Source organism: Sapientia aquatica (genome assembly GCF_004358105.1).
In the GTDB taxonomy this organism is placed as follows: domain Bacteria; phylum Pseudomonadota; class Gammaproteobacteria; order Burkholderiales; family Burkholderiaceae_D; genus Solimicrobium; species Solimicrobium aquaticum.
Window position 1 is genome coordinate 287,883 of the sequence record NZ_SMYL01000001.1, and the last position, 230,686, is coordinate 518,568.

Genomic DNA, 230,686 nt, shown 5'->3' on the forward strand with positions numbered 1-230,686 from the left:
AATCGAGCGGTTGATTAATAAACGCTGACCAGCGGTCCAGTTAATACCGTTATTGGCGTCGATTTGGCGTTGATCCAAGAAAATACCGGAACTGCAAGCCAGACCAACGTGTTTGCCGCTGACTTGAATCAAGTGGGCAATCAGTCGTGAAATTAAAGTCGAACCGCTGGCACCTGCAACGCCGATGATAGGCACGCGGCCATTGGCGTCGCTGGGGAATAAATGTTCAATAATTGCGGTGCCGATAGGACGAGGCTTGCCGCTAGCGGGTTTTAGATGCGATAGCAAGCCCGGGCCAGCATTGACTTCAATGATCGCGCCGCGTTGGCTGTGCAGCGGCTTGGAAATATCTTCCACGACTAAATCAACACCAGCCACATCCAAGCCAACCACGCGCGCCGCTAAAGTGGCGACAGCCGCGATACTTGGATGAATATTGTCAGTCACATCAAAGGCGACATTGCCGTTACGTTGAATTAATACGCGATGATCTTTAGGCGGAATATCGTAGGCAGTAAAACCTTGGCGCTCTAATTCCAGAATAATTTCCGCGCCGTTTTGTGGGCCTAAGGCGTTCAATGGGAATTCTTCGGTCGTGCCGCGACGTGGATCGGAATTGATTTGATCGTCCACTAATTCGATGATGTTGGCTTTACCGTCGCCGGTCACCCAAGCCGCTTCGCCTGCTGCAACGGCAACGACTTTCTTGCCCACGACTAATACGCGGTGCTCATTGCCGGGAATAAATTGCTCAACGATGACAGCGCTGCCGTCGCCTTTGCGGTCGGCCAATTTAAATGCGGCAATGACATCGGCTTCGGTTTTTAAATCCAGCGAAACGCCACGCCCATGATTGCCATCGTAAGGTTTCAGCACAACTGGCAAACCTACGTCTTGCGCGGCCTCCCACGCTTCTTCAGCGGAATGCACCAACGTGCCGTCTGGTACCGGAACACCACAGGATTTGAGTAAAGACTTGGTTAAATCTTTGTCGGACGAGATGCTCTCCGCGATGGCGCTGGTTTGGTCGGTTTCGGCAGTCCAAATACGACGTTGCGTGTTGCCGTAACCAAGTTGCACCAAGTTACCGTCATTTAAACGCATCCAAGGAATAGAGCGGCTGGTTGCTGCATCAACGATGTGGGCCGTAGATGGGCCTAAGCAAAGTGAATCGGCTAAATCCCGTAATTCTTCAACTTTGGTGGCGAGATCGAACGGCGTGTCATCGATGGCGGCAAGTAATAATTCGCGCCCAATTTCCAACGCGGCCCGACCAACTTCTTCTTGGCGAGTACGGAACGCCATTTTGTACAAGCTTGGTTCAGCGGCTTTGCGGGTTTTACCAAAACCGGTGCGCATGCCAGCTAAGTTTTGTAGCTCAAGAACGATATGTTCCAAAATATGGGCGGCCCAAGTGCCTTCGCGCAGACGTTCAATAAATCCGCCGCGCTCGCCGACGCCGCAGCGATGTTCGATCAAGCTAGGTAGCCAAGTGGTTAATCTGTCGGTTAATCCAGGAAGCAAGTTGGAGGGGAATTGCTCTAATTCACCAATATCGACCCACGCTTCAATTACTGGGCGGTAAGTCCAAATATTCGGGCCACGTAAATACGTTACGCGGACAAATTTAATATCTTTCTTGTTTGTCATTTATTTTATTTTCACCAACATGTGGGACAGAATTACTGCTTGATTCCAATTAATCAGGACTTAGGCAAAACTGCTCAAGGACGCTGTTCCCGGTTTTGGAACAATTTTGCATAAACTCGATGTGTGCGTTCGTGTATTTATTTACAAGAAGAAACAAGAACAGACTTCATGAATCGCTTATTGTATACTGCCGAAAGCAAATTTTGCCCTTAGAACAGCTTTCCAACGGCCAATTCAATTCGATAGAATACCGTAAGTTATCGCTCTTGCGCTACGGTTTACGCTTCTAAAACATGCTCATTATCATCAACTAGACTATAAAACAGCGATGATATTGTGCTTTCCCACCGCTCGATTTCGAGCGTTTTTGCACTTTGGAGTACCGATTACAATGACAATGAAACAAGTTCCTGCCGATCTAACGTTAACCAATCTTCCCGAAATCTGGCGTAGTGACGTGGCGACTATTCTCGCCGCAGGTGAGAACGCACTGACCACCTTAGAGGTTGACTTGGATGCGCGATTAAATTTCCGCAAGGGAATTTTGATTGCAACGGAATCGCGTTTATTGTCGCGTTCAGCCGAACAAAGCGAATGGCAAAGTTGGGATTACCGTCCTGATTTGGCGCTCAATCATTACGATCACGCGGGTATCGGGCATTTGGAATTAGTCGATTCCAATGGCTTGCTGGCGTCGTGGCGCTTTACGCTAGATCAAAATTTGTTGGCAACACGGTTTGCCGAACAATTTAAGTTGTACCAAAACAGTCAAATTAGTGGCGAGCCTATCGTCGAAGCCGATCAATTGGTTTGCCCAAGCTGTAAAGCTCCGCTGGAACCGGATCAGGATGAATGCCCGATTTGCGCCAAAGTCATTCACACACCGCCATCCACGCTCACTTTATTCCGTTTGTGGCGCTTTGCTGAGCCCTACAAATTGCAATTGTTTATCGGCTTCGCGCTGACTTTATTGGGAACCGCGGCTGGATTGGTGCCGCCGTATTTAACCGGTCCGATTTTGGACGATATTCTGATTCCCTACGCGACCACCAAGCATATTGATCCTTGGATGGTATCGATGTACTTGGGCGGTTTATTGGGTTCGGCTGTGTTGGCATGGCTGTTGAACTGGCTCAAAACTTATATTTTGGCTTTAGTCTCCGAGCGCATCGGCTCTGATTTACGTACCGCAACTTACGAACATTTAATGCGGCTATCGTTGGAATATTTCGGCGGCAAGCGCACCGGTGATTTGATGTCACGTATTGGTAGCGGGACGGATCGGATTTGCGTGTTTTTGTCCTTGCATCTGCTCGACTTTGCTACCGACGTCATCATGCTGGTCATGATCGCGGTATTTTTGGTGCGTCAAAATGCGATGTTGGCCTTGGTGACCTTGGCGCCGCTGCCCTTTATCGCGTGGATGATACACATCGTGCGCGATCGTCTGCGTAACGGCTTCGAAAAAATTGACCGTGTTTGGGGCGAAGTCACCAACGTGTTAGCCGATACGATTCCTGGTATTCGCGTGGTTAAAGCGTTCGCGCAAGAGCAACGCGAAGCGAACCGCTTTTACGAAGCTAACCGTCACAATTTATTGGTGAATGATCGTTTAAATAAAGTGTGGGCATTGTTTTCTCCCACCGTTTCTTTGTTGACTGACATCGGAATGTTGGTGGTGTGGGCGTTTGGTATTTGGCAGATTTCTCGCGGCGAAATCACTACCGGTGTGCTGATTTCGTTTGTCGCGTTAATGGGCCGCTTTTATGGTCGTTTAGATTCGATGAGTCGGATTGTCTCGGTAACCCAAAAGTCTGCGTCGGCGGCTAAACGAGTCTTTGATATTTTGGATCATGTCTCCAGCGTTCCAGAGCCAGCTAATCCGGTTAAAGTGACCAACGTACAAGGGCATATTGAATTGCGCGAAGTAGGCTTCCGTTACGGCAATCGTGCAGTCAACCGCGGCGTGTCGCTCAATATTAAACCGGGCGAAATGATCGGTTTGGTGGGACATAGCGGCTCAGGTAAAAGTACTTTGGTCAACTTGATTTGCCGTTTTTACGATGTGGCCGAAGGAGCGATTTTGTTGGATGGCGTTGATATTCGTTCGTTTGCCGTGTCGGACTACCGCCGTAATATCGGCTTAGTATTGCAAGAGCCGTTTTTATTCTTTGGCACCATTGCCGACAATATCGCCTACGGTAAGCCGGATGCGACCCGCGATGAAATTATGGACGCTGCGCGTGCTGCACATGCGCATGAATTTATTCTGCGTTTGCCGCAAGGTTACGATTCAATGGTCGGTGAACGTGGTCAAGGTTTGTCGGGCGGCGAGCGCCAGCGGATCTCGATTGCGCGCGCCTTGTTGATCGATCCTAAGATTTTGATTTTGGATGAAGCCACGTCGTCGGTTGATTCCGAAACCGAAAAAGAAATTCAAAAAGCCTTAGATAATTTAGTTAAAGGTCGCACCACGATTGCGATCGCGCATCGCTTATCCACGTTAAATAAAGCCGACCGACTCGTCGTGATGGATCGCGGCGTCGTGGTGGAAGAAGGTAAACACGAAGTATTGATGGCGCAGCAAGGCGCGTATTACCGCCTCTACCAAGCGCAAGCGCGCAATGCGGCGGTATTATTAGAATCAAGCGAAGGTTAAACGACTTATGCAAACAACTCAATTTGACTTAACCCGAAATTCGTTCGGAAAATTAATGTTAACCGCCAACGGCGAAACTCACGAAGGCGTCACTCCCGTGCGCGCTTTCCCGATTCAAACGCCCGAAGAAGGCATTGCCTTGGTCAGTACCGATGGGCGCGAAGTGGCTTGGGTAGAGCGTTTGGTTGATTTACCGCAGCAAGTGCGCGATTTGATTACCAATGAATTGGCTGGACGGGAATTTGTTCCGGTTGTTGATCGCATCATCGGTGTATCCAGCTTTTCCACTCCTTGCACTTGGACCGTGGCAACGGATCGTGGCGAGACTAATTTTGTCTTGCGGGTAGAAGAAGACATTCGCCGTGTGGGTGAAAGTTTGTTAGTGACCGATAATCACGGCATTAATTTTTTAATTCGCAATCCGCGTAAATTAGATAAACATAGCCGCAAAATTCTCGACCGTTTTCTGTAAGTGACCGCAACCGGATGACTTCACCATCTCACTATCTCCATGCCTTAAAACAGCGGTTAAAAACAGTCAGTGTGTTTGGGTGGCGATTAACCCAAATCCGCAGTTTGCTGCGCTTTGCCATTAAGCGCATCGTGCAAGGGCAATTGGCGCAAGTCGCGGGCAGTTTGACCTTTACCACCGTGTTGGCGCTGGTGCCTTTGTTGACCATTGCGCTGGCAATTTTTACGGTGTTCCCTTTGTTCACCACGTTTCGTGCCTCGCTAGAAGCCTACTTTATTCAAAGTTTGATGCCGAAGGCGATTGCCACCAATATCCTCAATTACCTTAATCAATTCGCCTCGAAAGCCACGCGCTTATCGGCCTACGGTGCGGTGGCTTTGATGGTGACTTCGGTTGCGATGCTTGGCACTATCGAGCGGGTGTTTAATCAGATTTGGCGGGTAAAGCAAAAGCGCCCAATATTAAAAAGTATGTTGGTGTATTGGGCTTTAATCACCCTGGCTCCGCTGCTCATTGGTGTGTCGTTGACGGTGACATCGTATTTATTTGAGGCGACTTCGGATGTGGTTGGCACCATTCCGGGCAGTAAAATTTTGTATACGATTGCTTCGATTATTTTTACCACGAGCGCTTTTGCGTTGCTGTACGTGTCCGTGCCAAACCGCCGGATCGAATGGCGTGATGCCGCGTGGGGCGGGTTAGTGGCGGGTATTTTGTTTGAAATTGCTAAGCGCATTTTCGCGTCATTCGTGATTCATATCCCAACTTACACGGTGGTGTATGGCGCGGTCGCGGTGGTACCTATTTTTCTGATTTGGATATACACCTCGTGGCTGATCACTTTATTTGGTGCGGTGATTACGGCCTCCTTGCCGATTGTGAAGTATGAGCGTTGGTGGTACGTGCCCCGTCCCGGTGGTCGCTTTGTCGATGCGATGGCGGTGCTGGAGACTTTATTCTTGACCCGTCAACATTCCAATAACGCTGGAATTTCTAGCTGGGATATACGCCAGCAAACCCGCTTGGGCTTTGATGAGATCGAAGAGTTGTTGACCCAAATGAGCAAAGCCGGTTGGGTGGGGCGCTTGCATGCGGAAGAAATCGTCGTCAAGAAAAAGACGCCGTTGGTCGGTTCGGAATGGTGGGTGATGCTGGTCAATCCAAGCGTTATTCCGATGTCACAGGTGTATCGCTTATTTTTGTTTGAATCGCAGTCCGATACGCGCTTAAGCAAAAAGGTAGAAGCCGCGATTGAACAGGGTTTGCAGGAATCGCTGGAAAGCTATTTCCTATCGCAACGATAAGCGGGAATGGCTCGTTGCTTTGCTTGGTGATCAATGTGCGGCTGAAAAAAATGCTGAGTGTAATTCCTCAGCATTTTTATTTTGCGCTCGCTAAATCAGTCGATTAAATTTCAGCCCGCAGTCGAGCGATTGCGGCGCGCACTTGATTCGGCGCCGTGCCGCCTAAATGGTCACGCGCAGCTACGGAGCCTTCAAGGGTTAATACTTCAAAAATATCTGCCTCAATCAAGGTCGAAAAAGCCTGTAATTCTTCCAAACTTAAATCGCTTAAATCACAGCCTTTGTTGACACAAGTTTTTACCGCATGCGCCACTGCTTCGTGCGCATCGCGGAACGGCAAACCTTTTTTTACCAAATAATCAGCCAAGTCCGTCGCGGTCGCATAACCCTGTAACGCAGCAGCACGCATGGCTTCTGGCTTGACGCTTATGCCGCTAGCCATATCAGCAAAAATACGCAGGGTGTCGGTAATGGTGTCCACGGTGTCGAATAAAGGTTCTTTGTCTTCCTGATTGTCTTTGTTGTAGGCCAATGGCTGACCTTTCATCAGCGTGAGCAGGGCGATTAAATGACCATTGACGCGACCTGTTTTGCCGCGCGCTAGTTCAGGCACGTCGGGATTTTTCTTTTGCGGCATGATGGATGAACCGGTGCAGAAACGGTCAGCAATATCAATGAAACCGATACGCGGGCTCATCCAAATGACTAATTCCTCTGACATGCGCGAAATATGGGTCATGATCAAAGCCGATGCCGCGCAAAATTCAATCGCGAAATCACGATCTGAAACAGCATCCAAGGAGTTTTGACATACGCCGTCAAAACCCAAGGTTTGGGCCACACGCAAACGATCAATCGGGAAAGTTGTGCCCGCTAAAGCGGCAGCGCCCAAAGGCAAGCGATTTACCCGTTTGCGGCAATCGGCCATGCGCTCTGCGTCGCGACTAAACATTTCAACATAGGCCAAAATGTGATGGCCGAACGTGATCGGTTGCGCGACTTGCATGTGGGTGAAACCCGGCATGATGGTGTCGGCATTTTTTTCGGCTAAATCCAATAAGGCCAAACGGAATTGCGCCAATAAACCCAAAATATCGTCAATCGCGCCGCGCAAATACAAGCGAATATCGGTCGCCACTTGATCATTGCGCGAGCGCCCAGTGTGCAGACGTTTGCCCGCATCGCCGACGATTTCTGTTAAACGTTTTTCAATATTTAAATGAACATCTTCCAAATCGAGTTGCCAAGTGAACTCGTTGGCGCCGATCTCTGTTGAAATTTGTGCCATGCCGCGCACAATTTCGGCATAATCTGATTTGCTAATAATTTCTTTAAAGCAAAGCATTTCCGCGTGCGCGAGCGAACCTTGGATGTCAACATGCGCTAAGCGTTTGTCAAAAAAGACCGAAGCCGTGTAGCGTTTGACCAAATCAGAAACCGGTTCAGAAAAGCGAGCAGACCACGCCTCATTTTTTTTAGAAAATTGTGATGTCATGTTGTTTTGCCTAGGGTTTTACATGGAATTGATATGATTATAAAGCACCTGAAGACAGCAACTCCTTCGGCTGTGTCGTCGGTTATTCCAGATTGCTGCAATATCGGGGTGATTTATCGCGTCTTGTTGGCGACCAATTCGGCGGTGTTTTGCGCCATTTGGATACAAAGTAGTGATACGCCATCGGCTGTGGTTAAGTTTTTTAATTCGGCCATGCTGCTGGAAACGATCAGTATTCTATCGTTATTAATGTTGTGTGGCATTAGAAAAGTCGCCTTGGTGCAATTATTCCCTCTATGGGTTCAACGCGGGCTGTGCGGATTAATCCCTGGCTCGATTGCTAGCGCCTTGGCCATTTTTATCGACGCTCAGCAATGGTTTGAGAATGATTTTGCTCACATTTCCGCTTGGCAGTTGTTCGTTTTGTCTGGATTTTTTGGCCTAATTTATCAGCAGCATTTTGAATTGCGAGCGCGCGCTTTTTCGCCCGCCTTGGGCGAAGCGAAGCTGCAAGCCTTGCAAGCGCGGATTCGGCCGCATTTTTTGTTTAACAGTATCAATGCCGTGCTGTCACTGATCAGAACCGAACCGCTGCGGGCCGAGACAGCATTAGAAGATTTGGCCGATTTGTTTCGTGTGCTCATGCGCGATACACGCGATATGTCCACCTTGTACGACGAAGTGCGCTTATGTCGCCAATATTTGTCGATAGAAAAAATCCGCTTGGGCGAGCGTTTAAAAGTCGAATGGGAAATTACCAATTTCAGCGAAAAAAATGTGAAAGAAGCCCAAATCGCCAGCTTGTTATTGCAGCCATTAATCGAAAATGCGGTGCATCACGGCGTTGAGCCATCCGAGAAGCTGGCCTTGATTACCATCAAATTAAATCGCAGCTCCGAGCGCATTTATATCGTGATTGAGAATCCGTATCACGGCAAGCACGAGACCAAAGGTAATCAAATGGCGCTCGATAATATTCGTGAACGTTTGTCGCTGCTGTACGACGTGGAAGCCGATTTTGATGCCGCTGTGGTCGGCGATCAGTTCCAAGTTAAACTTAGTTTTCCCTACCAAAAAAATTCAGGCGGCGAACACCAGCGTAATCCTAATGTTGAGCGCCGCAGCATCAAACGTCACGACGATGCCACTATTTGATTAACTTGACATGATCCCTAAAATTTTTATTCTCGACGACGAAGCTCCCGCGCGCCAACGCATCCGCATGCTGCTCTCGGATATCGCCGCTGAGTGTCCAACCGATGTGGTAGGTGAAGCAGAACACGCGCAGCCCGCGCTCGATGCAATTGCATTGTGTCGACCCGATATTGTTTTGTTGGACGTGCAAATGCCGGGCATGAGCGGAATCGAATTCGCGCATCATTTATTGCAGAACACGCAAGCACAAGTGGCGCCGAGCGTGATTTTTTTATCGGCGCACGATGCCTACGCCTTGCAAGCGTTCGAAGTACATGCATTTGATTATTTGTTGAAACCGGTGCGCGCCCAGCGTTTGCAAGAGGCGCTATTGCGCGCAGTGAAGATACGCGAAAAAATGCACGGTGTAAGTTCGTTAAGTTCGACTGAATCAAGCAATGCTATGCCGAATTCGGGCGCAAATTCTAGCGCATCTTCGGCAACGAACATCGTTGCGCTACCGCGTAAATATTTTTCTGTCATGGAACGAGGCCGTATTGTGTTAGTCGCGGTACACGATGTCTTGTACATCAAAGCCGAGCAAAAATATCTGACGCTGCACACGCTTGAGCGGCAATATTTAATCGAAGATTCGCTGCAAGCAATTGAGCAAGAAATGGCAACCGTGTTTGTACGAATTCATCGTAACGCACTGATCGCTAGATCGGCATTGATCGGCGTAGAACGCGGCATGGAATTGGATGAGCAAACAGGGAAAATGACCGAGGCGTGGCAAGTGATTTTACGCGATTGCAAAGAGCGCTTGCCGATTTCGCGCCGTTTGTGGCCAACAATTAAAGCGCTAGTTAAATAAACTTATCGAGGGAAATCGGATGATGTCAGCTTATTTCGCATTCTTCCATCACATCGCTGCGTTTGCTTTAATGACCGCTTTAGCGCTAGAACTTGTGCTGCTAAACGGCGAGTTGAGTGTCCTCAGAGCCAAGCAATTAATGCGGGTTGATTTGATTTATGGAACGGCGGCGGGATTGGTGTTGTTAATCGGTTTGCTGCGTGTTTTCTATTTTGAAAAAGGCTCGTTCTACTATTTCCATAACTTTTATTTTCACCTCAAGCTCGGCGTATTTCTGCTGGTCGGTTTGCCGTCGATTATTCCAACGATGGAGTTTTTGTCGTGGCGAAAAATAGCGGCTAAAGGGGAGTTGCCTGTGATTGCGCCAAAGAAGTTGAAGTTAATAAAGCTGATCATTCATCTGGAGTTGCTAGGCATTGTGGTGATTTTATTTTGCGCCGCGCAGATGGCCAAGGGTGCGGGGGTAATTGGTTGACGGGTAAATTAGAGCCGCTAATTTACCCGTTGATTGGTCAACGATGTATTTTGCCTATAGTTAGCTGCTGCGGCTAACAACAGAAGCCGTGGCAATTAATTCATCCAACAACGCCATCGTGGCATGCCCGGAGCAAGCAAACGGATTGAGTTCCTGCTTCTCGGAGTATTTCAACAACACCGACGGATTCACTTTGGTCATATTGACTTGACCCATGGTCCACGCGCCAAAGCGGCGTTCGGAAATTTCTTCAAAACTCAAAATCCGCACATTGACGTGTCGATCATCGCGCACGATGGTGTTGAACAATTGGCACACTGGGTCGCGGCCACCTTCTAATACTTGGATAAACAAATCATCGCTGTAGCACAAAATTCCAGTGATACCGTTGGTGCGATTATTGTTGCGCGATTTGTCTAGGATGGCGTCGGTGGTGGTGATCGCCAAAGGAGCTTTGGCGCGGCTGGCATAAAGCAGTCGAACTAGCATGGTATTCCTCAGTTCTTTAAATTGATTAGGGAAAGAAATTCGCGCCGTAAATTAGCGTTTTTTAAAAACGAACCGCGCATTACGCTGTTCACCATTTTTGTTTCAGAATCTTTCACTCCGCGCCAGTGCATGCAAAAGTGATCTGCTTCCATAACGACCGCTAAACCGTCAGGGTTGACTTTGTTCATCAATAATTCCGCCATCTGAATAATGGCTTCTTCTTGAATTTGTGGTCGCGACATAACCCATTCAGCCAAGCGGGAATACTTGGATAAACCGATTAAGTTGGAATTTTCATTCGGCATCAAACCTATCCACAAACGTCCCATAATCGGGCAAAAGTGATGGCTGCATGCGCTGCGCACGGTGATCGGGCCGACAATCATTAATTCATTCAAATGCTCGGCATTGGGGAATTCGGTCACTGGAGGAGCGGTGACATAGCGGCCACGAAATACTTCGTTCAAATACATTTTAGCGACGCGGCGCGCGGTGTCTTGGGTGTTGTGATCGCTCTCGGTATCGATGACTAAGCTCTCTAACACGCCTTTCATCTTGCCAGCGACTTCGTCTAACAAAGCGCTGAGTTCGCCCTCGTGGATGAAGTCAGCAATATTGTCGTTGGCATGAAAACGCTTTTTCGCTTGTTGCAGTCGATTGCGGATTTTGGTGGATACCGGAAGGTATTTCGCTTCTTCCGTTGGATCAGAAACGCTTTTGGTTGTCATTGGGAATCCGCTCTTAATAGTTGATAAGGTGGTAATTGTTGTGTTCGGTTTTTGGGGAATGCGTATGCGGCGTTTGGGTTGGTTTCAAGCAGCGCCGAAGGAGTGCTCAAAAAAGTGAATAGCGCGATTTTAACTGGATTTAGTTGGCTGTGCATTTCAGCTACCATTCGACGGTTTTGCCGTTATGGTCGAAAAATCCGCCGTTGTCAGCCGAACTTAAATTTTCGATTACTTGCAGCAGTCGCTGGGCGGCGATTTCCGGAGATACCACATTGGGCGCTGATTTAACAAATTGGTGGGACAGCGCTGTCTGGACCGTACCTGGGTGCAGCGCTACGCAGATCGCATGCGGTTTAGTGCGGCGCAATTCAATCGAAGCGGTTTTCATTAATTGGTTAAGCGCCGCTTTGGAAGCGCGGTAGCTGTACCAGCCGCCTAGTTGGTTGTCTCCAATGCTGCCTACGCGCGCAGACAACGTGGTAAAGACACTGCGTTCTTGCGTCGCTAACAAGGGCAAAAAATGCTTCATGATCAGCGCTGGGCCGATGGCGTTAATGGCGAACGACTTTGCCATCGCCAATGGTTCAAGCTGCTTCCAGCTTTTCTCTACCTCGCAGCCTTCGCCGTGCAGAGTTCCTGTGGCATCGATGATGAGCCGTAAATCGTTGGTGTGCGCCGCGACTTCTTGTGCGGCGTGCGCAATCGTAGATTCATCAAGTAGATCGAGCCTGATGTAGTCAGAGCGGGCGCAGCCCAGCACCGTGGCGAAGCGCTGACTGCTTTGTAATTGCGTCAGCAGCGCATTGCCGATGCCGCCAGTCGCGCCAATAATGAGCGCAGCGGGCGATGCTGCGAGAGCGCTGTGTTCCGCGGTGTGCAACTGTTCTATCACGCTTTCTTAGCCCAAGCTGAGCACCAACCTTTGGCATTGACTTGTTTGCCGCCCATGATGGCGCATGCACCCCAAGGATCGCTCGCTGCGCCTTGGTACAGTTGGCAATTGCTGCACACATGACCCGCTGCATAGCCAGCGAATTTTTTACCATCGACTTTGGTGGCATCGTGTTTGTAACCCAGCGCATTTGCAGTTGCGTCGGTTTCTTCAATGTGTGCTGGTGCGGCGCTAGCTTTGCCGATTGCGCTCAAGGCGATTAGGGTAGGGACTGAATAAGAGATAAATTGGCGGCGAGTGGTCATGATGTACCTTTCGAGTAACCCAGTAATAATAAATGAGTAAGTCAGGCGTTAATAAGGTACTCACGTCTGGCTTACTTGAAGCGCGTTATTACTGGGCACCGCGCTCAAAATTTTGTTCTGTAGCAACAAGATAGGGCAAATAATTCTATTTGTCCAGAGATTGAACCTATGTTTTTCTAAAACTCCAGTACAATACCTGTTCACATTAACCAAATGGCGAACATTATGAACTCAATTACGTCGACAATTTCCGATTCCACCGATAGTAAAGCCGCTCCGACTTACCGCAGCGGTTCGGCCGCTAGGCTATCTGGCGTCCCTGTAGAAACGTTGCGTGTTTGGGAGCGTCGCTACAGTGTAGTGAACCCAAAACGCTCCGAACATGGCCAGCGTGAGTATTCCTTGGACCAAATTAAGCAACTCAGTTTGATTAAGCAACTGGTCGATTTGGGCAATCAAATCGGCGTTGTCGCACGTTTGTCCCGGGAAGAGTTACTCGAAATGTTGTCCATCACCAAAGCCAGTGCAGCCGATTCTTCATCGGCCAATGGCGCGTCAAAAGCCGAAGCAAATCACATTCGCGTGGCAGTCGTGGCTGAGCGCATGGGAACGAGTTTAGTTGGTATGTGTAATTGCTCGGCCGTGTTGGAAGTAATCGGCAACGGAACGACGATGAAAAACGCTTTAGCAGGCTGGGCGGAGGTAACTGCCGAAGTGTTGTTGGTTGAAATTAACGAAATGGCTGATGTTGATCTGGATTCGATAGACCAAATTCGGCGCAAAATCAAAGCCTACGGCGGCGTGATTTTGTACCGTTTTGCGCGTCATTCGGTCATCCGCAAACTGCGTTCAGCCGGCTTTGTCGTGGCGCGGATTCCATCTGACCCGAAAGAAATCGAAGCGCTATGCCAACGCGCCTTAGTAATGCATGTGTTGACCCAAGCGCCGACTAAGTCGCACGAAGCGACTCAACCCGAGGTTGCCGCCGCCCGCTTCAACGACAAAGCCCTATCCGCTATCGAATTAGCGTCCAATTCGGTGTACTGCGAATGCCCGCGTCATTTAGTCGATATCGTGCGCACTTTGTCGAGTTTCGAGCGCTACAGTGCCGAATGCCAAAACCGAAATTTAGACGACGTCGCGCTGCACCATGCGATGGGAAAGGCTACTGCGCAAGCCCGCGTGATTATGGAGAAAATGTTGGAGCAAGTGGCCAAGGCAGAAGGATTGCCGCTGCCGGATTAATCGTGCCACAAACACCCACGTAAAAAAGGCTGCTTCGACGCAGCCTTTTTTACCTAATCTTCACTGATCTTGCTCAGCGAGAAATCTTTCCATTCGCGCCGATGATGGTGGTCTCGACCCATTGTGATGCGTTATTTGATCGGGTGAAATCCACCACAAATCCGCCTAAGTCCAAACGCATGCCATGCAAAGCTGCATTGATCGAATCGGCGTTGACTTTGCCGTTGATGCGCTTGATCGCTTCGACAGTTACTTTAGCGGCGACGTAGCCTTCGATGCTGGCATAACTAAAACTTGGATTACTGTTATTGGCTGCCATCGCACGTCGATATTCGGCGGATAGAGTGGTGGGCTCGGTGTGCGGACTTGGCATCACAGCCGGAACAACCACGCCACGGGCGGCAACACCTGCCAATTGCGCCAGCGGTTCAGTTCCCACGAACGACAAGGTGGTGAAGATTCCCACGAAGCCGGCTTTGCGCGCTTTGATTAACAATTCACTTTCGGTTTTGTAGGCGCTCACGACAAACACTGTATCGACGTGATTGGTCGCGATTTTAGCCAGCGCCGCATCGACGTTGGTTGAGTTACGTTCAACAGTTTCTGTCCAAATCACCTTGATGCCGGGATGCTTAGCGAGTGCTGCTTGCATGGCGCGCAAACCGGCTTCGCCGAAGGCATCCTTTTGATACACAATGCCCATCGTGCGCAATCCCATGCCGTCAACTTCTTTGGCGATGGTCAATGCTTCATCGTTATAGCTGGCGCGAATGTTGAAGGCATTTTCGTATTTGCCGTCGCGCAGACTGTCGGCGCCGGTGTAGGGGCCAATAAAGGGCAAACCAGCAGTCTTAATGGTTGGGAGCGCTGCCACGCTAGTTGGCGTGCCGACATAGCCCACCAATGCGACGACTTTATTCTCAGTGATTAATTTTTGGGTGTTTTGAATTGTGCGCTCAGGCTCGTATCCGTCATCCAAGGTGATTAATTTAATTGGGCGACCATTGACCCCGCCACGCTCGTTGACTTGATTGAAATAGGCATTCATGCCGCGTGCCATTTCGGTACCCAACATACTCGCCGGTCCGGTTAGCGCGGCGGACTGACCTAGGACGATGGGTTCTGCTGCAAGCGAGGCCAGTGGCGCGGCCAGCGCGAGCAGGGCGGCGGCTAGTTTTAATGGGGACGAAGTGAGTAGTCCTGCTAACCGAAGCGACCATTTGTTCATGATAATTTTTCCTGGATTCTAGAGGTACTTGTGCGACAAAGTGAATGTCGTGGTGCCGTCGCTGCATGCAGCGTTAGGCTAAGTTAAACGATGTCGAAGATAGGTTGAAATGCCCGTAAATTCTCCGAGTCAGCTCGGAGAAACTTAACGGTTGACGATAACGTAGTATAACAGTTTCCGCGGTGCAATAAAATTGCTGGAGATCAATGGACGTACATCAAATGCTAGGAAATTTATTTAGTTTTGGTGGCTTTTGGAGTACAAACAACATGGCTTTTATTTTATTTTCTTTAAATTGTGCAGATGCAGCAAAATTTAACAATTATTCGAAAATTTATATGATATATATGGGCTTCCATAAATTGTGCGTTCGCACAAAAAGGAGGTTTTATGTACCATTATTTTTATTCTGAAGACGACGATGATGTCCAAGAAGATTGGCTAGACGAGCAAATTCCGCCGCCACCAATCGAAGATTTGCCGATTGGATTAATTGCCGATGAAATGTAAGTTGCCTTAGAAATTGTTACTTAGTTTTAGTTAATGCAAGTTATCGCCAATATTGGCGCTCTTTTGCAAGAACTCAGCAGCGTTTTATAGTTGGATGATCGAGCTGAAAAGAATGAGTTTTGATCATGCAAAGCACGAACTGTTGACTATTTTTTGGGAGGTAAATTTAACTATGCTTCATTACGTTAAGCGAAAAAAATGCCCAGTCGTTACTGGGCATTTTGCTTTGTAGCGGAAATGTATTTTTCTCAGAAGTGTTTTAAGCCGAGTGCAGTTTTCACTTCTGACGTGGTTCGCGCTGCCACTTCACGCGCTTTTTCCGTACCTTCTTTCAGTATTTGAATGATGTAGCCACGGTCTTGTGCCAATGCAGCGCGACGCTCGCGGATTGGGCGGATTAATTCTTGCAGACATTCCTCCAAACGTTTTTTGACCGTGCCATCGCCCAGGCCACCACGCACATAATGCGCTTTCATTTCAGCGAGCGATTCTTTGTCTTGGTCGAATGCATCCAAATAGGTGAAGGCGACGTTGCCCTCTAAATGACCTGGATCTTCAATGCGTAAATGCAGTGGATCGGTGTAGGTTTTTTTAACGGCGGCGCGGATTTCTGATTCGGTGGCACCGAGGTTGATGACGTTACCCAGCGATTTGCTCATTTTGGCTTTGCCATCAATGCCCGGCAAGCGACCAATTTCAGGCACCAGCGCTTGGCATTCCACCAGAATTTCTTGATTTGCTAAACGATTAAAGCGACGCACGATTTCATTGGTTTGCTCAATCATCGGAATTTGATCTTCGCCGACCGGAACCAAGGTTGCTTTAAACGCGCTAATGTCGGCTGCTTGGCTTACTGGGTAAGTCAAAAATCCTGCCGGAATATCGCGTTCAAAGTTTCGCAGGCGGATTTCTTCTTTAATGGTTGGATTGCGTTCTAGACGCGCTACAGTCACCAAATTTAAGTAATAAAAAGTCAGTTCGGTTAATTCGGGAATCTGCGATTGAATAAAAATCGTACTTAACTTCGGGTCTATCCCAACCGCCAAATAATCCAACGCCACTTCCACCACGTTACGATGCACTTTGCCCGGATCGTCCATATTGTCGGTTAAGGCTTGCGCGTCGGCCAGCATGATGAATTGCTTGTATTGGTGCTGGAATTTAACGCGGTTGGACAAGCTGCCAACGTAATGACCTAAGTGCAATGGGCCAGTGGGGCGGTCGCCGGTCAGGATTAGGTGAGTTTTATTTTCTTGAGTTGACATAGTTTTCCAGTTTGTCAGCACGGCGCCCGGATTTTTTTAGCTTAACGTTGGTTGGGCTGGTGAAATGGCGGGCAGAGTGACGACGATAAAGCGGATCGAGCAATTTTAATGGTGTTCGGGATTGCGCCATGCTATCCGTTTTGGTTCGCGCGGCAAATAAAGAGCGCCATCATGCCGCGCAGAAAGTTGAGTGTCAAGGCGCAACATCGCAGCAAAATCACTCGACTTAGTTACTTAATCGGGGTAATTGGCTTGCTCGGAAGCAGGGCGCGGCTTTCAAGTCGCCAGCTCATCGCGGTCAGGCTAATCGTGCCAATGGCAAAATAAATAAATCCAAACCACCACAGCGCCAAGGCCAGCGAGAAGAAAAAATAGCGATTGCCGAACGAAAACATATGACCTGCCGTGTTCAGTAGCGCTGTCGCTTGCTCTGGGACTGGTACATAACTTGACTCAATGTTACTGGCATCAATTGATTTGCCTTGCTTGGGCATTCCCAGTAAATACCCAACGTGGCCATATATCCGAATCGATTGCGCAAAATGCCAAAACGCCAAAAAAATCACGAGCAACAAGCTGCCGACTTTAATGCGCCACACTCCGTGGGTTACGGCGTCCCCCAGCCAATGGGCGGCAAACTTATCTGGGTCGCTCACCAACGTCATGGTGGCAATGACCAGCAGCACACAAGTCGACGCCATGACAGTGGCGCTCATAATTGAGTTGCGCAACACCTGAGCAGCCAGAATTTCATTGCCCGAATGAGTTAGAATCGCGGCCACCCAATGTTGGCGTGACTGCTGATTAAAGCTGCGCAAGGCCTGTGAGCCCAGAAATCCATGATCAAACAGCCAGTAATAAAGTACCAATAATGTACTGACCGCTAGCACCATTCCCAACTCGGTTAGGGCTGGGTTGTCGAGTAAATCCATGATTTTTCCGTAGGTAGGGTGCAAATAAGGGGCAAATAGTTGCTAAATGGGCGAATTCTACGTAGTGGATTAACTTAACGCAATATTACTCCAAAGCCATATGATAAAATCCGCTACCAAAATTACGATTAATCGGCGGTTTTTTGTAGTAAAGTGCGCCCCCCGTTGCGCCCCAATTTGCTCAATTCGCCAGCCAAGAGAGAACCTGTCTTGACCACCTCATTACCCAAAAAACTAATAATAGCGACCCGTGAAAGCCGTTTGGCGATGTGGCAAGCCCAGCACGTGCAAGCCCGGCTCCAGAGCTTGTATCCCGATTGCGTCATCGAATTGCTCGGCATGACTACGCGCGGTGATCAAATTTTGGACCGTACCTTATCCAAAGTCGGTGGCAAAGGCTTGTTTGTCAAAGAGTTAGAAACGGCGATGCTCGATGGTCGTGCCGATATGGCGGTGCATTCCCTAAAAGATATGCCCATGGATGTGCCGGAAGGCTTGCAATTAACCGCGGTGTTGGAGCGCGAAGACCCGCGTGACGCTTTTGTGTCGAATGACTTTGCTGCCTTAAATCAGTTGCCGGCAGGTGCCGTGGTGGGAACCAGCAGTTTGCGCCGACAAGCAGCCTTGATGGCGCAGTTTCCGCACCTCAACATTAAACCGCTGCGCGGCAATTTGGATACCCGTTTGCGTAAGCTCGATCAAGGCGAATATGCCGCCATTATTTTGGCAGCCGCTGGTTTAAAGCGGCTTGGTTTGCCGCAACGTATCCGTTCTTACATCGAGCCAGAAGAAAGTTTGCCATCCGCCGGACAGGGAGCGATGGCGATTGAAATTGCCGACAATAATCCAGAATTGGCTGCTTGGTTAGCTCCCTTGAATGATCTTACGACGGCGCAAGCGGTGCATGCCGAACGCGCCGTGTCAAAAGCGTTTGGTGGTAGTTGTCAGATTCCGTTGGCAGCGCATGCGGTGATTGATGGCGCGCAAATGCGTTTGCGCGCATTTATTGCCTTGCCAGACGGCACAAAAATTGTGCGTGCCGAAGCCAGTGGGCCGAGTTCCCAGGGCGCTGAGTTAAGCGCGCAAGTCGTTAAGCAATTACAACAGCAAGACGCCGCCGCGATTTTGGCGCAATGTTTAGCTGAAACGGCGCAAGCGTAACCCTTTTCTTGATGAGCGTTACGCTGAGCACTTTGCGCTGTGTTGTCAGCAAGCAGTCATAGTCTTTGAGTAGATTCGATACTACCCTAGCTAGTGGCAACCGAATTGAAGCAGCTAATGACCCTTCCATGAGCAATCCAAAACCCATCGTAATCACCCGACCAATTGGCCAAGCGCGCCCGTTAGCGCAGCGCTTGACGGGTTTGGGTTATGAGGTTGCCATGTTCCCCTTGTTAGAAATCGAAGGTTTGCAAGTCGATTCGGCGCTTTACGCTCAATTACAACAAACCTTAGGCCAATTGCCGCGCTTCGCTTTAGCGGTGTTCGTCAGCCCCAACGCGGTGCATTCGGTGTTTGCTGCGCTGGATCAACTCGGCCTGACTTGGCCCAATGCCCTGGCTTTGGCGGTGGTGGGTGAGGGCAGTCGTGTTGCGTTGGCTGAGCACGGGATTAACGATGCTACGCACCGGATTTATTGCCCGACCGATCCATTTCGCAGCGATTCAGAGACCTTGTTATTAGAGCTGGATTTACCTACATTGAAAGGCCGTGATGCCTTAATTTTTAGAGCGGAAAGCGGACGGGAGTTGTTGTCGGATGCATTGTTGGAGCATGGCATTAATGTCACCAAGGTCGTCGCTTATCGACGGTTGTCCCCAACTTCGGATGGCGATGACGCGACTCGGTTAGCTCAGCAATTGCAGGGTTTGGTTTTCAATTCATCCGCTTGGGTGGTAAGTAGTTCGGAAGCACTGCGTACCCTTGTTGAACTGACAAAAAAACTGCTTGGTGATGCGACCGTTGTTCATTTACAACAAGTAAATTTGTTAGTATCTCATCATCGTATTGTAGAGACCGCCGAAAAATGTGAATTTAAGTGTATTCGCCTCATCGGTTCAGGCGACGAAAACCTCTTGCTCGCGTTACAATCTAGCCCATGAACGAATCCCCGAATACTTCCCCAACTCCAGAGCAGCAACCTGCTGATTCAGCTTATCCAGTCAAAACGACCATGGAAAATACTCCTGTTAATTCAGCTCAAGATATCAAATCGTCTCCTTCGCCAGCTTTGTCTTCGACCAATTTAACTTACGGCGCCATTATCGGCTTGGCCGTTTTATTGGTCGCGCAATGGTGGAGCTCCACCAATCAAATTAGTCAGTTACGCGAAGAATTAGCGCGCCGCTTGCAAGCCGTTGATGCGAGCAATGCGGAAACTAAAACGATAGCCAAATCATTCCAAGAAGCAGGCAAGGAATTGCAAGTCAAAGTCGGTGTGCTAGAAAGTAAGCAGTCCGAGACAGAAAGCCACGCCTTGGCGTTGCAGCAGTTGTATCAAGATTTATCCAAAAATCGCGACGATTGGGCTTTGTCCGAAATCGAACAAGTCTTGTCCACCGCAAGCCAGCAATTGCAGTTATCGGGCAATGTGCAAGGTGCATTAATCGCCTTGCAAAATGCCGACGCGCGTTTGGCGCGCTCCGATAAGCCGCAATTCATTACCATTCGCCGTTCCATTGCACGCGACATTGACCGCCTAAAAGCGTTGCCTAATTTGGATTTGCCGGGCATCGCGTTGCGCTTAGATAGCGCGATCGCACAAGTTGAATCAATGCCGTTGTGGGTGGATGAAAACCAGGTTGTGATTGCTAGTCCGGTGAAAGTGCGTGAACCCGCTAAGCCAGCAGCAAGCGCGGCGAAGAGCGCAAGTAACACTAAAAACAGCAAAGACGCTCGCACCGCCGAGCCAAGCACCGCGTCCAGCTGGTCTGTTTGGTTGGACGACCGGTGGCAAAGTTGGTCGACCGAAATGTGGGGTCAATTACGCCAGTTAGTCCGCATCCGTAACGTCGAAAACCCCGATGCCTTGTTGCTCACGCCAAGCCAAGGTTACTTCGCCAAAGAAAACGTCAAGCTGCGTTTATTGAATGCGCGTTTGGCTTTGTTGTCGCGCAGCGAAACACCTTTTAGAAGCGACATGATTGCGGCGCAAGACGAAATCGCCCGCTACTTCGACACCCGCGCCAAACAAACCCAAACTGTGCAAGCCTTGTTGCGCCAAATTCAAAACAGTAACGTCTCGATCGAAATGCCGAGTTTGGCCGAAAGCTTAAACGCCGTGCGTAATTTTACGGTGAAGCAATAATGGGCTTTTTTATCCGCTTAGTCTTGCTATTTACGACGGCCGTTTTGGTCGCGTTATCCGCTCGCTTTAATCCCGGCAATGTCGTCTTGTTCTATCCGCCGTATCGGATAGACATGTCATTGAATTTATTTATTCTTGCGGTGCTCGTTGTGTTCGCCTTGTTGGGTGTGCTGTTTTACACCATCAGCATGACCAAACAAATGCCTGAGCGGGTTGCGGCTTATCGCCGTAGCAAAGGCGAACGCGAAGGCAATAAAGCGCTGCGCGATTCCCTCAAAGCATTTTTTGAAGGTCGCTTCGGCCATGCTGAAAAAGCCGCCATGCGGGCTGCTGAGTTGCCAGAAAATGAAGCATTGGCCTCGTTAATTGGCGCACGTGCCGCGCACAACATGGGGCAAATGGATAGACGCGATGCGTGGTTGGCCGGTATTGAAGACAATCAGCAATACAAAGTCGCACGCTTGGTGAGCGCCACCGAATTATTGGTCGATGGACACCAATCTGGCTTGGCTTTGCAAGCAGTGAAAGAATTAAACGCCAACGGTACGCGCCACATTCATGTCTTGCGTTGGGCCTTAAAAGCCAATCAGCAAGCCAAGCAATGGACCGAGGTATTACGCTTGGTAAAAGCGCTCGATAAACATCGTTCACTGCATCCAGCCTTATCGCTACGACTGCGTGAATTGGCATACCAAGATTTGCTGTCCGATCATGGACATGACGCCGAATCGATACGCCGTTTGTGGTACAGCATTCCAGCCGAGGATCGCTTGAAACCATTTGTCGCCGCCTTAGCTGCGCGCACGATGGTCGCGCAAGGTTTGTACGATGATGCACGTAATTTGCTCGAAAAAGCGTTGGATGAATCGTGGGATGATCGCTTGATTGTCGCTTACCGCGAAACCGCAGCCAAAGAAGGTTCCGCAGCGTTATTGAATCAAATCGAACGCTGTGAATTTTGGATGGGTAAATATCCGATTGATCCCGAGTTAGCCTTAACCATGGGCGTTTTGTGCTTACACCAAAAGCTGTGGGGCAAAGCCGAATTAAGCCTGCAACAAGCTTTGTTGTATGGCTCTGACCCGACCTGTTTGCGCGAAGCGAATCTGCGTTTGGCGCAATTAAATGAACAATTAGGTGAGCAAGAAAAGGCGGCCGAGTATTACCGCGCTTGCGCTTTGATTGCCGAACGTTCGTAACGATTTCTGTATGTGTTATCCGTTGATTTTTAATAGAGAGAAGCAAAATGAGTTTGAATAAAATCCCAGCAGGCCGCGACCTTCCACATGACTTTAACGTCATCATCGAAATTCCAATGAATGCCGATCCGATTAAATACGAAGTGGACAAAGAAAGCGGCGCGATTTTTGTTGATCGTTTTATGGGTACAGCGATGCATTATCCGTGCAACTACGGTTATGTTCCGCAAACCATTGCTGGCGATGGCGACCCGGTGGATGTGTTGGTAATTACGCCTTTCCCGCTGATTCCTGGTGTGGTCGTTCGTTGCCGCGCAATTGGCGTATTGAAAATGACTGACGAAGCGGGTCAAGATGCGAAAGTGTTGGCGGTTCCGGTAGATAAGATTTTGCCGATTTATTCGCACTGGCAAAAACCGGCAGACATGAACGAATTGCGTTTGCGCCAAATTCAACACTTCTTTGAGCATTACAAAGATTTGGAAAAAGGTAAGTGGGTTAAGGTCGAAGGTTGGGGCGGCCCAGAAGATGCGCACACAGAAATTTTGGATGGCGTAGCGACTTACCAAAAATCTATCGCTTAATTAGTTGGCTGCGCCGCTTATTTGGCGCATCAGCTTGTAGATGGCATTATTTTTGTCCCAAGTTGGGATGGAAATGATGCCATTAGTTTTTGTGTGGGATGAACAGCAGTTTAAATTTGCGCCAAGCCGCGCTGTGTGGTCGACGTTTGCGCTTTATTCGTGACTATTTGCCCAGCCAAGAATGCAAGGAAACAAATAACGCCACCGCGATCGCGATGCAGCTTAACCAAAATAACCGACCACGTTCCCCTTCAGCCTTATCATTTTTTCGGCTGCTTTTTTCAGCGGCTTGTTTTTGATCGCGCTTTTCTGCCAGCACATAACGTCGTAATTCCAATGCCATTTCCGCAGCAGATTGATAGCGCTTATCCGGAGTTTTGGACATCGCTTTAACCGCAATTTTGGACAACGCTAACGGAATGTCGGGATTGATTTCGTGTGGAGCTTTGATCGGTTTGTTGATAATCATGTGAATCAGACTATCCATGTCGCGCGATTGAAACGGCTTTTGGCGGGTCAGCATTTCATACATCACAGCACCGAGCGAATAGATGTCGGTGAGTTTATCCACCGGTCGGGCTTGCGCTTGTTCCGGCGACATATAGTTGGGTGTGCCCAAAATATTGTTATTGAATAAGGTTGCTGGCTGTTCGGCGTTGGCGGTGGTTTCACGTTTGACGGCGCGGGCGATGCCAAAATCGACCAACTTGGTCTGCATATTTTCTTGGATGAAAATATTGGCAGGCTTAATGTCGCGATGAATCACTCCTTCGTTGTGCGCGTATTCCAAACCTTCGGCAATTTTTTGAAGCATTTGCGCGGCAACCAAATACGGCAACGGTTTGTTGTCCGCCAAATATTGACGTAAATCCTGTCCCTGCAAATATTCCATGGCGATGAAACTTGCCGTTCCCTCGCTGGATGCGTCAAAAATTGTGATGATGTTGGGATGCGACAAGCGACCAGCCGCGCGCGCTTCGTTCATGAAGATTTGATCGCGCTGCTTTTTCTCTTGCGAGGAAGGTAAATTGTGGAAAATTTTGATGGCAACCGCTCGGTCAATGACCGGATCGTGACCAAAATAAACGGTGCCAATTGCACCGCGCCCCAATTCCCGGTAAAGCAAAAAACGCCCTACTTTTTTAATAGGGGTCATGCTGGAGTGAATTTGAGGTGGGTTTGAATTCATATCGGGCTAGTTTTATCGCTTATTATTTTCCATATGGCAAGTATTATTGGGTAATTCACAATTTAGGTCAAATTGCTTATCGTGACATTGTAATTTGTATTGCAGAAAATCTTAAATACATACGGGAGTATCTGGCTTGATTAATTTCGATTTAATCGCCTGATTTTATTCAAAGATAATATATACCCCATTTTTTCACATATATTTTTAGCTCTCTACGGATATGTAATCGTTCAAATTTCTACTTTGGGGTGGGGAGTATTTTTGTCGCTTAGTTTTAACAGAATCAAATTCACTGGTCGGAGCTTTTATCTTGATCTATTTGATTCATTGACGATTTCCCATGTTTGGCAAATGGACTGTGTTCTTCGAGTTCATTGATGTAGTTATTGATTCCAACTTGCTCCCGTTCGAGGAAGCGCTCAATCGCTTCAGCAAACGCAGGATGATTGACATAATGTGCAGAATAGGTGGTTTTTGGCAAAAATCCACGTGCCATTTTATGTTCGCCCTGAGCGCCGCCTTCAAAATAGCGCAAACGATTCGCGATACAGAATTCTAATGGCTGGTAGTAGGCGGTTTCAAAATGCAGGCAAGGGTGATACTCAACACAGCCCCAGTAACGTCCATACACGGTTTCTTGGTCGAGAAACAGCAGCGAGGCAGCAATCGGTTTTCCTTCGCGGTAGGCCGTGATCATTAAAATGTTGTCGGGCATCGTTTCGGCAATTTGCAAAAAGAATGCTAAGTTGAGATAACCGATTCCACCGTGTTCGTAATAGGTGTGGTTGTAACATTCGACGAAAAATTCCCAATCAGCGCGGCTGATTTGATCGCCGACTTTATGCCGAAAACTGATATTGGCCTCGTTGACCTTGCGGCGTTCGGCCAAGATGTTTTTGCGTTTCTTTTGCGCCAAGCTAGCCAGAAAGCTTGCAAAATCAGTGTAATTTTGATTAGTCCAATGAAACTGCACACCGTAACGCAGCATGTAACCGGCAGCTTGCAATTGGTTTGCCTGAGCCTCGGGAAGAAATAACAGATGGGTCGTTGAAGTGTTGCCGGCCTCGCTGTGCTGGATGAGCGCGCCCAGTAATGCGTCGAAAGCGGCCTGATCAACTGCTAACAGCCTCGGCCCTGTAACTGGCGTAAATGGAATGGCCGATAGCAATTTAGGGTAATACGGCAGATTGTTTTGTTCAAATGCATTAGCCCAAGACCAATCGAAGACATATTCGCCATAGGAATGAGTTTTTAAATACATGGGCAGCGCAGCGTGTAACTCATCGCCCTTCCAAAGCGTCACAAAGTGAGTACCCCAGCCCGTTTTGGTGCAGGCGCTGCCCGATTGTTCTAGCGCGCTTAAATAGGCGTAGGACAGAAATGGGGTGGTCTGTTGATTAAATGGCGCGCCGCGGCATTGCTCCCATTGGTCGGGAGTAATTTCGGATAAATTTTTTATGATAGCCGTGCGATAATTCGCTACTTGCATATATCGATAGTCTTCCATCATGGTCAAGCTTGGATTGGTTCAAATGAATAGCACTGTTGGCGCGTTGGCCGACAATGCTGATCGTATTTTTAATTTCGCCCGCAGCGCCTATCAACAAGGCGCGCAGATTGTTCTCACGCCAGAATTATCGTTGGTCGGTTATCCGCCCGAAGATTTATTGTTGCGCGATTCGTTTTACCGCGCTTCCGATGTCGCTTTGGACGAGTTGGCCAAGAGATTAGCAGAATTCGTGGATTTGCATGTGATCGTTGGTCATCCGCTGATGGAGCAGGGGCGTCGCTTTAATGCAGCGTCGTTGTTAGTCAATGGCCGCGTTGTGGGAAGCTACCGCAAACAGGATTTGCCCAATGGTGACGTGTTCGATGAAAAGCGTTATTTCGATTCGGGTAAAGATTCCTTGGTATTTAGTTTGGCTGGTGTGAAATTTGGATTGGCGATTTGCGAAGATTCGTGGAATACATCGGTTCCCGCACAAGCTAAATCGGATGGCGCGCAAGTTTTGCTGATTTTGAACGGATCGCCATATCACATGAACAAGCAGCACTTGCGCCAGCAGGTCATGCGCGACAACGTCAGCGCGCAAGGCATGTCCTTGGCCTTTGCCAATCTGGTGGGCGGGCAAGATGAATTAATTTTTGATGGCAATTCGTTCGTCTTGAATCAGCAGGGCAAGTTAGTCGCGCAACTCAAGCATGCCCAAGAAGATATGCAGCTCATTACGTTTGATAACGGACAGCCCGTCGCTGGCGTGCTTGAGCCGGAACTGTCAGTCGAGGCGCAGGTATATCAAGCCTTGGTGCTGGGTGTGCGGGATTACATTTCCAAGAACGGTTTCCCCAGCGTTTTGCTCGGATTGTCGGGTGGCGTGGATTCCGCGTTAACCTTGGCAATTGCGGTCGATGCATTGGGTGCAGAGAAAGTGCGGGCCGTGATGATGCCGTCGCCCTATACCGCCGAAATATCGTGGATCGATTCGCGCGAAATGGTGGCTAAATTAGGCGTGCGCTACGATGAGATTTCAATTAACTCTTGTTTTGACGCTTTCACCTCAACGCTAGCAACAGAATTTGCAGGTTTGCCGTTAGATACGACCGAAGAAAATATCCAAGCCCGGATCCGCGGTACGATACTCATGGCGCTGTCCAATAAATACGGCTCGATCGTGCTCACGACAGGCAATAAGAGTGAAATGGCAGTCGGGTATTGCACTTTATATGGCGACATGGCGGGTGGCTTTGCGGTGCTCAAAGATATCGCTAAAACATTGGTCTATCGTCTCTGTGCGTACCGCAATAGTTTGTCGGCAGTCATTCCTGAGCGCATTATTACTCGTCCACCTTCCGCAGAATTGCGCCCTGATCAAACCGATCAAGATTCGTTGCCGCCATATGAAATTCTGGATGGCATCATGCAATTGCACATGGAAGAAAATTACTCGACTGAACAAATTTTGGCGGCAGGTTACGCCAAGCAGGATGTCGATCGGATTACGCGTTTAATAAAAATCAACGAATACAAGCGCCGCCAATCGCCTGTTGGTATTCGCGTTACACATCGCGCCTTTGGTCGCGATTGGCGTTACCCAATTACTTCGAAGTTCAGAGATTAGCGGTATCAATTTTGAGCAAACTGGTCTGTCATCATTCAACATAACGTAAAACACGGAGCACATCATGAAACAAATTACTGCCGTTATTAAACCTTTTAAGCTCGATGAAGTGCGCGAGTCCTTGGCTGAAGTGGGCGTTACTGGCTTAACGGTCACCGAAGTAAAAGGTTTTGGTCGTCAAAAAGGCCACACCGAGTTGTATCGTGGCGCTGAGTACGTAGTCGATTTTTTGCCGAAAATTAAGGTGGAAGTGGTGGTGGATGATCAGGTGGTGGACAATGCCGTGGACGCCATCATCAAAGCGGCGCGCACTGGCAAAATCGGCGACGGTAAGATTTTTGTTCAAAACATTGAACAAGTCATTCGTATCCGCACCGGTGAAACAGGTTCCGAGGCAGTTTAATTCGATAAAAGCTCAGAAAATTGCCTGAAAACAACTGATAACGAAGTTGCTTGAGAGCCATAGGTTAGAATAGAACAATGAAAATACTAATAAGTAACGACGATGGCTATCAAGCACCCGGTATTTTGGCTTTGGCTGATGCCATGTCCAAAATCGCCGAAGTAGTGGTGGTTGCGCCAGAACGCAATCGCTCTGGCGCATCCAACGCGCTGACCTTAGATAAGCCGTTATCGGTGTCCAAGGCGGGCAATAACCTGTATTTTGTCGATGGAACGCCGTCGGATTGCGTTCACATTGCGCTCACGGGTTTGCTCGATTACCGGCCTGATTTGATTGTTTCTGGCATTAATCAAGGCCAAAACATGGGTGACGACACGCTGTACTCTGGCACCGTTGCTGCGGCTACGGAAGGTTTTTTATTTGGTATTCCGGCCATTGCATTTTCGCAAGTCGATAAAGGATGGAGTCATCTCGATGACGCGGCGCGCTTTGCGTTGGATTTTGTAAAGCATCGTTTGGACAAATTAGCGTCCCCTTATTTATTGAACGTCAATATTCCCAATCGTCATCTTGCCGAAATAAAAGGCGTGCACCTTACGCGCTTGGGAAAACGTCATCCGTCCGAGCCAGTGATTAAATCCGCCGATCCACGCGGCAATCCAATTTATTGGATTGGGCCGTCCGGTGCGGCCAAGGAAGCGGGCGAGGGGACTGACTTTTATGCGACGGAGCAAGGGTATGTTTCGGTGACACCGTTGCAGATTGATTTAACAAATACGGACTTACTGGCGAAATTAAGCAAGGATTGGTAATAATGACTGCAAAAAGCCATAAATTTCCTTTGCCGCTTTCTTCGCTAGACAATAAGTCCACGCATCGCACTACCAAAAGTCATCACTCTGCCACCGTAGCCACCCCCCAAACTGCCACGCAAAACGTGCGTCAGCATGTGGCACGGCAGCAAGCTGTAAAAAATAATGCGGGGTTATCGGAAGATAAATCAGCAAAAAATACTGTTGTCGTGGCATCACCGCGAAAATCTACTTCCGCTCAGGCTGTACAAACTACCCAAGCAGGTTCGTCGCAGCCATCGAAACCGATGTCTTCTGCAAATCTGGCCGCGCCACGCCGCGCGATGGTGCAGAGACTAAGTCAGGCGGGCGTACAAGATAGCGTTGTTTTAGATGCAATGGACACGGTTCCGCGCCATGTTTTTATTGAATCGGGTTTGGTCGGGCAGGCGTACGTCGATGCGTCCTTGCCGATTGGTCATCATCAAACTATTTCGCAGCCCTATATTGTGGCGCGCATGATTGAAATAATGCGTAATGGCAGAAAATTGCGCAATGTATTGGAAATTGGCACTGGCTGCGGCTATCAAGCGGCCGTTCTTGCACAATTGTGCGAAAACGTCTATTCGATAGAGCGGATTAAGCTATTGCATGAATTGGCTAAGAAAAATTTGCGTTCTCTTCGGATTGCAAATTTACGTTTGCATTATGGTGATGGTATGCACGGTTTACCGCAAGTTGCACCGTTCGATGGTGTGATATTGGCGGCTGCCGGAATGCAGATTCCAGACGCTTTATTGCAGCAATTAGCTATTGGTGGTCGTTTGATTGCTCCTGTTGGGGAGCGGCAACAAGTGTTGCAGCTAATCGAACGTACTGGAAACGCAAACTGGACGAAAACGGTACTTGAGCAATGTCATTTTGTACCGTTGCGCCCAGGCATTATTTAAAGAAGAAGTGTAATCGCATGAACAGTTTAAAAAAGATAACCGGCTATGTGGTGATCAGTAGCATGTTGGCAGCTTGCAGTACACCAACAACCAAAGCACCAATTGAAGATAGAACTCCGGTGGTAATTAAGGAGCAACCGAAGCCGGTGGTGGTTGTTTCAGCGCCAAAGCCTGACGATACACAAACGCAGTACGTGGTAAAAAAAGGCGACACCTTATATCGAATTGCCTTAGATAAGGGGCAAAGCTATAGCGATATTGTTAGTTGGAATAATTTAGCCAATCCGAACGATATTAAAGTTGGTCAAGTATTAAGGATTGCTCCGCCTGATTCGGCGGGAGGACAAACGAGTGGCGTTGCGTCGAGTGGAGTGGAAGTTCGTCCGTTAAATGCAACGAATGCAGTGCCATCCGGCAATAATAAGAATTCGCCACGCGCCGACAAGCGTCCATACACGGAAGCGACGTTAGCGGAAATGCAAAAAAATGATGTGATAGATGCAACAACGAGCAAAAATCTTCCAAAAACTCCGGAAAAAACAGCAGAAAAAATAGCTGACCCAGTAATAGTTGATGAAATTGTGTGGAATTGGCCTGCGGAAGGTAAAGTTGTTGCAAATTTTGACGATAACAAAAGTAAGGGGATAGATATCACTGGAAAATTAGGTCAGGATATTTATGCCGCAGCTGCCGGAACGGTGATGTATGCCGGTAGCGGTATACGTGGATACGGTAATTTGGTGATCATCAAACATTCCAATAACTTGTTATCTGCCTATGCACATAATAGAAGCATTGTAGTAAAAGAAAAGCAGATTATTAGTAAAGGGCAGAAAATTGCCGAGATGGGGAATTCAGATAGCGATGTAGTGAAGTTGCATTTTGAAATACGTCAGCAAGGAAAGCCCGTCGACCCGACTAAATTTTTACCGGGTCGATGAAATCGAGAAGTATTCCATCAACCTAAAGTCGAGTTAATGCTATGACAGCCAAACACAGTCTCCTAATAGAAGATGAGTTATCTGAGGATGCATCGGAAGATTTACGCGAAGTTGAATTATCAGATGGTTCTAATGAAGATGGTGATGCTGGTGATGCAAAAGAATCTATTGTTGAGCCAGTCGATGAATTAAAAACAGTGTTGGCAGCAGAGTTATCTACAGATACAACGCAGTACTATTTAAATCAAATCGGTACGCGTCCGTTACTTACGGCACCAGAAGAATTGGCTTGGGCAACCCGAGCTAAAAAAGGTGACTTTATCGCGCGCCAAAAAATGATCGAACACAATTTGCGTTTAGTTGTGTCTATTGCAAAACATTACATCAATCGCGGTGTGGCTTTGTTAGACATGATCGAAGAAGGCAATTTGGGTTTGATGCACGCAATTGATAAGTTTGAACCAGAACGCGGCTTCCGCTTTTCTACTTATGCCACTTGGTGGATTCGCCAAAGTATTGAACGTGCAATCATGAACCAAGCGCGCACAATTCGTTTGCCAGTCCATGTTGTGCGTGAATTGAATCAAATTTTGCGCGCCAAATACCATATCGAAGCGCAACATCACGATGGCCGTGATGCAGCGATTGAAGATATTGCCAGTTTAGTCGGTCGTCCAATGGGTGAAGTGCAAGATATTTTGGCTTTGTCAGAACACGCAACTTCCTTGGATATGCCACTCGACAACGATCCACAATCTAGCTTGATGGATATGTTGCCAGGTGACAGCGACGATGGACCAGACTCTCGTGCTGAACGCCGTGAATTAAGTGTTTTAGTGCGGGAATGGTTGTCCAAGCTTCCGGACAAACAACGTGTGGTCATCATGCGTCGCTTTGGTTTGGATAATGATGATCCTGCAACATTAGAAACATTGGCCGAAGAAATGGGCGTTACCCGTGAACGCATTCGCCAGATTCAACAAGAAGCATTAATTAAACTGAAACGTTCGTTCTCATCAAGAGGCGTTGGGCGGGATGCGTTGTTATGATCCTAACCGGATCGGTAGCAATGACACGATGAAGGGGCGCTAATAAGTGCCCCTTAGTTTTTCTGGACACCTAAAGCGCAAAGCCTATTTCATTAGTTTTTCGCCATTTTAGGCAATGGCGTTCCCTGCTATACTCCCCGACCTTGGATTGTCTGCACTGCGGTATTTTAATCAAACCAACCGCCATTCCATCAATTTTTCCGAAACCTAACATGACTGCACATTGATGCCAGCGGGGCGCAATGCGCAGTCGTATTCAATGTTTGCTAAGCACATGGCTGAAAATAAAATGAAAATCACGGCACTTGATATGGATGCGCGCGGCATCGGTCATTTGCAAAACGAAGATGGAACGCAGGGTAAAGTCGTGTTTGTCGACGGCGCTTTGCCCGGCGAGTTAGTAAGCATCCAAACCTATCGCAAGAAACCGCATTGGGAAAATGCGCTAATGACTGAGCTACACGTAGAATCTTCGCAGCGTGTAAAGCCAAAATGCAGTTATTTCGGCGTGTGTGGAGGCTGTTCCATGCAACATTTGACCGCCGATGCGCAGGTTGCGATCAAGCAGCGGGTGTTGGAGGACAATCTCTGGCATATCAGTAAGGTGAAGCCGAAGACCTTATTGCGCCCAATTTACGGGCCAACTTGGGGATACCGTTACCGCGCCCGTTTGTCGGTGCGTAATGTGGTCAAAAAGGGTGTTGTTTTAGTTGGTTTTCACGAGAAAAAATCACGTTTTGTTGCCAACACAGAAACCTGCGAGATTTTGCCGCCGCATGTTTCTCGCATGATGTTGCCTTTGCGTGACTTAATTAGTCGTCTATCGATTATTGATGATTTACCGCAAATCGAATTAGCGGTCGGTGAAGATGTGACGGCGATGGTGTTGCGCATTATGAAGCCGATGAGCGCTGCGGACGAACTGCTGCTAAAAGCGTTTGCTGATGAGCATAAAGTCCAATGGTGGCTGCAAACCGCTGGCCCGGATTCGGCTGAAATCTATTACCCAACCGAACCTCAATTGCACTATTTGTTGCCGGAGTTTGGCGTAAAAATGCCATTCAAGCCAACCGATTTCACTCAGGTAAATCACCATATAAATCGCGTGATGGTGGCGCGCGCATTGCGCTTGCTAGACGTTCAGCCTGATGAACGCGTTGCCGATCTATTTTGTGGATTGGGTAACTTTACCCTGCCATTAGCAACCCAAGCGAAAGAAGTTGTCGGCATTGAGGGAAGTAAAGCATTGACTGAGCGCGCGTTTGAAAATGCAGCGGCCAATGGCTTATCCGATAAAACCAGTTTTAGTACGCGCAACTTGTTCGAGATAACGGCAGACGATTTTATTGCACTGGGGAAATTCGATCGCTACCTTGTCGATCCACCGCGTGATGGCGCAATGGCATTGTGTGAAGCCTTAGTGCAATTGTCCGCGAGCAATCCTGACTTGTTGCCGCGCCGCATTGTTTATGTGTCATGTAGTCCTAGTACACTGGCGCGCGATGCTGGTCTGCTGGTGAAGGCTGGTTATGTGACCAATTATGCTGGTGTGGTGAATATGTTCCCCCATACGTCGCACGTTGAGTCGATGGCGGTGTTCGATTTGATCTAATTCAATTTGCAGAGTTACAAATAAAAATGCCGACGTAACGTCGGCATTTTTATTGCTATTAATTTACTTCCTAGAGCTTAGTTCCGGTTACCACCAAAAATACCCAGTAATGACAGTAAATTAACGAAGATGTTGTATACATCTAAGTAGATTTTTAATGTTGCAGAAATATAGTTCGTTTCACCGCCATTGATGATTTGTTGCACATCATAAAGGATGTAAGCGGAAAAAATCCCAATCGCGATGACGGAAATAGTTAAATAGAGCGCAGGTAATTGCAAGAAAATATTGGCAATGCCTGCCACGATAATTACCATCAAGCCAACAAATAACCATTTTCCCAAGCCGGAAAAATCACGTTTTGACGTGGTGGCAATGCTTGCCATTACCGCCAGAATCGTCGCAGTGCCGCCGAAGGCAGTCATGATTAAAGTGCCGCCGTTAGAAAATCCCAGCGTGTAGCCGATCAAGCGCGACAGCATCAGGCCCATGAAGAAGGTAAATCCTAGCAAAACAGCAACGCCGACGGCGGATTCTTTGGTTTTTTCAATCGCAAACATGAAACCGAAGGCAACTGCCATGAACACCAAGAAAGACATGCCCGGCCGGCCAGGGAAAAACGAAAAGTTCATTTCAACGCCTATCCACGCGCCCAAGACGGTCGGAATCATTGAAAGCGCTAGCAGCCAATAAGTATTGCGTAGAACGCGATGACGAATTAGCGAACCCTCGTTGCCATACGAATACGTTTGTTCTAGGTTTTGACTCATAATATCTTCCTCAGTTAAGTTGCTCTTTGTTACTAATTCGCAGATGAACATTGGTCACGAATCGAGATAGCATAACATAGTAGCATTTGCATTGAATTCAAGGGTGGATGAAATATTATAAAAAAATATAGAGGGCTATTCGTGTTTGATAGGCAATTTCATCGAATGGAAGTACTTTTATGTTAAAATCTCGGGTTGATTGAATTTTATTTACACCCTTCATCCTTTCCTTTTATTGGAGTTTTACATGGCTATCGAACGCACTTTATCTATTATTAAACCTGATGCAGTAGCAAAAAACGTTATTGGTCAAATTTACAGCCGTTTTGAAGCTGCCGATTTGAAAATTATCGCTGCTCGCATGGTTCAATTATCCCGCGCTGAAGCTGAAGGTTTCTACGCTGTTCACGCAGCACGTCCATTCTTCAATGATTTGGTCAATTTCATGATCTCTGGTCCAGTTATGGTAACTGTATTAGAAGGCGAAAACGCGATTTTGAAACACCGCGATTTGATGGGCGCAACCGATCCTAAGAAAGCTGAAAAAGGTACAATTCGTGCTGATTTCGCTGATTCAATCGATGCGAACGCCGTACACGGTTCAGATGCAGCTGAAACAGCAGCAGTAGAAATCGCTTACTACTTCCCAGCATTGAGCATCTACTCACGTTAATTCGTAGGTAGGGCATTCGCGCTGCATAGATGTGCTTTGTATTTGTTTTGAGAGTTGAAAGAAGTAAATGACGGCTATTACCAATTTGTTGGATTTGGATCCAGCTCAATTAATCGCATATTGCGGTGAATTGGGTGAGAAGCCGTTTCGTGCAAAGCAATTGCAGCGCTGGATACATCAGTTTGGTATCAGTGATTTCGAGGCAATGACAGATTTAGCTAAGTCGTTGCGCGATAAATTAGCTGGGCGCGCTTGTGTGAGTGCGCCAGCTATTATTAGTGACCACACGTCGACCGATGGCACGCGTAAGTGGCTGTTGGATGTGGGGCAAGGTAATGCGATCGAAACTGTGTTTATTCCAGAAGAGACTCGCGGCACGTTATGTATTTCGACCCAAGCTGGATGTGCGGTAAATTGCCGTTTTTGTTCAACTGGCAAACAAGGTTTTAATCGCAATTTAACCGTTGCTGAAATTATCGGCCAATTATGGATGGCTGAATTTGAATTACGCAAGACCAAAGGAATTCCGTTGGGGCACAAGGGCGAGCGCCAAATTACCAATGTGGTGATGATGGGAATGGGTGAGCCGTTGTTGAACTTTGAGCCGACCGTCACGGCGCTCAAGCTAATGTTGGACGACAATGCCTATGGTTTGTCGCGTCGGCGCGTCACTTTATCAACTAGCGGCGTCGTGCCCATGATTGATAAGCTGTCGCAAGAATGCCCAGTGGCTTTAGCCGTTTCATTGCATGCTTCCAACGATACTTTGCGCGATAGTCTAATTCCGCTAAACAAAAAACATCCTTTGTCGGAAGTAATGGCGGCGTGCAAGCGCTATTTAGAATTTGCTCCACGTGACTTTGTGACGTTTGAATATTGCATGCTCGATGGCGTTAATGATAGCGATCAACATGCGCGTGAATTAATTGATTTGGTGCGCAATGTGCCGTGCAAGTTTAATTTGATTCCCTTTAATCCCTTCCCAGAATCGGGATTAAAACGCTCCCACAATCCACGCATAAAAGCGTTCGCACAAATTTTGTCCGACGCTGGTTTGGTGACAACAATTCGTAAAACACGTGGCGACGATATTGACGCGGCGTGCGGGCAGTTAGCAGGTGAAGTACAAGATCGAACTCGAGTGCAAGAACGTATGCAAAAACAAGCCGAATATCAGCAAAAATTCGGTGCCAACTTTGGTCGAATAGTGGAGATAACTTAGTGAATAATTTTTGGCGTAAGATATTTTTTAGTGTGATTTTGTCTGGAATTTTGTCCGCATGCACGACTACATACGATGCGCCAAAATTCACAGCTTCCTCGGCCAGCGACGCGCCTGCACAAAGTGCGGATGCTAAGAAACGCGCGACGCTGCGACTGCAATTGGGCGTGAGTTATTTCCAGCAAGCGCAGTTCGCGACGGCGTTAAAAGAACTCACCAATGCAATCAATATCGACCCAACCTTAAGCGATGCTTACGGTGTTCGCGCGCTGGTGTATATGCAGATGCAAGAGACAAATTTGGCTGAGCAAGATTTTGTGCGGGCAACTCAATTGGCCCCCAATAACCCTGACCACGCTAATAATTACGCTTGGTTTTTGTGCGAAAACGGCAAAGTAAAGCAGGGCTTGGAAATTCTAGATCGCGTGATGAAAGATCGCACCTACGCCCAGCCGGCTAAGGCGTTAAATAATGCGGGAATGTGTAGCTTGAAGTTAAAAGACGATGTAACTGCTGAAAAGTATTTCATGCAAGCGGTGCGACTCGACGCAAGCAACCCTGTATCGAATTTGAATCTTTCGCGCTTGGCATATAAGCGACAGGATTGGGAACGTTCGCAGTTCTACATTAATCGTCTGATCAAAGCTGAAAACTACACTCCCGAGGTTTTGTGGTTGGCCATTAAATCTAGCCATAAAATGAATGACACGTTAAGTGAGTCGAGCTTGGGCGCGCAACTTCGCCGTCGCTTCCCGGATTCGGACGAATACGCCTTATTCCAACGTGGAGCGTTTGATGAGTGAAGCAGTTAAGTTGGAACTTGTTTCCAGCATCGATGAAAATCAGCAGCAACAAATTTTGCCGAAAACGGTAGGGCAGCAATTAGCCGCTGCGCGCACTCAGTTGGGATTGAGTGTGGAACAAATTGCGAGTCAATTGAAGTGGTCTTCGCGTCAAATCGCTGAAATTGAAGCGGGTAATTACGCAGTTTTGCCTGATTTCGCGACGTTACGCGGTTTTGTGCGAACCTACGCCAAAACGCTCAAAGTCGATGCTGAGCCGCTCGTTCAGCAATTGACTGTCGAGTTTTCCAAGCTCCCTGTCAAGGTCGTTGATCGTCAAGATTTGGATGCGCCATTTCCGACGGGTCGCATGCCTTGGTTGGGGCGTCAAAATAACCATTCGCAATGGATGTTAGGCGCCGCCTTTTTAGTGTTTTTGTGTTTGTTAGCACTATTTGTTTATCGGGCTGAGGTGATGCAGGTTGTTAATAAAATTCTGCCAGTCCAAGTTGAAAAAGCACCTATTCAAGCGGAGCCAATTGCCATTGTGGATTCTGCTGTGAAAGAAGCTTCTTCCAACCCAGTTGCTCAAGTTGACAGCAAGGTGAATTTGGAAGCCAAAGTAGAGCGTGCGGAGCCAGTTTCCACACAGCCGACCAATTTAGCGCCAGCCGCAGCGATTCCTGCGCCGCCAATCTCGAACAATACAATCGCGTCCGAAACTGCTGCTAGAGCTCAACGGGCAATCGAGTCAAACAAGATTTCTGCTACCACTTCGGAAGAGAAAGCGATCGAAGTTAAAGCGGGTACTTCTGGATTGGTAACTGAAGCGAATTCCGCAAAAGATGGAGCTCTGATTTTGAGCTTCAAGCAAGACTCCTGGTGCCAAATCAAGCGTGCCGATGGCTCGGTTGTGGTTTCGCGCTTGTATAGAGCGGGCACACAAGAAATCGTCAATGTTGGCGGTGCCTTAAGCATGGTCATTGGGAACGCCCCGGGAGTTGAGGCAACCTTGCGAGGGCGGCGCCTCGAATTGGTTACGCAGAACGGCAGCAACGTCGCGAATTTAAGTATTAAGTGAATAGTGTAATGAGTCAGACTAAAGAAAATTTACCGATAGATTCTGGTGCGTTTCCGCGCCGCAAGAGCCGTTCGGTCATTATCCAAAATGGCGCGCAAAAAGTAATCGTTGGTGGCGACGCGCCCATTGTCGTTCAATCGATGACCAACACAGATACCGTAGATGCTGTTGGCACCGCTATTCAAATTAAAGAATTGGCGCGCGCTGGATCTGAGCTGGTTCGGTTGACGGTAAATACACCCGATGCTGCTGCTGCCGTGCCTTATATTCGGGACCAGTTAGATCGAATGGGAATTGAAGTTCCTCTGGTCGGTGATTTTCACTATAACGGGCATACACTTTTAAAAGACTATCCCGAATGTGCTCAAGCGCTTTCAAAATACCGAATTAATCCCGGTAACGTAGGGCAGGGCGCTAAACGCGATACCCAATTTGCGCAGATGATTGAAATCGCGGCACGTTATAACAAGCCGGTTCGCATCGGTGTTAATTGGGGCAGTCTCGATCAGGGTTTGTTGGCACGTATCATGGATGAAAACGCCCAGCGCGCAACTCCTTGGTCGGCCCAGTCAGTCATGTACGAAGCATTAATTGTGTCTGCCTTAGAGAATGCACAACGTGCCGAAGAACTAGGTTTGCCGGGCGATAAAATTATCCTCTCTTGCAAAGTATCCGGAGTCCAAGATCTGATTGCGGTGTATCGAGAATTAGCGAAACGATGCAACTACCCATTGCATTTGGGCTTAACCGAGGCGGGAATGGGTAGCAAGGGGATCGTAGCGTCGACCGCGGCATTATCGGTGTTGCTACAGGAAGGAATTGGCGACACGATTCGCATTTCATTGACCCCCGAACCGGGTGGTGACCGTTGTAAAGAAGTGATTGTCGGGCAGGAAATTCTGCAGACAATGGGTCTGCGCAAATTTACTCCTATGGTGATCGCGTGTCCTGGTTGCGGTAGAACGACTTCAACCGTGTTTCAGGAATTAGCTGACGATATCCAAACCTATTTGCGTGAGCAAATGCCTGTTTGGAAAACGCAATACCCTGGAGTTGAAGCGATGAATGTTGCGGTCATGGGGTGTATCGTCAATGGCCCGGGCGAATCCAAGCACGCCAACATTGGAATCAGTCTCCCTGGTACTGGTGAGACACCGTCCGCTCCGGTATTTGTCGATGGCGTTAAAACGGTGACGTTGCGTGGCGAAAAGATTGCTCAAGAATTTCAACAAATTGTTTTGGACTACGTTCAGTCCCACTATGGTTAGGTTTAAGTTGTATGTCTGAAAATAAAAAGATCGAAAAAATAATTGCTATCAAAGGAATGAATGACATTCTTCCGAGCGATGCTCCTTTGTGGGAATTATTTGAAAATACGGCGCAGTCGGTGTTTAAAAGCTATGGCTTTCAACAAATCAGAACGCCGATCGTCGAGCAAACAGCGTTGTTTGCGCGTGGTTTAGGTGCGGTCACCGATGTGGTTGAAAAAGAGATGTACTCTTTTGAAGACTCCATGAATGGCGATAAGCTCACTTTGCGCCCAGAAAATACGGCTGGTGTAGTTCGGGCAGCGATTGAGCACAATCTTACCTATGAAGGCCCGAAGCGCTTGTGGTACACGGGGCCAATGTTTCGGCACGAAAAACCACAACGCGGACGTTATCGTCAGTTTTATCAAATGGGTGCAGAGGCTTTGGGTTTCGCTGGTCCCGATATTGATGCCGAATTAATCATGATGTGCCAGCGTTTGTGGGATGATTTGGGACTCAATAATGTTCGTTTGGAGCTCAATTCGATCGGTGATGCGGTTGAGCGCAACAACCATCGAGCCGACTTAATTGCGTATTTTGAGCAGCACATCGATACGCTGGATGCCGAAGCTCAACGCCGCCTGCACAGCAATCCGCTGCGAATCTTGGATACCAAAAATCCTGCGATGCAAGCCTTAGTGGAGGGCGCGCCTAAGTTGCTTGATTATTTGGGTGAAGAATCTCTCAAGCATTTTGAAGGCGTGCAAGCGATTTTGCGCCATAACAGCATCCCTTTCACGATCAATACCCGCTTAGTTCGCGGTTTGGACTACTACAATCGTACTGTATTTGAATGGGTATCGGATGAGTTGGGCGCACAAGGAACCATTTGCGCCGGTGGCCGCTACGACACCCTAATTACGATGTTTGGTGGCAAACCAACCCCCTCGTGTGGTTTTGCGATGGGAATTGAGCGAATTTTAGATCTGATGAAATCGGCCGGCGATATTCAAGTGCCAAATCAATGCGATGTCTATTTGGTACACCAAGGCGAAGCCGCACAAATGCAATCTTTTGTCTTGGGGGAAAGAATGCGTGATGCAGGCTTGGATGTTGTGCTACATTGCGCATCTATTACTGGGGTAGGAAGTTTTAAATCCCAAATGAAGCGGGCAGATGCAAGCGGAGCTGCTTATGCTGTTATTGTCGGAGACGACGAAATAGCGCAAGGGAATGCAATTGTCAAAGCACTACGCTCAGACGATGCCGAAAATAATCAGGCGGCAGTGCCGTTTGAGTCGGTGGTTGATTATCTGGTCGATCAAATCACAGGCAATGACGATCACGACCACGAAAACTGTACCCATTTACACCACTAAACAAACGCAATTTTTACTACTAACTAGATAAATTAATTACATGGCATACGATCACGGAGAACAAGAGCAACTAGATGCTCTAAAAGCATGGTGGAAACAATACGGAAACTTAGTAACTTGGCTGCTAATTGCTGTGTTATCGGCATTTTCAGCTTGGAAAGCTTGGGGAATCTACCAATCAAAACAAGCAGCGCAAGCATCGTTATTATTTGAATCCGTCCAAAACGCCATTCAAGAAAAAGATCAGGCTAAGGTGTTGCGTGCGGTTACCGACATTCAAGAAAAATATAGTGGCACCGACTACGCTTCGATGGCCAGTTTGTTGGCGGCTAAAACTGATTTCGATGCAAACGATTTAAAGGCAGCTAAAGTTCAATTGATGTGGGTAGGCGAACATGGTAAATCCGATGAGTTTAAGGCATTAGCCAAGATTCGCTTGGCCGGCATTTTGTTGGATGAGAAATCGTATGATGATGCTTTAAAACTCGTATCTGGAGATTTTTCGCCGCAATTGGTGAGCGCTGCTGCAGATCGCAAAGGCGATATTTTGGTCGCGCAAAACAAGATCGATGATGCTCGCGCTGCGTTTCAGTTAGCTATTGATAAAAGCACAGATAAAAGCCCAATCCGTCAATTGATCCAATTGAAGTTAGATGCAATCGGTGGCGCACCCACTCCAGCGCCCGCAGCCAATAAATAGGTCGATGAGAATACTATGAGTAGAGCGTTAAAATTAGCTGGGCTTGTCGCGTTGTTGGGGTTGTCAGCATGTTCAATGTTTAAAGAACCTAAAAATCCTCCAGCAGCTTTAGTTGACTTCAAACAAACGATGTCAATTAAAAAGGTTTGGTCGGCGAATATCGGCTCGGCTGATGATTATGTGTTTGCTCCAGTTGCAGTCGCTGACAGTGTTTTTGCCGCAGCAGCGAACGGTAAAATCGTTCGTGTTAACGCCACCACAGGACGTGAAATCTGGAAAATCGACGCAGGCATCAATTTGACCGCAGGTGTTGGCGCTGACAATTCGACGCTGGCTGTCGTTGGCGAAAAGGGTGTGTTACTTGCCTATGATCTAGCTGGAAAACAGCTTTGGAAAACTCCATTATCTAGTGAGGTTTTATCTACCCCAGTCGTGGGTGGTGGTTTGATCGTGGTGCGCAGCATTGATAATCATATCGCCGCATATGATATAGCGACAGGCAAGCGCCGCTGGGTGGTTGAGCGCAGTTTGCCACCGTTGATTTTGCGAACTGCTGCTGGGTTGGTTATTTCGGACAATAGTGTTTTTGTCGGCTTGCCGGGTGGTAAGCTGATTTCTTTGACTCTCAATAGTGGCAGTGTGCGCTGGGAAGCCTCAGTGGGTGAGCCTAAAGGCGCAACTGAGTTGGAACGCGTGGCGGATGTCTCTGGCGTGCCTGTAGTGTCCGGCAACGATGTCTGCGCTTCCGCTTATCAAGGCAAGGTATCTTGTTTTGACATCAGAACAGGCGTAATGCGCTGGGGTAAAGCGTTGTCAACAAATATGGGTGTTAGCGTCGATGAGCGTTTCGTATTTGCTGTTGATGACAAAGGTACAGTGAACGCCTTTAGTCGTGGTGCAGGATTAAGTGAGTGGAAAAACGATAAATTGGCATATCGTAAGCTTTCCACGCCGGTTTCATTTGGTCAGTCGGTGGCTGTGGCCGATTTCAGTGGCTACGTGCATTTTTTATCGCGTGAAGATGGTTCTTTTTTAGCTAGAACAACTACCGATGGTAGTGCAGTTGTAGCGACTCCAATTGTTGTTGGAGCAAATGTAGTATTTCAAACAAAGGTAGGAGAAATCGTCGCATTTGCGATTGATTGATTTAATGAAGCCGGTAATTGCCCTTATAGGCCGACCAAATGTCGGCAAATCCACGCTGTTTAATCGGCTAACACGTTCCCGTGACGCGTTAGTAGCCGATTTACCTGGATTAACCCGCGATCGACACTACGGCGAAGGCCGGGTTGGCGATCGTCCTTTTTTAGTCATTGATACGGGAGGATTTGAGCCCGTCGCTAAAGAAGGGATTATGTATGAAATGGCAAAACAAACTAAGCAGGCTGTGGCTGAAGCTGACGTTGTCGTGTTCATTGTCGATGGACGTCAAGGTTTAACCCCGCACGACAAAACGATTACCGATTTTTTACGTAAATCTGGTCGTTCAGTGATGTTGGTTGTCAATAAAGCAGAAGGGATGAAATATACCTCGGTAACGGCAGATTTCTACGAACTGGGTCTCGGTGATCCATATGTGATTTCTGCAGCACACGGTGATGGCGTATCCGATTTAGTTGTCGAAGCGTTAGATATCGCGTTCTCGCAACGCCCAGCAGAAGACGAACCTGATAGCCAAGACCACGGTATTAAATTGGCTATCGTTGGGCGACCAAACGTGGGTAAGTCAACCCTGGTCAATTCGTTACTGGGTGAAGAACGGGTCATTGCATTCGATATGCCCGGAACGACCCGTGATTCGATTGAAATCGCGTTTGAGCGTGACGGCCAAAATTACACATTAATTGACACTGCCGGTATCCGCCGTCGTGGTAAAGTGTTCGAGGCTATTGAGAAGTTTTCGGTTGTGAAAACGCTGCAATCTATTTCGGAAGCGAATGTTGTTCTCTTGCTGCTCGACGCACAACAAGATATTTCTGAGCAAGATGCGCATATCGCTGGTTTTATTTTGGAGTCAGGGCGAGCATTAGTAGTCGGCGTAAATAAATGGGATGGCTTGCAAAGCGATCGTCGTGACGAAATTAAAAACGACATAGAGCGCAAACTTGGCTTCTTATCGTTCGCTAAATTTCACTTTGTCTCGGCACTCAAATCCAGTGGGATTGCACCCATGATGAAGTCAGTGAATCAGGCTTACGCTGCCGCTACCGCTAATTTATCGACCCCGAAATTAACGCGCGCATTGATTGAGGCGGTCGAGCACCAGCAACCGAAGCGCAAAGGCTCGATTCGACCAAAGCTACGTTATGCGCATCAAGGCGGGCAAAATCCTCCGATTATTGTGATTCATGGCAATGCATTAGAAGCGGTTGGTGATGTATATAAACGTTACCTAGAGAAGCATTTTAGGGAAACGTTTTCATTGGTAGGGACTCCATTACGCATCGAAATGAAATCGAGTAAAAACCCGTTTTCGAAAACCGAAAAATAAACGTAAATTTTTGTTTTTTTTAGAATATGAGCATAATGCTCGTATATACTTAATAATGTAGTTTTTTGGACAGGTATTGAAAAATACCTAAATGTCCTCAACTCCTCACTACAACAACATTTTGGAGCTGCTATGAGCAACAAAGGGCAATTGTTACAAGACCCATTTTTAAATGCTTTACGCAAAGAACATATTCCCGTTTCAATCTACCTTGTCAATGGTATTAAGTTGCAAGGGCATATTGAATCTTTCGATCAATATGTCGTATTGCTGCGTAATACGGTCACTCAAATGGTATATAAACATGCCATATCTACAGTCGTTCCGGCGCGTGCGGTAAGTTTGCCTTCGGAGCCAGAGTCTGAGTAATAAGATAGAGTCGAATGTCCGTGCAATATTGGTCGGCGTAGATTTTGGTAAGTCAGACTTCAATTCGAGTTTGGAAGAGCTCTCGCTATTAGCTCTTTCAGCGGGTGCTGTTCCAATTTCGACAATCACCTGTAAAAGGTCAAGTCCCGATTCGGCGCTTTTCATTGGTAGTGGCAAAGCCGAGGAAGTAGCCAATGCAATCTTGGATCACGCTATTGAAATCGTGATTTTCAATCACGCGCTTAGTCCAGCGCAGCAACGGAATCTTGAAAAAAATCTGAAAGTGCGTGTCGTTGATCGCACTAGCTTAATTCTTGATATTTTTGCTCAGCGAGCAAAAAGCCACGAGGGAAAAGTCCAAGTCGAGCTTGCCCAGTTGCAGCATTTGGCAACGCGCTTAATCCGCGGATGGACGCATTTGGAGCGCCAAAAAGGTGGTATTGGTTTGCGCGGTCCAGGCGAAACTCAGTTGGAAACTGACCGCCGCTTGCTAGGCGATCGAGTTAAAGCGTTAAAGGACAAGCTGAGTAAGTTGCAACGGCAGCGCGAAACACAGCGTCGTGCGCGTAATCGCAGTCGGACATTTTCCGTTTCACTTGTTGGTTACACCAATGCTGGTAAATCGACCTTGTTTAATGTCCTAACCAAGGCGGGTACGTATACTGCCGATCAGTTATTTGCAACCTTGGATACCACCTCGCGTCGGGTGTATTTGGGCGATGTTGGTCAGATTGTTATATCGGATACGGTTGGGTTTATTCGGGAATTACCTCATCAATTGGTCGCAGCATTTCGCGCAACTCTTGAGGAAACTATCCATGCAGATTTGTTATTGCATGTGGTCGATGCGGCGAGCCCAACTCGTTTGGATCAGATAGCCCAAGTAAATCAAGTTTTGCACGAGATAGGTGCGGATCAAATTCCTCAATTATTGGTTTGGAACAAGATCGATGTGGCTGGTCTTGACCCGGGAATCGAGCGAGACGAGTATGATAAAATACAACGTGTTTTTTTGAGCGCAAAAACTGGCAGTGGGCTCAACGATTTACGTGATGCATTGGGCGAATTTGCGGCGGATCTTGGGTTTCACTCACTGACCACGGATCATGATGTAGTGGATGATCAATCTGATAACGTTTGATTGGTTTAATTTATTGGGTAGTTCTGGTATTTCTGTTAAAAAATCGTTTCCCACGTAACCCTTATCGGAAGAACGCAGAATGTTTGTTTCAATTTTAAGAAAAATGGGCGCAATGTTTTCCCTAAAAGGCACAAAACCTATCCGCAATTCAGGTAACGACAATGGCGGCAATAATTCAAATAAGCCATCAGGCCCGCCTGACTTGGAAGATATGTGGCGTGATTTTAATCAAAAATTGACCAGTCTTTTGGGTGGCAAGGGTAGTGGAAATGGAAGCCCGAACGGCTTTTCTCCTGAATCTAATAAAAATGCAAAAATCGGTGCAGGCTTCATCGTAGTTGTCTTAGTGTTTCTCTGGCTGATCAGCGGCTTTTTCGTTGTACAAGAAGGTCAAACTGGCGTTGTTTTGACATTCGGTAAATATAGTCACGATACACCGTCGGGCTTCAATTGGCGCGCCCCTTACCCGATCCAAAGCGATGAAATCGTGAATGTTTCGCAAGTGCGTACTGTCGAAGTTGGCTATCAGTCCAATGTCAAAAATAAGCAGCCGAAAGAGGCGTTGATGTTGACGGATGACGAAAACATTATCGATATTCAATTCGCAGTGCAATACAAATTAAAAAGTGCTTCCGATTGGATTTTTAATAATCGCGAGCAAGAGAGCACCGTAAAACAAGTGGCTGAAACGGCCATTCGCGAAGTGGTTGGTCGCAACAAGATGGACTTTGTGTTGTACGAAGGCCGCGAAAAAGTAGCGTTTGATGTGAGTCAGTTAATGCAACAGATTCTTGATCGCTACAGCACTGGCGTTCAGGTAACCAATGTGACTATGCAGGGCGTTCAGCCTCCCGAGCAGGTACAGGCAGCGTTTGACGATGCGGTAAAAGCTGGGCAGGACCGTGAACGTCAAAAAAATGAAGGCCAAGCTTACGCCAACGATGTAATTCCAAAGGCTCGCGGCGCAGCAGCGCGACTTCAGGAAGAATCCCAAGCGTATCAAGCCCGTGTTGTAGCCAACGCGGAAGGTAATGCGTCACGCTTTAAACAAGTGTTGGCTGAATATCAAAAAGCTCCAGCGGTTACACGTGATCGTATGTATTTTGAAACTATGCAGCAGATATTTACCAGCACAACCAAGTTGATGATTGATACCAAAAACGGTAACAACATGATTTATTTGCCATTGGATAAACTAATTAACCAGACGTTGTCGAGTGAGCCTGCTCCGGCTGCCAAACCAGCAGGTGCGCCAGTTGTTCAAGAGGTAACGAATGCGACTGATTTGTTGCGAGCTCGAGATAATCATGCCCGTGAACGGGAGGGGAGATAATGAGTAAGTTAGTTTCTACCGGGATTGCTATTCTTATTGCACTGATTATTTTTGCGTCGACAGTTTTTGTGGTGGATCAGCGCCAATTCGCCATCGTGTTTGCACTCGGCGAGATGAAAACCATCATCAGCGAACCGGGCTTGCATTTTAAATTGCCTCCACCTTTCCAAAATGTTGTGTTTTTAGATAAGCGGATTTTGACGATTGATTCGCCTGAAGCAGACCGTTTTATTACCGCTGAAAAGAAAAATATTTTGGTGGATTCGTTCGTGAAGTGGCACATCACTGACCCTAAGCTTTATTACATCAGCTTTGGCGGTGACGAGCAAAAAGCCAAAGATCGTATGAATCAAATCGTCAAGGCAGCCCTAAACGATGAAATTACAAAACGTACAGTAAGAGATGTGATTTCTGGCGAGCGTAGCAAGGTAATGGACGCGTTGCGTACTAAAGTCTCTTCGGAAGCTAAACAAATCGGTGTCGAAATTATCGATGTGCGATTGAAACGGGTTGATTATGTTGAGCAAATTAACAACTCTGTTTATGACCGAATGAAGGCTGAACGGACCCGCGTTGCTAATGAATTGCGCTCGACCGGTTACGCAGAATCAGAAAAAATTCGGGCCGATGCGGATAAACAAAGCACGGTGATTTTGGCCGAAGCATATCGTGACGCGGAGAACTTGCGCGGTGAGGGTGATGCCCGAGCTAGTCGGATTTATGCTCAAGCGTTTGGTCAAAATCCAGAATTTTATAAGTTTTATCGTAGCTTAGAAGCGTACCGTTCTAGCTTCAAAAACAAGAGTGACGTGTTGGTTGTTGATCCAAACTCCGAATTCTTCAAATATTTTAAAGCGCCGGGACAGGGCAAATAATTTAGCTTTGTTGGTGTACTCAGCACAAGCCCAAAAGTGAATAACTTCGGGCTTGTGCCACGTTTATCGTATTACTTTTGTTGAGTCTTTATGCCGAATTGGCTTCTACCTGAAAACATCGCCGATGTCTTGCCGTCTGAAGCGCGCAAGATTGAAGAGCTGCGTCGGCGCTTGCTGGATAATTTCCGCTTATATGGCTATGAACTTGTCATGCCGCCGATGTTGGAATATTTGGAATCGTTGTTAAGCGGCGCTGGCAAGGATTTGGATCTCCGCACATTTAAGTTGGTCGATCAGTTGTCTGGTCGGACCCTTGGGATTCGGTCCGATATGACCACCCAAGTAGCGCGGATCGATGCCCACCTTTTGAATCGTACTTCCGTTACTCGGTTGTGTTACGCAGGCAGTGTCTTGCATACGAAACCGTCAGGGTTGCACGCGACGCGCGAACCCTTGCAAATCGGCGCTGAGATTTATGGCCACGCAGGCATCGAAGCGGATGTTGAAATACAGAAATTATTGTTGGCGTCGATGTCCTTAGCTGGAATGACTAAAGTTCGTTTGGACTTGTGCCATGTCGGCGTGTTGGGCGCAATCCTGGCGCAAGATCCGGTTGCTAAACAAGTTGAGCTGGAACTTTACAGTTTATTGCAAGCGAAGGACGTACCGGGACTTAAAGAAATATCAACAGGCTTTTTAGAGGAAACGCGCAATGCGCTGCTCGAATTGCCAAATTTATACGGTGATGTAAAGGTTTTAGAGCAAGCCCGCGAAATTTTGCCTAAACTTCCGGCTATTAAAAATGCTTTGGATGAGCTAGCTTTCTTAGTATCATTCGTGTCTTTGCATGAAGGTGCCGAAGTCACGATTGATTTAGCCGATTTGCGTGGGCTGCATTACCACAGCGGCGTGACGTTCGCGGCTTATGTTCCGGGTTTACCGAACGCCGTGGCGCACGGTGGACGTTATGATCACGTTGGTGAATCGTTTGGGCGGGCTAGACCAGCAACAGGTTTTTCGTTTGATTTGCGTGAACTGGCGCGCTTGATGCCGGGCGCTGAGCGCAAAAATGCAATTTTGGCTCCGTGGGGCTTGGAAGTAGGTTTACGTGAAAAGATAGCAGAGTTACGTGAGCAGGGTGAAATTGTGATCCAGCATCTGCCGGGTCATAAAAATGAATTAGACGAATTCGATTGCAATCGCGCCATCGTATTTGAACATGGAAATTGGATACTTAAAAGTTAGGTTAAGCGATGTCACAAATTAATACCGCAAAAAATGTCGTTGTCATAGGAACTCAATGGGGCGATGAAGGCAAAGGAAAAATCGTCGATTGGTTGACTGACCACGCACAAGGCGTAGTTCGTTTCCAAGGTGGGCATAATGCAGGTCACACCTTAGTGATTGGCGGACAAAAAACGGCATTGCAATTGATTCCATCGGGCATTATGCGCGCTGGGGTTGCTTGTTATATCGGTAACGGTGTTGTGCTGTCCGTGCCTGATTTATTGCGTGAAATCGACAAGTTGCAAGCCAACGGCGTTGAAGTTGAATCGCGCCTGAAAGTTTCCGAAGCATGTCCAGTTATTTTGCCTTATCACACGGCCTTGGATTGCGCTCGTGAAGTAGCGCGTGGTGTAGCAAAAATCGGCACGACCGGTAAAGGTATCGGCCCAGCTTATGAAGATAAAGTGGCGCGCCGTGCTATCCGCGTTGCTGACTTACTAAACCCTGAGCGTTTTGCTGAGAAATTGCGTGAGAACTTGGATTATCACAATTTTGTGTTGACTCAATATTTAAAAGCGCCAGCGGTCGAATTCCAAAAAACGTTTGACGATACGATGGCGCAAGTACCTCGTATTACCCCGATGGTGTCCGACGTCTCCAGTGCTTTGTATGCAGCCTACAAAGGCGGTGCGCGTTTGCTGTTTGAAGGCGCTCAAGGAAGTTTGTTGGACGTCGATCACGGTACTTATCCGTTCGTTACTTCCAGTAACTGCGTGGCGGGCAATGCGGCCGCGGGTTCTGGCGTCGGTCCTAGCATGTTGCATTACATTTTGGGTATTACAAAAGCCTACACAACCCGCGTTGGCTCTGGCCCATTCCCATCGGAATTGACCTCCGAGCACGGCGTCGGTAAGCATTTATCGACCGTTGGTTGTGAGTTCGGAACAGTGACTGGTCGCGCTCGTCGTTGCGGTTGGTTTGATGCAGCATTATTGAAGCGTTCAGTACAAATCAACGGTGTCTCAGGTATGTGCTTGACGAAGCTAGACGTTCTCGACGGCATTGAAACGCTGCAAATTTGCACCGGTTACACAGTTGATGGCAAAGCGGTCGATATTTTCCCAAGCGGCGCAGAGCAAGCGGCACACTGCGTGCCTGTCTATGAAACTTTGCCGGGTTGGACCGAGAGCACGGTTGGCGCTAAGAGTTTGGACGCCTTGCCAGTGAATGCGCGCAACTATATCAAGCGTATTGAAGAGTTGGTCGGCGTTCCGATCGACATGGTTTCTACCGGCCCAGATCGCGAAGAAACGATCGTATTACGTCATCCATTTGCCTAAGTGCTGCGATGATATTACCTGCTTCAACCGATCAGCACCTTTGGGTTTCTTGGGATCAATATCATCAACTCACTGAGCAATTAGCCCTGCGCGTTCATCAATCTGGTTGGAAATTCGATCAGGTGTTATGTTTGGCGCGCGGCGGCCTCCGTCCCGGCGATGTCCTATCGCGCATTTTCAATGTTCCACTGGCTATTTTATCGACGAGTTCTTATCGAGCAGAAGCTGGCACGCAGCAAGGAACATTGGATATTGCTAAACACATTACGATGAGTAGCGGGAGTTTGGCGGGACGGATATTGATCGTAGATGATCTGGTTGATTCGGGCGTGACCATTGAGCGAGTGGTTGCTCATTTAACCGATTTTTTTCCGGCGGTAACTGAAGTTAAATCGGCGGTAATTTGGCAAAAAGCTTGTTCGGTTATTACGCCAGATTATTTTGTTGAGTATTTAGCGACTAATCCTTGGATACACCAACCGTTTGAGCAGTACGATACGCTCAGACCAGAACAATTAAGTTCAAACTGATATCAGCTTGAGCTGCAAAGCGTGACGGTAAACGAAAAAAATCCCATTAGAAAACTAATGGGATTTTTAAATTAAATCGTGGTGCCCACGGAGGGACTCGAACCCCCACATCCGAAGACACATGGACCTGAACCATGCGCGTCTACCAATTCCGCCACGTGGGCAACGGAGCGCAGATTATAGAGGAATTCGCTTCAATCTCCAAGCAATTCTCGTAGGGAAATTAAATTAGTCGCTTTGATTTCAAAAATACGCCAATGTTGATCTGGATTCAATGGCGGTCACGGGCGCATAGTTGAATAACGGCAATTAGTTCGTTTCAGTGTTCACAGTAGTGGTAAATTACGATGAATTTAAGAAATATGACGGACATTTTTGCGGGCTAAACTTCAAAACCAGATGTAAGAACTTATAATTGCGGTGCATTAACACTATGCTTGATGCTCTGCACCCCAACCATTTTTAGAGAATACACAACCACTTGAGCAAACATACCTATTCCATTCCTAGTCGTGAAGACATTCTTGGCGTTCTACGAAGTACGGCCGCTAAACACGACTCACAACAAATCGCAACGGCGCTGGGCGTTCCGACCGACGAACTTGATGGTTTGATGCGACGCATCAACGCGATGGAGCGTGATGGTCAGGTCAAACTCGATAAAGAGGGGTTTTATCACGTGCAAAGCAAAGATAACTTTATTGCGGGTAAAGTCAGCAGTCATCGTGACGGGTATGGATTCTTGATTCCTGAAGACGGCAGCGACGATATTTATTTATCCGATCGGGAAATGCAGCGTGTGCTCAACGGTGATCGCGTACTGGTGCGTGTGGTTGGCACAGATCGCCGTGGTCGCTTGGAAGGCAATATCGTCGAAGTAATCGAGCGGGCAAATACCCACATCATTGGGCGCTTGCTCAATGAAAATGGTATGTGGGTGATTGCGCCGGAAGACAAGCGGATAAGCCAAGACATTATTTTGGCTGGTTCTCCCGGTCAAGCCAAAGCTGGTCAAGTCGTGAGTGTTCAACTGACCGAACAGCCAACGCGCTATGCGCAGCCAGTGGGCAAGATTGTTGAAGTGCTGGGCGATGTTGATGACCCCGGAATGGAAATCGAAATTGCGGTTCGTAAGTTTGGTGTGCCGCATATATTTTCGGATGCCGCATTAAAAGCCGCCAGCAAATTGCCGAGTGAAGTGAAACCAGCCGATCTGCAAGATCGCGTTGATTTGCGCGATATTCCTATGGTCACTATCGACGGCGAAGACGCGCGCGATTTTGACGATGCGGTGTATTGCGAACCGACCAAGATTGGTCGCGTGGCGGGCTATCGGGTGATTGTGGCGATTGCCGACGTGAGTCATTACGTTAAGCCAAATGACGATATTGATGCCGATGCGATTTTGCGCAGCACCTCGGTATATTTCCCGCGCCGCGTGATTCCGATGTTGCCCGAGAAATTGTCTAACGGACTGTGCTCGCTCAATCCGCATGTCGATCGCTTGACCTTGGTATGTGATCTAGTCATTACCGCGCAGGGCGAAGTCAAAGCCTATCAATTTTATCCAGCCGTGATTCATTCCGCGGCCCGATTTACCTACACCGAAGTCGCTGCCATTCTAGGCAATACCAAAGGCCCAGAGGCGCATAAACGGGCTGCTTTGGTTCCACATTTGTTGCATCTGCAAGAAGCGTTTCATGCATTGCTGCACGCACGCCAACAACGTGGTGCGATTGATTTTGAAACGACAGAGACGTACATCGTGTGTAATGCCGCAGGCAAAATTGAGAAGATTCTGCCGCGCACTCGCAACGACGCGCACAAATTAATCGAAGAATGTATGTTGGCTGCCAACGTCTGTGCAGCGGATTTATTGATTCGTCACAAGCATCCCGGCACGTACCGAATTCACGCGAGTCCTTCCAAGGAAAAGCTCAATCAACTGCGTACCTATTTGAAGCAACTTGGTTTGAGTTTAAATGGCGGCGACAAGCCAAGCGCGTCAGATTATGCGGATTTGATGAAGAAAATCAAAGGCCGTTTGGATGCGCCGATTCTGCAAACCATGTTATTGCGTTCAATGCAGCAAGCGGTCTATAGCCCCGATAACATTGGTCACTTTGGCCTGTCTTATGAAGCTTATGCGCACTTCACTAGCCCGATTCGCCGCTATCCTGATTTGCTGACACATCGTGCAATTAAAGCGATCTTGCAGGGTAAGAAATACGAACCAAAAGGTATCGACGTTGGCTCGTTAAATAGCACCATTTCAAATGCCGCACGCAAGCAGCAAATGATTGATAAAGCCGAAGGCAAACAAAAGAAAGACCCAACAATTTGGGATGCCTTGGGCGTGCATTGCTCGGCCAATGAGCGCCGCGCTGACGAAGCCTCACGCGATGTGGAAGCGTGGTTGAAGTGCTATTACATTCGCAATAAGTTGGGCGAAGAATTTACCGGCACGATTTCTGGCGTCACGCAGTTCGGTATTTTTGTTCAGCTCGATGCGTTGTATATCGAAGGTTTGGTGCATGTCACTGATTTAGGTGCGGATTATTTCCAATACGACGACGCGCGTCACGAACTGCGCGGCGAGCGCACTGGCAAGCGCTACCAGCTCACAGATCGCGTCACAGTCCAAGTGACCCGTGTTGATTTAGATGCGCGCAAAATTGATCTGGGTTTAGTACAACCTGGTGGAAAAGGATTAATCGCAAGCAAAGGCGGTAAGGTCGTTGGTGGGGCAGCTGCTAAGGCGAAACCAAAAGCGCTAGCCGGTGCCACCGCTTACGATGAAATCGCGCCACCAAAACAAAAAACACGTCGCACCAGTAACGAAGGCAAACCAGCTCGTTCAACTTCCAGCAAAGCGGCTCCGGCTGCCAAGCGCGCTAAAACGACAGTTGGTCGCGGTAAGCCGGCAGCTAAAACCAGCGCTGGGGCTAAAAAGCGTAAGTAAACAATGAAGTTGGCTACTTCAAAAGTAGGGATAACAGCCGCATCAAAAAACAATAGAAACAAGTGAAAAGAAACAATGAAAAGTAAATTTATATTTGGCTTCCACGCTGTCACAGCTCGGTTGCGTCATGAAGCTTCCAGTGTGGAAGAAATCTATGTCGACACCGGTCGCCAAGATCGTCGAATGTTGGAATTAATTAGCGCTGCCAAAGGTGCGGGAGTGCGCGTCATTCCTGTCGATGAATTGCGTTTAGCGAACATGGTTGGAACACGTCGCCATCAAGGTGTTGTTGCCAAGGCGGGTGAAGTGTCCTTGGCCCGTAATTTGGATGAATTGCTCGATGGAATTGAAGGCGCTCCGCTGATTTTGATCTTGGATGGCATTACCGATCCGCATAATTTGGGCGCCTGTTTGCGGGTTGCCGATGGCGCTGGTGCGCACGCTGTCATCGCGCCCAAAGATCGCGCGGTTGGTTTAAATGCGACAGCCGCCAAGGTGGCCAGTGGCGCAGCGGAATCGGTGCCATACATTACCGTGACCAATTTGGCGCGCACGATGCGGGAGCTCAAAGAGCGCAATATTTTGGTGGTGGGTACTTCTGATGACGTAGAAAAAAATCTCTATCAAGCTGACTTTACCAATAGCGAAGGCGTTGCTTTGGTGATGGGTTCAGAAGGCGAGGGCATGCGCCGATTGACGCGCGAAACCTGTGATTTATTGGTCAGCGTGCCGATGTTTGGCTCGGTAGAAAGCTTAAACGTGTCGGTTGCTTCCGGCATTTGTCTCTATGAAGCGCGGCGTCAGCGCCTAGTTTAATTACGCTTGTGGCAGTCAAGAACGGCGTATTGATTACGCCGTTTTTATTTTGTGCCGGCTTAAAAAACGTTAAATTTTTGTTCGTTTTTCAAGCCGCTCAGTTCGTGCTGCCACTCAGCATAAAACCGTTGGACAAGGTAAGATGCACGCCTGAAACTATTCCTCTTTTTTGACCAAGCAATTTCCGACCTATGTTTAGCCGCCTTCGCGAAGATATACAAAATATTATGCAACGTGATCCCGCCGCCCGCAGCGCGTGGGAGGTCTTGACCTGTTATCCCGGTTTGCATGCGATTGTGATGCATCGTTGGGCGAATTTCTTTTGGCGCCACCATTGGTATTGGCTAGGCAGATTTACCTCGCATATTTCGCGTTTATTGACCGGAATTGAAATCCATCCCGGAGCAACCATTGGTCGGCGAGTTTTCATCGATCATGGTTTTGGCGTTGTCATTGGCGAGACTGCGGAAATCGGCGATGAATGCACTATCTACCAAGGCGTAACCTTGGGCGGTACATCGTTATCCAAAGGGGCCAAACGCCATCCAACCTTGGAGCGCGGTGTTATCGTTGGCGCAGGTGCGCAAGTGTTAGGTGGATTTACCATCGGAGCGGAAGCCAAAATTGGTTCCAGTTCTGTGGTGGTTAAGCCCGTTCCTGCTGGCGCGACGGCGGTTGGCAACCCGGCACATATCATCAGTAAGCAAGAAGGTGCAGAATCCGCAGCGCGCTTTGCGGCTTATGGGGTAACTGCCAATGGGGATGATCCGATTTCTAAAGCGTTGCACAAATTGATCGATCACACGGCCCTACAAGAGCAGCAAATTTTGAATCTGCAACTGGCTTTAAAGCAAGCCGGCATTCCTTGTGCTGAGCGCGATTGCAAAGAAGATTTTGATCCAGATCAGCTCAACAAATTGGTCGAATAGTTCGATCCAAAGTACCCATAAAAAATGCCACGCAGCTTAAAACTAGCGTGGCATTTTTTTGAGCGGCGCGAATGCGTTTTATTGGGTTGGCGGATTTTCTAAGCGCGAATGTTTAACGCTATAAGTAAAATAAAACACTAATGCAAAGGCCAACCAGCCAGCGAATAACAAAAATGTCTGCTTGGGCAATCCCACGATTAAGTAAGCACAAAATGCCACGCTCAATAATGGAATTAATGGGAACAACGGTACCTTAAAACCACGCGATAAATCTGGTCGCGTTTTACGCAAAATAATCACGCCAACCGACACAATACTAAAAGCGACCAAGGTTCCCATGCTGGTTAAATCCGCCAACACATCCAAGGGTACTAAGGCAGCAGCAATCGCCACTAGCGCGCCAACAATAATGGTGTTTTTGCGTGGCGTATGCGAATGTGCATCGACCTTGGCAAAAATACTCGGCAACATCCCATCGCGTGCCATTGAATATAAAATCCGCGTCTGTCCGTACAGCACAACCAGCGTGATACTAAAGATCGAAATAATCGCACCAATCGATAACACCACGGATGGCCAAGTCGCGCCAGTAATGCGGCGCAGAATATGCACCAAGCCCGCCTCGTTGCCGCTAAATTCGGTGTAAGGCTGTGTTCCGACGCCAATCAAGGCGACCAGCACATAGAGTGTGGTTACGATGGCTAGGGAAAATAAAATAGCCAGTGGCAAAGTACGCTTAGGATTTTTGACTTCCTCGGAGGCGGTCGAGATCGCATCGATCCCAATGTAAGAAAAGAAAATACTCGACGCCGCCGCGCCTACGCCGCTCATACCCATTGGCATAAATGGATGCATGTTGGCTGAATTGAAGGCGGTCATGCCGATCAGAATAAACATAATCAATACTGCGATTTTAATGACGACCATTACCGCATTGGCGCGCGCTGATTCCTTCGCTCCACGCAGCAGCAAGGTGCAACACATAAACACCAGCACCACAGCAGGTAAATTAAAGATGCCGCCATTAACGCCCGGCGGATTGGCAATCGCGTCGGGCATTTTCATGCCAATCAGATCGAACGAGAGTTCGTTTAAATATTGCCCCCAGCCGACTGCAATCGCCGAGGCAGAAATGCCGTATTCCAGCAACAAACACCAACCCACCAAATAGGCCACCATTTCACCCATCGTTGCGTAACTGTACGAATACGAAGAACCCGATGCGGGGATGGTCGAAGCTAGTTCGGCGTAGCACAGCGCGGTTAAGCCTGCGGTAATGCCCGCGATGATGAAGGACAGCACCACGCCCGGTCCAGCTTTGGGAACCGCGTCACCTAAAATCACAAAAATACCCGTTCCGATGGTGGCACCGACACCAAGCATGGTGAGTTGAAATAGGCTGATGTTACGTTGCAAGCCGCCGCCATTTAATTCGGCTGCGACCTCGGTAATATTTTCGATCGGTTTAGTGCGCAGCATGCGCGCAAGCAGCGATGGACTTGTGGTGGTGGAAGTGGGCATGCGTGGTTATCCGTTAAAACTTGCTCACTCGGAATGACTGAGCGGCTTGACTTGTTAGGGGAATGCTAAGGCGCCGAGTTGCGTTGAGAAGGCTGACGCCCCAGCAAAAAACGCTCGATTTTACAGCCGCTTTGGGATTGCTCAAAGCGTTGATTTTGACCTGTCTCCTGCGATTGTTGTGTTTTATCTAGGCAAGATTTTACTTGTCTTCACGTACCCGGACTTTTAAATCTGCGACATTGATTTATATAAAGTGGAACCCTGTAAATTTTTAGGGAACTCTTTTGATTGGCTGTTGTTAATACAGTGTCCATTTTTTGGCAGACTCAAGGGAGAAATCGCAGTTCCATGCCGAATTGAGTACGAATCCCCATAAAGCGCCATCAATGATTGGCAAAATACAAAAAAACTGGCCAATTTTAAGAAAAATTCTCAATATTGTTCAACGGAAACCTTAGTTGGCGCGTTAGAATCCTCTGTGCAATAAATCTGTTTCACAATTAGGTAATAAAGATGAAAAAACTTCAACAAATCGCAGCGACCCTTTTACTTTGCTCCGCCACTAGCGCCTTCGCCTTGCCGTTCGGTTCGCAATCCGCGTTGGTGATTGATGAGAGCAACGGGCAAATTTTGTTGGAAAAAAATGCCGACAACATCGTGCCAATCGCCTCATTGACTAAGCTCATGACCGCGATGGTAGTGCTGGACGCGAAACAAGATATGGAAGCCCCGATCAGCATCGACGAACAAGATGTGGACACAATCAAACACAGCACTTCGCGCGTGCCAGTTGGTGCCACGCTGCCGCGCAAAGATGTGCTGCAATTGGCGCTAATGTCGTCCGATAATCGCGCTGCCGCATCCTTAGCGCGCACATATCCGGGTGGGCGTGATGCGTTTGAAGCGGCGGTGCGTGCAAAACTGCAAGCCTTAGGCATGACGCACACCACGTTGCAAGAACCAACCGGCTTATCCCCGCAAAATACCTCGACCGCATCCGATTTAGTCAAAATGGCGTCAGCCGCATCCAATTATCCCGATATCACCCGCATCACTACCGATAGCAGTGATCGGATCAATATTAAAGGCCGCCCGGTCGAATACCACAACACCAACGGTTTTGTTGGCAAAAAAGGCTGGGACATTATGTTGTCGAAAACCGGTTACACCGTGGAAGCGGGACGCTGCATCATTATGAAAATCAAAGCAGCCGGTAAAAACGTAATTATGGTGCTATTAAATGCGGGGGCTAATTCAACTCGCAACAGAGACGCAATGGCTGTGCGCCGTTTCGTGTCGGATGAAAAAGTTGCGGTGGTAAAAACCCGTCGCACCCGAAAAAGTGCTTGATTCGGTTTTTAGTTTGAACTCGAACTGAAGCGAACGATGCAAAAGCAAATTTAATCCCCTAAAGCCGCTAGTTAGTCCTAGCGGCTTTGTCGTTTTGGTGGTCGCTAAAAGAGGGTGTTCTGGCACAAGTGGAACTGATTCTTTAACGACTGTTTTACAAAAATAAAATAACTCGAATTGTTTGTCTGGCCAACATACGGCTGCCCAATCTGTTCCCATTCCAATCATTAAATTGAGTGCTAACCCAATGAATAATCCAGTCACATTGAACGACGCATCCGATCGCGCTTTTTTGGGCCATCCAGTCGGCCTAGCCTACATTTCCTTTACCGAAGCTTGGGAACGGTTCTCTTACTACGGAATGCAAACCTTGTTGGTGCTGTACATGGTCAACCAACTCTTGTTGCCAGGTCATATTGAGAACATCGCGGGTTTTACTGCTTTTCGCTGGTTTGTTGAGCATTTATATGGCAAAGAGTTGTCGGTCGTCGCCTTGTCGTCGGCAATCTTTGGCTTGTATAGCGGCTTCGTTTATTTGACCCCGATCGCAGGCGGATTTATTGCCGACCGTTTGCTCGGCAAGACATCGACCATCGTTGTCGGCGCGTTATTAATGTCAGCTGGTCATTTTTTAATGGCGTTTGATTTTTCCTTCTTAATCGCCTTATTGTGCTTGCTCACTGGTGTTGGTTGCTTTAAAGGGAACTTGGCCAGCCAAGTAAGCGCTCTGTATGCCGCGACCGATAACCGCCGCGCCGATGCGTTCCAAATCTACTATTTGTTTATTAACGCCGCCGTCATAATTTCGCCACTCGTTTGCGGCACATTGGGTGAAAAAATGGGCTGGCATTATGGCTTTGGTGCTGCAGGCGTGGGCATGTTGATCTCTTTGGTGATCTACCTTTCCGGCAAAAAATGGTTGCCTAAAGAAGACGCTAAAGCGGTTAAATCCGCCGAATCTGCTGCTCCAGTGGTGAAAGCGCCTTTGAGTAAAAAAGAACGTAACGCCATCGTTGTGTTGCTGTTTTTACTTCCGGTTTTAGCGGTTGGTAGCATCGGTAATCAAGAAATTTTTAACGCGTATTTGTTGTGGGTGCCACAGCATATTGATTTGGTTTTCTTTGGCCAAGTCATGCCTACAACGTGGTTAATTACTTTGGATGCGACGGTGAGCGTGAGCGCCCTGGTATTGAGTTTATTGTTTTGGCGCTGGTGGGCTAAGCGCTTTCCCGAGCCTACTGAAATCTACAAAATGACCATAGGATTGGTTTTAGGAACCTTGGGTTTGGTCGCCTTGGGAATTGCTGGGCTGATTTCCGCCAACGGGCAAAAGGCGGGTATCGAATGGGTCTTGGCATTTGAATTTTTGAACGCCTTTGGATTTGCTAATTTATTCCCGGTCGGCTTAGCGCTATATGCTCGCTCCGCGCCGAAAGCGGTCGCTGGAACCATGATGGGTGTTTATTATTTAAACCTGTTTATGTGCAATAACTTGGTTGGCTGGTTGGGTGGTTTGGTTGAACGCATGAGCGGCGCGCAATTTTGGTTTTTGCATGTCGCCTTGGTTGGCGGTTCGGCGCTAGTCATGTTCGTGATTGCGCGTTTGTTTGGCAAATACTTACTACCGGATGAATTAGCCACTTCGCCCTAAATTGACGCTCGTTCTGCAAATCGCCGTTCTACCTGTTCCAAGCACGATGAAAATGCCCTAAATAGGGCATAGCAAAATTAACATCTCGCCTTTATGCTTGGTCGTGAAAAGTTGCACCACTTTTGCGTGGGTAGATTGGTATAGGAGAAGGATGATGAACGTGTTCCGTTGGGCCTTGGAAAGGTTGCTGTCGTTAGTTTTTGTGATGTTGTTGGTATTGGTTTTTATGCGGTGCGATGCTTTATTTAGTAGCAATTGGATCGATTTTTTATTGGCTTTTGTCGCACTAGGATTGATGCTGAAAAACCATCAATTAACTAATCGGCTGGAGCAACTGAATCAAGCTAAGAAAAAAGATATGCGCCACATGATGGATTTAATTATTGAAAATCGCCGCTTAAACCAAGGACGCGAATCCGATCAACGTTCGAATTAGCAAGCAGCTGGGATTTACGCACCGTGCGCCACGCTTTCCCATATATCAATCTGCGGCATAATCTCAAAGCACCGTTCCACCGCCAGATAACGCTCTTTACTAGTTAGGATAAAAGGCAGTGATTGACGCAAATACCATCGAATCACAATTTTCACGCAATGTGCTTAAGACAATTTTATTGATTGTGCTGGCGGCCATTACGTTTGCATTTTATGTTTATTGGGAGCGGCAAATTATCCGTACGAACGAATTGCGCATACGCTCAATTCAACTGGCCAATCAATTGCACCAATCGTCGGATGATTTAACGCGCATGGCGCGCTCGTATGTGGATACGGGTAATCCTATTTTTAAACAAGATTACCAACAAATTCTCGATATTAGAGAAGGCAAAATCCCGCGACCACTGGCCTACAATAATTATTATTGGGATTTGCAATTGTCCGATCGTCCAGGACAAAGCCAGCCGGGCAAGGCGGTAGCGCTGCTCGAATTAATGCAGCATGTCGGTTTTACCGAGGAAGAATTAGATAAGTTGGAACTGGCCAAAGCCAATTCAGACGCGTTAACCAAACTTGAATTTAGTGCCATGGCACTCGTTGAAAAGCAGCCAGTGACTGACGAAAATCGCGCTACTGCAGTGCGCTTATTAAACGACGCTAATTACCACCAAGCCAAAGCCAATATCATGCGTCCCATTAGTGAATTCAACACCTTGATGGAACAGCGTACCTACACGGCAGTAAAATTCGCCGAAAAAATCACCACCTTTTCTCGCTTAATTTTTATTTTTATTAGTGTCGTTTTGCTGCTGTTAATGTGGCGGGTTTATTACGCGCTGCAAGTCACCCTAGGTTGCTCAGTGGGTGAATTGCACAGCCGTATGAAACGCTTGGGTAAGGGCGATTTTGCCACGCCGATTATTCTGCCCGAAGGTAAAGAAAACACCGTGCTTGGCATGCTAGCGCAAGCGCAAAATAATCTGGCGATCATGGATCAAAAGCGCCTAGAGGCAGAAGAAAAAGTCCGTCAATTAGCGTTCTATGATTCCTTAACCGAGTTGCCCAATCGCCGCCTGTTTGAAGACCGCCTGCGCCAAGCGCGCTATAGCAGCAAGCGCAATAACGAATTTGATGCCTTGATGTTTATCGACTTGGATAACTTTAAACCCTTGAACGATCAGCATGGACATGGGATAGGCGATTTGCTACTCATCGAAGTGGCGCATCGCTTGCAAAACTGCGTGCGGGAAGTGGACACCGTTGCGCGTTTTGGTGGCGATGAGTTTGTCGTGATGTTGGTTGATCTAAAAGACGATATTAACGTTGCCAATGCGCACGCGAAAACAATCGCTGAACATATTTGTTCTACCCTCGCTCAACCTTATCAATTGACTTGGCGCGAGAACAATCAAGAGCAATCCATTACTCATAGCTGTTCGGCTAGCATCGGTGTAGTGATTTTTTCTAGCGATGGCGGTAACGATGAGGAGTTGCTCAAAATGGCCGATGACGCGATGTACGAAGCGAAGAATTCAGGGCGCAATTGCGTTTGCTTTTATCAATCGCAGGCTAACTAATAAGAGCGTTTTTTTCGGCAACTGGTGCGCCCAGCGCATCATAGCGTTGAAGACTACCGTCTTCGAGTAACGCTAACCAATCCCCACGCCATGCTTTAGCTTGATCGCTATCGCGGTCCCAATCCGATAACACGTAACGTAATTTTTGCCCGTACTGATGCAAGGCGGGACGATGGGTGTGGCCGTGTATTAGAACATCAGCTTGATGCTGGTTTAACTGTGCAATGACCGCATCTGGATTGACATCCATAATCATGGCCGATTGCTGCATTTGTTTTTGTTGATGCTGCTGACTTTGCTGGCGCATTCCGGCGATGATGGCTTTGCGTTCCACTAATGGTTTGCTTAAAAATGCTGCTTGCCATTCTGGCTTTCGTACTTGGGTCCGAAACTGCTGGTAGGCGAGATCGTCAGTGCAAAATTGATCGCCGTGTGAGATCAGATAACGTTTCCCTGCATGCTCGAATAAATACGGATCCGGCAGCAGCGTGATATTAGTTGCCCGTGCAAATACATCCCCAACTAAAAAATCACGATTGCCAGCGATCCAAAAGACGGCAACGTCCGCGTTACTCACTTCGCGCAAGGCGTGACATATTTTTTGCGCAAAGGGAGACTCCAGATCGTCATCCCCAGCCCAATATTCAAATATATCGCCGAGCAAATAAAGCTGTTTTGCGTGCCGCGCGGCGCTGCTTAAAAAGCGCAAAAATACTTCCGTCGTCGCCGGCATTTCGCTCTGCAAATGCAGGTCGGAAATAAAAAGCGCGACCACATCGGGTCGCGCTAATTGTGATGAATTGTTATCTACAACGGACGAAGCAAGCAATGTCATAGATAACAGTCGCTGTAATTAAACAACTTCAGCTTTGAGGATAACAACGTCTTCAGCAGGCACATCTTGGAACATGCCGCTGCGAGTCGTTTTAACGCCTTTGATTTTATCGACCACGTCAGTGCCTTCAACGACATTGCCGAAAACACAGTAGCCCCAACCGTCTTGACCTGGATAATCCAAGAAGCTGTTGTTGGACACATTGATAAAGAATTGTGCCGAGGCCGAATGTGGGTCGGAAGTACGCGCCATAGCGAGTGAATACTTAGCGTTCTTCAAGCCGTTTTTGGCTTCGTTTTCGATTTGGTCTTTGGTCGGTTTTTGCTTCATGCCTGGCTCAAAACCGCCGCCCTGGATCATGAAACCATCGATGACGCGATGGAAAATGGTGTTGGTGTAGAAACCGTCTTCGACGTATGCAATGAAGTTGGCAACTGTTTTTGGTGCTTTTTCGGCATCCAATTCAATTTTGATGTTGCCATGATTAGTGGTTAATAAAACGGCCATGATTAAGGTCTTTCATAGAGAAGGTTAAAACACGAAATAGTATGTGCGCCTAGGTTAATTGCTTGCTGCTGCTGGTGTTGGTTGGCTTGCTGGTTGCTCAGTTGCTGGTGTTTTTTGCTCGGTATTCTCGACTGCTGGTGCTGCGACTGGCGCTGGTTCGGCCGGTTTGATGCCGAGTTGTTCGTCGATAGTTTTTGGCGTGATATGAGTTTTCAGGATTTTAGCTGAAATTACTGTTACCGTTTTCTTCGGCACGTTCAAATTTTCACCGCGGGCTTCGGTTTCCAATACTTTGATTTGATTAACAACCGCCATCCCGTCGATGACACGTCCAAATGGCGCGTAGCCAGCGGAGATTAATAAGGCTTCAGCGCGCGGCATGGTGCGCATGGTGCCACGACGCATAAATTGTACTGGGTCCCCATCCGGGATTTTGGCTGGATTTAAAAAATCGTTATTGGCGACGTTGATGAAGAATTCAGATGTGGCGGTATTGGGTTGCATTTCACGCGCCATGGCGATCGTGCCAATGTCATTCTTTAATCCATGATCGACTGCATTTTGGGCTTCGAGCACAATTGGTGCTTTCGCTTTCTTTTCTTTCAGGTCTTTACCCATGCCACCGCCTTGAATCATAAATCCGTCAATAACGCGGTGGAAAATTGTGCCGTTATAAAAACCACTTTTTACATATTGCAGAAAGTTTTTGACGGTTTTAGGCGCCGCCTCTGGATCGAGTTCCAAAACGATAGTGCCCAAGTTAGTGTTAAGTTCAACTTGCGGAGCTGGTTCCGCCGCCAAACAGGTAGTCCCTAGGCTGGCTGTGATAACTAAGCTCGCCATTAAGGAGCGTAGCGGTAAGCATAAAGGTAAGTTTAGCGAAGAGCGTAATTGCATGATGGCGACTTTCAAAAAGGGTGAAAGGGTAACTTTACAACTAGGCCAGTTGGCCTAAATAACGACTTCATAAATAATTTTCCAACGATTGGCTTCTTTTGCCCAATATTGGCGCTTGCGCGTTACGTTGCGATTTTTCCCAAAGCGGGATTCTTGGGTGAACGTGCTCACTAGCAGATTTTCTTTGCCGGGATAATAAAACACGGTGACATCACTAAGTTTGATGCTCAGATCAGCAGTGCCGGCAAACAGCGCTTGCTGCTTATCAAACCAAACCGAGAGACTATCGCCTTGCGGACTTCTAAATTTGCTGGAGTAATTGTTAAGCCAGCGCGAATCGCTTTTACTTTCAACATCCAAGCGCCAATCGTTAATTAATTTGGTAGCAGAATCGCGTTCCTCATTCCATTTGGCGGGCGTAACAAATTCGACGTGTTCGCTGATGACTACGGGAGTTTTGCCAATTTCGACCGTTTCAGAAATTTTTTGCAAATCGGGATTGGTCAAAACGATGCAGCCGTCCGATGCCAAAGGAGGGCGGCTAAAACTGTCGGATGGCGTGCCATGCAACCAAATACCTTTGCCGCTGCGTCCATTTACCTTATCCCATTCATTCGGATAATTAATCGGCAATGCGCCAGCGCCATAAAAATCGGACAGTTTGGAACCCGGTAAGTGACTGGTGATGTAATACACGCCAAGCGGGGTTTTTTGGTCGCCTTCTTTAATTTTTTCTACGCCCAGTTTGCCTTGGGTCATGTAGTAGTCAGAGACGAATTTTAGTTTGCCAGCTTGGTTTTCGTAGACATACAAGCGGGAGCGATTTGCGTCCACGACCAAGACATGTTTTTGATCGTCGCGCAGCTGCAGAACGGCTCGTGGCACTAGATTAGGATTAGGGCGCTCACTCAAAGATTTAATCCGCGCACGTGCTTCGTCGCGTAAATCTTTTAATTTGTCGGGTGGAGCATTTTTTGCAGCGCCAAACGTGGTTACCGGAAAATTATGCATCATCAATAAATCGCCTTGCACTAAATACCCAAGGCGAAATGTTGGGTACGCGGCGACCAGCTTGTCGGCCAAAGCTTGTGCTGCGTTGAGCTTATTTTGGGCAAGTAATTTATAGACTTCGATCAACATGGCATCGGGATCGGGTGCGGATGTTGATGCGGCTGCGGTCGAGGAAATTGCTGTGGGCGGTGACATCGGCGCGTTTTTTGCGCGTGAGGCGGCGTTGGCTTGCGCCAAGATACAAAAAGTCAGCGCCAAAAAGATACTTTTGGCGCTTGGTAAATTCGATGAAGTCACTTGAGCTGCACTTTTAAAAACAGAACTAGGCATTAACCACCCGCCCGCTCCTGCGAGATTTGCCACTTGCCATCTTGTTTGGTTAAGACCAATGTTTTACGGCTGTCTGCTTTTAATTTGTCAGAATTATAGATTTGGCGGAATCGGACTGTGGCTGTATTGCCATCGAACGATACTTTAGGTGAATCGACTTTAACGCTAATACGTCCTTTGCCTTCAATCCGCACGCGCCGATCTTCCGACCACGATTTGCGGGTTGCGCCTTTGGGCAATTGAAAGTCTTTGCCATAGAACGCTAAATAAGCCGAAGTGTTTTTGTCGCTCCACGCACTTGCCCAGGCATCGACCACCGCGAGTACATCGTTTTGATCATTATTTTTGGGTTCGACCTTAGGTTCAGGCTTGGCGACTGGCTTGGTATCTAGTTTCGGTTCTACTTTGGCGGGAGCTGCGGCAGGTTTGGTTGCCGGAGCTGCTGGCGTTGGGGCAGCAGGAGTAGCGGCGGCGACTTGTTTTGCCGGCTCTGCTACTTTAGCTGGCGGAGTTACTGGCTTTGCTGCCGCGACTGGAGCGACTGGTTTGCTTGCTGCATTGTTGGCGACAATGCTGTTGCTGTTGGTGAATAAGTTACGAATTAATGTCAGCTTCAATTTGGCGCCGGAATTGCCCGAATCCAATTGCAATGCCTTGTCATACGCTTGGCTGGCCATTTTTGCATAAATGTCGCCTAAGTTTTCATGCGCCGTGCCATACGATGGATTGGTGCGGATCGCCATTTCTAATGCTGCACGCGCTTTATCTAACTGATTGGTGGAGGCAAACAACACAGCTAAGTTGTTATAAGGCTCGGGCAAATCAGGGAAATCTTCAGTCAACTTCGTAAAAACAGCGATTGCCTCAGTCGTCTTATTTTGCTCAGCTAAGATCAACCCTTTAGAGAAGCGCATTTGGGCATCTTTAGGATGCTGCGCTAAGTAGGCATCGGCCTTTTGCAACGCTTCGGGATATAAGCCGCTTTGAATTAATCTAGACACATCGGCAACATCATCGGCCAAGGCCGGAATCGAAATAGTGCTCGTTAAACTGGCAACGGCGATGCCAAGTGCGATAAACCAGCTGCGCGTATGTTTACTTGTCATTTTGTCGTAATGTGAGAGTTGGCTTAGATGGTATACTGAGCGTCCAATATTTTTAGTTTTTGGTACCGCTGCAAAGGCATCATATTAGCAAAGAAGTTGTGAAAATTTGTTAGTTTCTTGCGTTGTGCCAGGTTTTATATGCCTTTGCGATCATTTTTGCACTGAATTTATCAACAAATGTTGGCCTTATTCTCGCTAAACTGAAAATCTCACGAGATTAAATTAAAGCGCCAAATTCGACTGCTTTTAGTTGTTCTGACTCATTTATCAATCTTTTTACCATCCCATTCACTCCATGAGCGACCAAAAAATCTACAACACGTTGGCACGTGAGAAACAAAGCTTTACCCCGATTGATCCAGGCAAGGTGCGCATGTACGCCTGCGGAATGACAGTCTACGATTACTGCCACATTGGTCACGCTCGCCTAATGGTGGTGTTTGATATGGTGCAGCGCTGGTTGCGTGCGTCTGGTTACGCGGTAACTTACGTGCAAAACATCACCGATATTGACGATAAAATCATTGCCCGAGCAGGACAAAACGGCGAGTCAATCTCAACCCTAACTGCCCGCTATATTCAATATATGCAAGAAGATGCAGCCGCATTGGGCGTGCAGTTGCCGGACCATGTGCCACGCGCCACCGCCTACATTCCGCAAATGGTGGAATTGATTGAAAAATTACAAAAAAATGGCTTGGCTTATCAGGGCACCGATGGCGATGTGAATTTTTCAGTGCGTGATTTCCCCGGTTACGGCAAGTTATCCGGCAAGTCGCTAGATGATTTGCGCGCGGGTGAGCGGGTGGATGTTAATTCGGGTAAGCGCGACCCGCTAGATTTTGTGCTGTGGAAATCGGCCAAAGAGACGGAACCCGAGGAAGTAAAGTGGGATTCGCCATGGGGACGTGGTCGTCCAGGTTGGCATATCGAATGCTCGGCCATGGCGAGCGACTTGTTGGGCGAACATTTTGATATTCATGGCGGCGGACAAGATTTGCAATTCCCGCACCATGAAAACGAAATCGCCCAGTCCGAAGGCGCGCATCAACATACTTTTGCTAATTATTGGATGCACAACGGATTTGTGCGGGTCGATAATGAAAAAATGTCCAAATCGCTAGGCAATTTTTTCACCATCCGCGAAGTATTAAAGGAATACGACCCTGAAGTTGTGCGCTTCTTTATTTTGCGTGCCCATTATCGTAGCCAGATTAATTATTCCGATGCTAATTTAGATGATGCTAAATCTGCATTGAAGCGACTGTATTCGGCGCTCAAGGAAGTTCCGCCCGATGCGCAGCCGTTGGAGTTGAATGAGGCCTTTGCCAAGCAGTTTTACGCTGCGATGTACGACGATTTCAACACCTCGTTAGCGATTGCTGCCTTGTTTGAGTTGGCCACAGAAGTGAACAAAAACAAGTCGCCGGCGCAAGCGCGTCAGCTGAAATTATTGGCAGGAATTTTGGGCTTTTTAGAGCGTGAGCCGCAAGAGTTTTTGCAGTCGGGCAACGAAAATGGGATGGCAGAATCGGAAATCGCTGATAAAATTGCAGCCCGAACAGCGGCCAAGCTAGCCAAAAACTTTGCTGAATCAGACCGCATACGTGCCGAATTATTGGCCAATAACATCATATTGGAAGACAAGCCCGGCGGCATTACTGAATGGCGCCGAGCATAATTGCATGACAAATCCACCTTATCGCGAGCTCCCCGAGTACTGGGAGCAAGCCAAACAAGAGTTAATGAAGCGCGACCGAATTATGCGCAAACTTATTCCTCAGTTTGGTGATTTACGTCTTGCCGGTCGTGGCGAGCCATTTTTGACTCTGTGTCGTTCAATTGTCGGTCAGCAAGTGACGGTTGCGTCAGCGGATGTTGTCTGGGGTAAATTCTTGGCGACTTGTGTTAAGTGCACGCCTAGTAATGTGATCAATGCTGGCTCCGAGCAATTACTGGCTTGCGGCTTGTCCAAACGCAAAACTGAGTATATTCTCGACTTAGCAGGGCATTTTAAAGAAAAACGGGTGCACGTTGAAAAATGGGCGGAGATGGCCGACGAAGACGTCATTTCCGAGCTAATTCAAATTCGTGGCATCGGACGCTGGACAGCGGAGATGTTTTTGATATTTAATCTGCTCCGGCCAAATATTTTGCCGTTGGATGATCCGGGCTTATTAAAAGGCATCAGTATTAATTATTTTTCCGGTGAACCTGTTTCGCGCAGCGATGCCAGAGAAGTGGCGGCTAACTGGGAACCGTGGCGCACAGTCGCTACTTGGTATTTATGGCGCAGTTTGGATTCGGTTGCTACTGAAACCAAAGCCGCCAACTGATTGATTTACGTGATTTTGCTTTAACTGGGTTGGTCGCAGGACATAATTTATTCGATCGAATGTTGATTTAGGTAAATTTTTAAGCGCGACAAACCGATATAATTTTGCAGTGTTCTTAAATGCTGCGTTAAGGGAGTTAGGATGACTAAAACTACATTTCTGAGCTTTGAGCAATCCGTTGCCGAACTAGAGTCTAAGATTGAAGAACTACGTTTTGTGCAGGATGATTCAGCAGTCGATATTTCAGAAGAAATCGACCGACTTTCCAAGAAAAGCCAGTTATTAACCAAAGATATCTACGCCAAACTTACCCCATGGCAAGTGTCCCAAATCTCCCGTCATCCGCAACGCCCCTACACCCTCGATTACATCAACGAAATTTTTACCGATTTCCATGAATTGCATGGCGACCGCAGCTTTGCCGACGATCAAGCTATTGTCGGTGGCTTAGCGCGCTTTAACGGTCAAGCATGTATGGTCATGGGTCATCAAAAAGGCCGCGATACCAAAGAGCGCGCCATCCGCAATTTCGGTATGCCAAAACCAGAAGGCTATCGCAAAGCGATGCGTTTGATGAAGTTGGCCGAAAAATTCAATTTGCCGGTGTTTACCTTTATTGACACCACTGGCGCATGGCCTGGTATCGACGCTGAAGAGCGCGGTCAGTCCGAAGCGATTGGCCATAATTTGTACGTGATGGCCGAGCTGAAAGTGCCACTGATCGCCACCATTATTGGTGAAGGCGGTTCTGGTGGCGCGTTGGCCATGGCGGTCGGTGACGCTGTGTTGATGTTGCAATATGCAACATACTCCGTTATTTCACCAGAAGGCTGTGCATCGATTTTGTGGAAAACATCCGAACGCGCTGCCGATGCCGCTGAAGCATTAGGCTTGACAGCACATCGGTTGAAAGCAATTGGCTTAATCGACAAAATTATTACCGAGCCATTGGGCGGCGCACATCGCGATCCGAAGCAAATGGCGGTGTTGGTAAAACGCGCATTGGCCGATACATTGCGCCAATTCCAAGGAGTTAAAACCAAGGATTTGCTCGAAGCTCGCCATGAAAAACTGATGAGCTACGGTAAATTTAAAGAAACAAAAGCAGCTGAATAATTTGTTTTATTCGGCGAAATAGTTTCGCCAGTTCCGTGTTACGAGTGCCAAGGCAGGTGGACGCAGAGTAAATCTGAGTCACTTGCCTTTATTTATTTTAAGAGCCGTCCATGCAAGCACAATTTGATTTGGTCTTGAATCAAATCCTTACCAATCTGCCGCCGCAAACCGAACAACCGCGCATTGCCGTGGCGTATAGCGGAGGCCTTGATTCGGCGGTGTTGTTGAAACTGTGTGCGACCTTTGCTCAACATCATTCTTTGCCACTGATGGCGCTGCACGTGCATCACGGATTAAGCCCCAATGCCAACGCTTGGGTCGTGCACTGCGAGCAGCAGTGCAAGGCGATGGATATTCCTTTTGAAGTCGCCTATGTTCAACTCGGGCAAACGCAAGACGAAGGCATCGAGGCCACTGCGCGTAAAAAACGCTATAGCGCTTTAGGTCAACTGAGCCAGCAACATCAAATTGACGTCTTATTGACCGCACACCATCAGGACGATCAGGCAGAAACGTTGTTGCTGCAATTATTGCGTGGTGCTGGGATAGCTGGTTTATGCGGGATGCAGCAAAGTCATTACGCCAAAAGTTTGCTCGAAAACGAAACCTTATTGTTAGTGCGTCCATTATTAAATGCGACCCGTGAAGAGATTGAGCGTTACGCAACCGAACATCAAATTCAACACATTGAAGACGAATCCAACTTGGATGAACGCTTCGCCCGCAACGCGCTGCGGCATCAAATCATGCCGCTGTTGGCGCAGCATTTCCCCGGATTTCAATCACGCTTTGCTCGCACAGCGTTGCATGCGCAATCTGCGTTGGTGCTGTTAGAACAGTTAGCGCAACAAGATTATCGCCTATGTTTGTCCGAATCGAATTCGCGTGAATTAAACGTGGTGACGCTGCAAGACTTGCCTGACGAGCGCATCGACAACGTGCTGCGTTATTGGATCGCTGTGCATAATGTCCAAATGCCGAGTGCGGCGCGTTTGAGTGAAATTCGCAAACAACTTTTGCATGCGCGTGATGATGCCCAAGTTTGCGTAAAGCATGGTGAAGTAGAAGTGCATCGATATCGTCAGCAATTGAGCATCGCTAAATGCGCGCTTCCAACGCCGGATGTAATCAGTTTTGTTTGGCAGGGGCAAGCCAGTATTGCCTTCCCTTCGTTTGCAGGACAGTTGTGTTTCCATAAGGCGCAGCCCGATCAGTTCGGAATCCCAAGTAAATGGTTGGCCGAACAAAGGCTGCAAATTCGACCAAGGCAGGGCGGGGAAAGGCTTAAATTAGCGCCCAATCGTCCAACGCGCGATATGAAGAGTCATTACCAAACCGCTGGGATTGCGTATTGGCAGCGGGAGCGATTGCCGTTTGTTTTTGCCGATAAAGAATTGGTTTTTGCTGCAGGAATTGGGATGAACGGCGCGCTCAGCGCATTGCAACTCAATGGGGATCAAGCGGATTGCTACGTGTTGGAATGGCAGGCGGATTAACTATCTTGGTGCTGGTTCAACTAAATTTGTTTAACGATTAAGTCATCAAATGTTAATCAAACGGGGCTGATTCCTGCGCCCATCAAAGAAAAATAATCCTTTTTATAAAAAAGCTGCATTTTCTTCGGTGATTTGGCGAAGTTTCACTAAATTTCTTAATACTATTCAGTTATAAGCATATTTAAGTAACAAACTAGGCTTGTTATTTTGCGTTGCAGCATGTAAAGTTAGTGGCTTATTTTTTTGCGCAGTTTGCACCACTTTCTGTTCCTATTTGCTACTACATTCACTATGGCTTTAATTGTTCATAAATACGGCGGTACTTCGATGGGCTCAACCGAGCGCATCAAAAATGTCGCAAAGCGCGTGGCCAAATGGCATGACGCAGGTCACCAAATCGTTGTTGTTCCCTCCGCCATGTCAGGCGAAACTAACCGAATTCTGGGCTTGGCCAAAGAAATTTGCGACCAACCCGATCCGCGTGAACTCGACGTCATCGCAGCAACTGGCGAACAAGTTTCCGTAGGTTTATTGGCGATCGCATTGCAAGCCATTGGCAAGCAAGCCGTTTCCTACGCGGGCTGGCAGGTCGCCATCAAAACAGACGCCGCGCATACCAAAGCGCGTATTGCGAGTATCGATGACGTTAAGGTTAAACGTGATTTAGATGCCGGCAAAATTGTAATCATTACCGGCTTCCAAGGCGTGACCGAAGATGGTGACATTACTACGCTTGGTCGTGGTGGCTCGGACACTTCTGCCGTTGCAGTGGCAGCCGCATTGAAGGCGCAAGAATGCTTGATTTTCACTGACGTCGATGGCGTGTACACAACCGATCCGCGTGTGGTGACTGAAGCTCGCCGTTTAAATACCGTCACCTTTGAAGAGATGCTGGAAATGGCGTCTCTCGGTTCAAAAGTATTGCAAATCCGCTCGGTCGAATTTGCCGGTAACTATAAAATGCCAACCCGCGTTTTATCATCACTAACTGACCCATTAATACCGCTGGAAATCGAAGCAAAATCCGGCACTCTGATTTCGTTTGAGGAAGACACCAACATGGAACAAGCCACAATTACTGGTATCGCATTTAATCGCGACGAAGCAAAAATCACCGTATTCGGTGTGCCCGATCGCCCAGGAATTGCCTACCAAATTTTAGGCCCAGTGGCTGATGCCAATATCGAAGTGGATATGATCATCCAGAATCAATCCGTGGAGGGTAAAACCGATTTTACTTTCACCGTGCCGCGCAACGAATACACCAAAGCGATGCAAGTTTTAGCCAGCGACGTGCAAGCGCAAATCCACGCTACCGGCATTATTGGTGACGCCAAAGTTTCCAAAGTATCGGTTGTTGGCGTCGGCATGCGCAGCCACGTCGGTATCGCGTCCCACATGTTCCGCACTTTGTCGGAAGAGGGCATCAACATTCAAATGATTTCGACCTCGGAAATCAAAATTTCGGTATTGATCGACGAGAAATACATGGAGCTAGCAGTACGTGCGTTGCACAAAGCGTTTGGCATGGAAAATCAGTAATTTTTTCCGATTTTCGCTTGACCAAGCAACGGTGAGAAGCTATCATGCCTGTCTTCCAACGGTGAGCAACTAAAGCACTGTTAGAAAAGAGTGGAGACCTGGCCGAGCGGTCGAAGGCACTTCCCTGCTAAGGAAGCATGCGGGCTTAACCCTGCATCTAGGGTTCGAATCCCTAGGTCTCCGCCAGAAACACGTTTCGAGCAGTAGCGAGAGACCCCAAAACCCGCATAAAACCAAGTGTTTGTGCGGGTTTTTTGTTTCTAACAGTTTCATATGTCATGGTTACAGCGTGGTCGTTAGGAATATTGTGAATCGCCTACCTAGACGATTCGACATTCAATTATTCGAGTGCAGATATTTTTTGGCTCAACATATCAAGGCATTTACCCTCTTTGTGCGAACCATTCCAGATAAAATCATTTCGCTTACTTCGTTGGCGCGGTGATACGACACTTCCTCGTTTGTACATCGTTGTTACTCAAGCTTGAAGCATGCGATATTGGCGAATTTATTCACGAACGAAGTGGATTGTATGTTATGCGCAGATCATCGTTGCGATCAATTAGTTTGGCTATAACGTCAGACCGGTTTGATAGGCGAGGGGATATTGTGGAGCCAATTATGCTAGTAGGGTAAGCTGGCCTGTGCTTGCAGTCCGGCGCGCCTAAACGTCTGTTGGCGCGCTTGGTTGACAGTGGGAGGTGAGCACATGCTCTAACGATGCGGGTCAACGCTGGGTTGATGGCTGGCGTTTTAGGAGTACGTAGCACGGCTACGCAACCTTAACGACATATGACCCTGCCATGAACAAATTACTCACCACTTTACTCGCTGCCACCTTAGCTACTGGTGCGGCATTTGCTCAAACTCCAACGCCAACAAGCACAACCGCGGCAATTACGCCCACAACTGCACCAGCAACTGCACCGGCAACTGCACCGGCAACTGCACCGGCAACTGCACCGGCAACTGCACCGGCAACTGCACCGGCAACTGCAATGGCAACTGCACCAGCAACTGCACCAGCGACTGCACCAGCGACTGCACCAGCAACTGCACCAGCGACTGCACCAGCAACTGCACCAGCAACTGCACCAGCAACTGCACCAGCGACTGCACCAGCAACTGCACCAGCGACTGCGGCGCCAACAGTGAAAGCGGCCGTTAGCGCATCAACGAGTGCACTCAGCAGCAAAGTTGGTGCTGATGCCAAAGCGGCCGTGAGTGCTCCGACCGCGCCTGTTACTAAAGCGGCTGTTGGCACGCAGGCTAAAGTGAACCACACCGTGACCTCGGTGAAAACTGCTGCCCCAGCAGCGAGCGCGGCGACAACGAAAGTGGAAGCCAAAGCGCAAGCGAAAGTTGCCACGGTGAAATCGGACTCCAAAACCGCTGTGGTAAAAGAGACGTCAACCAACTAATTCGGTGTGGCGTGTAGGACAACAGCCAGTAAAAAACGGCGCTCCGTTGCGCCGTTTTTTTATTGTCGATCCTGCCAGCAGCCGCCCGCTAAGCCGCGCCAGATCAACGAATTGCCAGAATCGTACTTGTCTTTTGGTAAAACAGTTTCCCAAAAGTAAGACAGGCACTGACACGGAGGGTGTAAAAAAAAGTTGTAACCGTGTAAGACAAATGCTGACATTTTTGTGAAATATGGTCTATAAAGGAGTTCACGAGGTCACTATTTTAATTTTGTTGTCGAGGAGTCTACGTATGAAGAACACGTCGTTTGTCGTTAATGAAACAACTCTGCCGAGCGCTTCTCTTCAAACACAGCAGCATATCTTAGAGCAATTGGACGGCTTTTCGGACATCGAAAAAAGCAGTTTATTAGCCGTGTTTTGGTCGCTGCGCACAGAAGTCGCCCAGCAAACGCAACAGTGCCTCAGTAAAGCCCAAGCCAGCGCGGCGCGCGGCGTATTGAGCAGCTAATCCTGTTTGGCATGTGGGCTGGGGTTAATCCCAGCATCCACGAGCACGATGTTGAGATTGGCTCATCGCTTATCTACTCAACACAACCCACCTCAAGCTACCATCCATCCCGCGCAGGCGGATTTTGGGATTGACCTACGCGTCGCAGAAAAGCTGCTGCACGGCATGTTGGTGCGCTGTCTGGATTTACCCTAGTAGTGTGCGAAAAGCGAGGGAAATCCTACTAGCGACGATCAATCTGCTCGGTTTTGCCTAGCAGCCCACCACATTAAGGTCGCCAAGAGCGGCACGATCAGTGTCGATATTTTTGACACTTTTGATTTAAACGCAACGCAATTTTGGTTAAGTGATTGAATTAATTGATAATTCGATTTGTGGCACGCAAATTGCTGTTAGTTCATTAGGTCCACTTCACCTAGTTAGAGGAAAAAAAATGAACATGTTTAAATCATTGTCTATCGCGGTCATCGCCGCATTGTCGTTTGGAATGAGCCAAGCGCAAGCAACAGAATTGTTTGATTTTACCTTTAGCGGCCCTAGCGCTTCGGGTAGTGGCACATTGGTTGCCAATCCAAATGGTGACGGCACGTTTACCGTGATCAGCGGTAGCGGTACAGAAACTGTATTGGGCGCTTCCGACACCTTAACGTTGTTGCTCAATCCAAACGGCATTAGTTTTGCGAAGTCGCCAAACGGCATCTTCCTGTTTAATGACCAATTATTCCCGACCGCTAATCCGTTGATGGATCAATACGGCCTGCTGTTTGCTACGTCGAGCGGTACGGAAGTCAATATCTGGGGTACGGACGCGAATGCCTATATCTACGCCAATCAACGTACCATCAAAGAATCGACCACCTTCTCGTTAAACGATGAAGGTGTAATCCCTGAACCAGCATCGATTGCCTTGTTGGGACTTGGTTTGTTGGCTTTTACTGCTGTGCGTCGCAAATCCTAAACGCTGCGCGGTAAGCTTGTTGCAGAAAAAAAGCCCGCTTAGTGCGGGCTTTTTGCTTTGATGGTGGCTTATTCCTTCCTTCCTTCCTTCCTTCCTTCCTTCCTTCCTTCCTTCCTTCCTTCCTTCTTTCCTTTTCCTGCTTTATCGGCAAAGGCGTGCTGCGAGATCTTGGCGCAGTCAAGCACCGCATGGTGTTGCACGCGTAGCTTAACCATCAACCGATTACTCGTTGTTTCGCCATTTCCGCCTGCGCTGAGGGCGTTTTGGGATCGGCTGTGCCGTTTAATACAGTTAGGCTCGGACGCAATCCCAGCATCAAGAGTTGTCCCGCAGGAACTGGCTCTCAGCTTGCCTCCATTCAACCCAACCTGAACCTACTGTCACTCCCGTTCAGGCGGGAATCTAGCGATTTATCGACCAGTCAACGACCGTGCAGCACGCCATGTTAGGCATTTTCTGGATCCCCGCCTGCGCGGGGATGACGAGTTGGCGTTGGTGTGCCACCTTAGTTAGCGGCGCGCCAATTGACTAAGTCTTGCTCAAGGCCGTGATGCCATTCCAGCATCTGCAATGAATCGGCAGGCATTGCATCGCTGTCTGCCATTGTGCTTGCGCGGGGGGTGGGGCTTTTTTTTGATGGCTTAGTCGCTGTGGTTTGCCGTGCCGAGCGGCGCTAAGCAGACGAGTTTGCAGTCGGATTCTGAGGCCACAATTAATGTGGTTTGCATAAAGTGCAGCGCACCGACTATTGGGTGCTGAAAATGGCGCGCGCCGCTGTCTCGGGCGAGCACGTGTTGTGCTTTCCAGCATTGACCAAAATAGGGGCTTTGGGCCGACAATTGCTCGATTAATTCTTGCATGGCGCGGTCGTTGTGATGGCGGCTGAAATCGGCTCGAAATTGGGCCACCAAACGCGCGGCGCGGTCGGGCCAGTCGTCGATTAGGGTTTGTGCTGCGGGGTGCAAGAAGACGAATTTGAGCAAATTACGTTCGCTCGCTGCGCTGTCTAGCCAGCCAACAAATAATTGCGCGGCGGCGTCGTTCCATGCTCTGGCGGTCCAAGTATGGTCGAGCAAATACGCCGGCGCGGCAAACAAGGCGGGTAAGGCCAAGGTGCTTGGCAAAAGTGCTGCGCTGGGCTCGTCGGGTGCAATCGGGTCGCGCTTTTCGGCCAGATCAAACAAGGTGGCGCGCTCGGCGGCGCTGAGTTGCAGCGCTTGCGCTAAACGGTCTAGCGCATTGACCGACGCGGCTACATCGCGCCCTTGCTCTAGCCAAGTAATCCAGGTCGCGCTGACCGCGCAGGCTTGGGCCAATTCTTCGCGCCGTAATCCGGGTGTGCGGCGGCGTCCGATCGATTTGGCCGCAGGCGTTAAGCGTTCGCGGTGCGAGCGGATGAATTCGCCAAGTAGCGTGCGGCGGTGAGCATCGGTCATGGTGAACTATATACTAGGATAAATGAGATTATTGTACTAGGTTAAATTCGGCGTAACAATCGAGTTAGTTTTCTGTTCTCGATTCACTTTAGGAGTTTTTCATGATCAATAATGCTAACCACGACACGCTGGTGACCAATCAATTCGGCCCACGCGCTAACGCCTATTTAACCAGTGCGGTGCACGCTAGTGGCGCCGATTTGGACTGCATGGCCGAGCTGATTGGTGCGCGCCCGAACGCCAAAGCGCTCGATGTGGGCTGCGGCGGTGGACATGCCGCATACCGCTTGGCGGGCTTGGTTCAGGAAGTGGTGGCGTGCGATTTATCCGAGAAAATGCTCTCGGTCGTGCGTGCCGAAGCGGCGCAGCGCGGCCTAGGTAATATCGTCACCCAACTTGCTGCCGCTGAAGCCTTACCGCAGCAAGACGGGGCCTTTGATGTGGCGGTCACACGTTACAGCGCCCATCATTGGCGCGACGTGCCAGCAGGATTAGCGCAACTGCGCCGAGTGCTTGCGCCGAATGGAATTGGCGTGGTGATGGACGTGATCGCGCCGGAAATGCCCTTACTTAATACCTGGTTGCAAAGCATGGAGCTGCTGCGCGACCCGTCGCATGTGTGCAATGGATCGTTGAGTCAATGGACCAACTGGTTAGCACAAGCTGGTTTTGTGATCGACGCTGTGCATCAGTTCCGTTTGCGCTTGGAGTTTGGTGCGTGGGTGGAGCGCATCCAAACGCCGCCCGCCCATGTCCAAGCGATACGCTCGTTGCAGCAGATGGCGAGCGCCGAAGTGCGCGAGTATTTTGCGCTGGAGTCGGACGGCAGTTTTACCGTCGATAGTGTGGTGATTGCGCTGCGCTAGCGGTGATGGTTGGCAGGTAAAGATTTATCCGACAGGCGTTGTAATCTAAGGATGTGTACGATATTGGCTCAATATGTTGCCCGGCTGCAATGCATTTTCTGGATCCCCGCCTGCGCGGGGATGACGAGTTGGCGATTGTGTTCACTGCCTTAGTGTCGGCCCCAGGACAAATGGCTAAATTTTGCTGTTGGCTGGGACGGCATCCCTGCATACCGCACTGCGCGCAAGAGGACGTAATTACTTTTTACGAACGGACTTCATGGGTTCGTTCTAGCCTGCCACGCTTTTATCTATGCAGCATCAGCCCACGCTATTTGTGTTGCGCGGCATCGTAATGCTCAGTCGCATGCAAAAAAGCCGCCATGTGCTGGTTGAGAAACTCGCCATCTTCTGGACTGGCTGCGGCACCCGCCGGATGTCCCCACAGTGACGGGATGGGCGCGAAGGTCACGTTGGGAATAAAGGCGGCCTCGTACTTGGCGTCACTGACTGGAAAATACAAATCGGTTTCCGAAGGCATGTATAGCACGGGCACTTTGATCGATTTGAGTGCCGCTTCGACGTCGCCGTGGAAGGGTGCCGTACCGCCGACATCGTGGGTTTGCCAGGTCCGCATTTGCAGGATCAAATCGTTGGCATCCGCGCCCGGGATGAAATCGGTGCGAAAGTTTTGAATCACTTTGGCCAGGGTAATGTCGGCCGGCGCGTCGATGCGCCACATTTCACGGCGCCACCATTCCTGCGAAAACAGCCAACCGGTCCAGACCACGGCGAATGCTTCTAAGCCTTTCTCGGGCGGTGCGGTGTAGTCGCCGTTGTTAAAACTGCTGTCGGCCGTAATTGCGGCGATTTGACCTTCAAGTCGCACAATGCCGTGTCCATAGGTTTTGGCTGTGCCAGAAGTGGCGACGATGCCATCCATGAAATCGGGATAACTCACCGCCCACTGAAAAGCCTGCTGTGCACCCATCGAAAACCCGATCACGCTACGCAAATGCGGCACCTTGAGCGCGGCCAAGAGTTGGTATTCGGCGTTGATATTGTCGCGCACCGTCATCAACGGAAAGCGCGGCCCGTGAAACGGTTCGGGCGTATTGCTGGGCGAGGACGAGCGACCATTGCCAAATAATTCGGTGGTGATTAAGAATAATTTGCTTGGGTCCAATGCCTTGCCTGGGCCGATGAGAAAGTCATAACCGGTGAGCGTGGCCATGTAATGCGATGGCAGCAGCACCGCGTTGTCGCCCGCGGCATTGAGCGTGCCGTAGGTGCCATAGACGACCTTGGCCTCGGGCAGTGTCACGCCGCTCTCGGTCGTAAAATTGTGCAGGATAAATTCGTGCTGCACCGGCACGATAGGCTCGACTGCCGCTGCATTGAAGAACCAGCCGATGCTGGCTGCGGCAAGTAGGATGTTTTGCATGAGGTTTTTGACGGGCATGGCATTGCTCCTGATTTGGATTCGTTAGCTTGTGCGTGGATCGCGCTATTGGCTTGCTTGACTCGAAACAACGTGGCGCAGCGGATGCCGTATTAAATCAAGATTGACGTCATTGCGGTAAGGTTTTATCGGGACAGCCAATGATGTTGGCTCAGACGGGGGCGAATTGTTGCGCCACGGCAGGCGAGTTGAGGGCGTATGCGTTGGGCTAACGCTGGCTTTGCTCATCATGCTTTATGTGCCAAGCCCTGAGCAAATGGGCGGGTAAATGATGTCGGCAATGCCGAGGAGCCAACTTGATCGATCACTGATTTGTCGGCTCAGGTTGGCCTTGATCGATCGCAGCGCATTCGCCAGCCTTTATGCGAAGAATTTAACAATGGTGACTACTTGTGTGTACGATTTCGTCTGACACGTAGCGTTTTTCGTCTGACAAATATGCCTCACGGGCGGCTGTTTTCGCGTTATTTTTCACGCGCTTTTTTAGCGCTTTTTGGGTGATTTATTGATCTTGTTGAACCGCTGGATGTGTCAATTTTCATATTAAAAACAATGCGTTAGTATCGTATGTGTGACATAAATAAGACAAAAAATTAATAGTGCGCTAACGCAATGTGGAAATTACTGATAGTAATTTAGCTATTAATGGGTTTTGCCATCAGTTGAATTGTTAAAATTCGTTAAGATTTAACAATTGATCTCAACTTTGCGACTCTCCAGTAGTGTCAATGCGTGGTGCTAATTCTGTTTTAAATCCCAAAATCAAATTCAAAATCAAAATCAAATCCTATTTATCAGGGAGGGATAGATGTACAACTATTTTTCAAAACTAAAACAACTAAGCGGGCTTGTCGCCTGCTGCACGGTGTTAGCCGCCTGCGGAAGCTCAGGTTCTGGCTCGACCCCAGCGGCGGTGACAGTAGCGCCCAGCGTCCAAGCCAAATCAACTCCCAATTTTACTGAGCTGGTGTCTTTGCCAGGAACCAATTCGACGGCAGTTCCAATCACGAATTCGGTCGTTGTTCAGTTTTCCGACGTCATTAATAGCGCATCGTTATCGGGCAATATGACGCTGACCTCTGGCGGCACCAGCGTCGCCGGTCAAACCGTTGCGGTCGGCTCGGGACTGATTTTTACCCCAACGGCGCCCTTGGCCTATTCAACCACCTACACCGTCACCGTTAGCCCCGGTTTGCAAGGTGTCAGCGGTGGCACGCTCTCTAGCGCAGTGACCTTTCAATTTACGACCGCAGCGCCGGTAGTCGGTGCAACGGGCGCAACTGGGCCTCAAGGTGCCCAAGGCGCGACTGGTCCAGCGGGCCCACAAGGTGCCACTGGTGCCACTGGCGCAACCGGCGCGACTGGCCCAGCAGGCCTACAAGGTGCCACAGGTGCCGCAGGTGCAACCGGCGCGACTGGCCCAGCAGGGCCGCAGGGTGCCACAGGTGCAACGGGTGCCACAGGTGCAACCGGTGCGACTGGCCCAGCGGGCCCACAAGGTGCCACAGGTGCAACTGGCGCTGCGGGTGCAACCGGTGCTCAAGGCGCAACTGGCCCAGCAGGGCCGCAGGGTGCCACAGGTGCAACCGGCGCGACGGGCCCAGCAGGTCCACAAGGTGCAACCGGCGCAACCGGTGCGACGGGTGCACAAGGGGCGGCCGGGCCAGGATCTGCTTTTGAATTGATCTACACCATGCCGACACCGACATCCAAAAATTCGGGTCTAAATGCGCAAGTAATCCTAGCGTTTTCGCAAGCGGTGGATCCTGCGACAGTCACCGCGAGTTCGGTGCAAGTCGTCGGCCCATTTGGCCCGGTTTCATCGACTTCACAGGTTTTCGGTTCGATGGTCGTGTTGACGATGAATCAGTCGTTTTCGACGGGAACTAATTACAACATCGCGGTAGCTGGTTCGGTCACTAGCACGGCGGCCACCGGCGCCCAATCGTTGGGTCAGACCTATGCATTTCCATTTTCGACTGTAGGTTATCCAAGTCCTGGTGGCACGGTAGTATCGACGAGTAAAATTATTGCTGCTAACGACAACACGGGCAATTTCTTTCAAGCGTGGATTGAAATCGATGCAGGCAATTCCGATTTGTATGTGAATAAATTTGACGTTACTGCTGGCGCTTGGGAACCTACGCCAATCAAGATGAATACTGCCCCAGTGCTCAATAATGGCAACTCCGTTTATGCGTTGGGATTAGATTCCAGGGGTTATCTCAATCTGGTCTGGGTAGAAAATACGGCATTGAACCAATCAACCATGTATTGGAGCACCTTGGCCGATGGGGCAACGACTTGGTCAACTCCGGTGCAAATTGATAGTGCGATGAATATCACTCCACAATCTTGCGTCGGATCACCATCGGCACAACAATCCAATTGTTCAAGCCTGGGAATGGCGGCCGATGGTCTAGGCAATTCTGTGATTGCTTTTGGGGTCTACAACAATAGCGCATCCCAGTCCGGTATCAGAATGGTTAGCGTAAATGCTTCTGCCGCGACGGCCACGGTTGCGACCGATATTTTTAATCCAACGTTTTATAAAAACTCGAACACCGCTATAACACTCTCGGTCGGGCAGCAAGGTAATGCAATTATCGGTGTGACGCAATATTCATTCGTGTCGTTTGGAGGTAGCACTTACAGCTATTACTACGATGATGTGGCCTACTTGTACAAATCAGGAACGTGGGATAGCGGCACTATGCTGTACTCAACCACGTATGCCATCGTGAACGGTTCAAGTAATTATTCAGCCCCTTCTAGTCCGCTTATTGGCGTTGCTGACAATGCTGGTAATGCGTACGCTTTGTATGTTAATGGTCAACGTTCGGGTTCGAACTACAGTGAGCAATTGATGGTCGCTGGGGCGGTGGGTTCGGCAAGTTGGTCCTCTACGCCAATTGTAGCGGGCTCAATTACTGGGGCTAATTATTGGAATTTCGGTCCTTTATTGGCAATCGACGACGGCGGTAGCGGACAGATTGCCATTGCCTCTCGTCTGTACTCGGCAGCGGCCGGACCGATCCAATTGGTCGATGTCAAGGCGTCCGACTTTGTTGCTGGTTTATCTCAACCTAGCGCCGCGCCCACTTACTCAAACTTATCGTCGACGAGCATCTATCCCATCTTGATTTCGCGCGATAGTCTGGGCAATTTGTCGGTAACTGGCTCAAATTATGCGACAGGCCCCACGGTATTTACCTCGATTAGGAACGGGGCAACCGGAATTGTGACGGATACAGCGATCAATCTTGAGACCAATATGTATGTCCAGACCTGCGCAGCGTCAGCAACTGGTGCGATTTATTGCAATGAACAAGGCAATAATGGTTCCAACTATTTTGTTGGTGGGCTGAAGTTCAATCCTGCCACGATGGCATGGTCTGTTTCGCAGTCATCGATTATTACGGGTACCAATAATTACCTGTCGGCAGTCAATGCCAATGGCAATGGACAAGGTTTCCTCAGTTGGATTGCTGCCAGTTATCAAAATCCGTTAGTTAATACGATGTATGGCGAATTGCAATAACGGCGTTGATTTAGTAGCGCAGTAAGTAGCAAATAACGAAAGCCCACAGAATTTTGTGGGCTTTTTTCGTTGCCGAATCGCTGCTCGCTTCACCCGTATTAGGCGCGCGATTAGGTTTTAGGCAGCTCGCGCAGCTCGATTGTGCCGCCGGCTTCGTAGTTTGGATTTCCAATTAAAAATCGTTTGGCGTCATCCAAGTCGTTTGCCTGAACGCGAATAAATCCGCTCAACGCCATTGGCGCAGGTTGTGCAGTTTATCCCTTTTTTAGTCGCTCGCCTGCTCCGATAGCGCTGCCGCCGTCGAATTGGCCGCTCGCGCGAAGCATGCTCAAATACTGTTGCCACTGCACGCCGTCGTCGGCTTGTGCTGGATCTAATACATCGTTGAACATGAGTAGGATGTAGTCATTCATGGTCGCCTCCAAATAAAAAATACGGTGCATGAACCACTCGTGCAGTGGCTCCAGCGGCTATCGCAAGCGTTACGAGGCAAGTGCACCCGACACCACTTCGAGCAGCTCAAAACGCAGCGCGACGAATTCAACATCGTCGTGCAAATGGGCCAGGGGCAAACAGCGCCGATGGCAGTCTTGGAATTCTTGCGCGCTAGAAAAGGCCTCGCCGCGCCAGACTTCTTCGGCAATATTGCCAAATCTGATGACGTCCACTTTGGTCGCTCGGATGATGCAGCGCAGACGTTGGCGCAAACCAACCACCGCGATTTCATCGCCGACCGCATCACTGCCGTCGCCATACTCGCCATCAGGTTGGTCGTAGTTGTCGAGCGTATCGGCGGTGACCGTTTTCATTGTGTCGATGACAATTCCGGGCAGACGGTCATCGTCCTCGTTGGCACCCCAAAACGGCAACCGCTTTCGTCGATTCATGTTGATGTTGCGCTTGTTTGGTTGGCGGTAGCTCGTGCCCCTCGGCGCTGGCACATTGATGATCGTTGCAGCGCTGATCGGCAACACCAAAAAGTCTATCGCGTAGCGCTCGTCTTGGCTATGCCAAAACAAGGAAAATTAGCGCGCCTTCGTTGGGCCTTGACATGCCAGGCAGACAAAACTAGGCCGACACAAAGCGCCGCCGCGTAGTTGGTTGACCGCTGTGGGCCGAAGGCGCGCTCTAATCTGGCCCGTCAACGTTTGCGATTGAGCGCGCGTTGTAGCAGTACGTAGATTATCTACGCAACCTAAACTAAACAGGATACAACCATGAACAAATTACTCACCACTTTACTTGCTGCCACCTTAGCTACTGGTGCGGCATTTGCTCAAACACCTGCTGCTACGCCAAGCGCTGCTCCAGCTCCCGTGCCAGCCGTCACTGCTGCCGCTAGTGCGTCAACGACCAAAGCCACTAGTGAGGTCAAAGCAGCGACCAGCGCACCGCTTTCAGGAGCTGTCAAAACGACCAGCGCGGTGCAGACTAAAGCGCCTATCGCTGCTGCAACCGCGGCAAGCGCCACTAGCGCTAAAGCGAGCCAAGCCGCCACCTCGGCCAAAACGGCTGTGCCAGCGGCGGTGACAACGGCGACCGAAAAAGGCGCGGCGAAAATGACGACGGTTAAGACGGAAGTCAAGGCTGCTGCGGTGAAAGAGGCGTCAACGAAATAATCGCCGCTGAAATTAGTCAGTGCAATATTGAGAGGATAGAAACGGCGCTTAATGCGCCGTTTTTTATCGTGCCAGAATCGGCGTGGCGCTTGCGCGCAGGTCTCTTACAAACAGTTGCAATCGTTTCATTCATGCCGTCATCGCCGCATTACATCCTCGCGTTACTAGCCCAAGTCAGCATCTGACTGTCTGACTACCATCCCTTCAACGAATAACGCGAAAGATTGTATGAACTCCCTAATGACGAAGTCTTTGCCCCAAATAAGCCGTGCTAGCGCGGCAATACGTAGCAACAAAACATTGATCGCCATCGCCTGTGTCACGCTGCTGTTGTCGGCCTGTGGAGGCGGTGATTTGTCGGTCGGCGTGGATGTGCCCATTGGCCCGAGCGGCTCCAGTACGCCCAATGTCGCACCGTTATTGCAAGCCGGGATGCAGCGCCAGTTTGCCGGTTCCGTCGTGCGCGTGGTGACGTATGCCGTGCCAGACGCGACCCACATCAACAACACGTTGGCCTATACCTTTAATCAAACGCAAAACGTGCTGCAAGCACCCGCAAGTGCGCCCGCCAACTTTGATCTCAATTCGACCTACACCTACACCATCACCCAAGATCCCGGTACCGGTAGCGTGCCGATTGCGCAAACGGTGGACGATTATCGCGATCTGTATTTGGATAAATACGGACAGTACACCGTCGATGTAGCACAAACGTCGAGCGTCATTGCCCGCGACGAAACCGCCAACGCCTTAGGTGGTGGGCCGTATCAACAAACAACCCAAACGAGCACCAACTACACCACGCCGCGTGCGGGACTGTATTTCCCCTTGCAAAGCGGCGATAGCATTACGCTGCCTCAGTCCTACACCCAAACGTTGAGCTTCACCAACACCAATAGCGCCAATGTCGCGCCGCCCAATAATGTTAATCAGGCTTACACCCGCAGCCGTACCGAATACGACGACAGCGCGTTTTTTTACCAGCAGAATAATGCCAACGGCAGCAGCGTGGCCGTGACTCAACATTCGGATGGTACTGGCTCCATCACATCCGCTAACGCGACCAATTCCACGACCCATACGGTAGGCGTGCCAAGCTTACTCAATGGCGGCTACATCATTCCGATTACCAGCGCGGTGACTTCTTCGGCGTCGGCGATCACCAATTATGCAGCCTTCGATTGGTACCCCAGCGGCGCGCTCCCGAACCAGCCTTTGGTCGCTGAAACGCAAACGGTAGTCGGCCCCGTGTCGAGCCTGCCAGCCCAATGCAGCGGCGCGTTACTCTTGCCCAATGTGATGCAAATCAATACGGTCACGACGAGTTTGAACACGGTGCAATCGAGCTATTCGACCACCAATACCCAATCGTTTAATTCCAACGGAACCACGCTGTGCAGCTTGTCGACGCAAACGACCAACTCGTATAGTTTGGAGACTGGATTGCTGTTTTCCACCACGGTCACCACGACCAATTCGGTGCTCACAGCGAGTAATTAAAAGGAAGGCCTGGCATGGATGAATACCGGCAATTCATCCCGTGCAAGGGGCGCCCAGTGCGAGTGCTTTGGATCAATCAACGGACTTCGTTGATTGATCCAACCTGTCATGCTTCATGATCAGGAGTCTTTCATAAAGCAGTTAGATCGATCGTTGTAGAAAAAAATAGTCAAATTCAACAAATATTTTTGTTTTAATTCCGCATAATTGGTTGTTTTATTGTAGAGTCAATATTTTGAAAAATTGCTCAAGGACAATTCTAATGCGCGGCCTGCTATTTCTTGAAATCTCCTATTGCACCTCATCGCTGTACCTCATCGCTTCACCTCTGTTGACCTAGTGTTCTGCATGGTCTGTTGACCGCGCACCGGATCGACATTTATTTGCTGCACCTCCCTTCTAACTACCCCAATTGTTCATGAAACTACGCCCATTTGTTGGTTCTGCTTTATTTGTTGCCTTGTTGAGTCTAGGTTCAACATACACTTTTGCGACGCCATCCGATAACCCAAGCTCGTCGAGCAAAGCCGGGGTCAACAGCTTTGTGCGGGGCGCAGCGTTGCCCAAATGGATGCAGCCGCTAGGCGACTTGCCCGCCACCGAGCGAACCGATCCAGTAGTTTTTCGCCTATCGGAAGTGCAGGCTTGGGTCGATACGGCTCCAGCCATGTTGTTTAGTAGGGCAATCCAAGTAAATGATCAAAGTGCGCTCGGCACAATTGGGCAATATGGGATCAGTTATTTCCCCGCCTATCAAAAGCTCCTTTTACACAAGGTGGTTATTTTGCGCGGCGATAAATCGATTGATCACACTGCCACTGTCAACACCCGTTTATTGCAGCGTGAAACCAACATGGAAAGCGGCGTCTATGGCGGCGCGACAACGGTGCAATTATTATTGGACGATGTTCGTATTGGCGATACATTGTGGATTACCTACACCGTTGTGGGCGAGAATCCCGTCTTTGGCCAGCGCTGGGCCAGTGAATTTAGTTGGGATAATAGTTCGCCGATTGAATTACGGCGTGTGACGATTTTGCATCCGCGTAAGCGTAAGCTGCACTGGCGTCAACTTGGCGACTTCCGACGTGGTGATGTGACGCCGACAATCGACGAAATCGGTGATCTACAACGCCTGCGTTTTGAGGGGCGCGGCTTGGAAGCAATGGATAACGAGTCGGCCATTCCGAGCGACTACTTGCCAGCGCGCGTGTTTCAAGTGAGCGAATACTCCGATTGGCACGCGGTGGCGGGTTGGGCCGATAGCTTATTTCCCAAGGCGGCGGCCACTCCCACCTTAAAAGCACTGGCACAACAATTTTCCCAAGAAAGCACGCCCGCGCAGCAAGTCGCGGCGGCGCTGCGTTGGGTGCAAAATGAGGTACGTTATTTCAGTGTCTCGATCGGCGAAAACTCGCATCGCCCGCATGCGCCTGAGTCTGTCATCCACCAGCGCTTTGGAGATTGCAAAGATAAAAGTTATTTGCTCGTTAGTATTTTGGACCAGTTAGGTATCGCCGCGCGCCCGGTGCTAATCTTGGCCGACGCTCCCAAATTGCCCGCCAAAATCATTGCCACACCAACCTTGTTTAATCATATGATTGTGCAAGTCACCGTGGATGGGCATCAGTACTATCTAGACCCAACCCGCACCGGCCAAGTCTCGCCGCTCGAAAAACTACCAGCATCTTTCCCCGGTGCTTCAGGTTTGGTGGTCGATACTGCCACCGATGCCTTAGTCACGCTGCCAGAGTCTACCAACATCGAGCCGAAGTACGAACATGTCGAAAACATCTCGCTGGCCAGTTTTGACGGCCAAGCGAGCTTACAAACGCAAGAAATTTACCGTGGCAACTACGCCGAATGGGCTCGATTGCACTACCCGACCTTAGCTCCCAAAGAACTCAAGAAAGAAATGTTGGCGCTGTACGAAAAACAATACCCGGGAATCGTGTTGCTCGATACACCCAGCTTAAAAGACGATCCGGTGCAAAACAAATTTGAGATCGCAGCCCACTACACCATACCCAAGCCGCTCATTGACAAGGAATCGCGCTACGATTTTGAATTTGACAGCCAGATCATTGATGGTACTTTGGGGATTCCCAAGAAGGTGGTACGGAATTATCCGTTTGAGCTGCCGCGCGGTAAATACCATGGTCGCTATCGACTAACAATTCAATGGCCAGCAACCTTTCGGGTTAGCGAACCTCCTTTCCAGCAAACGTTCGACAACTCGTTTTTTACCGCGCACGAGGAACTTCAGTATCAGGGGCAAACCCTCAATTATCTGATGGATTATCACGTCAAACGCGACAAAATCGAGGCGGACGAACTCCCTGACTTGCAAGTAAAGGCAAAGAGCTTGAATGACCTCGTTGCTGGAACTTTTCATGTGCCAAAGTCCTATATCGCCGCTCCCGAATTTACCGATTATTCGTTTCGCGAATTAGAAGACATTCGATTGGGCGCGAGGGTCGCAGAGCATTTCGCCAGCTATAAAGACGTGAAACAACAGAAGTTTACCGACGATCTGTGCAACACACTTATTGATGTTATGCGGTTTTACCCCGTTACGGATACGGACGATCTGCAAGCACGTAACCGTTGGGCAAAACTGGACTCCGCTTTTCGCGCAGAAATTAATGATCCTCAAACGCGTAAATGTTTAGTCCGAATGCTGTTTGCCAAGGGGGAATTTCAACAGGGTCTGGACATATATCGGGCTGGCACAGCATGGGCCGACGATAGTCGCTTCCTGCTTGACCTAGCTTGGGCGCGCTTTTATTCCGGTGACGCCGAAGGTGCCATTGCCGATATGGAGCGTTATCGCCAAGCTAAGAGCAAACTAGCGAATGCGGGGCTCAGCAGTGTCGATGTCTCCAGCGAAATCGCCCTCTATCAACGCGTCAATCGCACTATCCCTGTTGATTTGTTGGATTACGCTGCTGCTATTCCCGATGGTCCTTGGCCACGTCCGCTAATTGCTATGCAAGTCGGCGCCATTGAGCCAGAACAATTGATGACCATCCTAAAAGCCTTACCAAACGATGCCGCCGAATTAGCGATGAACGACGCTAGGTTCTATATTGGGCAACGTGCACTAATTACCCATGACTTGGTCACTGCCAATAGCGCCTTTGGTTGGTTAAAAGCAAACGGAGTGCGCACCTCATCGATTTACCTACCTGCTATGGCCGAGTGGCGCCTGTTGCAGCCTCATGATCTGATGTTTGAGAGCGGCATTAAGGCCTGGAACAACAACGACTCAAGGGGCGCGATCGCCAAATGGCAAGAAGGCGCAAAGAATGGCTCACCCATGGCGCAATATAAACTGGGAACCCTTTTTTACAATGGTCGAAACGTTGATGTCGATTATGTGAAGGCATTGTATTGGTTCAAGTTAGCCGCCCAACAGGGTTATCCGAGAGCCTTGAATCACTTAGGCATTATGTATGGCACAGGCAATGGTGTGCCCAAAGACGATGCAATTGCCGATAAATGGTACTTGCTGGCCGCCGAAAAAGGCGATCCGTTTGGACAATTTAACTACGGTGAACATCTAGAAAAAGGCTTGGGCGTTGAGAAAAACTACGAGCAGGCCATCAAATGGTATCTACTCGCTGCCGAGCAAGGTGATGTATTAGCTCAGTTCCATCTTGGGTATATGTACGAACAAGGTCAGGGCGTGGCGCAGGACTACAATGAAGCCCGTAAATGGTATCGCCGCGCAGCCTTTGCAGACGACGCCGACGCACAGTTTAGTCTGGGGGTGATCTACGATTTTGGTCGCGGTGTAGCGCAAGACTATAAAGTTGCCGCTCGTTGGTATCTATTGGCGGCGAACCAAGGTAATGCCGTCGCAGCATACAATCTTGGTTGCTTCTACGATTACGGTCATGGCGTCACGCAGGATTACCAAGTTGCACTTAAGTGGTATCGCTTGGCTGCCGACAAAGGAAACAGCGACGCGCAGAACAATATTGGATTCGCCTACGAAACGGGGCAGGGCGTGTCGCGAGATCTCGATCAAGCACTGAAATGGTATCGAGTCGCCGCAGACCAAGGTAACCCCTATGGTCAACGTAATATTGGTAAATTTTATCGTTATGGTTGGGCTGTAACGCAAGAGTATCAAGTAGCAATTAAATGGTTCCAATTAGCCGCCAACCAAGGATTAGCGTTGGCACAAAATGATTTGGCTCATCTATATCAGTCTGGACAAGGAGTAACGCCTGATCTTGCAAAGGCGGCGCAGTGGTACAGAAAGTCCGCAGAGCAAGGCAACACTGACGCGCAAATGAGTTTGGCGTTGTTGTTAGAAAAAGGTACTGGCGTCGAGCAGGATAATAAAGAAGCTGCTAAGTGGTTGACACTAGCAGCGGATAAAAACATCGCCGCGGCGCAATATGAGATGGCTTTACTATACTTAGATGGCACTGGCGTCGAAAAAGACCTCAAAGTTGCCATTGACTTGATGCATAAGGCAGCGCAATTAGGCTATGTCAACGCCCAAAATACACTTGGAAAAATGTATCAATACGGCCTCGGTGGAGAACAAGATTACAAGGAGGCGCTGCGTTGGTATCAACTCGCCGCCGATAAAGGTAACGCTGATGCCCAGTATCAACTCGCTGGATTGTACTTGATGGGATGGGGAGTTCCCAAAAATTACTCTGAAGCGTTTCGATGGACTCGGCTATCAGCTCAACAAGGTTACACTCCAGCCCAAAATCAAATGGGTTATATGTACATAGAGGGCTATGGTGTTGCAATTGATTATGCCGAATCGGTAAAGTGGTACCAGAAAACAGCCTCCAAGGGCGATGCGATAGGTCAGAATAATCTCGGCTACTCCTATGAGATAGGCCAAGGTGTGCAGCAGGACTATCTTAAAGCGTTGGAGCTTTACCGCAAGGCCGTTGCCCAAAAAATGCCGGCTGCCCAATCCGCCTTAGCCGGTATGTACGAAACTGGACACGGCGTCCCAGTCGATATGGACAAAGCGCTTGAACTGTATTTAGCCGCAGTCAAACAAAACAACCCAGAAGCCCAACGCAAGTTGGCCCTGCTGTATGAAGAAGGCCGCGGTGTCGAGTCGAATCCTAACACCGCTTTTAGCTGGTTTGAAAAAGCCGCTAACGTTGGAGATCAACCGGCGATGGAGCGCTTAATCAAGGTCTACGAAAAAGGGGAACTAGGACAAGCCGCCGATAGCAATCTCGCCAAAAAATGGCGCGACAAACTCAATAGTGCGCGTTCGAAAAGCTAGGATGGTATTGGGATTGCCATGGCATATGCCGCTGGATTTGAGGGAGGCGCCGTTCGTGTCTTGCTAACTGAGTGATACTGCTGTTGATATCTGCCGAGGTGCACTTGCGTGTTAGTGGACCGGTAACTAATCACCAACCAGAGCATCTACAACTCCTGCAGCAACGTTGGCCGGGAATAATAAAATCCCTGAATAATCGCGCAGCCGGCGTTCTTCACGATGTTTAATTGATTCTCGGTTTCCACCCCTTCGACCACCATGCGGCTATCCAAGGCCAAGCCCAGATCGACGATGGCGGTGAGCAAGATATTGCTTTTCTCGTCCTGCTCAATTTGTTGAATAAACGAGCGATCAATTTTAATTTCATCAAAATGCACCGCCCGTAAAAAACTCAAGGACGAAAAGCCCGTCCCAAAATCATCTAACGACACTTCCACGCCCAACTGATGAATTTGATTGGTCACCGCCACGATGTCTTCCAAATTAGAGGTAAAAACTTCCTCGGTAATCTCGATCACAATATTCTGCGGCGGCGCGCCCGTTTCCTCCAAACAGGCCGAAAGCAGCGGCAAAAACTCCGCCGCCAAATACAAGGGCGGTGAAATATTGACCGACACTTTGGCGTTGGCCCCATACAGCGCCATCAACTGCGGCACATCGCGCACAATCTTGCGCAACATCAGCGCGCCAAATTCCATCATCCAACCTTCGTTATGAATCACCGGAATAAAATCCACCGGCCCCGGCGTGTTGCCTGACGCCAGCGCCGTCATGCGCGCTAAACCTTCCACCCCACACACCTGACCGGTAAAAGCATTGACCTTTTTTTGATACACCGGATAAAAGTCCAGCGCATCCAAGGCCGTACGCACGGTTAATTTGAGCCGATTCGCGTCCTCAATCGATTTCGCCATCGCCGGCGAAAAGCTCGACCAACTAAATTCCGCCCGCCCATGCGCATCCGACAAAGCGACCGCCGCATTTTGAATCAACTGACTAAACGAGTCAGTCTGCGCATCGGCCACCGCAATACCCGCATGCGCGCCCAAAATTCCCGCCGCATTGCTCGTCTCCTTAAACTGCACCACAAAGGCGTCGTAAAAACGCGCGCATTCTTGCACTGAACAGCCCGGCATCCACACCGCAAACTGCGCCCCCGCCAACGCCGCCACCAGCATATCTTCGCTCGCCAAGTGCGACAAGGTACCCGCCATGTTGACCAACAACTCGTCCCCGCGCGCATGGCCGTGCAAGGCCACAAATAGCCGAAAATGCGACAAATTAATATTGAGCAGGCAGCCGCCTTTACCCAGCGACACATCGTGATCAACCAACTCCTCCAAGCGCCTGCGATTGGCCAACCCCGTAATCGGCTCCGTATTGGCCAGCACAAACAAGGTGTTATTTGAATCGATTAACACCTTCATTTGCTTATTCAACCGCCGCTTTAAATCACCCACCGCGCCACCCAAGGCAATTGCCAGCAGCGCCACACTCATCGCGGTGAGAACCCAAATCGCCACGCTATCGGTGTCGGGCAGCGCACTCTTCTCAAAACCAATCGCCCCCATCGACACGCCCAGCCCAATAATGAGCACCGAAATCACCGAAATAGTCGGAATCAACCACGCCCGCCAACCCGACCAACTCACAAAAGACAGCGCCATCACCCCAGCAAGCACCAAAAAGCCGTCCGCATACAACGGCGTCGAATACACCGACGCCACCCCAATCATAATTCCCGCCAACGTAATCAACGACGTGCGCTGCTGCGCCGACAAGCGCCGCCGATAAAAAAACGCCACGCCCAGCACCAAACTCGCCATAAAATCGACCCGCATCGACACCGGATACAAGCCCTCATACCACAGCATCCCACTAGAGAGCATGGCCACCAAACACCCAATGAGCGCAATCCGATTAAGGACGTGTTCGTTCAACCCAAAAAACATGAACCAGCTCCCCCAAAGACGAACCCAAGTGTCAACCGACAAATTTCATATTAGTAAGCCAACGCCCCAACGCAAGCCTAATCTGCCCAACCAAGCCAACCTGAGCGAAGCCGAGCCAAAGCGAGCCAAGACGAGCTAACCCGAGCCAAGGCAAGCTAACCCGAGCCAATCCATGCCAACGCGAGCCAAAACCAGCAACAATCACCTCATCGATTCCATCCACGCCAAGAAACGCAAGCCGAATACCCCCAACCAAACCCCATCCCAAGAATTCTCCACCGAAGGTCCGACAGCGCAAAAACGATAATGGTGTTCGGCGTGGTATTTTTTTTGTAAGTGCTTGATTTACTTTGGGGTTTTGGTTCCTAGGTCTCCGCCAGCAGACAAAAAGGCATCCACGTTGTAAAACCAGTTCTGCACAAGCAATGACGATTTACGGGAAAACTATCTTTGCGCTGCTTACAAACTGAATTGGTGGCGGGAGCGGCGTGATATCAGTTTAATTACACAACGACGGTAGTTGATGCGAGTGGCATCGTGAACCAAAAGGTTGTTCCAACGCCGATCTCGGTGATGTAACCAATATCGCCTCCCATCTTGGCGATCATTTTCTTGGCGATATTGAGCCCTAAACCAGCACCGCCTTGTTGACGGGTATTGCTTGAATTGGCTTGGGCGAATTCGCCAAATAATTTACTGCGGAAGGCTAACGGGATGCCGTCGCCGTGGTCTTCGATCTCGATACGGGCAAATTCATTGGTGGGGATGATGCGGATGTTGACCGTGTCACCTGGTTTAGAAAATTTGGCCGCGTTGGTCAGCAGGTTAGTCACGACTTGACTTAATCGGTCTGCGTCACCGATTACCATGCATTTTTCTTGCTTTGGCGCCATGGCATAACGCACACCAAACGAGGTGGCGTAACTAATGTTATTGAACATGGTTTGGCGCACGATGGTGGTGATGTCAATTTCGTCTTTTTGGAAAATCATCATGTTAGACATGAGCTTTTCCATATCCAAAATTTCGTTGACCAAGTTGATCAGGCGCTGACTATTTTTAATCGCCACCTTCACCATGTCATGCGCCTTAAAGGGTAATTCGCCCATCACGCCGCCATCGAGCAAATGCAGCGAACCGTGAATGGAGGTCAGCGGCGTGCGTAGTTCATGACTGACGGTGGAGATGAATTCGTTTTTCATTCGCTCTACATATTTTTGCTCGCTAATGTCGGTTTGGATGCCAACTAAGCGCGTCGCTGTTTGGTTTTCATCGCGCATAATCATGCCGCGATCCAGTACCCAAATATATTGACCATTTTTTTGGCGGATACGGTATTCATGCTGAAAGCGATCGATTTTGTGCGTCAGGCAATGGTCAATTTTTTCCAGAATAGTGTCGATATCCTCAGGGTGAACCTGGCCTGCCCATGTGGCGTAAGTATTGGCCAGTTCATGGTCTTCGTAACCCAGCATCGACTTCCAACGGGGCGAGTAGTAGACCGTATTTTGGGCGAGGTTCCTGTCCCATAAACCGTCATTTGCACCGGTAATGGCGAGGTTAAAACGCTCCTCGCTCTCTTTGGTTGCCTGTTCGGCCAATTGACGCTGTGTATCAATGTAATGCAGCTTGGATTGCGTCTCAGCCAATAGGGCGATTACGCTGTTGCTCATGCCTTTTTTGGTCGTAATCGGAGTGGAGAAATCACCGCGTCCTAGGCGCGAAATATGGTCATGCACTTCGCTTACTGTGCCACCCAAAATCGTTCTCACGTTGCGCTGGATAGACCAAATTAACCAGCCCAAGGTCACGCCTAAAAGGATAAAAGTAGAGCGCATTAGGACGGTTTTTTGTTCGGCGTCATCAATGACTTTGATGGTGCGTTGATCGACCAAGGTCGTGAATTCGCTGATCGGTCGCATGATGCCCGCTTTGGCGTCGTGATAAGCCGCGTCGTGCACCATCAAAATAGCTTGTGATCGCTTTTGGTCGGACATCGGTTCAGATTCAACCAATGCCATTGCTGCAAATTCGGTATGGGTCAATGTGTCCGAGTTGGCTTTTGCCTCCGCCAACTTGTCGAATTCTTCTTTGGTAAACCCCGCAGCGCGCATCCGTCCCAACAGGCTAGTTGCCTCGCCCGCAGGATTGGGGCGGTGATCATCGCTCAACACCAAATCCCAATAAATACTGTCGTAATTAACGGGTCGGGGAATTTTGCCGTCGCGGATAGCGAGAATTTCTTGAAAATGCTGCTTATAAAGCGGATTGCCCGTGACGATGTAGGTTCGCACCATCCGAGTCAGGTCATCGGACGATTGACGCAATTCCTGCGCGAGCTTGAAGGATTGAAGTCGCGATTCATGCGCCAAGTCAACTTGGTTCTCAGTCCAAAGATAAATTAGGAAACTGGCAATGAACAAGCCAAGCACCGCCATCGCCCAGCGAAAGTGCGTCGTTAGTCGATATAAATGATCTTTAGGATTGATCATTTAGGCTGCTTTCCGGGGACGTTGAATTTTATTGCCATCTTTTACATGAACGACTCAACAATATTTGTTTGAATGTTCAGTTTAGGATGCGCTTGGCTTGAAAACTAGGTTTGTTTTCAATTTTGATGGGTGTATTTAATTCTTGGTGCGATTGGCTAGAAGATGTTGTCAGCTAGTAATTTAGATTTATCTCAAAGTAGGTAATTCAAAACAGCGACTGGTGTCTGGTGAAACATGATGGCGTAAAGTATTAGAAATCAAGTTGAGTTGGATCGATGCCCAAAGCCGCCGCAATTTTTGTGCGGGTCGATTTACGTGAGTGGGTTTTGGCTTCCAATTGCGCGTAGGCACTTTGCGTAATCTGCATACGTTGCGCGACTTGCGCTTGAGTTAGTTCTAAATATTCGCGCCAGGCCCGGGCGGCGGAAATCCCTTTATCCAAGGCTGCGTTGACGACGTGATTGGGGATGGTCGGTTCCGCTACCGGTTTGCCCAAGGTGAGCGCTTGGTATTGTGCGAACGGAATGACCGCGAAAGTCGGATTGCCGCTCGCGTCACGCAGAATTTGAACGTTGTCAGTAAGTGTTTTCATCGCGCTTTTTGACTTCTTCAATAGTGACGATATGAATGGCACCGTCAAAGTTAAAAAATACTCGGTAATTGCCCACTCGTAAGCGGAATTGGTAGTCATGATTGGTCAATGCTTTGACGTTGATGCAATCGGGCATGTTGACCAATTTATCGCATTCAGTACGGATTTTTTTGCTGTCTTGCGCGGGTAATTTACGTAGCTGCTTCGCTGCTTTGAGGGCGTAACTCACCGAATTAGCTGTTCGATTATATAAGTTATTCATTAGTATTTCAATTAAAAACTACTTTTAATGTGATCTTTTAGTTAACAGAATGAATGTAGCACAGCATTGAAAATTGTAAAAATTAAATGAGAAATTGAAGCTCGGGTTTGGTAGTCGCTGTAGGAGGTTTGCCAACGCATATCGGTCACATTGACACCCTCGTGGCAACAGGCTTTGTCGTTGGCACAGCAATTCGCGCGCCAAAGGGATGGGATGGGTATCGGAACGAGAAATTAATGCAAGAAGGAACTTATGCAAGAGGGCGAACAACTGGTGGAGAAGATAAAAACTGGACTTCGTTACCGAGGATAGTCGCCCAAGGGAGCGCTAACCTCGCGCAGCCAACAACTGATGCTCCACTGCGTATTGCACCAACTCAGTCAAATTCTTCATCCGCATTTTGACCAAGATCCGTGTCTTGTGGGTGCTGACGGTTTTGACGCTTAAAAATAAGCTGTCGGCGATTTCGGTGAGGGATTTGCCTTGTACGAGCAATTGAAAAATCTCAAATTCGCGGTCGGATAACGTTTTGTGGGGCAGGGCGACTTCTTCCGGCATGATGTTCATCGCGAGTTGTTCGGCAACGGCCACGCTGATATACGGTCGGCCTGACGCGATGCGGTGGATGGCGCTGACTAATTCTAGTCCAGCGCTTTCTTTGGTTAGGTAACCATGTGCACCGGCGCGCATGGCTCGCACGGCGTATTGCTCTTCTTCGTGCATGGTCAAAATTAAGATTGGCAGCTTGGGGGCTTCGTCTTTCATTTGACGGATTAAATCCACGCCGCTGCGACCCGGCATGGATAAATCGAGCAAGATTAAATCAATGCCGCCAGCGCGGACTTTTTGCAGTGCATCCAAACCATCGACCGCTTCGGCCACGATTTGAATATCGGGTTCGCCTTCCAAAATACGCTTTAAACCTTCGCGCATGATGGTGTGGTCGTCTGCAATTAAAATCCGGATCATGGCGGCACTTTTAAAAGGTCTTACTTCAACATCAATCGGAGTGACTTAGGAATTAATCTTCACGGCGTAAATGAGGGAACAGAATCACGTCGCGAATATTGGGTGAGTCGGTAATCAACATCATCAAGCGATCAATCCCGATACCGCAACCACCTGTTGGAGGCATGCCGTATTCCAAGGCGCGGATGTAGTCGGCGTCGTAGTACATCGCTTCTTCGTCGCCGGCTTCTTTGGCTTCGACTTGGGCTTTAAAGCGCGCGGCTTGGTCTTCTGGATCGTTCAATTCAGAAAAACCGTTGGCGATTTCACGACCCGTCATGAACAATTCAAAGCGTTCGGTAATATCGGGATGCGCATCCGATGCGCGCGCTAATGGCGAGACTTCGACTGGATAATCGATGATGTACGTTGGATTCCACAATTGCGCTTCGGCCGTTTCTTCGAACAAGGCTAATTGCAATGCGCCGAGGCCAGAAGTTGCAAAGGGTTTGACGCCAAACTTGAGCAATTCTTTGGTCAAGAAGTCGACATCGTGCAATTGCTCGTTGGTGTAATTCGGTGCGTATTTGTTGATCGCGCCAACAATAGTTAAGCGCTCAAACGGCTTGCTCAAATCGAGTTCGCGCCCTTGGTAAGTCAATACCGCTGTGCCGTGCGCGTCGATGGCGGCTTTGCGAATGACTTGTTCGGTGAAATCCATTAACCACTTGTAATCCACATAGGCTGCATAGAATTCCATCATCGTGAATTCTGGATTGTGGCGCGGGGAAACGCCTTCATTACGGAAGTTGCGGTTGACTTCAAACACACGTTCAAAGCCGCCCACGACTAAACGTTTTAAATACAATTCCGGCGCGATACGCAAAAACATTTGCATGTCGAGTGCGTTGTGATGTGTGATGAAAGGCTTTGCCGCTGCGCCGCCAGGAATCACGTGCAACATCGGTGTTTCAACTTCCATGAAGGCATTGTCTTCCATGAAGCGGCGGATAGAACTCATCGCCGCGGTGCGCGCTTTGAAAGTGCGGCGCGTGTCTTCGCTCATGATCAAATCAACGTAGCGCTGGCGGTATTTGGTTTCTTGATTGGCTAAACCGTGGAATTTGTCTGGCAATGGACGCAGTGATTTGGTCAGCAAACGCAGTTGCGTCACTTTGATCGTGAGCTCGTCTGTTTTGGTTTTAAACAGCACGCCTTCCACGCCTAGGATGTCGCCCAAATCGTAATGGCGGAACGCTTCCATCGCTGCTTCGCCAGTTTTGTCTAAAGTGATGTAGAGCTGAATGCGGCCATCGGCCTTTTTGCCGGAGGCGTCTTGAATCGTTGCGAAAGCGGCTTTCTTACCGGCTTCGCGCTTTAACATCATGCGTCCACCGACGCAGACATGCACATCCATCGTTTCTAATTCTTCGCGCGTAAATGCGTCGTATTTTTCTTGCAATGGAGCGCATTTATCGGTCGGATGAAAGTCGTTCGGGAAGGCGACGCCGTGAGTGCGTAACTCAGTCAATTTAGCACGACGTTCGGCAAAAACGGAATGATCGTCAACAGGTGTTTCGGTGCTGTGGTCGGCTGGATTGTGTTCAGTGCTCATCGTTCTCTTTCAAGTTCAGGCAGCCTGCATGGGCTGCGGTGAATCGTTCAATGTGGTTGTATATCTGTGGTTCGCGCTGCAAAATCAGTTGGTCAATTCGCTTGTAAAACCGAGCGCCAATTACACGCCTTGTTTTAATGATGCGGCAATGAATCCATCTAAATCGCCATCTAACACGGCCTTGGTATTGCCGGTTTCAAAACTGGTTCGTAAATCTTTGATACGCGATTGATCAAGCACATACGAGCGGATTTGATGACCCCAACCGACGTCGGTTTTGGAATCTTCTAGTTTTTGCTGTTCGCTCATGCGATTACGCAATTCTAATTCGTACAACTTGGCTTTCAACATATCCCACGCTTCAGCGCGGTTACGATGTTGGCTGCGGTCGTTTTGACATTGCACCACGATGCCGGTTGGGCCGTGGGTTAATCGCACGGCGGAATCGGTTTTGTTAATGTGCTGACCACCGGCACCAGAGGCGCGATAGGTATCGACGCGCACGTCGGCGGGATTGACTTCAATATCAATCGAATCATCGACTTCGGGATAGACAAACAAACTGCAGAACGACGTGTGCCGGCCGTTGGCAGAATCGAACGGGGATTTACGCACTAAGCGATGCACGCCCGTTTCGGTACGCAAGAAGCCATAGGCGTAGTCGCCTTCCACTTTTAAGGTGGCGGTTTTGATTCCAGCAACCTCACCGTCGGATTGCTCCAATACTTCGACTTTGAAGCCTTTGCGTTCGCAATAACGTAAATACTGACGCAAAATCATCGAAGCCCAATCTTGCGCTTCAGTGCCGCCTGCGCCGGATTGAATATCGATAAAGCAGTTATTCGGGTCCATCGGATTATTAAACATGCGACGGAATTCCATACCTTCCACCAGCAAGCGCAATGCATCGGCATCGGCTTCAATCGCTTCTAATGTGTCGTCGTCTTGCTCTTCTTTGGCCATGGCGAACAGATCGCTGGCGTCGCGTAGATCGGCGTCAATTTTGGTAAGGGTGTGGACGATGGCTTCGAGCGACTTTTTCTCGCGGCCTAAATCTTGTGCTTTTTTGGGGTCGTTCCAGATCGCTGGATCTTCCATTTCAGCGTTGACTTGCTCTAGTTTCTCTGACTTGATATCGAAGTCAAAGATACCTCCGAAGTTCAACTTCTCGGTTGGTGAGGTCCGACAATAAGCCGGCGATGCTATTGATGCGTTCTGCTTCCATGATTTTCGAGTGACTATTTGAGTAAATTAACTCGCGATTATAACCGAGAGCGGGCAGTTTCTCTTGAAAAACAATGCAGAATCAGCGACCTATAAACAAAAACAGCGTCTGATCAAGACGCTGCTATGCAGTGCTGGAAGATAGTCAATAAACCAATAAGTTAGCTTTTTTAAATCATCACATTAAACCGAGTCGCTAAAATCATTAAATTGGCTGTGTGCTGCGCTCTAACCATGCCAGTGCATCGCCAGAAACTAATGGCGATAAACGTGCTTTGACCGTCGCGTGATACTGGTTAATCCAATCAATTTCGGCTTGATTTAATACCGATTTATCCAGACAGCGCACGTCGATTGGGCACAAGGTTAGCGTCTCAAAACGGATGAATTCACCAAACTCCGAGCTGTCGCCCGGAACGTTTAAGACCAAATTCTCAATGCGAATTCCCCATTTGCCCGGACGATAAATGCCTGGCTCAATCGACGTAATCATCCCTAATTGCATAGCCGTTTGTGGTTCCGGCGGCGTTAACCAAGAAATGTTTTGTGGGCCTTCGTGCACGTTGAGGAAATAGCCAACACCGTGGCCGGTGCCGTGACCGTAATTCAAACCGGCGGCCCACAAAGGAGCGCGGGCGATCGCGTCGAGTAGCGGTGCGCGCGTGCCGACGGGAAATTGGGCGGTCGATAAAGCGATCACCGCTTTTAATTCCAAGGCGAAATCGCGTTTTTGTTCGGCGCTTGGTTGACCAATCGCCACCATGCGCGTGATATCGGTGGTGCCGCCCAAATATTGTCCACCGGAGTCGATCAACAGCAAACCATCGCCTTCAATGACTGCATTGCTCTCAGGCGTCGCATGATAATGCGGCATCGCGCCGTTGGCGTTAAAGCCAGCGATGGTGCCAAAGCTAGGCGAGACAAATCCGGGACGTTTAGCGCGCGCGGCACAAATCTGCGTATCGACGTCGATTTCGGTAATAGTTTGCTTACCAATGGTGTTGTCAAGCCACGCGAAAAATTCGCACAAGGCTGCGCCGTCTTGTTCCATGGTGTGGCGTATATGCGCGGCTTGGGCTTCGTTCTTAAGCGACTTAAAATAGGTCGAGGGATTAATCGCATCGATCTTTTTAACGCTGGTGTGGCACGATTCGATCACGCCAAACGTAACGCGGCGCGGATCGACGAGCAAGGTTGTGTTCGAAGCTAAGTTGGATAAGGCGGTCGAGATTTGTGAGTAATCGCGGCAGTAAATTTTCTGCGCTTCCAGTGTGGCTTGCAATTCAGGTGAAACCTTACCCGCGCCGACAAACAATTCAACTTGGTGTTTGCCGATTAGCACATGCGCTAAAAATACGGGGTTGTAGCTGACATCCGAGCCACGTAAATTGAGCAGCCAGGCAATATCATCCACCGTCGAAATCAAATGCCATTCGGCTCCGAGTTCATGCATCTTAGCCCGCACTTGCGCGATTTTTTCTATCCTTGTTTGCACTGCGTAAGGTGCTTGATGTTCGTATACCGGTTGGGTTGGCAAACTTGGTCGATCTGGCCATGCCGCGCTCAGCAAATCAATGTAGGTTGTGAGCTTAATTTGTTGCGCCGATAAAGTTTGGTTGAGTTGGCGCGCAGTCGCTAAGCCTAAAACCATGCCATCGACGCCAACACATTGACCGGATTTTAAATTGGCGGCGAGCCAATCGATATGATCGGTCGAACCCGCGGCGGCGATCTTCATCAACGCGATACCAGAACCAGCTAATTCGTGTTCGGCTTGCACCCAATAACGCGTATCAACCCACAAGCCGGCAAAGTTTGCGGTGACGATAAGCGTTCCGACCGATCCATCAAAACCCGAAAACCACGCACGACCTTGCCAACGTGCTGGAACATACTCGGATAGATGCGGATCGGCAGACGGAATGATGAAGGCGTCGATGCCGTTATTGGCCATATGTTGACGCAATCCGGCTAAGCGTTGGGGAATGGGGGATGGTGCGGTGGAATTTGGCATGGTGAAGTTGGTTTGTTTTAAGGGAAGTCGTTATGAAAAAATCGACTTAATAGCAAGATGCAAATAGTTTGTTGAGAGATGGTTTTTGAATGCAAAAACTAATTATCTTGCTTTTTGACGCGAATATTAATCGGTATTTTTAGTGAATACGAAAATTAAATTTAGGCAAAATTTTATTTGAATTTGCCATCGACAGCTTGGATTTGCGCTGTGTTTGCGGCATGGGAATCACCAGCGAATTTGTCCGCTAAGGACTTGCCACCACATCTTAAAATCACCCATCAAACTGTAAATCGGATGTTTGAAAGTCGCTGGGCGGTTTTTTTCAAAGATGAAATGACCGACCCACGCGAAGCTATAACCAACCAAGGGAAGCAGCCAGAGTAAATTGAATTGCTGCAAAATCACGCTGGTTGCAAAAAGGGCGATCACGCAGCTGGTGCCGATAACGTGCAGGCGACGCGACGTGCGGTCTTGATGTTCACCTAAATAGAACGGATAAAAGTCGGCAAAGGAATGAAATTGCTGAGATTGTTCCATCGTTTTTCCCTGTTGTGCTTGCACTAGCCAAGCTGCTAGCTGCGCGTTTTAATTTTATTTGTTATGCCGCATTAGCCGGCAAATACGGGCAAATGCAGAAGTTGAATTAATTCAATCGGATCAGTGGATTCGCGCAGAAGTTGTCGATGCGCGGGTTTTAAAAAACCTTGGGCAACGGTGTGATTTAAAAACGCTAATAAGCCATCATAAAAACCATCCACATTCAACAACCCAATCGGCTTTTGATGGAATCCAAGCTGCAACCAAGTCAGCATTTCAAATAGCTCTTCGAGCGTACCGATGCCGCCCGGTAGAGCAATAAAGCCATCCGATAAGTGCGCCATCATCGCTTTACGCTCGTGCATGTCCTTGACGATATGCAACTGGGTAAGCGCGACGTGACCAACTTCTTTTTCCATTAATGATTGCGGAATTACGCCGGTGACTTCGCCGCCCAGACGTAATACTTCATCGGCCAAAATTCCCATCAAACCGACATTGCCACCGCCGTACACGAGACTGAGATTATGACCAACCAGCGTGGAAGCCAAGCTGCGCGCGGCTTGCGCATACACGGGTGAATTTCCCGAGGCAGAACCGCAATAGACGCAGATGGATTTCATGGCGAGTTTGTGGTGGTCTTAACGTTTGAGTTTGAGTAAATATTCTTGCGTTTTTTGCTGGAACTGCAAGCGCGTCTCGCCGCGTAAATAGGGCGTGATCAACACCAACACTTGGTAACAGCCGCGCACGAGCGAATCCGACATCGCTTCTTGCTCAGTGTATTTGCGCGGATTACGGACATATTCATACGACAGCCAATAGGTCGCTAGCACCACCATATTGGTCGCCAAGGCATCGATCTCAGTGTCGCTACCTTCAAACGCGGCATCAGCTCGCAGGCCTAAACAGAGTTCTTGTGCGACCTGGATTTTGTGCGCCAAAATTTGTTTGAAATTGAGTTCTAACTTGCGATTGCGCGACAACAAGTCGTTGAGGTCGCGGTAGAAAAAACGGTAGCGCCAGATTAATTCGTAGGTCAAATGCAGGTACAGCCAAATGTCATCTACGTTGGCTTTGCGGCCAGTAGGGAAGGCCAGTTTCTTATTAATTTCTTCTTCAAACTGCGCGAAGATGGAATTGACGATGTCGTCTTTATTGCGGAAGTGATAGTACAAATTGCCGGGCGAAATATTCATTTCTTCAGCGATCACGGTGGTCGTGATATTGGGTTCGCCAAATTCATTGAATAACTTTAGGGATAATTCCAAAATGCGTTCGCGGGTGCGGCGTGGGGCTTTTTGTTGCATAGTTATCTCGTTTGTAAATTACACAATGGCTTGATTTACGTCATTTTAAGTGAGATAAGTGCAAGAAGACTAGGGCTGCTTAAATTTTGTTAAATTAAAGATCGCTGGATGTGTTAAATCTATTTCAAAAAATACACGAAAGCGTCGGTGAAGCGAACATCATCACTCAAATTCGATTTGCTGGCGCGTTTTAGGAATCGTGATCAATTCCGTTCCCGCCCATTTGTCATGCAAGAATTGTCCGTTTTTATCCAACTTAATCGTCAGCGCCCATGCAGCCATTCCCACTAACAGCACAATAATGCTGCCCCAATGTTGAATTCCGAATGCATAGTTGACCACCCAAGCAGGCACAAACCACATCCAGCAAGCGCAATAGCGCAGCCAAGTTTGTTTTAAGGTCAGTGGTTTTCGATTGGCGGAGACAAGCTGAATGCGCCAGGTTTGCATCGCCAAAGTTTGCCCTTTGCGGCCCCAGAAGTAAGTGAAATAAATACCGACCACGATAAACAAATAGGCTTGGCGCGCATTGTGCGCGATGGTTGGATCGAGCTTCTGCGTGCTAACGTCAAAAATTAAACCAGCACAAAAGAAAATTCCAAATAGCAGCACAGCCTCATACACCATGCACAGCAAACGGCGTTTTAATGTGGCGAATTGGGGCGGGGTGGCAGTGGAAGCTGTGCTATTCGTCAAAATACATGAACCGAAAAAATGGAAGAGGAGGTGGTGCTACTACTCGAGTTATTGCGTAACTCCGTTCGCAGGCGCACTTGGCGTTGGCGCGCCCGCTGGTGCCACATTGGGCGTAATTGCCGTGGCTGGAGCGGCGGGTGCGGAACTGCTTGCACCGGCCGTTACAGGCTTATGTGGAGTTTTCAGTGGCTGTAATTTCTTTTCTTTGCTCTCAGCTGGTGTAGGCAAGTTTGTTAGCAAGGTTTTCTTTTCAGGGTGGTTAGCTAACTGCGCTTTTTGTTCATCAGGCAGTTGCTGATACTCTTGCCATTTTTGCGTGCGCACATCTGGTTGTAATTTATTTGAGCGAATGTAGTTTTGACGCGCGGCTAAACGTTGCTCAGGAGTGAGCTTGGCCCAAGCTTGCATTTTTTCTTGCACGCGTTGCTGTTCTTCGGGTTTTAACTGTTGGTATTTGCCAGCGAACACCAGCCATTTTTGTTTTTGGTCGGGCGACAGTTGCGGCCAGTCGTTGGCCAGTGGCGCCAATGCTTGCTTTTGTTGTGCTGTTAGTGCAGCCCAAGTGCCGCTATTGGCAGCCGATGCTGTGCCAGTTGTTTTTTCAGCGGCAGCAAAGCTTTTTGCCGGGATCGACAAAAAGCAAATTGAGGCGACGACCAAAACTAAACCAACGGGCAGCAAAGCTCGGAGCGAAACTCGGAGCGAAGAAGTGGGGTTTTGCAGAGACGTTTTCCCCACACTCATTCTCCGTGTTTGTTTAAGTAGCTATCAAATCCATGATCAAGATAAGCGCTGATTGGCAATTCGTCGGTCAGCACCGCGGTATCAAGATCGGCTAAGTCGTTAATACGACGCTCTTGTTCCATGTTGTAGATACCGAAAGCGCCTAAAACGAGTACTAATAAAGGAATCGCAATTCCCATGCGTCCTAGCCAGCCCAAAGAATGATCGAATGGGTTGCTCGAACCACCAGACATTGCGCCCGCTAAACGGCGCGCTGGCGCTACGGCAAAAGCAAGCGATTCTGGTTTTTTGCGTGCGATAGCCATCTTGCGAGCTTGGGCCAAGCGCTGTGTGGTGCTTTCAGGTAGTTCAGTAATGCGTTCATCCAAGGCGCGCCGAACTTTGTAGGCGAACTCTAGTTCGGAACTAGGTGATGAATTATTCATTGTGGTTTTCATAAGCGTATCCCTAAAGCTTTGAGAGATTTAGCAAGTGCATGAGTTGCTCGGGAGCAATGCGTTTTGACGCTTCCCTCAGAGCAGCCCATGGTGCTCGCTGTTTCTGCGACATCCATGTCCTCCCAGTAACGCATGAGGAACGCTTCTCGTTGACGTGCTGGCAGTTTTTGTATTTCTTCGTCAAGAATAGCGAGAATTTGTTCGCGTTCGACCTTGTCAGCGCTGGATTCGGATGCTTCGGTGCCTTCTTCTGATTCAAAATTTTCAAGAATGTCAAAATCATCATTGCCATCTTTGCGTGTACTCATGTTAGAAAATAAACTAACCCAAGTCGTGCGGACTTTTTCACGCCTAAAAAAATCCAAAATGGTATTTTGCAAAATACGTTGAAATAACATCGGCAGTTCTTCCGCCGGTTTGTCGCCGTATTTTTCTGACAACTTAATCATGGCGTCTTGCACGATATCCAAAGCGGATTCTTCATTGCGTACTGCGTAAGCAGCTTGCTTAAAGGCGCGTCGATCAACGCTCTCTAGAAAATCGGACAGTTCTTTATCAGTAGCCATTCAATGCTGCAATCGTGATCATTTTTGTGCAAAATGAGTAAATATTTTATCGTCGCTTTGAGTCGTCCTCAAGAGCTCCTGGGTGCTTACAAGGTTTTTTTAATAACGGATTTTTGTAACGCCTTAGTAACACAGTATGTCGGTATGAAATTTAGGTGACATGCTAGCAAATAAGTAGGGTAAATGCTGAAATTTTTTGCGTTTTGGACCAAGGTAAAGATCTTTTTTAGGATAGTGGCAAAAAAGAAAATAATAAAAAACATCTAATTTGCTATTTTTTCGCGCAGCGATGAACTAGCAAGATTTAAATCCAAAGCGGCGCTTCATCCATCAACGCGCATTGCTCGCGCAATTCTAAAATCCGGTTCTGCCAATAATGCGGGGTATTAAACCAAGGGAAGGCGACTTTAAAAGCTGGATCGTCCCAACGCTGCGCCAACCAAGCGGAATAATGCAGCAGGCGCAAACTACGCAGTGCTTCTATTAAGTGCAGTTCACGCGGATTAAAGTCAAAAAAATCTTCGTAACCGGCAAGAATATCGCTCAACTGACTCACCATCTCCGCGCGCGAACCCGACAACAACATCCAACAATCTTGAATCGCTGGTCCCATGCGGCTATCGTCAAAATCAACAAAATGCGGTCCTGCGTCGGTCCACAGCACGTTACTTACATGGCAGTCGCCGTGTAATCGAATGTGCCGCACATCGCCCGCACGTTCCATGCAACGCTGCACGCCATCCAATACGTGATTCGCGGTTGTTTGATAGGCGATCAATAAGTCGGCGGGAATAAAGCCGCTACCGATTAAAAAGTCACGCGCCGCAAAGCCAAACGTGTCGATATTAATCGTCGGGCGATGCTGGTAGCTTGAAAGCGCCCCAACAGCATGGATGCGTCCTATGAAACGACCCAACCATTCGCGTGTATCGGCATGATCCAATTCCGGAGCGCGACCCGCGTGGCGGTTAAACAGCGCCAAGCGAAAATGTTTATAGTGGTGCAGCGATTGCCCGTTAATGATGAGAGCAGGTACGACGGGAATTTCTTGCTCAACCAATTGATGCACAAATTGATGCTCCTCCAAAATCGCAGCATCAGTCCAGCGATTGGGGCGATAAAATTTAACGATCACAGGTGCGCCGTCTTCAATACCGACTTGATAGACGCGATTTTCGTAGCTGTTTAAGGCCAATAAGCGACCGTTCGTTGTATAGCCTAACGCTTCAACCGCATCCAACACATAGTCTGGGCTAAGCTGTCCAAAGTTGGCTTCCTCCTTGGCTTGCTCAGTGTGGCCAGTGTGGTCAGTCTGATCGGTATGGTTCATGATGGCTTACCGTTAGCTAGAAACTGCTTTGCAAAATCTGCCGCATCCGCCACGCTCCAAAATAAATTCATCTGAAAAATAGTTGGTGCGGTTTTTTGTAATAACACTCTGACTGGATCTTTAACGCGGGCCAATAAGGTCACGATTTGGTATTTATTGCTGAGTATCTGCGTGAGTTCGATCAGGCTTTCTGCCGCGCTGCTGTCCAAGTCGCTGCTTTGTTCCAAACTTAAGATCAAAATTTTGCAATCCGAGCGGGCATGAATTTGAGCCTTAATTAAGTCAAAAATGCCATCCACGCTGGCAAAAAAAAGCGGCTCTTCAGGACGCAAGATTAAGATATTTTTATGCGGCAGCGCCTCGGGATGATTTGCATGATCAACATAGTTGCGGGTCGAATCTAACTCAGTTAATTCGCGCACAGACGGCTGGCTAAAAGTGCGAATAGCCGATGCCAAAGAGAGCGCCACCGCAATCAACATGCCGTGCAACACACCAAAATACAGCACAGAAATTAACGCTGCCAAGGTCAAATATTGATCGCGATTCATGCGCCACAACGCGATGATTGGTTTGGGATTGAGCGAATGCATTAACGCGCCAACCACGGCGGCGGCTAGCACTGGTTCGGGAATATGCTCGATTAATGATTTGCCGAAAGCGGCTAACAATAAAACGCACAAGGCCGCAACGACGCCAGCCCATTTGCTTTGCGCGCCCGACGATTCATTGGCTGAGCTAGCAGAAAAGCCGGCTCCGACTGGCATACCACGAATTAAACCTGAGACAAAATTTGCCGCGCCCAGCGCAAATAATTCGCGGTTTGGTTCCACCGCATCACCGTGCTGCAACGCAAAGCTGCGTATGCTGCCCCACGATTCGGCAAAAATAATGACTAATAAACCACCGGCCAATTCAGCTGCACTTAACCATTGTTGTTTGCTCAAATCGGGAATGCCGACACGCGGCATACCCAGATCGAATTGACCAACCATGGAGATATGCAATGCCGATAAATCGACCAAATATGCTGCGCCGATTCCAATAGCTAAGACGATAAACGCAGCTGGCAATTTGGTGTATTTCTTCAACCCCAAAAGTAAGACCAACGCTGCCACTCCAGCGGCTAAACTCCACCACGACCATTGCGGCGCAAGATCGATTAGATTGGCAATTAGGCTAAAGGGATTGCCGCCCTTGGCGCTGACGCCCAACATGATGGGCAATTGTTTAATGATGATGGTGGTCGCTAAGGCAAACGAAAAGCCATGCAAAACCGGCCGTGAAATAAAGGCCGACAAACGCCCAAGTCGGGCAAACGCCACCACCATTAAGCCGCAACCGGTGAGTATCACCAGCGCAAAACTTAGCGCAGCGCGTTGCTCCGGGCTGCCGGGCAGTAACGATAAGGAGGCGGCTGCCACCAAGGCGGCGGAAGACGAGGTTGGTGCAACGATGGCAAAGCGGCTTGCGCCAAATAAGGCATAGCAAATTAATCCCGCTAACACCGCGCTTAATGCCGCTTGAATACTGAGCGACCCAATTGCTGCGTAAGCCACCGCTTCGGGTAACAAGATGCTGGCGACCGACAACCCAGCAAAAATATCGAGCGGCTTAAATGTGTTGTTGGCTGAATTGGAATTAATTGAAAAAATACTCATTACGTCTCGTTGTCCCATTATTGTTAAATTTATCGGTCACGCGCCAAGTTAGGCATTGTGGATGACTGCTGGGATTCCATCAACCGATATTGATTGTTGTGCACCTTACACTTTTTAGGTGGGGCAAAAAACGGCTTGGTTAATTTCGCGTCTACATTTTTCAATCGTTTGCATTGTTAAATGCATTAAAAATAACAATAACTTAACTACTTGCGCCAATAAGCCAACGACGCAAAACAGAAAATCGAAATAAACGGGTATTCAAGGCTGTATTCCGTCGATGCCAATCACGCCATAACGCCAATAATCCTCCCTATAGAACAGCAAATGTCGCTCAATTTCCGTTGATTCGGTAATGCTGGCGATGCGCAACAAGGCTTTTGGGATTAAACATGGCAGACGAAAGTGGACTAGAAAGAACCGAACCGGCGACCTCGCGGCGACTTGAAAAAGCGCGCGAAGAGGGCGACGTTCCGCGTTCGCGCGAGCTAGGCACGTGTTTGCTCATGATGGCCGCTGGCGTTGGATTGTGGATGGTGGGCGGCAATTTAGTGCGCCAAATTATGCACATGCTCACGACGTCGTTTAGCTTTGAGCGCAGTGCTGCGTTTGATCTGGCGAGTTTAACTAGCGGTCAAATTGCGTCGCTCTTGGATGTGGCGTGGGCTTTGGCTCCCTTGGGCGGAATTTTGATTGTTGTCGCACTGATTTCACCAGCCCTGATCGGTGGCTGGCTTTTTTCTTTTCAAGCACTGATTCCTAATTTTGAACGTTTGGACCCTATCGGTGGCTTAGGGCGCATGGTTTCAGTGCGCTCATTAGTCGAATTGCTTAAGGCCGTTGGCAAGGCCACCATTATTGGTTTGATCGCATTCCAAGTGATGCGACGCAATTTCGATCCGATCGTCGGTTTGATTTCTGAACCTTCCAAAGAAGGCATCGCCCATGTCGGTCAATTGATTGTGATGTGCTTTATTTCGATTGCTAGCGGTTTGGTGGTGATTATGGCGATTGATGTGCCGTTTCAATTACGTAGCTACTCCAATAAATTAAAAATGACGCGCCAAGAAGTCATTCAAGAATCAAAAGAATCCAACGGTAATCCGCAAATCAAAGCTAAGATCCGCGCCCAGCAACGTGAGATGGCTAGACGCCGCATGATGAGCAAAGTGCCGACTGCTGACGTCGTTGTGACCAACCCAACTCACTACTCGGTCGCATTGAAATATGTCGAAGGACGCATGGGCGCGCCTATCGTCGTTGCTAAGGGCGCCGATCTGGTCGCCGCACGGATTCGTGAGATCGCGGCTGAAAACAATATCCCGCTGTTAGAAGCGCCACCGTTAGCGCGTGCCTTATACACCCACGCTGAATTAAATACCCAAATCCCCGAAGCCCTATATACCGCCGTGGCCGAAGTATTAGCCTATGTATTCCAACTGCGTGCCTATAAAGAGCACGGCGGGTTTGAACCACAATTGCCCGAAGAGATAGACGTGCCAGAAGAATTAGATCCAACCTCAGCCGTAGCATTAGCCGCCAAAGAAGCCAAGCTACAGAAAATGAATTCTGCATCAGGAGAATTAAATGGATAGCCTAAAACTGCCTGCATGGTTATCTGCAATGAATTTCGATGGCAGCCGCGCGCTGACTGCGCCGCTGTTGATTGTGATGATTTTGGCGATGATGGTGTTGCCGCTGCCTGCGTTTGTGTTGGATATTTTCTTTAGCTTCAATATTGCGCTGGCTGTCATCGTGCTGTTGACCAGTTTTTATACCGTCAAGCCGCTCGACTTCATGGTGTTCCCAACGGTGTTATTGGTCAGCACGATGTTGCGTTTGTCGCTCAACGTTGCCTCAACGCGCGTGGTGCTTACCGAAGGTCATACTGGGCCTGACGCTGCCGGTAAAGTGATTGAAGCGTTCGGTCACTTTTTGATCGGTGGGAATTATGCCGTGGGTATCGTGGTGTTTGTGATTTTGACGATCATTAACTTTACCGTGGTTACTAAAGGTGCTGGTCGTATCGCTGAAGTTGGCGCCCGTTTCGCCTTAGATGCGATGCCCGGTAAGCAGATGGCGATTGATGCCGATTTGAATGCTGGATTAATTCAAGAACAAGAAGCGCGTCGTCGCCGTACCGAAGTAGCGCAAGAAGCCGAATTCTACGGCGCGATGGATGGTGCCAGTAAATACGTGCGGGGTGATGCGATTGCCGGGATTATGGTTACTGTCATTAATATTGTTGGTGGCTTGGTTGTCGGGATGGCGCAGCATGATTTGGATTTTGCCGCGGCGCTAAAGAATTACACCTTGCTTGCAATTGGTGATGGCTTGGTCGCGCAAATTCCATCGCTCATTATTTCGACCGCTGCCGGTATCGTGGTATCCCGCGTGGCGAGTGACAAAAATATTGGCGATCAATTGGTCGGTCAATTGTTTGCTAAACCGCAGGTGCTTAATGTAACTGCCGTGATTATCGGCGGTATGGGCATTATTCCTGGAATGCCGCATTTTGCCTTTTTGTTCTTTGCCGCTTTGCTTGGCGGTGGCGCTTATTTGTTGAAAGAGCAGGCCAATAAAGTGGTGCCAGAAGTCGTGCCAGAACCGGTGGTCGCGCCTCCTGCTGAATCGGAAGAAGCGACTTGGCAAGACGTGTTGCCCGTTGATACCTTGGGCTTGGAAGTTGGCTATCGCTTGATTCCCTTAGTTGATAAAGCGCAGGGTGGCGAATTGCTCAAGCGGATTAAAGGCATCCGCAAAAAGTTTGCGCAAGATATTGGCTTCTTATCGCCACCAGTGCATATCCGCGACAATTTGGAACTCAAACCTTCGTCCTACACGATTAGTTTAAAAGGTGTAGAAATGGGCGCGGGCGAAGCGTTCCCCGGTCAATATTTAGCGATCAATCCCGGCATGGTCAGCGGAACCCTAGAAGGCCGCGCCACGATCGATCCTGCCTTTGGTTTGCCTGCGGTCTGGGTCGATGCCAACAACCGCGAAAACGCGCAATCAATGGGTTACACCGTGGTCGATGCAGGCACTGTCGTCGCGACCCATCTGAATCACCTAATTACCACCCACGCTGCCGAGCTTCTGGGACGCAATGAAGTCCAACAGTTACTCGATTTTGTGAGCAAAGACGCGCCGAAATTGGTGGAAGATTTAGTGCCGAAATTATTACCGTTTTCGTCCTTCCAAAAGATTCTGCAAAACCTATTAGTCGAAGGCATTCACATCCGCGATTTGCGCAGTATTTTGGAAACCTTGTCGGAAAATATTTTGCAAACCCAAGACATCAACGAGTTGACTAGTTTGGTGCGCGTTGCTCTGGGCCGCGCGATTGTGCAGCAATTATTCCCCGGCACGAACGAATTATCCGTGATGGCTTTGGATACACATCTGGAACGCTTATTGATGCAAGCCTTGCAAACCGGTGGTCCAGACGGCGTTGGATTTGAGCCGGGTTTGGCTGACACCATCGTCTCGCAAACCGAGCAAGCGAGTCGCCATCAAGAACAAATGGGCTTGACGCCAGTGTTAGTCGTCCCAGCCGCGTTACGTTTGTTGTTAGCGCGTTTCTTACGTCGTGCGTTGCCGCAGTTGCGGGTATTGGCGCATACCGAAATTCCCGAATCGAAAATTATTAAAGTAACTAGTTTGGTTGGAGGTCAATAATGAACGTAAAAAAATTTAGTGCGCCGACTTCACGCGAGGCATTAAACAAGCTGCGCGACGCGATGGGCCCCGACGCCGTGATTATCTCTAACCGCAATGTTAACGGTCAGGTAGAAATCATGGCTTTGGCCGAAGACGATATGGCCCACCTCAATGAGCACGACGATTTGCCCAAAGGTGATGGTGGCGCGGCGTACCACGAGCCCGAATTTGGCCAAGAAGAATTACCATCTTCGCGCCGCAAGTTTAAAGGCGAATCGGCTTACCAACCAATTTTGCAATCGCAAGCGCAATTCGCTAAGCGCAAAAAACAATCGCTGCACGACGACAGCGAATCCGAAACGACCGACGATTTTCACGCCAGAATTCAAGCTGCGGCGGCTCCGCGTGCCAAATTTAATTCAGAGCCAATTCAAGTTAATCCCGCGCTTCAACGTTCAGCAGCTCCACAAACAGTGTTGCCAGCCGCACCAATTGCTGCGCCTGAAATGTCGGGGGCATTGGAATTAATGTCCGAATTACGCTCAATGCGCGGCATGATGGAAGCGCAGTTGGCCGAAATTAGTTGGGGCAATACGCAGCGCAAGGAACCGCATAAAGCACAAATTTTGCGCGAAATGTTATCAACCGGATTTAGCGCGAGCTTATCGCGTTACTTAATCGAAAACATGCCAGCTGTGCCTGATTTGGCCCAAGGCATGGCTTGGATTAAAGCGATTCTGGCCAAAAACCTGAGTACTATTTCGTCGGATAGCGATTTGTTAGAAAAAGGCGGCGTGTTCGCTTTAGTCGGCCCAACTGGCGTCGGCAAAACAACCACCACGGCCAAACTTGCCGCTCGTTGCGTAATGCGTCATGGCGCAAATAAATTAGCCTTAATCACCACCGACGGTTACCGGATTGGCGGTTACGAACAATTGCGTATTTATGGAAAAATTTTGGGTGTGATGGTGCATGCGGTGAAAGACGAAACCGATTTAAAAATCGCTTTATCCGAATTAAAAAACAAACACACCGTGTTAATCGATACCGTCGGTATGAGCCAGCGTGATCGTTTGGTGTCGGAGCAAGTGGCGATGTTATCGGGCGCCAATGTTAAAAAACTGCTGTGCTTAAATGCTACATCGACTGGCGAAACGCTCAATGAGGTGATTCGTTCCTACCAAGGTAGCGGCCTAACGGGTTGCATCATCACCAAGATGGACGAAGCGGCCAGCATTGGCTCGGTCTTGGATGCCATCATCCGCCAAAAACTAACCACCTACTATTTAGCCAATGGTCAGCGCGTGCCGGAAGATTTGCATGTCGCGGCCAAAAAATATTTAGTCGAATACGCCTTCAAGCTCAAGCGCGAGCAATCGGCCTTCGAATACCAAGAAAGCGAGTTGCCCATGGTAATGGCCAACACGTCCGCCGCCATGCATGACCGTCATTTACGCGAGGTGTCCCTTGGTTAATTTTGATCAGGCCGAAGGCCTGCGCCGCATGTTGTTTAATGCCAAGCCACGTTTCGTCACGTTTTTATCCGCGTTAAGTAATGAGGAACGCAATGCAACTTTGGTGAATTTGTCGGCTGGCTTAGGAGCATTGGGTCACGATGTGGTACTAATGGATGCACGCGTCAACGGCACGTCGTGCGCCAAATGGTTGGAAGTGCCGATTAAAACCACCTTGCTCGATATCGCGCGCCAAAAACGCAGTATTAAAGAGGCAACGATTCCCACCTCGCAAGGATTCAAATTAGCCAGTTTTTGCCGTTCGCAGCAACTCACTGAATATTTTCCAGCAACTGAGCTAGTTTTGACTAAACTGGACAAGATCATTGTTAGTTTAGGCAACAGTGTGGATATCGTTTTAGTGGATGGTGAATTAAACGACAACAATAAGCTGGCTAGCGACGTGTTGGAAGACGGTCAAGTCGTCATTCAAGTCACAAATCATCCCGATTCGATCAAAGCCGCGTATGGATTAATCAAGCGCGCACACTCGCATTGCGGGCGGCGTGACTACGGCGTATTGGTGTGTGGCGTGACCGAATTGGAAGCGCACCGGGTATTTGAAGCTTTGGCGCATGTTGCTGGAAGCTTTTTATCGGTGTCGCTCAATCTGATGGGTTATATCCCAGACGATGATTATTTGCGCCGAGCCAGCCGCTCCGGACGTTCCGTTATTGATGTGTTCCCCAGAGCGGGCGCGTCGGTGGCTTTTTCCCGCTTAGCCCAACAAATGAGCGGATTTAATGAATTTGCAACTTCACACATGTAAGCATCGTTAATGTACAACGCGTTAGGCAAAACCGACAAAAACCACCTTCTGAGCACCCATGCTCCGTTGGTGAAGCGTCTGGCTTACCAATTAAAAGCTAAATTGCCACCCAGTGTCGAAGTGGATGACTTGATTCAAGCTGGCATGATTGGTCTGCTCGACGCCATCACGCGCTATGAAGACACGCACGGCGCCCAGTTTGAAACCTACGCAATCCAACGGATACGCGGCTCGATGCTGGACGAATTGCGTAACAGCGATTGGTTGCCGCGCGGTGTGCGTCAAAGCATGCGTAAGGTGGAAGAGGCGATTCAATCGCTGCAACAGCGCTTGGGCCGCCCACCGACTGAGACCGAAGTCGCCAAACAACTCAAATTACCTTTGGCTGAATACCAAGATTTGTTGGCCGAGAGCGGCGGCCACCAATTGGTGTATTACGAAGATTTTCATGACGCGGAAAGCAAAGAACATTTCCTTGATCGCTATACCTCCGATGTGTCGGGCGATCCATTGCAGAGTTTATTGCGCGGCGATTTTAGAGCGACGGTGATTAACGCCATTGATGCCTTACCTGATCGTGAAAAGTTGTTGATGGGTCTGTATTACGAACAAGAATTAAACCTCAAAGAAGTAGGTGCCGTGATGGGAGTTTCTGAATCACGGGTATCGCAATTACATACCCAAGCCGTTGCGCGCTTGCGGGCATTTTTAAGAGAGAAAGCGTGGACTGGGCAAGCATAGCGGGGATCTTAATCGCCTTTTTAGGAATCATCCTAGGGCAAATCGTGGAAGGCGGGCATCCAGCAGCGATGTTGCAGCCGGCCGCCTTTTTAATTGTGTTCTGTGGAACCTTGGGCGCGGTGTTATTGCAGAGCCAAATGAATACTTTTATTCGCGGTATTCGGATGTTGCGCAACATCTTTAATAAATCCACCAACGACAATAAAAAAATGGTGCGCGAAGCCTTGATGTGGAATTTGAGCGCCCGTCGCGAAGGTACGCTGAGTTTAGAGCGCTATCTGAAGATTACCAACGACCCCTACATCGCCAAAGGGCTGCGTATGGTGATCGACGGCATTGATGCGACGCGCCTAAAAGAAATTCTGGAAATCGACATCGCTTCGTTTGAAGTTTATCAGCGCCAAGCGGTGCGGATTTGGGATTCCGCTGGCGGCTATGCACCGACCATTGGTATTCTGGGTGCGGTCTTGGGGTTGATTCATGTGATGGAAAATCTTACCGATCCAAGTCGCTTGGGTAGCGGTATCGCAGTGGCGTTTGTCTCGACGATTTACGGCGTCGGCTTGGCGAATTTATTGTTCCTACCAATCGCTCATAAGCTGAAAGAAATCGTGGCGCACGACGTGGAAAAAAAAGAAATGTTAGCCAACGTGTTTTACTGCATCGCCGCTGGTGAAAATTCGCGCGTGATCGAAGAATTGATCAAAAAAGATGAGCAAGCGTAAACCCATCGAAGAGCCAACTAACCACGAACGTTGGTTGGTTTCGTATGCCGATTTCATCACCTTGTTGTTCGCCTTCTTTGTGGTGATGTATTCCTTATCTTCGCTCAATGAAGGCAAATACCGCATCATGTCCGACTCGGTCAACGTGGCCTTCGGTAAGTTTAAAGCGCTGAGCGAAAATCAAGAAGACAGCATCACCAAACTCACCAGCGGCAACGGCGGCGGCGTCGGTCCGGGGGCGAGCATTGTGCCGAAAAAAGCGCCGGATGAAGTCAAGCTAAAACAGGAGCGCGAGAAGATGACCAACCTCGCGCAAGGCGTATTGAAGTCGCTCGCACCGCTCATCCGTGAAGGCAAAGTGCGCGTAACGCAAAACAGTCGCGGCGTCTCGATCGATATCAACGCCAGCTTATTATTCCCGCCGGGCGAGGCCAAATTAACCGCGCAATCCAATGAAGCCTTGGTCGCCATTGCGTCTGTTTTGGCGGGTGATTCGCACGATATTCAGGTCGAAGGGCACACCGATAATCTTCCGATTAAAACCGGTAACTTCCCCTCCAACTGGGAATTGTCCGCCGTGCGCGCAGGCAGCGTAGTGCGGCTATTCATGGATAACGGCATCGCCGAGAGTCGTTTAACCGCCATCGGGCAGGGCGCTAAAATCCCGGTCGATAACAACGATACGCCAGAAGGCCGTGCTCGAAATCGGCGCGTCAATATTACGATTCTCTCGATGCTGCCCGATAAGCAAACCGAAGTGCCGCTCACCAACGGGGACGCAACCGCGCCTTGAACAAGAATTTTTTAGTCTTGGGGTGTAGACAAGAAATTAATTAACCGATACGCTTTCTGGATTGCAAATCGGCAATTATTTGATTGTTCAGCAAATCTGTTCATCCCAAGGCTCACCATGAGAACAAGCGCACAACCTACTTCGTTATTCGCATCCGCTAACACCACCAAATTAGTCGCAGCGCTGTTTTTTTGCGCTTGCAGTTTTCATGCTGTCTCTCAAACTGCCACACCAGAGCCTGCAACTGTTGCTGCATCGGCGTCGGCATCCGCAGTTGACGACGCCGAACAACAAATTCGCATCGACTTCAACCTGGAAAAATATCCGACGATTACCTACCTAGATTCCAACGGTAATCCCACCAGTGCGACTGAATTCCTCAAGCACATCAATGCCAAAGAACATTTCAGTATGGTTAAAACGATTCCCAGCGACGGCGGTCCGCGCAAGGCGATACTGTCGTTAAAAGTCGATGCGCCAGAGCCAGAAAATCGCAAGTCTAAACTCAATATCAAGCTGGGCGATACATTTCCTGAGTTCCAATTAAAACAGGTGGATGGCAGCGTTGTTACGAAGGCCGCAATGCAAGGTCGCTACACCCTAATCAACTTTTATTTCGCTGAATGCGCGCCGTGCAATCAAGAGATTCTCGAATTAAATGCGCTGGCACAACAACACAAAAACATGCACTTCATGGCCGTCACGTTTGATTCGGTTGAGGACACTAAGGCTTTCGTCGTGGATAAAAAATTTAGCTGGCCTGTGGTGCCGAATCAGCTTGATTTTATAAATAAAATTGGCATTGGCGCTTATCCATCGTTTGTGCTGCTCAATCCTAAGGGCGTTGTCATTGGGATAGAAGGCGCTTCAGGAGTAACTGCTAGCGACAAAAGTGTCAGCGCCTGGGTTAATCGCTTGGTTGCAGCGTCCAGTAAAACGAAACAGTAAGCCGCCATCACTCGCTTGGAATTGCCGATACCTTGCCTTGACCAGTGCAACTGTTCAAAAAGCGTTTTTTTGCCTCAAGCTTCGTGGGCTATCCGCTGACTGTCTATCAATAGTTAGGTCCTAATGCAACTCGTCGAAGTAGGGCGCATGACGCGATGATCGCGTAACCGCAAGGTCGCACATCCATCGGCCAAGGGGGAAATATCCGAACCCAGTTTGGGGCGTGAATTGCCGCAGTTTGATCGCCATATGACCGTGCATTTGATTCAAAGCAGATCAGTTGATCTTTAACGGATTTAGTCACTGATGGACTTGGTGAACTTCGCCGATCCATGCACACCAATTCCAATTTAAGACAGGCCGCTGTGTGGTTGAACTGCTTTGAATTCGAGCCAAGGTTGATTCTTGAATTTATGCAAATTCCGCCGCCTGATTTCCTTGAAATTCCCATTTTGTTTATATAAATTTAAGCTTGTATTGAGAAGTTTTAGACTTAAAGCTCTAAAGTGTTGCGAAACAATAGTTAAATTATCTTTCTGAATTGCAATATGTTTTCGAAGCTTAGATACTTCCTATGGGCACCAACAAATGAGTAGCTCATGCAGTTATAAAACATACAATATGGAGATCAAATGAAACAACACCGCCAGACCATCATCGCGAGTAGTCTCGCTTTCGCCTTTGCGGGTAGTGCCGCTTTCTATTCAATGCCAGTTCGTGCGCAAGACGGTATTCCCGTCGTGGAAGTAACCGCGCAATCACGTAACCAACTGATTAACGATGTGCCGATTTCGTTGCAAGTCGTCACGTCCAAAGACATTCAAACTTTAGGCGCAAAAGATTTGGCTGAGTTGAATGGATATATCCCTGGATTTACTGCTGACAATAGCGAGCCTACGCAACCGGGCTTTACGATTCGCGGCGTGCAAGGCGGTGGCGATTTTGGTATTGGTACTGATTCACCAGTAGGTATTTATGAAGACGGCGTATACACCGGTAAAACGGGCGGCGCGTTGATGAATTTTATTGATACCCAGCGGGTAGAGGTGATCAAAGGGCCGCAAGGTACTTTGTTTGGTCGTAACAGTGCGGCGGGCGCGATTTCTATCGTGACCAATGAGCCGACTCAAGACATGGATGCCTTAGCGCATTACACCATTGGTAACTTTGGCACGTATAAGGGCGATGTCATGCTCAACGCGGCGCTGAGTGATTCCACCGCAGTGCGTTTTGTGTATGCGCGCGTTGGTAGCAAGGGCTGGGTTACGGATGAAACTGTTAATCAAATTACTGGTGGCACTGATGATTGGGCTACCCGTTTGTCGCTCAAACAAAAGTTTGGCCGTGCTAAATTGGTGTTCTCGTGGGAACACGAAGAGTTAGGTCAAAATGGTCGCCCAGCGTTTGGCGTGATTCAAGACCCAACGTTACCGTTGAGCGGCTTTCAAGGTAAGTATGACGCGGCCTATGTGGCGCACTTTAGCAACCCGTTGAGTAGCCCATTAATTTCCTCGAATTTGGGTTCCGAGTCGCGTAAGTTCGACGGTTTGACAATGCGTTTTGAAGCACCAGTCGGTGATATGACGTTTAATTCCACCACCGGCTACCGGATTTTTAATACCTATAATTTGACCGACAATTCAGGCACCAATAATGCGACTACTGCCGTTAGCACGCTGGATTCGAAACGGGCGCACAGTATTCAACAGGAATTTAAACTCTCCGGCAAAAATGATTCTATGGACTGGATCAGCGGCGTGAGTTTTTACAACAATAACGAGAGCCAAAAATCGGGCGTCTACACCAACACGGCCACGATTGATACCTTGAATTTAATGGGTGGCGGTAGCCCAGCCAACACTTTTGGTGCGTTGTTTGGCGCCTTAGCTGCTGGCGGCGTGCCCGGTATTACGGCGACCACCGCATTCCCTTGGTCGGAATTTGAGCACAACACGGCTCAGTCGCGTTCTTGGTCGGTGTATGGCGATACGATTTGGCATTTGGATCCTAAGTCGAATTTGACTTTCGGTTTGCGCTTTACCGAAGACAGAAAAACCATGAGCTGGTTGACGCCTCCGCGTGATTCACTGGCTTTGGATCAGTTCCTCAATTCTTGGGGTTATGCCGCTGGTGGTTTAACCCCTGCGTCGTTCCCATCGAATATCGCGTTTGCGACCTCGGCGCAATTATCGGCGACTCAAGTTGAGCGCACAAAATCGTGGACCAACTTTAGCCCACGCTTGGTGTTAGACCATAAATACGACACTAATACGATGGTATTTGCTTCGCTGTCGCAGGGTTATCAAGCGGGTGGATTTAACGACTTTACGCCGCCTAATCCAACCTCAACCGTGGCATCGCAGCGTGATCCTAGCTATTCACCAGAGAAGATGACCAATCTTGAAATCGGTCTGAAAGAAACCTTCCCTGAATTGAAAGCGACGTTAAATACGTCCTTGTTCGCGTATCGCTTTAATAATCTGCAAAACATTACCTTGACAGGCTCCGGTCAGCCTGGCTCAGTGCCGACTTACAACGTCACGACCAGCGACCAAAAAGCGTTTGGTTTGGATTTGGATGCGCGTTACAAACCAGTTAATAACGTTACGTTGTTTGGTGGATTTGAATACATCGACACCACCTTCACTAAGTACGATGAAGTCGGTGCGACCGGCGGCAGCACTAACTTAGCTGGTCAGCCAGTTGGTACGCCATACTTCACCGGTATGGGCGGCACTAACATGTCGTGGGCTGCGCTCAATGGACATATTGATTGGACTTTCCAAGGCACATATACCAGCGCGCAGCGCCGTTGCAGCGATGCTCCAGGTTTGCCTTGCTTGAACTATCCAAATATTCAAACTGGCATTGCAACAACCAAGTTTGATACCAATTTGGGATGGCAAAATGCTAGCCGCCAGTTCGGCGTCGCCGTCATCATCAATAACGTATTTGATAAACGTTATGTGACCTCGTTGGGCGGTCAATTGAGTTCAATCGGTGTGCCATATGCAACGATTAATCAACCGCGTTATGTTGGCTTTCAGTTCAACGCCAGCTTGTAATATTTAGGTGTTTTAATTTAACTGGATTACCTTCTCCGGGGGTAATCCAGTTTTCGTTTTTGATGTCGTCAGGTTTGCTTTGACGTGTCAGCGACCTTATTCCAACTAATCTCACGTACACCATTTCCCTATGAACCTAAAGTTAAAAATCAGTGCCGCGCTGGTCATTCTGATCGCTGGCTCAGCGGCTTGGCTACATCACTCGCCACCCGAATTATTTCATGTTGGCTCGAACTACACGGCCAAAATCGTCTGCACCAATGTGTTCATGCTTAATCGTGATCCCGATGAGGTTTTGCGGGTCGATGTGCAAGCGCCCGGCAATCCGTTTTTGAAGATCATGAAAGTCGCTGTCGATCGTGAACATGGCATCGTGCGGGCAGGGTTGTTTGGATTTATCGGCAATGGACTAGCGGTCTATCGTTCCGGCACTGGATGCGCTGCTGTCCCCGATGGCAATATTGCCCAAGCCTTAAAATACCAATTCCACCCTGAACCAATTCCTGCTCCTGCTGCGGACGCCGATTGGCCGCAAGGCTCGAAAATGAGCTTGAACGAAAAAGTCGATAAAGTTATTCAACAAGATGCATTGACCGGTCCTGCGATGCGCGGCGTGGCGGTGATCTCGCACGGCAAACTAATCGCCCAACGCTATGCGCCGGGCTTTAATCAAGATACGCCATTGCTAGGCTGGTCGATGACCAAAACCGTGAATGCCGCTTTGGTCGGACTGCAAGTCGGCGCGGGTAAGTTGGCGCTAGACCAAGACCATTTTTGGGATACCAACGATGGACGCGAAAAAATCAAACTCGCTGATTTACTCGCTATGACTCCAGGCATTGAATTTAACGAAAACTACGGTGACGTTTCCGACGTAACGCGCATGTTGTTTTTGGAACCTGATATGGCAAGCTTCACGCACAACAAGCCACTACAACATCCACCCGGCACGTTTTGGAATTACTCCACTGGCACATCCGTGTTGTTGTCACGCATTTGGATGAACACGGTGGAGAAAGATGCCTTGAGCTTTCCACGCACACATTTATTCGCGCCCTTGGGCATGAGCAGCGCGTTTATCGAAGCCGACGAAAGTGGCGTAATTACGGGCGGCAGTTATATGTATGCCACGGTGCAGGACTGGGCGCGGTTCGGGCAATTCTTGCTGCAAGATGGCGTGTGGAACGGACAGCAAATTTTGCCAGCAGGTTATGTTGACATGATGCATACCGTGGTACCTGCATCCAAGGGCAAATATGGCCGCGGCCAATTGTGGTTAGAAGGGCCGGAAGCACGTAATACCGCCGAAGACGCCAACGCCGATACCCCGTTTAATTTGCCCAAGGATATTTACTGGATGCAGGGACATGATATGCAAATCATCGCAATCATTCCGTCACAACAGTTGGTCGTGGTGCGCATGGGCTTGACTCCGGACGAGCTGTATTACCAACCGCAAGCGCTAGTGGCTGAAATCATCAAAGCGCTACAACAGTGATTCCTATCCACCTGTTGCGATTTCATGGCGCGATCTTGCGAGCAACTGGCAGGATCTCGCTGCGCGGTGTTTTTGCACCCAAAGTGAAGTCAGAAATCTCTCCAGTTCACCAGATAATTGCTGCACCGCCAGCGGCGTTAATTGAGCATTACCTAGCATGGTGCGGCGCGGCGGATCGCTATCCGAATTCGCTTCCGGCGCATATGGTGTCGTATTGGGGTTTGCCGTTGATTGCACAGATTTTGCTCCAGACGCCTTACGCACTGACCAAGGTGCTTAATCAAGGAGTAACGCTCCGCATCAACGGCGAACTGCCACGCAATCAGCCGCTGCATTGCAAGGCGTTTGTAGCGTTGCAGCTCGAAGAACAGCACCGCACACGCTTGTCGGTCACGGTGCAAACCGGCACCGAAGATTCGCCCAACATCGTCGAAGCCACGCTGCATATGGCCTTCATCCATCGTCGCAGGCCCGGTAACAGCACCAGCACCAGCGCAAAAATGCCGCGCGTCGATGACCCACAACTGAACTGGAACACACTAGGAACTTGGTCTGCCACTGCACATGATGGCTTGCAGTTTGCGCTGATTACCGGCGACTTCAATCCGATACATTGGTCGAGCTTGATAGGGAAATTATCTGGACTGCCAAGCAAGATATTGCAAGGTTTCGGCAGTTTTGCTCGCACACTGGAGCAACTGAAGTTAGACCAGATTGCACAAGTCGATTTACGCTTTTTACGACCAGTGCGACTGCCGTCAGAACAATTACTGGTCGAGCAAACTTCATTCGATGAAGTCCTCAGTGCGCAACTACGTCTGCGTGATCGGCATGGCAATGTGTATTTGGCAGGAACGGTGCAGCAGCGCTCTAGCACAGCTTAGGCAAACGCTAATTTGGTTGGTTTGGATTATCCGTCTTGTGCGATCGATGCACCCAACTGTCGATCACCAGCAAAATTATGCGGTGAAACTTGCTTGGTGATCGCTGCGGACCAAGTGCCGCTGTTGTCCTGCTTGCTTGAGGGATTGGTAACTGAGAGTTGGTGTGGCAAGTCTTCGTTGAGGCAGTAATGGGCGTTTGCTGCTTCTGTAAAGCGCCTTGTGACACAAATCTGACGTGCAGGTTACGGTAGCACTGCCTTTGCAACTAAACGAACCCCAAGTGCAGCGCAAACGCGATTGACCGTATCAAAACGTGGCGCGCTGCCTGGGCGTAACGCTTTATAAAGCGCTTCACGTGTGATACCCGCTGATTTGGCGATTTCAGCCATTCCGCGAGCTCGTGCAATATCGCCCAATGCGGCAGCTAATAAGCCAGCATCATTTGCTTCAAGAATATCGGTTAGATAAGCGGCAATAGCGACTTCGTTGTCAAGATATGGAGCGGCATCGAACTCTGGTAGATCTTCAACTTTTATCCGTTTGTTCATGGTTTTTTCTTCCCTTTAATCTAACTGCGCGGCCAATTCTTTAGCTCGCTTAATGTCTCGTTTTTGGGTGCGCTTTGAGCCACCAACAAGTAATACAATAATTTGAGTATTTCGTTGAGTGAAATAAATACGCCATCCCGCTCCAACGTGAATTCGTAATTCAGAAACACCTTCGCCTATTGACTCAACGTCGCCCATCAATCCGCGCTCCAGTCGTTTCACTCTAGCCACTACCACACCGCGCACAGTATTATCGCTAAGGTCGTTAAGCCAAGTGGTGAATTCTGGAAGATATTTTATCGAGAACATTTTTGCATTGTAATCGTTCGATTACAAATTGCAAGTATCTTTGTCATTAAATAGTTGAATTACCATCGCTCATTTAAAGTGTTTAGAGCACTCAGTGGATGCAACTGACATTCACGAAACTCGCATTGTATAGAGGTCAAGCAGATCATCGATCATCGCTTCAGAGCAGAGTTAGGCCAAGTACCGCCAATGGGCATCCACTTTGCAGTCGATTCCTGCAAATCTTACAGAATCGTCTCAACGATAATTGACGACTATTTGGGGATGCTTTTAATGAGGAGCGTTTAGCAGCCGAACCCGCGTATCAAACTACGTTGCGGATTGGATTGACCGTTTGCGCCGTACAAGGTCGGCATGTTGGTATGTTGGTGGTGTTGGTACAGTACTTCTAACGTGCTTTGATTGCGCAGCAAGTGGCGCGTGATGAGCAAGCCGTTGACGCGGTTTAATTCTTTGGCTTTTTTTGTTTTCGCCATCAACTTTGACCAGCAGTCGCGTTGATCGTGATCTTGTAAATATAATTCCAAATTTTGTTCGACATGACCTAAACCCAAGCGGGTAAGGGCTTGTTTGCGCGCTTTGCCTAATTGATTTAGGTTGTTGATCCACTGGTTTTTGGTGACGGTGATCGCGTTAATTTCTTCCATCAATTCTAACGACGGCGCTTGGGTTAGCGCCGCTTGCTCCTGACCCAACACATCCACTAATGATGTCATGGCGGTGAGCTCGTTTTGCATGCAGATGAGAAGTGCGTTCATGTCGAGAAATCCAGTTATGCGTTGCGTTCAAAAATCAGTGCGGCGTTAGTGTCGTCGCGAGCCGAGTAAGTCATGCACGCTGTCGAGCAATCCATTGGCCACTTTTTCTGAATTGACTTGGAAGCGTCCTTCAGAGATGGCTTGTTTAATTTCATTGACCTTAGAGGTCGAAAACACGGCGTCGCTCGACGAGCTAGCTTGAGCTGCTTGTAACTGCGTTGATATGGTGGACAACGTTGTTACGGTGCTGCTGGCTGGCGCGCTATTGGTGCTAGCGGCAGTGGTTGAACTGGCGGTGTTGTTGGTAGACGTAGAAACGTCGCTCGTGGCAGCACCAGCATTCGGTTTGACAGCTTGCGAGTTGCCCGGTTGGACAGTGTTCGCAGGTTGCGCACCTTTGGTTGAAGTTACATTAGTAATAGTCACAGCATCACCTCTTGTTGCGGATTTATCGGTATCTCATGCCTGATTATCGACGCATTCAAAAAAAACTTTAACGTTTATTTTTTTATTGCATAAAAATCATTGTAAATCGTGAAGTCTGTCGTAACGAGTTGTTAGTTATTGACTTCAACAATCCCGCCCATTCTGGCGATTCCAGATAATACCTGACCAGAACCCGTTTTTACTTTGACTAGTTGCCCGTCACTTCCACCCGTTAATGCTTGCGCCTCTGTTGACACCCTAAATCCCGTACCGATAGAAATTAAGCGAATCGTTTGACCTTGTGCGACAACTTGTTGTAATCGCAAGCTATCTTGCCGTAATGGTATTCCTGCTGCAATCGACATGGTGGAAGCGTGACCAATCGCTTGGCTGGGTTGGGTAACTATTCCACTGGCTAAACTTGTTAATTCACCATTGATACTGGTGATATCGCTCTCGGTGATGATTTGACCTTGGGCGATTGATTTTGCAGACAAGTAGTAAGTGCCCCAAATCTTAATTGTGCTCGATACATATACCTGCCATTGCTGAGGAGCGTTGCAGCGCACACCGACCGATGTTTTTCCCCACAGATGCGAACCGGTTGGCATGAATGGCTCAAGAGCGGTGCAATGTTCTAGGCTCAGTAATGGATCTAATTTGCCTATCTCAATGGAAATTTGACCGGGAAGTCCGGCGGTTTCTTTGGTTAAAAACTGTTTTGCCGCATCGCGAATTTCTTGCAAATCTTGTTTGTGTTCAGCGGCAAACGCAGCGCTATTAAAGAGAACCATGAATAAGGTCAGCGCAAGCGAGCACAAAGCCTTGAGCGCTGGCGCCGGCTCAATTGCGTTTTGTTTTGCCCTTGGCATCTTGATAAAACCAGCTTTCATTGAAATTCCATTTAACCCGAGTTGGATCAAATTGTAGCTTTTGACTGAACGCTTTAAACGGCGAATAGAACGCTATTTAATGGTTTGCTTTCCCATTCGTTGTGATGACGCAGGAATAGAATGTTTAGGTGAGAAAGCCGTTAGTGGGCGCAGATTGCATCATCACTAACAACTTTGATGTTTTATTGATCGCAGCACTAATTCAAGTGCCGGCGGACTGCAGGAGGGTGTGATGGCGAGCGGATTAGATCAACTGTTGAACTTGCAACAATCAGCGCTGCGTGTGCGCGAAGCACGGCAGGAATTGTTGGCCTCCAATATTGCTAATGCCGATACGCCTAACTATAAAGCCCGCGATGTTGATTTCTCGGCGACGCTGAAAAAAGTCGCTAGCGGTAGTCAAGCGTCGAGTTCTAATTTGCCGCTGACCACAACATCACCTACTCATTTAACGGCCAAGAATTCCAGTTCTTTAGCCGGTTCGGTGCAATTTCGTAACGATCAACAAGGTCGCATCGATGGTAATGATGTCGATACCGATAAAGAGCGTATGCAATTTGCGGATAACGGTCTGCGCTATGAAGCCACGGTGACGCTAGTGACTGCACAGATTCATAACATGTTGGCGGTGATACAAAGCTGAGTAATTCAAGCTGAGTAATTCAAGCTAAGTAAGCCCAAGCTAGAGTTGAATTGGATTTAATCCAAGTAGAAAGAGGAGTTAATTATGTCGCTATTTGATGTTTTTAATGTGGCTGGTTCAGCGATGAGCGCTCAGTCGCAGCGCTTAAATGTGGTGGCGAGTAATTTAGCGAACGCCGATAGTGTGACCAGCTCAACCGGTCAGCCTTATCGCGCTAAGCAAGTGGTGTTTTCGGCGGTGCCAATTTCAGAAGACAGTGCGACCGGTGTACAAGTGCAGCAGGTGGTGGAAGACACGACCGCGCCCAAATTAATGTACAACCCGCAGCATCCCTTAGCCGATGAAAAAGGCTATGTAGCCATGCCGAACGTGAATGTGGTCGATGAAATGGTCAACATGATTTCGGCCTCGCGTTCGTATCAAACCAATGTGGATACGATGAACGCGGCAAAGACGATGTTGATGAAGGCGTTGACGATTGGGCAGTAAGGCGGTTGCCTGAGCTAACAGGCTCATTAATTTATTTAACTATTTGTAGGAGTTGCCATGGGTACCACGATTAGTACAGTTTCTCCCGCTTTGCTCAAGACCATGAACGGTAAAACTCCGAGTACTGGTTCTAGCTCAAGCACTTCATCGACGAGTTCAACTTCTGCAACCGACAGCGCGGCGCAATTGCAGAATCATTTTATGACGATGTTAGTCACCCAAATGCAGAACCAAGATCCATTGAATCCGATGGATAACTCGCAAGTTACCAGCCAAATGGCGCAGCTATCGACCGTGACCGGAATTAGCCAGATGAATGCAACCTTGAGTGGTTTGGTCAGTAACTACCAATCGTCTCAGTCCTTGCAGGCGGCCAATTTAATTAGTCATAGCGTTGTGGTTCCTGGTAATGCGATTACGTTGAGTAATGGCAATGGACAATTCGGCGTCAATATGTCGGCGGCAGCGACCAATGTGCAAGCAACGATTAGTGACGCTAACGGCAAGGTAGTCGATACCGTCAATTTTGGCAGCTTACCTTCGGGCGTGTCGGCCTTGCAGTGGGATGGCAAAACCAGCACTGGCGCGACAGTACCTGATGGGCAATATACCTTTTCTGTGACCGCCAGCAGTGGCAAAACCAATGTCCCTGCGACCCCGTTATCGGTAGGGCTGGTCAATTCTGTTTCTACCAGCGCGACTGGAGCGATGCTCAATATCGCCAATGTTGGCCCGACCAGCGTGGCGGACGTTTTACAAATTCTTTAACACAAGTTGATCAATAGTTTTGAAAATAAATTAGGGGAAATATCATGGGATTTGATCAAGGCTTAAGTGGTTTAAATGCTGCCTCCACCGATTTAAACGTTATCGGTAACAACATCGCTAATGCCAGCACCGTTGGTTTTAAAGGTGCCAGTGTTCAGTTTGCTGACGTGTATGCCAGTTCACTCAACGGTGGCGGCTCTCCCGTTGTTGGTATTGGTGTCTCGTCCAACAGCATTAGCCAGCAATTTAATCAGGGCACGATTTCAACCAATAGCAATCCCTTGGATATTGCCATTAATGGTAATGGTTTCTTCCAGATGAGTACCAATGGCTCGATCAGCTACACGCGCAACGGTCAATTTCAACTCAATCAAAACGGCCAAATCGTCAACTCTAGCGGCGCGAATTTGCAAGGCTATTTAGCCAACTCAAGCGGCATTTTAAATACCGGTGTGGCGACTAACTTAAACATCAACACCGCCAACTTGCCACCGATCCCAACCAGCACAATTACGACCGGACTTAACTTGAATTCCAGTGCGCCGGTGCTGACCACCGCTGGCTTTAATGCCGGCAATCCAAGTACCTACAGCTATTCAACTTCTGTGACGGTCTATGACAGTCAAGGTAACAGCCACGCCTTGCAGACTTACTATGTCAATACCGGACCAAGCGCCACTACCACCCCAGCTGGCCAAGATGTGTGGGCGGTGTACGCTACCGTTGATGGCACCGGCGTACCTGCTCCGGTTGCACCATCGACTACGCCAGTGCCGATTGGAAGTTTAGCGTTCAATAATGCTGGTGCGCTTGATGCTACCAATACGACACCAGTTACGTCGCCACCTTTTACGATGAACATCTCGGTCCCGCTAGCAAATGGTGCCGCCACGCCGCAATCGGTCAATATTAGCTATACCGGCACCACCCAATACAGCGGTGTATCGGGCGTCAACGCGCAAACGCAAAATGGTTATGCATCGGGACAATTAACTCAATTTAGCGCTGGGCCGAACGGTATTATTACTGGCACTTATTCCAACGGACAGACCCAAACTTTGGGACAAATTCTGTTGGTCAATTTCGTCAACCCCAACGGCTTGCATTCAGCGGGTAACAACCAATGGATTGCTACCTCAACTTCCGGCGTGCCTTTGGTTGGAACACCGGGTAATAGCAATTTGGGCGCGCTACAAAGTGATGCGGTGGAAAATTCCAATACCGATTTGACTTCCGAATTGGTCACGATGATTACTGCTCAGCAGGATTATCAAGCCAATGCTCAGACGATTAAAACCGAGAGTCAGATTACTCAAACTTTAGTCAATTTACGCTAACGTTGATTAATCACTTCATCACCAAGAATGACTCGCCATGGATAAATTAATCTACACCGCCATGACCAGCGGAAAACATACGCTGGCGCAAATGGATACGGTCACGCATAACTTAGCCAATATCAGCACGGACGGATTTAAGTCCCAACTGGATTCGTTCCGCGCTGTGCCAGTCGTTAGTAACGATTTGCCGACGCAGACATTTGTGGTCGATGCAACCGTTGGAACTAACTTTACCGCTGGTGCGATTCATCCAACCGATCGCGCGCTTGATATTGCGATTAAAGGGCAGGGCTGGATTGCGGTGGAAGACGCCAATGGCAAAGAAGCTTACACACGTGGCGGTAGCCTGCAAGTGAATCAAAATGGCTTATTACAGACTCAACGTGGTTTAAACGTGTTGGGTGAGAGCGGTACGATTACTTTGCCACCGGATGAAAACGTGACGTTTTCTAAAGACGGAACGGTCTCGACTATTCCGGTCGGGAATAAGGTGGCAAATGGCACGATAATCGGCCGATTGAAGTTGGTCAATCCGCCGGAAAATACCTTGGTGCGTGGTGACGATGGCTTATTTCGAACCAAAGACAATGTACCCGCTGAAATTGACGGCACGGTGCAAGTAGCGAGCGGCGCGATTGAAGACAGTAACGTCAATTCGGTCGAATCCTTGGTGAGTATGATTAATTTGGCGCGCAATTTTGATATGCACGTAAAGCTATTAACCAGCGCGCAAAATAACGATGAAAAAGCCAGCACAGTCTTGAACCTGGCTTAATGGTTGAAACGCTTTCAGACCTGAAATTGATTGCACAGTTGGCTCGCATGTTGTTGCTAAATAATCGGAGAATAAAATGATACGTTCCTTGTGGATTGCTAAAACTGGGTTGGATGCGCAACAAACTCAGATGGATATTATTTCCAATAATTTGGCCAACATCAGCACAACTGGATTTAAGCGCACTCGCGCTGTATTTGAAGATTTAATGTATCAAACGATACGTCAGCCTGGCGCTCAAAGCACCCAACAAACGCAATTGCCGAGCGGCTTGCAAGTTGGTTTGGGTGTGCGACCAGTCGCTACCGAGCGTATCTTTACCCAAGGTAATCCGAGCTTGACCAGCAACTCCAAAGACGTGGCGATTAACGGTAATGGCTTCTTCCAAGTATTGATGCCCGATGGCTCCACGGCTTACACCCGCGACGGATCATTTCAGCTCGACAATCAAGGGCAGTTGGTGACATCGAGCGGTTATCCAATTCAACCATCGCTCACCGTTCCAGCAACGGCAACCTCGCTCACTATTGGCAGCGATGGCGTGGTAACGATTACCCAACCCGGCTCAGCGCTGCCGGTGCAAATCGGTTCGCTGCAATTGGCTAACTTTGTCAATCCGGCCGGATTAGATTCGATTGGTGAAAATCTGTATTTAGAAACCGGTTCCTCCGGTAACGCCAATACGACTGTTCCGGGCTTAAATGGAACAGGTACTTTGATGCAAAACTATGTGGAATCGTCCAACGTGAACGTGGCTGAGGAATTAGTCAACATGATTCAAACTCAGCGTTCCTACGAGATGAATAGTAAAGCGATCACCACATCGAACGAAATGCTGCAACGTTTGGTACAGATGTAACGCAGCTTAGGTTTGGTAGCTAGTTTGAAATGAATGGTTTAAGAGGGAAGGTTGGGGCGGAAGATGGATAGACAAATCAATACACAATGGCTAGCGCCGTTTCAACCAGCTACAAAGCGTCTGTTGGGTTCCGTATGTTTGATCGCTTCGGTCTTATTGGCGGGTTGCTCGATCACGCCGAAACCAATTATCGATCAACCAATCACGATGCGGCCTTTGCCCGAAGCACCGAGGGAAAAAGGTAATCCCGGCGCGATTTTTCAGACTGCGGCCTACCATCCTTTGTTTGAAGATGTGCGCGCCAGAGCGGTGGGTGACAGCATCATCATCACGATTTCTGAAAACACTAACAGCTCCAATACGTCCGCCAATGCGACATCCAAATCGGCCTCGACGAGCTTCTCTGCGCCTAGCTTCTTAGGTGCAACAGCGTCAAAAATCGCTGGCGTAAATATCGCGACCAAAACGGCTAACAGCGTTTCTGAAAAAGGTGCTGATGCGTTTGGTAACACTTTTAACGGCACGATTGCGGTCACTATTATTGAGGTTCTGCCTAACGGTAATTTCCGCGTCAGTGGAGAGAAAAAACTCGCCTTTGACCGCGACACCGAATACGTTCGATTCTCCGGCGTTGTATCGCCCGCGACGATCGCCCAAGGCAATACCGTACCGTCAACTCAAGTGGCTGACGCTAAGTTTGAATACCGCACCAACGCGCATATTGATGCTTCCGAATTCATGTCGATCATGGATAGATTCTTCTTAAGCATTCTGCCCATGTAATGAGTCGAGAAAAAATAATGAATTTACCTAAAGCCTTCTTGATCCTGTGCCTGCTCATCTTCGTTGGGACCGAAACCCACGCCGAACGCTTAAAAGATTTAGCCGGCATTCGTGGCGTGCGTGAAAACCAATTGATCGGTTATGGCTTGGTAGTCGGCTTAGACGGCAGCGGTGACCAAACGACGCAAACACCCTTTACTGTGCAAAGTATTATCAGCATGATGCAGCAGCTAGGCATTACGCTGCCGCCAGCGACGAGCTTGCAACTAAAAAACGTGGCCGCCGTTATGGTCACGGCCAGTTTGCCGGCGTTCGCTCAACCCGGACAAGCGTTAGATGTGACGGTGTCTTCCATCGGTAACGCCAAGAGTTTGAGCGGCGGTACCTTAGTGATGACACCATTAAAAGGTGCGGATAATCAGGTCTATGCGATGGCGCAAGGTAACGTCGTGGTGGGCGGCGCGGGCGCGGCCATTGCTGGCAGCAAAGCGCAGATTAATCATTTGAGCGTCGGGTTAATTTCTGCCGGTGCGACCGTTGAGCGCGCCGTACCCAGCTCGATTGCCAATGGCGACACGATTCAGCTGGAATTAAAAACGTCGGATTTTTCGACCGCAACGCGGGTAGTGAGCGCCTTAAATCAGCGCTTTGGTGCTGATACCGCAAGTGCCTTGGATGGACGTGTCATTAAAGTCCGCGCTCCCAAAGACTCTGACACCCGCGTATCGTTTATTGGCGATTTAGAGAATCTCGATGTTACGCCAGCACAAACCGCGGCCAAAGTGATTATCAATGCGCGCACCGGTTCGATTGTGATGAATCAAGCGGTTACTTTGGACAGTTGCGCTGTCGCGCACGGTAATTTGCAAGTCATCATCAATACTGAAAATAAAGTTAGCCAGCCCAACGCGCTAGCGGGCGGTCAAACCGAAACCACCCAAAATGCCGATATCCAAATCAAAAAAGAACCAGGTTTAGTCACGCTCGTTAAGCCCGGTGCTAACTTGGCTGAAGTCGTCAAAGCCTTAAATTCAATTGGCGCAACTCCACAAGATTTGCTGGTTATTTTGCAAGCGATGAAAGCTTCCGGTGCCTTGCATGCTGATCTTGAAATTATTTAACTTCACGCGGATTTAATCGAGTACAAGCGCCCATGTCCAGTTCAAACTTCATCAGCACTTTGCCCCCGACCGATGGCACCGAAAAGCTAGCCGCTGATGCGAATAGTTTGAATGAGTTGCGTCGTAACGCAGCGCAAAATACACCCGAATCGATCAAATCCACTTCGAAGCAATTCGAAGCCTTATTCGTCAATATGATGCTCAAAAGTATGCGCGAAGCGAATCCGCAAAATGGGCCGTTTGATAGCGAACAAAGTAAGACCTTTACCGCCATGCTGGACCAACAGCTAAGCCAAAAAATCGCCTCGCGCGGAATTGGTTTGGCCGAAGTGCTGGAGAAGCAAATGCTGGGTTCCGCCGCGCTGCAATTTACCTCTAAGCAGTCTGCCAATGCGACGATTGATCCCACCACGATTTCCCAGCATGCGCAAGCGATTAAGGCCTCTTCTCCGGGCATTAGCGATTCCAAAGCGCAGGTAAAAGCGTTTCAAAGCAAGTTAGCCAGTTTTGCCGATCAGACCAGTCAAACCACTGGGATTCCTGCAAAATTTATGCTGGGTCAAGCGGCCTTGGAAAGTGGTTGGGGCAAGCACGAAATCATTGGCGCTAACGGCCAACCTAGCCATAATTTATTCGGTATCAAAGCCGGTAAAAATTGGACTGGCAAAACCGTCAGCGCAGTCACTACCGAATACGTCAACGGCGTCGCTACCAAAAAAGTAGAAAAGTTTCGCGCCTACGATAACTACGGCGAAGCCTTTAATGATTATGCCAAATTACTGCAAGGCAATGATCGCTACAAGAACGTCATCGCCAATGCCAAAGATGCTTATGGTTTTGCGCATGGGCTGCAAAAAGCCGGTTACGCTAGCGACCCCAATTATGCTAATAAATTAATGCATGTGATTACCAAAACCTTATCGGCCTGAGGTTGGCGGAAGTTCGCAACCCGAATTCAAGTTTTTTGGAAAGCGGTCGATAAGTATTCAGAGGTCCGTAATTGTTTAAATAAAGTAGGTGTGCGATGAGCGTTAATATCTTTGAAATTGGAACGACCGGACTGCAATCCGCCGAAGTCGGCATTGCTACCACGGGCCAAAACATCAGTAACGCCAACACCGCGGGCTACAGCTCTGAAGTCGCGCAACAAGCCACCGCGCCAGAAGCTGGTTACAGTTTTGGTTATGTCGGCATGGGAACGCAAGTCAATACCATTACGCGCAACTACGATAGTTTATTAGCCAAGCAAATTAATCAGACGCAATCAACAGCCAGCCAACTCACCAATTACTCTTCTCTCATCACGCCCATCGACAACATGATTGCCGACCCGAGCGCTGGATTGTCACCGGTGTTGCAATCGTTTTTTTCGTCGCTACAAAATTTATCGTCCAACCCATCCGGCGTCGCATCGTTACAAACCGCCTTGTCTGGCGCGCAAACCTTAGCTAATCAATTTCAGGCGATTCAGGGCAAACTAAATCAATCGGCTGAGACAGTTAATTCTGGTATCACCTCAGAAGTTAATTCGATTAATAACTATGCGCAGCAGTTGGCGTCGGTTAATCAAGCGATTCAAGTCGCCTACGCCAACGCTAACAACCAACCACCGAATGCCTTGCTCGATCAGCGCGATACCTTAGTCGCTAATTTGAGCAAAGAAACCCAAGTCACGGTTGTGCCGCAAGGCAATCAATACAATGTGTTTATCGGTACCGGCCAGCCGTTGGTGTTGGGCTTTAATTCCAATCCATTAACGACCACTCAATCAGCGGCTAATCCGAATAATTTGGAAGTGGCTTTTTCGGTTGCGGGTAAAGCCGTACCAATCGGAGAATCTAGTCTGCCGGGCGGCAACTTAGGCGGTCTGTTTGCTTTTCGAACCAATTCCTTGGTACCGATCCAAAACGCTATTGGTCAAGTTGGCATCGTGTTAGCGTCGAGTATCAACGCGCAAAACGAATTAGGCCAAACGATTAAAGGAGCCATGGGCGGCCCGATTTTTAATGTTGGCACGCCCCAGATTCTCGCGAATGCTGGTAACACCGGCGGGGCAGCGTTATCCGCAACAATCACCAACCCATCGGCATTGACGGCGGATAACTATAGTTTGACCTACGATGGGACTAACTACACCATTACCGACACCTCGACCAATACCGTTAAATCGACGTTCGCCGCGTTTCCAGCGACGCCAACCAACGGTGTGAATGTGATTGATGGCGTTACCTATACCTTGGCTTCTGGAACACCCAATGCGGGCGATACTTTTACGATTGCACCGACTGCCAATGGAGCGACTGCTTTCACAGTAGCCGCAACGGACGCAACCCAAATTGCTTGTGCAGCGCCGGTGGCGACCAATGTGCCAAGTACCAATACCGGCACAGGCAAGATTACGCCAGGCTCGGTGTCGACGGGATTTGTTCAATCTTCGTTAGCCACACCGATTACGCTCAATTACACGGCGGCGACGAATTCAGTCGGTGGCTTCCCGACCGGCTCCACTGTTGTGGTGACGAACGGCGGTGTGCCAACGACCTACACCAATTACACGCCCGGAACGACCGTGATTCCATACCAATCCGGCATGAGTATTTCGTTCAATAGTATCAATGTGGGCTTGTCTGGCAGCCCTGCTGATGGTGACACGTTTAACATCACGGCCAATACCAATGGCGTGGGCGACAATCGGAATATTTTATTGATGAATGCGCTTCAAACCGCGAACACGATGTCGAGCGGCACGGCTACATTCCAAGGTGCTTACGCGGCCTTAGTCGATACGGTAGGCAATACGACCAGCCAATTAACGACCACGGGCAACACGGAAACCAATCTGTTAAAACAAGCTACAACGCAGCAGCAATCCGGCTCAGGCGTGAACTTGGATCATGAAACAGTAAATTTATTGCAGTACCAACAGGTCTATCAAGCGTGCGGTAAATTAATTCAAATTGCCAATGCCAATTTCACGACTATCTTAGATTTAAATAGGTGACATCATGCAAATTAGTACCATGGGCATGTTTCAAAATGCCGTAACCAGTTTCAACGATCTGCAAAACAATATCGCTAAGACGATTAATCAAGTCGATACTGGCTTAGCCTTGACGTCGCCGGCCGATAATCCCGCCGCCGCCTCGCAAGTGTTGGTAATCACTCAGAATAAAAATCTCAATACCCAATATGCCTTAAACGGCCAAAATGCCACCAACGCGCTTAGCACCGCGGATGGCGTGTTGTCGGGCGTGTCTAATTTATTGCAAAGCTTAAAAAGCACAATCGTTCAAGCGGGTAACGGTTCGCTTAATGCGTCCGATCGCAATACAATCGTTCAGCAGTTTCAAAGTGGCATCAATCAATTATTGAATTTATCCAATTCCACCGATGGCAACGGGAATTACCTGTTCTCTGGCAGTGCCACGGGATCGGCGGGTTATGTTGCTACGGCCAACGGGGCGCAATATGTGGGCAATCAAGAAGTGCAATTATTGCAGGTCGATGCATCGCAGCAGATCGCGGTGACCGTGCCTGGTAATAATGTATTCGGCAATATTCCTGTGTCAGCGAATGCGTTTTTTGGAATTCCAAATGCGAATAACACTTCCACCGCGACAATCTCGGCTGGAACCGTGACGAATGCAGCCAGTGTTACGGGCGATAATTACTCGATTAATTTCACCTCTGCGACCCAGTACGATGTACTCGATACCACCACTGGTGCAACCGTAGCGAGTGCACAGCCCTATACCAGTGGCACGGCGATTACCTTTGGTGGTATGCAAATTACCATTACCGATGGCGCAAGTCCGACTACTGGCGTGCCAGCTGCGGGAGATAAGTTTGCAGTGCAACCCGGCAATCAAAATATTTTCCAAGCGCTTACCAATGTCATCACGGCCTTAAAAAGCTTTTCGACCGCGACTCAAGGTGATGGAACTAACTTCGCCAATGCCTTGGCCCAAGCCAATACCAGCATTGATGCGTCGCTCAGCAACGTGCTGACCGTGCGCGATCAATTGGGTAATTCGATGCAACAAGTAACGTCACTTAAATTAGTCAGTGATACGACCAATATTTCGTATGCCACGAGCCTGAGTTCGTTGCAAGACGTGAACTACGCCCAAGCGATTAGTCAACTCTCGCTAGAGCAATTTACGTATCAAGCAGCGCAAAAAGCCTTTGCCGGCACGTCGCAGTTGTCCTTGATTAGCATGTTGCCTGTGGCTTAATGCTTCGCTTATTGCCTCATGAGTGTTGGCTAATTCGATTTGGTCAGATGGGTAAAATCAATTAAATCGAGGGAAGTGAGCGGATGCAGTTAGGCATCCGCTGAAATGACTTACTTCAAGCCTGCAAAAACAATTCCAAGCTCAAGTAATTTCTTAATCGGTTCTGCCAAGTAAGGCAGGATGACCATCACCATGATGAAGCCCACGCTCATCGTGATCGGAAATCCAATGCCAAACAAGTTAAGCTGTGGTGCCGCTCTGGTTAAAATGCCCAGCGCAATATTGGTCACCAATAATGCGGCAATAATCGGCAGCGCGAGTTGTACTCCCGAGGTAAAAATAATCGACCCCGTTCCAGCAATCCGCATCCACATTGATGCGTGATTTGGAATACCCAATCCGATTGGTAGCGTAGTAAAACTCTCTACCAAGGTGCTCAATAGCGCCAAATGCAAATCCAGCGTGAGAAAAAGCATGGTTGTAATTAAGGTCAAGAACTGACTTAACGCCGGAGTGGTGGCTCTAGTTTGTGGATCATAAAACGAGGCAAAGCCTAAGCCCATCGACATGCCCATCAAATCTCCCGCCAAATCAACGCTGGCAAAAACCACTTGAATCGTAAAACCCATCGCCACGCCAATAATCAATTGTTCGATGGTGATCAACATTCCGTCCAGTGACACGGGATCAATCGTCGGAACATTATTCAACGTCGGCGCGATTAACACGGCCAACACGACTCCAAAACTAACTTTGATCATCACCGGCACCGACCGACTGCCAAACACCGGCGCAACCGCAATCATTCCAAGAATCCGAGTCAGCGGCCAGAGGAAAGAGTTAATCCAAGCCAGCATTTGCGCCGTGGATAAATGCACCATGATTGCTTTCTTTTATCGGTGAGGTTTAGAGAGCATCAATTGGTTAATTGATTAAGGTCGGAATACTGGTAAAGAGCTGCCGCATAAAGTCGGTCAAAATTGTCAGCATCCAAGGCCCCGCTAAATCCATGACGAGGAATACGCCGATCAATTTTGGAATGAACGACAAGGTCATCTCGTTAATCTGGGTGGCCGCCTGAAAGATACTGACCAGCAAACCGATGACCAATGCGACCAAGAGCATAGGAATGGCAATCATTAGCGTAACTTGCATGGCTTGGCGGCCTATGGTCATGACGTGTTCTGGATTCATGGTGGGGGCTTTCGGTTGGTTGGATTTGGTGAGGTGCTTTGTGTGTATGGTACTTAGTTTTTTTTATTTTTAAGCGTGTAATAGGAGGGGGTTTTTGGTGTGTTTTTTGACTTGGCGGGTTAGGGTGCTTTGGGGTGTTGGTTGGTTTTGAGATTGGTTGGTCGGGGGTGGCCCCTGTGTCCCTCCATGTAGCGATATAGGGACTGCTCCGGCTCCAAGTCTCAAATGAGATACAGCAGGTAATTTTGAAGGGAAACCAAATTCTGATGATTGCCTGGGGCAAGTCGCCAAATAAATCGTAGTAAAAAGCTGCAACTTACTCAGCCAATTAAGTCCACGCAGCGTTAATAAAAACTCTGCGCCAATGATCCGATGAGCAACTGCCAGCCATCCACCAATACAAACAACATCAACTTAAACGGCAACGAAATCGTTGCAGGTGACATCATCATCATCCCCATCGACATGAGCACCGTTGCGACTACCATATCGATAATCAAGAAAGGAATGAATATCGCGAAGCTGATTTGAAAAGCGGTTTTCAATTCACTGGTGATGAAGGCAGGAACCAAGACGGTTAAAGGTACATCCTCCGGCCCTTGAATCTTAGGCGCTCTGGATAGCTTGATGTACAGCGCCAAATCGGTCTGGCGGGTTTGCTTCATCATGAATTGTTTTAGCGGTGCGGCGCCTTTGTCTAAGGCTTCGGTGAATGCAATTTTATTTTCGTTGAACGGCTGATAAGCATCGGTATAAATCTTATCAATCACCGGACTCATGACGAATAAAGTTAAAAATAGCGATAGTCCAATCAAGACCTGATTTGGTGGTGAAGATTGAGTTCCTAGAGCTTGGCGCAATAAAGACAGCACAATGATGATGCGGGTGAAGCTGGTCATCATCAGTAACGCGGCGGGCAGGAACGACAGCGACGTTAAGATTAATAAGGTTTGAATGCTGAGCACGTAATTTTGCCCGCCGCCTGCAGCGGGTGTGCTGGTGACTACCGGTACTTGTGCGAATGCTGAGCTGCTCAATACACCTAGACATAGGAAGCCTAAGAATAGCGCGCTGAATTTGGCTAAGGATTTAAGCGTGACGAAATTACGATTTTTTAACATGGTATTTTTCAAGATTTTTTTGCATCCATGCTGAAAAATTAGGCTGATTTGGATTGCTTGAATTGGTTGTTGCATCACTCGATTGCTGGCGCGGCATGGTGGTCAGGGTTGACATATTTTGCGGTGTGACGCCAACTACCAGCCATTCGTCACCGGCTTCAATGACCATCACACGTTGATTGTTGCCCACGCTAATTGCGCCGATTACCTTGACTGGCAAGTGCGATTGCATGCGATTGAGGCCGAATTTTTTAAAGCCGATGCTGATTGCCACAATCACGCCCAGTACTAACACCAAACTCAAAATCACTTGCAGCAAACTGCCGGTGGCTACATCAACTGCGGCGTCAGCGGCATGGCTAGACGCGGCATAGGCGAGCAGGGTAAGCGCTAATGTTTTCTTCATTTATTGAGCTTACGAATACGTTCAGCAGGCGTGATGATGTCGGTTAAGCGAATACCAAATTTATCGTTCACAACCACGACTTCACCTTGTGCAATCAAGCAGCCGTTGACTAAAACATCCATTGGTTCACCCGCCAAACCGTCCAGTTCAACGACCGAACCTTGGGCTAATTGGAGTAGGTTTTTAATCGCGATTTTAGTGCGGCCTAATTCCACCGTCAGTTGTACCGGAATGTCCAAAATAAAATCGATGTCGTTATGCGTTTCGATCTTATTTTGCTTGGGGCTTAATTCCTGAAAAACCGTTGGCTGTGGTTCGGCGCTTTTGGCGGCAGCAGCCGCGTCGGCTTTTTCTTGTTCGGCAATGGCTGCGCCCCAATCGTCTTCGCTGATCGGCGCGGCTTCATCGGCGGCGGTGTTTTCATCCATGAGATGCTCCTTGTTTCAATTCTTTTTCCATTGCGATTTCTTGCGCGCTGGACGATAAAAGTTTTTCGACTTTTAACGCATATTGATCATTAAAAATTCCGTATTTGCATTCCATCACGGGCGTGCCATCGACTTTGGCGGAGAGTAAATCAGGCACATTGAGTGGAATAATATCGCCCACCCGTAAATTCAAAATATCGCCTAAATCCATGCGCGCTGTACCTAAGTCGGCCACGATTTCAACTTCGGCGACTTGAATCTGTTGGGTCATTAAACGTACCCAGCGCTTATCGACTTCCAGCGTTTCACCTTGCAAGCTACTGGTAAGCGTGTCGCGGATCGGCTCAATCATTGAGTAGGGCATGCAGAAGTGCATTTCACCACTTACCGGACCTAATTCAATCGTGAACGTGGTGCTGACGACGACTTCGTTGGGCGTGGCAATATTGGCGAACTGGGTGTTCATTTCTGAGCGTATATATTCCAGCTCGATGGCAAACACCGGGTTCCACGATTTGGCATAGGTCTCAAACAAAATATCGAGCACGCGCAAAATAATCCGTTGCTCGGTTTGGGTAAAGTCACGACCTTCAACCCGCGTATGAAAACGTCCGTCGCCGCCGAATAAATTATCGACTAACAAAAAAACCAAATTCGGGTCCATCACAATCAGGGCCGTGCCGCGCAGCGGTTTCATGTGCACGAGATTGAGATTGGTTGGCACGACGAGATTACGAATGAATTCGCTGTACTTCGACACGCGCACCGTGCCGACTGAGACCTCGGCGCTGCGACGTAAAAAGTTGAATAACCCGATACGCAACAAACGCGCAAAGCGTTCATTGATAATTTCCAGCGTCGGCATACGACCGCGCACGATACGTTCTTGCGTTGCCAGATTGTAGGTGCGAACGCCACTGGTATCCTCGGTCGCATCTAAGTCGTCCTGATCCCCAGTGACCCCTTTTAAAAGGGCATCAACTTCTTCTTGGGATAGAAAATTATCGGCCATTGTGCTCTGTCGCTAACGTGTTATTGAACCATGAAGGTGGTGAAAAAGACTCCGGAAATCTTTCGCTCTTCTTCCTCTTTGGGCGAGACTTCGTCCTTGGAATAGGGCAGCTCAGCTTGTTCGATGATTTCTTCGGCGAGCTTGTTTTTACCTTCTGTCGTGAGCAACTCTGCAGCGTCTTTTGACGAGAGCAGTAATAAAACGCGGCTGCGTAGTTGCGGCATATTGAGCTTGTAGTAGCTGACGATTTCTTCGTTTTTGACTTGCAAACTAATACCAGCTTGCAAGTACTTGTCACCGTTATCGCTTTGTAAGTTGACGACGAAATTATCCAAGGCTAAAAATACCGGAGGAGCTGATTTTTCCGCTTTCTTTTCTTCTTTCTTACCCGCGTCTTTTTTACCTAACAGCAGTGCAGCGGCACCGCCAGCACCTGCTAAGACGATGGCCACGATCACAATGATGATGATCAGTTTTTTCTTTTTTGCGCCAGAAGCGGCGGGTACTTCTGCTCCAGCTTCGGCTTTGGGTGCTGGTTTGGACATCTGTTTTTCCTTTGATTGTTATCTGAGTTGTTATCGGTTGAATATAAAGTTGGTAGTTGACGAGCTAACCGACTAGACAAACGTATCCACTAAGCCGACACCGCTTGTGGTGCCGCCGGTTGAAGCTGGTAAGACCGATACCGCGCCTGCAATGCCATCAATGGTGAAGCCACTATTCGACGAACTGGATTTACGTTGGGCGAATTCTTGTGGTTGCTTGGATTGACTGTTGACGTTGCAATCGCCCAGTTGAATACCCGATTGCCCCATCATTTCGCGCAATTTAGGAATCGCACTTTCTAACGCGGCGCGCACTTCGGGTTGATGCGATGTGAAGGTGGCGCTGGCGTGCTGGTTATTGACGCTAATGACGACTTGCATCGGACCTAGGTTCGGTGGGTTCAATGTTAAGGACGCGCTTTGCTGACCGCCTGTCACCATCCAACTAATTTTTTGCCCTACCGCTTCACTCCAATCGGCCGAGCCAACTCGTGGTGCGATGGTGTTGCTTGCTGCGGCGGTGTTGCTTGTGTCCACGTTGGTCGCCGATACCGGCGCTGTCAATACTGGCGCGATCGCTTCGAGTTGTGCTGCGCTTAAATTTTGATTGGCAGATTTAACCGTTTGCAGCGAAGCGCCGGGCGAGTTGACTGATTCTGCAAACGTTGCGGCGGTATTACTGGCCACATCTTTTGCGCTTGTGTTCACTAGCGGCGTTGCAGCTAAGGCCAATTTCGGATCGCCTTTTTGCTCGGGATTCGCATCCGAGTTTGAACCAGAATTCGCGCCACTTTGGGCGTGTGCTAGGGTCGCCGCAAAATCAGTTACGTTGCTATTGGCGGTGTTGCTATCTGCTGCTGCGTTTATTTGCGTTGCGTTGCCAGCATTGGTGACGGTGGATTGAACCGTGCCGGCGTCCGTACCCGCCGAACTACCTACACGTGCATTAGCGATATCTTGGTTCGCACTGTGAAAGGCGGCGGCATTAAAAACCGCTGGCGCTGGAGTGTTTGAAGTGATAGCGGCGGCTGCATCGTTGACGGCTTTAGAATCGGTTGCCGTGGCACTGACTGATGAATTGGTTGAGGCAGAACTCGCCGCAGCGATTGCTACCGTACCAGCGATTGCCGCTGCCGCTGCTGCTGCCGCAGCATTGCTATCGGTGGAAGCGGTGCCATCATTGTCCGCGCTTTTGCTGGATTTAGTTGTGCTCTTGCTGCTGTTCGTCGTGCTGGCGGTGCTGCTGCCACTGTTACTAGTGCCGCCAGTGTTGCTAGTGCCGCCAGTGTTGCTGGAACCGCTCGCGCTGTTGGATGCGTTGCTAGAGCCATTGGTCGAACTGGTGGAATTGTCCGAATTGGTCGCGTTATTGTTAGTCTTGTTGGCGTTATTGGAATTCGCTTGTTGGCTTGATTGCTGCGCTGTTTGCTGTGTTTGCGGAGCTTTAGCGGCGATTTCTTGATTTAACATTTGGGTAAAGCTTGAGCCTGAGTGCTCCGTCGCACCGTTCGCGCCATGGCTCGACGGAGTCGGATTCAGACTGACACTGTTTTTCATCGCAATAGTAGATGGCACATTCGCTAGCATGATGATGACCTGTGAACTGTTAAATGAATAAATAGTTGGTAATGCGTAAATCGGTACTTGTTAGCTCAACTTACAATCTGCTGTGCCCTCTACGGCGTTAAGTTTTATAAAACAATTGGCGATTAGCATGTTCGTCATTTTGCTTTTGTTCGCGCTTGGCTTCTTTTTTCTGGATGACTTTTTCAGCGCGCAATTCCAACGTGGTGTACGACATGCGTTTGCGTTCTTCTTCTTGCCATTGATTGCGCTCGTGGTTCACCCGCTTTTTTGCGTCGGCGACTAATTGGCTTTGGCCTATGATCGCTTCGTCAATTTTTCCTAGGAAAACTTGAAAATTTCGGATCTGCTGCATGCTTTTGCCGCTTTGCATTTCGGTTTGCATTTTGCGCGAGTAATCGTCCCGATATTTTTGCAGTAATTGCAATTTTTGTTCGAGTTCATCCTGCGAGCGGATCGCATTGCCTAAATTAACCGCAGCCGCATCGGTGCGACGTTCGGCTAGTTCTATTAATGTTGAGAGTGATGATGTTTGAGTCATGATTTTTCCTATGCGGCCAGTATAAATTCGACCAGTTCAAATCAATGCTTAGAAAAGCGAGGTAAGTTGCCCTAAGCTCTCAGTAATAATGGAACGTTCTTGAATGTCCTGTTGTAGGAATTGCTCTATTTTTTGGTGGTGCAGAACCGCTTCATCCAACAAGGGATCGCTTCCTGGAGTATAGGCACCCACACTGATTAAATCTCGACTTTGTTGATAGCGCGAGACCAATTGTTTGAGTTTGCGCGCCGATTTTTGGTGAAAAGCGGTCGTAATATTAGTCATTGCTCTACTAATTGATTGTTCGATATCAATCGCAGGGTAATGACCGGAATCGGCCAGTTCGCGGTTCAATACAATATGACCATCTAAAATCGCGCGCGCCGCATCAGCAATCGGATCTTGTTGATCGTCGCCCTCGGTCAACACGGTATAAAACGCGGTGATGGAGCCGCCGCCGGGCAAACTATTCCCAGCGCGTTCAACCAAGATGGGTAATTTGGCAAATACCGAGGGCGGATACCCTTTGGTGGCCGGTGGTTCGCCAATGGCTAAGGCGATTTCACGTTGCGCCATCGCGTAGCGGGTCAGTGAATCCATGATCAATAAAACATTTTTACCTTGATCGCGGAAGTACTCGGCAATCGTGGTGGCATACGCCGCACCTTGCAAGCGCATCAACGGCGGCGCATCGGCGGGCGCTGCGACCACAACCGATCGGGCTAAACCCGCTTCGCCCAAAATTTGCTCGATAAATTCTTTAACCTCGCGGCCACGTTCACCAATCAAGCCCACCACAATCACATCCGCCGTGGTATAGCGCGCCATCATGCCCAGCAACACGCTTTTACCGACACCAGAACCCGCGAATAAACCCATGCGTTGCCCAGTGCCGACTGTCAACATGCTGTTGATGGCGCGTACCCCGACATCCAAAATTTGGGTAATCGGTGCGCGATGCAAAGGGTTGATCGGACGTGCTCGTAACGCCGCACTTTGAGTCGTATTGAGCGGACCTAAGTTGTCCAGTGGTTTGCCCGCGCCGTCTAGGACGCGCCCTAATAATTCGTAACCAACAGGGAGATGGCGCGTGCGATCGACCGCGCGGCGTGAAGGACGTATGGACAGATCAACGCGGCTCACCGTTTGGGTCGTCTTTTCGGCATAAACTGGCGTGCCGGGCAGCAGTCCTTCGACGGAACTCTGCGGCATTAAAAATACTTTATCGTTATCAAAGCCAACGATTTCGGCATTGATTTCTTCGCCGTTTTGCAACGCGATAATGCATGCGCTGCCCATCGGTAATTTGATGCCAGTGGCTTCAATCACCAATCCCGCCACGCGCGTGACACGTCCGGCTACATCAAACTGGCTGAAATGATTAACGACTTCTTTGGCGTTGCGCAAATAGGTTTTGCACAGTGCAAGCGAGCTTAAGGGGGCGCTAGTGTTAGGCATAACGCTTACTCATCGCTGTGTTTGGTTTCAACTTCATACCAATTATTGTTGCGCCCAAGCGCTTCGGATAATTGCTGCCAGCGTGCGCCTAGTGATGCATTGATTTGATTACGCATGGTCTCAATGCGGCAATCACCTTGTTTGAGACGTCCATCGGTAGCGATTACCCAGCCGGTTTTGGTGAGCTCGGCACCGATTTTATTTTTAACTAGCGTTGCGTCTTTGGGATGCAAAAATAATTGCGCTGGTTGTTGAACCGAGGGCAGGGCGGCAATTGCTTGTTCGATAATCGGAATTACCAATTCGGGATTGATGGCTAACGCGCTTTTCATCATGGCTTTGGATAAATCCATCGCCAAATCAAGAATATCTTGCGCTACTAAATGTTCGGCTTGCTGCAAGGACGCATTGAACTGGGTACTGATTTTCAGGAAATCACCTAACTCTTGCTGCAAAACTTGCTGCGCTTCTTCTTGTCCAGTTTTGAGACCAACTTGATGACCTTCTTCAAAGCCTTTAGCAAAGCCTTCTTTTTGGGCCGCTAGTTTTAATTGTTCTATTTCTTTTTGCGTCGCCGGTGTGATTTGCGGTGCAGCTGGTGCAGCGGGGCGACCACCGGCGCTTGCGGCAGGTTTCTTAGCTGGCGCGTCATCTTCAAACGACGTCATCTCCCAACGTTGATAGGCAGAGAGCTTGCCCTTGGAGATTTGATCAGACAAAAGCATCCTCCCCACCTTTGCCGCCTAACATGATTTGGCCTTCGTCGGCTAAGCGACGCACAATGACCAAGATTGCCTTTTGCTGCGCTTCGACTTCGGACAAGCGCACTGGGCCTTTGGATTCCAAATCGTCGCGCATCATCTCGGCGGCACGTTGCGACATGTTTCTGAAAATCTTGTCGCGCATTTCTGGGTTGGCACCCTTTAGGGCGATGATCAAGGTATCGGATTGGACTTCGCGCAGCAACAGTTGGATGCCACGATCGTCGATCTCCATGATGTTATCGAAGACGAACATTTCGTCCATGATTTTCTCGGCCATGTCGCTATCGTAATTACGCAGATTGCTCATGACTGAGGCTTCATTTTCACCGCTCATGAAGTTCAAAATTTCTGCCGCAGCGCGCACGCCACCAATGGTTTTTTTCTTCAGGCTTTCGTTACCGGTCAACAGTTTGGTGAGGACATCATTGAGTTCGCGCAGCGCCGCTGGTTGAATACCGTCCAAGGTGGCGATCCGCAGCACCACGTCGTTGCGTAAGCGCTCGCTAAAGTTGGTTAAAATTTCACACGCTTGATCGCGTTCCAAATGCACCAAAATCGTTGCGATAATTTGCGGATGCTCGTTGCGGATGAGTTCGGCAACCGATGGCGAATCCATCCACTTCAAACTTTCAATCCCGCTGGCGTCGCGTCCACCTAGAATTCGATTTAACAACGATGCCGCTTTGTCATCGCCCAATGCTTTGGTTAATACGTTACGAATGTAGTCATCCGAATCAATGCCCATTGATGAGCTGACATCGGCATCGTTTAAAAAATCACCAATCGCTGTGGCGACGTTTTCATGCGGGATAGCGGTCATGCTCGCCATTGCAATACCGAGTTTTTGTACTTCACGTGGGCCGAGATGGCGCATCACTTCCGAGGCGCAATCTTCGCCTAACGCTAGCATTAGAATGGCTGCTTTTTGTAAGCCGGCATCGCTCATTTGATCGCTTTCCTTTGTTGCTCTGTTCTTAGTAACGGTTTAATTGGTCTTGATCTTAGGTGTCGGGAAAATTAATCGTTGTTGACCCAGTTTTTCACCACGTTCGCTACAATTTTAGGATCTTGGCGCGATAAGTCACGGGCTATTTCCAAATCTTTTTCGTACGCTTGCGACGCTTTAGCGCGCGCTTCTTCGGGGAGATCTTCTTGCGATGATAGTTCGACAACCGAGGCTTCTTCGTCATCGTCCAAAACCGGTGCTTCACGGTCTTCAATGTCGAGCGCGCCCTTGGCAGTATTGGCGCCATTGCGATCCATGATGCGCTTGAGCAGCGGTTTTAAGTAGGCGAAAAATAAATACATAATCGCCAAGAATCCGAGCAGGTATTTGCCGATGTCTTTAGCCAGTTGAATATTTTCTGGTTGCTTCCATAGCGGTACATCGGGGCCGTCTTTGTCGTTGCTGATAAATTGACTATTGACCACGTTAATCGTATCGCCACGTTCTTGACTAAAGCCCATTGCTTCTTTGGCTAAAGCGACGATTTGGGCTTTTTCCGCATCGGTCAATTCACGATTAATCGACTTACCGTTTTTATCGGTTTCGTGTTTGTAATTAACCACCACAGCGACCGCTAAGCGCTTAATACCTCCCATGGCGAGTTGGGTATAACGCACGGTCTTATCGACTTCGTAATTAATGGTCGATTCTTTGGAGGTTGGAATCGACGGAGCGGAAGCCGCCGCTGCGCCATTGACGGGTGGCGCGGTAATCGGGGCAGTGGCGTTGACGGGCGGTTGATTGCTTAACGCACCAGGAATGCCTGAAGCGGCAGCGCCTGATTTATTGGCCGTTTCGCTACTTTGCATGCTACGCACGCTAGCGACTTCGGGAGCTTGGTTTGGTTTATAGGTTTCGGCGGCTTGCTCAACGTGGTTGAAATCGACATCGGCGGTGGCTTCTGCGCGCACATTTTGTGGGCCAACGATGGGTGAAATAATGGATTCGATACGCTTAACAATATCTTGCTGCAATTCGTGCACGTATTTCAGTTGGCTTGGATTGAGCTGCCCATTGTTGGTCGCTTTGGTGGTGTCGGATAACAAGTTGCCGCTTTGATCAACAATGGTCACATTTTGCGCGGGTAAATCCGGCACGCTAGAGGCGACCAAATGAATAATGGCTGACACTTGTTGTTGATCGAGCATGCGGTTGGAAAATAAATTCAAAATCACCGACGCCGTGGGTTTTTGCTGATCGCGCACAAACACCGTGTCTTTGGGCATTGCCAAATGCACGCGGGCGGTTTGTACGGACGAAATCGATTCAATCGAACGCGCCAGTTCGCCTTCTAACGCACGTTGAAAATTAACCTGTTCCAAAAATTGAGAAATCCCCATTTTTTGGTTTTCCATTAATTCAAAGCCGACGTTGCCACCTTTGGGCAATCCTTGCGTGGCCAGCTTCAAGCGCGCTTCATGGACTTGCGCGGCAGGCACTAGAATCGCGCTGCCACCATCAGAAAATTTGTACGGAATATTCATTTGCTGCAAGGACGCCACGATAGCTCCACCGTCTCTGTCGTTTACGTTGGCGTACAACACATGGTAGTCGGGTTGCGAAGTCCACAGCCAAATTCCGGTCATCACCGCGAGCACAGCCGCTACCGAACCGACTAATAAAAACAGTCGGGTGCCCGTAGTTTCTGGTAAGCCCAAAAAGCGCGGTTGCGGTAAAGCAGCTTGATCTGATGTTGCCATGCGAATCCTCTGAAAATCTATTTCGTCTTAAACGTTACAAGAAAACTAATCGCAGACGCAGAAGGCACATTGCATCTCGATGTTGGATAGATTGTCAGATGAATTTGTATTTTTAAACAGGCGAATACATCGGCTTTTACCTGTCTTATCTTAATTAAAACAAGGCATTACCCCTGTTAATCTGTTACCCGTTGTCATTGGATAAATGACTTATTGGTTTGAGGGAGGTGGGGATGAGTATAGGGATTAGTTCTGGTCAGATCGACTCGATGCTGGCCATGATACGCTCTACCGCCGCGCAGGTAACACCGCCGAGTGCGGCTGGTCTGGGTAACGGCAATTCGTTAAATTCTGGCGTTGGCAATGTCGGCGGCGTTGGTGGCGTAGGTGGTGTCACCAGTGTTGGCAATGTCGCGGGTACCGCTAAAGTCAGTTTTGCTGATGCCTTAAAAAACTCGCTCGGACAAGTCAATCAAATACAGGCGCAAGCGCAACAAATGGGCGATAGCTTTGCCGCTGGCGACGATAAAGTGAGTTTGTCCGATGTGATGATTTCGACCCAAAAAGCCAACATCAGCTTGCAAACCACGGTGCAGGTTCGCAATAAAATGGTGGCCGCGTATAACGATATTATGAATATGCAGGTCTGAATACTGTTGGGGATCGCCAGCCAAACCAGCTTAACAAACTTCGCAGACTTCCCTTACTTAGCTACCCAAACCAGTTTGACGCGAATTGCGTTCGCGCTCGATCTTGGTGATTAATTTTTGAATTTGTGACATCACTGGATTTGGCAAATCGATGAATTGAAATCCAATCCGACGACTAACCTTGTCGTTTTTTAATTCCAAATTTTGTGAGTTGCGTACTTGCAGATTGACTGAAACCATACCTAAGCCAGGTAAATCAATTTTAGAATTGGCGTAAATTGTTCCGAATTCGGTACTTAATTTGTGCTTTTCATCCATCAACGACACACCACCGCAACTAATATCGGACAACGGCAATTTGACTGTGCCGCCGCCGTCTTCTTCGAGCAGGGTAACAACGCAATAAATCGGATTGGTAACTGGCGTGACGATGCGATAATTTTCGCGCCGCTGCAATCGGATCATTGTCGTTGGAATGGGGCAGGTAAAGGAAGGGCGACCAGAATAATTGCTCAGGCTGAGCGAATTGCTTGAAAATTTAATACTGATTTTGTTGAGCGCTGCTTCAAAAAATACTCGTTTGCCACTCACCACACGCTGACTCGTGCTATCTGACGCGGCGCTGTCGAGCACCAGCGTATTGTTGACATCGTCCACTTTTAAAATAGCGGTGATAACAACTTCGCTACCTTCGTTGATCAGCATCGTGATGAGCTGATTGCTTTCTTGTAAATTACGTAGCAGAGCAATGATTTCCCGCCGAGATTCAACTTGGTATGGACTTTCATTTTCAGAGACTAAGGCGGTGGTCGATGTCATGGTGTTATTTTTGAATTGTCGCTAACAGGGCTAATCGATGGTGTAAAAGGGATAATTTCCCCAGCATTTTGTTGCTTTTCGATATGGTATAGCCACGCTAGTAATTCCGCAACGACGCGATACAGTGCAGGCGGAATATCTTTATCCAATTCCACTTGCATGAGCAGGGCAACGAGTTCTTTCGATTGATGCACATAGACGCCGTGTTCCCTTGCCCGATCAATGATTGCCTGCGCTACCAGACCTTTTCCCTTGGCGACCACGGTCGGCGCTGAGCTACCTGCTTGATAGGCCAATGCCACCGCGCTTTGTAGCGGTGAATTATGTCCATCGTTGTTTTTTTGCGTGTCGCTCATGAACTGCCACCCGAGTCTTTTGCATCATCTGATTTTTTTCTGATCAAAAGAGAATCTAATTCTGCGCCGGTTCCCTTCAGCGCGTTTGTTAATTCTGGTGCGGCGTTTTGCAACATGACAGAACTACTTGCATTATTGGTATTGATGGTGACCCTAAGATGCTTACCGGTGAGCTGTAATTGGGCCGATACCGTGCCGAGTTGAGCGAATTCAAACCGCACCGAACTGTTCCAGGTCGATTCCGCCGCACTTTGGTGTTGCGCAGGTTTATCTTGTGAAATCTCCCAATCCATTGGCTGCCCGGCCCACAATTCCCCGTGCCACAAAAACCGCTTTTGTTCCATTGTTTGTAGTTGTTGCTGGATGATTCCAGCGGCCTCTTTCGGTAAATTGATTTCGGTGCTGGCCGAACTCGCAACTGCACCATGTGCATTGCTGGCCAATGCTTGGGCTGGGTTGTTGGTGACACGCTCTGGGCCAGTGGCGGTATTTAATCCGGCTTGGGTGGCAGTGTTAGCGAGGTTGTTGGTCGGTGTTTGGTTTGCGGCTGCTTCAGGATTTGCACTGGTAGTTTGATTGGCGCTAGCCGTGGTGTTTGGATTGGTGGCAGGCGTTGTGAAACTCGCTTGCGGTTCTTTTAATAAATCGCTTAAACCAAATTTGCCTTCGGCCCATTGCAGCAAATGCGATTCGTAAAATACGCCGCTGGTGCTGACGTTACTTTCTAACGCGCTCGCGAGTTTGTCGCCGCTGACTTGTGGCGTGACTATCAGCGGCACTTTACTCACGCTTGCTGTGGCTTGTTGCTGCGAATTTTGTAGTAAATCATTGACCAATTTACCCGCTGAACTAAACGTGGTTGGTGTGCTATCAGGTGGATTGGTGGTGATATTAATTAAGCGCGGATTGCTAGTTTCATCGCTGCCAACAGTCCCAACTCGTCCACCGGATTGCAAGTACAAGTTGCCCGCACCAACGGGAGCGGAAGAAGAATTTGACGCCGCGAAATCGTCGATGAGTTGTTTAACCGTTCCTAAAGTGGCTTGGGTCGTGGTCGGTGTTGCGGTGGTTTCGTTGGGATTTTCTGGATTGGCGGAACCGAGTAAAAATGTCGCTCGCGGCGAGGTGCTAATTAAGGTCAGCGCTAATTTGTCACCGACTTGCGGGGAGTTTGGAAGCTGCATGCGGGCGGCTACATCCGCGACTTTAACGATGTAAGTACCGTCGTTGAGCGCCGAGACCACTTCGGCTTGAAATTGCTTGCCGACCACCAGTTGGCTGGAATTAACAATGGCACCTTGGCGCGACTGATTGACCAATGCAGCGGCTGTTGATGCTTCAACCAGCGTGTTTTGCACGGTAGGCGTATCAATTCCAGAAACCATGTTGTGCTCGAGTTAAATCAACAATCAAGTGGCGGACATCACCCTATTTTTACCTGCATTTTTTGCTTCATACATCGCCTTATCGGCACGTTTCAATAATATATCTTGAGGCTCTTGCGGCTGGCGCTGCGCCACCCCAGCGCTGAAGGTAATCAAAATCCGTTCTTCGCCTGCCATGAAAAAATGTTTAGTCAATTCACGTTGCAAGCGCATCATCGTATCTGCTGCATCTTTTAAGCCGGTTTCGGGCATGATGATGACAAATTCTTCCCCGCCATACCGAGCCACCACATCCATGCTGCGCAAGGTTTTTTTGATGACATTGACCAAATGCACCAAGGCACCGTCGCCGGCGGAATGACCAAATGTGTCGTTGAGTTTTTTAAAATTATCAATGTCCAACATCCCCACGCACAACTGCATATTACGCCGATCTGCGCGCGACGCTTCGCGTTCAAAAATCTCGTCAAACCCACGTCGATTGAGACTGCCGGTAAGCTGATCTTTGTGCACTTGCTCGCTCATCTCGGCCAGTTTTTTTTCTAATTCGCCTATCCGCACTTCGGCGTCGTGCACTTCTTTTTTTGCCGCGACCATGAGCTCATGCGATTGCTTGGCTTCGTTCTGCACCAGCAGCGTATCTTGCATCAAGTTTTCGAGCATGTGCTGAATCGCTTCGGGGCTAGTTTCTTGGGTAATTTTGCCCGAATAGCCGGTGATTTTTTCGTGGTATTCGCCGGTGGTGTTGGCGAAAATACTTAAGCGGTCAACAAACAAATCCATTAACTGCTTAACCGATAATTTATTTTGCGCGATGCTGTCTTTTAACACGCCTTGTTTGTAGATCACATCTTTCAGACTGCGTGTCGCCTCAAGCAAAGCGCGATGATCGATTTCACCGGCGATTAATTCTTGAATCACGATGACTTGTCCGCGTAACCAATTGTCGTCATCGAGCAGCGATGTTACGTTTTCCAGTAGCAGCTTAAAGAGCGATAACAGCAGTTGCAATTGTTCGCTGCTGTCGTCGCCTTTGAGCGAAATTTTGTAGCATAAATCGCGAATGCGCGATTCGATGTCTTGGAATTCCGCGAGCGATTTTGCCGCCTTAACATCCGCCGCAAGCTGGTCGGACGCTTCAAGCAATTTAGGTTCGTTATGCAGTAATGCGCCCAGCGCCATGCCCAGCGTTTGCGACAGTAATTTGGATAACATGCCCACGATCGGATCATCGACTAATGGCAGCGCGGCGTCGCCCGCAGGAGTGGCAATTTTGACGGCCGCGGCATTGGGCAAGTGCTCGATTTTGAAGCAGAGATTTTTTAAACGTGCAGCAATGTCGGCAAATTCTTTTTCGCTAATTGCTTGCTTTAGTAGCAGGGCCAACGCGTCCGACTCTTGCGCCAATTCTGGGGCGGTCGAGAGCAGCGAAGGTAAGGCCAAATTTAAGGTGCGGGTTAATAAATCTTTTAATAACGCAGTTTGCTTAGAATCGGTGGCCGCAATTACCAATTGTTTGGAGCTAGCGGCGTCGGCGCTGGGCGTTACCGCATTGGTCAAGGTGGCTAGCTTTAACTGACTAACAATTTTTTCGATAAAGTCTTTTAGCCCAACGTGGTAGTCGGCCCACATTTTCCGTTCAGCGGCTAGTTTTAAGCGCTTGCCAATGTCGGCAAATTCTTTGCCTTCGTCGATCAAACTGATCGCTAGATTGAGCAAAATTGCTTCAAGTTCGGCGGTGTTGTTGGGCTTGACGTCATCAATCCCGGCGATCTCGTTATATAACTTTTGATAGGCGTCCGGCGTAGGTTGAATTCGTAAGGCCGACAGTTGTTTAAACGTCTCGCGTGCCACGTCCGCTGGGCTTTGTTTGGTGGGTTTAGACGTGGCCACGAAGCGGATCTCCTAAATCAAACATAAAAATTATCCAATTAAAAACGACCTGTATAGTCAGGCCGCAATGTGGGGAAGATATTTCAGTGTAGTAAATCTGGCTTTAATAACTAGGGCGGGTTGACATATATTTGCGACTTTTTTCATTTTGATTTGTATCTATCGGATTGATTTTACCGATTCCGTCGCTAAGCTAAAGCTCTATTACTGGCCGATTTTGGGCGCAAATCATGCTTTTTCGTCACTGGACGACCTCCCTTGTACTGGCTTGCCTAATGCTGAGCGGGAACGCCTGCGCTCAGACCAACAAATTCGATCCTGTGCTGAGTTTGTCTGGGATGGAGCAATTGATCCGTGCTAAACAGCTCACATCGGTTGAACAAGTCTTGCCGTATTTGCCCATTAGTTTTCGTTCGCACTACGCCTTGGCGTTTCATAGTCGCAGCTTGCAGAGCGCAACTTACCTCAACCCGCGCGTGATCCTATTTGGTAATAACGCCAAATTTATTCTGACATTTAATGGCAGCGCTGAACAAGTTGGATTTAATGCGCTGGAATTGGCAGAGTTTAATGAACTCAGTAAGACCTTTAGTTATCAAGAAATTCTTTTTCCTGTTGCTAGCGCCAGCACAGAAGGCGACAACCCAAAACACGTGCAGTTTTCCAGTAAAAATCCCGATAAATGCATCGCCTGTCACGGCCAACAAGTGCGTCCGATTTGGGATTCGCCACCGGTTTGGCCAGGTATGTATGGCGAGCGCTATCGTGAGCCGTTGTCGGCTGCGGAAATTGACGGGATGACAGAATTTTTGGCACAGCAAGCGACGCATCCGCGCTATCGATTTTTGGAGCGCGTCGATATTTGGCGTGAGCGCGATACTTTCGCGCCTACGCATGCGGCGACTTACAGCGGTCGTGACACCGAGTCGCCCAATGCCCAGTTGACTCAATTGTTGAGCCGCATGAATCTTGAACGGATCGCGCATCAGGTGACAGAAAGTCCAAACTTTGAAGCGTTTTCGTATGCGCTGTTAGCGTCGTTAAGTAATAACTGCGCGAGCGTCAGTGACTATTTCCCCTCAAACTGGCAAATGGTTGCCGCGCCAGCTTATCAACAATTTAGTCGCTCCGATGAGCTTCATTTAGCACGCGAAATCGCCAGAAAAAATGCGCGCGAATTAGTGAGTAAATCGAGCGGTAATGGGATGTCGAAGAATAATTCGCTACTTGATTTTCGTTTCATCGCGGAATTTGGTTTGCGTATTGATACCAGCGAATGGAGCATGCAGCTTGAAAAAAACGCGGCAGATTTCAGTGCCATTGATGCCGTTCAATCGAAACTAGAACAGCGCTTGCTTGCCAAAATAGCCGCGACAGACAAGGACTTAATCAACGCTTTTTACTACCATTCTTACCCGGATAAAAATAAGTATTGCGCCTATTTGGAAAAGCGCAGCATCGGCAAGTTAGCGCAGCAAACACCGAAAGAATTACCCGTTTGGGAGCAAAAGCCCAGCGGCTTGCCAGAGATAGCGTTTGCGGAAAAAAACACCACTGCACCAAAGCGTGTAACAGAGTTGTTGCTGCTTTGTGCCGGTTGCCACACAACGGGCGTTGCGCCGCCGATTCCGTTTAATAATCCGGCGCTGCTGCGCCAAAAACTTAAGCTTCCTTACGCTGCAAAGGGAACATTGGCGGATGAAATTTTATTTCGCTTGTCGGAGCGCGCTGGCGCACATCGGATGCCGCCGAATATGACTTTATCGACGGACGAGCAAGTTATGCTCGAACAGTTTTTTCGTCAGTAAGCGGGAAAAGGATGAAAGCGCGAAGGCAGATTATCGGCGCATCGGATGCACTGGCATGATGCTCAATAATTCATCGAGCTGATCGCGGATTTCGAGCGCTTTCTTTTCTGTTTGGACTTTGTTGATCGTGTCCAAAAACGGTGCGCGCAAATCGTGGAAATCTTGCAGGGTGGCGGCGCGTTCGACGATAAATTGCAGGTTGTAGCCGCGCAAACCAAGGTTTTGTTTAATCGATTCGGTGTAAAAGTCGTACAGCACTTGGATTAGCTCGGTGCTGTTAATTTGGCTGTTGCCGAAATCTTCGGTGGTTTCTATGACGACTGCCGCGGAATTTTGGCGCTGGATGTAGCCTTGCTGCTCTAACTCGTCCAAGCTGGCTTGATTTAAGCCAATTGCAGCGACTTTTCTGAGCAAGTCGTCGCTATCGTGTTTGCCATCGACTAAAACAAGTAAGGTGCGTAAGCGGCTCGCTAGACGGTACTTGCGAGTGATGATTTCTTCTCGGCCTTTATCAGTTTTATCAAATATTATATTTTGCATAGTTGCAATAGCATCAAGTTGGTTGGAGCGCACAGTTACTATAGCTTAGTGCACAAGATCGATGTTTGCTATAAGCAATGATTATTTTTTTATGATTTTGATAGTGTTGTTGCCGCTTCCGCAATTGCCACACGATGAGCAGGAACCGCAGTCGCTGCCGCCATTGCTGCCAACGTTGCTGGCAACGTTAATGGGGATGATGGTTTTTTGTTTGCCGACGAGTTGCCACAAGCGTTGTTTTAGGCGAAACGGTAACCAGCGGTTGAGCGTGTATAACGTTGCCGCAATAATAATTAAACTGGTGATGAACGTTTGCATAGCGAACTCCTTCGTTCAGATTTCTTCGTTTAGCTTCTCTCACTTAGCCTAAAAAATACAAGGCGACGTGATAGGTGATAAATGAGGCCAAATAGGCTAAACCAAATAGATAGCCCAACATAATTAGCGGATAGCGCCACGAATTGGTCTCACGCTTAACCACGCTGAGCGTTGCGATACATTGCGGAGCGAACACAAACCAGGCCAACAAGGACAGGGCGGTTGGCAAACTCCAGGATTGCGCGATCAAGGGTTGCAATGTATCGGCCAAATTATCGCCGTGTTGTGACAAGGAATACACCGTTCCCAGCGCGGCCACCGCCACTTCGCGCGCCGCCATGCCGGGGACCAAGGCAATACAGATTTGCCAGTTAAAGCCAATCGGGGCAAATACGACTTCTAAAGCGCGTCCAAGCAAACCGGCAATGCTGTAATAAATCGCCGGATGTGTCGCATTCTCGGGTGCGCCGGGGAAGCTGCTCAAGAACCACAACAGAATCATCAAGGCCAAGATAATCGTTCCAACGCGGGTGACGAAGATGCGAATGCGTTCCCATAAACCTAAGCCTAAATTACGCAAATTAGGCCAGCGGTAATCCGGTAATTCTAATAACAGCGCATGGGTATTTTTGTTCTTGGGCTTTAAAAACCAAGCGACTGCCATGGCCGACAAAATGCCCGCTAAGTACAGAATGAATAACACTACACCCTGCAAACTCAGGAATCCCAAAACAGTTTTTTCTTGAATAAACGCCGCAATGATTAAGGCATACACCGGCAAGCGCGCCGAGCAAGTCATCAAGGGCGCAATCATAATTGTGGTGAGTCGATCGCGCGGGTTCTGAATTGTGCGGGTGGACATGATGCCGGGAATGGCGCAAGCGAAGCTCGACAAGAGCGGAATAAAAGCGCGTCCCGATAAACCTACGCTGCCCATTAAACGATCGAGCAAAAATGCCGCGCGCGGCAAATAACCTGAATCTTCCAAGGCCAAAATAAAGAAGAACAAAATCACGATCTGCGGCAAAAACACCAGCACTGCGCCACTACCGCCAATGATTCCTTGGGTAATCAAATCGCGCAGCACGCCTTCCGGCATCGTTTCTTGGACTAATTCGCCGAAGCCTTCCACGGTCGATTTAATAATGTCCATTGGCACTTGCGCCCACGAGAACACGGCTTGGAACACCAAAAACATCAAGCCCAAAAATAAAGCCGTTCCCCAAATAGGATGCAGAATAATCCGGTCGATTTTCTCGCTCCAAGGCGAGGCTGGCACAACGTTGGTGACGCAAGCATCTAAGATCGCGTTGACTTGGCTTTGTAGCTCTAACACCGGCGTATCGCTTAAATCGATCGCGGGATTTTTGCTACTCTTGATCGGCAATTGTTCTAAGGCGGCGACTAATTTGGCTTCGCCTTGAGTGCGGACTGCAATGGTTTCCACCACCGGCATATCTAGTGCTTTGGATAGCGCATCTAAATCAATTTTAATTTGGCGACTTTGCGCTACGTCGACCATGTTGATGGCTAACACCATCGGCAAATTCAGCAACTTTAATTCCAACGCAATGCGCAAACCGCGTCGTAAATTGGTTGCATCGACCACGCAGACTAAGGCATCTGGAATCGTTTCGGAGGGATGTTTGCCGGTAATTACTGCTTGTGTGATTTGCTCGTCCGGCGTGCTGGCGTTAATGCTGTACGTTCCGGGTAAATCGAGGATTTGCCAAACGCGGCCGGTTTGCCCAATGTAGCGGCCAATCTTGCGTTCCACTGTTACACCGGCGAAGTTAGCGACTTTTTGGCGCGCGCCGGTCAAGCGATTAAACAAGGCTGTTTTACCGCAATTGGGATTGCCTACAAGCGCCACCAAAGGTGAAAACGTGGAATCGGTATGCATTATTTTTTATCAGTAATGACGGAAATCAGGGCGGCCTCAAAACGGCGTAGCGCGAAAGTGGAATGACCAATGCGCACTGCAATTGGCTCGCCACCAAAAAAACCTTTGTGTAAGACTTGCAAAGGCTCGCCGGGGATAAATCCAATTTCCATCAAGCGGCGCCCTAAATGGGGATCAAATTGGGCCACCGCCGCGCTTAGTTGGTTGATTTTGCCCACAAACCCTGATTCGCCCACGCTCAATTGATCGAGCGAGCGGGTGAGGGTGGCGGAATCCGATGCGATGATTGTCATGGAGCTAATTTAGTCGAATAACGTTGTTGTGCAACTTACTTTGTAGCAAGAACCTGTTTGACTTATTTTAAATGATAATGAGAATAAATACCATTTGGATTTTTTCTTGCGGCAATAACGACATATTTTTTGAGCTAAATCAGGCTATTTTGTCGGCTTTTAGTGGCAAACAGGCAATCTAATCGACTGTAACACTGTGCCGCTTTGATCTTGGATAAAGCCAACTACCGTCAAATTGGCAACAACGGCATCCGTCGGAATCGTTAGTGTGACTTTGCTGGTCATCGATTTGTTGGCCGGGAACGAAAAAGCTGCAAGCCAATCGCGTGCGACAGCATCGTGATGCAGTGTTGCTCCGCCGTTTTCACCTGCCTTGACCTTGCTGACCAGTCCTTGCTCGGTAAGCGCCACATATACGGTACCCGCCTGGCTGGAGTTGGCCGTTACGGTAAGCGGTAATTTATCAGCGAGGATAGGCTCTTGGTTTAATTTGATACTGGCCTTAGCCGGTTGTTGATTTATCCGCGCGACCGCATCGCGCAATTCACTCATTGATCCGCGAAATTCCTGACCGTTGAGAAAAAATTCCGGCGTATAAATCGTGTTGGAATGGGCAGCGGCACTCAATGTGCGTTGGCGTGCGGTGAACTGCGACGAGGCAAAACGATCTTGCCAGCCGAGATAGTCCCAGTAATCCACGTGCAGCGCCAAGGGCACCAACAGGTTGGCGTCGCTGCCTGTAGCCAATTGGCTTAATAGCTTATCAGCCGGCGGGCAACTGCTGCATCCTTCGGAGGAATATAGTTCTAATAGCGCCGCAGAATGTGTTGGACTGGATTTGCTACACATTTCGCCGGCCCACGCTGAGTAGGGGATTAATTGGGCGAAAAATAGTGCGCTTAACATTGCAGCGATGATTGGACGATGTTTCATGATGGTGACCTCGACGTGGGTAAAGTTTGTCTTGAGGTACATCAGTCGCCCGAAACAGCAATTACTTACAGTCCTTTACCTAATTGTCTGTTAGCGATGGATCACCACCATTAAAACTTTGGCTTCGCTTTTGCCAATATTGTGAATTGCATGGGGTAAATCGGCGGCATAACGCGCTGTCGCGCCAAGTTTGAGCTTCTTTTTAATGTTATTGACTTCGAGTTCCACGCTGCCATGCAACAGCGTCAAATGCTCGGTTGTGCCGGGATCGTGCGAGCCGGAGACCAGCGCGCCGTTGGGGGCCAAGGTCAATTCATACCATTCAAACTTACCGGCTAATTCCATCGGTCCCAAGATCCGTAAAACATAGCCCGCATGTTCGCCTGGCAGGGTTGGGGTTTCGTGCGCTTCCAGAATCCGAATCGTGTCGGTTTTTTTGACTTCAGAACTTAACAGCTCTGCAATATCAACACCTAATGCATTGGCTAAGCGCCAAGCAACCGCGATCGTCGGATTAGCTTTCTCGCGCTCGATTTGCGACAACATGGATTTGGATACGCCAGCGGTGCGCGATAAGTCTTCCAGCGTTAAGCCGCGTTCTAAGCGCATGCGCTGCAAAGTTGCACCGACTTCGGGTGGTGTATTGCTGACCGGTTTGAGGGAGGTTCTAGCCATAAGTAGTTGTTGTAATAAGTAAATACGTTTGCCGTTAGAAACGCTTGCTTTGTTAAATAAGACTGTTTATTATCTCGCCTAATCCATTATATTGAACTTGAGTTCTTGATAGTGGAATGATAAATAGTTAGTGAAAACGCTAGCGATCTTATCAGAGCTATAAAAAACAGGGTAATCATTTTGCTGGTTTTCCCTTTAATCGCAACTAAAGTACTTAGTTAGCAGAACTACCGAGCCCATTTAACAAGCCAAGCACCCTCAAGGACACGACATGAGCGCACACGACAACCTATCCCAGCCGCATCAAACGGCTTTTTACAGTGGTTTGCAAAAAACCATCTCCGATTTGCGCGATGCTGGCTTGTACAAAGTCGAGCGCGTACTGGCTTCTCGCCAAGGCGCAGAAGTGGTCGCCAGTGACGGACGCCACTTGATCAATATGTGTGCGAATAACTATTTAGGCTTGTCTGGAAACGAGAGCATGGTGCAAGCCTCGATCAAAGCCACCGAAGAATTTGGCTATGGTTTGTCCTCAGTGCGTTTTATCTGCGGCACCCAAACAGTGCACAAACAATTAGAAGAGGCAATCGCCCAGTTCCTCGGTACCGAAGACACGATTTTGTACGCGGCGGCTTTTGATGCCAACGGCGGCGTCTTTGAACCTTTGTTTGATGCGGACGATGCGATCATTTCCGACGCGCTCAATCACGCGTCCATCATAGACGGAATTCGTTTGTGCAAAGCCGCGCGTTATCGCTATGCCCATAACGACATGGCCGATTTAGAAAAGCAATTGCAAGATGCCACTGCTGCCGGAAAGCGTCATAAAGTCATTGTTACCGACGGCGTGTTTTCGATGGATGGCACGATCGCACAGTTAGACAAAATTTGCGATTTAGCCGACCAATACGGCGCCTTAGTCATGATCGATGAATGTCACGCATCCGGTTTTATGGGCGCAACTGGGCGCGGTACGCATGAGCATCACAATGTCATGGGACGGATCGACATCATCACCGGCACATTAGGCAAGGCCTTGGGTGGCGCGATGGGTGGCTTTGTGTCAGCGCGTCGTGAAGTGATTGAAATTTTGCGCCAAAAATCCCGTCCGTATTTGTTCTCCAATACCTTGGCCCCATCAATTGCAGGTGCCTCGTTAGCGGTATTAAAACAACTTTCTAGCAGCACCGAATTGCGTGATCGCTTGCACGCCAATACCGCACATTTCCGCCGCGAGATCGAACAACTCGGCTTCACCATCAAGCCGGGTACTCACCCAGTTGTGCCGGTGATGTTGTTTGAAGCGACGGTGGCACAGCAATTTGCAGCGCGTTTATACGAATTAGGCGTGTTGGTTTCGGGCTTCTTCTTCCCCGTTGTACCTATGGGCCAAGCGCGTGTGCGGGTGCAGTTGTCCGCGGCACATACCACTGAGCAGATCAATACTGTATTGGCAGCATTCGCCCAAGCAGGTCGCGAGCTGAACATTATTAAATAAAGTAGAGAACAAACATGAAACGAATTTTAGTCATTGGCGCAAACGGGCAAATCGGTTGCGAATTAGTGGATGCCTTGGTGGCGCAATATGGCGTGGCGAATGTGATCGCGTCCGATATTTCGCCGACCAGCTTGTATGGCGCCGCCAACTATCAACAGATCGACGTGCTGAACGCCGAGCGTTTAGCGCAAGTGGTGCAGCAGTTTGAGATCAACGAAGTCTATCAATTGGCGGCGTTGTTATCGGTCACCGGCGAGCAAGCACCGCTCAAAGCGTGGACCTTAAACATGGACGGCTTGCTCAATATTTTAGAATTGGCGCGTATGCGCGGCGAAGCAGGCAAGCCATTGCAGGTGTTCTGGCCTTCCTCGATCGCAGCGTTCGGCCCGAACACGCCGCAAGTCAAAACGCCACAAATGACAACCATGGACCCCACCACGATTTACGGTATCAGTAAATTAGCTGGCGAGCGTTTGTGCGAATACTATTTCACCAAATACGGTGTGGACGTGCGCAGTATCCGCTATCCAGGCATTATCAGCTACAAGTCGCCGCCAGGTGGTGGCACGACCGATTACGCGATTGCGATTTTCCATGCCGCTTTGCGTGGCGAAGCGTACGATTGCTTCTTAAGTGCCGATACTGCTTTGCCCATGATTTACATGCCGGACGCTATTCGCGCCACGATTGAATTGATGCAAGCGCCCGCCGATAAAATCCAAATTCGTTCCGCCTATAACGTGGCAGGCATTAGCTTCACGCCAGAACAAATCGCTGCCGAAATCAAACGTCACCATCCTGAGTTCGTGGTGAATTACCGCCCCGATGCGCGTCAAGCGATTGCTGATACTTGGCCGGATAGTTTGGACGATCAACAAGCTGCCGATGATTGGGCGTGGAAGGTGCAACATGGCTTGCCTGAAATGGTGAGCGATATGTTGAAAAACATCGTCTTAGAAGCCAAGGCTGCTTAAGCACTCTGGCAATGCTGGTAATGCTGATAATGCTGGCAATGAACACTCTGCAATTTCTCACTAAAACGAAAAGCTAAAAAGCATTAGGAGACAAAACGATGGACATGCGGGTAATTGATTTATTTAAAATTGGCGTCGGGCCATCCAGTTCGCACACAGTTGGCCCGATGCTCGCCGCGCGTCGATTTTTAGTGGAATGCGAACAGCTCGATACGGTCACGCATGTGCAAGTCGATTTATACGGTTCCTTAGCACTGACTGGCTTGGGTCATGCGACCGATAAAGCGGTGTTACTCGGCTTGCTGGGTGAAACGCCCAAAGACGTCGTTCCAGAAACAATGGACGCCAAGATTGCACAAATCGCTGCGACAAAAACAATCACCTTACTGGGAACGCACGCCATTCCATTCTCGATTGCTGACGATGTGCAATGGCATATGCAAGAGAGTTTATTGGGCCATCCGAACGGCTTGAAATTCACCGCTACGCGCAGCGATGGCAGCGTCACTAGCCAAATTTTTTATTCTACCGGCGGCGGTTTTATCCAAAGCGAGCATGAGTTGGGTCACGAATCCAGCGTCGCACCCATTGCCAAACCGTATCCTTTTGGCTCAATGGCCGAATTGTTGGAGCATGGCGAAAAAAGTGGTTTAAGCATCGCCGCAATGATGCGCGCTAATGAGTCTGTTTATGCTGGTGAAGCTGAACTTAACGCGGAGTTGGATGCGATTTGGTCAGTGATGGCGCAATGCATAGAAACCGGATTAACCGATCAGGGCATTCTTCCCGGCGGTTTAAACGTAAAACGTCGCGCGGCCAAATTGTGGCGCACCGCGCAAGACAGCACCGCCAGTTTGCCGCACGACCCAATTCACAAAGTCAGTCTGTATGCGATGGCGGTCAATGAAGTCAACGCAGCCGGTGGTCGCGTCGTGACAGCACCCACGAATGGCGCGGCAGGAATTATCCCCGCGGTACTGCGCTATTACTCGCACGATTGCCAGCAAATTAATTCTGTGAACGGGATTCGCGACTTCTTGCTGGTGGCGTCGGCGGTCGGGATGTTATGTAAGAAAAACGCCTCGATCTCTGGTGCGGAAATTGGTTGCCAAGGCGAAGTTGGCGTAGCGTGCGCCATGGCTGCGGCTGGTTTAACGGCTGCGTTGGGTGGCACCAATCAGCAAATCGAAACGGCAGCCGAAATCGGCATTGAGCATCACCTCGGCATGACATGCGACCCGATTGGTGGCTTGGTGCAAATCCCGTGCATCGAGCGCAATGGCATGGGCGCGGTGAAAGCCATTACCGCTGCTTCATTGGCGTTACGCAGTGACGGTGTGCATCATGTCAGCTTGGATCAAGTCATTGAAACGATGCGCCAAACTGGTTTTGATATGCAGGCCAAATACAAAGAAACTTCTCTTGGTGGTTTGGCCGTGCATGTAGTGACAGTCAATCACGCCGCGTGCTGATTGGGTTTGACCAAGTACGTCACCAAACCTACTTGGTGACGTTAGCCTTAGACAAAGCCTAAGTTGCGGGTGCTGGCGTTGTAGTTTGCCAGATTAGGCAGCAAGCTTAATAAGTCGGTATCCGACGCGCCCATCCATTTTCCCAACGTTGCTGCATATTGATCCACTGACGTAGTTGGAATTAATCGACCTTGTCCTACGTCGTCTGGCCCGTTGTTGGCGACGATGGGCGGCGTGCCATAAAACTTTTGTCCGTTGACTGCACCACCCAAGACAAAATGCATACTGCCCCAGCCGTGATCAGAACCATCGTTATTGCCCGACAAAGTGCGACCAAAGTCGGACGCGGTAAAGGTCGTGACGTTGGAATCCACGCCCAATTCAACCGTTGCATTGTAAAAAGCGGCTAACGCATTCGATACGTTGGTTAATAATCCAGGATGCACGGTCACCAATCCATCGTGGGTATCAAAGCCGCCCATCGAGACAAAAAACACCTGCCGTTTGGCACCAATCGTGCTGGCCGTTGAAATCATGCGTGCGACCATTTTTAATTGATCGCCCAAATTATTATTGGTCGGGAAAACGGTGTTAATGGTCGGCGCGGTAGCCAATGCCCCGGTCAATACCGTGTTGGCAGAAATCGCCCGATTGATAACCCGGATGTATTCGTTTTCCAGTAAGTGCGAGCTAGGTTGCGTGAGCAGCGTCTGCAGTGCCGCAGTGGCATTGGCAGAACCAAACAAAGGACGCTGTAAGCCGTTATACGGCACCGATCCGCTGGTAGATACTTGATATTGCACCGCGGATTTGCCGGATAAGAAAACGGCATTGCCGGATACGTTCACGCAGCTAAACGTGCTGTTGGTATTACCCGATTGAAATAAATCTCCCATACGACCGCCCCAGCCGGAAATAGCACCTTCGGGCGAGGACGATTGCCAAACGGATTGTTGATCGTTATGCGAAAACAGTCGCGGCGGCAAGGGTACTGATTTATTGGTGTATTGCGTTTTGGTTGTTGGTTGGACTAGCGTGCCTACGTTGAGAATCACACCCATTTTCTTGGCGTTAAAAATCGGCAGCAAAGGTGCGAGTTCCGGCGCTAAGGCAAACTGACGGCTTACCCCAGCCGAATCAACCGGTGCGGTGAGCGGATTTAACACCGTTCCAGTCAAGGCGCTTTGCGCGTAGGCCATTGTTGGGCGCATGCTGTTGTACAGGTTGTAATTAGCAGTGTCATAGGGGATAAGCGTATTGCCGTAATCGTTCCCGCCGTATAAAAACACGCACACAATCGCTTTATAATCGGTGGCGCCAGCGGCCGACGCTTCGGACATGGCCGCCAAATTAAGCGCCCATGGCGTTGCAATGCCGGCTAAGGAGAGAGCCGATGCGCGCTGTAAAAACGCGCGGCGCGATGCGTTCATTGAATTCGAATTGGACATGTGATCTTCCCTTTGTTTTATGTTGTGCTGATGTGTTACTTCAGGACGATAAATTCTGGTGCCGCCAACACCATGGTGAGCGCAGCATAAATCCGGTTATAGCGTGTTGGATCGGTTCCGCTGGGCATAGAGGTGATGGCGTTGACAATCAAGGTCACGTTGGCGGCGCTGATTTGACCTGCAGCGATCACGGTATTGAGTTCATTGACCAAATTCTGCGCATTGTCGGCCAGCGGCAACAGACTGCTGTAATCCGCTTTCATATCGCCAATCCCGTTGCTGACCGCATTTTGCATAAAGTTCACGTAACCAACGACGCTTGACTCATTGGTTAATTGAAATTCCGGTGCGACTAAGGAAGCACTTGAAATGCCGCTATTGGGCGGAACGTAACCGGGACGGAAAAAGTTAAACACGGTCGGTGAGCGCAGCGGACTTTGACCGAGTTTGGTGGCGGGATTGGTGGTGTCACCAATCGCCCATGCATCGGAAGGCGAATTGGCGTTGTAGGCGCGCGCCCAAGTTGTAAACCGTAATATTGGCTCGCGTTGTTTTCCAAAGCTGGTGCTGCTGGCATCCGCGACATCTGCGCGCGCTTCGGTATCCAACAAAATCGCTGAAATCACCGCGCTCAGATTACCTTTTACACCGTTGCCGTCATTATTAAATACTGTCGCCACGCGCTGCACATAGGCCGGGCTTGGGTTGCTGGTGACCAGCTTTTGAATTAACTGTTTGCTGATAAACGGCGCGACGTTTTGATGCGCAAAAATCCAATCCAGTGCTTGGTTCATGCTTGTAGCACCGTCCAATCCCGCCGGAATCGTTGTGTTTAAAAATGTCGATGCGCCGGTTTCATGACGACTGGCGATTTGAATCATTGGTCGGTTGAGGAAATCGGGCGTCGAAGTATCTTTGCCCTGCAAATCAAAATCCCAACCAGTAAAAATCCGCGCTAAACCGGTAATATCGGTCAAGGTATAAGTCTCGACTTGTTGACCGTTGGCGAGCTGCGGCGTGCCATCCAAATTGAGCATCACTAAACCAATGCTAAACAACTGCATGATTTCGCGCGCGTAATTCTCGTCCGGCATCGCGCCGGTAGTTGGGTTGTATTTAACGTTGCCGCGGAAGGTTAAATATTCGCCCATCGGCGCGCTGGTAGAAATTTGTCCCAACAAATCGCGGTAGTTACCAAAGGCGTGCGATTCCAATAAATCTAAATAGGTTGCGGCAGCAAACGAGCGCCAGCCACCGCCGATTAATCCGTCTATCGCTGCGACGGTAATTTCGGATAATGCCAGTGTGACACGTTGGCGCAGCGTGTCGGGTGAGTTAATCAGTTTTTTCCAATTGGAGGCGTCAAAACCCGATTCGCTATTCTTGTAAGTGATGTTGTTAAAACCAGCAGCGACCAGCCAAGCATAGCGGCTTGTGGTTGCCGGTAGCGCCATTTGCGCATTAATCCAACCGGCGTAGCCCAACGATTGCACCTTGCTCATTTCAGTGCGCGTCGCACCCATCGAAGCTTGCGCCAAAAAGCGCGAAGCCTGCGCATCGGTAATTGGGGTAGTAACTACCGGCGGTGGAGTGGTGCTCGACGGTGGAGTGCTCGACGCGCTGCCACCACCGCCACCGCCGCACGCTGCCAATAACGCGGCGCTGGTCGTGATAGCGCCAGCGGTAAGTAATGTGTTAGCTGGCGCAGCGCTGGCGAGTTCAGTAGTGGCAAGCTCTGGCGAGGCGTTATCAAGCTCTGGTAAGCGGGTTACGGTAGCGGTCATGATTCATTCCAAGATAAATAGCGGCAGCGACGAGTTTATTTAGAGATTGTTAAATAAGTAATTTAATAGAAATTAAATTGCGTGGAAGAAATATATAAGAAATTCCGTGAATTAACTATGTCCAGATGTAAAAATAGTTCGCCGCAATAACAGAAATCCTAGAGCGAACTGCTGAGAACAATGTTAAATCCAGTTTGTGACAGGAATTCGTCTTCAAGCCTGATGAATTGGATAAATCCAGTCGCTTCCTGACCGTGATACAGTTTCATATTTCACCAAAGAAACGCCAGAAATGACCATAAACCGCTGCGGCTGGGCCAATCCAGCGAATCCTCTTTACCTGCATTACCACGATCACGACTGGGGCGTACCTTGTCATGACGAAACGACATTATTTGAAATGTTGAATTTGGAAGGCGCGCAAGCCGGTTTGAGTTGGGAAACCATCCTCAATAAACGCGAAAACTACCGCGCCGCCTTCGATCAATGGGATGCGAAAAAAATAGCCAAATACGACGATAAAAAAATAGCCGAATTACTAGCTAACCCAGGCATCGTGCGCAACAAATTAAAGATTGCCGCCACCATCGCCAACGCGCAAGCGTATTTGCGTTTGTGCGACGAAGTAGGGGGCTTGGACCCGTATTTATGGGGATTTGTGGACGGTAAAACTATTGTTAATCACATTGCTAGCTACAAAGACGCACCGCCAAAAACAGAATTATCCGAGCGCATATCCAAAGACTTAGCCAAGCGCGGATTTAAATTTATTGGGCCCACCATCATCTACGCTTATATGCAATCAATAGGCATGGTGGATGACCATATTGCGACCTGTTTTAAGCGCACTAACAGCGTTAAAGCGAGCAAGAAAAAGTAATTCCCTGATGTTCCTGTTTTCAAAAAAGGCGAACCATGCAAGCGCAATCTCAACCACAATCTCAACCTCCAGCATTTCATTTTAGTGATCAAGTCGAGCATGTGTTAGTCACCGGCGCGACCGGATTTGTCGGACAACATTTAGTGCGTGCCTTAATCGCGGATCGGCAACACGTTACCGTGCTGAGTCGCAGCCCCCGTAAAGCGATCGAATTATTTGGCGCCTCGGTGCAAGCAATTCGCAGCATGGATGAATTGCCCAGCTCAACTAAGATTGATGTGATTATCAATTTGGCCGGAGCGCGCATTTTGGGTTGGCGCTGGACGGAAAATAGAAAAGCTGTTTTGCGCCAAAGCCGAATAGGTCTGACCAAAGGACTCACCGATTGGATTGCGCGCGTCGATCATAAACCGCGCCAATTATTTTCCGCCTCGGCAATTGGTTATTACGGCATTCAAGCCCAAGGCGATGATCGCGCTCTGGCTGAAGATGCGGCGCCTCAAGCGATCTTCATGTCGGAGTTATGCCAAGAGTGGGAAAAGCAGGCTCAGCAAGCCACGCAATGTGGCGTGCAAGTGACCTGTATGCGCTTTGGTTTGGTGCTAGGTCAACAAGGTGCGCTGCCGATGATGTTGTTGCCGATTAAGCTTGGTTTGGGCGGCGCGCTCGGATCAGGGCGGCAATGGTTTTCGTGGATTCATGTAGATGATATTTTGCGTGCGATTGGATTTTTGTGGGGCAAGCAAGGCGATTCGTTAAGCATTAATTTTTGTGCGCCTGAAGCGGTGTCGCAACTCGATTTTAGTAAGATCGCCGCGAGTCTATTATCGCGCCCGTGTTTTATGCCAACACCCGGATTTCCGATGAAGCTGATGTTGGGAGAACAGTCGGATTTATTGCTCGAAGGCCAGCGCGTGACACCGGCCTATTTACTGTCGCAAGGTTACCGCTTTAGCTATCCCGATTTACGCAGCGCATTGCGTAGTTTGTTGTAATGTACAACTCATCGCACAAACAACTCCAATTGAAATAAAAACGCCCATCGAGCGATATTGCTTGTTCGATGGGCGTTTTTATTGCCGTTTATTAGGTCAGATTGGATGCCGCTTCAATGCGTTTCCACGGCCAGCATTTTGGGCTGCGCGCTTACGCTGTTTTTGATGGCAGATTGGCGTGGTTTTCTTGGCGCAGAAGATGTCGCTGCCTCTTTTCCAATTTTAAATACCTGCAAAGTATTGAACACCACCAACGCTTGGTCGCTCATCACGGTCGATGAGGCCGCGGCTTCTTCGACCATGGCGGCATTTTGCTGCGTGACTTGATCGAGCTGCAAAATTGCGTCCTTAACCTGATTAATGCCGGCACTTTGCTCACGTGTGGCGGCGCTGATTTCAGAAATAATATCGGCCACCTGTTTAATGGCACCGATAACTTCGGTCATGTTTTTACCTGCCTCATCCGCGCGCGTCGCGCCATCGCTTACTTTGTCCACGGAGATGCCAATTAAGCCCTTGATATCTTTTGCCGCCGCGGCACTGCGCTGGGCTAGATTACGTACTTCTGAGGCGACTACGGCAAAACCGCGACCTTGTTCCCCAGCGCGTGCTGCTTCGACCGCGGCATTGAGCGCCAAAATATTGGTTTGAAAAGCGATGCCATCAATGAGAGAAATGATGTCCACAATTTTTTTCGATGATGCATTGATCTCATCCATCGCTTCAACCACATCTGAGACCGCGTGTCCGGCTTTTTCTGCCAGTTCCGTCACGCCGTGAGCAAGCTTATTGGCTTGTGCCGCATTGGCGGAATTGTTTTCGACGGTTGACGTTAATTGCTCCATGCTGGCTGAGGTTTGTTCAAGGTTGGATGCCTGCGTTTCGGTACGTTCTTGCAGATCCATATTGCCGCGCGAAACCTCTTTCGTTGAGGTGACGATTTGTTCAAAATTAAGCCGAATATCGCCAATGATGGACGCTAAATTAATGTTTAACTGACGAATTAATTGCAGCAATTGTCCGACGTCATCGTGTCGATCCGATTCAATCCGCGTGGTTAAATCGCCACCACATAATATTTTAGCCGCCGCTGTGGCGTGCTTTAACGGGCTCACGATGGCGTGTTGTAGTGAGTACCAAAAATACAAAGACAGCAGCGTAATGATTGCAGCGCCGACAGCGATTCCCGATTGAGCCTCCGTCATTAACGCCTTGATGCAAAGTGCCGCAGAGATCAGCGTGATTAATCCTAAATTTAGCGCAACCCGATTCGCTAACGGCATGTCTTGTAAGGCCACCACTTTGCTCCACCAAGTTGTGCTAACAGCTTGACCTTGTTTCATCGCTATTTTGTTGGAATTGCCGGCTTTAATCTCTTTGTAGAGCTGCGCTGCTTGGTTGATTTGTTCGCGCGTTGGTTTGGTGCGCACCGACATATAGCCTGAAATTGCGCCTTGCTCGATTACCGGTGTGACGTTGGCTAATACCCAATAAAAGTCGCCGTATTTGGTGCGATTTTTGACCATGCCTGACCACGGCAAACCCGATTGAATCGTGGCCCATAAATCTGCATAGGCTTCGACCGGCATATCGGGATGGCGCAAAATATTTTGCGGCGCGCCAAGTAGTTCGTGTTCTGCAAAGCCGCTGATTTCAATGAAATAGGGATTGGCGTACGTGATGTTGCCCTTCATATCGGTGGTCGATACGATGGTTTTGCCATCTTCTAAAACGTGTTCACGATCGGTGACAGGCAAGTTGGTACGCATAGATGTCTCGATTCTATTGGTGGGTAGTGCGCAAATTGTGTTGATCTGATCTCAACAATCCTGAGCTGAATCAGGCTATGTTTTGTTGGCAATTTGGTGTTGCATTGTGGCTACCGTTCATACCGGAATACCCCAATTTACGTCGGCTAGATGTTGGTTTGTTTATTCTTGGTTTTAATGTGTTACTCAGCTCAACTACATAAGTTATAGCCCACCGAACTCAGATAGATAGTGTTTCGGAAAAATATATATTTCTCCTTAACTTCACCGCGATTCTGTCATCCCTTAATGGATAAATTTAGGCTAGGTCGGGCTGTGCGTATTGATTTAAATCAACACCGTTGACTTGCTAATTGTGTTTGTAAATTGTGAAGCTGCTGACTATTATTAGTTTTGATTCGGACGGTAAATCCCACCAATCTAATCAATGTTGCCGTTGAGCAGTTCTGTGGATTTCGTCCGAGTGGCAGCAAATCGCGCGATGGTTAGGGAAAGTTCCACAGAAGCACGCTGACAAGATCAAGCAGCGCATGACTAAATTGTTAAGTACAGGAGCGGCCTTATGGAACCGCTAAAACCATCGCCACAAGATCGATTTTTATGGCAAGAGTTGATCGAAGAATTACGCCGCTCACGCGATATTTGCGTTGAATTGTCTGAGCTATTACAAGACCGATTATTTGAACTCAATAATTCCTACAAAGTGATGGCAGAAAAACAAACCACGGAATTGCTCGACAAAATCACTAAATAAGTTTGACGTTGTTAAACCGAATCCGAATTTTTCCAACTGGTCGGCGATTCACCCATCACAATTTTAAAGGCCCGCAAAAATCCGGCTTGGCTGTTGTAGCCGACGCGCTCGGTGACTAGTTTTAAGGGCATTCCTTCACGAATCAAACTCTTGGCCAATGTCATGCGCCAGCGTGTTAAGTAATTGCCGGGAGAATCGCCCACTTCGGATTTAAAAGCGGCTGCAAAACTACTGCGCGACATGCCTGCTAATTGTGCTAACGCATCCAGCGACCATTCTTGGGCAGGGTTGGCATGTATCGCCGCTAAGGTCTTACTAATTTGCGGGTGATTCAAACTGCGTAATAAGCCCGGTTCGGTATCCGCGCGCGCTAACACCACTCGCAGAACATCGATTAATAACACTTCAAACAAACGATCCAACACCTCTTGTCGCCCTGGCTTTTGATCAAACGCTTCGCTAAACAGCAGGTTCAATAAATTCTCTGCACCAGTCAGCGCGCTCAACGGACATTCAAAGCGCGGAGGAAGTGCAAATAAAATTGGATTAAACGCTTTATGTTCGAAGCGCATGGAGGCGCACACCAAATCGGCGCCGCTATGTGGATCGGGCAAAAAACGGTGCTGGGTCGGGCGTGAATAAAACACCAGTGTCGGCTCAGTTAGCGTCACCGCATAGCCGGTCGAATCGTGCATGGTCACGCTGCCGGCTTTGAGTAAATGCAAAAATCCCGTGCCGAGTTCTTCGCCAAAGGTGACGTCATCGCATAGATTGCCAGAGTAAAAAAGCCGCGCTTGGGCTTTAAAGTGGGTCAGTAGCGGGGTGAGGGGATCATTATTCATTTTGGACGATTCGCATTTAAATTAGGATTTTTGTTTAACAATCGTGCGTTAGTGTAGCTTATTCTCTGTCCTGTCGCTCAACCCGAGAGATTAACCTACAAAGGAATTACCATGACAACCATTGCACCGTTAGCCATTGATCAAGCCGATTCAACTACAGCCGCTACCTTAAATGCGGTTAAATCCAAGATTGGCATGATCCCTAATTTGTACTCGACCCTAGCCAAAGCACCCAGCGCATTAAACAACTATCTTGCGCAAAACGAAGCGCTGGCAAAAGGTAATTTAACTCATGCGGAACGTGAATTGATTTCCGTCGCGGCATCGCAAGCCAATGGCTGCCATTATTGCATTAGCGCGCACACCTTAATCGGCAAAGGCGCTGGTTTGACCGCCGAGCAAATGCTCAGCGCTCGTGCTGGTAAGGGCGATACTCCACGTAACGCGGCGATTGCTGCTTTTACCCACGCCCTAATCGAACAGCGTGGGCATGTCGATGTCGCCAAATTGGATGGCTTCAAAGCAGCCGGTTTGTCGGAATCCGATTTGTTGGAAATTATTGCTAACGTGGTCGCGATGACATTTAGCAATTACGCCAATAACGTGGCAAGAACTGCAATTGATTTCCCTGTCGTCGCTTTAGAATTAAACGCGTAATCCAATCCATAAAAGGAGTATCACCATGCATATCATCAAGAAAACATTCTTATCGCTAGCAACCTTGTTTGCTTTACTGATCGCTGCGCCAAGTTTTGCCGACACGACTACTGACAACGTTGTTGGTGCGGGTGGCTACGATTTAACCTCGTATTTCAGCCAAGAGAAACCACAGCGCGGCAACGGTCATCACACGGTGGAACTTAAAGGCGTGACGTATTTATTCGCTACGGAAGAAAACAAAAAAGCCTTTGAAGCCAATCCTGAAAAATTCTTACCGCAATACGGCGGCTACTGCGCCTACGGTGTGTCAGTGAGCAAAAAGTTTGTCGCTGATCCTGAGCAGTTTGATATTGTTGACGGTAAGTTGTACTTAAATTTGGACGCGAAAATCCGTTCAATTTGGTTGCAAAGCGTGCCAACCCGTATTGCTGATGGCGATAAAAACTGGACAGTTATCGCCAACAGAAAGCCCTCTGAACTGTGATGTCATTACCGTTTGATATCAGCTAATACTGGCGAGGTGGGTAGCTAAATCGGCTGCCCATTTTTTGCTTTTGTGATTTACTCTTTTTGGGAACAAAGCCATGGCAACTCAAGCACTTTCAGCGCTGTTAAAAGAAGTACGCGCTTGTACCCTTTGCCAAGAACATTTGCCGCACGGCCCCAGACCGATTGTGCAAATCAATCGTAGCGCTAAAATTTTAATTGCCGGTCAAGCTCCTGGTAACAAGGTGCATCAAAGCGGCGTGCCGTTTGATGACGCCAGCGGAGATCGATTGCGGGATTGGATGGGAATTGGCAAGGAGACTTTTTATGATGACACGCAGATCGCCTTGTTGCCTATGGGTTTTTGTTTTCCGGGCAGCGCAAAATCGGGCGATCTAGCACCACGTAAAGAATGCGCTCCGCAATGGCGAAACCGCTTATTAGCGCATTTACCCAATATCGAATTGACTTTGGTAATCGGCCAATACGCGCTGGCGTGGCATTTACCAGATAGCGCCAATACGAGTGTCACGGGGCATGTGCTGGACTGGCAAAAAAACTGGCCTACCGTTTTGCCGTTGCCACACCCAAGTCCTAGAAACGCTATTTGGCTAAAGCAAAATCCGTGGTTTAGCACCGATGTTCTACCTGCCTTGAAAGCGCAAATTCAACACATCTTAAAAAAATAGATCAAACGACGGTGAGTGCATTTGATCTATAAAAACTGCCTTTTATTTTGCTAGAGCGATAACCACAAATTGTCCCAATCGTCGGGTTGGAATTTGCCCTCGCGTTTAAATTTTAATTGGGCCTTGTGATCCAACACGAAGTGAGTTGGCTGGGTTGCCACGACGCCAAAATTATCCTTGTGTCCCGGCGCATTGCGCCACACGGTCGGAAAGCGTTGATCTTTAGGATAGGCGTGCGTCGTTATTTCGTTGTACTCGTCCAAATCCTTTTTATTGGAATCCAGATTGACGCCCAATAACATAAATTTATTCTTTACATTGCGCACATAGAATTCGCGCATGAGCTTCAAATCGTCGCTGCACAGCGCGCAGTCAAAGGTAAAAAAGCTGACCAACACCGTCATTCCCGCAAAATCATTGAGATTGAGCTTTTTGCCATAAATATCGGTGCCATCGAGCGTGTAGGTGGTGGGTGGCTTTTGTGCTAACGATAAGCCCGACGACAGCATTAATCCGGACGCCAACACCGATTGGATAAAGTCTCTGCGTAACATAAGTGCTTCCTTTGTGATGTCTGATAATGATTTGCACTCATTTTGCGGAGTGTTGATCACGGGGCGCTGTTCGATCTGATTTAGCATAGGACAAAATTTAACCATTTTTCCGATTTATTTTGATATTTGCTTTGCCCGCAGGCAATTGAATTATGATGTTGGTTTTTAATAATTGGGTGATTGTCATGAAACAACTAATCTTGATCTGTGGTTTCTTATTTTCATTTATGTCAGCACAAGCGCAAACAGCGACTGGCGCAGCCATTTCTGACGCGGCTTTGCGCCAACAAGTAACGCAATTTTTAGACGAATGGCACGACGATGCGGCGCATGCGAATCCGCGCTATTTTGACAAGATCGCGCTGCATGGCGTCTATATCGGTACCGACAAATCCGAGCGTTGGGAGCGCGAAGCGTTTCGGGCTTGGGCTAAGCCGTATTTTGATGCCAAGAAGGCGTGGGAATTTCATGCGATTAAGCGCAACATCGCTTTTTCTGACGATAAAAGCATTATCTGGTTTGACGAGCAGCTCAACACGCAGATGGGGATTTGCCAAGCATCGGGCGTCATTAGCGTGACCCCAACGGGTTTGCAAATTCAGCACTACCAGTTGTCATTAACTGTTCCTAATGATTTGCTTGATTCAATACAAAAGCAGATTAGTGAGTTTGATGCCAAGCATCCTGTTAAATAAACGTTGGCTAGCCGTCTCTTTATCAATGCGGCTTGCTGGGAATCTCCGATTTGGGCGGAATTGGTGCTGGTGAGGTGGTGGTGGCGCGACCAAAGAATGCGGTGAGCGCAAAACCGAGCATAGAAATAATGACTAAAGCGGTCAGTACGATACGCCAACGCGGATTCTTACGCATACTTGCCTCGCAATCAAAGTGAGCTGGATTTAGCTTAGGTTGATTTGCGAGGCTTTTCAAGCGCTTGCACGCGCAGCTCGGCAATCTTTCTTTACTTCTGCATCGCCTGAATTGTTACGGCAGAGCTTATTTCAGACGAATGCTGGCGGACTCTGGTGCGCCGACTACACCGCCGCCCAATGCCTTATACAGCGCCGTTAAATTTTCCCCTAACGCTTGTTGAGAAGTTAGCTCGGTATCGTGCAGTTGCGCTAGTTGTAGGCGCGCTTGCAGCACGTTAGCGTAGTTGGTATCACCTAATTGGTAGCGCTTTTCTGCATAGCCAAATTGTTGTTGCTGCGCGGAGTAGGCGGCTCGGATTTGGCCTAATCGTTGTTGCTCACGCTGGTAGCGGATTAGCGCGGATTCGGTGTCGGCAAACGCCGCTAAAACCGCTTGGCGGTAGTTGGCGATAGCGGCGTCGCGTGCGGCTTCTTTGCTGCTGACTTGGGCGGATAAGCGCCCACCGTTCAATAATGGAATCGAAAGTTGCGGCCCAAGGCTCCAATAGCGACTGGCTAAATCGGTTAATTTGCCCGGTGTAATGGTGTCCAATCCCAGATTGCCAACCAGATTGATTTGCGGATATTGTGCCGCGACTGCCACGCCGATATCTGCCGTTGCCGCCGCCAATTGGCGTTCGGCGCTGCGCAAATCGGGGCGGCGTAATAACAAGTCGGACGGTACGCCAATCGAGTTAATTGTTGTGGCATCAATGGAGTCAGATTTGGCAGAACTCAAGATCGAACTCACTTGTTCTTGCTGCTGATTTACCAAAACGCTTAGCGATAGCAAGGTCGAGGTAGCCGCCGACTTGAGCGGTGAAATCATTGCCTCGGTATTGTGTACGGCAACCTGCGCGTCCATCAAATCACTGTTGGACAACAATCCAGCTTTTTGTTGGATCGTCGCTATTTCAAGCAATTGTTTGCTATCAGCCAGCATCGCTTCGGCGTTTTTCACCCGCGCTTGATATGTGCGGTAATCAATCACATTGCGCACGACTTCGGCAGCGATACGTAAGCTCAAATCTTGACGTTGTAATTCAATGCTAGCAACCCGCGCTTTACCGGCTTCCACACTACGCGCGGTCGCGCCAAATAGATCTAATTCCCACGAGGCGTCTAAACCGACGCGGTAATCCGTAAAACCAATTTTAGGATTGGGAAAAGGGATGTTGGCAAAGTTTTCGCTATTTTTGCTGAACTGATCTCGCCCGATGCGTCCGTCTGCATTGATCTGCGGTTGGTAACTGCTATCTATCATCGTCAGTTGCGCGCGCGCTTGCTTGATGCTGGCATCGGCGCTCGCTAAATCTAGATTGCGTGCTAAAGCGAGTTCCACCAATTGGGTAATTGCTGCATCGTTCCAAGTCTGCCACCAACGGTCATTGATGGCAGGTGCTGTAGCGAGATTGCTGCCTTCAATTTGATTAAATTGTGTCGGCACGCTGCCGTGCAAATCGGGCTGCTGATAGTTTGGGCCAACCGCGCAGCCAGTTAAACACAGTAGCCCAAGGATCGCTAATTGCAATGGTGTTTTAGTTGGTTTGAATGATGACAATCTCATTGTCCGCTCCTGCGAATAAACATGGTGTAGGCCAACGATAACGTCACCGCGGCAATTAATAACAAGGGCCACAGTTGCGGCCATGTCTGTTGGAAGGTGTAACCTTTTAAGAAAATACCTTTGATTGCCACAATGGCGTGGCTGAGTGGATTGATCGCGCCTATCACCTGTAAAAACGGCGGCATGTTTTCAATCGGGGCAGTAAAGCCTGACAACATCACGGCGGGCGCCATAAAGCCAAACACGCCTAAAAACGCCTGCTGCTGACTAGAGCACATAGCCGAAATCAATAAGCCAAATCCGGCGAGCGATAGCCCGTAGAAAAACAACGATAAATACAAAAGCCAAACCGAGCCAGAAAAAGGAATTCGGTACACAAAGATGGCGGCCAACACGATCACCGTTCCTTGCATCAGCGCCACTAAAATTCCCGGTACCATTTTTCCCACCATGATGTAGGCCGGCGTTAGCGGTGAGACCAATAATTGCTCAAAGGTGCCTTCTTCACGTTCCCGCGCGAGCGACAATGCGGTGACGGTTAAGCAGCCGATGGTGGTGATGATGCAGATCAACGAGGGCAGCACAAACCAGCGGTATTCCAGATTGGGATTGTATAAATTTTCGACATTGATTTGCGCCGGTATCGCTTGCAATTGCGTTTGCGAGCTTTGTTCTAGCGCGTATTGCTGCACGATTTGTTGGGCATAACCGAAAGCGATTTGCGCGCTGTTTGAACGGCGACCGTCGATAATGGCTTGTATTAAGGTTGGCTGTCCGTTGGTCATTTGGCGCGAAAAATCCTGCGGGAAACGCAAAGCGAGTAGGGCTTTTTTATCGTCGATCACTTCTTTAAGTTGCGCTTCGCTAGTGACCATAATTACGGTCGGAAAAGCTTTAGCTGCCGACAGGCGTTGAATTAATTCAATAGAGGCCGCGCCACCATCTTCGTTGTAGACAGCGAGCGTGCTGTTTTTCACTTCCAAGGTCGCCGCGAACGGGAAAATCAGGAGCTGCAAAATTACCGGCATGATCAACATGCGTATGCTTTGCGTGGTGCTAAAGAGCGCCTGCAATTCTTTTCTGATTAAAATTAAGATGGAATACCACATGGCTTACTTTCTAACTTATTTTTAGGTTGCTTTTCTGGTTTAGTCGTCTAGTCGGCGGGCTGTTTTGATGGCTGTTAAGCCTAACCAAAACAAAGCAGAAACCAATAAGAAAAAAGAATTTAATAAAATAACCGGCCAAATATCGCCCGCTAAAAACAAGGTCTGTAACGCGCCCACAAAATAGCGTGCCGGAACTAAATAACTAATCGCCTGCACCGCATCGGGCATGCTCGAAATTTCAAAGATAAAACCGGACAACATCGTCGCAGGTAAAAATGCCGCGAGTAACGCGAACTGTGCTGCGATGAATTGATTGCGTGTCACCGTCGATAAAAATAACCCCAGTCCCAAACCGCTGCCTAAAAATAAGCTACTGACGATAAACAAGACCCAGAACGAGCCGCGAAATGGAATATCCATCAGCGTAGTGGCGACTAAGACACAAAGCGACATGGCGACCATGCCAAGTAAGTAGTACGGAATAATTTTTGACAGTAGCAATTCGCTGCGCGTGACCGAAGTGGACAGCAAGGCTTCCATCGTGCCGCGCTCCCATTCACGCGCCACTACCAACGAAGTGAGCAAGGCACCGATGACCGTCATAATCACCGAGATGGAACCGGGAACCAAAAAATTACGGCTGACCGTGGTTGGATTAAACCAGTAACGCGGCTCCAAGGTGGTCAATGCAATTGTTGCTAGGCCTTGATCGTTGCTGCGCTGATTAATCCAAACTTGCAAACTGCCTTGCAGATAGCTGGATAAAAAATTGGCCGTATTCGGCTCCGCGCCATCGGTCAGTAATTGCATGGCGGCGGGGCCTTGATGTTGGCGCACTTTGGCGGAGAAATCTGAGTTTACAATTAGCACGCCGCGCACCACGCCGTTTTGCAATTGCGTTTGCATGTCAGCGCGCGAATTGCTGTGGTGGACTTCTATATAAGGCGAGCCGCCTAATACATCAACAAAGCGCTGCGCTTCCGCGCCATTGTCTTGCATTACGACGCCTAGCTTGACTTTGTTGGTGTCAAGATTGATACCGTAGCCAAAAATAAACAGCAAAATCACCGGCAAAATAAAGGCGATCAAAATACTGCTTGGGTCGCGCACGATTTGATAGCTTTCTTTGCGACATAAAGCCCAAAGGTGGCGCGGGTTGATATTGAGGATGCTCATGCGTTGGCTCTCACCGAGGGTAGTTTTTGTTCGCGTTCTTGATCGTCTTTTTCAACCAAGCGGATAAAGGTTTCTTCCATGGTGATATTGGTTTCGCTAGGTAAGGTCGCCATTTCTTTCAGCTCGTCCGGCGTTCCCGCCGCGATCGTGCGGCCGCGATAAATCAAACCAATACGATCGCAGTATTCGGCCTCATCCATAAAGTGAGTGGTGACCATCACGGTGACGCCTTTTTCAACCAATCCATTGATATGGGTCCAAAATTCACGCCGCGTGATTGGATCGACGCCAGAAGTCGGTTCATCTAAAAACAAAATCGGTGGCTGGTGCATGATGGCGCAAGACAACGCCAAGCGCTGTTTAAAACCCAGCGGAAGCGTGTTGGCTTGGGTATCGAGATATGGCTCCAGATTAAATACCCGCACCATGTCATTCACCATGTCGCGTTGCTTGTCGCCGCGCAAGCCATAAATGCCCGAGAAAAAATGCAAATTTTGCGCGACGCTTAAATTGCCATACAGCGCGAATTTTTGCGCCATATAACCCAATTGGGCGCGCGCTTTACTAGCGCTTTTTTTCAAATCGATACCCATGACTTTGGCGCTGCCACTGCTTGGGCGTAAAAGACCGCACATCATTTTGAAGGTGGTGGATTTGCCCGCGCCATTTGGCCCAAGCAAGCCAAAAATCTCGCCGCGCTTGACGCGGAAATTGACATGGTCGGTCGCCACAAAGTCGCCGAAAACGCGGGTCAATTCGGTCGCTTCAATTACCGCATTTTGATCAATTGAGGGATCAAGTCGCGCTTGGGGCATGTGGTCAGCTAGGACCGAATCGCCTCCGGGGCCGCCGCCTAAAATGTCGATAAAGGCGTCTTCTAAACAAGGATTAACGTCCACGAAATGCGCTGTGGCACCAGCCCCTAAACTAGCTAAATCCGGCAATTGCCCCGCGGTTTTTAAGACTAGCCGCAACGAATGTCCTTGAATAACGCCGTCGATCACACAAGGTGAGCGCAGGGCGGTTTTGAGAATGGCGCGTTTGTTACCTTGCATCTCGCGCAGTTGTACGCTGCGACCTTTCATGCTGTTGATGAGCGTGCTGGGCGGGCCGTTGTATTCCACTCGTCCTTCGTTCATCAGCAATACTTCGCTGCATAATTCGGCTTCGTCTAAATACGACGTACTCCAAATCACGGTCATGCCGCCGGTGGCCAATTGGCCGACCATCTTCCACAGCTCACGGCGCGAAATTGGATCAACGCCCACGCTGGGTTCATCGAGCAGCAGGACTTTGGGCTTGCCTAACAAGGTGCAGGCTAACCCGAGTTTTTGTTTCATCCCGCCTGAGAGTTTGCCAGCAGGGCGGTCGATGAAACGCGCTAAGTCGGTGAATTCGAGTAATTGCTTAAAGCTGGCTTGGCGTTGTTGGCCGTATAAATCGCACAGTTCAGCATACAAATCTAAATTTTCTTGTACCGTTAAATCTTCGTATAGGCCAAATTTTTGCGGCATGTATCCGAGCTGCGGGCGCAGCGTATTGGCTTGGGCAATTGGGTCGAGTTGTTCGACTCGAATCTGGCCGCTGGTCGCTTTAAGCAGCCCTGCCAGCAGTCGAATAATCGTGGTTTTACCTGCACCATCGGGGCCAACGATGCCGGTGATTTTGCCGCGCTTAATCGTTGTGTTGATATCACGTAGCGCCACTTTGCCATCAAATTGATGCTGCAAATTGGTGATGGTAATCGCGCTGTCGTCGCTATTGTTAGCAATCGGCTGTGCGCTCGCTAAGGCTGTCATGAGGCGCTTTTTGAAATTTTGACGGTAACTGGCATGCCTTGGCGTAATTGCTGGTCGGGCTTGTCAATGATGATGCGCAGGCGATAGACCAAGGCAGTGCGTAAATCAGCGGTTTCAACATTCTTAGGAGTGAATTCCGATGTGGGTGATACGAAGCCTACCGTGCCGCTGTAAGGCTTTTTGCGTGAATCGGTATAGACGTTGACTTTGGTACCCGGAGCTACTTTGCCTAAATCGGTTTCAGCCACATAAGCGCGCACCCAAACTGGTTCAGTCAGCGACAAGGTAAATACGCTGCTGCCAGCACCGAGCATTGTGCCCGGTTCGACAGCGCGGGTGAGAATAATGCCGTTGGATGGCGCAATTAAAACGGTGTCGGCCAATTGCAATTGCACATTGTTGACTTGTGCACTGGCGCGTTCGAGATTGGCTTTTACTTCGGCTACTTCTTCTTTGCGAAAACCGGTACTCAACGCTAAATATTGCTGGCGAGCGGCATCGACTTGGGCGCTGGTTTGGTCGAAGTTAGATTGCGCGTCGTCCAAGGCACGTTGTGACGCTGCGCCAGTGCCGGTTAATTGCTGCTGGCGTTTGAGAAATTGCTGCGCATTGACTTGCGCGGCAATGCGGGTATCGAGATTGGCTTTGGCTTGTTTAATATCTTCTTTGCGGTAGCCCTTGGTGTAGAGATTGTGATGAGCTTCTAACGCCGCTTGATTGGCTTTGGCATCGACCAAACTAATTTGATAGGGCGCATCATCGAGTTGGCCCAACACATCGCCGGCTTTGACTTGCGCGCCTTCGTCCACGTTGAGCGACTTTAAGCGACCCGCGACCCGAAACGATAAATTGACTTGGCGAATATCGACATTGCCCGACAGCGTTACTTCGGACGTTTGATGTCGTTGCTCATAGATATACCCAGCCGCCGCGATCAGGGCGATAACGGCAACGGCTATCAGTATTTTTGTCTTGTTCATAGTGCGCAATCCTGTCGTAAAGAATAAGGCAGTTTAGTGAAATAAAAACAGTTTGATTTGGCTTTAATCAAGCTTTCTGGATTCTGAGTTTGTCGTCAAAACCAGTCCGATTTATTCGTCGCTAGTTTTGGCATCCATATACGATTGAATGGTCGGGCCGATGTAGCGAATAATTTCTTCGTGCGTCATGGCCACGATGGGCGGCAACTGAATGATGTAGCGGCACAGCGCCAAGCCGATAAATTGCGACGCGATTAACCCAGCGCATTGGCGCGGATTTTGTTGATGTTTGATTTTGGCAATGCCCGACAGAATTTGCGTCGCGAAAATGGTTCGGGCGCGCTCAGCCGCGTGTTCGTTCGCAGCGGCGCAGCGCAGCAAGACTTGGTATACATCTTTGGTGGGGCTCGATTCCCATTGGTATAAAAAGTGTTTGGTCAGCGCTTCGCCTTTTTTTTCTGGTGGGATCTCGTCGAGGTTGGGCAGAACAACTTCCACGCTGACGGAATCGGCAAACAACGCTTCTTTGCTGCCAAAGTAGCGAATCACCAAGGCGGCATCGATGCCGGCGAGTTGAGCAATTTCGCGCACGGTGGTGCGATCAAAACCCGATTTGGCAAATAATTGCTGAGCGGCTGACAAAATGGCAGCGCGGGTTTCATCGGAGCGTTTTTGCTGTAGGGACATAAATTCGGCCATTAAAAATTTCTATGCGGAACTTTATCAACGCTTGTTGAAAAAGTCAACGAACGTTGATGAAATAATTGCTGGTCGAATAAGTGATTGAATTTATTGAGGTTTTAGCGATTTTTAGTGAAAATAATGCATGAACTGGGAATAGACTAAGCCCAAAATAGCGCATTCAACAATCACGGTAGTGACTTTTTGTTTAAAGAAAAATAATGCCAAGAACGCGATGAACGCCACGCTGCAAGCCGCCCAGTCAATATGTTCGGCAAGTCCATGTGGATATAAAACGTGATAGGCAAAAAACAGCGTCAAATTCAAAATAACGCCCACGATTGCCGCCGTGATTGCGGTCAATGGAGCGGTAAAGCTGATTTCGTTGTGGGTCGATTCAATCAGTGGCCCCGCCGCAAAAATGAATAAAAACGAGGGCAAAAAAGTGAACCACGTGACCAAGCAGGCCGCTAACGCGCCGCCAACAAACAGCAATTCAGGCCCACAAACCGCCTTGGTATAGCCGCCAACAAAACCCACAAACGCGACCACCATAATCAGCGGGCCAGGTGTCGTTTCTCCTAATGCCAAGCCATCCATCATTTGCGGCGTTGAAAGCCAACCGTAATGACCGACCGCGCCTTGCACCACATAAGGCAACACTGCGTAAGCTCCGCCAAAAGTTAGAAATGCCGCCTTGGTGAAAAACCAGCCCATTTGCGTCAGCGGGCTATTCCAACCGTGGGAATAGGTTAACGCCGCCATCGGCAATATCCATAAGACAGCGCAGGCCGCGACGACTTTGATGAGCTTGGTCCAGCGGAACAGCGCGTGCTGCGGTGTTGGGCTGTGATCATCAATAATCGCTGGAGCCGCGTTGGCGTTGAGCGTTGTTTTGTGTGGTGCGGATTGGAAACTCGTCGGTGCAAATTTGCCGCCGAATATGCCGATGATGCCCGCGCTGGCAACAATCAATGGAAACGGCAGATCAAACGCGGCTAAGCCAGTAAAGGACAAAATACCTATCGCCCAAAGGTAACGATTCTTGAGCGTTTTAGAACCTATGCGATGAGCTGCTTGCAAAACAATCGCCGTTACCGCCGGTTTAATCCCGTAAAACAGTCCTGCAATAAGCGTGCTTTCGCCATAGGTGATGTAGATCCACGATAAGCCAATCAAGATAAATAACGAGGGCAGAACAAACAAAACGCCAGCGACGATTCCTCCCCAGGTTTTATGCATAAGCCAGCCTAAATAGGTGGCCAACTGTTGAGCTTCTGGGCCGGGTAACAGCATGCAAAAATTGAGCGCATGGAGAAAACGGCGCTCTGAAATCCAGCGGCGCTGCTCCACCAATTCCTGATGCATGATAGAGATTTGTCCCGCTGGACCGCCAAAACTGATGAATCCTAGTTTTAGCCAAAACAAACACGCATCCCAAAAAGGAATGGCTACTACGGAATTATTCGAGGCGTTACGGTCTACAGCCGTGCTTGTTTCTGTGGTCATATCAACCTAGTGTGAAAAATAGTGGCGCGTGGTGCGAGATACGTTTGCGTTAATTATATTTCCAAATGGAAAGCACAAATCGCCAAAAACCAGCAAAAGTCAGCGAAACTCGATAAGTTCAACAATCGATATCAGCGAAGTTGTTAACCTGTGATCGGGCTGTTGAGGTGGGTTGCGCCCACTGCTCGGGTATAATTCGGCACCAATTAGCACGACCATGCTCTTTTTAACGTTATTGACATTTTTATGAAAAACTCGACTTCCGACTTCATCCAAATCCGCGATCATCGCTATCACTGCCGCCATTGGGGCAACCCTGAGGCTCCAAAGTTATTCATGCTGCACGGTTGGATGGATGTAGGCGCCTCGTTTCAATTTGTGGTGGATGCTTTAAAACAAGATTGGCATGTCATCGCGCCCGATTTACGCGGCTTTGGTTTAACGACTGGCCCTAAAACGGATTCGTACTGGTTTCCTGATTACTTGGCCGATCTTGACGCGATTTTGCATCATTACAGCCCCGATGCGCCGATCAATTTAATCGGTCACAGCATGGGCGGTAACGTGGTGGGAATTTATGCCGGAATTCGCCCTGAGCGCATTGCCAAATTAATTATCTTGGAAGGTTTTGGCTTGCCGGTCACCCAGCCGAACCAAGCGCCAAAGCGTTATAAAAAATGGTTGGATGAATTACGCCAAAAGCCGGAGATGCGCACCTACCGTAGCGCTGCCGAAGTCGCTCAGCGCTTACAAAAAACTAATCCGCGCTTATCCGATGAACGCGCCGCTTTTTTAGCGCAACACTGGGCGCGTGAAAACGACCTAGGTCAGTGGGAGATTTTGGGCGATCCAGCGCATAAGATGTCCAGTCCTATTCTGTATCGCGTCGAAGAAGTCATGGCGTGCTGGGAGCAAATTAGTGCGCCGGTGTTGTGGGTCGAAGCCGATCAAACCGAGATTTTTGCTTTGCTCGGCGGTAAAGAAGTTGCTCGCCCAGAGGCGGATCGCCGTTTAACCTATTTTAAGCAAGTCCGCAAAGAAGTGGTCAGCGCGGCGGGACATATGCTGCATCACGATCAGCCTGTCGTGTTAGCCGGATTAATTGAAGAATTTCTGGGCTAATCTTGGGTGCTCATAACGAGTTGGTCGAATTGCATTCTAAATTGCTTTAGTTCAACTTAGTTCAACATAAGTGGAAGCGGAGTACAATGTTGGTCAGACTTTTACAGAATTTATTGGCTTCATTTCACTATGTTAAACATTGATTTACATTGCCATTCGACCGTTTCCGATGGCTTGCTCGCTCCCGCCGAAGTCGCTGCACGCGCCAGTGCCAACGGGGTGGACGTATGGGCGCTGACCGACCATGACGAAGTAGGTGGAATGGCCGAAGCCCGCGCCGCCGCCAAAGCGCTGGGAATGCGCCATGTCACCGGAGTCGAAATTTCGATCACCTGGGCCGCCAAAACCATACATATCGTCGGTTTGCAAGTCGATGAAACAAATCCAACCTTAATTCAAGGTTTGCACGACACGCGCAATGGGCGTGAAAAACGGGCGCGCGAGATCAGCGCCTTATTGGCGGACGTTGGTATTCCGAATGCCTTCGAGGGCGCGCTGACTTATGTCGGTAATCCTGAGTTAATTTCCCGCACCCATTTCGCCCGCTTCTTGGTCGAAACCGGCGTATGCAAGGACGTAAAACACGTTTTTGAAAACTATTTAGTCGAAGGCAAGCCCGGTTACATCCCGCATCGCTGGGCCAGTTTAGAACAGTCAGTGAGTTGGATACGCGCGGCCGGTGGACTCGCCGTTGTCGCTCATCCCGGTCGCTACGATTTAACGCCCATGCAAATGTCGGCATTTTTAGATGAATTCAAACAATTCGGCGGGCAGGGCATTGAAGTGGTCACCGGCAGCCACACGCCGGATCAGTTCGATGAATATGCCAAAGTAGCCCAAAGCTATGGCTTGCTGGCTTCACGCGGGTCGGATTTTCATGGTCCGGGCGAATCCCGAATTGACTTAGGCGCATTGCCGCCGCTCCCCGACAATTTAAAACCGGTTTGGCATGATTGGTTTTAAGTCCGCTTGCCGGCAACGCGATCAGCCCCGTGTTGTGTAAAACCTAAACTTTATCTTGAATTTATTGAAATTCACCCCATTTAGCGCTCTATTTAGTTGATTCAGTGTCCTTGGAGAGTAATTCTATGAAGCGTATTTTTCTATTTATAGCCACCAACTTGGCGGTCATGGTAGTGATGTCCGTAGTGCTGTCATTGCTCGGAGTTAATCGCTTTTTGACTGCAAATGGGCTTAATTTAGGGATGTTAATGGTGTTTTCGCTGGTGGTAGGCTTTACCGGCGCGATTTTTTCCTTACTCATTAGTAAGCCGATGGCCAAATGGTCAACCGGCGCACAAGTGATTCAAGCGCCATCCAATAGCACCGAATTATGGCTGGTCAATACCGTTAAAATGCTGTCCGAGCGCGCAGGTATCGGCATGCCAGAAGTGGCGATTTATCAAGGCGCGCCCAATGCGTTTGCGACCGGTGCGTTTAAAGATTCGGCTCTGGTGGCAGTGTCAACCGGTTTGTTAGAAAACATGACCCGCGAGGAAGTCGAAGCGGTCTTAGGTCACGAAGTGGCGCACGTTGCCAACGGCGACATGATCACGATGACATTGATTCAGGGCGTGGTGAATACCTTCGTCGTATTTTTAGCGCGTGTGGTTGGCTATGCGGTTGACCAAGCGTTTTTCAAAAAGAATGATGATGATCGTCCCGGTATCGGCTATATGCTGACCGTGCTAGTGTGCGAAATTCTGTTCGGATTTGCCGCCTCGATTATTGTTTGCTGGTTCTCGCGCCAACGTGAATTCCGCGCTGACGCTGGTTCGGCCAAGTTGTTGGGCAATGGTCAGCCGATGATTAATGCCTTGTCGCGCTTGGGTGGTTTGGTGCCGGGCGAATTGCCAAAATCCATGGCCGCATCAGGAATCAGCGATAAAGCGGGTATCGCTGAATTATTTTCTACCCATCCACCGATGGAACAGCGGATTGCCGCTTTGCGTAATGCTGGAAAATAAATCTCGTTCGACTAAATTGACATTAGTTAATCCACATTAAATCTAGCTAAGTTAAATACGAACAAACTCACTTTAATCCCCTAACTACTTGATGACTAAGCCCGATTCAGTCCACTTGGGCATAGTCGTTAATCCATATGAGCCAATATTTTTACCTTCACCCCGATAACCCGCAAAGCCGCTTAATCAAACAGGCGTGCCAGATTATTCATGCCGGCGGGATAGTTGCCGTGCCAACCGATTCTTGCTATGCCTTGGTGTGTCATTTGGATGATAAGGACGCCGTGCAACGCTTGCGTCGCATTCGTGAAGTCGATGAAAAACATCATTTAACTTTGCTGTGCCGCGATTTAAGTGAAATCGCCACCTACGCCAAAGTGGATAATCGCCAATATCGCTTATTGAAAGCAGCCACGCCTGGGCCTTATACCTTTATCTTGGAAGCGACCAAAGAAGTCCCGCGCCGTTTATCCCATCCTTCGCGCAAAACCATAGGTTTGCGTGTGCCGGAACATAAAATCATTCATGAATTGCTAACCGAATTAGGCCAGCCTTTGCTAGGTACTACCCTAATTTTGCCCAATCACGAGCAACCGTTAAATGAGCCGGAAGAAATCCGTGATGCTCTTGAACGTCAAATTGAGCTAATCATCGACGGCGGCGCATGCAGCCTCGAGCCTACCACGGTGATTGATCTGACGGGCGCGGAAACCCAGCTTATCCGCCAAGGCCGCGGCGACGTCAGTATTTTTGGCCTATGAGCCTATTCTGAACGATGAATAACCATACAAATAACAAGTCTATTAGTTGCTCTGGTAGAATTCGGCTCTATGAATGAATTAATCCAAACTTTGGCGGTGTTCGCCATTCCGGTGGTCTTAGCGATCACTTTGCACGAAGCTGCACACGCGTATGCGGCCAAATATTACGGTGACGATACGGCTTATTCGCGCGGGCGCATGAGCTTAAACCCGGCTCGGCACATCGATCCCGTTGGTACTTTGCTTATTCCAGTGGTCTTGTATTTAATGACCGGTGGTAGTTTTGTGTTTGGCTACGCCAAGCCAGTGCCGATTGATTTCAGTCGCCTGCGTAACCCAAAACGTGACATGGCGTGGGTTGCATTGGCGGGGCCAGCGTCGAATTTTTTCATGGCGCTAGCTTGGATGATCGGTGCTTACGTGCTCGCCATTACGCAAGTCACAGAACCCTTTCTCCTGCGCATGACGGAAGCGGGAATTGTGTCTAATTTAGTGATGTTTGCGTTGAATTTATTTCCGATGTTGCCGCTCGACGGTGGACGTATTTTGACTAGTCTGCTGCCGATGAAACAAGCCATCCAGTTTTCAAAAATTGAACCCTACGGTTTTTTTATTGTGTTAGGTTTGATGTGGTTGAAATTGTTTAATTACTGGTTAATTCCAGTGATGTTTTTAACAGAAAAATCATTGCATCTCATTCTTTCACCTCTGCAGTTTCTCATTAAGTGATCAAAAAAATCCATGTATCCTGAACGCGTTGTTTCTGGTATGCGCCCCACTGGCGCAATGCATTTAGGGCACTACCACGGTGCTTTAAAAAACTGGATCAAAATGCAGGCTGAAATGCCTTGCTTGTTCTTCGTCGCCGATTGGCATGCGCTCACCACGCACTACGACGATCCTAGCAATATCGAAAAAAACACTTGGGACATGCTCGTCGATTGGCTAGCCGCTGGCGTTGATCCGTCCCAAGCGACGTTATTTATCCAATCCAAAGTGCCCGAGCACGCCGAATTACATTTGTTATTGTCGATGGCAACTCCGCTCGGTTGGTTGGAGCGCGTCCCAACCTACAAAGACCAACAAGAAAAGCTGCAAGATCGTGATCTGGCGACTTACGGTTTTCTCGGCTATCCCCTGCTGCAAGCGGCCGATGTCCTGATTTACCGCGCCAGCCAAGTGCCGGTAGGTGACGATCAAGTGCCGCATTTGGAATTGATGCGCGAAGTGGCGCGTCGCTTTAATCATCTGTACGGCAAAGAAAAAGGCTTTGAAGAGAATGCGCTGGAAGCCGTCAAAAAACTCGGCAGCAAGCGGGCCAAGTTATATGTCGAGTTGCGTAACGAATTCCAAGAAAAAGGCTTAGTCGAATCGCTTGAGCAAGCCCACGCGCTGCTCAATGACGCGCAAAATTTAAGCATGATCGACCGCGAGCGCTTATTTGGTTATTTAGAAGGCAGCCGCAAGCTGATCTTGGTCGAGCCACAAGTCAAATTAACTGTCGCATCGCGCTTGCCGGGTGTCGATGGACAAAAAATGTCCAAGAGTTACGGCAACGCGATTTCACTGCGTGAAGATAAAGAAGTCGTCACCAAAAAAATTCGCACCATGGTGACTGACCCAGCCCGCATTCGGCGCACCGACGTGGGCGACCCCGAACGTTGCCCCGTTTGGCAATTACACCAGGTGTATTCCGATCCAGCCACCAAGCTCTGGGTGCAAAAAGGCTGCAAAAGCGCTGGAATCGGCTGTCTTGATTGTAAGCAGCCAGTCATCGACGCCATTATTAAAGAGCAAGAACCCATGCACGAGCGGGCGCAACAATATTTGGATGACCCAAGTTTGGTGCGCGCCATCGCCGCCGATGGTTGCGATCAAGCCCGCAAGTTGGCCCAAGAAACCATGCGCGACGTGCGCGAGGCCATGGGAATTAGCTATACCTAATTTGATACTTACATGACTCATTCTGTCTCAGACGAACTCCACACCGAGCCCGCATTGCCGCCCGCATCGCACTGGCTGAAACGGTATATTCACCTCATTCCCAAAGGCGAAGTGCTGGATCTGGCCAGCGGAGCAGGGCGCAATTGTCCGGCTATTTTGGCTAACGGGAACCAAGTATTAGCGCTGGATCGTGATCCAGTATTGCTGGCTAAAGCAGCTAAATTAGGCGTGTCAACGCTGTGTCACGATTTGGAAGCAAAAGAATCTGTCTGGCCATTTGCGGACCAGCGTTTTTCAGGGATTGTGATTTGCAATTATCTATATCGCCCCTTGTTTCCGCATATTTTGGCCAGTCTTGCGCCGGAAGGCGTGTTAATTATCGAGACCTTCGCCCAAGGCAATGAACGATTTGGCAAACCGACCAACCCCGACTTTTTGTTGGCGCCCAATGAATTGCTCGGTTTGCTGGTCTTGGTTCCTAATCAAACCTTTAACGTCATTGCCTACGAAGGTGGTTTTGTCGATCAGCCCAAACAGGCGGTCGTGCAGCGAATTTGTATTAAGAAAAGCGCTTCGGCAGATGTTGCATTGCCGACGCCATAAAGTGTGTTCTAAAGCCCGGATTTGAGCTTCACAATATCTCTCGTTTGCTGCACTAATTTATGCCAGTTAGATAACTTGTTTTATTTTAGTAAAAGTTAGCGTGTTGAACTTCTATCCGATACAATCGACGTTTTATATTTTTTGATGCTTTATCATGACGATGATTACGGGAAGCTTAGTTGCAATTGTTACACCGATGCATGCAGATGGTAGTTTGGATATTCCGGGCTTACGCAAGTTAATAGATTGGCATATTAGCGAAGGCACCGACGGTATCGTAATCGCCGGCACAACGGGCGAATCCTCCACGGTGACGGTCGAAGAACACAAAGAATTAATTCGCCTGACTGTAGAACACACCAATAAGCGCATTCCTATCATCGCCGGTTCAGGCGGTAACTCCACTCAAGAAGCCATTACCTTAACAAGCTACGCCAAAGAAGTTGGCGCTGATGCGTCCTTACAGGTTGTGCCGTACTACAATCGCCCAACGCAAGAAGGCATGTATCAGCATTTCAAAAAGATTGCTGAGTCGGTCGATTTGCCGGTTATTTTGTACAACGTGCCAAGTCGCACCGTAGCCGATATGTCGAACGAGACCATCGCACGTTTAGCGCATATTCCGAATATCGTTGGCGTCAAAGAAGCAAGCGGCAACATCGGTCGCGATATCGAATTGTTGGGCATGGTTCCAGCCGATTTCGCCGTCTATTCAGGCGATGATTTGTCGGCGATGGCGTTGATGTTATGCGGCGGTAAGGGCGATATTTCGGTTACAGCCAACGTTGCTCCGCGTGCGATGCACGAGCTGTGTCAAGCGGCGATGCGCGGCGATATTGCTAAAGCCAAAGAGATAAATCAGGCATTAATTCCTTTACATCAAAAATTGTTTCTTGAGCCTAACCCGGTTCCAGTAAAATGGGCCTTAAACGCAATGGGCTTGATTCCAAGTGGCATTCGCTTGCCATTGGTTGAATTGTCGGCGCAGTATCACGAAAGTCTTGGCAGCGCGTTACGCGATGCCGGATTGCTGCACAAATAAATAATAGCGATTTGTAGAACTTGATATAGCAGTTGTAGCGCGTTTTTACGTTGGTGTCGGCCTTAGCCATGCACTGAAGAATTTTAACTTTGAGTTTGTACCTAAATGACTATTCGCAATAATTCACTGACTAAATTAATCCCTTTGCTGACTGTTGTGGCAATTGCAGGTTGCAGCACTGCTGGCAGCTTGTTCACACCAGATAAGATTGATTACAAAAGCGCGAGTGAAAAGAAAGTTGAGCCAAAACTGGATGTTCCTCCAGATTTGAGCCAGATATCCCGTGATAATCGCTATTCAATTCCAGAAAATGGTTCGACAGGACCCTTAACTGCTTCAGGCTTTAACGCCTCCCGAACAGCCGGCGCAGCCAATATACCTGCAGCGGTAACGTCAACGAGTGTGGCGCTAAATTCATGGCAAAACATGCACATCGAACGTGACGGTTCGCAGCGTTGGTTAGTCGTGCCGCAAAATGCTGACGTGTTATTTCCAAAAATTAAAGACTTCTGGCAAGAAAATGGTTTCTTGATTAATGAAGAAACTCCAGCCGCTGGCGTAATGGAAACCGATTGGGCGGAAAACCGCGCCAAGATTCCGCAAGATTTTTTGCGTAAAACAATCGGCTATGTGTTTGATTCGCTGTATTCAACTGGTGAGCGCGATAAATTCCGCACCCGTTTAGAGCGTCGCGAAGATGGTTCGACCGAAGTCTACATCAGCCACCGTGGTGTTGAAGAAGTCTTGACCGGTAGTGACAAGACTGGTTCAACATGGGCAGCGCGTCCTAACGATCCAGGTCTAGAAGTCGCGTTCCTGTCGCGTTTAATGGTGCGTTTAGGTGCTACTGAAGAAAAGGCTAAGGAAATTGTTGCCGGCACTGTCGTTCTGCCTGTTAAAGCCAAATTTGTTAAAGTTGGCTCAACTGCCTCGATCGATGTGGAAGAAAGTTTTGATCGCGCTTGGCGTCGGGTTGGTTTGGCGTTGGATCGGGTGAACTTTACTGTTGAAGATCGCGATCGCGCTCAAGGAATTTATTTCGTGCGTTATATTGATCAAGACAGCGCATCAAGCAGTCAAGGATTCTTCGCTAAGATATTCTCTAGCGACAAAGAAAAAGATACTAAGCGCTATCGTATCTTGGTCAAAGGTGAGCAAAACTTAACTCATGTGACGATTCAAAATAACGATGGCACACCAGAGAATTCAACCGCTTCTGAGAAGATTTTGAATTTGTTGTTGGAGCAGTTGAAGTAATTTTTAACTGACATGAAATATAAAAAGAGCCGCTAAATCAGCGGCTCTTTTTTATGACTCAAATTTTGTGATTTGCTCGGAAAGCGCAACGACAGCAAGCGGCTAAAATAAAGTCAAAGGCCTATTTAATTCCCTCTCAGAGTAACAAACGAATCACGAATGCAAAGTTGATTTTGTTAGTGCGTGTGGTCGTTATTAGGCGTGATAGCAACTTCCGGCGCGATAAATAATTGAGCGCAATCGACCGCATCAAAACTATAAGGCTTGCCGCAAAAATCGCAATTAATGTCGAGCTTACCCAAACTTGTTACCGCCTCGGTGACTTCCTGTTTACCCAACATTTTCAGCATGTTGCCGACTTTTTCACGACTACAAGTGCAATGCACTGTGATCGGTTGCGGGTCAAACAAGCGCAGGCTTTCTTCCCAAAATAAACGATGTAATAAGGTCGCGATATCGGTGGTGATTAGCTCATCGTATTTTAGCGTGCTGCCCAAGATGCAAGCGCGCAGCCAAGCTTGTTCGGCATTCTCGGCTTGCTGACTTTGCTCCTCTTCGCGCTCACCCGAACCGCCGTGATACGGCAACCGTTGCAACAACATGCCGCGGCACAGTTCATCGTTTGATGCCAGCCACAGCTTGGTATCGAGTTGCTCCGATTGCTTCATGTAGCTCTCGATAATCGCTGCAATGGTATCGCCTTCTAACGGCACGATACCTTGATAGGCTTGCTGCCCCGGGACTTTGTTGTTGGGGTCGAGCGTGATGACGAAGCGGCCATTTCCTTGTGCGTTAATCAGTTCGGCTAACGTCGCGTCGTCCGCGATGACAACGTTATCCGCCAATTTAGCCATGGCGCGGATCTGCAAATTGCTATTGCATTCCACCACCAATAATTTGATCGCACCATCACCGTGGATTTGCATAATCATGCTGCCATCGAATTTTAAATTGGCGCTTAATAATGCGGCCGCGCAGGTCAACTCACCGAGCAATGTTTGAACTGGAAGTGGGTAGTCGTGGTGGGTGAGCACCTCTTGCCAACTTGAGTTGAGTTCAATCAACTCACCGCGCACGGTGGCGTCGTCAAACATAAATTTTTGCAAAGTATTGGTCATGGAGTGGGGCTTAGTTCAAATGAAGGAATGGGCGGATATTGTGCTGAAAAGGTTTATTTCAACCGAACCAACTGAGTTTTAAACAATTGCGCGCGTTGGACGTAGTTGGCAGTATTTTTGTGCATATTGCTGATTTCTTCGTCCGTAAGCGTGCGTGCTACTTTGGCTGGTGTACCAATAATTAAGGAGTTGTCAGGGAAACTTTTACCCTCGGTGACCAATGCCCCCGCGCCGACTAAACAGTTTTTGCCGATTATCGCGCCATTCAACACAACCGCCTGAATCCCGATCAACGCGCCATCGCCAACGGTGCAGCCATGAAGCATTGCTTGATGACCGATGGTGACGTTGCTGCCGATCGTCATTGGGTAGCCGACATCGGTGTGTAGCACGGCGCTCTCTTGCACATTGCTGTTTTCGCCTATGCTGATGAGCTCATTGTCGCCGCGTATCGTCACATCAAACCACACGCTAGAATGCGCCGCTAGGGCGACTTTACCGATGACGTTGGCAGAGTCAGCCACGAAAACGCTGTCGTCAATTTGGGGAGTGAATTCGCTTAATTGATAAATAGCCATGATGGAGTCACTTTCAGGGTGAAGTTAATTTGTAGGCTGCTTGGCAAACTGCGTAAAATAGTTGCTGGGATAAAAGTCGCTATTTTACCCTGCATCAGGAGTGGTTTGATTTGTTGTTAATTCGGCTCTAAGTCGGCTCTAATTTAGCCTCAATCCAGTTTCATTCGTCGTGAATTTTCTATTTTTTTGGTAAAGCTGTCCTCCATGTCGCCCAATCACCCCGAACTCCGTCAACAAGCTTTATTGATTTTGGCGCAAACCGATCCCGCTCAAAAAGTCGCGCAAACGATGGCTTTGCAGCAGCAGTACCAAGTCGGACACATCGGGCTGGATACCGCAATCCACCTGTCTGACGCGGGGCAAGATATTCCAGGGCGACCAGCCAAGCCTGAATTAGTCCCGCCACTCAATGTAAAACGCCGCACGATGCGAACGTTAGAAGGCAGGGCGATTTTGTTGCATGCCTTGTGCCATATTGAATTTAATGCGATCAACCTAGCTTTAGACGCGATTTGGCGCTTTCCGGCGATGCCGATTGATTATTATGTCGATTGGCTCAAAGTCGCCGCCGAAGAAGCGCTGCATTTTTCGCTCCTAGCGCAACATCTGACCACGCTGGGATTTGAGTACGGCGATTTCCCCGGTCATGACACCTTGTGGGAAATGGTGGCCAAAACCCAGGAAGATATTTTGGCCCGCATGGCGCTGGTGCCGCGCACGATGGAAGCGCGCGGGTTGGACGCCGCCCCCAGCACGCGAAATAAATTGAGTCAAATCGGTGATGAAGCAGGGGCCGCCATTATCGATATTATTTTGCGTGACGAAATTGGCCACGTCGCCATTGGCAATCGCTGGTACGCGCATATATGTGCTGAGCGCGGATTGGAGCCGGTTGCCGAGTACGCCAAGCTGACAGTGCAATACAAAGCACCCAAATTGCGCGGCCCATTTAATTTAGATGCCCGTCGCGCCGCGGGTTTTACCGAAGCGGAACTCGGCGCACTGCATGCTATGCAAGAAACAAACTAGGCTAAAGCTAGGCACTAAGGCTATAATCTGACCGTGGTAAATTCAGTTTTAGGCCAATTTCCCCAATTTTTATTAATCGCAGCGTCCCATACCCTCAACTTATTTTCAGCCAATTCTCATGCATTACGTATCTACTCGCGGCATTGCTGCGCAACATTCTTTTTCGACGATTTTGTTAGGTGGCTTGGCCGAAGATGGCGGCTTGTACTTGCCTGACACTTATCCACAAATTAGCGATGCAGAGTTGACTGCTTGGCGTCAATTATCGTATGCCGATTTAGCCAGCGCGATTTTGGCCAAATTTGCGCCCGATATTCCGCTCGAGGATTTACGCGAGCTGACCAAAAAAACCTACACCGCTGAGGTTTATCGCAACACCAGCAATGGCAATGCCGAACAAATCACACCGTTAAAAAAACTAGAAGACGGTTTGTATTTGCAAGAATTATCCAACGGCCCGACGCTGGCATTTAAAGACATGGCGATGCAGTTGTTGGGCAATTTATTTGAATACACGCTCGATAAGCAGCATGCCGAATTAAATATTTTTGGCGCAACCTCTGGTGATACCGGTAGCGCCGCCGAATACGCCATGCGCGGCAAACGCGGGATCCGGGTCTTTATGCTCTCGCCCCATCAAAAAATGAGCGCGTTTCAAACCGCGCAAATGTTTAGCTTAAACGACGCCAATATTTTCAATATCGCAGTGGAAGGCGTGTTCGATGATTGCCAAGATTTAGTTAAAGCTGTGTCCAACGATCTGGAATTTAAACGCCAGCAAAAAATTGGTACCGTCAATTCAATCAATTGGGCGCGTGTTGTGGCGCAAGTGGTGTATTACTTCCGTGGTTATTTAAGCGCGACCTCATCCAATACCGAGAAAGTTTCGTTCACCGTTCCATCGGGTAACTTCGGCAATATTTGTGCTGGCCACATCGCGCGCATGATGGGTTTGCCGATTGCCCAATTGGTGGTCGCCACTAACGAAAACGATGTCTTGGACGAGTTCTTTAAAACCGGCAAATATCAGGTACGGCAATCGGCGCAGACCTATCACACCAGTAGTCCGTCGATGGACATTTCTAAGGCGTCTAATTTTGAGCGCTTTGTGTTTGATTTGATTGGGCGCGATAGCACGCGTTTGGCGGCGCTATTCCGTCAAGTAGAAACCAAAGGTGGATTTGATTTGTCGGGCGGTCCGGGTAGCGATGGCGACGAATTTAAACGCATTGCTGACTATGGTTTTAGTTCCGGTAAATCGGTGCATGCCGATCGCTTAGCGACGATTCGGATGGTGCAACAGCGTTACGGTGTGATCGTGGATACACATACGGCTGACGGGATTAAAGTCGCCTTGGAACAGCGCGATCGGGCGATTCCGATGATTGTGTTGGAAACCGCATTGCCGGCCAAATTCAACGAAACCATCCGCGAAGCATTGGGACACGACGCGCCGCGTCCTGCGGGATTTGAGAACATTGAAGCCTTACCGCAGCAATTTGTGGTGATGCCAGTGGATGTGCAGAAAATGAAACACTACATTTCCGAGCAAACAGGGCTGTAGTTTGCGATCAAGTTGGTGCAAAAATCAAAGGGAAGATTAATTCTTCCCTTTTTTCATGCCTGAACCGGTTGTGAACTTGTTTGTTGCCCGCGCAACGCCTAATTTGAGTAAATGAATTTGCTTGGATTTGTTAATTGAAAATTTCCTTGTGGAAAGTTTATTTTAACAAACATACACATTTGTTTCTTTTTTTAAATATATTGTTAAATTTCATCGAAAATTTTGCCATTTAACATTATTTAAAAGTACACTTAGGAAATATTATCTTATTGCAATAAACGTACTTTTTTAAGACGACTTGCTCAGGAAAAGCGTAATGGATCGTAATACTTTACTTCAATCAAGCCGCACTCAATATCTCGAAGTGTTTGGGCAGTTAATTCTGATCGCGATTCGTCGCTCGTACGAAAAACTGTACGACAAAGCCGATAAAAGTAAAAGCTCGCAACAACAACGCTTATTCATGGACGCACGCTCAACGCTCATCAGCAACGAGCAAAAATTCACCACGCAATTTCAATCCAAATTAGATTCCTTGTTAGAACGCAGTTTTCAAACTGCATACGACACCTTTCGTCCGTCTTTTTTTAATTCGAAAAAAGCCACCACGATGGAATTAATGGATATCACCGCATTTGAAGATGAATTGCGCATCGATATCATCACCAGCCGTTTTCGCAGTGAAGCCGAAGAACAATTACGCGACTTAAATATTCGTATTGCGATTTTGTTTGAGCGCAACGATATCGCCGAACGCGAGAATCCATTCCGCCCGTATTTGCTCACCCGCAGCTTGATTTTGGGCGTCGAAGCTATGGGAATTGAAGGCGAAATGGCGGTCGTCATTACCGATCAATTAGCTGAGGAATTGCTCGTTGACGTGGCTTCGCTGTACGAAAGCATTAACGAGCATTTATCCAATTTTGGCGTGGCAGCGCAATTGCAATTTAAGCCGCAGCGCATGCCATCGGATTTAACTAATCCAGTTGGCTACGATGCCGAGAGCAATTTAGACGACGCCGATCATCCAGAATCGCAGCGCGACAATCAATCGCAACATGCACGTAACTTTTCGAATTTACAATCTAGCCAAACCAATTCTAATTCAGCACCAAGTCAGCCTCGCGTTGGAAAAATCGAGCAGCTAATTCAAATGGTGAGAAGTCGCAATATCCAGCGTATGGGCGGCGCGGCAGGAAGTGGGTCGGGTAGCGCTGAAGGCGCATTCGGTGGCGCTGGGCAGGGAAACCAACGATTTGAAGGCGGCGGATCTGGCGCTGCCAATTCAAATGGCGGCGGTGCAACCGACGCAGTTAACCAATTATTTAGTCAGGCCGGATCTGCCGTCTCGGGTTGGCTCGAAGGTGCGCAGGAAGTTGGTAGTACCTTGCGTAAAGTATTTTTCGGTGGGGCGATGCAGGCGCAAGCGGGCGGACAAGCCGGCGGCGCTGGCGGTTATGCCGCTGGTGCGGGCGGCGAGTATGGACGCGAAGACGGATCATCCGGCTTCATCACGATTTCACCGCAGTTAAATAATGCGCTGCGCGCGCCGATTCCATCCACCAGCGAAATGACTGGCTCCGATGGCGAGGTGCGAAATTTAATTATTGAGCGGCGCGACAACTTAAATGCGTTGGCGGCCGATCAGCACGAAAAAATGACGATTGATATCGTCGCGATGTTGTTTGAATTTATTTTGAAAGATCATCAAGTTCCCGCTGAAGTGCGGGCGCAATTAGGACGGTTGCAGTTTTCCGTTCTAAAAATGGCCTTGATGGATTCGGCGTTATTAACCAAGAAAAGCCATCCAGCTCGTTTATTAGTTAATCGTATTGGTTCGATTTCAGTCGGGTTGCAACAAATCGACCCAACTGGCGAACGTATCTCAGCCGAAATTTGCCGAATAGTGGAAGAATTATTAGCCAGCGACTCTGAAAACCCCGAGCTATTTAGCAAAATGCTAGATCAGCTTGACGTTTTTATTGCGCGAGAATTATTGGCCTCCAACGCCAAAGTAGAAAACGCTGTCAAAGTTGTCGTCAATGCCGAACACCGTTCGCAACGTTTTTATCAAGCGAGTGCCGAGTTAGAAACCATGCTGACCGGCATGCTGATTACGCCGTATTTGCGCCGCTTTTTAGTTGATACTTGGTCGCACGTCATTGAGCGTGTTGAGCGCAATTCCAATGTAGATTCAACCCGCTTCCGTTTGCTGGTGCCGAATTTGTTGTGGAGTATTTTGCCCAAAGTTACACGCGATGATCGCTCGATGTTGTTGCAGCTCATTCCTGGATTAGTGCCCGTGCTGCGCGAAGGCATGAGCTTGGTCGCGTGGTTGCCCGAGCATCAGCAAGACCTATTAAATTGGCTGGTCGATGCACATACCACGGTCATGCGCGCTGTTGCTACCGATGAAGCGGTGATTTCGCTGGCTGAAGTGCAGCGCCATTTTCATCAATTTATTTATCCGAATGAAGTCGCTCCTGAGAAGGCAGCTACGTCTGAATCGGCAGCAAGCGCTTCGTCGCAACCTGAATCCGCTCAAACAGCTGCTGACGCAAATTCCAACCAATCACCTGAATTGCCGCAACATCCCATCAGTCTGAATCGAGTTTTGCTGGATGAAGCGATCAAAGAACTAGAAGCCGAATTAGATCAAGTTGGATTGCTACAAGATTTAGATGCAACGCCAGATGCGGTTGGACTCGATTTGCTCGATGACCCCTTGTTCGGCGAAGAGGGCGCGACTAGTTCAGAAGCAGGCGCGATGAGCGCGAGTGAAACCTTAGCCCAGTATGCCGATGGGCATGCTAGTCAGCATAGCGCAGCGAGTGCTTCATCAACCCCGCCATCAACTCCGCAACAATCCGGTAGTTCTGATGTGGATGAAACGATGCAATCGCTACTCAACGATCAACTATTGCCGCTCAATGAAGACGGTGAAGTCGATATTTTGGAGCGCTTGCGCAGCGGCGTGATTGTGGAAATTAATTTGTACGGACAATCGACACGAGGTCGTTTAAATTGGATTAGCCCCAATTCGTCCAATTTGATTTTGACCATGAACGGCCAACCAGCTCCCTCCATCGTCAGTGTGCGCATGTTCCGGCGTATGTTAAAAAATGAGCGTGCGCGCTTCGTCGAAGTGGCTCCATTGTTTGAGCGCGCCGTGCAATCTTTGCTGGAATCAGCCGACCAACTTGATATGGCCGATGCGGCTTAAATTTTGTTGGTCAGATTATTGATCAGATTGCTGATCGACTCTTCATTTCCTCAGTTTTTTACCACGTTTTATCGTTCCCTAAACCGCTTTGCCAACATGCTAAAATCTTCCCCTATTGAAATACGTAATCAGGGGAAGTTTATGCTGCGCCAAGTCATGTGTCGGATTGTTTTGTTAGTGTCGGCGTTGTTCTGCTTTGACGCGCTGGCAGCGGAAGTGCAGGTCGCCGTGGCAGCTAATTTTGCCGCGCCGATGAAACAAATCGCTACTCAATTTGAGCAGATAAGCGGTCACAAAGCCAATCTGTCGGTCGGCGCCACAGGCAAGTTTTACGCACAGATTAAAAACGGCGCGCCGTTTGATATTCTGCTGTCCGCTGATCAAGCGACGCCGACCTTACTCGTTCAAGAACAATCCGCTTTAGCGGGCAGTCAGTTCACCTACGCAATCGGTAAGCTGGCGTTGTGGTCAGCCAATCCGACGTTGGTTGATGGACGTGGTGCTGTGTTAAAGCAGGGCAGTTTTGCCCATTTGGCGATTGCCTCGCCCAAGCAAGCGCCATATGGCGCGGCGGCGATGGAGGTCTTAACTGCGCTAAATCTGAATACTTCGATCGCGCCAAAATTGGTGCAAGGCGAAAACATTGGGCAAACTTACTCATTTATCTCAACCGGCAATGCCGAGTTGGGCTTCGTGGCCTTGTCGCAAATTTGGGAAAACAATACGCTCAAGTCAGGTTCCTATTGGCTCGTCCCAGACAACTTGTACAGCCCGATCCGGCAAGATGCCGTTCTGCTCAAGCACGGCAAAGATAATCCGGCGGCGGCTGCCCTGCTGGCTTTCTTAAAAACCGATAAAGCGCGCGCCATCATGCAATCCTTTGGGTATCAATTTTGATGGAGGCCGCTGATTTAGGCGCGATCTGGCTGACCTTAAAGCTTGCCAGTATTACGACTATTGCCTTACTGCTGCTAGGTACTCCCTTGGCTTGGTGGCTAGTCCGAACCCAGTCGCGCTTAAAGCCTGCGATTCGCAGCATCGTCGCGCTGCCGTTAATTTTACCGCCCACCGTGATCGGCTTTTATTTGTTGGTGTTTATGGGGCCAAACGGTGCTTTTGGTAAGCTAACCCAATCGCTGGGCTGGGGCGTTTTACCCTTTACATTCATTGGTTTAGTGCTGGCCTCCATGGTGTATTCCTTGCCTTTTGTAGTGCAGCCTTTGTATAACGCGTTTGAAGCCATTGGGCCAAGACCGCTAGAAGTCGCCGCCACCTTGCGCGCATCGCCGTTGGATACTTTTTTCTCCGTGGTTGTGCCGTTGGCCAAACCGGGTTACATCACGGCGCTGGTCATGGGCTTTGCGCATACTGTGGGCGAATTTGGTGTGGTGTTAATGATAGGTGGGAATATTCCCGACAAAACTCGCGTCGTTTCGGTGCAAATTTATGATCATGTCGATGCGCTGGAGTACGCCCAAGCGCATAGTTTGGCCGCGATATTATTGCTGTTTTCGTTTGTGGTTTTGCTGCTGCTGTACCGCGTGAATGCAGGGAGAACCGAGGCGGCGCGAGGTTATTTGTCATGACGCACAATATTCACCTTGAATTGCACCACCCGATTTTATCGGTGAAGGCAACATTGCCGGGTAGCGGCATTACCGCCGTTGTCGGTGCGTCGGGTGCGGGCAAGACGACACTGCTGCGTTGCATCGCTGGATTGGAGTCAGCGGCTGCTGGATTGGTGAATGTAAATGGCGTGTCGTGGCAAGACGATACGCGTCGAATTCGATTGCCGACCTATCAGCGCAAGGTTGGATTGGTCTTTCAAGAAGCGAGTTTATTTCCGCATTTGTCGGTGCAAGCGAATCTGGAGTTTGGATTGCGGCGCACCGCACAGCGCACAATTTCATTAACCCAAGCTGTCGATTTGCTGGGTCTAGCTCAATTGCTCAAGCGCTCGCCCACAACGTTATCGGGCGGTGAAAAACAGCGCGTCTCGATCGCACGCGCACTGGCGACCAGCCCAGATTTGTTGTTAATGGATGAGCCACTCGCGTCCTTGGATGAGTCGCGTAAAGCAGAAGTGCTGCCCTATCTTGATCGATTAAGTAATGAATTATCGCTGCCGATTTTGTATGTCAGTCATGCGATGTCAGAAGTCGCGCATTTAGCTCAACAGGTGCTGGTGCTCGAAGGTGGAAAAGTGTTTGCTCAAGCTGATGTGTTTGAGATTTTGTCGCGTGCCGATTTACCCTACGCACATGGCGACCATGCATTTGCCATAGTTGCTGCGCGCATGGCTAGTTTCGACCCGCACTATCAGCTCAGTCAGTTTGATTTTGCTGGCGGTTCTATCTTTTTGCCGCAAAGTCGCGATTCGGTTCTTGATATGAATACAGAAGTGCGACTACGTATTCAAGCGCGTGATGTCAGTTTGTCTCTTGTGCCGCAACACGGTTCAAGCATCCTCAATACAATTCCTGTAAAAATCGCCCAGATCAATCAAGATAGTGCGGGATTATTTATGTTGGAACTTGATGCGGCTGGCGTGCGTTTGTTGGCCCGTATTACGCAAAAATCGTTAGATCAATTGGGCCTCAAAGTTGGCTTGGCGGTATTTGCGCAAATCAAAGGTGTGGCGGTGTTGCGTTGACGTGTTGGGTCAAACGAATTTAACAATCCAACTGCCGCGCGCTTTCAAAATAACGCTCTTGTCCACTCAGCGGATCAATAAATTGAATTGAGCGCGCCAATAATTTTAATGGGCGCGTCATGTCATCGGCTTTGCAAGGCAGCGCTACCGGATAAAAATCATCGTTCAAAATCGGAATGCCCAACGCGGATAAATGCACTCTGAGCTGATGTTTGCGTCCGGTCACGGGATGTAGTCGATAGCGGTAAATTGCGTTCGGATGCGCGGTTTGGCTTAGCAGTTCTAACCGTTCAATATGCGTCTCAGAATTGGGCGTGCCAGCTTGCTCTTGCATGCGGAAAAATGGCGTTCCTTCCACCATGCGGCTGCGGTAAATAAAAGGAGCTTGATAGTCAGCTAAGTCGCCAGCCAGCGCTTCGTATTGTTTGGTTACGCCGCGCTGTTGAAATAGGAATTGATAGGCGCCGCGACTAGCAATATTGAGTGAGAAAATCATCACGCCTGCCGTTTCCCGATCAAGCCGATGGATCGGGCTTAGATCGGGCAAATTGTGTTTGCGTTTTAAGCGCACCAACAAGGTTTCGTGCAGAAATCGACCAGTGGGAATGACTGGTAAAAAATGCGGCTTATCGACCACCAAAATATGCTGATCTTGAAAAAGAATGTGCTCTTCAAAAGGAATCGGTGTTTCGGCGTCAATTTCACGGTAATAAAAAATCCGTCCGCCCCAGCGATAAGGGCTATCCGCTGAATACGGCGTTCCCCCATCATCGACCACTTCCCCGCGCAGCATACGATCTTGCCAAGTCGCCGCGCTCACGTCGGGAAAGCGCTGCGTTAGAAATTCCAATAACGTTTTCCAATTGCCTTTTTGCAGCCACAAATAGCTAGGCGCAACGCCATCCCGAATCGGAAGTGGCGCGTTGTGGATTAACTTATCGCGTTGTTTCATGGTGCCGCAAGATATAACGCTGGCTGGCGCGCCGGAACAATAATTGTAAGGAAAGGGCAGTGAAGGTGAGGGCGATAATTAAGCCTATCCAATAACCGCGCACGCCCATTGGATCAATCGAAAAGTCACTAAATTTGAATCCAAATGTCAGCACATAACCGAGAGGCATTCCAATAATCCAAAACGCGGTCATGTGAATAATCATCGGAGCGCGGGTAACTTTGTATCCACGTAAAATTCCGGCGCTGACGACTTGGGTAATATCGGAAAACTGAAAAATCCCAGCGAGTACGATTAATTGTCCGGCCAGCACCAATACGTCGCTATCTTGGGTATACCAATGGGCAATCCAATTCGAGGCAAAAATCATTAATCCACCGCTAACCACGGCGATAAATAAACCCAAACGGCTCCCGTTTTGCCCAATCGCTCGCGCCAGCACATAGTCTTTTGCACCAGCCGCGTGCCCGACTCGCACCGTCAAAGCGGTTCCTACTGCCATCGGAACCATAAAAGTCAACGAACTAAAATTGAGCGCGATCTGATGTGCTGCAACCGAAGCCGTGCCTAGTTTGGCGATGATTAAGGCGATCAAGCTAAAGGCACTGACCTCGACTAAAAACATAATCCCAATTGGCAAACCAAGTTTAAATAATTGCTTTTGAACGATCGACTGCCAACCTTGCCAAGTTCGAAAAGGATGCGTATCGCGGTAGCGTTTGGTATTGACTATCCATAGCGCGAGCAGAATGCAATTGACCCACACGCAAAACGCCGTAGCCCAACCGCAGCCGACGCCGCCGAGTGCTGCAAAGCCAAAGTGACCGTAAATTAAGATCCAGTTGGTCGGAATATTTAATAGCAGGCAGCAAATAGAAATCACCATCATCGGCTTGGTTTGATTGAGCGCCGCGCTGTAACTGTACAAAACTCGGTAGCAAGCAAAGGCGGGCAAGCCCCAAGTAATCGCTTTGAGAAATTCTCCTGCCTTATGAGCGATTTCGGGCTCTAAACCAAGATGGGGAAAAATCGGCGTAATTAAGCGGGTAATTACCCAGGCGGCGACAGCCAAGATAAGTGCTTGCGCCAAGGCCTGCTGAATCAGCGCGGGAATTGATCTAGTTTCGTTTGCCCCAACTTTTTGCGCCACCAGAGGGCTAGTAGCTAACAAATAGCCCATTATGGTCACGATTAACGTCACCCAAATCGATGAGCCAACCGAAACAGCGGCCAAGTCGCCAGCCGAAACGTGGCCCGCCATCACGGCATCAACGAATGCTGTACCGGTTGTTGCGATTTGACCAACGGCAATCGGCCAAGCCAGATGCCAAGTGGCACGAGTGTCTTTTAAACGCATAATGAGTCTTTGTTGGAAGTAGTGCAGATCAGCTTTGGTTTGGGTATCAAGGGCCGATCGCGCGCGGTGACGCGCTAGTTATTTTTTCCAATAGGAAAATTCTTCTTCATGGCAAGCAATGTCTAATTCGGCGACGCGGTCTTGTAGCTGCGACTGTGCGTCCGCAATGGCCTGATTATAGATGCTGGGTCCTATTTCTCGAAGGCAAAAATCTAACAATAATTTGGCCTTCAATGTGCCAATGTCTTCATCCATTTGGGCACTAAAAAATCGTTGCAACGAGCCCAGTAAGCGTTCCTCGTTCTCTTTTTGGAGTTTGATAGCCATTGTTAATAATTTCGACGGAAAGCATGAATCCTAACCGAAAGCTTAGGCCTTTGGATATAACTTCGAGGGGAGGTGGGAGTAAAACAGATACGGTGCGATTCAGTCCGGTCCATTTCAGACCAGACTGAATTGAGAGGGCAAATTACAGTTTAACTTGCAGGTCGTTGATTAATAACGTCTCCAATGGCCGCCATCCATATGCCACTCACCGCCAACTTGGTGCCAATGATGCGGAACCCATTCATAACCTTGGCGCGGCGCAGACCAGTGTCCGGGATGCCAAACATGACGTCCGCCTTCCCACAACCAAACGCCATTAATCCAGAAATATCCTTGCACCGGCGGAACGCCAATGACCTCGACTTGCGGTGGAGGTGGTGCAACGTAGGTAACCACCGGTGGAGGTGCAACGTCTGGGTATACGACTGCGGCACGGTAATGTACCTGCGCTGGTGCAACGACGCAGCCTGAAAGCAGGGTTGTTGCGGCAACAACCAAGATGCCGCCGATAAGGGTGCTGTTTTTCATTTTTTTTCCTAAATAATCAGTGTGAATTGAAACGCTGTAGGCCAGTTCAACTAGTTACTGCCTTGCAATTATTAGCGTTCTCATGCAGTGCTAGGATGACATGAGAAATGTAAAGAATTGTAGGTGTTTAAATGTGACTAAGCATTGTAAGAAATATTGCCTAGCTAAGAAAGTCATTATTTCGTTAAAGCAAAACTTGCAAGTGGTAAATTTTCATCTTATTGTTAAAGAATGAATTGTTAGGTTTACTGACCTACATTGATTTTGTTGCATAAAAAGAATTTTGGAGAATGAGCCATGTTAAAAGTGGTTGTGATGGACGGGAATTCTATTTCTCGGGGCTTATTAATTTCTGTCCTGACCAATGGCGGGCACGAAGTTATTGGCGATAGCAATGTGACAGCGCAAGGAATTGCTCGCATGGTGAAGCTCAAACCGCAGCTCGTTTGCATGGATTTGGAATTGGTTGATGGCGACAAGATGGAAGTTTTAGACAATTTGCGACAAGAATTACCCAAAACAATTTTTTTTCTTGTCTCCAACAGTTTTGATGCCGATGGAATTCGGCTCGGGCAAGAGCATGGCGTGCGCGGGTTTATTGTGAAACCATTCAATTCCGCCAGTGTTTTAACCTCGATTAGAAATGCCGTAGTGAAATTTGTAACGGAAATGAAGCAAGCCCAGCAAACCTCAGATGTCGCGGCTGAGGGCGAGCAATAATCCAAGCCTGAGTTAGTTAGACAAAAAAGCGCACGCCGGCCCTGCGTAACATGCTGGTCAGGGTAATCAACGGTAAGCCGGTCAACGCAGTCGGATCATCACTTTCAATGCGTTCCAAAATCGCAATTCCCAAGCCCTCATTCTTAGCGCTACCTGCACAATCGTAAGGTTGTTCAATGCGCAAATAAGCGTCTAATTCGGCATCGGGCAAGTCGCGAAAGCTCACTTTGGTTTGGCAATTTTCCACTTGAATTAGCGGTGTTGGTTGGCGATGCTGATAAACACACAATGCAGTGTGAAAAATCACTTGCTTGCCGCACATCATTTTGAGCTGCTCTAAGGCTTTTTCGTGGTTGCCAGGCTTGCCGATATGAATGTTGTCCAAGGTGGCCACTTGATCCGAGCCGATGATAATTGCTTCTGGTGCAATTTTTGCCACGGCAATGGCTTTTTGCTCGGCTAGACGCAAGGCGGTGGCTTGCGGAGTTTCGTCGGGCAAGGCTGTTTCATCGATGTTAGGCACGATGACTTCAAACGGAAGATTTAATCTTGACAATAATTCTTTGCGGTAAATCGAGCTTGAAGCGAGTATGATGCGGTTTTCGTGGTGAAAGACAGCCATTTTTTATGTAAACCTTTGACGTAAAAGGGATAATGCTGTTATTATCGCAGGTTTTCTAAGGATGTAATGCATTATGCTGATCATTGATGCGTTTGCGTTTTGCCGAGCTGGGGAGCAACAAGCGGGTAAATTAACCGTTCCAGAGCTAACCAGATTGCGCGCAGAATGTGTTTCTGATGAAGGTGGAATTGAGTGGCAATTGGTTGGAGGTTCGCATGCGAACGGCTATCCACTACTTAATTTGACGGTCACCGGAACAGTGCAATTAATGTGTCAGCGTTGCTTAACTCCGTTTGTGTTCCAGATTCAGTCCAGCACCAAGATTATTCTTGCCAAAGACGAACAAACTGCCGATGAAATAGACGCATCTCTGGAAGACGATGAAATTGAAGTAATCGTAGGAAGCAAGGCATTCGATATCTTGGTATTGATTGAGGATGAGGCACTGTTAGCTATTCCGCTATCGCCAAAGCATGAGGTTTGTCCCACGAAGGAGAAACTTGATGCATTTGCGACTGCAAAGAAGGAGTCGCCCTTTGCCGCATTGAAGGACCAGTTTTTGATCGCAAAACCGGTAGGAAAGATTAAAAACTGATCTGGTAGTAAATAAGTATTAAGGATTCTTGGCTGGGACGACGAGTTGGCTGGCCGGATATGTTAAAATTTCAGAACTTTAGTTCGAGTATTAGGAGTTATCATGGCTGTTCAGCAAAACAAAAAGACCCCGTCTAAGCGCGGTATGCATCGTTCCCACGACTTTTTAGTCGCACCACAGTTGTCTATCGAGCCAACAACAGGTGAAACACATATGCGTCACCATATCAGCCCAAATGGCTTTTATCGTGGTCGTAAAGTACTGAAAACTAAAAACGACGAGTAATTTACTCGACGATTTTAGTCAACGAATTTACTCAAACACAGTGTTTCGTTGTGCTAAGTAAGTAATTAAAAAAGGCGGCGTTACCAGTTATTACTTGGCGCCGCTTTTTTTGTGTCTGATTGATCTATTTTATTTTTAAATTATTTACTGCTGGAAATAGTAAACTCACATTCGTTTGCGCGAATGGAAATAATTTAATGAGCACAGTCAACAACCTAGTCAATCTTGAATTTCGGAGACTTCGACAAAAATGACCATACGTATTTCAATTGATTGCATGGGCGGTGATCATGGCCCGGCTGCGACGGTGGCGGCGGCAGTTTCTTTTGTTAAGCGTACAGAAGATGTGCAAATGATTTTGGTCGGCCAAGAACTGATTATTCGCTCTGAGTTAAAGAAACTAAAAGCAGATTCGCAAGAGCGAATTTCAATTGTTCATGCGAGCGAAATCGTCACAATGGAAGATTCTTTGGAGGTGGCGTTGCGCCGCAAAAAAGATTCCTCGATGCGCTTGGCAATTAATCAGGTCAAAGACGCTAACGCAGATGTGTGCGTGTCGGCTGGTAATACGGGCGCCTTGATGGCGATTTCTCGCTATGTGCTAAAAACTCTCCCCAATGTTGATCGCCCCGCGATTTGCAGCATTCTCCCCAATCAAAAAGATAAGCCAACTTACATGCTCGACCTGGGTGCTAACGTCGATTGCGAGCCAGAGCATTTACGCCAGTTTGCGATTATGGGTGCAGCATTGTTTTCAGCGGTAGAAGGTCAGGATAAGCCCACGATAGGCTTATTGAATGTCGGCGAGGAAGATATTAAAGGCAATGACGTTGTTAAAAAAACGGCCGAATTGCTGCGGGAAGAGCATGCCAAGGGCGTGCTCAACTTTTATGGCAATGTCGAAGGTAATGATATTTTTGCTGGTACGACCGATATCGTCGTGTGCGATGGTTTTGTTGGTAACGTCACGTTAAAAGCCGTTGAGGGCTTAGGGCGTTTTGTTAAAACGGTTCTTACGCATGAATTCAAACGCAACTGGCTCACGATGTTGGGCGCCTTGATTGCAAAAAGTGCGCTGACTACCATCGGTAAGCGACTCAATCCCTCGCGTTATAACGGTGGAAGTTTGCTCGGTTTGCGCGGGCTGGTGATTAAAAGCCATGGCGGCGCAGATGCGTACAGCTTTGAGTGGGCAATTCAGCGTGCCTATGACGCGGCCAAAAATGGCGTGATTAATCGCATCGAGTTGGCAATGGCAGCTTTGGTCGCTGCGCCAGAGATTGCGATTGAGTCTTCGCCATGCGAGCTCGGCTCTCCTGAAATTAGTTGAAAAGGCAGCCAATTTTGGATTGGCTCGCCCTAATTTAGATAAAGTATTCCAATTAAAAAATGAGTAAAAATAGCATGAATCTGTATAGCAAAATTAGCGGTACCGGTAGTTATTTGCCTCCCAAACGCGTCACTAATCACGATTTAGCCCAGCAATTAGCAGCGCAAGGAATCGAAACCTCGGATGAGTGGATTGTTAGTCGCAGCGGGATTTCAGCGCGCCATTTTGCCGAAGACGATGTCTGCGCCAGCGATTTGGCGGTGCTTGCCGGTGAGCGCGCGATTGAGGCGTCTGGCTTAGATAAAAGCCAGATTGACTTAATTATTTTAGCCACCTCAACACCGGATCATTTGGGTGGTTTCCCCAGTACCGCGTGCATCGTTCAACGTAAGCTTGGCCTTGGTAATAGCGCCGCCTTTGATGTGCAGGCAGTATGCAGCGGATTTATTTATGCGTTATCCATCGCTGATGCAATGATTAAGTCGGGTAACCATAAACATGTTTTAGTTATTGGTGCGGAAGTGTTTTCGCGCATTTTAGATTTTAAAGATCGCACGACCTGTGTATTATTCGGCGACGGCGCTGGCGCAGTGGTGCTGTCGGCGTCGGAGGAGCCAGGTGTTTTGGCAACCAAGATACGCGCCGATGGAAATTATTCGCACATTTTGAGTGTGCCGGGTAAGGCCGCTGGTGGCGCCATTGCTGGTAGTCCGTACGTGCACATGGATGGACCAGCCGTGTTTAAGATTGCGGTCTCGGTATTAGAGAAAGTCGCGCTAGAAGTGTTGAGCTCGGCGCAAATGACATCCGCTGACATCGATTGGTTGGTGCCGCATCAAGCCAATATTCGTATCATGCAAAGCACGGCAAAAAAATTGCATTTGCCGCTAGAAAAAGTTGTGGCTACGGTCGATCAACACGGCAATACCTCCGCAGCTTCAATTCCGTTAGCGTTAGATGTGGCGGTGCGCGATGGGCGGATCAAGCTAGGGCAAACTGTGTTAATGGAAGGTGTTGGTGGCGGCTTTACTTGGGGTGCTGCTGTCGTACGGATGTAATTTTATAATGCTATCTTAGTTGGCTATTCGTAATCCTATTTTTGAACGTCACATTTTTAATTATGAATAAATTTGCTTTTGTATTTCCCGGTCAAGGTTCGCAAGCCATTGGTATGTTAAATGGCTTTGCTGATCATCCGATCGTGCAAGCGACCGTCGCTGAAGCGTCTGACGCATTGAGTTTTGATTTGGGGCGCTTGATTAATGAAGGTCCGAAAGAAGAATTAGACTTAACCATTAATACCCAACCCGTGATGTTGACTGCCGCTGTGGCCTGCTATCGCGCATGGTTGGAAGTGGGCGGGGTAAAACCTTCTTTGGTTGCTGGTCATAGTTTGGGTGAATATTCCGCATTAGTTGCCTCCGGTGCATTGGCATTTAAGGATGCGGTTCCGTTGGTTCGATTCCGTGCCAAAGTCATGCAAGAAGCCGTTCCCTTTGGCGTTGGTGGCATGGCGGCGATTTTAGGTTTGTCGGACGAGGAAGTACGTCTGGCATGCGAAGAATCGGCTCAAGGTGAAGTCGTTGAGCCAGTCAATTTTAATGCGCCAGCGCAAGTTGTGATTGCAGGTCATAAAGCAGCGGTTGAGCGCGCCTGCGAAGCCGCTAAAGCGCGCGGCGCAAAACGTGCTTTGGTGTTGCCGGTTTCTGCACCATTCCATTCTTCCTTGTTGAAGCCAGCGTCAGACCGATTGAGAGAGTATTTAGAAGACGTATCGTTTGGTCAGCCGCATATTCCCTTAATTAATAACGTTGATGTTGCGGTAGTTGCTGATGCGTCGGCGATTAAAGATGCCTTGGTTCGTCAGGCCGCTAGCCCTGTTCGTTGGGTAGAGACAATTCAGTCCATGGCGCAGCAAAACGTGACGCATGTCATTGAATGCGGTCCGGGCAAGGTCTTGGCTGGACTGGTCAAGCGCATTAACCCAGATTTAATTGGCGATGCCATATTTGATGATGCTTCACTGACCAAAGTAGTGGCCTCAAGCCGCGCCTAATTTCGGAGATAAAAGAATGAGTGCAGTATTTAATTTGACTGGTCAGGTAGCCTTAGTAACTGGCGCTTCGCGTGGCATTGGTCGTGCAATTGCAACATTGCTGGCGCAGCAGGGCGCGACAGTAATTGGAACGGCAACGACAGCCAGCGGAGCAGAAAATATTTCTGGGTATTTGTCTGAATTTGGACAATCACGAGGCGAAGTGCTGGATGTATGCAATGCCGCCGATAGCGTGGCCTTGGTTGAAAAAATTCAAAAAGAATTCTCAGGTTTATCAATCTTGGTGAACAACGCCGGAATTACGCAAGATCAACTGGCCATGCGCATGAAAGATGAAGAATGGGACGCTGTGATTGCGACCAATTTAACCGCAGTCGGTCGTTTGTCACGCGCTGTATTGCGCACCATGATGAAAGCCAAATACGGGCGTATTATTAACATCACGTCAGTGGTTGGCTCAGCCGGTAATCCAGGGCAAATCAATTACGCCGCCGCAAAAGCCGGTGTGGCAGGTATGAGCCGCGCTTTAGCCCGCGAAATTGGTAGTCGTAATATAACGGTGAATTGTATTGCTCCTGGTTTTATCGATACAGACATGACCAAAGCGCTCAATGAGCAGCAGTCTAGTGCGATATTGCAGCAAATTCCGCTGGGTCGATTAGGCCGTCCTGAAGAGATTGCGTCAGCGGCCTTATTTTTAGCTTCGGCGGAAGCTGGGTATGTGACCGGTACAACGATGCACGTAAACGGCGGAATGTATCTAAGTTGATATTAGGAAATAATTTCAATTAGTATTTTGTCTCTAATTTTAAGCGTAATTTAGCTGATTTTAGATAAAGATATGCGAAGATAATTCGCAATTTAATTAAACCCCTTTTTTTTGCGCATAACTCTGTTAAAATGCGCGCACTTTCTGTAACACCACCATGGAGACATATATGTCAGATATCGAACAACGTGTAAAAAAAATTGTAGCCGAACAACTTGGCGTAGCTGAAGCCGACATCAAGACAGAATCATCCTTTGTTGATGATTTGGGCGCTGATTCTTTAGACACGGTTGAATTGGTTATGGCTTTGGAAGATGAATTCGAAATGGAAATTCCAGACGAACAAGCTGAAAAAATCACAACAGTACAACAAGCAATCGACTACGCTACAGCGCACTTAAAAGCGTAATTAATTACTTTGCTGTTGATCTAATGGGTGATGACATGATGCGCAACGGACCTAAGTTTATTGCCGCCAACGTTATCCCCATTAAATAACAATCGAAACAACAGTTTTCTGTGTTAAATCATTTGACCGACTCTAGGAGAACCGCTTGAGCCGCTCGCAACATCGTCGTGTCGTAGTCACAGGAATGGGCTGCGTGTCACCGGTAGGTAATACATTATCTGAAACATGGGGAGCAGTTACCTCAGGCAAGTCAGGTATTGCCACCATCACCAAGTTTGATCCCTCACCGTTTTCCACCCATTTTGGCGGCGAAGTTAAAGGGTTTCAAATCGAAGACTACATCCCAGCCAAAGAAGCGCGTCATATGGATACCTTCATCCATTACGGCTTAGCTGCTGGCATGCAAGCAATGCAAGATAGTGGCCTTGTTGTCACTGATGAGAATTCCGAGCGTATCGGCGTTATGGTTGGTTCTGGAATCGGTGGTTTGCCATTGATTGAAGAAACTCACACCGAATACCTCAATCGCGGTGCACGTCGCATCAGCCCGTTTTTCGTTCCTGCATCAATCATTAATATGATTTCCGGTCATTTATCCATTAAATATGGTTTAAAAGGCCCGAATCTCTCTATCGTTACCGCTTGTACGACTGGCCTGCATTGCATCGGCGCAGCCGCTCGTATGATTGAGTATGGTGACGCAGATGTGATGGTTGCTGGTGGTGCTGAATCAACCATGTCGCCACTTGGCTTGGGTGGATTTGCATCGGCTCGCGCGCTGTCATCTCGCAATGATGATCCGGCTACAGCTTCCCGTCCTTGGGATAAAGACCGCGACGGCTTTGTGTTGGGCGAGGGCGCGGGCGTAATGATTTTGGAAGAATACGAGCATGCAAAAGCGCGTGGCGCAAAGATTTATGCCGAAGTCTTGGGTTTTGGTATGAGTGCCGATGCGTATCACATGACAGCACCATTAGAAGATGGCGATGGCGCTCGTCGTTGTATGAATGCCGCGCTAAAGAATGCGGAAGTTAATGCAGACCAAGTCAACTACATCAATGCTCATGGCACTTCTACTCCGTTAGGCGATTTAGCTGAAACAGTCGGCATTAAACGCGCTTTTGGTGATCATGCCAAAAAGCTAGTTGTTAACTCCACTAAATCAATGACTGGTCATTTGTTGGGCGGAGCTGGTGGTTTGGAATCGGTATTTACTGTCATGGCGGTGCATACCCAAACATCACCTCCAACCATCAATATCTTTAATCAAGATCCAGTATGTGATCTCGATTACTGCGCTAACACAGCGAGATCAATGCCAATTAACGTCGCAGTCAAGAACTCATTCGGGTTCGGCGGCACCAACGGAACCTTGGTTTTTGGTAAAGTTTAACTAGATTTGATTCAATAGCGGCTAACTTATATTAGCCGCTATTTTTTCGTCTTTTTAGCCTAAACGTGTCAATCGCGCTTTCTGTTTTTGTACATCCTTCTAAAATATTGCGGTCTTGTGCAATATTCTTTTCTTTCTGTCTGTTATTTATTTCCGGCTACCTTTGCACACAAACTCAGTTATTGCTGAGTGTTCAAGTTTTTGCAGTGGTGATTTGTGCCTTAGCGAGTTTCCTTTCTTTTCGCCAATATTTGCAATATTCTGTTCGCAGCTGGCATTTGCTCGTTTTAGGTCAAGGGCAACTGCGTTGTTGTTCTATTGATGGGTACGCCGGCAACCAAGTTTCGCACAAATGTCATGATAATAATGTCTATAAATTGCTATCGGGAACGACATTGTGGCCAAAAATATTATTTTTAAGACTACAAAGCTTAGAATGTGACGAAAATGTCAATTTAGTGATACTCTCTGACGCTCTTTCCAATGATGACTTTAGACGCTTGTCGATTGCTTGTCGCTGGATAGTGAAACATGCTCAAACAGAGCCACTTTAAAAGTAAAATTCAGTTCAATGTTTAAAGGGATAGTGCAACTTATATAAACCTCATTTCTCGCCGAGCGGCTCGAGCGTGATTGAACCAGTTTGGTAAGTTGTTTTAAATGTTTGGTCTAACCAACGTTAGCCATCAAATTATTGCCAGTTAAAGAATACTGAAATATTGTACGGAATTCAAAAATGATGATTTACGGAACTAAAAATAGTGCCCAAAGTCTATATTTTATGCCCCATGGAAACATTGAGCGAACAAAGGGGGCGCAGTGACGACAGAGCGCGATATAGATCAATTGTTGGTCGAAAGTGTACAAAATGGCGATAAACGTGCGTTTGAGTTACTTGTATTGAAATATCAGCGAAAATTGATGCGACTTGTTTTGTATTTTGTAAAAAATCAGGCAGAGGCAGAAGATATTGTTCAAGATACATTTATCAAGGCGTACCGAGCGTTACCTAATTTTCGAGGCGAATCTGCTTTTTATACCTGGCTGTATCGAATCGGAGTAAATTCAGCTAAAAATCATTTGGTCGCTCAACGGCGGCGCGTACCAACATTATCGGATACGGATGCCCAAGAAGCTGAATCGTTTAAAGAAGCTGGCGGACTGCGCGAAGCGACTACCCCGGAATCAATACTGGCTTCTAAACAACTGGCTGAAACCGTTAATGCCGCCATGAATGGGTTGCCAGAAGATTTACGGATTACGATTTCTCTGCGTGAAATCGATGGTTTGAGTTACGAAGAAATTGCTGAAATGATGGAATGTCCGATTGGTACCGTGCGCAGCAGAATTTTTAGGGCGCGCGAAACAATTGCCAACAAGATTAGACCGTTGCTAGGAACTGCCACAGACAAGCGCTGGTAACTAAAAAGTTAGGGAAGATTTGAATACTATGACTACAAATTTAATAACTCAAGAAAAAATATCGGCGCTGGTAGACGGGCAATATTTAGATCAGGAATTGGATTCCCTGCTGGGCGAATTGCGCTTGGCGGAAAATAAAAGCCAATGGGAAATCTATCATCAGATCGGTGACATATTAAGCTCCGACGATTTATCCATTGAAATGAGTGCTGATTTTTCTGCGCGGTTGCAAGCGCGGCTAGACGAAGGACCGATTCATCTTCTCCCCAAGCGCAAACCAAGCTTTGCGGTTAGCCCGAAAACGGCTTACGCTGTCGCCGCGATGTTCATATTCGCATTAATCGTCGTGCCGCGGTTTGCTGGACAAGATGGAGCGGAAACTAGTGCTCCTTATTACGCGGGACAATTCTCAACCGTCAATGCGGCATCAAATAAGACTAGTCAGCCTAAAGCCGAATTGGCGGCATTGTCCGATACACAGTTGCGCGGCGCAGTAAGTCGACCAAACCAATCCTCTCCATCTGATCCGAGAATGCTGCGCGATCCAGTGCTAGATAGCTATTTAGCCGCTCACCAACACCATTCAAATTCAATGTATGGTGCAGCTGATTACGACACAACGGCCAATGCACCCGAAGCTGGCAAAAAATGAGAAAGCTATTCTTTTTACTGAGTTTTCTGCTGCCTTTTTCATCGGTCTATGCTGATGAATCCTCGGATGCTTTAGCGTTGCTGCAGAAAATGCATCTCGCGTCACAGAAAAATAATTATTCTGGAACATTTGTTTTGCAGCAGGATAATAAAATTTTCTCCTCCAGTATTGCGCATCGCTATGACGACGGTGATGAATGGGAAAAAGTGGCTCGGTTGGATGGGCGTGCACGTGAATATACACGGCATAACGAAGATATCGTCAGCTATCAACCGGATTCCAAATCAATTCGCACCGAGAAGCGTCAACAGCAAGACGATTTTCCTGCTGTCTTGGCTTTTAACGGCGCGAATTTATCTGAGCACTATTCATTCAAATTGGCAGAAATAGCGCGTATTGCCGGCAATGATTGCCGCGTTATTATTGTCGAACCTAAAGATGCGCTGCGATTTGGTTATCGTTTTTGTGCAGCCTTGCAAAACAATTTGATGCTGCAAACGCAGACCACTGATTTGACTAACAAAGTGTTGGAGCAAATTTCATTTAGCTCGGTTAATTTCGGCGCGGTGGATGAAAATCTTTTAAAAACTTCGTACCAAAACACCAAAGATTGGAAAGCTGTCAAAGGCGCGGTGACGGTTTCTACATCGTCTGGTTGGGCGGTGAAGAAGTTACCAACCGGCTTCAAGAAAATTCGTGAAGTGCGGCGGTTAATCTCCTATCATTTTGAGCCTAATTCCAAAGATAAATTTGCGTTCCACGAGGTCTTGCAACTGGTGTTTTCGGACGGATTAGCGACCGTTTCGGTCTTTATTGAGCCAGTTAATGAGGATCAACATAACGCAGTCAACCAGCAAGGCGCGACCACCATTTTCTCTCGTAAGCAGGGTGATTTTTGGGTGACAATTGTGGGCGAAGTGCCGATGACTTCCATCAAGTTAATTTCTGACTCAATCGAATACAAAGCGAAATAAAAGGTTGAGTCTGCTTTACACATTCAATCAAAATGTCGATTAAAATTATTTTCTTTTAAGCCTATCAACTTTGATTTAATTATGAAAAAACTCTCTTCCACTTTTATTGCAGCGTCGTTATCAACAGCACTTTTTTTAGCTGTTCCAGTTGCCGGAATGGTGATTTCAACTCCTGCTGCTGCGGTTCCCGCGTTCGATTTTACTGATTTAGTTGAGAAAACGAGTTCAGCGGTAGTCAATATTCGAACCACGCAAAAAGTATCGATCAATCAATCGGGCAATCCGGCTGATGAGCAGATGCAGGAGCTGTTCAGACGTTTCTTCGGTGTGCCAATTCCGCAGCAACCAGCGCCAGGAACAGCGCCGCGCAAGCGCAAAGCGCCGCAGGCTGAAGGTAGCGAAGAAGAAGTTCCTCGTGGTATTGGCTCAGGATTTATCATTTCTCAGGATGGTACAGTTTTGACTAACGCCCATGTGATTGATGGAGCCGATGAGGTCTATGTCAAACTCACTGATAAGCGTGAATTTAAGGCTAAAGTGGTCGGTATGGACAAGCGCTCTGATGTGGCAATCTTAAAAATCGATGGATCTAAACTGCCGTTCCTGACTATCGGTGATTCGGACAAAATCAAACCGGGTGAATGGGTAGTCGCGATTGGTTCGCCGTTCGATCTGGATAACACTGTTTCAGCCGGAATCATCTCCGCCAAATCACGTGATACAGGCGATTTGCTTAATTTGATTCAAACCGATGTGGCAGTAAATCCTGGTAATTCGGGCGGACCGCTGCTCAATATGAAGGGCGAAGTGATTGGCATCAATTCCCAAATTTATAGCCGCTCTGGTGGCTTTATGGGGATTTCATTTGCTGTGCCAATTGATGACGCGATGCGGGTGGTTGAACAGTTAAAAACTAACGGCAAAGTCAGCCGCAGCCGCATTGGTGTGTTGTTGGCCGAGGTACCCAAAGACGTTGCTGAATCGTTCGGCTTAACTAAGGGGCAGGGCGCTTTTGTTAGTATGGTTGAGCCCGGTTTGCCTGCGGATAAAGCGGGAATCGTAGCCGGCGATATCGTGTTGGAGTTTAACGGTCAGCCGGTGACGAAATGGAGTGATTTGTCGCGTTTCGTTGCTAATACCAAACCGGGCACCAAATCGACGGTGACATTGTTTAGCAAAGGTAAAACACGTACTGTTAGTCTGGTGACAGGCGAAATGGAGCAAGACAAATCGGCCAAAGCTGCTGCAGTTGACGATGACAAGGCGACCGATTCAAACTCAATCGGGTTGTACGTCATTGATTTAACCGACGATCAAAAACGTGATCTCAAAGTGACATCAGGGGTAATTGTTGATAGCGTGGAAGGTAGCGCTGCTTATGCTGGTATTCAACCCGGTGATTTGATTACGCAGCTTAACAACAACGACATTAAAGATGCTAAGCAATTTAAAGCGTTGGTGGCCAAATTGGATCCGAAAAAAGTAGCGGTTGTTTTAATTCGTCGTGGCGATTCTTCCCAGTTTGTGCCACTGCGTCCTAGCAATGCGAAATAGATTTTAATTTTCCCTTAACTCTTCGCAAGGCTGCACCCACGTGCAGCCTTTTGCGTTTCTGTAACAACCCAATGCACCAACAAAATGGCATCTTTAATTTTTACCCTTTACAGCCGCTCGTATTGCCATCTTTGCGAAGATATGTACGCTGCGTTGCAAACGTTGCTTGATAGTCAAAGTCAAAAAGTTGACTATCAAATTGACGTTATCGACGTTGATCAATTTCCCGATTTGGTTCAGTTATACGATGAATTAGTGCCGGTTTTGTTTGCGCGCAGAGCATCCGATGGCGTGATTCATTCCGCTAATCGAGATGTTGATCAGCAGCTTTGTCATTATTTTTTAAACGAACAAAAAGTTCTGGAGTGGTGCAATGAGTAACTATGAACTTGATTTGTTTGGCGACGAATTCGATTTGTCGGCGCATCAAGTCTGCGGCGTGGATGAGGCTGGACGAGGACCGTTAGCGGGTTCGGTATTTGCGGCAGCGGTAATCCTTGACCCAAATAATCCGATTAAGGGCTTGCGCGACTCAAAAAAGCTCAGTGAGGCTAAGCGCGACCAATTGGCGATTGAAATAAAGCAACACGCATTATCGTGGTCGGTAGCCGAAGCATCGGTGCAGGAAATTGACCAAATTAATATTCTTCAAGCGACGATGTTAGCCATGCAGCGCGCAGTAGAGGGCTTGTCGGTGCAGCCGACGCTCGCGTTAATTGATGGCAATCGTTGCCCAAAGCTCGCTATGGCGGCGCACGCGATCGTTAAAGGGGACGATAAAGTGGAAGCGATTTCGGCGGCGTCTATCTTGGCGAAAACTGCGCGCGATGCGGCGCTAATGGAATTACATCAACAATATCCTGACTACGCGTTTGATCAGCACAAAGGCTATCCCACTGCATTGCATTTGGAGCGGCTGCGAGCGCATGGAGTGTCGCCGGTGCACCGGGTGAGCTATGCACCGGTTCGGACATTGTTGGGCCAATCTGAGGGCAAATAATGAAACATATTACTTCACGTGAAAATGCGCTGTTCAAAGAATTAAAACAGCTTGCCAGCAGCTCCCAGGCGCGCCGTAAGGCGGCTTTGACGATACTCGATGGAGTCCATTTGTGTCAGGCCTATTTGGAGCATAGTGGGCAGCCAGTTTGGTGTGTTGTGAGCGAAACCTCGCAACAAAATCCGGAGGTCGCCGCTTTGCTCGCGAGCGCTGAAAATGCATTGGTTTTGTCGGATGGTTTATATGAACAATTGAGCCAAGTTGAGCATGGCGTGGGGATTTTTTTTGTGGCATCCATACCGACACTGAGTCCGCCAAATCAATTGAATGAAACTGCCGTGGTTTTGGACAACTTGCAAGATCCCGGCAATGTTGGGTCGCTCTTGCGCAGCGCTGCGGCGGCGGGTATCGAACATGTTTTTTGTAGCCCCGGCACGGTCTCGGCTTGGTCGCCGAAAGTACTACGCGCGGGAATGGGCGCGCATTTTTTGCTGCGTATTTATGAAAATACCGATTTACTGAGTTTCTTAAATCCGCTGGTTGCGACGGGCAGTATCCCCGTTTTAGCGACCAGTTCGTATGCGGCGCAAACGGTATATCAAGTCAATTTAAATCGTCCCGTCATTTGGATGTTTGGGCACGAAGGGCAGGGATTGTCAGATCAATTAATGGATTGCGCGACCGAGCAAATTACGATTCCGCATCAGGGAAAAATAGAATCACTTAATGTCGCGGCATGTGCGGCAATTTGTTTTTTTGAACAAGTGCGGCAAAGTTTGGACGATTAAAATTCTACGTTAAAAGCGAAAAAAGCCGTGCAATGATGCGCGGCTTTTTTACGTTTAGATGCGTATAAATTGGCTACAACACGCAATTAGAAACGATAGCCAACACCAACACCAATCAACCATGGATTAATTTGGATATTGCCTACTGTGGAGCCGCCAGCATACAAGTTGCTGCGCATTTCAACATATTTCACGTCAAAGTTGAGCGACCAGTTTTTATCCAATTTGTAGTCAACACCGCCTTGCAAAGCGTAGCCCCAGCTGCCACTCGATAAGGTAATTCCGTGCGCCAAATTAACGTCAGAGAAATTGGTGTAATTAACGCCTAAACCAAGATACGGGCTAATTTGTTGTTCTGGGGAAAAGTGGTATTGTGCAGTCAAGGTTGGCGGCAATTGTTTGACCGTTCCAATGTTGCCAAGGCCGTTCACAGAAACATCGTGTTTTTGTGGGTAGGTCAAAATCAATTCCGATGACCAATTTGGTGTAAAGAAATAAGTGATATCGAATTCAGGAATAACTTTGTTCGATACATTAATTTGGTCTGCTGGCAAGCCAAGTGCAGGCACCGGATCTGACTTGTTGGCGGTATTAATATCGACCACACGTGCGCGCACGAGCCAAGGGCTTTCTTGCGCCATAACGCTGGCAGAGGTGCAACCAATTGCTGCTAATGCGAAGGCTAAAGTGATTTTTTTCATGCTATTTTCTCCAGTGATTAAACATGATTCATCATATCTTTCACTGGTCATAGCCTTGTTGATTCAAATCAATCCTTCAAACAATACAACTGGAATTGTTGCGCCGGCGCGAATCGTGGGCAGATCTTCCGGTAAGATCAACATGCAATTTGCCTTAGTCATGGAACTCAATATTCCTGAGCCTTGATCTCCCGCAATCTTGACTTCCAGTTGACCTTGGGCGTTGCGATAGCAGTAGCCGCGTTGGAATTCAGCGCGCCCTAATTTTTTCGCAATGTCATGTTGTGCAACTGCGCTAATCTGAAGCGGAGCGATCGCATTTTCGCCAGCGAGCTGTTGTAAGGCCGGTCGCACAAAAAAATAAAAGCTAACCATGACTGCTACTGGATTGCCCGGCAATCCAAATAAATAGGTTGGGTGCTTCGCATCGTTTGTTTTATGCGTTGGGCCAAACGCTAAGGGTCTGCCGGGGCGCATATTAATTGACCAGAAATGCACGTCGCCCAAGCGACTAAAGACTTGTTTAGTGAAATCAGCCGAGCCTCCCGCAACGCCGCCTGAAGTAATGATCGCGTTCACATCATTGGCGCTGTGGCGTAATGCTGTTTCGAGTTGCTTGGGTTCGTCGGGCAAAATACCCAAATCAACTACCTCGATACCTAACCGGCTTAACATGGCATGTAACGTCACGCGATTGCTGTCGTAAATTGTGGCGTTGGTAGAACCCACTTGATTCCCGCCTTCAGAGCTACGCAATTCATCGCCGGTCGAAAAAATGGCGACCTTTAGCGGACGGAAAACATGGATAGCTGAAAATCCTAGCGAAGCCAGCAATCCAAGCTCCGCCGGACCTAAGCGAGTTCCTTTATGAATGGCGATGGAACCTTGGCTTATGTCCTCGCCACACCGGCGGATATGTTGCCCGGACCGCACAAGTGTTGCGGTAAGGTCCAACGTGTCGGTCGAAATTAAGGTTGCCAATTCTTGCGGCAAAACGGAGTCGCAACGGGCTGGAATTTTAGCGCCGGTTGTGATGCGAATCGCTTGTCCAGCGGTTAATGTAGTCTCGAACGGCCGTCCTGCAAGTGCGCTGCCAACGATCGCTAAATGTTTGCATTCGGTTATATCCTCGGAGCAGAAGGCGTAGCCGTCCATCGCAGAATTATCAAACGAGGGCACATTAATCGGTGCAATCACATCCTCGGCACAAATCCGGTTTAGGGCGGCGTTAAGCGTGCATTGCTGAGTCGCTGTGATCGCTTCGATGCTTCGTGCGATCTCGGATTGCACTTGCGCGACGGAACGCAATGTAGGGATAGGCGGCTGGTTTGCTGGCATGGAGTAGATAATTATTTGAGACAAATTCTGAATAAAAACGAATCGTGTTTTAAGGTGAATACAGGCCTAACTCGTCCAACGTATTTAAATTGGTGAATTCCGTCTCGTTCTCAAAATAGACGGGCGTCATCGTGAGTCCGTCGAACCAGCCACTCATTTTGCGACCACCGCCGTTTAAATAAGCCTGAAGCCGATTTAAATGCATCGTCTTTATTAAACAAAATACCGGCTGCAAACATGGTTGGGCTGAATTTCCTGAGCAGGCCATTGCCAGGTCGGCATTGGTTCGCTCTAACTCGTGCATCAGCTTGCTGGCTAAATTCAGCGGCAAAAATGGGGAATCGCAGGGCACTGTCAGCAGATACGGTGTTTCACAGGCAAGCAAACCTGCTTCCAACCCTGCTAGCGGCCCAGCATAATCGGCACGCACATCGCTGACCACTGGATAACCCAATTCACTATACGTTGGCTGATTGCGATTGGCATTAATGATGATGCTATTGACTTGGGGAGCGAAGCGCTTGATGACGTGTTCAATTAAAGTAGCGTCCCGAAAAATCTGTAAGCCTTTGTCTAACTCCTGCATGCGGGTAGCTCGTCCACCGGCCAAAATTAGGCCTGTGATCAATGACTTTTGCAGCTCAGTGATGTTAACCATTCCAGCAAACCCGTCCAATCAATTTGATACGTCAGCCGCCGATATACGACATTTCTACTTTGTTGGGTACAGAGCCGCCCAGTGAGGATTGAGCGCTGCGTAATTCCGAATAGCGATCCGTGCGTTGGGTCCAGACATGGCCAATCGCGGAAGTCAATTGTGCATCATCGGCGTTATTACGCAACAACGTGCGTAAATCGTGTCCTTGGCTAGCGAACAGGCAGGTGTAAATTTTGCCCTCGGTGGATAAGCGCAGGCGAGTGCAATCGCGGCAAAAGGCTTGCGTCACGCTAGAAATCACGCCGATCTCGCCCGAACCGTCATTGTATTGCCAACGCTGTGCCGTTTCGCCGCTGTAATGTGCCTCCAATGGCTGGAGTTGCATGTCGGGCGAAGATAAGTTAATCCGATCAATGACTTGTTGCGATGGAATTACTTCGTCCATCTGCCAGCCGTTTGACGCCCCGACATCCATGTATTCAATAAAGCGCAATACAAAGGGTGAACCTTTAAAATAGCGCGCCATAGGGACAATCTGATTGTCATTGACCCCTTTTTTGACCACCATATTTACTTTGATGGGACCAAGGCCAACTTGATGGGCGACTTCTAGGCCCTTTAGCACCTCATCGACAGAAAAGTCGGCGTCATTCATGCGTTTGAAAATGCCGTCGTCTAAGGCGTCTAAGGACACTGTAACGCGATCTAATCCGGCATCCTTAAGTTGCTGTGCTTTTTGAGCTAACAGCGCGCCATTGGTCGTGAGCGTGATATCTAACGCATGTCCGTCTGGTGTGGTCAGGTCGCGTAGCATCGCAATTAAACGATCAAGATTTTTGCGCAGTAAAGGCTCTCCGCCGGTTAGCCGAATTTTTCGCACACCGTGCGCCACCATTAGTTTTGCTAAGCGCGTGATTTCTTCAAAAGTGAGTAGCGCACTATGCGGCAAATAAGGATAATTTTTGTCGAACACCTCGCGCGGCATGCAATAAACACAGCGAAAATTGCAGCGATCAGTTACCGAAATACGTAGGTCACGCAGCGGGCGTTGCAAGCTGTCTTGCAGCAGTCCGGTGGCAGGCAATGCAACCAGCGCAGCGGGCGGCTGAAAATCTTTTGTGCGTTGCTCAATGATGGGGATAAATCGATCGGTCATACGGTTGGTGGGCAAGGTAATTACGCTGATCTAAAAGCATAGTAGTAGACCACAAAATCAACTATTTTGCTGAGAGCAACATTTTGCTCCATGTTATCTGTGATGTGGATAAGGCACGTAATGCATAGATTGAAATGCTATGATGCTGCATCGAAAAATAACGGCACATTTCTCTAGTAAAAAGTGCGCGTTAGCTCAGCCGTTTTGCATCAGTTGACAGGAAAAATATGGACCTAAATAGTGCGGTAGTTGTAAGTTTTTTAATTGGCGCCGTCGTCGGCGCAATTGTTGTTAAATTTTTAGTCACAAATAAGCTAAATCAGCAGCAGGAGCTATTGCGGCAGCAGCGCGAAACGGAGTTGGCCGTATTGACCGAGCGTTTAAGCAGCCAAACCGCATTGGCGCAGCAATCGGCGCAGACCGCTCAACAGCAAGCGCACGAAGCACGAATCAAGTTGGATCAACAGCAAACACAACTTTCAGACTATCAGGCACGGGTCGCTGAATTAACCGCGCGACTAGATGCTGAGCGTCTTCAAGCAACTGAAAAGCTGGCCTTGCTGGAGGCGGCGCGCAGCGAATTTGGTCATCAATTCCAGTTGCTGGCTAATACAATTCTTGAAGAAAAGTCCAAGAAATTCACCGAGCAAAACCAAGTTAACCTGGGCGGGATTTTATTGCCGTTGCAAGAAAAAATTAAAGAGTTTCAAACGCAAGTCGCCGATACCTATGATAAAGATTCGAAAGAGCGCCTCACATTAAAAAATGAAATCGAACGTTTGGCGACCTTGAATGGAAAAATCAGCGAAGACGCGATTAACCTCACGCAAGCCTTAAAAGGGAACAATAAAACGCAAGGTATTTGGGGCGAAATGGTGCTCGAAACGGTGTTGGAGTCATCTGGTTTGCGGCGCGGCGAAGAGTATCAAGTTCAGAACAGTTTTGAGCGCGAAGAGGGCGGCTTGCATCGCCCCGATGTCATCATCCATTTACCTGAGCAGCGCCACATGATTGTGGACGCCAAGATGTCGCTAGTGGCGTACGAGCGCTATGTGAGTGCGACTAACGATGAAGAACGTGCTGAAAGCCTCAAGCAGCATTTAGTATCAGTACGCGCCCATATTAAAGGCTTGTCAGACAAAAATTATCAAACCTTGACTGGTTTAAAAGCACCTGATTTTGTGATGTTATTTATTGCGGTGGAACCGGCTTTTATGCTCGCGTTCAGTCACGATCAAAGTCTATTTAACGATGCGTTGGCAAAGAATGTCTTGTTGGTCAGCCCGAGTACCTTGCTCGCGAATTTACGCACGATTGCCTATATTTGGCGACAAGAGCAGCAAAATCGAAATGCTCAAGAAATCGCCCAGCAATGCGCCAAGCTGTACGATAAATTCGTCGGTTTTGTTGAGGATTTGGATGATGTCGGGAAGAAGTTGGGGCAAACGCAGAAGTCGTTCGACGACGCTAAGTCAAAGCTATCAACTGGCCGTGGCAATCTCATTCGGCAAGCAGAACAGGTTAAAAATTTAGGCGTTAAACCGACCAAAAATTTACCCGCTCAGTTGTTGGACGATGGTGGTGAACATGGTGAAATATCAAAAATTTCGTAATCCAAATTTCACTGTTAATTCTTCACCGTTTGGTTAGCTCGTCGTGTCTTTTCTGTAGCTTGTCATGGAACTGGGACAGTCCAAAGGAAACCCTAAATTTTAGATACGACCATAGCGCAGACCAGATACCAGAGAAATTTTTGAAGTGATTGGCATTTGATAAGTCTTGTTGCAACATCAAATTACGCAGATTTTTGATCAATATCGGCGGCAGTTTTCCTAGGTGGCTACTTTTAAAACTCAGGTACTCGTCGACTAATGGTTTGGTTAAATAAAAGCGTGGAACGCTGAAATTGTGGGGGTATGACTCAATCTTAAAGATGACGTCGGCGCTCGGCTTAGGATCGATTTGAATACGGGTTAAATCAATGACGTCCGAATTATTAATGCATACCGCCCAGTGGTCTGAAAAGCTTGGGTCGTGTCTGACCGGCCACATGACTAAAAACACAGGAATATTGTGTTGTTGAGCAATGATGCAAAACTCTAGCGACATTGTTAAACAGGTGCCATGAGCTTGCTCAACCGTTTTGGCGCGCATCTTTTTTGCAGCGGCAATTAGTTTAGCGTACGCGATAGTGTGGCTTGGTGAGCTACCTTGTTTGCTCTCGGATGAATCGTTAAACAGATGTGCCTTCAAGGTATTCCTAGTGATGAACTATGTACGTTAATTCAGAGGGAAAATGTTACAAAAAGTTTCCATTTGGAAATGATAATGTACTTCGCCTGAATTGTATATTGAAAGTCGCAGCAATGTTGAATCGCTCTTTGAGTGGTAACGCGGGGATTCTGATTACTCGATCGCGGTAAGTTGAATGGAATAAAAAACGGGCTCATCAATTGATGAGCCCGTTTTAACTTACAAGGAGTTGAACTAAGACAGTTATGGTGCAGACTGCTTAGTTTGAACCAGTTGCAATGGTTCAGTCGATACTGGAACAGGCGGCTTACGCAGGCGTGGTTGACGCACTTCCACTACTGGAGTACTGCTCAATTGCGCCTGACGCAGCTTCTCTGGATCGGTTGCCGCTAATACCAAGCCAGCCGATTGCAACATGCTATGCAAGTCTTCAACTTTGGTGACCGCAACCGGAGCAGCACTGAGCGGTTCTACGGGAGTTGCTATCGCTGGTTGGGCAGGAGCGGGTTCTGGAGCGCTTTCAAATTTCAGTTCCACCTGCGCTGGTGCAGCGAATGGCGCGGGAGCTGCTGCTTGCGAGGAAACAGGCGTTGGCACGATTTCTGGTGTTGCTTCAGCTTGGGTAATTGCTGGAATTGCAGCAATTACTGCTTCTGAGAACACAACTGCGGCTGGCGCTGTTTCAGTCGGCGCTGTTGGAATTTCAGCGGCGATCACAGGAGTAACCACAGGAGTAACTACTGGAGTAATCACAGCTTCGATTTCGCTAACCACTGGTGCATGAATTGCCACAGTCTCAATTGCTGGCTCTGCCGAAATAGCGGCTGTTCCAGCGCTTGAAACGGCAGGCTCAACGACCGACGTTGCTGCTTCATGCACAACGACGCTAGCTTCGCTGCTCGGTGCGCTGGTATTCAGGTCTTCAACAGTCTCAGTAGGCTGGGTTGCGGAATGTGCTTTATCACTTTCGTGCTGTTGCTCAGCTTGAGCAAGATCAGCAACTGGGACAAAGTCTTCTGAGTTATCACGAACTTGCTCAGTTGCGCCGCTTTCGTTGTTATCACGATCACGACGATTACGATTGCGACCACCGCGACGACGACGACGACGTGGTTCATCGCCACCTTCGTTGTTCTCAGGAGTTGCAGCTAAGTCCAATTTATCTTCGCTGCTATCCGACGCCGTGACATCCGCAGCTGGTTTGCTTACTGGTGTGTCCGTTGGAGCAGCGCCATTGAGTGCTTCACTGGCTGCTTTTTTGGCGGCACGTTCTTCGCGTTCACGCTGCTGACGTTCACGACGAGCTTCTTGACTCTCGCGTTCTGGACGTGGAGGACGAGGCGCTTTAGGCGCACGTTGAACTTGACCGGCTTCGGTGCCGCCATCAGTAATGGCTGTTTTGGCTTGTTTGTTGCCATTTGCCGGAGTCGCCGATGCATTTGCTGCGGCACGTTCCTCTGGATCACGACGATTGCGACCATTACGATTGCGGTTGCGATTGTTGCGATCTGAACGATCATTATCGCGCTCAGATTTTGCCGCTGGTTTTACTGGCACCAGCGCTACAGGCTCCTCTTTGGATGAGCCAAGCAACCAATTCAAAATACGACCAAAGAATCCAACTTGTTTGGTTTCGCTGGTGATTGCAGGAAGAACGGCTTTTGCTGGTGCCACTTCTTTGCGTTCGACGATAGGTGCAGTTTCTGGCGTAATCGTTTTTACCATCGCTTCTTGACGTGGCTTGAACTCTTCCTTACTGCGCTTGCTGTAACCAATATCCGTATCGGCTTGTTCCGCCATCGCATAGCTGGCGTGTGTTTCTTCCAAACGAGGATCATCGGACTTCAAGCGATCGAGTTTGTAATGTGGTGTTTCTAAATGTTTGTTCGGAATCAAGATTGCTGTCACACGGTGACGCGTTTCGATTTTGAGAATCTCACCACGTTTTTCGTTAAGCAAGAACGCTGCAACATCGACTGGCACTTGAACGTGAATCGCTGCTGAATTTTCTTTCATCGCTTCTTCTTGAATAATCCGCAAAACTTGCAATGCAGAGGATTCGGTATCGCGAATATGGCCCGTGCCGTTGCAACGCGGGCAAGTCACATGGCTGCCTTCGGACAGGGAAGGGCGCATGCGTTGGCGTGATAATTCCATCAAGCCAAAGCGGGAAATCTTACCCATTTGAACGCGGGCGCGGTCATAGCGCAAAGCGTCTTTTAAGCGAGTTTCAACTTC

At 48.7% G+C, this 230,686-nt stretch carries 217 protein-coding genes, 2 tRNA genes and 1 pseudogene (2 of these 220 only partly in view); 125 read left to right on the plus strand and 95 right to left on the minus strand.

Annotated elements, in window-relative coordinates; all coding sequences use genetic code 11:
• Positions 1–1,650, minus strand: the 5' portion of a protein-coding gene (locus E2I14_RS01325) for a cyanophycin synthetase (protein WP_133324669.1). The gene continues 537 nt to the left of window position 1, outside the view; 1,650 of the gene's 2,187 nt are visible here — the first part of the coding sequence; its start codon is at positions 1,648–1,650; its stop codon lies off the left edge, out of view.
• A 391-nt stretch (positions 1,651–2,041) separates the two neighbouring features.
• On the opposite strand from E2I14_RS01325, the gene E2I14_RS01330 reads away from it, so the two are divergent.
• The 3 genes from E2I14_RS01330 to E2I14_RS01340 are packed head-to-tail and all read left to right on the plus strand — an operon-like array spanning position 2,042 to position 6,085.
• Positions 2,042–4,309: a cyanophycin metabolism-associated ABC transporter gene (locus E2I14_RS01330; protein WP_406675692.1), complete on the plus strand. Its 2,268-nt coding sequence runs from the start codon at positions 2,042–2,044 to the stop codon at positions 4,307–4,309.
• 7 nt (positions 4,310–4,316) lie between these two features.
• Positions 4,317–4,781, plus strand: a complete 465-nt coding sequence (locus E2I14_RS01335) for a cyanophycin metabolism-associated DUF1854 family protein (RefSeq protein ID WP_133324671.1) — start codon at positions 4,317–4,319, stop codon at positions 4,779–4,781.
• 14 nt (positions 4,782–4,795) lie between these two features.
• The gene (locus tag E2I14_RS01340; protein ID WP_133324673.1) at positions 4,796–6,085 is read left to right on the plus strand and encodes a YihY family inner membrane protein; all 1,290 of its coding nucleotides are present in this window, start codon (positions 4,796–4,798) and stop codon (positions 6,083–6,085) included.
• Positions 6,086–6,188: 103 nt separating this feature from the next.
• Here E2I14_RS01340 and argH read toward each other — a convergent pair whose 3' ends face one another.
• The gene (argH, locus tag E2I14_RS01345) at positions 6,189–7,580 is read right to left on the minus strand and encodes an argininosuccinate lyase (protein ID WP_133324675.1); all 1,392 of its coding nucleotides are present in this window, start codon (positions 7,578–7,580) and stop codon (positions 6,189–6,191) included.
• A gap of 33 nt (positions 7,581–7,613) precedes the next feature.
• Here argH and E2I14_RS01350 point away from each other — a divergent pair, with 33 nt between their 5' ends.
• The 3 genes from E2I14_RS01350 to E2I14_RS01360 are packed head-to-tail and all read left to right on the plus strand — an operon-like array spanning position 7,614 to position 10,063.
• The gene (locus E2I14_RS01350; protein WP_133324677.1) at positions 7,614–8,735 is read left to right on the plus strand and encodes a sensor histidine kinase; all 1,122 of its coding nucleotides are present in this window, start codon (positions 7,614–7,616) and stop codon (positions 8,733–8,735) included.
• A gap of 10 nt (positions 8,736–8,745) precedes the next feature.
• Complete coding sequence (locus E2I14_RS01355) at positions 8,746–9,588, plus strand: LytR/AlgR family response regulator transcription factor (RefSeq protein WP_133324679.1); 843 nt, start codon at positions 8,746–8,748, stop codon at positions 9,586–9,588.
• 19 nt (positions 9,589–9,607) lie between these two features.
• On the plus strand, positions 9,608–10,063 hold the full coding sequence (locus tag E2I14_RS01360; protein WP_227544549.1) for a DUF2214 family protein: 456 nt from the start codon (positions 9,608–9,610) through the stop codon (positions 10,061–10,063).
• A gap of 60 nt (positions 10,064–10,123) precedes the next feature.
• Here E2I14_RS01360 and E2I14_RS01365 read toward each other — a convergent pair whose 3' ends face one another.
• The 4 genes from E2I14_RS01365 to E2I14_RS01380 all read right to left on the minus strand — a co-directional run bounded on the left by E2I14_RS01365 (position 10,124) and on the right by E2I14_RS01380 (position 12,477).
• The gene (locus tag E2I14_RS01365) at positions 10,124–10,552 is read right to left on the minus strand and encodes a BLUF domain-containing protein (RefSeq protein WP_133324681.1); all 429 of its coding nucleotides are present in this window, start codon (positions 10,550–10,552) and stop codon (positions 10,124–10,126) included.
• Positions 10,553–10,560: 8 nt separating this feature from the next.
• A complete protein-coding gene (folE, locus tag E2I14_RS01370) occupies positions 10,561–11,280 on the minus strand; it encodes a GTP cyclohydrolase I (protein ID WP_133324683.1) in 720 nt (239 codons plus the stop codon).
• A gap of 160 nt (positions 11,281–11,440) precedes the next feature.
• Positions 11,441–12,172 (minus strand): SDR family NAD(P)-dependent oxidoreductase, encoded by a 732-nt coding sequence (locus E2I14_RS01375; RefSeq protein WP_227544550.1) that lies wholly within the window; start codon positions 12,170–12,172, stop codon positions 11,441–11,443.
• On the minus strand, positions 12,169–12,477 hold the full coding sequence (locus tag E2I14_RS01380; protein ID WP_133324685.1) for a high-potential iron-sulfur protein: 309 nt from the start codon (positions 12,475–12,477) through the stop codon (positions 12,169–12,171). The genes E2I14_RS01375 and E2I14_RS01380 overlap by 4 nt, the downstream gene beginning before the upstream one ends.
• A gap of 225 nt (positions 12,478–12,702) precedes the next feature.
• Between E2I14_RS01380 and E2I14_RS01385 the strand changes: the two genes are divergently transcribed.
• Entirely contained in the window at positions 12,703–13,722 is a 1,020-nt protein-coding gene (locus E2I14_RS01385) for a MerR family transcriptional regulator (RefSeq protein ID WP_165967717.1), read from the plus strand.
• Positions 13,723–13,795: 73 nt separating this feature from the next.
• On the opposite strand, the gene E2I14_RS01390 is transcribed toward E2I14_RS01385, so the two are convergent.
• The 3 genes from E2I14_RS01390 to E2I14_RS01400 form a co-directional block, all read right to left on the minus strand.
• Positions 13,796–14,950, minus strand: a complete 1,155-nt coding sequence (locus tag E2I14_RS01390; protein ID WP_133324689.1) for an ABC transporter substrate-binding protein — start codon at positions 14,948–14,950, stop codon at positions 13,796–13,798.
• A gap of 758 nt (positions 14,951–15,708) precedes the next feature.
• Positions 15,709–16,725, minus strand: a complete 1,017-nt coding sequence (gene trpS, locus E2I14_RS01395) for a tryptophan--tRNA ligase (protein WP_133324691.1) — start codon at positions 16,723–16,725, stop codon at positions 15,709–15,711.
• Between the two features lie 230 nt (positions 16,726–16,955).
• Positions 16,956–17,657, minus strand: a complete 702-nt coding sequence (locus E2I14_RS01400) for a DUF599 domain-containing protein (RefSeq protein ID WP_133324693.1) — start codon at positions 17,655–17,657, stop codon at positions 16,956–16,958.
• A gap of 210 nt (positions 17,658–17,867) precedes the next feature.
• Here E2I14_RS01400 and hemC point away from each other — a divergent pair, with 210 nt between their 5' ends.
• From hemC to ppa, 5 genes are all read left to right on the plus strand, one after another.
• Positions 17,868–18,818, plus strand: coding sequence for a hydroxymethylbilane synthase (gene hemC / locus E2I14_RS01405; protein WP_133324695.1), 951 nt, complete (start codon positions 17,868–17,870; stop codon positions 18,816–18,818).
• A gap of 128 nt (positions 18,819–18,946) precedes the next feature.
• A complete protein-coding gene (locus tag E2I14_RS01410; RefSeq protein WP_133324697.1) occupies positions 18,947–19,759 on the plus strand; it encodes a uroporphyrinogen-III synthase in 813 nt (270 codons plus the stop codon).
• Positions 19,756–20,964 (plus strand): uroporphyrinogen-III C-methyltransferase, encoded by a 1,209-nt coding sequence (locus E2I14_RS01415; protein ID WP_133324699.1) that lies wholly within the window; start codon positions 19,756–19,758, stop codon positions 20,962–20,964. The genes E2I14_RS01410 and E2I14_RS01415 overlap by 4 nt, the downstream gene beginning before the upstream one ends.
• Positions 20,964–22,163, plus strand: a complete 1,200-nt coding sequence (locus tag E2I14_RS01420) for a heme biosynthesis protein HemY (protein WP_133324701.1) — start codon at positions 20,964–20,966, stop codon at positions 22,161–22,163. Before E2I14_RS01415 ends, E2I14_RS01420 begins: the two co-directional genes overlap by 1 nt.
• Positions 22,164–22,210: 47 nt before the next feature.
• Complete coding sequence (gene ppa, locus E2I14_RS01425) at positions 22,211–22,747, plus strand: inorganic diphosphatase (RefSeq protein WP_133324703.1); 537 nt, start codon at positions 22,211–22,213, stop codon at positions 22,745–22,747.
• 163 nt (positions 22,748–22,910) lie between these two features.
• Here ppa and E2I14_RS01430 read toward each other — a convergent pair whose 3' ends face one another.
• Together E2I14_RS01430 and E2I14_RS01435 are read right to left on the minus strand one after the other, a co-directional pair.
• On the minus strand, positions 22,911–23,903 hold the full coding sequence (locus E2I14_RS01430; RefSeq protein WP_165967718.1) for a serine/threonine protein kinase: 993 nt from the start codon (positions 23,901–23,903) through the stop codon (positions 22,911–22,913).
• Between the two features lie 325 nt (positions 23,904–24,228).
• Positions 24,229–25,428, minus strand: a complete 1,200-nt coding sequence (locus E2I14_RS01435) for a GNAT family N-acetyltransferase (protein ID WP_133324707.1) — start codon at positions 25,426–25,428, stop codon at positions 24,229–24,231.
• A 16-nt stretch (positions 25,429–25,444) separates the two neighbouring features.
• Between E2I14_RS01435 and E2I14_RS01440 the strand changes: the two genes are divergently transcribed.
• From E2I14_RS01440 to rlmD, 7 genes are all read left to right on the plus strand, one after another.
• Positions 25,445–27,058, plus strand: a complete 1,614-nt coding sequence (locus E2I14_RS01440) for an NAD+ synthase (protein ID WP_133324709.1) — start codon at positions 25,445–25,447, stop codon at positions 27,056–27,058.
• Positions 27,059–27,122: 64 nt separating this feature from the next.
• Positions 27,123–27,461, plus strand: a complete 339-nt coding sequence (locus tag E2I14_RS01445; protein WP_133324711.1) for a P-II family nitrogen regulator — start codon at positions 27,123–27,125, stop codon at positions 27,459–27,461.
• Between the two features lie 77 nt (positions 27,462–27,538).
• Entirely contained in the window at positions 27,539–28,273 is a 735-nt protein-coding gene (surE, locus tag E2I14_RS01450) for a 5'/3'-nucleotidase SurE (RefSeq protein WP_133324713.1), read from the plus strand.
• 287 nt (positions 28,274–28,560) lie between these two features.
• Positions 28,561–29,202: a protein-L-isoaspartate(D-aspartate) O-methyltransferase gene (locus E2I14_RS01455; protein WP_406675697.1), complete on the plus strand. Its 642-nt coding sequence runs from the start codon at positions 28,561–28,563 to the stop codon at positions 29,200–29,202.
• Positions 29,203–29,219: 17 nt separating this feature from the next.
• Positions 29,220–30,143 carry a peptidoglycan DD-metalloendopeptidase family protein gene (locus E2I14_RS01460; RefSeq protein ID WP_133324717.1) on the plus strand — a complete coding sequence of 308 codons (924 nt, stop codon included), beginning with the start codon at positions 29,220–29,222 and terminating at the stop codon, positions 30,141–30,143.
• A gap of 41 nt (positions 30,144–30,184) precedes the next feature.
• Positions 30,185–31,192, plus strand: coding sequence for an RNA polymerase sigma factor RpoS (gene rpoS, locus E2I14_RS01465; RefSeq protein ID WP_133324719.1), 1,008 nt, complete (start codon positions 30,185–30,187; stop codon positions 31,190–31,192).
• Positions 31,193–31,466: 274 nt separating this feature from the next.
• Positions 31,467–32,804 carry a 23S rRNA (uracil(1939)-C(5))-methyltransferase RlmD gene (rlmD, locus tag E2I14_RS01470; protein ID WP_133324721.1) on the plus strand — a complete coding sequence of 446 codons (1,338 nt, stop codon included), beginning with the start codon at positions 31,467–31,469 and terminating at the stop codon, positions 32,802–32,804.
• Between the two features lie 77 nt (positions 32,805–32,881).
• On the opposite strand, the gene E2I14_RS01475 is transcribed toward rlmD, so the two are convergent.
• The gene (locus tag E2I14_RS01475; protein WP_133324723.1) at positions 32,882–33,574 is read right to left on the minus strand and encodes a Bax inhibitor-1/YccA family protein; all 693 of its coding nucleotides are present in this window, start codon (positions 33,572–33,574) and stop codon (positions 32,882–32,884) included.
• Positions 33,575–33,821: 247 nt separating this feature from the next.
• On the opposite strand from E2I14_RS01475, the gene ndk reads away from it, so the two are divergent.
• The 16 genes from ndk (at position 33,822) to E2I14_RS01555 (ending at position 49,967) form a co-directional block, all read left to right on the plus strand.
• Complete coding sequence (gene ndk, locus E2I14_RS01480; RefSeq protein ID WP_133324725.1) at positions 33,822–34,247, plus strand: nucleoside-diphosphate kinase; 426 nt, start codon at positions 33,822–33,824, stop codon at positions 34,245–34,247.
• A gap of 67 nt (positions 34,248–34,314) precedes the next feature.
• Entirely contained in the window at positions 34,315–35,469 is a 1,155-nt protein-coding gene (gene rlmN, locus E2I14_RS01485; RefSeq protein ID WP_133324727.1) for a 23S rRNA (adenine(2503)-C(2))-methyltransferase RlmN, read from the plus strand.
• Positions 35,469–36,272 carry a type IV pilus biogenesis/stability protein PilW gene (pilW, locus tag E2I14_RS01490; RefSeq protein WP_165967719.1) on the plus strand — a complete coding sequence of 268 codons (804 nt, stop codon included), beginning with the start codon at positions 35,469–35,471 and terminating at the stop codon, positions 36,270–36,272. The genes rlmN and pilW overlap by 1 nt, the downstream gene beginning before the upstream one ends.
• The gene (locus tag E2I14_RS01495) at positions 36,265–37,332 is read left to right on the plus strand and encodes a RodZ domain-containing protein (protein ID WP_133324731.1); all 1,068 of its coding nucleotides are present in this window, start codon (positions 36,265–36,267) and stop codon (positions 37,330–37,332) included. The genes pilW and E2I14_RS01495 overlap by 8 nt, the downstream gene beginning before the upstream one ends.
• 8 nt (positions 37,333–37,340) lie before the next feature.
• On the plus strand, positions 37,341–38,600 hold the full coding sequence (ispG, locus tag E2I14_RS01500; protein ID WP_133324733.1) for a flavodoxin-dependent (E)-4-hydroxy-3-methylbut-2-enyl-diphosphate synthase: 1,260 nt from the start codon (positions 37,341–37,343) through the stop codon (positions 38,598–38,600).
• Positions 38,601–38,611: 11 nt separating this feature from the next.
• On the plus strand, positions 38,612–39,961 hold the full coding sequence (hisS, locus tag E2I14_RS01505) for a histidine--tRNA ligase (protein ID WP_133324735.1): 1,350 nt from the start codon (positions 38,612–38,614) through the stop codon (positions 39,959–39,961).
• A 40-nt stretch (positions 39,962–40,001) separates the two neighbouring features.
• A complete protein-coding gene (locus E2I14_RS01510; RefSeq protein ID WP_133324737.1) occupies positions 40,002–40,661 on the plus strand; it encodes a YfgM family protein in 660 nt (219 codons plus the stop codon).
• Between the two features lie 15 nt (positions 40,662–40,676).
• Positions 40,677–41,807, plus strand: coding sequence for an outer membrane protein assembly factor BamB (gene bamB, locus E2I14_RS01515; protein ID WP_133324739.1), 1,131 nt, complete (start codon positions 40,677–40,679; stop codon positions 41,805–41,807).
• 4 nt (positions 41,808–41,811) lie between these two features.
• Positions 41,812–43,152, plus strand: a complete 1,341-nt coding sequence (gene der / locus E2I14_RS01520; RefSeq protein WP_133324741.1) for a ribosome biogenesis GTPase Der — start codon at positions 41,812–41,814, stop codon at positions 43,150–43,152.
• 132 nt (positions 43,153–43,284) lie between these two features.
• Complete coding sequence (hfq, locus tag E2I14_RS01525) at positions 43,285–43,521, plus strand: RNA chaperone Hfq (RefSeq protein ID WP_133324743.1); 237 nt, start codon at positions 43,285–43,287, stop codon at positions 43,519–43,521.
• Positions 43,522–43,525: 4 nt separating this feature from the next.
• Entirely contained in the window at positions 43,526–44,662 is a 1,137-nt protein-coding gene (gene hflX, locus E2I14_RS01530; protein WP_133324745.1) for a GTPase HflX, read from the plus strand.
• Between the two features lie 79 nt (positions 44,663–44,741).
• Positions 44,742–45,995, plus strand: coding sequence for an FtsH protease activity modulator HflK (hflK, locus tag E2I14_RS01535; protein ID WP_133324747.1), 1,254 nt, complete (start codon positions 44,742–44,744; stop codon positions 45,993–45,995).
• Complete coding sequence (hflC, locus tag E2I14_RS01540) at positions 45,995–46,870, plus strand: protease modulator HflC (RefSeq protein WP_133324749.1); 876 nt, start codon at positions 45,995–45,997, stop codon at positions 46,868–46,870. The genes hflK and hflC overlap by 1 nt, the downstream gene beginning before the upstream one ends.
• Positions 46,871–46,960: 90 nt before the next feature.
• A complete protein-coding gene (locus E2I14_RS01545; protein ID WP_133324751.1) occupies positions 46,961–48,115 on the plus strand; it encodes an ATP phosphoribosyltransferase regulatory subunit in 1,155 nt (384 codons plus the stop codon).
• 8 nt (positions 48,116–48,123) lie between these two features.
• The gene (locus E2I14_RS01550) at positions 48,124–49,437 is read left to right on the plus strand and encodes an adenylosuccinate synthase (RefSeq protein ID WP_133324753.1); all 1,314 of its coding nucleotides are present in this window, start codon (positions 48,124–48,126) and stop codon (positions 49,435–49,437) included.
• 8 nt (positions 49,438–49,445) lie between these two features.
• A complete protein-coding gene (locus tag E2I14_RS01555) occupies positions 49,446–49,967 on the plus strand; it encodes a phosphoribosyltransferase (protein WP_133324755.1) in 522 nt (173 codons plus the stop codon).
• Positions 49,968–50,046: 79 nt separating this feature from the next.
• On the opposite strand, the gene E2I14_RS01560 is transcribed toward E2I14_RS01555, so the two are convergent.
• Positions 50,047–50,131, minus strand: a tRNA-Leu gene (locus tag E2I14_RS01560).
• 317 nt (positions 50,132–50,448) lie between these two features.
• Between E2I14_RS01560 and rnr the strand changes: the two genes are divergently transcribed.
• From rnr to cysE, 3 genes are all read left to right on the plus strand, one after another.
• Complete coding sequence (gene rnr / locus E2I14_RS01565; protein ID WP_133324757.1) at positions 50,449–52,929, plus strand: ribonuclease R; 2,481 nt, start codon at positions 50,449–50,451, stop codon at positions 52,927–52,929.
• A 75-nt stretch (positions 52,930–53,004) separates the two neighbouring features.
• Entirely contained in the window at positions 53,005–53,745 is a 741-nt protein-coding gene (gene rlmB / locus E2I14_RS01570; RefSeq protein ID WP_133324759.1) for a 23S rRNA (guanosine(2251)-2'-O)-methyltransferase RlmB, read from the plus strand.
• 191 nt (positions 53,746–53,936) lie between these two features.
• Entirely contained in the window at positions 53,937–54,674 is a 738-nt protein-coding gene (gene cysE, locus E2I14_RS01575; protein ID WP_133324761.1) for a serine O-acetyltransferase, read from the plus strand.
• Between the two features lie 78 nt (positions 54,675–54,752).
• Here the strand turns inward: cysE and E2I14_RS01580 are convergent, their stop codons facing one another.
• A complete protein-coding gene (locus E2I14_RS01580) occupies positions 54,753–56,195 on the minus strand; it encodes an amino acid permease (protein ID WP_206105558.1) in 1,443 nt (480 codons plus the stop codon).
• 513 nt (positions 56,196–56,708) lie between these two features.
• Between E2I14_RS01580 and E2I14_RS01585 the strand changes: the two genes are divergently transcribed.
• The 4 genes from E2I14_RS01585 to E2I14_RS01600 all read left to right on the plus strand — a co-directional run bounded on the left by E2I14_RS01585 (position 56,709) and on the right by E2I14_RS01600 (position 61,211).
• Entirely contained in the window at positions 56,709–57,545 is an 837-nt protein-coding gene (locus E2I14_RS01585) for a serine hydrolase (RefSeq protein ID WP_133324763.1), read from the plus strand.
• A gap of 247 nt (positions 57,546–57,792) precedes the next feature.
• Positions 57,793–59,196, plus strand: a complete 1,404-nt coding sequence (locus E2I14_RS01590; RefSeq protein WP_133324765.1) for a peptide MFS transporter — start codon at positions 57,793–57,795, stop codon at positions 59,194–59,196.
• A 151-nt stretch (positions 59,197–59,347) separates the two neighbouring features.
• Positions 59,348–59,632 (plus strand): hypothetical protein, encoded by a 285-nt coding sequence (locus E2I14_RS01595; RefSeq protein ID WP_133324767.1) that lies wholly within the window; start codon positions 59,348–59,350, stop codon positions 59,630–59,632.
• A gap of 118 nt (positions 59,633–59,750) precedes the next feature.
• Positions 59,751–61,211 carry a GGDEF domain-containing protein gene (locus E2I14_RS01600; RefSeq protein WP_133324769.1) on the plus strand — a complete coding sequence of 487 codons (1,461 nt, stop codon included), beginning with the start codon at positions 59,751–59,753 and terminating at the stop codon, positions 61,209–61,211.
• Here E2I14_RS01600 and E2I14_RS01605 read toward each other — a convergent pair.
• From E2I14_RS01605 to E2I14_RS01625, 5 genes and pseudogenes are all read right to left on the minus strand, one after another.
• Positions 61,204–62,046 (minus strand): UDP-2,3-diacylglucosamine diphosphatase, encoded by an 843-nt coding sequence (locus E2I14_RS01605; RefSeq protein ID WP_133324771.1) that lies wholly within the window; start codon positions 62,044–62,046, stop codon positions 61,204–61,206. The genes E2I14_RS01600 and E2I14_RS01605 overlap by 8 nt on opposite strands.
• An 18-nt stretch (positions 62,047–62,064) precedes the next feature.
• Entirely contained in the window at positions 62,065–62,553 is a 489-nt protein-coding gene (locus E2I14_RS01610) for a peptidylprolyl isomerase (RefSeq protein WP_133324773.1), read from the minus strand.
• A gap of 210 nt (positions 62,554–62,763) precedes the next feature.
• Positions 62,764–63,450, minus strand: a pseudogene (locus E2I14_RS01615) (peptidylprolyl isomerase); the annotation flags it as partial.
• A 54-nt stretch (positions 63,451–63,504) separates the two neighbouring features.
• Positions 63,505–64,791 carry a L,D-transpeptidase family protein gene (locus E2I14_RS01620; protein WP_406675693.1) on the minus strand — a complete coding sequence of 429 codons (1,287 nt, stop codon included), beginning with the start codon at positions 64,789–64,791 and terminating at the stop codon, positions 63,505–63,507.
• Positions 64,791–65,897, minus strand: a complete 1,107-nt coding sequence (locus E2I14_RS01625) for a YybH family protein (protein ID WP_133324775.1) — start codon at positions 65,895–65,897, stop codon at positions 64,791–64,793. Before E2I14_RS01625 ends, E2I14_RS01620 begins: the two co-directional genes overlap by 1 nt.
• 295 nt (positions 65,898–66,192) lie before the next feature.
• Between E2I14_RS01625 and cysS the strand changes: the two genes are divergently transcribed.
• From cysS to E2I14_RS01655, 6 genes are all read left to right on the plus strand, one after another.
• On the plus strand, positions 66,193–67,578 hold the full coding sequence (gene cysS / locus E2I14_RS01630; RefSeq protein ID WP_133324777.1) for a cysteine--tRNA ligase: 1,386 nt from the start codon (positions 66,193–66,195) through the stop codon (positions 67,576–67,578).
• Between the two features lie 4 nt (positions 67,579–67,582).
• Entirely contained in the window at positions 67,583–68,233 is a 651-nt protein-coding gene (locus tag E2I14_RS01635; protein WP_133324779.1) for a DNA-3-methyladenine glycosylase family protein, read from the plus strand.
• A gap of 141 nt (positions 68,234–68,374) precedes the next feature.
• Entirely contained in the window at positions 68,375–69,349 is a 975-nt protein-coding gene (locus E2I14_RS01640) for an acetyl-CoA carboxylase carboxyltransferase subunit alpha (protein ID WP_133324781.1), read from the plus strand.
• Between the two features lie 110 nt (positions 69,350–69,459).
• A complete protein-coding gene (gene tilS, locus E2I14_RS01645) occupies positions 69,460–70,845 on the plus strand; it encodes a tRNA lysidine(34) synthetase TilS (protein ID WP_133324783.1) in 1,386 nt (461 codons plus the stop codon).
• 291 nt (positions 70,846–71,136) lie between these two features.
• Positions 71,137–72,387, plus strand: a complete 1,251-nt coding sequence (locus tag E2I14_RS01650) for an aspartate kinase (RefSeq protein ID WP_133324785.1) — start codon at positions 71,137–71,139, stop codon at positions 72,385–72,387.
• Positions 72,388–72,479: 92 nt separating this feature from the next.
• Positions 72,480–72,573: transfer RNA gene (locus tag E2I14_RS01655), tRNA-Ser, on the plus strand.
• A gap of 711 nt (positions 72,574–73,284) precedes the next feature.
• On the opposite strand, the gene E2I14_RS01660 is transcribed toward E2I14_RS01655, so the two are convergent.
• Positions 73,285–73,536, minus strand: coding sequence for a hypothetical protein (locus E2I14_RS01660; RefSeq protein WP_206105559.1), 252 nt, complete (start codon positions 73,534–73,536; stop codon positions 73,285–73,287).
• 2 nt (positions 73,537–73,538) lie between these two features.
• Between E2I14_RS01660 and E2I14_RS19235 the strand changes: the two genes are divergently transcribed.
• The 4 genes from E2I14_RS19235 (at position 73,539) to E2I14_RS01670 (ending at position 75,277) form a co-directional block, all read left to right on the plus strand.
• Positions 73,539–73,808: a hypothetical protein gene (locus E2I14_RS19235; protein WP_165967703.1), complete on the plus strand. Its 270-nt coding sequence runs from the start codon at positions 73,539–73,541 to the stop codon at positions 73,806–73,808.
• A 292-nt stretch (positions 73,809–74,100) separates the two neighbouring features.
• A complete protein-coding gene (locus E2I14_RS01665) occupies positions 74,101–74,319 on the plus strand; it encodes a hypothetical protein (protein WP_133324787.1) in 219 nt (72 codons plus the stop codon).
• A 48-nt stretch (positions 74,320–74,367) separates the two neighbouring features.
• Positions 74,368–74,514, plus strand: a complete 147-nt coding sequence (locus E2I14_RS19240) for a hypothetical protein (protein WP_165967720.1) — start codon at positions 74,368–74,370, stop codon at positions 74,512–74,514.
• Positions 74,515–74,752: 238 nt separating this feature from the next.
• Positions 74,753–75,277: a PEP-CTERM sorting domain-containing protein gene (locus tag E2I14_RS01670; RefSeq protein WP_133324789.1), complete on the plus strand. Its 525-nt coding sequence runs from the start codon at positions 74,753–74,755 to the stop codon at positions 75,275–75,277.
• Positions 75,278–75,918: 641 nt separating this feature from the next.
• Here E2I14_RS01670 and E2I14_RS01675 read toward each other — a convergent pair.
• Entirely contained in the window at positions 75,919–76,713 is a 795-nt protein-coding gene (locus E2I14_RS01675; RefSeq protein WP_133324791.1) for a helix-turn-helix transcriptional regulator, read from the minus strand.
• A gap of 101 nt (positions 76,714–76,814) precedes the next feature.
• On the opposite strand from E2I14_RS01675, the gene E2I14_RS01680 reads away from it, so the two are divergent.
• On the plus strand, positions 76,815–77,579 hold the full coding sequence (locus E2I14_RS01680; protein WP_133324793.1) for a class I SAM-dependent methyltransferase: 765 nt from the start codon (positions 76,815–76,817) through the stop codon (positions 77,577–77,579).
• A gap of 310 nt (positions 77,580–77,889) precedes the next feature.
• On the opposite strand, the gene E2I14_RS01685 is transcribed toward E2I14_RS01680, so the two are convergent.
• On the minus strand, positions 77,890–79,020 hold the full coding sequence (locus tag E2I14_RS01685) for an alpha/beta fold hydrolase (RefSeq protein ID WP_206105560.1): 1,131 nt from the start codon (positions 79,018–79,020) through the stop codon (positions 77,890–77,892).
• Positions 79,021–79,828: 808 nt separating this feature from the next.
• Between E2I14_RS01685 and E2I14_RS01690 the strand changes: the two genes are divergently transcribed.
• A complete protein-coding gene (locus tag E2I14_RS01690; RefSeq protein ID WP_133324795.1) occupies positions 79,829–82,561 on the plus strand; it encodes an Ig-like domain-containing protein in 2,733 nt (910 codons plus the stop codon).
• 254 nt (positions 82,562–82,815) lie between these two features.
• Here the strand turns inward: E2I14_RS01690 and E2I14_RS19560 are convergent, their stop codons facing one another.
• Together E2I14_RS19560 and E2I14_RS19565 are read right to left on the minus strand one after the other, a co-directional pair.
• On the minus strand, positions 82,816–83,004 hold the full coding sequence (locus tag E2I14_RS19560) for a hypothetical protein (protein WP_227544551.1): 189 nt from the start codon (positions 83,002–83,004) through the stop codon (positions 82,816–82,818).
• Between the two features lie 39 nt (positions 83,005–83,043).
• On the minus strand, positions 83,044–83,580 hold the full coding sequence (locus E2I14_RS19565) for an ASCH domain-containing protein (protein ID WP_227544552.1): 537 nt from the start codon (positions 83,578–83,580) through the stop codon (positions 83,044–83,046).
• 198 nt (positions 83,581–83,778) lie between these two features.
• Between E2I14_RS19565 and E2I14_RS01705 the strand changes: the two genes are divergently transcribed.
• From E2I14_RS01705 to E2I14_RS01715, 3 genes are all read left to right on the plus strand, one after another.
• The gene (locus tag E2I14_RS01705) at positions 83,779–84,180 is read left to right on the plus strand and encodes a hypothetical protein (RefSeq protein WP_133324797.1); all 402 of its coding nucleotides are present in this window, start codon (positions 83,779–83,781) and stop codon (positions 84,178–84,180) included.
• Positions 84,181–84,408: 228 nt separating this feature from the next.
• A complete protein-coding gene (locus E2I14_RS01710) occupies positions 84,409–85,680 on the plus strand; it encodes a hypothetical protein (RefSeq protein ID WP_133324799.1) in 1,272 nt (423 codons plus the stop codon).
• 418 nt (positions 85,681–86,098) lie between these two features.
• On the plus strand, positions 86,099–90,952 hold the full coding sequence (locus E2I14_RS01715) for a DUF3857 domain-containing protein (protein ID WP_133324801.1): 4,854 nt from the start codon (positions 86,099–86,101) through the stop codon (positions 90,950–90,952).
• A gap of 146 nt (positions 90,953–91,098) precedes the next feature.
• Here the strand turns inward: E2I14_RS01715 and E2I14_RS01720 are convergent, their stop codons facing one another.
• On the minus strand, positions 91,099–92,904 hold the full coding sequence (locus tag E2I14_RS01720; protein ID WP_133324803.1) for an EAL domain-containing protein: 1,806 nt from the start codon (positions 92,902–92,904) through the stop codon (positions 91,099–91,101).
• Positions 92,905–93,076: 172 nt separating this feature from the next.
• Between E2I14_RS01720 and E2I14_RS19800 the strand changes: the two genes are divergently transcribed.
• Positions 93,077–93,211 (plus strand): hypothetical protein, encoded by a 135-nt coding sequence (locus tag E2I14_RS19800; RefSeq protein ID WP_264757047.1) that lies wholly within the window; start codon positions 93,077–93,079, stop codon positions 93,209–93,211.
• Between the two features lie 196 nt (positions 93,212–93,407).
• Here the strand turns inward: E2I14_RS19800 and E2I14_RS01730 are convergent, their stop codons facing one another.
• The 16 genes from E2I14_RS01730 to E2I14_RS01805 all read right to left on the minus strand — a co-directional run bounded on the left by E2I14_RS01730 (position 93,408) and on the right by E2I14_RS01805 (position 109,335).
• A complete protein-coding gene (locus tag E2I14_RS01730) occupies positions 93,408–95,396 on the minus strand; it encodes a sensor histidine kinase (protein WP_133324805.1) in 1,989 nt (662 codons plus the stop codon).
• A gap of 250 nt (positions 95,397–95,646) precedes the next feature.
• Positions 95,647–95,988, minus strand: coding sequence for a helix-turn-helix domain-containing protein (locus E2I14_RS01735; protein WP_133324807.1), 342 nt, complete (start codon positions 95,986–95,988; stop codon positions 95,647–95,649).
• Entirely contained in the window at positions 95,972–96,250 is a 279-nt protein-coding gene (locus E2I14_RS01740; RefSeq protein WP_133324809.1) for a type II toxin-antitoxin system RelE family toxin, read from the minus strand. The genes E2I14_RS01735 and E2I14_RS01740 overlap by 17 nt, the downstream gene beginning before the upstream one ends.
• 327 nt (positions 96,251–96,577) lie before the next feature.
• Positions 96,578–97,219, minus strand: a complete 642-nt coding sequence (locus tag E2I14_RS01745) for a response regulator (protein WP_133324811.1) — start codon at positions 97,217–97,219, stop codon at positions 96,578–96,580.
• Positions 97,220–97,271: 52 nt separating this feature from the next.
• Positions 97,272–98,813 (minus strand): lysine--tRNA ligase, encoded by a 1,542-nt coding sequence (gene lysS / locus E2I14_RS01750; protein ID WP_133324813.1) that lies wholly within the window; start codon positions 98,811–98,813, stop codon positions 97,272–97,274.
• 120 nt (positions 98,814–98,933) lie between these two features.
• A protein-coding gene (prfB, locus tag E2I14_RS01755; RefSeq protein ID WP_133324815.1) for a peptide chain release factor 2 occupies positions 98,934–100,038 on the minus strand; the annotation gives its coding sequence in 2 pieces (ribosomal slippage) (positions 98,934–99,956 and positions 99,958–100,038; 1,104 coding nt in all).
• Positions 100,039–100,242: 204 nt separating this feature from the next.
• Positions 100,243–102,051 (minus strand): aminopeptidase P family protein, encoded by a 1,809-nt coding sequence (locus E2I14_RS01760; protein WP_133324817.1) that lies wholly within the window; start codon positions 102,049–102,051, stop codon positions 100,243–100,245.
• 228 nt (positions 102,052–102,279) lie between these two features.
• Complete coding sequence (locus E2I14_RS01765; protein WP_133324819.1) at positions 102,280–102,591, minus strand: DUF962 domain-containing protein; 312 nt, start codon at positions 102,589–102,591, stop codon at positions 102,280–102,282.
• Between the two features lie 71 nt (positions 102,592–102,662).
• Positions 102,663–103,214 carry an LOG family protein gene (locus tag E2I14_RS01770; RefSeq protein ID WP_133324821.1) on the minus strand — a complete coding sequence of 184 codons (552 nt, stop codon included), beginning with the start codon at positions 103,212–103,214 and terminating at the stop codon, positions 102,663–102,665.
• A gap of 18 nt (positions 103,215–103,232) precedes the next feature.
• Entirely contained in the window at positions 103,233–103,901 is a 669-nt protein-coding gene (locus tag E2I14_RS01775; RefSeq protein WP_133324823.1) for a TetR/AcrR family transcriptional regulator, read from the minus strand.
• A gap of 162 nt (positions 103,902–104,063) precedes the next feature.
• Positions 104,064–104,597 carry an RDD family protein gene (locus E2I14_RS01780; RefSeq protein ID WP_133324825.1) on the minus strand — a complete coding sequence of 178 codons (534 nt, stop codon included), beginning with the start codon at positions 104,595–104,597 and terminating at the stop codon, positions 104,064–104,066.
• 48 nt (positions 104,598–104,645) lie between these two features.
• Positions 104,646–105,335, minus strand: a complete 690-nt coding sequence (locus E2I14_RS01785) for a DUF3106 domain-containing protein (RefSeq protein ID WP_165967721.1) — start codon at positions 105,333–105,335, stop codon at positions 104,646–104,648.
• A gap of 2 nt (positions 105,336–105,337) precedes the next feature.
• Entirely contained in the window at positions 105,338–105,778 is a 441-nt protein-coding gene (locus E2I14_RS01790; protein ID WP_227544553.1) for a DUF3619 family protein, read from the minus strand.
• The gene (locus tag E2I14_RS01795; RefSeq protein ID WP_133324829.1) at positions 105,775–106,344 is read right to left on the minus strand and encodes an RNA polymerase sigma factor; all 570 of its coding nucleotides are present in this window, start codon (positions 106,342–106,344) and stop codon (positions 105,775–105,777) included. The genes E2I14_RS01790 and E2I14_RS01795 overlap by 4 nt, the downstream gene beginning before the upstream one ends.
• A gap of 304 nt (positions 106,345–106,648) precedes the next feature.
• Positions 106,649–107,674: a serine/threonine protein kinase gene (locus tag E2I14_RS01800; protein WP_133324831.1), complete on the minus strand. Its 1,026-nt coding sequence runs from the start codon at positions 107,672–107,674 to the stop codon at positions 106,649–106,651.
• Positions 107,671–109,335, minus strand: a complete 1,665-nt coding sequence (locus tag E2I14_RS01805; RefSeq protein ID WP_165967722.1) for a SulP family inorganic anion transporter — start codon at positions 109,333–109,335, stop codon at positions 107,671–107,673. The genes E2I14_RS01800 and E2I14_RS01805 overlap by 4 nt, the downstream gene beginning before the upstream one ends.
• Before the next feature lie 392 nt (positions 109,336–109,727).
• On the opposite strand from E2I14_RS01805, the gene flhB reads away from it, so the two are divergent.
• The 11 genes from flhB (at position 109,728) to E2I14_RS01860 (ending at position 123,932) form a co-directional block, all read left to right on the plus strand.
• On the plus strand, positions 109,728–110,930 hold the full coding sequence (gene flhB, locus E2I14_RS01810) for a flagellar biosynthesis protein FlhB (RefSeq protein ID WP_133324835.1): 1,203 nt from the start codon (positions 109,728–109,730) through the stop codon (positions 110,928–110,930).
• Positions 110,923–113,013, plus strand: a complete 2,091-nt coding sequence (flhA, locus tag E2I14_RS01815) for a flagellar biosynthesis protein FlhA (RefSeq protein WP_133324837.1) — start codon at positions 110,923–110,925, stop codon at positions 113,011–113,013. The genes flhB and flhA overlap by 8 nt, the downstream gene beginning before the upstream one ends.
• A complete protein-coding gene (gene flhF, locus E2I14_RS01820) occupies positions 113,013–114,470 on the plus strand; it encodes a flagellar biosynthesis protein FlhF (protein ID WP_133324839.1) in 1,458 nt (485 codons plus the stop codon). The genes flhA and flhF overlap by 1 nt, the downstream gene beginning before the upstream one ends.
• Positions 114,436–115,278, plus strand: coding sequence for a MinD/ParA family ATP-binding protein (locus E2I14_RS01825; protein ID WP_133324841.1), 843 nt, complete (start codon positions 114,436–114,438; stop codon positions 115,276–115,278). The genes flhF and E2I14_RS01825 overlap by 35 nt, the downstream gene beginning before the upstream one ends.
• A 9-nt stretch (positions 115,279–115,287) precedes the next feature.
• A complete protein-coding gene (locus tag E2I14_RS01830; RefSeq protein WP_133324843.1) occupies positions 115,288–116,019 on the plus strand; it encodes an RNA polymerase sigma factor FliA in 732 nt (243 codons plus the stop codon).
• The gene (locus E2I14_RS01835) at positions 116,001–116,744 is read left to right on the plus strand and encodes a flagellar motor protein (protein ID WP_133324845.1); all 744 of its coding nucleotides are present in this window, start codon (positions 116,001–116,003) and stop codon (positions 116,742–116,744) included. Before E2I14_RS01830 ends, E2I14_RS01835 begins: the two co-directional genes overlap by 19 nt.
• Complete coding sequence (gene motD, locus E2I14_RS01840; RefSeq protein ID WP_133324847.1) at positions 116,731–117,537, plus strand: flagellar motor protein MotD; 807 nt, start codon at positions 116,731–116,733, stop codon at positions 117,535–117,537. The genes E2I14_RS01835 and motD overlap by 14 nt, the downstream gene beginning before the upstream one ends.
• Before the next feature lie 117 nt (positions 117,538–117,654).
• Positions 117,655–118,485 carry a TlpA family protein disulfide reductase gene (locus tag E2I14_RS01845; protein ID WP_133324849.1) on the plus strand — a complete coding sequence of 277 codons (831 nt, stop codon included), beginning with the start codon at positions 117,655–117,657 and terminating at the stop codon, positions 118,483–118,485.
• A 632-nt stretch (positions 118,486–119,117) separates the two neighbouring features.
• Entirely contained in the window at positions 119,118–121,550 is a 2,433-nt protein-coding gene (locus tag E2I14_RS19805; protein WP_133324851.1) for a TonB-dependent receptor, read from the plus strand.
• Positions 121,551–121,680: 130 nt separating this feature from the next.
• Positions 121,681–123,048 (plus strand): serine hydrolase domain-containing protein, encoded by a 1,368-nt coding sequence (locus tag E2I14_RS01855; RefSeq protein WP_133324853.1) that lies wholly within the window; start codon positions 121,681–121,683, stop codon positions 123,046–123,048.
• Positions 123,049–123,131: 83 nt separating this feature from the next.
• Positions 123,132–123,932, plus strand: a complete 801-nt coding sequence (locus E2I14_RS01860) for a MaoC/PaaZ C-terminal domain-containing protein (RefSeq protein WP_133324855.1) — start codon at positions 123,132–123,134, stop codon at positions 123,930–123,932.
• A gap of 242 nt (positions 123,933–124,174) precedes the next feature.
• Here the strand turns inward: E2I14_RS01860 and E2I14_RS01865 are convergent, their stop codons facing one another.
• The 5 genes from E2I14_RS01865 to flgA all read right to left on the minus strand — a co-directional run bounded on the left by E2I14_RS01865 (position 124,175) and on the right by flgA (position 126,866).
• Positions 124,175–124,480 (minus strand): addiction module antidote protein, encoded by a 306-nt coding sequence (locus tag E2I14_RS01865; protein WP_133324857.1) that lies wholly within the window; start codon positions 124,478–124,480, stop codon positions 124,175–124,177.
• A gap of 15 nt (positions 124,481–124,495) precedes the next feature.
• The gene (locus E2I14_RS01870) at positions 124,496–124,789 is read right to left on the minus strand and encodes a type II toxin-antitoxin system RelE/ParE family toxin (protein WP_133324859.1); all 294 of its coding nucleotides are present in this window, start codon (positions 124,787–124,789) and stop codon (positions 124,496–124,498) included.
• Between the two features lie 284 nt (positions 124,790–125,073).
• Positions 125,074–125,547, minus strand: coding sequence for a flagella synthesis protein FlgN (locus E2I14_RS01875; RefSeq protein WP_133324861.1), 474 nt, complete (start codon positions 125,545–125,547; stop codon positions 125,074–125,076).
• Positions 125,548–125,592: 45 nt separating this feature from the next.
• Entirely contained in the window at positions 125,593–125,973 is a 381-nt protein-coding gene (gene flgM / locus E2I14_RS01880; RefSeq protein ID WP_227544554.1) for a flagellar biosynthesis anti-sigma factor FlgM, read from the minus strand.
• 131 nt (positions 125,974–126,104) lie between these two features.
• Positions 126,105–126,866 (minus strand): flagellar basal body P-ring formation chaperone FlgA, encoded by a 762-nt coding sequence (gene flgA, locus E2I14_RS01885; RefSeq protein WP_133324863.1) that lies wholly within the window; start codon positions 126,864–126,866, stop codon positions 126,105–126,107.
• A 232-nt stretch (positions 126,867–127,098) separates the two neighbouring features.
• Here flgA and flgB point away from each other — a divergent pair, with 232 nt between their 5' ends.
• From flgB to flgL, 11 genes are all read left to right on the plus strand, one after another.
• Positions 127,099–127,509: a flagellar basal body rod protein FlgB gene (flgB, locus tag E2I14_RS01890; protein ID WP_133324865.1), complete on the plus strand. Its 411-nt coding sequence runs from the start codon at positions 127,099–127,101 to the stop codon at positions 127,507–127,509.
• A gap of 84 nt (positions 127,510–127,593) precedes the next feature.
• Positions 127,594–127,998, plus strand: coding sequence for a flagellar basal body rod protein FlgC (flgC, locus tag E2I14_RS01895; protein WP_133324867.1), 405 nt, complete (start codon positions 127,594–127,596; stop codon positions 127,996–127,998).
• Between the two features lie 57 nt (positions 127,999–128,055).
• Positions 128,056–128,766: a flagellar hook assembly protein FlgD gene (locus E2I14_RS01900; protein ID WP_227544555.1), complete on the plus strand. Its 711-nt coding sequence runs from the start codon at positions 128,056–128,058 to the stop codon at positions 128,764–128,766.
• Positions 128,767–128,810: 44 nt separating this feature from the next.
• A complete protein-coding gene (gene flgE / locus E2I14_RS01905; protein WP_133324869.1) occupies positions 128,811–130,103 on the plus strand; it encodes a flagellar hook protein FlgE in 1,293 nt (430 codons plus the stop codon).
• 37 nt (positions 130,104–130,140) lie between these two features.
• Positions 130,141–130,881 carry a flagellar basal body rod protein FlgF gene (locus E2I14_RS01910; RefSeq protein ID WP_133324871.1) on the plus strand — a complete coding sequence of 247 codons (741 nt, stop codon included), beginning with the start codon at positions 130,141–130,143 and terminating at the stop codon, positions 130,879–130,881.
• A 76-nt stretch (positions 130,882–130,957) separates the two neighbouring features.
• The gene (gene flgG / locus E2I14_RS01915; RefSeq protein ID WP_133324873.1) at positions 130,958–131,740 is read left to right on the plus strand and encodes a flagellar basal-body rod protein FlgG; all 783 of its coding nucleotides are present in this window, start codon (positions 130,958–130,960) and stop codon (positions 131,738–131,740) included.
• A gap of 63 nt (positions 131,741–131,803) precedes the next feature.
• Positions 131,804–132,523, plus strand: a complete 720-nt coding sequence (locus E2I14_RS01920; RefSeq protein WP_133324875.1) for a flagellar basal body L-ring protein FlgH — start codon at positions 131,804–131,806, stop codon at positions 132,521–132,523.
• A gap of 17 nt (positions 132,524–132,540) precedes the next feature.
• Entirely contained in the window at positions 132,541–133,644 is a 1,104-nt protein-coding gene (locus E2I14_RS01925) for a flagellar basal body P-ring protein FlgI (RefSeq protein WP_206105561.1), read from the plus strand.
• A 32-nt stretch (positions 133,645–133,676) separates the two neighbouring features.
• Positions 133,677–134,573 (plus strand): flagellar assembly peptidoglycan hydrolase FlgJ, encoded by an 897-nt coding sequence (flgJ, locus tag E2I14_RS01930; protein ID WP_133324879.1) that lies wholly within the window; start codon positions 133,677–133,679, stop codon positions 134,571–134,573.
• Between the two features lie 95 nt (positions 134,574–134,668).
• Complete coding sequence (gene flgK, locus E2I14_RS01935; RefSeq protein ID WP_133324881.1) at positions 134,669–136,645, plus strand: flagellar hook-associated protein FlgK; 1,977 nt, start codon at positions 134,669–134,671, stop codon at positions 136,643–136,645.
• A 4-nt stretch (positions 136,646–136,649) separates the two neighbouring features.
• Positions 136,650–137,879: a flagellar hook-associated protein FlgL gene (gene flgL / locus E2I14_RS01940; protein ID WP_133324883.1), complete on the plus strand. Its 1,230-nt coding sequence runs from the start codon at positions 136,650–136,652 to the stop codon at positions 137,877–137,879.
• 110 nt (positions 137,880–137,989) lie between these two features.
• On the opposite strand, the gene fliR is transcribed toward flgL, so the two are convergent.
• The 13 genes from fliR to fliF form a co-directional block, all read right to left on the minus strand.
• On the minus strand, positions 137,990–138,760 hold the full coding sequence (gene fliR, locus E2I14_RS01945) for a flagellar biosynthetic protein FliR (RefSeq protein WP_133324885.1): 771 nt from the start codon (positions 138,758–138,760) through the stop codon (positions 137,990–137,992).
• 43 nt (positions 138,761–138,803) lie between these two features.
• Positions 138,804–139,073 carry a flagellar biosynthesis protein FliQ gene (gene fliQ / locus E2I14_RS01950; protein ID WP_133324887.1) on the minus strand — a complete coding sequence of 90 codons (270 nt, stop codon included), beginning with the start codon at positions 139,071–139,073 and terminating at the stop codon, positions 138,804–138,806.
• Positions 139,074–139,417: 344 nt separating this feature from the next.
• Positions 139,418–140,194 (minus strand): flagellar type III secretion system pore protein FliP, encoded by a 777-nt coding sequence (gene fliP / locus E2I14_RS01955; RefSeq protein ID WP_133324889.1) that lies wholly within the window; start codon positions 140,192–140,194, stop codon positions 139,418–139,420.
• Positions 140,178–140,600, minus strand: coding sequence for a flagellar biosynthetic protein FliO (gene fliO, locus E2I14_RS01960; protein WP_133324891.1), 423 nt, complete (start codon positions 140,598–140,600; stop codon positions 140,178–140,180). Before fliO ends, fliP begins: the two co-directional genes overlap by 17 nt.
• Positions 140,597–141,028 carry a flagellar motor switch protein FliN gene (gene fliN, locus E2I14_RS01965; RefSeq protein WP_133324893.1) on the minus strand — a complete coding sequence of 144 codons (432 nt, stop codon included), beginning with the start codon at positions 141,026–141,028 and terminating at the stop codon, positions 140,597–140,599. The genes fliO and fliN overlap by 4 nt, the downstream gene beginning before the upstream one ends.
• Positions 141,021–142,040 carry a flagellar motor switch protein FliM gene (gene fliM / locus E2I14_RS01970; protein WP_133324895.1) on the minus strand — a complete coding sequence of 340 codons (1,020 nt, stop codon included), beginning with the start codon at positions 142,038–142,040 and terminating at the stop codon, positions 141,021–141,023. The genes fliN and fliM overlap by 8 nt, the downstream gene beginning before the upstream one ends.
• A 20-nt stretch (positions 142,041–142,060) precedes the next feature.
• Positions 142,061–142,585: a flagellar basal body-associated protein FliL gene (gene fliL / locus E2I14_RS01975; protein WP_133324897.1), complete on the minus strand. Its 525-nt coding sequence runs from the start codon at positions 142,583–142,585 to the stop codon at positions 142,061–142,063.
• A 72-nt stretch (positions 142,586–142,657) separates the two neighbouring features.
• Entirely contained in the window at positions 142,658–144,172 is a 1,515-nt protein-coding gene (locus E2I14_RS01980; protein ID WP_133324899.1) for a flagellar hook-length control protein FliK, read from the minus strand.
• 97 nt (positions 144,173–144,269) lie between these two features.
• Complete coding sequence (fliJ, locus tag E2I14_RS01985; RefSeq protein ID WP_133324901.1) at positions 144,270–144,710, minus strand: flagellar export protein FliJ; 441 nt, start codon at positions 144,708–144,710, stop codon at positions 144,270–144,272.
• A gap of 48 nt (positions 144,711–144,758) precedes the next feature.
• Positions 144,759–146,168: a flagellar protein export ATPase FliI gene (fliI, locus tag E2I14_RS01990; RefSeq protein ID WP_133324902.1), complete on the minus strand. Its 1,410-nt coding sequence runs from the start codon at positions 146,166–146,168 to the stop codon at positions 144,759–144,761.
• 5 nt (positions 146,169–146,173) lie between these two features.
• Complete coding sequence (locus E2I14_RS01995; RefSeq protein ID WP_165967723.1) at positions 146,174–146,887, minus strand: flagellar assembly protein FliH; 714 nt, start codon at positions 146,885–146,887, stop codon at positions 146,174–146,176.
• Positions 146,880–147,878, minus strand: coding sequence for a flagellar motor switch protein FliG (gene fliG / locus E2I14_RS02000; RefSeq protein ID WP_133324904.1), 999 nt, complete (start codon positions 147,876–147,878; stop codon positions 146,880–146,882). The genes E2I14_RS01995 and fliG overlap by 8 nt, the downstream gene beginning before the upstream one ends.
• 71 nt (positions 147,879–147,949) lie before the next feature.
• Positions 147,950–149,638 (minus strand): flagellar basal-body MS-ring/collar protein FliF, encoded by a 1,689-nt coding sequence (gene fliF / locus E2I14_RS02005; RefSeq protein ID WP_133324905.1) that lies wholly within the window; start codon positions 149,636–149,638, stop codon positions 147,950–147,952.
• 233 nt (positions 149,639–149,871) lie between these two features.
• Between fliF and fliE the strand changes: the two genes are divergently transcribed.
• Positions 149,872–150,288: a flagellar hook-basal body complex protein FliE gene (fliE, locus tag E2I14_RS02010; protein WP_133324906.1), complete on the plus strand. Its 417-nt coding sequence runs from the start codon at positions 149,872–149,874 to the stop codon at positions 150,286–150,288.
• Between the two features lie 57 nt (positions 150,289–150,345).
• Here fliE and E2I14_RS02015 read toward each other — a convergent pair whose 3' ends face one another.
• The 4 genes from E2I14_RS02015 to E2I14_RS02030 are packed head-to-tail and all read right to left on the minus strand — an operon-like array spanning position 150,346 to position 154,741.
• A complete protein-coding gene (locus E2I14_RS02015; RefSeq protein ID WP_133324908.1) occupies positions 150,346–151,107 on the minus strand; it encodes a flagellar brake protein in 762 nt (253 codons plus the stop codon).
• Positions 151,104–151,463 carry an EscU/YscU/HrcU family type III secretion system export apparatus switch protein gene (locus E2I14_RS02020; protein ID WP_133324910.1) on the minus strand — a complete coding sequence of 120 codons (360 nt, stop codon included), beginning with the start codon at positions 151,461–151,463 and terminating at the stop codon, positions 151,104–151,106. Before E2I14_RS02020 ends, E2I14_RS02015 begins: the two co-directional genes overlap by 4 nt.
• Positions 151,460–152,848 carry a flagellar hook-length control protein FliK gene (fliK, locus tag E2I14_RS02025; RefSeq protein WP_133324912.1) on the minus strand — a complete coding sequence of 463 codons (1,389 nt, stop codon included), beginning with the start codon at positions 152,846–152,848 and terminating at the stop codon, positions 151,460–151,462. Before fliK ends, E2I14_RS02020 begins: the two co-directional genes overlap by 4 nt.
• 24 nt (positions 152,849–152,872) lie before the next feature.
• Complete coding sequence (locus tag E2I14_RS02030) at positions 152,873–154,741, minus strand: diguanylate cyclase (RefSeq protein ID WP_133324914.1); 1,869 nt, start codon at positions 154,739–154,741, stop codon at positions 152,873–152,875.
• Positions 154,742–154,971: 230 nt separating this feature from the next.
• Here E2I14_RS02030 and E2I14_RS02035 point away from each other — a divergent pair, with 230 nt between their 5' ends.
• Positions 154,972–156,549: a hypothetical protein gene (locus tag E2I14_RS02035; RefSeq protein ID WP_133324916.1), complete on the plus strand. Its 1,578-nt coding sequence runs from the start codon at positions 154,972–154,974 to the stop codon at positions 156,547–156,549.
• Between the two features lie 30 nt (positions 156,550–156,579).
• Here the strand turns inward: E2I14_RS02035 and E2I14_RS02040 are convergent, their stop codons facing one another.
• The 6 genes from E2I14_RS02040 to E2I14_RS02065 all read right to left on the minus strand — a co-directional run bounded on the left by E2I14_RS02040 (position 156,580) and on the right by E2I14_RS02065 (position 161,211).
• Positions 156,580–157,089 carry a hypothetical protein gene (locus tag E2I14_RS02040; protein WP_133324918.1) on the minus strand — a complete coding sequence of 170 codons (510 nt, stop codon included), beginning with the start codon at positions 157,087–157,089 and terminating at the stop codon, positions 156,580–156,582.
• An 81-nt stretch (positions 157,090–157,170) separates the two neighbouring features.
• The gene (locus E2I14_RS02045; RefSeq protein ID WP_133324920.1) at positions 157,171–157,407 is read right to left on the minus strand and encodes a hypothetical protein; all 237 of its coding nucleotides are present in this window, start codon (positions 157,405–157,407) and stop codon (positions 157,171–157,173) included.
• 43 nt (positions 157,408–157,450) lie between these two features.
• Entirely contained in the window at positions 157,451–159,310 is a 1,860-nt protein-coding gene (gene feoB / locus E2I14_RS02050; RefSeq protein ID WP_133324922.1) for a ferrous iron transporter B, read from the minus strand.
• Positions 159,310–159,603: a FeoA family protein gene (locus E2I14_RS02055; RefSeq protein WP_133324924.1), complete on the minus strand. Its 294-nt coding sequence runs from the start codon at positions 159,601–159,603 to the stop codon at positions 159,310–159,312. Before E2I14_RS02055 ends, feoB begins: the two co-directional genes overlap by 1 nt.
• Positions 159,604–159,762: 159 nt before the next feature.
• Positions 159,763–160,536 carry a DUF1223 domain-containing protein gene (locus E2I14_RS02060; protein WP_165967724.1) on the minus strand — a complete coding sequence of 258 codons (774 nt, stop codon included), beginning with the start codon at positions 160,534–160,536 and terminating at the stop codon, positions 159,763–159,765.
• A gap of 90 nt (positions 160,537–160,626) precedes the next feature.
• Entirely contained in the window at positions 160,627–161,211 is a 585-nt protein-coding gene (locus tag E2I14_RS02065; RefSeq protein WP_133324928.1) for a helix-turn-helix domain-containing protein, read from the minus strand.
• A gap of 271 nt (positions 161,212–161,482) precedes the next feature.
• Between E2I14_RS02065 and E2I14_RS02070 the strand changes: the two genes are divergently transcribed.
• The 3 genes from E2I14_RS02070 to E2I14_RS02080 all read left to right on the plus strand — a co-directional run bounded on the left by E2I14_RS02070 (position 161,483) and on the right by E2I14_RS02080 (position 165,155).
• A complete protein-coding gene (locus E2I14_RS02070; RefSeq protein WP_133324930.1) occupies positions 161,483–162,709 on the plus strand; it encodes a glycine C-acetyltransferase in 1,227 nt (408 codons plus the stop codon).
• Positions 162,710–162,723: 14 nt separating this feature from the next.
• A complete protein-coding gene (locus E2I14_RS02075; protein ID WP_133324932.1) occupies positions 162,724–163,683 on the plus strand; it encodes an NAD-dependent epimerase/dehydratase family protein in 960 nt (319 codons plus the stop codon).
• Positions 163,684–163,781: 98 nt separating this feature from the next.
• Positions 163,782–165,155, plus strand: a complete 1,374-nt coding sequence (locus E2I14_RS02080) for an L-serine ammonia-lyase (RefSeq protein WP_133324934.1) — start codon at positions 163,782–163,784, stop codon at positions 165,153–165,155.
• Positions 165,156–165,202: 47 nt separating this feature from the next.
• Here the strand turns inward: E2I14_RS02080 and E2I14_RS02085 are convergent, their stop codons facing one another.
• Together E2I14_RS02085 and E2I14_RS02090 are read right to left on the minus strand one after the other, a co-directional pair.
• Positions 165,203–166,603 carry a DUF1501 domain-containing protein gene (locus E2I14_RS02085; protein WP_227544556.1) on the minus strand — a complete coding sequence of 467 codons (1,401 nt, stop codon included), beginning with the start codon at positions 166,601–166,603 and terminating at the stop codon, positions 165,203–165,205.
• A gap of 35 nt (positions 166,604–166,638) precedes the next feature.
• Positions 166,639–168,387: a DUF1800 domain-containing protein gene (locus tag E2I14_RS02090; RefSeq protein WP_133324936.1), complete on the minus strand. Its 1,749-nt coding sequence runs from the start codon at positions 168,385–168,387 to the stop codon at positions 166,639–166,641.
• 292 nt (positions 168,388–168,679) lie between these two features.
• Here E2I14_RS02090 and E2I14_RS02095 point away from each other — a divergent pair, with 292 nt between their 5' ends.
• Both E2I14_RS02095 and E2I14_RS02100 read left to right on the plus strand, forming a co-directional pair.
• Positions 168,680–169,267, plus strand: coding sequence for a DNA-3-methyladenine glycosylase I (locus E2I14_RS02095; protein ID WP_133324938.1), 588 nt, complete (start codon positions 168,680–168,682; stop codon positions 169,265–169,267).
• Between the two features lie 35 nt (positions 169,268–169,302).
• Positions 169,303–170,262, plus strand: coding sequence for a TIGR01777 family oxidoreductase (locus E2I14_RS02100; RefSeq protein ID WP_133324940.1), 960 nt, complete (start codon positions 169,303–169,305; stop codon positions 170,260–170,262).
• A gap of 113 nt (positions 170,263–170,375) precedes the next feature.
• Here the strand turns inward: E2I14_RS02100 and E2I14_RS02105 are convergent, their stop codons facing one another.
• The gene (locus E2I14_RS02105) at positions 170,376–172,031 is read right to left on the minus strand and encodes a methyl-accepting chemotaxis protein (RefSeq protein ID WP_133324942.1); all 1,656 of its coding nucleotides are present in this window, start codon (positions 172,029–172,031) and stop codon (positions 170,376–170,378) included.
• A gap of 562 nt (positions 172,032–172,593) precedes the next feature.
• Here E2I14_RS02105 and E2I14_RS02110 point away from each other — a divergent pair.
• Positions 172,594–172,785 (plus strand): hypothetical protein, encoded by a 192-nt coding sequence (locus tag E2I14_RS02110; RefSeq protein ID WP_133324944.1) that lies wholly within the window; start codon positions 172,594–172,596, stop codon positions 172,783–172,785.
• Positions 172,786–172,796: 11 nt separating this feature from the next.
• Here E2I14_RS02110 and E2I14_RS02115 read toward each other — a convergent pair whose 3' ends face one another.
• Positions 172,797–173,627, minus strand: a complete 831-nt coding sequence (locus E2I14_RS02115; protein ID WP_133324946.1) for an AraC family transcriptional regulator — start codon at positions 173,625–173,627, stop codon at positions 172,797–172,799.
• A gap of 111 nt (positions 173,628–173,738) precedes the next feature.
• Between E2I14_RS02115 and E2I14_RS02120 the strand changes: the two genes are divergently transcribed.
• From E2I14_RS02120 to E2I14_RS02130, 3 genes are all read left to right on the plus strand, one after another.
• Positions 173,739–174,284: a carboxymuconolactone decarboxylase family protein gene (locus E2I14_RS02120; protein ID WP_133324948.1), complete on the plus strand. Its 546-nt coding sequence runs from the start codon at positions 173,739–173,741 to the stop codon at positions 174,282–174,284.
• A 25-nt stretch (positions 174,285–174,309) separates the two neighbouring features.
• Positions 174,310–174,771 (plus strand): YHS domain-containing (seleno)protein, encoded by a 462-nt coding sequence (locus tag E2I14_RS02125; RefSeq protein ID WP_133324950.1) that lies wholly within the window; start codon positions 174,310–174,312, stop codon positions 174,769–174,771.
• 100 nt (positions 174,772–174,871) lie between these two features.
• Positions 174,872–175,462 carry a uracil-DNA glycosylase family protein gene (locus E2I14_RS02130; protein ID WP_133324952.1) on the plus strand — a complete coding sequence of 197 codons (591 nt, stop codon included), beginning with the start codon at positions 174,872–174,874 and terminating at the stop codon, positions 175,460–175,462.
• 50 nt (positions 175,463–175,512) lie between these two features.
• Here the strand turns inward: E2I14_RS02130 and E2I14_RS02135 are convergent, their stop codons facing one another.
• Complete coding sequence (locus tag E2I14_RS02135) at positions 175,513–176,016, minus strand: peroxiredoxin family protein (RefSeq protein WP_165967725.1); 504 nt, start codon at positions 176,014–176,016, stop codon at positions 175,513–175,515.
• A 185-nt stretch (positions 176,017–176,201) separates the two neighbouring features.
• Between E2I14_RS02135 and E2I14_RS02140 the strand changes: the two genes are divergently transcribed.
• Complete coding sequence (locus E2I14_RS02140) at positions 176,202–176,711, plus strand: nuclear transport factor 2 family protein (protein ID WP_133324956.1); 510 nt, start codon at positions 176,202–176,204, stop codon at positions 176,709–176,711.
• Between the two features lie 22 nt (positions 176,712–176,733).
• Here the strand turns inward: E2I14_RS02140 and E2I14_RS19245 are convergent, their stop codons facing one another.
• The 8 genes from E2I14_RS19245 to chrA all read right to left on the minus strand — a co-directional run bounded on the left by E2I14_RS19245 (position 176,734) and on the right by chrA (position 185,748).
• On the minus strand, positions 176,734–176,886 hold the full coding sequence (locus tag E2I14_RS19245) for a hypothetical protein (protein ID WP_165967726.1): 153 nt from the start codon (positions 176,884–176,886) through the stop codon (positions 176,734–176,736).
• A gap of 126 nt (positions 176,887–177,012) precedes the next feature.
• On the minus strand, positions 177,013–178,494 hold the full coding sequence (locus E2I14_RS02145; protein WP_165967727.1) for an efflux transporter outer membrane subunit: 1,482 nt from the start codon (positions 178,492–178,494) through the stop codon (positions 177,013–177,015).
• Complete coding sequence (locus E2I14_RS02150) at positions 178,491–179,603, minus strand: ABC transporter permease (RefSeq protein WP_133324960.1); 1,113 nt, start codon at positions 179,601–179,603, stop codon at positions 178,491–178,493. The genes E2I14_RS02145 and E2I14_RS02150 overlap by 4 nt, the downstream gene beginning before the upstream one ends.
• Before the next feature lie 39 nt (positions 179,604–179,642).
• Complete coding sequence (locus tag E2I14_RS02155; RefSeq protein ID WP_133324961.1) at positions 179,643–180,779, minus strand: ABC transporter permease; 1,137 nt, start codon at positions 180,777–180,779, stop codon at positions 179,643–179,645.
• Complete coding sequence (locus E2I14_RS02160; RefSeq protein WP_133324963.1) at positions 180,776–182,578, minus strand: ATP-binding cassette domain-containing protein; 1,803 nt, start codon at positions 182,576–182,578, stop codon at positions 180,776–180,778. The genes E2I14_RS02155 and E2I14_RS02160 overlap by 4 nt, the downstream gene beginning before the upstream one ends.
• Positions 182,575–183,558 carry a secretion protein HlyD gene (hlyD, locus tag E2I14_RS02165; RefSeq protein WP_133324965.1) on the minus strand — a complete coding sequence of 328 codons (984 nt, stop codon included), beginning with the start codon at positions 183,556–183,558 and terminating at the stop codon, positions 182,575–182,577. Before hlyD ends, E2I14_RS02160 begins: the two co-directional genes overlap by 4 nt.
• Before the next feature lie 111 nt (positions 183,559–183,669).
• A complete protein-coding gene (locus tag E2I14_RS02170) occupies positions 183,670–184,257 on the minus strand; it encodes a TetR/AcrR family transcriptional regulator (RefSeq protein ID WP_133324967.1) in 588 nt (195 codons plus the stop codon).
• A 111-nt stretch (positions 184,258–184,368) separates the two neighbouring features.
• Positions 184,369–185,748, minus strand: coding sequence for a chromate efflux transporter (gene chrA / locus E2I14_RS02175; protein WP_133324969.1), 1,380 nt, complete (start codon positions 185,746–185,748; stop codon positions 184,369–184,371).
• Positions 185,749–185,994: 246 nt separating this feature from the next.
• Here chrA and E2I14_RS02180 point away from each other — a divergent pair, with 246 nt between their 5' ends.
• From E2I14_RS02180 to bamC, 9 genes are all read left to right on the plus strand, one after another.
• Positions 185,995–186,870 carry an alpha/beta fold hydrolase gene (locus E2I14_RS02180; protein WP_206105562.1) on the plus strand — a complete coding sequence of 292 codons (876 nt, stop codon included), beginning with the start codon at positions 185,995–185,997 and terminating at the stop codon, positions 186,868–186,870.
• 129 nt (positions 186,871–186,999) lie between these two features.
• On the plus strand, positions 187,000–187,833 hold the full coding sequence (locus tag E2I14_RS02185) for a 3',5'-nucleoside bisphosphate phosphatase (RefSeq protein WP_133324973.1): 834 nt from the start codon (positions 187,000–187,002) through the stop codon (positions 187,831–187,833).
• Between the two features lie 125 nt (positions 187,834–187,958).
• Positions 187,959–188,837, plus strand: a complete 879-nt coding sequence (htpX, locus tag E2I14_RS02190) for a protease HtpX (protein ID WP_133324975.1) — start codon at positions 187,959–187,961, stop codon at positions 188,835–188,837.
• A 137-nt stretch (positions 188,838–188,974) separates the two neighbouring features.
• On the plus strand, positions 188,975–189,598 hold the full coding sequence (locus E2I14_RS02195; RefSeq protein ID WP_133324977.1) for an L-threonylcarbamoyladenylate synthase: 624 nt from the start codon (positions 188,975–188,977) through the stop codon (positions 189,596–189,598).
• 69 nt (positions 189,599–189,667) lie between these two features.
• Positions 189,668–190,327, plus strand: coding sequence for a site-2 protease family protein (locus E2I14_RS02200; protein WP_133324979.1), 660 nt, complete (start codon positions 189,668–189,670; stop codon positions 190,325–190,327).
• Positions 190,328–190,339: 12 nt separating this feature from the next.
• Entirely contained in the window at positions 190,340–191,542 is a 1,203-nt protein-coding gene (locus E2I14_RS02205) for a tryptophan--tRNA ligase (protein WP_133324981.1), read from the plus strand.
• 12 nt (positions 191,543–191,554) lie between these two features.
• A complete protein-coding gene (locus tag E2I14_RS02210) occupies positions 191,555–192,145 on the plus strand; it encodes a class I SAM-dependent methyltransferase (protein ID WP_133324983.1) in 591 nt (196 codons plus the stop codon).
• Between the two features lie 160 nt (positions 192,146–192,305).
• Positions 192,306–193,187, plus strand: coding sequence for a 4-hydroxy-tetrahydrodipicolinate synthase (gene dapA, locus E2I14_RS02215; protein ID WP_133325720.1), 882 nt, complete (start codon positions 192,306–192,308; stop codon positions 193,185–193,187).
• Positions 193,188–193,292: 105 nt separating this feature from the next.
• A complete protein-coding gene (gene bamC / locus E2I14_RS02220) occupies positions 193,293–194,444 on the plus strand; it encodes an outer membrane protein assembly factor BamC (RefSeq protein WP_133324985.1) in 1,152 nt (383 codons plus the stop codon).
• A gap of 176 nt (positions 194,445–194,620) precedes the next feature.
• Here bamC and hslO read toward each other — a convergent pair whose 3' ends face one another.
• Complete coding sequence (gene hslO / locus E2I14_RS02225) at positions 194,621–195,562, minus strand: Hsp33 family molecular chaperone HslO (RefSeq protein WP_133324987.1); 942 nt, start codon at positions 195,560–195,562, stop codon at positions 194,621–194,623.
• Between the two features lie 53 nt (positions 195,563–195,615).
• Positions 195,616–196,140: a gamma carbonic anhydrase family protein gene (locus E2I14_RS02230; protein WP_133324989.1), complete on the minus strand. Its 525-nt coding sequence runs from the start codon at positions 196,138–196,140 to the stop codon at positions 195,616–195,618.
• Positions 196,141–196,344: 204 nt separating this feature from the next.
• Between E2I14_RS02230 and E2I14_RS02235 the strand changes: the two genes are divergently transcribed.
• The 6 genes from E2I14_RS02235 to modC all read left to right on the plus strand — a co-directional run bounded on the left by E2I14_RS02235 (position 196,345) and on the right by modC (position 204,609).
• The gene (locus E2I14_RS02235; protein ID WP_133324991.1) at positions 196,345–197,169 is read left to right on the plus strand and encodes a ferritin-like domain-containing protein; all 825 of its coding nucleotides are present in this window, start codon (positions 196,345–196,347) and stop codon (positions 197,167–197,169) included.
• Positions 197,170–197,287: 118 nt separating this feature from the next.
• Positions 197,288–198,733 (plus strand): threonine synthase, encoded by a 1,446-nt coding sequence (gene thrC / locus E2I14_RS02240; RefSeq protein ID WP_133324993.1) that lies wholly within the window; start codon positions 197,288–197,290, stop codon positions 198,731–198,733.
• A 316-nt stretch (positions 198,734–199,049) separates the two neighbouring features.
• Entirely contained in the window at positions 199,050–201,956 is a 2,907-nt protein-coding gene (locus E2I14_RS02245) for a DUF1631 family protein (protein WP_133324995.1), read from the plus strand.
• A 141-nt stretch (positions 201,957–202,097) separates the two neighbouring features.
• A complete protein-coding gene (gene modA, locus E2I14_RS02250) occupies positions 202,098–202,853 on the plus strand; it encodes a molybdate ABC transporter substrate-binding protein (RefSeq protein WP_227544557.1) in 756 nt (251 codons plus the stop codon).
• Positions 202,853–203,542, plus strand: coding sequence for a molybdate ABC transporter permease subunit (gene modB / locus E2I14_RS02255; RefSeq protein WP_133324997.1), 690 nt, complete (start codon positions 202,853–202,855; stop codon positions 203,540–203,542). The genes modA and modB overlap by 1 nt, the downstream gene beginning before the upstream one ends.
• Positions 203,539–204,609 (plus strand): molybdenum ABC transporter ATP-binding protein, encoded by a 1,071-nt coding sequence (modC, locus tag E2I14_RS02260; protein WP_133324999.1) that lies wholly within the window; start codon positions 203,539–203,541, stop codon positions 204,607–204,609. Before modB ends, modC begins: the two co-directional genes overlap by 4 nt.
• 19 nt (positions 204,610–204,628) lie before the next feature.
• Here modC and E2I14_RS02265 read toward each other — a convergent pair whose 3' ends face one another.
• The 4 genes from E2I14_RS02265 to E2I14_RS02280 all read right to left on the minus strand — a co-directional run bounded on the left by E2I14_RS02265 (position 204,629) and on the right by E2I14_RS02280 (position 207,773).
• Positions 204,629–205,561, minus strand: a complete 933-nt coding sequence (locus tag E2I14_RS02265; RefSeq protein ID WP_206105563.1) for a pseudouridine synthase — start codon at positions 205,559–205,561, stop codon at positions 204,629–204,631.
• Complete coding sequence (locus E2I14_RS02270; RefSeq protein ID WP_133325001.1) at positions 205,545–206,918, minus strand: MATE family efflux transporter; 1,374 nt, start codon at positions 206,916–206,918, stop codon at positions 205,545–205,547. Before E2I14_RS02270 ends, E2I14_RS02265 begins: the two co-directional genes overlap by 17 nt.
• 78 nt (positions 206,919–206,996) lie before the next feature.
• Complete coding sequence (locus tag E2I14_RS02275) at positions 206,997–207,245, minus strand: DUF2164 domain-containing protein (RefSeq protein WP_133325003.1); 249 nt, start codon at positions 207,243–207,245, stop codon at positions 206,997–206,999.
• 168 nt (positions 207,246–207,413) lie between these two features.
• Positions 207,414–207,773: a YXWGXW repeat-containing protein gene (locus tag E2I14_RS02280; RefSeq protein ID WP_133325005.1), complete on the minus strand. Its 360-nt coding sequence runs from the start codon at positions 207,771–207,773 to the stop codon at positions 207,414–207,416.
• Between the two features lie 297 nt (positions 207,774–208,070).
• Here E2I14_RS02280 and E2I14_RS02285 point away from each other — a divergent pair, with 297 nt between their 5' ends.
• Positions 208,071–208,493 carry an ANTAR domain-containing response regulator gene (locus tag E2I14_RS02285; RefSeq protein WP_133325007.1) on the plus strand — a complete coding sequence of 141 codons (423 nt, stop codon included), beginning with the start codon at positions 208,071–208,073 and terminating at the stop codon, positions 208,491–208,493.
• A 16-nt stretch (positions 208,494–208,509) separates the two neighbouring features.
• On the opposite strand, the gene E2I14_RS02290 is transcribed toward E2I14_RS02285, so the two are convergent.
• Complete coding sequence (locus E2I14_RS02290; protein ID WP_133325009.1) at positions 208,510–209,115, minus strand: Maf-like protein; 606 nt, start codon at positions 209,113–209,115, stop codon at positions 208,510–208,512.
• Between the two features lie 73 nt (positions 209,116–209,188).
• Between E2I14_RS02290 and E2I14_RS02295 the strand changes: the two genes are divergently transcribed.
• The 16 genes from E2I14_RS02295 to E2I14_RS02365 all read left to right on the plus strand — a co-directional run bounded on the left by E2I14_RS02295 (position 209,189) and on the right by E2I14_RS02365 (position 222,342).
• Positions 209,189–209,710, plus strand: coding sequence for a YceD family protein (locus E2I14_RS02295; RefSeq protein ID WP_133325011.1), 522 nt, complete (start codon positions 209,189–209,191; stop codon positions 209,708–209,710).
• A 102-nt stretch (positions 209,711–209,812) separates the two neighbouring features.
• Positions 209,813–209,995, plus strand: a complete 183-nt coding sequence (gene rpmF / locus E2I14_RS02300) for a 50S ribosomal protein L32 (protein ID WP_105532868.1) — start codon at positions 209,813–209,815, stop codon at positions 209,993–209,995.
• Between the two features lie 250 nt (positions 209,996–210,245).
• Positions 210,246–211,325, plus strand: coding sequence for a phosphate acyltransferase PlsX (plsX, locus tag E2I14_RS02305; RefSeq protein WP_133325013.1), 1,080 nt, complete (start codon positions 210,246–210,248; stop codon positions 211,323–211,325).
• A 74-nt stretch (positions 211,326–211,399) separates the two neighbouring features.
• Positions 211,400–212,383 (plus strand): beta-ketoacyl-ACP synthase III, encoded by a 984-nt coding sequence (locus E2I14_RS02310; RefSeq protein ID WP_133325015.1) that lies wholly within the window; start codon positions 211,400–211,402, stop codon positions 212,381–212,383.
• A 62-nt stretch (positions 212,384–212,445) separates the two neighbouring features.
• Positions 212,446–213,381 (plus strand): ACP S-malonyltransferase, encoded by a 936-nt coding sequence (fabD, locus tag E2I14_RS02315; protein ID WP_133325017.1) that lies wholly within the window; start codon positions 212,446–212,448, stop codon positions 213,379–213,381.
• Positions 213,382–213,397: 16 nt separating this feature from the next.
• Positions 213,398–214,150 (plus strand): 3-oxoacyl-ACP reductase FabG, encoded by a 753-nt coding sequence (fabG, locus tag E2I14_RS02320; protein WP_133325019.1) that lies wholly within the window; start codon positions 213,398–213,400, stop codon positions 214,148–214,150.
• A gap of 169 nt (positions 214,151–214,319) precedes the next feature.
• On the plus strand, positions 214,320–214,559 hold the full coding sequence (gene acpP / locus E2I14_RS02325) for an acyl carrier protein (protein WP_105532873.1): 240 nt from the start codon (positions 214,320–214,322) through the stop codon (positions 214,557–214,559).
• 145 nt (positions 214,560–214,704) lie between these two features.
• Positions 214,705–215,952 carry a beta-ketoacyl-ACP synthase II gene (gene fabF / locus E2I14_RS02330; protein ID WP_133325021.1) on the plus strand — a complete coding sequence of 416 codons (1,248 nt, stop codon included), beginning with the start codon at positions 214,705–214,707 and terminating at the stop codon, positions 215,950–215,952.
• A gap of 65 nt (positions 215,953–216,017) precedes the next feature.
• Positions 216,018–216,506 (plus strand): protein YgfX, encoded by a 489-nt coding sequence (locus E2I14_RS19945; protein WP_406675694.1) that lies wholly within the window; start codon positions 216,018–216,020, stop codon positions 216,504–216,506.
• 265 nt (positions 216,507–216,771) lie between these two features.
• The gene (rpoE, locus tag E2I14_RS02335; RefSeq protein ID WP_133325023.1) at positions 216,772–217,374 is read left to right on the plus strand and encodes an RNA polymerase sigma factor RpoE; all 603 of its coding nucleotides are present in this window, start codon (positions 216,772–216,774) and stop codon (positions 217,372–217,374) included.
• Positions 217,375–217,402: 28 nt separating this feature from the next.
• Positions 217,403–218,026: a sigma-E factor negative regulatory protein gene (locus E2I14_RS02340; RefSeq protein WP_133325025.1), complete on the plus strand. Its 624-nt coding sequence runs from the start codon at positions 217,403–217,405 to the stop codon at positions 218,024–218,026.
• A complete protein-coding gene (locus E2I14_RS02345; RefSeq protein ID WP_133325027.1) occupies positions 218,023–219,000 on the plus strand; it encodes a MucB/RseB C-terminal domain-containing protein in 978 nt (325 codons plus the stop codon). Before E2I14_RS02340 ends, E2I14_RS02345 begins: the two co-directional genes overlap by 4 nt.
• An 81-nt stretch (positions 219,001–219,081) precedes the next feature.
• Positions 219,082–220,554 carry a Do family serine endopeptidase gene (locus tag E2I14_RS02350; RefSeq protein WP_133325029.1) on the plus strand — a complete coding sequence of 491 codons (1,473 nt, stop codon included), beginning with the start codon at positions 219,082–219,084 and terminating at the stop codon, positions 220,552–220,554.
• A gap of 84 nt (positions 220,555–220,638) precedes the next feature.
• On the plus strand, positions 220,639–220,935 hold the full coding sequence (locus E2I14_RS02355) for a glutaredoxin family protein (RefSeq protein ID WP_133325032.1): 297 nt from the start codon (positions 220,639–220,641) through the stop codon (positions 220,933–220,935).
• Positions 220,928–221,554, plus strand: coding sequence for a ribonuclease HII (gene rnhB, locus E2I14_RS02360; protein ID WP_133325034.1), 627 nt, complete (start codon positions 220,928–220,930; stop codon positions 221,552–221,554). Before E2I14_RS02355 ends, rnhB begins: the two co-directional genes overlap by 8 nt.
• Positions 221,554–222,342, plus strand: a complete 789-nt coding sequence (locus E2I14_RS02365; protein ID WP_133325036.1) for a TrmH family RNA methyltransferase — start codon at positions 221,554–221,556, stop codon at positions 222,340–222,342. Before rnhB ends, E2I14_RS02365 begins: the two co-directional genes overlap by 1 nt.
• A gap of 86 nt (positions 222,343–222,428) precedes the next feature.
• On the opposite strand, the gene E2I14_RS02370 is transcribed toward E2I14_RS02365, so the two are convergent.
• From E2I14_RS02370 to moaA, 4 genes are all read right to left on the minus strand, one after another.
• Positions 222,429–223,043 carry an OmpW/AlkL family protein gene (locus tag E2I14_RS02370; protein ID WP_133325038.1) on the minus strand — a complete coding sequence of 205 codons (615 nt, stop codon included), beginning with the start codon at positions 223,041–223,043 and terminating at the stop codon, positions 222,429–222,431.
• 63 nt (positions 223,044–223,106) lie between these two features.
• Positions 223,107–224,381: a molybdopterin molybdotransferase MoeA gene (gene moeA / locus E2I14_RS02375; protein ID WP_133325040.1), complete on the minus strand. Its 1,275-nt coding sequence runs from the start codon at positions 224,379–224,381 to the stop codon at positions 223,107–223,109.
• Positions 224,382–224,430: 49 nt separating this feature from the next.
• Positions 224,431–225,039: a molybdenum cofactor guanylyltransferase MobA gene (gene mobA, locus E2I14_RS02380; protein WP_133325042.1), complete on the minus strand. Its 609-nt coding sequence runs from the start codon at positions 225,037–225,039 to the stop codon at positions 224,431–224,433.
• A 31-nt stretch (positions 225,040–225,070) separates the two neighbouring features.
• The gene (moaA, locus tag E2I14_RS02385; RefSeq protein ID WP_133325044.1) at positions 225,071–226,195 is read right to left on the minus strand and encodes a GTP 3',8-cyclase MoaA; all 1,125 of its coding nucleotides are present in this window, start codon (positions 226,193–226,195) and stop codon (positions 225,071–225,073) included.
• 227 nt (positions 226,196–226,422) lie between these two features.
• Here moaA and E2I14_RS02390 point away from each other — a divergent pair, with 227 nt between their 5' ends.
• Positions 226,423–227,808 carry a DNA recombination protein RmuC gene (locus tag E2I14_RS02390; RefSeq protein ID WP_133325046.1) on the plus strand — a complete coding sequence of 462 codons (1,386 nt, stop codon included), beginning with the start codon at positions 226,423–226,425 and terminating at the stop codon, positions 227,806–227,808.
• Between the two features lie 22 nt (positions 227,809–227,830).
• Here E2I14_RS02390 and E2I14_RS02395 read toward each other — a convergent pair whose 3' ends face one another.
• Positions 227,831–228,448, minus strand: coding sequence for a hypothetical protein (locus E2I14_RS02395; protein ID WP_133325048.1), 618 nt, complete (start codon positions 228,446–228,448; stop codon positions 227,831–227,833).
• A 243-nt stretch (positions 228,449–228,691) separates the two neighbouring features.
• Positions 228,692–230,686: the 3' portion of an Rne/Rng family ribonuclease gene (locus E2I14_RS02400; protein ID WP_133325050.1), read on the minus strand. It continues 1,065 nt past the right edge of the window; 1,995 of the gene's 3,060 nt are visible here — the last part of the coding sequence; the start codon falls outside the window, past its right edge; it ends in the stop codon at positions 228,692–228,694.

What these genes read in the sequence shown, in the direction of transcription:
- E2I14_RS01625 (WP_133324775.1), bottom strand. Translation starts at nt 65,897, where the DNA reads ATGACAAGTAAACATACGCGCAGCTGGTTTATCGCACTTGGCATCGCC.
- E2I14_RS02055 (WP_133324924.1), bottom strand. Translation starts at nt 159,603, where the DNA reads ATGACAATCATCGCATCGGATTCCGCCACCCTCACCCGCTCGCTCGAT.
- E2I14_RS02270 (WP_133325001.1), bottom strand. Translation starts at nt 206,918, where the DNA reads ATGCGTTTAAAAGACACTCGTGCCACTTGGCATCTGGCTTGGCCGATT.
- E2I14_RS01765 (WP_133324819.1), bottom strand. Translation starts at nt 102,591, where the DNA reads ATGGAACAATCTCAGCAATTTCATTCCTTTGCCGACTTTTATCCGTTC.
- E2I14_RS02170 (WP_133324967.1), bottom strand. Translation starts at nt 184,257, where the DNA reads ATGGCCGAATTTATGTCCCTACAGCAAAAACGCTCCGATGAAACCCGC.
- E2I14_RS01900 (WP_227544555.1), top strand. Translation starts at nt 128,056, where the DNA reads ATGGGTACCACGATTAGTACAGTTTCTCCCGCTTTGCTCAAGACCATG.
- E2I14_RS02075 (WP_133324932.1), top strand. Translation starts at nt 162,724, where the DNA reads ATGAAACGAATTTTAGTCATTGGCGCAAACGGGCAAATCGGTTGCGAA.
- E2I14_RS01670 (WP_133324789.1), top strand. Translation starts at nt 74,753, where the DNA reads ATGAACATGTTTAAATCATTGTCTATCGCGGTCATCGCCGCATTGTCG.
- E2I14_RS02085 (WP_227544556.1), bottom strand. Translation starts at nt 166,603, where the DNA reads ATGTCCAATTCGAATTCAATGAACGCATCGCGCCGCGCGTTTTTACAG.
- E2I14_RS01745 (WP_133324811.1), bottom strand. Translation starts at nt 97,219, where the DNA reads ATGATCCGGATTTTAATTGCAGACGACCACACCATCATGCGCGAAGGT.
- dapA (WP_133325720.1), top strand. Translation starts at nt 192,306, where the DNA reads ATGATTACGGGAAGCTTAGTTGCAATTGTTACACCGATGCATGCAGAT.
- E2I14_RS01620 (WP_406675693.1), bottom strand. Translation starts at nt 64,791, where the DNA reads ATGCCTAGTTCTGTTTTTAAAAGTGCAGCTCAAGTGACTTCATCGAAT.
- ppa (WP_133324703.1), top strand. Translation starts at nt 22,211, where the DNA reads ATGAGTTTGAATAAAATCCCAGCAGGCCGCGACCTTCCACATGACTTT.
- fliP (WP_133324889.1), bottom strand. Translation starts at nt 140,194, where the DNA reads ATGTTAAAAAATCGTAATTTCGTCACGCTTAAATCCTTAGCCAAATTC.
- E2I14_RS01410 (WP_133324697.1), top strand. Translation starts at nt 18,947, where the DNA reads ATGAGCAATCCAAAACCCATCGTAATCACCCGACCAATTGGCCAAGCG.
- E2I14_RS02100 (WP_133324940.1), top strand. Translation starts at nt 169,303, where the DNA reads ATGCAAGCGCAATCTCAACCACAATCTCAACCTCCAGCATTTCATTTT.
- E2I14_RS01640 (WP_133324781.1), top strand. Translation starts at nt 68,375, where the DNA reads ATGACTAAAACTACATTTCTGAGCTTTGAGCAATCCGTTGCCGAACTA.
- fliJ (WP_133324901.1), bottom strand. Translation starts at nt 144,710, where the DNA reads ATGACTCAAACATCATCACTCTCAACATTAATAGAACTAGCCGAACGT.
- E2I14_RS01710 (WP_133324799.1), top strand. Translation starts at nt 84,409, where the DNA reads ATGAACTCCCTAATGACGAAGTCTTTGCCCCAAATAAGCCGTGCTAGC.
- E2I14_RS02200 (WP_133324979.1), top strand. Translation starts at nt 189,668, where the DNA reads ATGAATGAATTAATCCAAACTTTGGCGGTGTTCGCCATTCCGGTGGTC.
- E2I14_RS02350 (WP_133325029.1), top strand. Translation starts at nt 219,082, where the DNA reads ATGAAAAAACTCTCTTCCACTTTTATTGCAGCGTCGTTATCAACAGCA.
- E2I14_RS01650 (WP_133324785.1), top strand. Translation starts at nt 71,137, where the DNA reads ATGGCTTTAATTGTTCATAAATACGGCGGTACTTCGATGGGCTCAACC.
- E2I14_RS02060 (WP_165967724.1), bottom strand. Translation starts at nt 160,536, where the DNA reads ATGAAACATCGTCCAATCATCGCTGCAATGTTAAGCGCACTATTTTTC.
- E2I14_RS01730 (WP_133324805.1), bottom strand. Translation starts at nt 95,396, where the DNA reads ATGATCAATCCTAAAGATCATTTATATCGACTAACGACGCACTTTCGC.
- E2I14_RS01870 (WP_133324859.1), bottom strand. Translation starts at nt 124,789, where the DNA reads ATGTTCTCGATAAAATATCTTCCAGAATTCACCACTTGGCTTAACGAC.
- E2I14_RS01805 (WP_165967722.1), bottom strand. Translation starts at nt 109,335, where the DNA reads ATGAGTATTTTTTCAATTAATTCCAATTCAGCCAACAACACATTTAAG.
- E2I14_RS02245 (WP_133324995.1), top strand. Translation starts at nt 199,050, where the DNA reads ATGGATCGTAATACTTTACTTCAATCAAGCCGCACTCAATATCTCGAA.
- E2I14_RS02090 (WP_133324936.1), bottom strand. Translation starts at nt 168,387, where the DNA reads ATGACCGCTACCGTAACCCGCTTACCAGAGCTTGATAACGCCTCGCCA.
- E2I14_RS01830 (WP_133324843.1), top strand. Translation starts at nt 115,288, where the DNA reads ATGTACAACGCGTTAGGCAAAACCGACAAAAACCACCTTCTGAGCACC.
- E2I14_RS02160 (WP_133324963.1), bottom strand. Translation starts at nt 182,578, where the DNA reads ATGACAGCCTTAGCGAGCGCACAGCCGATTGCTAACAATAGCGACGAC.
- mobA (WP_133325042.1), bottom strand. Translation starts at nt 225,039, where the DNA reads ATGGTTAACATCACTGAGCTGCAAAAGTCATTGATCACAGGCCTAATT.
- E2I14_RS02135 (WP_165967725.1), bottom strand. Translation starts at nt 176,016, where the DNA reads ATGTTACGCAGAGACTTTATCCAATCGGTGTTGGCGTCCGGATTAATG.
- E2I14_RS01555 (WP_133324755.1), top strand. Translation starts at nt 49,446, where the DNA reads ATGATATTACCTGCTTCAACCGATCAGCACCTTTGGGTTTCTTGGGAT.
- E2I14_RS02265 (WP_206105563.1), bottom strand. Translation starts at nt 205,561, where the DNA reads ATGAAACAACGCGATAAGTTAATCCACAACGCGCCACTTCCGATTCGG.
- E2I14_RS02230 (WP_133324989.1), bottom strand. Translation starts at nt 196,140, where the DNA reads ATGGCTATTTATCAATTAAGCGAATTCACTCCCCAAATTGACGACAGC.
- E2I14_RS01400 (WP_133324693.1), bottom strand. Translation starts at nt 17,657, where the DNA reads ATGGATTTACTCGACAACCCAGCCCTAACCGAGTTGGGAATGGTGCTA.
- E2I14_RS19245 (WP_165967726.1), bottom strand. Translation starts at nt 176,886, where the DNA reads ATGCGTAAGAATCCGCGTTGGCGTATCGTACTGACCGCTTTAGTCATT.
- fabD (WP_133325017.1), top strand. Translation starts at nt 212,446, where the DNA reads ATGAATAAATTTGCTTTTGTATTTCCCGGTCAAGGTTCGCAAGCCATT.
- E2I14_RS02340 (WP_133325025.1), top strand. Translation starts at nt 217,403, where the DNA reads ATGACTACAAATTTAATAACTCAAGAAAAAATATCGGCGCTGGTAGAC.
- E2I14_RS01665 (WP_133324787.1), top strand. Translation starts at nt 74,101, where the DNA reads ATGAAGAACACGTCGTTTGTCGTTAATGAAACAACTCTGCCGAGCGCT.
- E2I14_RS02280 (WP_133325005.1), bottom strand. Translation starts at nt 207,773, where the DNA reads ATGAAAAACAGCACCCTTATCGGCGGCATCTTGGTTGTTGCCGCAACA.
- E2I14_RS02235 (WP_133324991.1), top strand. Translation starts at nt 196,345, where the DNA reads ATGTCGCCCAATCACCCCGAACTCCGTCAACAAGCTTTATTGATTTTG.
- fliE (WP_133324906.1), top strand. Translation starts at nt 149,872, where the DNA reads ATGAGTATAGGGATTAGTTCTGGTCAGATCGACTCGATGCTGGCCATG.
- E2I14_RS01360 (WP_227544549.1), top strand. Translation starts at nt 9,608, where the DNA reads ATGATGTCAGCTTATTTCGCATTCTTCCATCACATCGCTGCGTTTGCT.
- modA (WP_227544557.1), top strand. Translation starts at nt 202,098, where the DNA reads ATGCTGCGCCAAGTCATGTGTCGGATTGTTTTGTTAGTGTCGGCGTTG.
- E2I14_RS02180 (WP_206105562.1), top strand. Translation starts at nt 185,995, where the DNA reads ATGAAAAACTCGACTTCCGACTTCATCCAAATCCGCGATCATCGCTAT.
- E2I14_RS01680 (WP_133324793.1), top strand. Translation starts at nt 76,815, where the DNA reads ATGATCAATAATGCTAACCACGACACGCTGGTGACCAATCAATTCGGC.
- E2I14_RS19240 (WP_165967720.1), top strand. Translation starts at nt 74,368, where the DNA reads ATGTTGAGATTGGCTCATCGCTTATCTACTCAACACAACCCACCTCAA.
- E2I14_RS01685 (WP_206105560.1), bottom strand. Translation starts at nt 79,020, where the DNA reads ATGCCCGTCAAAAACCTCATGCAAAACATCCTACTTGCCGCAGCCAGC.
- E2I14_RS02120 (WP_133324948.1), top strand. Translation starts at nt 173,739, where the DNA reads ATGACAACCATTGCACCGTTAGCCATTGATCAAGCCGATTCAACTACA.
- E2I14_RS02035 (WP_133324916.1), top strand. Translation starts at nt 154,972, where the DNA reads ATGCTTTTTCGTCACTGGACGACCTCCCTTGTACTGGCTTGCCTAATG.
- E2I14_RS02105 (WP_133324942.1), bottom strand. Translation starts at nt 172,031, where the DNA reads ATGCGTACCAACTTGCCTGTCACCGATCGTGAACACGTTTTAGAAGAT.
- E2I14_RS02150 (WP_133324960.1), bottom strand. Translation starts at nt 179,603, where the DNA reads ATGTGGTATTCCATCTTAATTTTAATCAGAAAAGAATTGCAGGCGCTC.
- E2I14_RS01435 (WP_133324707.1), bottom strand. Translation starts at nt 25,428, where the DNA reads ATGCAAGTAGCGAATTATCGCACGGCTATCATAAAAAATTTATCCGAA.
- E2I14_RS02115 (WP_133324946.1), bottom strand. Translation starts at nt 173,627, where the DNA reads ATGAATAATGATCCCCTCACCCCGCTACTGACCCACTTTAAAGCCCAA.
- tilS (WP_133324783.1), top strand. Translation starts at nt 69,460, where the DNA reads ATGCAAGCACAATTTGATTTGGTCTTGAATCAAATCCTTACCAATCTG.
- E2I14_RS01365 (WP_133324681.1), bottom strand. Translation starts at nt 10,552, where the DNA reads ATGCTAGTTCGACTGCTTTATGCCAGCCGCGCCAAAGCTCCTTTGGCG.
- E2I14_RS01430 (WP_165967718.1), bottom strand. Translation starts at nt 23,903, where the DNA reads ATGACCCCTATTAAAAAAGTAGGGCGTTTTTTGCTTTACCGGGAATTG.
- E2I14_RS02295 (WP_133325011.1), top strand. Translation starts at nt 209,189, where the DNA reads ATGCTGATCATTGATGCGTTTGCGTTTTGCCGAGCTGGGGAGCAACAA.
- E2I14_RS02185 (WP_133324973.1), top strand. Translation starts at nt 187,000, where the DNA reads ATGTTAAACATTGATTTACATTGCCATTCGACCGTTTCCGATGGCTTG.
- E2I14_RS02145 (WP_165967727.1), bottom strand. Translation starts at nt 178,494, where the DNA reads ATGAGATTGTCATCATTCAAACCAACTAAAACACCATTGCAATTAGCG.
- E2I14_RS02045 (WP_133324920.1), bottom strand. Translation starts at nt 157,407, where the DNA reads ATGCAAACGTTCATCACCAGTTTAATTATTATTGCGGCAACGTTATAC.
- E2I14_RS01910 (WP_133324871.1), top strand. Translation starts at nt 130,141, where the DNA reads ATGGATAAATTAATCTACACCGCCATGACCAGCGGAAAACATACGCTG.
- E2I14_RS01675 (WP_133324791.1), bottom strand. Translation starts at nt 76,713, where the DNA reads ATGACCGATGCTCACCGCCGCACGCTACTTGGCGAATTCATCCGCTCG.
- cysE (WP_133324761.1), top strand. Translation starts at nt 53,937, where the DNA reads ATGTTTAGCCGCCTTCGCGAAGATATACAAAATATTATGCAACGTGAT.
- argH (WP_133324675.1), bottom strand. Translation starts at nt 7,580, where the DNA reads ATGACATCACAATTTTCTAAAAAAAATGAGGCGTGGTCTGCTCGCTTT.
- E2I14_RS02125 (WP_133324950.1), top strand. Translation starts at nt 174,310, where the DNA reads ATGCATATCATCAAGAAAACATTCTTATCGCTAGCAACCTTGTTTGCT.
- rpmF (WP_105532868.1), top strand. Translation starts at nt 209,813, where the DNA reads ATGGCTGTTCAGCAAAACAAAAAGACCCCGTCTAAGCGCGGTATGCAT.
- motD (WP_133324847.1), top strand. Translation starts at nt 116,731, where the DNA reads ATGAGCAAGCGTAAACCCATCGAAGAGCCAACTAACCACGAACGTTGG.
- fliG (WP_133324904.1), bottom strand. Translation starts at nt 147,878, where the DNA reads ATGAGCGATGCCGGCTTACAAAAAGCAGCCATTCTAATGCTAGCGTTA.
- rlmB (WP_133324759.1), top strand. Translation starts at nt 53,005, where the DNA reads ATGAAAAGTAAATTTATATTTGGCTTCCACGCTGTCACAGCTCGGTTG.
- E2I14_RS01775 (WP_133324823.1), bottom strand. Translation starts at nt 103,901, where the DNA reads ATGCAACAAAAAGCCCCACGCCGCACCCGCGAACGCATTTTGGAATTA.
- E2I14_RS01845 (WP_133324849.1), top strand. Translation starts at nt 117,655, where the DNA reads ATGAGAACAAGCGCACAACCTACTTCGTTATTCGCATCCGCTAACACC.
- moeA (WP_133325040.1), bottom strand. Translation starts at nt 224,381, where the DNA reads ATGCCAGCAAACCAGCCGCCTATCCCTACATTGCGTTCCGTCGCGCAA.
- ndk (WP_133324725.1), top strand. Translation starts at nt 33,822, where the DNA reads ATGGCTATCGAACGCACTTTATCTATTATTAAACCTGATGCAGTAGCA.
- lysS (WP_133324813.1), bottom strand. Translation starts at nt 98,813, where the DNA reads ATGAGCACTGAACACAATCCAGCCGACCACAGCACCGAAACACCTGTT.
- E2I14_RS01720 (WP_133324803.1), bottom strand. Translation starts at nt 92,904, where the DNA reads ATGTTTTTTGGGTTGAACGAACACGTCCTTAATCGGATTGCGCTCATT.
- E2I14_RS01795 (WP_133324829.1), bottom strand. Translation starts at nt 106,344, where the DNA reads ATGGCTACTGATAAAGAACTGTCCGATTTTCTAGAGAGCGTTGATCGA.
- E2I14_RS01335 (WP_133324671.1), top strand. Translation starts at nt 4,317, where the DNA reads ATGCAAACAACTCAATTTGACTTAACCCGAAATTCGTTCGGAAAATTA.
- E2I14_RS01475 (WP_133324723.1), bottom strand. Translation starts at nt 33,574, where the DNA reads ATGAGTCAAAACCTAGAACAAACGTATTCGTATGGCAACGAGGGTTCG.
- E2I14_RS02040 (WP_133324918.1), bottom strand. Translation starts at nt 157,089, where the DNA reads ATGCAAAATATAATATTTGATAAAACTGATAAAGGCCGAGAAGAAATC.
- E2I14_RS19800 (WP_264757047.1), top strand. Translation starts at nt 93,077, where the DNA reads ATGCCAACGCGAGCCAAAACCAGCAACAATCACCTCATCGATTCCATC.
- E2I14_RS01790 (WP_227544553.1), bottom strand. Translation starts at nt 105,778, where the DNA reads ATGAAAACCACAATGAATAATTCATCACCTAGTTCCGAACTAGAGTTC.
- E2I14_RS01920 (WP_133324875.1), top strand. Translation starts at nt 131,804, where the DNA reads ATGGATAGACAAATCAATACACAATGGCTAGCGCCGTTTCAACCAGCT.
- E2I14_RS01855 (WP_133324853.1), top strand. Translation starts at nt 121,681, where the DNA reads ATGAACCTAAAGTTAAAAATCAGTGCCGCGCTGGTCATTCTGATCGCT.
- hslO (WP_133324987.1), bottom strand. Translation starts at nt 195,562, where the DNA reads ATGACCAATACTTTGCAAAAATTTATGTTTGACGACGCCACCGTGCGC.
- E2I14_RS02155 (WP_133324961.1), bottom strand. Translation starts at nt 180,779, where the DNA reads ATGAGCATCCTCAATATCAACCCGCGCCACCTTTGGGCTTTATGTCGC.
- E2I14_RS02080 (WP_133324934.1), top strand. Translation starts at nt 163,782, where the DNA reads ATGGACATGCGGGTAATTGATTTATTTAAAATTGGCGTCGGGCCATCC.
- E2I14_RS01545 (WP_133324751.1), top strand. Translation starts at nt 46,961, where the DNA reads ATGCCGAATTGGCTTCTACCTGAAAACATCGCCGATGTCTTGCCGTCT.
- E2I14_RS01355 (WP_133324679.1), top strand. Translation starts at nt 8,746, where the DNA reads ATGATCCCTAAAATTTTTATTCTCGACGACGAAGCTCCCGCGCGCCAA.
- E2I14_RS02310 (WP_133325015.1), top strand. Translation starts at nt 211,400, where the DNA reads ATGAATCTGTATAGCAAAATTAGCGGTACCGGTAGTTATTTGCCTCCC.
- E2I14_RS01610 (WP_133324773.1), bottom strand. Translation starts at nt 62,553, where the DNA reads ATGGCCGTTTTATTAACCACTAATCATGGCAACATCAAAATTGAATTG.
- E2I14_RS01390 (WP_133324689.1), bottom strand. Translation starts at nt 14,950, where the DNA reads ATGAACAAATGGTCGCTTCGGTTAGCAGGACTACTCACTTCGTCCCCA.
- hfq (WP_133324743.1), top strand. Translation starts at nt 43,285, where the DNA reads ATGAGCAACAAAGGGCAATTGTTACAAGACCCATTTTTAAATGCTTTA.
- bamB (WP_133324739.1), top strand. Translation starts at nt 40,677, where the DNA reads ATGAGTAGAGCGTTAAAATTAGCTGGGCTTGTCGCGTTGTTGGGGTTG.
- flgK (WP_133324881.1), top strand. Translation starts at nt 134,669, where the DNA reads ATGAGCGTTAATATCTTTGAAATTGGAACGACCGGACTGCAATCCGCC.
- E2I14_RS01415 (WP_133324699.1), top strand. Translation starts at nt 19,756, where the DNA reads ATGAACGAATCCCCGAATACTTCCCCAACTCCAGAGCAGCAACCTGCT.
- E2I14_RS01715 (WP_133324801.1), top strand. Translation starts at nt 86,099, where the DNA reads ATGAAACTACGCCCATTTGTTGGTTCTGCTTTATTTGTTGCCTTGTTG.
- E2I14_RS02015 (WP_133324908.1), bottom strand. Translation starts at nt 151,107, where the DNA reads ATGACATCGACCACCGCCTTAGTCTCTGAAAATGAAAGTCCATACCAA.
- E2I14_RS01420 (WP_133324701.1), top strand. Translation starts at nt 20,964, where the DNA reads ATGGGCTTTTTTATCCGCTTAGTCTTGCTATTTACGACGGCCGTTTTG.
- E2I14_RS01875 (WP_133324861.1), bottom strand. Translation starts at nt 125,547, where the DNA reads ATGAACGCACTTCTCATCTGCATGCAAAACGAGCTCACCGCCATGACA.
- htpX (WP_133324975.1), top strand. Translation starts at nt 187,959, where the DNA reads ATGAAGCGTATTTTTCTATTTATAGCCACCAACTTGGCGGTCATGGTA.
- E2I14_RS01340 (WP_133324673.1), top strand. Translation starts at nt 4,796, where the DNA reads ATGACTTCACCATCTCACTATCTCCATGCCTTAAAACAGCGGTTAAAA.
- E2I14_RS01740 (WP_133324809.1), bottom strand. Translation starts at nt 96,250, where the DNA reads ATGAATAACTTATATAATCGAACAGCTAATTCGGTGAGTTACGCCCTC.
- rlmN (WP_133324727.1), top strand. Translation starts at nt 34,315, where the DNA reads ATGACGGCTATTACCAATTTGTTGGATTTGGATCCAGCTCAATTAATC.
- E2I14_RS19805 (WP_133324851.1), top strand. Translation starts at nt 119,118, where the DNA reads ATGAAACAACACCGCCAGACCATCATCGCGAGTAGTCTCGCTTTCGCC.
- E2I14_RS02065 (WP_133324928.1), bottom strand. Translation starts at nt 161,211, where the DNA reads ATGGCTAGAACCTCCCTCAAACCGGTCAGCAATACACCACCCGAAGTC.
- E2I14_RS01925 (WP_206105561.1), top strand. Translation starts at nt 132,541, where the DNA reads ATGAATTTACCTAAAGCCTTCTTGATCCTGTGCCTGCTCATCTTCGTT.
- flgC (WP_133324867.1), top strand. Translation starts at nt 127,594, where the DNA reads ATGTCGCTATTTGATGTTTTTAATGTGGCTGGTTCAGCGATGAGCGCT.
- ispG (WP_133324733.1), top strand. Translation starts at nt 37,341, where the DNA reads ATGAGTCAGACTAAAGAAAATTTACCGATAGATTCTGGTGCGTTTCCG.
- cysS (WP_133324777.1), top strand. Translation starts at nt 66,193, where the DNA reads ATGAGCGACCAAAAAATCTACAACACGTTGGCACGTGAGAAACAAAGC.
- hflC (WP_133324749.1), top strand. Translation starts at nt 45,995, where the DNA reads ATGAGTAAGTTAGTTTCTACCGGGATTGCTATTCTTATTGCACTGATT.
- fliO (WP_133324891.1), bottom strand. Translation starts at nt 140,600, where the DNA reads ATGAAGAAAACATTAGCGCTTACCCTGCTCGCCTATGCCGCGTCTAGC.
- E2I14_RS01595 (WP_133324767.1), top strand. Translation starts at nt 59,348, where the DNA reads ATGATGAACGTGTTCCGTTGGGCCTTGGAAAGGTTGCTGTCGTTAGTT.
- hisS (WP_133324735.1), top strand. Translation starts at nt 38,612, where the DNA reads ATGTCTGAAAATAAAAAGATCGAAAAAATAATTGCTATCAAAGGAATG.
- E2I14_RS02355 (WP_133325032.1), top strand. Translation starts at nt 220,639, where the DNA reads ATGGCATCTTTAATTTTTACCCTTTACAGCCGCTCGTATTGCCATCTT.
- E2I14_RS01590 (WP_133324765.1), top strand. Translation starts at nt 57,793, where the DNA reads ATGAATAATCCAGTCACATTGAACGACGCATCCGATCGCGCTTTTTTG.
- flhF (WP_133324839.1), top strand. Translation starts at nt 113,013, where the DNA reads ATGAACGTAAAAAAATTTAGTGCGCCGACTTCACGCGAGGCATTAAAC.
- fliN (WP_133324893.1), bottom strand. Translation starts at nt 141,028, where the DNA reads ATGGATGAAAACACCGCCGCCGATGAAGCCGCGCCGATCAGCGAAGAC.
- rnhB (WP_133325034.1), top strand. Translation starts at nt 220,928, where the DNA reads ATGAGTAACTATGAACTTGATTTGTTTGGCGACGAATTCGATTTGTCG.
- E2I14_RS01495 (WP_133324731.1), top strand. Translation starts at nt 36,265, where the DNA reads ATGAGTGAAGCAGTTAAGTTGGAACTTGTTTCCAGCATCGATGAAAAT.
- E2I14_RS01690 (WP_133324795.1), top strand. Translation starts at nt 79,829, where the DNA reads ATGTACAACTATTTTTCAAAACTAAAACAACTAAGCGGGCTTGTCGCC.
- modB (WP_133324997.1), top strand. Translation starts at nt 202,853, where the DNA reads ATGGAGGCCGCTGATTTAGGCGCGATCTGGCTGACCTTAAAGCTTGCC.
- fliM (WP_133324895.1), bottom strand. Translation starts at nt 142,040, where the DNA reads ATGGCCGATAATTTTCTATCCCAAGAAGAAGTTGATGCCCTTTTAAAA.
- E2I14_RS01705 (WP_133324797.1), top strand. Translation starts at nt 83,779, where the DNA reads ATGAACAAATTACTCACCACTTTACTTGCTGCCACCTTAGCTACTGGT.
- rlmD (WP_133324721.1), top strand. Translation starts at nt 31,467, where the DNA reads ATGGCTGAAAATAAAATGAAAATCACGGCACTTGATATGGATGCGCGC.
- E2I14_RS01330 (WP_406675692.1), top strand. Translation starts at nt 2,042, where the DNA reads ATGACAATGAAACAAGTTCCTGCCGATCTAACGTTAACCAATCTTCCC.
- E2I14_RS01460 (WP_133324717.1), top strand. Translation starts at nt 29,220, where the DNA reads ATGAACAGTTTAAAAAAGATAACCGGCTATGTGGTGATCAGTAGCATG.
- E2I14_RS02110 (WP_133324944.1), top strand. Translation starts at nt 172,594, where the DNA reads ATGGAACCGCTAAAACCATCGCCACAAGATCGATTTTTATGGCAAGAG.
- flhB (WP_133324835.1), top strand. Translation starts at nt 109,728, where the DNA reads ATGGCAGACGAAAGTGGACTAGAAAGAACCGAACCGGCGACCTCGCGG.
- E2I14_RS02195 (WP_133324977.1), top strand. Translation starts at nt 188,975, where the DNA reads ATGAGCCAATATTTTTACCTTCACCCCGATAACCCGCAAAGCCGCTTA.
- flgJ (WP_133324879.1), top strand. Translation starts at nt 133,677, where the DNA reads ATGTCCAGTTCAAACTTCATCAGCACTTTGCCCCCGACCGATGGCACC.
- E2I14_RS01380 (WP_133324685.1), bottom strand. Translation starts at nt 12,477, where the DNA reads ATGACCACTCGCCGCCAATTTATCTCTTATTCAGTCCCTACCCTAATC.
- folE (WP_133324683.1), bottom strand. Translation starts at nt 11,280, where the DNA reads ATGACAACCAAAAGCGTTTCTGATCCAACGGAAGAAGCGAAATACCTT.
- E2I14_RS01735 (WP_133324807.1), bottom strand. Translation starts at nt 95,988, where the DNA reads ATGAAAACACTTACTGACAACGTTCAAATTCTGCGTGACGCGAGCGGC.
- E2I14_RS01800 (WP_133324831.1), bottom strand. Translation starts at nt 107,674, where the DNA reads ATGAACCATACCGATCAGACTGACCACACTGGCCACACTGAGCAAGCC.
- acpP (WP_105532873.1), top strand. Translation starts at nt 214,320, where the DNA reads ATGTCAGATATCGAACAACGTGTAAAAAAAATTGTAGCCGAACAACTT.
- flgA (WP_133324863.1), bottom strand. Translation starts at nt 126,866, where the DNA reads ATGAAAGCTGGTTTTATCAAGATGCCAAGGGCAAAACAAAACGCAATT.
- E2I14_RS01585 (WP_133324763.1), top strand. Translation starts at nt 56,709, where the DNA reads ATGAAAAAACTTCAACAAATCGCAGCGACCCTTTTACTTTGCTCCGCC.
- E2I14_RS01865 (WP_133324857.1), bottom strand. Translation starts at nt 124,480, where the DNA reads ATGAACAAACGGATAAAAGTTGAAGATCTACCAGAGTTCGATGCCGCT.
- E2I14_RS02370 (WP_133325038.1), bottom strand. Translation starts at nt 223,043, where the DNA reads ATGAAAAAAATCACTTTAGCCTTCGCATTAGCAGCAATTGGTTGCACC.
- flgL (WP_133324883.1), top strand. Translation starts at nt 136,650, where the DNA reads ATGCAAATTAGTACCATGGGCATGTTTCAAAATGCCGTAACCAGTTTC.
- E2I14_RS01550 (WP_133324753.1), top strand. Translation starts at nt 48,124, where the DNA reads ATGTCACAAATTAATACCGCAAAAAATGTCGTTGTCATAGGAACTCAA.
- E2I14_RS02390 (WP_133325046.1), top strand. Translation starts at nt 226,423, where the DNA reads ATGGACCTAAATAGTGCGGTAGTTGTAAGTTTTTTAATTGGCGCCGTC.
- E2I14_RS02070 (WP_133324930.1), top strand. Translation starts at nt 161,483, where the DNA reads ATGAGCGCACACGACAACCTATCCCAGCCGCATCAAACGGCTTTTTAC.
- der (WP_133324741.1), top strand. Translation starts at nt 41,812, where the DNA reads ATGAAGCCGGTAATTGCCCTTATAGGCCGACCAAATGTCGGCAAATCC.
- E2I14_RS02020 (WP_133324910.1), bottom strand. Translation starts at nt 151,463, where the DNA reads ATGAGCGACACGCAAAAAAACAACGATGGACATAATTCACCGCTACAA.
- fliF (WP_133324905.1), bottom strand. Translation starts at nt 149,638, where the DNA reads ATGGCAACATCAGATCAAGCTGCTTTACCGCAACCGCGCTTTTTGGGC.
- plsX (WP_133325013.1), top strand. Translation starts at nt 210,246, where the DNA reads ATGACCATACGTATTTCAATTGATTGCATGGGCGGTGATCATGGCCCG.
- E2I14_RS02345 (WP_133325027.1), top strand. Translation starts at nt 218,023, where the DNA reads ATGAGAAAGCTATTCTTTTTACTGAGTTTTCTGCTGCCTTTTTCATCG.
- E2I14_RS19560 (WP_227544551.1), bottom strand. Translation starts at nt 83,004, where the DNA reads ATGCACCGTATTTTTTATTTGGAGGCGACCATGAATGACTACATCCTA.
- fliK (WP_133324912.1), bottom strand. Translation starts at nt 152,848, where the DNA reads ATGGTTTCTGGAATTGATACGCCTACCGTGCAAAACACGCTGGTTGAA.
- E2I14_RS01760 (WP_133324817.1), bottom strand. Translation starts at nt 102,051, where the DNA reads ATGCCAAATTCCACCGCACCATCCCCCATTCCCCAACGCTTAGCCGGA.
- rpoS (WP_133324719.1), top strand. Translation starts at nt 30,185, where the DNA reads ATGACAGCCAAACACAGTCTCCTAATAGAAGATGAGTTATCTGAGGAT.
- E2I14_RS02095 (WP_133324938.1), top strand. Translation starts at nt 168,680, where the DNA reads ATGACCATAAACCGCTGCGGCTGGGCCAATCCAGCGAATCCTCTTTAC.
- E2I14_RS02130 (WP_133324952.1), top strand. Translation starts at nt 174,872, where the DNA reads ATGGCAACTCAAGCACTTTCAGCGCTGTTAAAAGAAGTACGCGCTTGT.
- E2I14_RS01350 (WP_133324677.1), top strand. Translation starts at nt 7,614, where the DNA reads ATGATTATAAAGCACCTGAAGACAGCAACTCCTTCGGCTGTGTCGTCG.
- surE (WP_133324713.1), top strand. Translation starts at nt 27,539, where the DNA reads ATGAAAATACTAATAAGTAACGACGATGGCTATCAAGCACCCGGTATT.
- fliL (WP_133324897.1), bottom strand. Translation starts at nt 142,585, where the DNA reads ATGTCCAAACCAGCACCCAAAGCCGAAGCTGGAGCAGAAGTACCCGCC.
- feoB (WP_133324922.1), bottom strand. Translation starts at nt 159,310, where the DNA reads ATGCATACCGATTCCACGTTTTCACCTTTGGTGGCGCTTGTAGGCAAT.
- E2I14_RS01580 (WP_206105558.1), bottom strand. Translation starts at nt 56,195, where the DNA reads ATGCCCACTTCCACCACCACAAGTCCATCGCTGCTTGCGCGCATGCTG.
- fabG (WP_133325019.1), top strand. Translation starts at nt 213,398, where the DNA reads ATGAGTGCAGTATTTAATTTGACTGGTCAGGTAGCCTTAGTAACTGGC.
- thrC (WP_133324993.1), top strand. Translation starts at nt 197,288, where the DNA reads ATGCATTACGTATCTACTCGCGGCATTGCTGCGCAACATTCTTTTTCG.
- E2I14_RS01605 (WP_133324771.1), bottom strand. Translation starts at nt 62,046, where the DNA reads ATGACATTGCTTGCTTCGTCCGTTGTAGATAACAATTCATCACAATTA.
- modC (WP_133324999.1), top strand. Translation starts at nt 203,539, where the DNA reads ATGACGCACAATATTCACCTTGAATTGCACCACCCGATTTTATCGGTG.
- E2I14_RS01635 (WP_133324779.1), top strand. Translation starts at nt 67,583, where the DNA reads ATGACAAATCCACCTTATCGCGAGCTCCCCGAGTACTGGGAGCAAGCC.
- fliI (WP_133324902.1), bottom strand. Translation starts at nt 146,168, where the DNA reads ATGCCTAACACTAGCGCCCCCTTAAGCTCGCTTGCACTGTGCAAAACC.
- flgB (WP_133324865.1), top strand. Translation starts at nt 127,099, where the DNA reads ATGGCGAGCGGATTAGATCAACTGTTGAACTTGCAACAATCAGCGCTG.
- E2I14_RS02365 (WP_133325036.1), top strand. Translation starts at nt 221,554, where the DNA reads ATGAAACATATTACTTCACGTGAAAATGCGCTGTTCAAAGAATTAAAA.
- fliQ (WP_133324887.1), bottom strand. Translation starts at nt 139,073, where the DNA reads ATGAATCCAGAACACGTCATGACCATAGGCCGCCAAGCCATGCAAGTT.
- E2I14_RS01510 (WP_133324737.1), top strand. Translation starts at nt 40,002, where the DNA reads ATGGCATACGATCACGGAGAACAAGAGCAACTAGATGCTCTAAAAGCA.
- moaA (WP_133325044.1), bottom strand. Translation starts at nt 226,195, where the DNA reads ATGACCGATCGATTTATCCCCATCATTGAGCAACGCACAAAAGATTTT.
- flhA (WP_133324837.1), top strand. Translation starts at nt 110,923, where the DNA reads ATGGATAGCCTAAAACTGCCTGCATGGTTATCTGCAATGAATTTCGAT.
- flgE (WP_133324869.1), top strand. Translation starts at nt 128,811, where the DNA reads ATGGGATTTGATCAAGGCTTAAGTGGTTTAAATGCTGCCTCCACCGAT.
- bamC (WP_133324985.1), top strand. Translation starts at nt 193,293, where the DNA reads ATGACTATTCGCAATAATTCACTGACTAAATTAATCCCTTTGCTGACT.
- chrA (WP_133324969.1), bottom strand. Translation starts at nt 185,748, where the DNA reads ATGACCACAGAAACAAGCACGGCTGTAGACCGTAACGCCTCGAATAAT.
- E2I14_RS02210 (WP_133324983.1), top strand. Translation starts at nt 191,555, where the DNA reads ATGACTCATTCTGTCTCAGACGAACTCCACACCGAGCCCGCATTGCCG.
- hlyD (WP_133324965.1), bottom strand. Translation starts at nt 183,558, where the DNA reads ATGAACAAGACAAAAATACTGATAGCCGTTGCCGTTATCGCCCTGATC.
- E2I14_RS01825 (WP_133324841.1), top strand. Translation starts at nt 114,436, where the DNA reads ATGACCGTCATTTACGCGAGGTGTCCCTTGGTTAATTTTGATCAGGCC.
- hflK (WP_133324747.1), top strand. Translation starts at nt 44,742, where the DNA reads ATGTTTGTTTCAATTTTAAGAAAAATGGGCGCAATGTTTTCCCTAAAA.
- E2I14_RS02285 (WP_133325007.1), top strand. Translation starts at nt 208,071, where the DNA reads ATGTTAAAAGTGGTTGTGATGGACGGGAATTCTATTTCTCGGGGCTTA.
- trpS (WP_133324691.1), bottom strand. Translation starts at nt 16,725, where the DNA reads ATGTCAACTCAAGAAAATAAAACTCACCTAATCCTGACCGGCGACCGC.
- E2I14_RS02205 (WP_133324981.1), top strand. Translation starts at nt 190,340, where the DNA reads ATGTATCCTGAACGCGTTGTTTCTGGTATGCGCCCCACTGGCGCAATG.
- E2I14_RS01770 (WP_133324821.1), bottom strand. Translation starts at nt 103,214, where the DNA reads ATGAAATCCATCTGCGTCTATTGCGGTTCTGCCTCGGGAAATTCACCC.
- flgG (WP_133324873.1), top strand. Translation starts at nt 130,958, where the DNA reads ATGATACGTTCCTTGTGGATTGCTAAAACTGGGTTGGATGCGCAACAA.
- E2I14_RS01455 (WP_406675697.1), top strand. Translation starts at nt 28,561, where the DNA reads ATGTCTTCTGCAAATCTGGCCGCGCCACGCCGCGCGATGGTGCAGAGA.
- E2I14_RS01445 (WP_133324711.1), top strand. Translation starts at nt 27,123, where the DNA reads ATGAAACAAATTACTGCCGTTATTAAACCTTTTAAGCTCGATGAAGTG.
- E2I14_RS02290 (WP_133325009.1), bottom strand. Translation starts at nt 209,115, where the DNA reads ATGGCTGTCTTTCACCACGAAAACCGCATCATACTCGCTTCAAGCTCG.
- E2I14_RS02275 (WP_133325003.1), bottom strand. Translation starts at nt 207,245, where the DNA reads ATGGCTATCAAACTCCAAAAAGAGAACGAGGAACGCTTACTGGGCTCG.
- E2I14_RS01980 (WP_133324899.1), bottom strand. Translation starts at nt 144,172, where the DNA reads ATGCTAGCGAATGTGCCATCTACTATTGCGATGAAAAACAGTGTCAGT.
- E2I14_RS01385 (WP_165967717.1), top strand. Translation starts at nt 12,703, where the DNA reads ATGAACTCAATTACGTCGACAATTTCCGATTCCACCGATAGTAAAGCC.
- fliR (WP_133324885.1), bottom strand. Translation starts at nt 138,760, where the DNA reads ATGGTGCATTTATCCACGGCGCAAATGCTGGCTTGGATTAACTCTTTC.
- E2I14_RS02140 (WP_133324956.1), top strand. Translation starts at nt 176,202, where the DNA reads ATGAAACAACTAATCTTGATCTGTGGTTTCTTATTTTCATTTATGTCA.